Here is a 230686-nt window from a genome sequence, read left to right as displayed (position 1 = left end):
ATGCAGCCGCTTCCATCGAAAAAGGAATATTGGCTCCCGATGCAGAAGAACAGAAGGCTTATCTGGCCGCTTGGGATGCGTATACAAACACAGGTAAGACTGTTGTGAAGTTCGTGCCCGCTTCCGGTGCAGCGAGTCGTATGTTCAAGAACCTATTCGAGTTCCTGTCCGCCGACTATGACCGGCCGACTACCAAGTTCGAACAGGCATTCTTTGACGGAATCAAGGATTTTGCTTTCTATGACGATCTGAATGTAGCCTGCCAGCGTATCGACGGAAAAGATATTTCCGGACTGATCGAAGAAGGTAACTATAAAGCAGTGGTGTCCGCCCTGCTCGAAACTGCCGGACTGAATTATGGCGCATTGCCGAAAGGTCTGCTCAAATTCCATAAGTACCCCGAAGGTTCACGCACACCGATGGAAGAACATCTCGCCGAAGGAGCCATGTATGCTGCCGGAAAGAGCGGTAAAGTGAATGTGCACTTCACGGTATCTACCGAACATCGCGAACTTTTCAAGAAATTGGTAGCCGAAAAGGTAGACGAATTTTCCAAACGCTATGGAGTGGATTATTACATCACCTTCTCCGAACAGAAGCCGAGTACCGACACGATTGCCGCCGACATGGACAACCAACCTTTCCGCGACAACGGCAAACTGCTGTTCCGTCCCGGTGGCCACGGTGCACTGATTGAGAATCTGAACGACCTCGATGCAGATATTATCTTCATCAAGAACATCGACAACGTAGTGCCCGACAGACTGAAGGCCGACACCGTTACTTATAAGAAACTGATTGCCGGAGTGCTCGTGACTTTGCAAAAACAAGTATTCGAATATCTTACCCTGCTCGACAGCGGTAAATACACCCACGACCAGATGATGGAAATGCTTCAATTCCTGCAAAAGAAACTCTTCTGCAAGAATCCGGAGACGAAAGACCTCGAAGATTCCGTACTCGCCATCTACCTGAAAAACAAGTTCAACCGCCCGATGCGTGTCTGCGGAATGGTGAAGAACGTAGGCGAACCCGGTGGCGGCCCGTTCCTTGCTTACAACAGCGACGGAACCATCTCCCTGCAAATCCTCGAAAGCTCACAGATCGACATGGACGATCCGGAGAAGAAAGAAATGTTCGAGAAAGGCACACACTTCAATCCGGTAGACCTCGTATGTGCTGTGCGCGATTATAAAGGACATAAATTCGACTTGGTGAAGTACGTAGATAAGGCAACAGGCTTCATCTCCTACAAATCGAAGAACGGCAAAGACCTGAAAGCTCTCGAACTTCCCGGCTTGTGGAACGGTGCGATGAGCGACTGGAATACCGTCTTCGTAGAAGTGCCACTTTCCACCTTCAACCCGGTAAAAACAGTGAACGACCTGTTGCGTGAGCAACATCAGTAATTTATTCACCACAGAGGACACAAAGGACACAGAGATTTTATAGAGCTTTTATAGAACTTTTTCACCGGATTAATGCAATTGATTCCATTACTTCCGGTCTTACCTTACCGAAAAAACTCTGTGTCCTTTGTGTCCTCTGTGGTGAAACTTAAAAAAGAGTGTTTAGAATGAATCAGATAGAGAAGATCATCGATATTGCTACTTGGAACAGAAGAGAACATTACGAACATTTCAGTGCTTTTGACGATCCGTTTTTCGGAGTAACCGTTCAGGTAGACTGTACGCGCGCGTATCAGGAAGCCAAAGCCAAAGGCATATCCTTTTCCCTGTTAGTCCTCCACCGGATAACGACAGCCGCTGCTGCGGTAGAAGAATTCCGTTACCGCATCGAAGGCGATAAGGTGGTGTGTTATGACAGCCTTCTGCCCGAAGCTACCGTAGGCCGTGCCGACCATACCTTTTCTTTTGCCGCCTTTGAATACGATCCGGACGAACTCGTCTTTATCCGTCGGGCAAAAGCAGAGATGGAACGTTTGCAAGCCACTACGGGACTCAACAAAGGAGGCACTTTCCATCCCAATGCCATACATTATTCGGCAGTGCCGTGGCTCTCATTCACCGACATGAAGCACCCCACCAATATGCGTTCGGGCGATAGTGTTCCCAAAATCTCCACCGGAAAGTACTTCCGCGACGGAGAAAGACTGATGATGCCCGTTTCCGTAACCTGCCATCATGGATTGATGGACGGCTATCATGTGGCACAGTTTATTGAGAAGCTCCATTTGTAACTTCCGTTCTGAAAAGACAAACCAGACTATTATATGAGAGTAAAGATACCCAGATGGGAAATTGCCGTAATCTGTTCCGCTTTGCTTTTTCCCGGCACTTCGCTTTGTGCGCAGGAGGTAGGGCAGGAAGAGAAAGAGATGAAGGAAATGCGGCAAGAGGTGAAACAGCTCCGGCAGGACGTCCGCCAACTTCGTGAAGAAGTGCGGAGATTGCAGGAAGAAATTCATGGCTTCCGGCACAACAGTTTCCCGCAATGCGGAGCCGACACCGTAGCTCCCTACGTTCCCCACCATTTCATTCACCGGTTGGGGATAGAGGCGCGGCCGCAATACGTGTTCCCCACCAATCCTTTCCTGCAAGGCGAGAACGAACGGTGGAAACCCATCCAGAGTTCATTTGCCGCTCATCTGAAATACTCTTTCAAGTTTCGTCCCAACACCTGTGCCGACCGCATCTATGGCGGAGCCTATCAAGGTTTCGGCTTGGCCTTCACCACCTTTGGAGATAAAAAGCAGCTGGGTGATCCTGTGACGTTCTATGTCTTTCAAGGTGCACGCATTGCCCGTTTCAATCCCCGCCTTTCGCTCAATTACGAGTGGAATTTCGGTATCTCTGCCGGATGGAAACCTTATGACAACGATTACAACTCTTACAACGGAGCCGTAGGCTCACGGGTGAATGCCTATCTCAACGCAGGTATCTACCTTAACTGGTCGCTTTCCCGTTATTTCGACTTTATCATCGGCGGAGACTTCACGCATTTCTCTAACGGCAACACCAAGTTTCCCAATGCAGGTGTCAACACCACCGGAGCGAAAATCGGACTGGTGTACAACTTCAACCGGGAAGAAGCCGACCTCACTAAATCATTGGTTCATCCCTACGTTCCCCGTTTTCCGCGGCACGTCAGTTATGACCTTGTGTTGTTCGGCTCGTGGCGCCGGAAAGGTGTCTATGTGGGCGAGAAACAGATTGCATCACCGGGCAGCTATCCCGTAGCGGGATTCAACTTTGCTCCGATGTACAATCTCAACTATAAGCTGCGCTTCGGAGTCTCGCTGGATGGTGTCTATGACGGTAGTGCCAATGTGTACACCGAAGATGCGCTGGTAGAGTACGATGGCGGCAGCGGTTCCTCCCGTCGTAAATTTCTCGTGCCGGGCATTCAGCATCAGCTTGCGCTGGGACTCTCCGGACGGGCAGAATACGTGATGCCGTTTTTTACTATCGGTGTCGGCTTGGGAACAAATGTGCTGGGGCGTGGCGATTTGCGCGGACTGTATCAGGTCTTTGCGTTGAAGATAGACGTCACCCGGAGTTCATTCCTTCACATCGGCTACAATCTTCAGGATTTCCAGACTCCTAATTATCTGATGCTCGGTCTTGGTTTCCGTTTTAATAATAAATATCCTAAAGTACGTCATTAACCCCCAATACGCCATTCCCCCAAATGGAAAATATCATTCGTAAAATCAGGCAAATCTATCCGGTTTCCGACGAAGCACTTCAAGCGCTTCAGGCGAATATGGAATTAAGGTATTATCCCAAAGATACCTATATTGTTCAGGCAGGAGTGACAGACCGCTTGGTTTATTTCATTGAAGAGGGCATTGCCCGTTCTATATTCCATCACAACGGAGAGGACACCACTACGTGGTTCAGTCAGGAGGGTGACGTTACGTTCGGCATGGATTCGCTCTACTATCAGCAACCATCGATAGAAAGCGTTGAAACGCTTTCCGCTTGCAAAATCTACGTTATCCACATCGACAAGCTGAATGCCCTCTACGAAACGTATATCGACATAGCCAACTGGGGAAGAATCCTGCATCAGAATGTAAACAAGGAGCTTAGCCACATGTTTGTGGAACGCCTCCAACTTTCGCCCAAAGAACGCTACGAACAGTTCAACCGCCGCTATCCCGGACTGATAAACCGGGTGAAGCTGAAATATGTGGCTGCTTTTTTGGGCATTTCCATCTATACCCTTAGCCGGGTGCGCGCTAAAAAATAGCGATTAGCAGGGCTTTTTTGCTTTAGAGCAAAGAAACTTCGTAGCGCAAACCGTATCTTTGTCCTCTGAAAATACTAACTTACTAATAGAAAAACAAATGTCGAACATTTCTGCTTCAGCCTTTTCAGACACCAAGGCGCATTATGATCTTCTTGACGGACTTCGCGGTGTGGCGGCTCTTATGGTGATCTGGTATCATGTATTCGAGGGCTTCGCTTTTGCCAGTAATAGTGCTATTGAAACTTTGAATCACGGATATTTGGCCGTGGATTTCTTTTTTATCCTTTCGGGTTTTGTGATCGGTTACGCTTACGACGACCGTTGGGGTAAGAGTCTCACTATGAAAGATTTCTTTAAACGCCGGTTGATACGTCTTCATCCCATGGTTGTTCTGGGGGGCTGTTCTGGGAGCTATCACGTTCTGCATTCAGGGCTCTGTGCAATGGGATGGAACACACGTTGCCATATCCATGGTGATGTTGTCTCTTCTTTGCACGATATTTTTCATTCCTGCCATGCCGGGGGCGGGCTATGAGGTTCGCGGCAATGGCGAGATGTTTCCGCTGAACGGGCCGTGCTGGTCGTTATTTTTCGAGTATATAGGCAATATCCTTTATGCGTTGTTCATTCGCCGTTTGTCTAATAAGGCGTTGACTGTGATGGTGGTATTGTTGGGAGTGGCGTTGACGTCATTCGCCATCTTCGATGTCTCCGGTTATGGAAACATGGGGGGTAGGATGGACGCTGGATGGTGTAAACTTCTTGGGCGGATCATTGAGAATGCTTTTCCCTTTCTCTTTGGGTATGCTTTTATCCCGCAACTTCAAACCAGTGAAAGTGAAAGGCGCTTTCTGGATATGTACCCTTGTATTGATTGCCCTGTTTTCCGTTCCTTATTTGGAGGGCGCAGAGCCGGTTTGTACGAACGGTGTGTATGAAGCGTTTTGCATTGTCGTAGCTTTCCCTATCCTTGTGTGGCTGGGTGCGTCGGGAAGTACGACGGATAAGCGGTCAACGCAGATATGTAAGTTCTTGGGAGATATATCTTATCCGATCTACGTGATACACTATCCGTTGATGTATCTGTTCTATGCATGGCTGATTAAGAATCAACTCTATACGCTGGGCGAGACTTGGCAGGTAGCTTTATGTGTTTACGCATTATGCATTGTACTGGCTTATCTAAGCTTGAAATTCTATGATGAACCTTTGCGTAAATATTTGGCAAAGCGTTTCTTGAGCAAGAAACGATAGGTAGTAGTTTTTTTATAGAGAAAGTCCCGTTTTGTTGCAAGACAAAACGGGACTTTTATTTTTCTGATATGTATTCCTGTTTTCCTCCGAGGAGGTACTAATCGCAGTAAGTCGATTTTATAGCTTTTCTATTTCTTCTTTTGAAAGTCCGGTGCCTTTGGCAATCATTTCAGTAGTAAATCCCATTTCTTTGAACCTGCGGGCGGTTTCGATAAGAACTTCTTGCCGTCCTTCCCGTCGTCCTTTCTGTTCAGCAAAGTCCAACGTATTAAAATAATCGTTGTAAATTTTCCATTCTTCCTCGTACTGCGCTCTTTCTTCCTGGGTCATATTCGCTTTGGAAGCCAACTTCTCCAGTCGTTCAAAAACTGCTTTGCGAGCCTTGAAAGGCATTCTGTCAAGTGTGTCCATATGCTTTAATATATAAATCCAGCGTTCAAAATCGTTTTCACATTCATCCTCTTCTTTGTTGAAGTTTGGCAGTTCGATAAAGATTTGCCGGAACTTGTTGTTGAAGAGCTTCCCAGTATCCCTGTCAGAAAGTATAATATCCGTTCTGATTTTAGCGGGCATATCCTTGTCCATCACGAAATTCATGAAGAACACTCCATACACTGCATCCAACTGGAAGTCCCAAACACCTTTTTTTGCTTGCTGCGTGATGGCTCGTGAGAGATAGAAGAGGGCACGGTCTTTAAAATAAGGCTGTTCCCGATTCTGCATTTCTACGATAATGCGTTCGCCCGTGTCGGTTACGCAATATATGTCGTAGATAATACCTCGCTCTGTTTTTACTTCCGGCTGCTGTTCGTTGTTGAGGAACTGGATGTCGGTGATTATGTGCTCTCCTACGAGCAAATCATTCAAGAAGTCAATTAATAACTCCTTTTCTACCTCTCTGCCGAATAAAAACTTAAAGCCAAAATCGGTAAAGGGATTGATAAATCTTCCCATTGTATGTTGTGTCTCAATTACAAAACAAAGATAGCGCTTTTTTGTTGAATATGGTCAAGGAGAAGGATAAAATAATCCAAAAGGTGACTATTGTCCGGCTTCTACTTTTCCATCATCCGGCATGTTGACAGTTACAGTATATACATACTCTGTGTCCTTTTTCGTTTCAAATTAAATTTCCGTTACCTACGAAGTAACGTCTTATTTGTCAGGAGATTGCTTTCCCTCTTGACCGCTTCACAAAATCAATAATCTTTCCGCAGATAAGTAGACACCGTGTTCCAACTGCATCCATGTTCCCGTAGACTGTTCTCAAAACGCTTCAACCATTTGGGCGTCAGTTGCCGAAACGGCATCTTGTCCGAACCCAGAAAAGTGCGGATTGCATTCAAACTGCTTCGGTACACATGTCGACCGCACAGGGCAGCCCAAAGACACCCGTACCGAATGGCAGAAGCACTCACTGCGCGTATTGGTTCTCACGTTGTTGCGGGATTACCCGGATTGCAGGGTGTGCGGCCATCGTGATCTTAGTCCCGACCTGAACGGAAATGGTGAAATAGAGCCGGAAGAATGGGTGAAATCGTGTCCCTGTTTTGAGGTAAAAGCCGGATTCGGGTCGCCGGAGAAAGACATAATTATATAAATAGGTATGTAGAAATTTTTTTGGACGATGAATCCGGAGTCATTCAAAAGTGTAGTCCCGTTTCAGAGTGTGCGTATGCACTTTCTGGAACGGGATTCGCATAATAACGAAGATAAACTGATATTTTTCGGAAAGTGAGTGAAAATCATTTCTTTTTTTGATGTTTTTACTCAAAATACCAAAAATAAATCATAGATTTGCGAAGTTTATCAATATCACAAATAAAACAACAAGAAAATATGGAAGCACTAAAGTTCCGTAAAGCCATTTTGCTGGTAAGTCTATGCCTTTGGACTCTCACCGTTTTTCCTCAAGTGAAAGAAGATACCATTTTCCAGAGTGATTATCTGCTAATACTTAATACCTATACATCGGATGCTCCTTGGAGTAATGCCATCATTTCCCCTGTTTTGCAATGGCTGAACATGGAAAGAAAAACAGAGGTATATGTGGAAAACATGAATATGCTGATGATTGATGACAGCTTGAAACTGGCGGACCTCAAAACGAATATCTTTGCCAAATATGGAAAGAAGAAACCTAAAGCCGTATTGCTGTTGGGCAACTCGATGATGCTCTTCCGCAATGAGATGCGTGAAGCATGGGGAGATGTTCCCCTCATTTTGTGCGGGGAAGAGAGCTACATGGGTCCCGATGACTGCTACATCAAAAAATATCCGGTAGTACCGTCCGAACAGGTTCCGCTTACCAACTTCACCGAAGAGTATAATCTCACACTGCTCCAGACCCGTGTGTTTATTGAGGAAAATGTGAAGCTGCTGCAACATATGATTCCCGGTATGAAGAAGATTATCCTGATCGGAGACGGACGTTATGTGAATCAGCAACTCAATACTGACATGAAACAGTTATTGCAGAAGGCATATCCGGAGCTGGAATATGATTTCTATTCGGCTGCAAACATGACTACGGACAGTTTGCTGTTGAAACTGAACAAAGTGGACAGTGCTACCACGGGAGTACTTCTTTCATCCTGGTTCACCCGTCAGGTGGTAGCCGGAAATGTGCAGTTGCAAGCTAATTCATTCCAGGTAATCTCCAATAGTGTGACTCCGATATTTGCACTTAAAAACTCTCTGGTCGTAAATAGCGGAATGATAGGAGGGTTTATGTATTCACAAACGGATTTCAACGAGCAGTTGCTCAAAACACTCTCCGCTGTACTGTCGGGAGTTGCTCCGCGCACTATCCCGTTTTACATTCCGAAGGGAGAAAATATATTCAATTATCCCGCTTTGTTGCAACGGAATTTCTCGCCGGACAGTTGTCCGTCCGGTTCTGTCTTTTTCAACCGTCCGCAAACTGTATGGCAGCAGTATGGCTATTTATTCATAGCCATTATCGCTTTCTTTGTTATTCTCTTTGTGGTGCTTTATCAATATATAAGAATAAAAGCGTTAGGCAGGGTGCGTGAAGCCCAACAGACGCAATTGGAAACGGCACAAGAGTTGTCGGATTTGTTTGATAATATGCCTATCATCTATGCCCGTGAACGTCTGATACGTGATGATGAGGGCGAAATCGTTGATATGGAAATCTGTTCCATAAACAAGCATTTCCTGAAACAGTATGAATCTAAAGTGGATGTAATCGGCAAACGGGCCAGTGAATTGTTTGGAACAAACTTCCTTGCCTCTATAAACTATGTGAAGATTCTGGATAAGGGAAAACGTCCGATCACGTATTCATTTTATACCCCACAGACCAATAAGCATCAGGAAATCGTGCTGGCTCTTAGCTCGAAGAAAGATTACATAGATGTGTTTGGTGTGGACAGCACGGATTTGTATCACACCCAGCAAAAACTGAACGCCACAAACCAGAAGTTGATTATGGCTCTCGAAGTGGCCGACATCATTCCTTGGAAGTGGGATCTGGAACGGAGGATGATTCTTTGCGACATAAACCGTCCTATCGAATTGAGCACCGAAGAACAGGATGTTACCGAAGAGCAACTTTCTGTGCCGGATGCACAGTACTTTGCAAAAATATTCAGGGAAGACCGGCCACGCATCGAGAAGGCTTATCAGGATTTGATAACCGGAACTATTAAGAAGGTGAAAGAAGAATACCGGGTGGTTACCCGCACGGCTACGGGACTGCAAACGGACTGGGTGGAAGCACAGGCAACTGTTGCCACCCGTGACGAAAACGGTCGCCCGCTGACGTTGGTAGGTTCTTCATTGGTGATTACCGCCCGCAAGGCTTTGGAAGAGGAATTGGTAAGTGCCAAGGACCGTGCCGAGGAATCGAATCGCCTGAAGAGTGCCTTCCTTGCCAATATGAGCCACGAGATACGCACGCCGCTGAATGCGATTGTCGGTTTTTCCGGACTATTACCTACCGTAGAGGAACCGGAAGAAAAAGAAGAGTATATTACGATCATCGAAAACAACAACAAGCTGCTGTTGCAACTGGTGGGCGACATCCTCGACTTGTCCAAAATAGAATCGGGCACACTTGAGTTTGCTTACCTGCCCAAGCATTTGAGCGAGATTTTGCGGGGTATAAAATGCTCACTGCAAGCCCGAACGGAAGAAAAAGGGCTGGCTTTCAGCCTGATGGAGCCTATGCCGGATTGTTGTATTGAAACAGATGGCAACCGGTTGAACCAAGTGATTACGAATCTTATCACCAATGCAATCAAATTCACCGATAAAGGCGGCAGCATCACTTTCGGATATACACTGGAGAAAGAAGAGAATATGTTGCGCTTTTATGTGACCGACACGGGCTGTGGCATACAGGAGGACAAACTGGGAACGGTGTTCAACCGCTTTGTGAAGCTCAACAGTTTTGCGCAAGGCACAGGACTCGGACTTTCAATCTGCCAGATGATTGTGGAGCACATGGGAGGGAAAATAGGTGTGGAATCGGAGTACGGAAAGGGTTCTACTTTCTGGTTTACGCTGCCTTATCATCCTGTAAAAAAGATGCAGTCGCAGGAACCGAAGTTCGACATGATGCACGTGCATCGCGATGATATCAGTATTTTGATTGCCGAAGATAACGAGAGTAATTATAAATTGTTCGAGAATATCTTGCACAAGGATTTCAATATTATCCATGCCTGGAATGGTCAGGAGGCTGTCGATTTGTTCAAGGAGAAGCATCCGCATATTGTATTGATGGACATCAATATGCCTATAATGAACGGATACGAAGCAACGAAAGAGATACGCAAACTATCTGCCGAAATTCCTATCATCGCTATCACGGCTTATGCTTATGCTTCGGATGAGCAGCGTATTCTTAGCGAAGGGTTCGACGGCTATGCTTCCAAACCGATCAATGCTAATGTGCTAAAAAACAAACTTTTTGAAATTATAAACAAGCGGATGGTGTTCTTCTAAAGAATAAGATGGTGATGAATCGATAGATATTCTCTGAAAAAGTGAGGCGTGTGTCAATAAGTGGTAATCACTAACTTTCGACACACGCCTCGTTTTTTATCTTCTCTATGATTCCTCTAGTTTTCTATGGTTCTTTGGATTTTAATAAACCTCTACTTTCCCGGCAATTCTCTTTGCCTTATCACGCAGGGCATCCAAATCGGCATTCAGCGGAGCATAGCAAAGCACCACTCCCATACGGCGGTTGACGCGGGTAAACGGTTTGCCGAATATGCGGAGGTAGGTGTCTTCTTCTTTCGTCACTTCTTCCAGTCCGCGATATTGAGGGCGTTCCTGACTGGCAATCGGGGAAAGGATCACAGCGCTTGCACCTATCCGTTCTTGTTTGATGCCGGGAATGGGCAGGCCGAGCACGGCACGTAAGTGGAGTTCGAACTCATTCAGGTTTTGTGTGCCCGCCAGTGTCACCATACCTGTGTCATGCGGACGCGGAGAAAGCTCGGAGAAATAGACTCCGTTTTCGTGGCTTAGGAAGAACTCAACTCCCCAAAGTCCTGCGCCTGTCAGTGCACGGGTTACTTTCTCGGCCATCTCTTCCGCTTCTTTTAAATGGGCGGGATCGATGTGTGCAGGTTGGAAACTTTCACGATAGTCGCCACCTTTCTGCACGTGTCCGATGGGAGGGCAGAAGAGGGTAGGACCGTTCTTTTGAGTAACGGTGAGCAGGGTGATTTCGCTGTCGAACTTGATAAATTCTTCAATGATAAGTTCGCGAATATCGCCACGGCTGCCGCTGCATCCGTATTCCCAAGCGTGTTCGAGTTCGTCGGCACTCTTCACGAGCGATTGTCCTTTGCCGGAAGAAGACATCAACGGCTTAACGACACAAGGGAAACCGATTTTATCGGCAGCTTCTTTCAGTTCTTCCAAGGTTTTGGCATAGAAATATTTGGCCGTTTTCAATCCGAGTTCTTTAGCGGCAAGGTCGCGGATGGCTTTGCGGTTCATGGTGAAGTTCACGGCACGGGCACTGGGAACTACCTGAATACCTTCTTTTTCGAAGTCGTATAAACGTTCTGTACGGATTGCTTCAATCTCCGGAACGATAATGTCCGGGCGGTGTTTCTTCACCACGCGTTCCAGTTCTTCACCGTTCAACATGTCGAATATTTCAAATTCATCGGCCACTTGCATAGCCGGTGCTCCCGCATAGGAGTCACATGCAATGATGTGCTGGCCTTTACGTTGAGCTGAAATTACAAATTCTTTTCCTAGTTCGCCGGAACCGAGTAATAGTATTTTCTTCATCATTTTGAGTGTTTTATATTAAGTGGTGCAAAATTACAGCAAAAAAATGAGATAATAATTGTATAGAGCGTTATTATATTGCTCTTTTATATAAATCGGGAAGTTTATAAAGATGGATGTGGGTCTTAACGCAGGAATACGGAATATGAAAGAATGAATAGTAGGAAAACAGGGAGTCTAACTTTAAACTTTCTTAAGGAAAGCATGGAAAAACCGTCTTTTCTGTGTTCGAACACAAAACTAGTTGCCTTTGCTACTATTTTCTGTTCTGGCTAATTCATTGATTTTAAACAGGGAGATAGGAAACTGGAGGAGATAATTTAGTTTATTGATAGTTTATTAGTGCTAAACTTGTTTTGCTTTTAATTTATAGCAGAAAACCACCGGAATTGGTTAATCTGTAGTCTTTGTAGGTCTAATAAGTGTTATCGAACGACAAATAATGAAAAAGGAAGCACAACGACACGGAATTGTTTCTACATTTGCGCAGTTGTTTCTTTAACTATTTCTAAGGACAGAAGTTTATCGAATATAGAAAATAGTTGAACAAAAACTGAACTCAACTGTTTACTATAATAATGAAAATAGGTAAAACGCGAAAAATGTTCATTCCTTGTCATATTATAAAGTCAAAGGGAGAGAAAAGAATAATATAAATAAATTGAGATTGCTTATGTCACAGATTATCGGACATATCTCGCAGGTGATCGGCCCTGTGGTCGATGTGTACTTTGAGGGTACGGATGCAGAATTGGTGCTGCCAAGCATCCACGACGCGCTGGAGATAAAGAGGCCAAACGGCAAAATACTGGTTGTAGAAGTTCAGCAACATATCGGCGAAAATACGGTGCGTACCGTAGCGATGGATAGTACTGACGGACTTCAGAGAGGCATGAAAGTGTATCCCACCGGAGGCCCGATCACGATGCCGATTGGCGAACAGATTAAAGGAAGACTGATGAACGTAGTCGGTGATTCAATCGACGGTATGAAAGGACTCGACCGTAAAGGTGCATATTCTATTCACCGAGAACCCCCTAAGTTTGAGGATTTGACAACTGTGCAAGAGGTGCTCTTCACAGGTATCAAGGTGATCGACCTGCTCGAACCGTATGCCAAAGGTGGTAAGATCGGTTTGTTCGGCGGCGCCGGTGTAGGAAAGACTGTATTGATTCAGGAACTTATCAATAATATCGCCAAGAAACATAACGGATTCTCTGTATTTGCCGGAGTAGGTGAACGTACCCGCGAAGGTAACGACTTGCTGCGCGAAATGATTGAATCCGGTGTAATCCGTTACGGCGAGGCATTCAAGGAAGGAATGGAGAAAGGTCATTGGGATCTTTCGAAAGTGGATTATAACGAACTGGAGAAATCGCAGGTGTCTCTGATTTTCGGTCAGATGAACGAGCCTCCGGGCGCACGTGCTTCTGTGGCATTGTCCGGACTGACGGTAGCGGAATCTTTCCGCGACGCAGGAAAAGAAGGTGAGAAACGCGATATCTTGTTCTTTATCGATAATATCTTCCGTTTCACACAAGCAGGTTCGGAAGTGTCCGCCCTTTTAGGACGTATGCCATCCGCCGTTGGTTACCAGCCTACGCTGGCTACGGAAATGGGTGCGATGCAGGAACGTATCACGTCTACCCGCAAAGGTTCTATCACTTCCGTACAGGCGGTGTATGTGCCTGCCGATGACTTGACCGACCCGGCTCCTGCAACGACTTTCAGCCACTTGGACGCCACTACCGTACTCGATCGTAAGATTACGGAGCTGGGTATTTATCCGGCTGTAGACCCGTTGGCTTCTACGTCACGTATCCTCGATCCGCACATTGTTGGTCAGGAGCACTACGACGTAGCGCAGCAAGTGAAACAAATTCTGCAACGTAACAAGGAATTGCAGGACATTATTTCCATCCTCGGTATGGAAGAGCTTTCGGAAGAAGACAAGATGGTAGTGAACCGCGCCCGCCGTGTGCAGCGTTTCCTTTCGCAACCGTTTGCCGTAGCCGAACAGTTTACAGGCGTTCCGGGCGTGATGGTGGGCATCGAAGACACTATCAAGGGATTCAAGATGATTCTGGAAGGAGAAGTGGATTATCTTCCCGAACAGGCTTTCTTGAATGTCGGAACCATTGAGGAGGCAATAGAGAAAGGTAAGAAATTGCTGGAACAGGCAAAAAAATAAAAAGATAGCATGATGAAAGAACTGCATTTGAGTATAGTATCGCCCGAAAAGAGCATATTCGACGGAAATGTGAAGATTGTCACATTGCCGGGAATGATCGGTTCGTTTTCTATTCTCCCCGGGCATGCGCCCATTGTTTCGTCGTTGAAAGAGGGAACGTTGAGTTACACGACGATGGACGGAGAAGAGCACACGATGGATATTCAGGGCGGTTTTGTCGAAATGAGTGACGGTACGGTTTCCGCGTGTGTTTCCTGACGGAAGTTCCCCACCGGCACAAAGACTAAATATCAAAAGTGTGAAAAAAACGAGATTATAACTTTACAGAAAAACACAGTAACATGGTGAATATAAGTAAAACTAAACGGAATTTTATTTTTTTGCATACCTTATTTGCAGTAATAAGTGCGGCACTCGGAGCTGTCATTCTACACTTCGCTTTGCCAGGACATTATTTCGGAGGGTATCCGTTTATTCCGGTCTATTTTTACTTCTTTGGTCTGTTTAGCATCTATATGTTCGACGCTTGCCGCCGACATGCTCCACAGAGATTGTTACTGTTGTATCTGGCAATAAAGATGATAAAAATGATTCTATCGCTGATTCTGGTATTGATTTATTGTCTTGCCGTTCGCGAAGAAGCCAGAGCCTTTCTGCTGACGTTTATCTCGTTCTATTTGATATATCTGATATTCGAAACCTGGTTCTTCTTCTCTTTTGAGTTGAATCAGAAACGGAAAAAGAAAAATAAGAAGAAAAATGAAACAGTTGCATAACATAGTAGCTCCGTTAATTCTGTTCTGCCTCATGGCAGTGGTCAGCTTGCCGGTTCCTGCACAGGAGCAGGAGGGGGAAGTGGTGTCACAACAGACGCAGGACGAGATTACTCCGAAAGAGGAACAGGAGAACACGGTGGATGTGAAAGAAATTGTGTTCGGTCATATCGGAGACTCCTACGAATGGCATATCACAACGTGGGGTAACACGCACATTACTATACCATTACCTATCATAGTTTATAGTAGTACTACAGGTTGGCACACGTTCCTTTCTTCCCGTCTCGAAGAGAATGGAGGTACTTATGAAGGACTTTCCATCGCTCCCGAAGGAAGCAAGTACGAGGGCAAACTGGTAGAGTATAATGCGGCAGGCGAACAGGTTCGCCCGTGGGATATTTCCATCACAAAAGTGACGTTTGCTTTGCTGTTCAACAGCGTGTTGTTGCTCGTTATCGTATTGAGCGTGTCACACTGGTACAGAAAACGCCCGCAAGGAGCGAAAGCGCCGGGAGGATTTATCGGATTCATGGAGATGTTTATCATGATGGTGAACGACGATATTATCAAGAGTTGTGTAGGACCCAACTACCGGAAGTTTGCACCGTATTTGCTGACAGCGTTCTTTTTCATCTTTATCAATAACATGATGGGATTGATTCCGTTCTTTCCCGGAGGGGCGAACGTGACGGGAAATATCGCTATCACTATGGTGCTTGCAGTCTGCACGTTTCTGGCAGTGAATATCTTCGGTACGAAACATTATTGGAAGGATATTTTCTGGCCCGATGTGCCCTGGTGGTTGAAAGTGCCTATACCGATGATGCCGTTCATCGAGTTCTTCGGAATCTTTACGAAACCGTTTGCTTTGATGATCCGTCTTTTTGCCAATATGCTGGCAGGACACATGGCGATGCTGGTGCTCACCTGCCTGATCTTTATCTCGGCAAGCATGGGGCCTGCACTGAACGGCACGCTGACGGTGGCATCCGTATTGTTCAACATCTTTATGAATGCGCTTGAGTTGTTGGTTGCTTTCATCCAAGCTTACGTATTTACGATGTTGTCGGCAGTGTTTATCGGACTGGCACAGGAAGGTGCCAAAGTGAAAACAGAAGAAGATTGAAATGAAACGCGGTGAAAACGTCGATAAAAAAGATACGGAATAGGCGCGCGGAATGAATGATTAAATAATAAACAAGAGAAAATATAAACCATTTTAAAACTGAAAATTATGTTACTATCAGTATTGTTACAAGCCACTGCAGCAGCAGTAGGAGTTAGTAAATTAGGTGCAGCTATCGGTGCAGGTCTTGCAGTAATCGGAGCTGGTTTGGGTATTGGTAAGATCGGTGGTTCGGCAATGGAAGCAATCGCACGCCAGCCGGAAGCATCAGGGGACATCCGTATGAATATGATTATCGCTGCCGCCTTGATTGAAGGTGTGGCTTTGTTGGCGGTAGTAGTTTGTCTGTTGGTGTTCTTCCTCTAATCAGGCATATAACAAGCGAATTTCGCAGGCGTGAGCCATGTTTCAAATCATGATCAGCCGCGAAATCGTAAATTGTAAATCGTAAAATCGTAAATAAAGATTATGTCATTACTATTACCTGATAGTGGCCTGCTGTTCTGGATGTTTCTCTCATTCGGGATTGTGTTCGTGATATTGGCGAAATACGGCTTCCCCGTCATCATCAAGATGGTGGAGGGTCGCAAGACTTATATCGACCAGTCTTTGGAGGTGGCGAGAGAAGCTAATGCCCAGTTGTCTAAACTGAAAGAAGAAGGCGACGCATTGGTGGCAGCTGCCAACAAAGAACAAGGACGCATCTTGAGGGAAGCAATGGAAGAACGTGACAAGATTGTTCACGAGGCCCGTAAACAAGCCGAAATTGCCGCACAAAAAGAACTGGATGCGGTGAAACAACAAATCCAGATAGAGAAAGACGAAGCCATCCGCGACATCCGTCGCCAGGTAGCCGTGCTTTCTGTGGACATCGCCGAGAAAGTGCTCCGCAAGAGTCTTGAGGACAAGGAAGCACAGATGGGTATGATCGACCGTATGCTGGATGAAGTACTAACCCCGAATAAGAACTAAGGAAGATGGAAGTCGGAATACTCTCAATGCGTTATGCGAAAGCCATCATTGAATACGCACAGGAAAAAGGTATGGAGGATAGGTTGTATCAGGAGTTTTTGACTCTGTCACACAGCTTTTGTGAACTGCCCGGTCTGCGTGAAGCGCTTGATAATCCTGTCATCTCATTCAAGGAGAAGTTGGCGTTAGTCTGCACAGCTGCCGATGGTGACGGAAAATCGACCAGAGAGTTTGTCCGTTTTATCACTTTGGTATTGCGCAACAGGCGTGAAGGCTATCTGCAATTTATCAGCCTGATGTATCTGGATCTTTACCGGAAACTGAAGCACATCGGAATAGGCAAGTTGATTACAGCCGTTCCTGTCAATAAGGAAACGGAAAGCCGGATCCGTTCTGCGGCAGAGCATATCTTGCATGCCCAGATGGAACTGGAAACGGTGGTAGATCCCTCTATTGAAGGCGGATTTATCTTCGATGTCAACGACTACCGGCTGGATGCAAGTGTTGCCACGCAGTTGAAGCGAGTGAAACAACAATTTATTGATAAGAATAGGAGAATTGTATAATGTCTGAAAATATAAAAGTAAGCGAAGTATCTGATATATTGCGCAAGCAGCTCGAAGGAATCAACGCTAATGTGCAACTTGACGAAATTGGTACGGTGCTCCAGGTGAGCGACGGCGTAGTGCGTATCTATGGACTGCGGAATGCCGAAGCCAATGAATTGCTGGAGTTTGACAATGGTATCAAAGCAATTGTGATGAACCTCGAAGAGGACAACGTGGGAGCTGTACTGTTGGGGCCGACGGACAAGATCAAGGAGGGATTTGTTGTAAAGCGTACCAAACGTATCGCCTCCATCCGTGTAGGAGAGAGTATGCTGGGACGTGTGATCGACCCGTTGGGCGAACCGCTCGATGGCAAAGGATTGATCGGCGGCGAACTGTATGATATGCCATTGGAACGGAAAGCTCCGGGGGTAATCTACCGTCAGCCTGTGAACCAACCGTTGCAGACGGGATTGAAGGCGGTAGACGCCATGATTCCTATCGGTCGCGGACAGCGTGAGTTGATTATCGGCGACCGTCAGACGGGAAAGACTGCCATCGCTATTGATACGATTATCAACCAGCGCAGTAACTTCCTGGCAGGTGATCCTGTATATTGTATTTATGTGGCTATCGGTCAGAAGGGTTCTACCGTTGCTTCTATCGTTAATACGCTTCGTGAGTACGGAGCACTGGACTACACGATTGTGGTGGCTGCTACGGCTGGTGATCCGGCTGCATTGCAGTATTATGCTCCTTTTGCGGGTGCTGCCATTGGCGAGTATTTCCGTGATACCGGTCGTCATGCATTGGTGGTTTATGATGACCTTTCCAAGCAGGCGGTAGCTTATCGTGAGGTTTCTCTGATTCTCCGCCGTCCGTCTGGTCGTGAGGCTTATCCGGGTGATATCTTCTATCTGCACTCCCGTCTGTTGGAACGTGCTGCCAAGATTATCAGCCAGGAGGAAGTGGCTCGCGAAATGAACGACCTTCCGGAAAGTCTGAAGGGTATTGTCAAAGGTGGTGGTTCGCTTACGGCATTGCCTATTATCGAAACGCAAGCTGGTGACGTATCGGCTTATATCCCGACGAACGTGATTTCTATCACTGACGGACAGATATTCCTCGAAACTGACTTGTTCAACCAGGGTACGCGTCCGGCTATCAACGTCGGTATCTCTGTATCCCGTGTAGGTGGTAACGCGCAGATTAAGGCCATGAAGAAAGTGGCGGGAACATTGAAGATCGACCAGGCACAGTATCGTGAACTGGAAGCGTTCTCCAAGTTCAGCAGCGACATGGACCCGATTACCGCATTGACCATTGATAAGGGACGTAAGAACGGCCAGCTGTTGATTCAGCCTCAATACAGTCCGATGCCCGTAGAGCAGCAGATTGCTATCCTCTACTGTGGTACACACGGACTGCTCCACGATGTTCCCTTGGATAAGGTGCAGGACTTTGAACGTAGCTTCATCGAATCTCTGCAACTGAATCATCAGGAGGATGTACTGGATGTATTGAAAACGGGTGTGATTGACGATAAGGTGACCAAGGCTATCGAAGAGACTGCCGCCATGGTTGCTAAACAATTTATCTGATCGCCTTTAATTTTTAATTATTAATTTTTAATTATCACTATGGCTTCACTGAAAGAAGTAAAAACCAGAATAAATTCGGTCAAGAGTACCCGAAAAATCACTTCAGCAATGAAGATGGTGGCTTCTGCCAAATTACACAAGGCACAAGGAGCCATTGAGAATATGCTGCCTTATCAGAAGAAGTTGAACAAGATTCTGACTAACTTCCTAAGCGCGGACCTGCCTATCGAATCTCCTTATGTGCAGGAGCGTGAAGTGAAGCGTGTAGCAATCGTTGTTTTTTCTTCGAACACTTCTCTTTGTGGTGCTTTCAACGCCAACGTCATCAAAATGATGATGCAGACTATCGGGGAATTCCGTACTTTAGGACAGGATAATATCTTGATATTTCCGGTAGGCAAGAAAGTGGATGAAGCTGCCAAACGGATGGGTTTCAAACCGCAGGAGGTTTCTCCGACGCTCTCCGATAAACCGACGTATCAGGAGGCTGCCGAACTGGCTCACCGACTGATGGATATGTATGTGGCAGGCGAGGTAGACCGTGTGGAAATAATCTATCATCACTTCAAATCAATGGGGATACAGATTCTTCTCCGTGAGACGTATCTTCCTATTAATCTGACGAATGTGGTTGGCGAAGAGGACGGGAACAAGGAGGGAAACAGAGGTAAGGAAGATATACAGGAGAACGAAATTGCTAATGATTATATCATCGAGCCAAACGCGGAAGAATTAATCGCCAGTTTAATCCCAACTGTATTGAGCCAGAAGATTTTTACCGCTGCTGTCGACTCCAATGCATCGGAACACGCTGCACGTACGCTAGCTATGCAAGTGGCTACGGACAATGCAAATGAGCTGATTCAGGATTTGACGAAGCAGTATAATAAGAGTCGGCAGCAGGCGATTACAAACGAATTGCTGGATATTGTGGGGGGCTCCATGAAGTAATCTTCTTTCTTTTGTCTTGAAACAAAAGAAAGAAGCAAAGAAAAATTCAAGGCTGACTTTTTTCTCCTACTCGCTTCCTTCGCTTCGCTAAAGGGCAGAAACTCGCTACGCTCAAACAGTCTGCCCTTCTTAACGCTCCGTTACGGGCGCTCGCCTGACGGAGAAAAAAGTAGGCCGGGGAACCTGGCGGGGTGGGGTGCAGGATAGGTATTGCAGGATGTAGGGTAGGTTTGTGGGGAAGCTGTTTTGGAGGAGTTTGCGGGGAAGACGCGCGATATGTTTGGTATTGTTTTGGTGAGTCGCTGTTATATCGTTTGTAATTTTATTATATATTGTTCTGCTTTGCTATATTAAGTCGTATAACGTCTGCGGCTTTTATATAGCAAAGCTTTTTTATAAGGGGGGGAACCTTTTATAAGTCTCTTTATATTACTAGGCTACATTGGTTATCATTCTATTAGCTTTTTATTCTATTAAGCTTTTCATTTGGGACTTTAGCTACATTCACTTTCATTTTGTTAAGTCTTTATTCTATAAATCCTTTTTGCTATATTAGTTTTATTCTATATTCCTCTCTTATATAGTGAGTTTTTAGTAAATAAAGTTTTCCACATTGTAAGGCTTTCACGCCGCAGGTCTTCCGGCCTCGTTTTTCCGGCGTCAAGCGCAGGTGATTTCTCCGGCGTTAAAAAGGGCAGACTGTTTGAGCGTAGCGAGTTTCTGCCCTTTAGCCGGAGGAAGCACCGGAGTAGCCGGAAAAACGCAGCCTTGATTCTTTCTTTTTTGGTTCTTTTTTTTTCGTATCAAGACGAAAGAAAAAGAATATTCAGTAACTTTACCGAAAATTGTAAAAAGCATGGAAAATAATCCGGAACTGCAGCTTGCTTGGCAGTTCATTGAAAATACAGGCACACATTTATTTCTTACCGGAAAAGCAGGAACCGGGAAAACGACATTTCTTAGACGATTGAAAGAACATACTCCCAAACGCATGGTCGTATTGGCTCCGACAGGGATTGCAGCCATCAATGCGGGAGGCGTAACGATTCATTCTTTCTTTCAGTTGTCTTTTGCTCCTTTTGTGCCCGAAACCACCTTTAATTCTTCCCAGACGCATTATCGTTACAGTAAAGAAAAGCGGAATATTATCCGTAGTATGGATTTGCTGGTTATTGATGAGATCAGTATGGTACGTGCCGATTTGTTGGATGCGGTGGATGCAACTCTGCGGAGGTATCGCGATAGAGAGAAACCTTTTGGCGGGGTGCAACTGTTGATGATTGGCGATTTGCAACAGTTGGCGCCTGTCGTGAAAGATAATGAGTGGGAGTTGTTGAGAAAGCATTATGAGACTCCTTATTTCTTTGCAAGTCATGCCTTGAAAGAAACGGCATATATGACGATTGAACTCAAGAAAGTATATCGTCAGAGTGACACGTTCTTCCTTTCCTTATTAAATAAAATCCGGGAGAATAAGGCGGATGATGAAGTGTTGAATGAATTGAACCGTCGTTATCAGCCCGGCTTTCAGCCGCAAAAAGAAGAGGGATATATTCGTCTGACGACGCATAATAATCAGGCACAGAGGGTTAATGATCGCGAACTGGCATCGTTGCCCGGCAAGGCGTATCATTTTAGTGCCGAGATAGAGGGGGATTTTCCTGAATATTCGTATCCTGCGGATAAACTTCTGACAATTAAGGAAGGAGCACAGATTATGTTCCTGAAGAATGATCCATCGTCCGAGAAACGGTATTATAACGGTATGATTGGTGAGGTGGTAGCGGTTAATGAAACGGGTATTGTGGTGCGTGGTAAGGGAGACAGATCCGAATTTCAGTTGTTGCCGGAAGAGTGGGGGAATTATAAGTATGTGTTGAATGAGGAGACGAAGGAAATCACTGAAGTGATAGAAGGGACGTTCCGCCAGTATCCTATTCGTTTGGCGTGGGCTATTACAATACATAAGAGTCAGGGTTTGACGTTTGAACGTGCCATTATTGATGCACGGAATTCCTTTGCGCATGGGCAAACTTATGTGGCTTTGAGTCGTTGCAAGACGCTGGAGGGTATGGTGTTGGAGTCTCCTTTGCGCAGGGAAGCCATAATAAGTGATGCTACGGTGGATAATTTCACCAAAGCGGTGGAGCAGAATAAGCCAGGCAGCCAGCAGTTGAATGATATGCAAAAGGCGTATTTCTTTGATTTGTTGAGTGATTTGTTTAATTTCTATTCGATCGATCAGGCTTATAAACGGTTACTTCGTCTTATGGATGAGGATTTGTATAAGCTCTTTCCGAAGCAGTTGGCTGAATATAAGGCGTTGGCTCCCCATGTTAAGGAGAAGATTGTGGAGGTGTCCCAACGTTTCCGCAATCAGTATACCCGGTTGATACATGAGAGTGAGGATTATGCGACGAATGAGGAGTTGCAGGAACGGATTCGTTCCGGTGCCGGATATTTTCATAAGGAGTTGGAACCGGTTCGGGCTTTGTACAATAAGACTAATATGCCTCTTGATAATAAAGAGTTGAGAAAGCTGTTGGCAGAACGTATGCAGGCGCTGGATGATGCGTTGTGGATTAAAGAGTCTTTGTTGGAAGCTGTGTCTGCGAGAGGGAAGTTTGCTATCACGGATTATTTGAAGTTGAAGGCTAAAGTAATGTTGAGTCTTGAAGATGATTCTATGTCCTCCGGTTCTTCGAAGGCTTTGAAGGAGAAGAAAGAACGCAAGGAACGGAAAGAGCGTACGCGCAGTGCTGAAAAGGTAAAGGTGGAAGTTCCTACGGATATTCTGCATCCGGAGCTTTATCGCGCCCTGTCTGAATGGAGAACAGCCAAAACAAGGGAGATGAATGTCCCTGCTTATGTGATTATGCAACAGAAAGCATTGATGGGAATTGTGAATCTGCTACCGGATAGTCCAAGAGCTTTGGAGGCGATACCTTATTTTGGAGCCAAAGGAGTAGAGAAATACGGGCTTGAAATTCTGGGTATTATCCGCAAGTATATGGCGGAGAATCAATTGGAGAGGCCGGAGATCACAGATATGTTAATCTCCTCCGGTAATAGCGAAGATATGGCAAGGCAACGAAAGACGAAGCAGCAGAAAGAGGCAGAGAAACAGGAGAAAGAGGCGGAGAAGGAGAAAAAGAAGGAGGCGAAGAAAGATACGAAGTTGGTTAGCTATGAAATGTTCCGTCAGGGAATGAATATAGATGAAATAGCCAAGGCTCGTGATTTGGTATCCGGAACCATTGCCGGACATCTGGAGCATTATGTCCGTTCGGGAAAGATCAAAGTGGAGCAGGTGGTGAAAGCTGAAAATATAGCGAAGATTCGCAAGTATTTAGATGAACATGAATACATGGGAATATTCGCTATAAAGGTAGCATTAGGAGACGATGTCTCCTATGCTGATATCAAGTTTGTATTGGCTGTTTCCGGGCATTAATAAATAAAGTTATTATCCCGGACAGGGTTAAAGATTACAGAAGAAAGAAACGAAAACGGGAACGCTGATGTCAATCAGAATACCGTGCAGGATGGCGATGGGAATCATTTCTTTTCCTGAATATCTGGTGATGGAAGGCAGCAGTACATCCATCGAATTGACTCCTGCTGCTGAAATAGGAGCAAGTTTCCCGAAATACTTCTTGATGATCGGAGTACCAAGAAGTGCCATCATCTCACGGAAAATATTAGTCAGCAGGGCAATGGTTCCCAGTTCCGTAGCCAGTTGCAGTCCGATGGAGGGTTCTTTGAACTGCGTGATAAGGATGGAAGAAAGTGAATAGTAGGCAAATCCACTTCCCACTGCCATACAGTCGAACACGCTCCATTGACGCAATAGCAAACTTGCCAGGGCGGAGAATAACAGCGTACCGATAATCGTTCCCAATGGAATCAGCAACATTTTAGGGTGCAAATGTGAAACAATGGCTTTCAGGTTCTTATTGGAACCGATGCTGATTCCCACTTGTAGCATTAATGCATAAAGTATATACATGGAAACTGTGTGCGTATCGAACTCGAACTTATTGAAAGCTCCCATGATACAGCCTACAAAAAAGAATACTATAACGATCAGACTTCCTTTCATTGTTCACCTCCTTTCCTGAAAAATAATTGTAGTACCAAACGGGCAGCAATCAGACTTCCCAATACACCGGACACAGCAAGAACGATGGCTTGCCATCCGAACTTACCGAGATTGTTCACAATCAGACTATTAGAACCGATAGATACACCGAGAATAAAGAGCAACAGGAATATTGTAAGAGAAATTGTCTTTTCTGTCTTCTGCAGAATACTCCAGTTACGCAATACATAGCCGATGCCGATTCCTAAAAACATGGTAGATATAATAGAGAACATAATTGTATATATTTTGGGTTAGGTTAAACTGATGATTGACAACACACAAAGGAATTTTCAAAGAAGATGTTACATCTACTTGAAAATCAGAAAGGAATACTGCTGTGACTAACAAAACAAGTCAGCAGGTAGTTCCTGTAAAGAAATAGTTGGGAAATTTAGATGAATCCACTGAACCAATGCACATGCACGCAACAGGACTTACAGAAAATTGGTATTCCTGCAAGAAAAAGAGTAGCGTTATGTAATTGTAATGTTTGATTCATCATTGGTCTTTTTTGAATTTGGTGCAAAGATAGTTCTTTATTGCATATTTTCAAAATAAATATGCAATAAATGAAGAGAAAGAGAGAAAGGAATATCCTGAACGAGATAGATGGTTGTAAAAAGTTGGTTATGTGCTCTTTCCCTTATAGATTATCCCAGTTCGTAAGAATCTCTTTTAACTTTTTGGGCCTGTATCCAAGCATTGTCCGGGCTTTATCAATACTCATGCCACTGAAGCGGGGACGGGGAGTGCTTTCATTCATTTCTTCTGTGGTGGCAGGATGGATAAGAGAACGGTCGAGTTTCATATAATCTGCTATCTGATAGGCAATCTCTGCAATGGTCATACATTCATCTCCACAGATGTGGAAGATGCCATTCGTCGTATGTTCTATTAAACGTAGCACTCCATCCGAAACGTCTCCAACATAGGTTGGTGTCCGCCATTGATCGGACACGACACGTATTTCTTGTCCGGCTTTCAAACGGTTCATTACCAGCTGCACAATATTACCGTGTTGTCCCGGCAGTACCTTGCCATAAACAATTTCTACACGGACAATGGCATAGCTGTTGCAAGTTTCTGCCACTCTCTCTTCTCCTTTCCATTTGGTATATCCGTAATAGTTGACCGGAGCAGGGAGATCTTCTTCTGTGTATAACAGTCCGGCAGCTTTGTTTATCTTTCCATCAAAAACAAAGTCAGTAGATAAATGAATGAACCGGCTTTTGTATTCTTCGCATAAATCAGCCAGTTGGCCTACTGCAGTAACATTGGTAAGATAGGCTTCTTCGTGATGCGTTTCGCAATAGTCCGGCACGGACAGGGCGGAGCAATTAATGATTACATCGGGTTGAACCTCTTTGAAGAGACGCTTAACGTCCGCTTCATTCCGTATATCTGTTTCGACGAAACGATAATCCTCCGCGTTATTGGGAAGAATATCCGGATGCAGGGAGCAGCCCGTTACCTTATATTGTTTACAAGCAGACAAATCGTTTAAAATCTGGCGTCCGGTGAATCCGTTGGCACCGATAATTAATATCTTCTTCATTAGGTTCTATATATAGATGTTATAGATTATTTCTACAAAAATAAATAATAATATCAACTGCGCAAATAGATTTCGTACTTCCCTTCTTACTTTGCTCCCGATAACGAAATTTATATGAATTGATAAAAGAAAAGATGTATGGAAAAAGTAATTATGGGAACACGTTTACCCGCTAAGCTTTGGTTGGATGAAGTAGAGGACTCTTGTATGTCGCAGATCATGGATTTGACTTCACTGCCTTTTGCATTTAAACATATTGCCATCATGCCTGATGCCCATGCGGGAAAAGGAATGCCTATTGGTGGTGTGTTGGCTACCAAAGGCGTGATTGTTCCCAATGCTGTGGGAGTGGATATCGGTTGTGGTATGTGTGCGATTAAAACGAATCTAAAAGCGGAAGATTTTAGTTATACGGATTTGACTTCCATTATGTCGAAGATTCGTGCAGTTATTCCTTTGGGATTCGATCATCAGAATAAAAAGCAGGATCAGGAATTGCTTCCGCAAGGATTCGACATTGAAGAGATGCCTGTTTTGAAGAATCAGTACGAGGCTTGTTTGAAGCAGATAGGAACCTTGGGAGGAGGAAATCACTTTATTGAGATTCAGAAAGATACAGAGACATCTGACGTCTGGGTGATGATTCATTCCGGAAGCCGTAACATTGGTTTGAAGGTTGCCAATCACTATAATAAGGTTGCACAGTATTGGAATGAGAAATGGTATTCTGCAATGGTACCGGGACTGGCTTACCTGCCAATGGAGACACAGATGGCAAAGGATTATTTCCGTGAAATGAATTATTGTGTGGCTTTTGCCTTTGCCAACCGTCAGTTGATGATGAACCGTATCTGCGAATCTATCCAGGCGGTGAAACCTGAAACAGACTTTGAACCTATGATTAATATTGCCCATAACTATGCCGCTTGGGAGAATCACTTCGATCAGGATGTGATTGTACACCGAAAAGGTGCTACGCGTGCCTATGAGGGTGAGATTGGTATTATCCCCGGATCTATGGGTACTAAATCCTATATTGTTGAGGGACTGGGTAATCCGGAGAGTTTTAAAAGCTGTTCGCATGGTGCAGGTCGATTAATGGGAAGAAAGGATGCCTGTCGCCGTTTGTCACTGGATGAAGAGAAGGAAAGAATGGATCAGCAAGGTATCATTCACGGACTTCGTTCGCAGAACGAACTGGATGAAGCACCGGGAGCTTATAAAGATATTGCGCAAGTGATAGCGAATGAGCGGGACTTGGTGAAACCGTTGGTAGAGCTGGCTCCAATGGCAGTGATTAAGGGATAATGTCATGCCATGTTTAAAGGAGTATCTAGCGTATGGACATAAAAAAAGGAGCAACGCCTTGCTCCAACCTTTGTTAACCTTAAATCTAATACTATGAAAAACACATTGCAAAGGTACATACTTTTGGCAACTTAGCAAATAATCCAAGAAAAAAAGTATGTTTCATAACATAGATTAAGAATTTGATATTCCAATTCAATTTTTATTAAGACTTTTTGATTGCTTTATCTTCCTCTAATCCCTTTGACATATACTTTCAATTAGGCATCCTGAAATCATTCGGAGAACAACCTGTGATTTTCTTAAATAACCGGCTGAAATACTGTGGATTCTGAAAACCCAGCTCTTGCGTTATCTGATTGATCGTTTTATCAGTATTTACCAACCAATCTTTGGCAATCTCGAAGCGTTTGAATTCGATATACTCTTTAAATGATTTTCCCGTTTCATACTCCAGTAAGTCGTTGAAATATTCAGGAGACAAATGAAGCAGGTTCGCGCAATACTTATGTGAAAGTATATCAACAGGCGATACCTGTTTCGTTTCGAAATGGTTATTTATGATTTTATCGAATTGTTTGATAATCGTTTTATTCGCTTCATTACGTGTAATGAATTGACGTTCGTAGAAACGGACGCAGTAATCCAGCAATAGTTCTATATACTTGGAAACTATCTTCTTGCTATGGCGGTCAATGCAACGCTCGAGTTCCTGGTTTATTTTATCCATAAACTCCAGGATGATTTGCTTCTCGCGCAAAGATATATGTAATGCTTCTTCAGGCAGATAAGAGAAGAAAGTATAGTTATGTATATGAAGTCCGAGCGGAGTGCCACAAATCAGATCGGGATGAAAAGCCAATATCCATCCTTTAGAGGGAAAATTCTTACTGTTTTCCTTCATATTGATAGACTCTCCGGGACTAAGGCAGAGCAAAGTACCATCCGAAAAATCATAATACTGGTGACCATACATATACGCTTCACATTTACACTCACTCAATAGAATCGTATAAAAGTCGAACTTGATGCCCGTATGAGCTGACAAGTCAGCCTTTGAGAGATCAATGACACTTACCAGCGGGTGTAGTGTCTTACTCCCCCAGGCAACAATTGCATTGATGCACGGTTCCTATTTTGAGTACTTTATCTCCCATGATGTTGAGACTCCTGTATCTAAAATACTTCTAGTTTTTTTGTTTATATTCGTTCGGGGTGCAGCCGACATGCTTTTTAAATAACCGGCTGAAGTGCTGTGGATATTGAAATCCCAGTTCATAAGCTACCTGGCTGACAGTTTGAACACCTTCCAGTATTCTTTCTTTGGCCAGTTCGATAATCCGGCACTGGATATATTCCTGTGCAGTTTTTCCGGTTTCTTTCTTTATCAGGTCCCCGAAATAATTAGGAGAGAGGCATGCCTTGTCTGCAAAGTATTTCACGGATGGCAGTCCCTCGGTCATTGCCACCTGATTTTGGAAATATTCGTCCAGTAATTGCTCGAATTTAACGACTATATCTTTATTCGCCTGATTGCGTGTAATGAACTGCCGTTCGTAGAAACGCATACAGTAATCCAGTAGCAGTTCGATATTCCGTACGATAAGTTGCTTACTGTGCTTATCGATAGTATGCTCCAGTTCGAGCCGGATTTTATGTATACAATCGGTTACGATTTCTCTTTCCTGATCTGAAAGATGCAATGCTTCATTGACCTCGTAAGAGAAAAAAGTATAGTTTTTGATATTCTGTCCTAATGAAGTTCCACGGATTAAATCGGGGTGGAATAAAACTCCAATCGACTTGGTACGGGGAGCCGTACGGTTGCGGTTGTCTATTCCGCTCACTTGTCCCGGTGCCATGCAGACAACCGTTCCTTCCTGATAATCGTAATTCTTACGTCCGTATGTGAGATCCCCGCATTTGGCATCTTTCAAGAACAGACAGTAGAATCCGATGTTCATACGGATATACTCAACCGACTTGGTAGCTTTTGAGAAGTCGATTACATTAACTAAAGGGTGCAATGTTTCCAGTCCAAACAACTGGTCATACTGATCGACGGTTTCAATTTTTGTTATTTCATCCATATGCTTTGTTATTAATCTGATACAAAGATAAAACATTTGGAGGTATCTTTTTTATTTCATTCTTCAAATCAGTAATAAGGGTACAAGAATCAGTAATCTGTATACTACATAAACTTGCGGACGGAAAAATAAATGGCAATGATTGCTGGAAGTAAGTCATGGAATTGATATATTTGCTACGGAGAATATAAAAAACAGGTTTTATGAAAGCATTATTCATTGGAGGAACGGGTACTATCAGTACAGATGTAGTTGCATTGGCGCAACAGAGAGGGTGGGAGATTACTCTCCTTAACCGCGGCTCAAAAAAAATGCCGGAAGGAATTCACAGTATCATTGCGGATATTAATGATGAAGAAGCTGTGGCAAAAGCCATCGCACTTGAACATTACGATGTGGTTGCACAATTCATCGGTTATACGGCAGAAGACGTAAAGCGTGATATCCGTCTGTTTCAGAATAAAACGCGGCAATACATCTTTATCAGCAGTGCCTCTGCCTATCAAAAGCCATTGACTGATTATCGCATTACCGAAAGCACCCCTCTGGTCAATCCCTACTGGCAGTATTCCAGAAACAAGATAGAAGCGGAAGAAGTATTGATGTCAGCCTACCGGACAAGTGGCTTTCCGGTGACCATCGTTCGTCCCAGCCATACCTATAACGGAACCAAACCTCCCGTAGCCGTACATGGAGATAAGGGAAACTGGCAGATTCTCAAACGGATTCTTGACGGAAAACCTGTCATTATTCCCGGTGATGGCTCCTCTTTGTGGACACTGACTCACTCCAAAGATTTTGCCAAAGGCTATGTCGGACTGATGGCGAATCCACATGCCATTGGGAACGCTTTTCATATCACTACCGATGAAAGTATGACTTGGAATCAGATTTACCAGACAATCGCCGATGCGTTAGGCAAACCTCTGAACGCATTGCACGTAGCATCCGATTTCCTTGCCAAACATAGCGATCATTATGATTTCAGGGGGGAACTCTTAGGAGATAAAGCAGCTACGGTTGTTTTCGATAATTCGAAGATAAAGCGGCTCGTCCCGGATTTTATATGCCATATCTCCATGGCGGACGGATTGCGGCAAGCTGTACATTATATGCTTTCTCATCCGGAAACTCAAACACCTGACCCGGAATTTGATTCGTGGTGTGACCGTATAGCCAATGCAATCAGTGCGGCAGACAAAGCCTTCTGATTTACCAGATTTTAATAACTACCTGCCACTAATTAATTGCTATTTTTTTAGGCACGGATTACACGGATTAACGCGGTTGTTTTTCAGCAATGGTAACCCTAAAGACCGTGAAATCCGTGTAATCCGTGCCTAATTATTATTTAATAAGGAGCATTTCTTCCTTGCTGCACCTCAATTCGTATTCCGAAATTACCATTAGCAGATTTCAGTTCGAACGCTCCCCGGAAATTATTCCTTTCCCAAGGCATAGCGCTGCGGTTAGGCACCCGCCAGCCATCCTTGTTGTAATCTCCGTAAGTATTGATTCTCATTCCGTTTTTCAGTTTGAAAGATCCCATCTGCATAAACTGTGGAGAAGAAGACAATCCCCAACCATATCCGTATCCCCAACCGGAAAACCCGGAGTAAGAAGGCGAAGAAAAGGAGTCAGTGAATCCTTGAGAATAGGTAATATCCGTGTTTAAACGAAAGAGCTGATTATAATCTTTCGTCATATTAGGCATATCTAAATTAAACTTGGGAAGTTCGGGAGTTGCTACGTTCATTAACCCCATATCCAGCAGAAAACCACCAAACTCTTTGATATTGGTAGATGGAGCACGACGAATACTATCGGAAAGAATTTCCGACTGTGCGGATGCAAAACCGACTGATAATATCAGCGAAAGAAATAGAATCAGTTTTTTCATCTTCGTAAAGGTTGATTTACCACAAAGATAGATAATTTCCACCTGACTATCCGCTTCCGTTATGTTTTCTTAGAAAAAAACTTATCTTTTCAATTTAATCACCGGATAAATGACAGGAGTCGTCTCCCATTTCCTTTTCATCGGGTTGTATGAACGTTCCATGCCTCCATGGAGTTCGATATAATCGTTGAACTTGATTTCAATAATCATGCCATAACCGCTTTGCGGATAGATAGGAGTGAGATACCCCTGCGAAGCATTTCGTTCGCCATTCACAGAATATTCACCGAAAGCCCGTATACGCAGAAAATTATTAATCCGGTAAGCAGCCGAACCGCTAAAACCAAAATCATTTCTGGCGCCATGTTGGAAAGAAGGCATTGTATACTTGGCACTGAACAGCCCACCTGAAAACTCCCATCGTTCATTAGGGGCATACGTATAAATGGCACCTACCTGAATATGCGTCCCCATGGTAGGATACGTATTATGCAAACTATACGTACTTAAATAGCTGTTAGCATTGATCCCGAAAATATCCGACCGATTATAGTCGCGGCTGAAAGGATCGAAAGAAGTACCCAGTCTGGGAGTAGGCCAGGGAGTATCCATAAATTCGGGAGGAGATATATGAAGCGTCATGCTATCCGTTTGAATGGTTGGCTTCCTGTCATTCGGCGTTATATTCATATCGGGTAAGATGAAGCCCTCCTTATCCATATTTAATGGCTGCTTTTGCTCCGGTGGCAGAAGAACCGCACGGCCGATGCTATCCTTTTTCACTTCCACCTGTTGCGCAAATGCGGTACAGGTACAAAGTAAAAACATAAATCCTGTGAACTGTCTTTTATTCATGGCACTTTGCGGTGTTAAAGAGTTTAGTTGACAATCAGTTTATAACCGATTCCCCGTACATTGACAATACGTATCTGTTCATCTTGCGAGAGTTTATGCCGCAATTTGGTAATGAACACATGCAAGCTTCGGGAATTGAAAAAACTGTCATCTCCCCAAAGTTCGAGCAAGACATCCTGCGTGTTGACCACCTGATTCCGGTTTTCGCAAAGCCGTTTCAGGATTTCCGATTCACGATGAGAGAGTTCCTGTCTCGTTCCTGCGTGTAATAAAGTTTGTGCAACAGGATCAAACAGATAACTTCCTATCTCAAAATGATTGGCAACCTTATTCTCTGTGAAGAGAAAAGCCTTTCCCATCAGTGCTTTGATTCGGATAATCAGCTCTTGTATACCGAAAGGTTTTTTCAGGTAATCATTCGCTCCGAGTTCAAAGCCCTCCACCACATCATTGATGGTCGAACGGGCAGTCAGGAATAAGATAGGAGTCTGTTTATCCGTCTGGCGGATGCGACGTACCATTTCAAAGCCATCCATTTTCGGCATCATCACATCAGCTACAAGTATATCCGGATGAAGTTCGAAGAAAAGGCTTAGACCTTCCTCGCCGTCATTCGCCGTATGAATGATAAAATCATTTTCTTCAAGTGTATCTTTGATGATCATGGCGAGCGTCTGTTCGTCTTCTACCAGTAATACGGTAATTTTGTTTTTACTCATGATTTTATGGGTTTATAAAGTAATGGTAAAAGTGCTTCCTTTGTCCGGTTCACTCTTTACGGTGATAGTCCCTCCATGTTTTTCGACCATGCTCTTGACATAGAACAGTCCTAGTCCGTAACCTTTTATATTATGAAGATTGCCCGTCGGGACCCGGTAGAATTTATCAAATATATGCTTTTGTTTATCAAGTGGAATCCCGATTCCCCGGTCGGTAACGCTGATGGTTACTGTTCCCCCTGTCTGTCGGCAGGAAATAGACAATTCGGCTTCCTCTTTCGAGTACTTCACAGCATTATCTATCAAGTTACTGATGATGTTGCTGAAATGCGTACGGTCGGCAACAATAACAAGCGTTTCCGGTTTAATGTCCAATTCGATATGTACAGGCTTGTCCGCTTTTAGCTGGTGCTGCTCCATGAGCGGAGTAATCAGCTCCTTCAGGTTGATTTCCTCCGGATGCAAACGGAACGTTTTGCGACGCTCCATTCCCATGGATAAAATCTGTTCCACCAGCCCGCTAAGCCTTTGCAACTGCTCCTGACTGATGCGTAGATACTGGTCGCGCTTGCTTTTCTCTTCCGCTTGGTTAAAGTTCAGTAATGCGTCATTAGCCGCATAGGCTACGGCAATGGGAGTCTTTAATTCGTGCGTGATATTATTGGTAAAATCACTTTTCATTTCATCCAGTGTTTTCTGTTTCAGGAGCGTCCGGATAAGGAACCAGAAAGAGAATCCGAGAATCAGAAGAATTACAAATGAAGTGACCAGAATACCTGTCATCTGCTTTAATACCAATGAATTGATCGGCTCGAACACCAGTTGGTAGCGTTGGCTATGATGCATATTAAATTCATAGTCATAGCGAATTGCCTTGGGACTGGGAATATAACTGCTATCTCCCGCAATACCTAATGTATCCGTATATACAATGGAAGAATCGGCACTGGTTCCTGTATAAATCAAAAGAGTGTGATGAGGAATAGAAAGATTATGCTCTTTCATCACATGGGTGAGCAAACTGTCATATCGCTGCAGGTTGACATCTATATAAGTGTCCACACCTGAATGAATGCCCTGCTGAATACTCATTAACAACTCCTTTAGCGAATCTTGCTTTTTCAATAATACATCCAGTCCGCTTTCGCTACTTGCAACAGCTTTGGAATCTTCAGAAGCATTGCCAACGGTTTTTACCGTGTCTGTGGTAGTTTCTGTCCGGGAATGTATCGTATCCTGACGGCTACTATCCGTATAAGAAATCGTTTGTTGGGTCACTAATGAATTGCCGTCCGCATCATATCCGGCCGATACCGTTAGCGAACCGTGTTCCACATTATCTTTTTGCAAATCATTAACCCGGAGCACGACCTCGTTGAAGTCACTCGTCCGCATTGCATCTCTGATATTGCTCTCCATTTCCATTTTCATCGACCGGTAAAGCCCTGTCAACCAATAAGCTTGATAAACAAAAATTCCGATTAGCGAGCAGATAACCAGTATGACGATATGTTTTAGCGGTAATTTCATACTGACAAAGATAATAGGAAACTATTCTTATTCTTCTCTTTGATAAGACTAAATAACACTAGATAAGCCAGTGATAACGCAAATATCCATTTTTTCTACCGTATTTTGTCGTATTCTAAAAATAAAGACGAAATGAAACGGATTAATTTACTATTTATGTCTTTTCTTTGCGTGTGGATATCTGCTACAGCACAAATCGGACAACAGTCACAGGAACCTGTCGACAGTATCAGGAATATAGGTTATATGGATAGCTTGTTTCAGGAATTGCCCGAAGTAATGATTACGGGTGAACGCCCGATAGTGAAAGCCGAACAAGGCAAACTTGTGTATGACGTACCGAGGCTGGTAGGTAACCTGCCTGTGGATAATGCCTATGATGTTGTGAAAAATCTTCCGGGTATAGTAAATATGAATAATAGTCTGATGTTGGGAGGCCAGGAAGTTACCGTTGTCATCAACGGAAAAGTTACCACACTGTCCGCCGAGCAATTAGACGCTTTATTAAAATCGATCCCTGTCAGCCGGATCGAGAAGGCGGAAGTGATGTATTCCGCTCCGGCACGCTATCAGGTACGCGGACCGATGATTAACCTGATATTAGCACCCGGCACAGGACAGGCATCTTCCCTTCAAGGAGAACTTTATACAGCTTTGAATCAACATCACTACGAATCTTTGGCAGAACGTGGAAGTCTTCTGTACTCCGGACGTAAATTCTCTGCAGATCTTCTTTACTCTTACTCTTATGATCGCGACCGAAGGATTACGGAGAAAGAAGCACTTCACACGTTGGCCGATGGTTCGGTGCATCAGATGGATATGGATGAAATCATGACTTCCCGTACCAACACTCATCAGATGCGCCTCGGAATCGACTACTCTTTCGCTGAAAATCATCTGTTAAGCTTGGTCTATACAACAGCCTTTACCGATTCCAAGCATTATTCCATAGCTACCGGTGCACAGAATTCCGTTACCGATTCACAGGGAGACAGCCAGCTCCATAATGCAAAATTAGATTATCAAACCCCTTTCGGACTGAAAGCAGGCGTAGCATTTACATCCTATCATTCTCCCGGTAGCGAACTATTACATAGCACGATGGGAGCAGAGACGATGAACTTCCTAAGCCGGGATAAGCAGCAAATCAATCAATGGCGTTTCTATGCCGGACAAGAACATACTTTGGGCAAAGGCTGGGGATTGAATTATGGCATAACCTATACGACCGCTTTAGACCATAGTTATCAAAGGTATTATGACCCGGAAACAGACAACCTGTTACCGGATAATAACATGACCTCCCGCCGTCGCGAGCAAACCCTGAATGTGTATGCCGGACTGAGTAAAAGCTTCGGTGAAAAACTCTCGGCCGATGTTTCTCTGGCAGCGGAGCAGTATCATACAAATATCTGGAATGAATGGAGCCTGTACCCGGTAGCTAATCTAACTTATATACCCGCTGCCGGACATGTCCTCCAGCTCTCATTGAGTAGTGACAAGGAATATCCTGAATACTGGAGCGTACAGAATGCAATCTCTTACATGGGAGCATATTCTGAAATTCAAGGAAATCCTTATCTCAAACCTGCCACGAATTATGAAACCAGCCTTAATTATATATTAAAAGGCAAGTATGTTTTTACCGCCTTTTATAGCTATACAAAAGACAATCAAATGCAAACCCTCTACCAATCACCGGAACGCTTGGTAGAGATTTACAAATTCTTCAATTTTGATTTTTCATCACAGGCCGGATTGGTAATGATAGTTCCCTTTAAGGTGAAAAAATGGCTGGACTCCCGTTTCACCGCTATCGGTTTTCGTTATCGCCAGAAAGATAGTGATTTCTGGGATATCCCGTTTGACCGCAAACTATATACATTCGTCTTGACGATGAACAACACATTCACCCTTTCCACCAAGCCCGACTTAAAGTTTACCTTGACCGGATTTTATCAAAATAAAGCCATACAGGGAATTTTCGATCTTCCCCGTTCGGGAAATCTGGATGCAGCGCTTCGTTACACCTTTGCAAAAGGAAAAGCACAATTGACGTTGAAGTGTGACGACCTGTTCAATACCTCCACCATTTCGACACAAGTCCGTTACGGATTGCAGAATGTGAAAAACCACTATATGCGGACCACCCGTACATTCGGCATTTCGTTTAACTATAAATTCGGAGGGTACAAAGAGAAGAAGCGGGAAGAGGTCGATACTTCCCGCTTTAAATAAGTGGTGATTTTATGCCTTCCATGCTTTGGCATATTCTTCCAAGACGCACTTGATACTTTGTCCGATTTTCACATAATCGGCTTCATTCAAGTTGGCTAGTGACACACGCACACTCCATTTCGGTCCGGCAAATCCACCACCATTCAACAGAACGAGTGAAGTTTCGTTTGCCAGGCGGAAAACCACGTCCAATGGATTGTAGGTCTTTTGCAGATAAGCAACGAAGTCATCCCCATAGAATTTCTTCGCCCATACCAGCATATCGATCTCCGAATAATATCCGGCACGTAACGGATCTTCCACCAGTGTGAAACCTGTGTTATCCCACAACGCATGCAGACGACGATGAATAATTTCCTGCATCTTTTTCTTATAACTGTCTTCTTTATCCAGAAGCGAGAAAATGGCAAACAAACTCATCTGCATTTGTTGAGGTAGAGAAAGTCCTGCAGTATGATTCAATGCAATCTGCCGGCTGTCGGCCACCATACGGTCGATAAACTTCATCTTTTCCGGTTGTAGGCTAAGACTGGAATAACGTTTGTTCAATATTGATTTCTGCTCCTCCGACAGGCGGGCAATCATTTTGTCGTAGATGTTGTCCTCGTGTAGAGCGATCACTGCGGTTCTCCATCCCGTAGCTCCAAAATATTTGGAGAACGAATAAACGCAAAGCGTATTATGCGGCAATTCTGCCATTAATGAACGGAAATGAGGAATAAATGTCCCGTACACATCATCCGTGATAATCATCAGGTTCGGATTATCATTCTTCACAATGTTGATGATACGTTCGGTAGTCTCTTTACTAAGCGCATAACTGGGCGGATTACTCGGATTGGTGATAAATAATGCTTTGATCCGCGGATCTTTCAGCTTGTCTATATCTTCATCCTTATACTGCCAGGTATGTAAACCGTCAGGAGTCATCTGGTCAGCAGAAATTTCGGTTACGTCGAACTGATAGCGTCGCAGTTCCGGGATTTCTATATAAGGAGTGAACACTGGAATCATTAAAGCAATGGCATCCCCCTGGTTCAACAGGAAATTCTCCTGCAATGAATCGAACAGATAACACATGGCTGCCGTACCTCCTTCGGTTGCGAAAAGGTCAAAAGTTCCTTTTGGCGGACGGCGGTCACACATCTCTTGTGCCAGGTAATCCTGTACGATTAACTCCGTAAAATGTAAAATACGGTCGGGCACAGGATACTGGTCGCCAATCACCGATTCCGCCCATTCATGAATAAGTGTATCCGGATCGGCGGCATGTTCCATCAGCATATAATTGTAGCCCTCTTTCAACAGGTTAGCACCGGGAGCTTTCTCGTTTTCTTTCAGGAAAGCCTCGAAACGGGCGGCAATTCCCGCCTTTTGCGGAATGCCTGCTATTCCTTCTTCCAGTGAAAACGCATGGCGACATTCGCAAAGGCCGAATTGCCCCAGCAGAAAAAAGGCTTCGCGTGGTTCGGTAGCAATCCAGTTCGGGTTGCCTCTTCCGGCATTCAACATGGTATGTGCTATCTTCTTGATACTTTCATCTGCCATATCGATCAGTTTGTTTTTCAGCTCGAACGGGCTAATTGTTTCCATTTTCTTGGCATAACTTTTGGTAATGGCAGGGTTATTTGTTTTCTTTTCCATAATGATATTTAGTTAGTTAGTTTTACATAAGTAGCACGATGACAACTCCCCAGATAATCAGGAGTGTATTGCCGACTGCATACGTCACCGTATATCCCAATGCCGGTGTGTCGCTTTCCACTGCATCCTGAATAGCTCCCAACGCAGCTGTTGTAGTACGTGCTCCTGCCGTACATCCCAATGACAGGGCAGGGTGGAACTTGAACAGGTATCTCGCCATCAGCAATCCGGCGAGGAGAGGGATAGCCGTTGCCAATGCACCGACGATAAACAGGCTGACGCCTACTTCCTTGAATCCGGCAATGAAACTGGGACCTGCAGCGATACCGACCACTGCGATAAACATATTCAGTCCTACATTATTCAATACCCATAAAGAAGGTTCGGGAATACCTCCGAAAGTAGGATGCTTGCTGCGTAGCCAACCGAACAGAAGTCCGGCTATCAATGCGCCTCCACTGGTAGAAAGACTGATAGGAACACCTCCCAGATGAATAGCCAGTGCACCGAAAAGGCCACCGAGCAAAATACCCAATCCAACGAAAATCATATCTGTCTGATTGGTAGGCCGGTCAATATAGCCCATTTGTTTGGCAGCACTTTCCACTTCATGTTTAAGACCGGTAAGTTCGAGAATGTCTCCCGAATCTACGATTGTCTTAGGTAATACCGGAACGTTGATTCCGGCACGCTTTATATTCCGGATGCTGACCCCGTGCATAAACTTCTGCGATCTGATTTTGGAAACTGTTTCTCCGGCAAAAGTCCGGTGGGTCACCATTACAGGAAGAGTTTCTGCCGGGAAGTCAAGTAATTGTGCATCGATCACTTCCGGACCTATCCAGTCCTCTTCTCCAATCACAAATTCACGGCGTCCGCTAAGTACCACTTCGTCGTTCTTGTGAAGAATCAGGTTCGGATCTACTTCCTTCACCATTCTTTTTTGACGAATCCGTTCTACAAACAGACGTTTGTCATTCTTGCATAAATAAGCTTCGAGTTCACTGACTTTCTTTCCTTTGCCAAACCATTCGTTGGTGATTTTATAAGCACGGAATACGACCGGACGAAGAGCCGGGGAAAATCCGGGTTCATCAGCTTCCGATGTTCCCATTTGAGCCTCCAGTTCCTTGCAGTCGGCTTTCACCTTATCCAGTCCCCCCAGCATCTTAGGGCCGAGAGAAGCCAGAATCCATGCCGAACCGGCCGTTCCGAAAATATAAGTTACGGCATAAGCTACCGGAATTGCATTGATGAACGTGGCTTTCTGTGCATCGCTGATTCCCAGCTGGTTGATCGTATCGCTTGCCACGCCGATAACGGCGGATATTGTTTGTGAGCCTGCCAACAGTCCGGCAGCTTCTCCTACATGATATCCCATGATTTTGGCCAATATCCACGGGGCTACCAGACTGACAATACACATCAATACGGCAAATCCTACTTGTGGCAGACCGTCTTTCTTCAATCCGCGGAAAAACTGCGGACCCACCTTATAGCCAACGGCAAATAAGAAAAGCAGAAAGAACACGGCTTTCATCGGACCATCTACAGTGATATTCAGTTGTCCGACCAATACTCCGACCAGAAGAACGCTGGTGACTGTCCCCAAGGAGAATTTTCCTATTTTGAGTCTGCCGAGCCAGAATCCGGCAAAAAGCGTAAGGAAAATAGCAAGTTCAGGATGTACCCTTAGTTGATTAATAATCCATTCCATAATTAAGTTGTTGTTTAGGTTATGCTATCTACAACAGTTGTTGTGTGGAAAGAGTTTATAGTGTTTATGATAAATAGAGATATAAATATCCGATAGACTTTAAATTTCTCTATTTCGCTTTTTTGTTATACTTTTGTTCATTCAAAAATAAAACTAATCATATTCTGTATGAAATCAGACATAGAAATTGCTCGCAGCATTGAGCTGAAGAAGATTAAGCAAGTTGCCGAAGGTATCGGAATCCCTCGCGAGGAAGTGGAGAATTATGGCCGCTACATTGCAAAGATCCCCGAACAACTGATTGATGAAGAGAAAGTGAAGAAAAGCAATCTTATTCTGGTAACTGCTATCACAGCAACCAAAGCGGGCATCGGCAAAACTACAGTATCTATCGGTCTCGCTTTGGGACTGAATAAAATTGGAAAAAATGCGATTGTCGCTCTTCGCGAGCCGTCTCTCGGTCCGTGTTTCGGGATGAAGGGGGAGCAGCCGGTGGAGGATATGCACAAGTGCTTCCGATGGACAAGATTAACCTCCATTTTACCGGAGATTTTCATGCCATCACTTCTGCTCATAACATGATTGCCGCCTTGCTCGATAATTATCTCTATCAGAACCAGGCAAAAGGTTTCGGACTGAAAGAAATCCTTTGGCGGAGAGTGCTCGATGTGAACGACCGTTCATTGCGTAGCATCGTTGTCGGCCTCGGACCTAAATCCAACGGGATTACCCAGGAGTCCGGTTTCGATATCACTCCTGCTTCGGAAATCATGGCAATTCTTTGCCTTTCTAAAGATGTGAGTGATCTGCGTCGCCGTATTGAAAATATCCTGTTGGGCTTCACGTATGACGACCAACCTTTCACAGTGAAAGATTTGGGAGTAGCAGGAGCCATTACCGTGTTATTGAAAGATGCGATTCATCCTAATTTAGTGCAGACTACCGAAGGAACCGCTGCTTTTGTACATGGTGGTCCGTTTGCCAATATTGCCCATGGCTGTAACTCTATCCTTGCCACCAAATTGGCCATGTCTTTCGGTGATTATGTAATCACGGAAGCCGGGTTTGGTGCTGATCTCGGTGCGGAGAAGTTCTACAATATCAAATGTCGTAAGAGCGGGCTTCAACCTCGTCTCACGGTGATTGTCGCTACGGCACAAGGATTGAAGATGCATGGAGGCGTCAGTCTCGACCGTATCAAAGAGCCGAATATGGAAGGACTGAAAGAGGGATTGCGTAATCTCGACAAACACGTTCGTAACCTTCGCTCATTCGGTCAGACAATCATTGTAGCTTTCAATAAGTTTGCATCCGATACGGACGAAGAAATGGAATTGCTGCGCGAACATTGCGAACAGTTGGGAGTGGGCTTTGCCATCAACAATGCGTTCAGTGAAGGAGGAGAGGGAGCAGTAGATATGGCTCGCCTGGTGGTAGATACCATAGAGAACAATCCGTCAGAATCCTTACGCTACACTTATAAAGAAGAAGATAGCATACAGCAGAAGATCGAAAAGGTAGCTACTAATATTTACGGAGCCAGCGTTATTACCTATAGCAGTATCGCCCGCAGTCGTATCAAACTGATTGAGAAAATGGGAATCACTCATTATCCGGTTTGTATTGCTAAAACACAATATTCATTCTCTGCCGATCCGAAGATTTATGGTGCGGTAAACAACTTCGAGTTCCATATTAAAGATATTGTTATCAATAATGGAGCTGAAATGATTGTAGCCATTGCCGGAGAAATTCTTCGTATGCCGGGATTACCCAAGGAACCGCAAGCATTGTACATCGATATTGTGGATGGAGAAATAGAAGGATTGAGTTAATATATCCTCAAGAAAAAAATATTCCGGTATGATGTGCCGATAAAATAAATCCCCGTCTTTCCCTATAAAATAAAATGTGGAAAGACGGGGATGACTGTATATAGAGTCCAGTGCGCTTCTATTTTCTCTTCTTGCACACTGTACGGTTGAATTCGTCCTTGTTGTAAGTGATATATAACATCATATATTTCTTTTATAGTAAGAAAAACGAAATTCCGGACAGATGGTTCGGATAGGATTGTTAATAAATAAAAAAGTCTGCTCCTTTTACGAGGAGCAGACCTTAAATGGAAAATAAAGCTGCCAATTTGTAGCTATTAGCTTTGAAATTGTTTTTTAATAAGCAAAAAGAGGATATTTCTTCATTGTCTCATTGACACGTGCACGTACTTTTGCAATAACTTCCTCATTTTCTACGTTAGACAATACAGTCTCGATCATTTCGGCAATTTCGAGCATCAAGTCTTCTTTTGCACCACGGGTAGTGATAGCAGGAGTACCCAAACGGATACCGGAAGTCTGGAAAGCCGAACGGCTGTCGAACGGAACCATGTTCTTGTTAACGGTAATATCAGCAGAAACCAATGCTTTTTCTGCCACTTTACCTGTCAGTTCAGGATATTTGCTACGCAGGTCGACCAACATAGAGTGGTTGTCTGTACCACCGGAAACGATAGTAAAGCCACGGTCAATCAAAGCCTGTGCAAGTACAGCAGCGTTCTTTTGTACTTGTTTAGCATATTCCTTAAATTCAGGTTGCAGGATTTCACCGAAAGCAACTGCTTTAGCAGCAATTACATGTTCCAACGGTCCACCTTGAACTCCTGGGAATACGGCAGAATCCAGTAATTGAGACATCATTTTGATCTCACCTTTCGGAGTGGTCTTACCCCACGGATTGGGGAAATCCTTACCCATCATGATGACACCACCACGAGGTCCGCGAAGTGTTTTATGTGTAGTAGAAGTGACGATATGTGCATATTTAACCGGATTTTCGAGCACTCCGGCAGCGATCAGACCGGCAGGGTGAGCCATGTCGATCATCAGGATAGCGCCTACTTTGTCAGCGATTTCACGCATACGTTTGTAATCCCATTCACGGGAGTATGCAGAACCACCACCGATAATCATTTTCGGTTTCTCACGCAGAGCGACTTCTTCCATCTGGTCGTAGTCAACGCGTCCGGTTTCCTGATTCAGGTTATATTCGCAAGGAGTATAGATGATACCGGAGGTGTTTACCAGTGAGCCATGAGAAAGGTGTCCGCCGTGTGCAAGATTTAATCCCATGAATTTGTCGCCCGGATTCAGAACTGCGAGGAAAACAGCGGCATTAGCTTGTGCTCCCGAGTGTGGCTGTACGTTTGCCCATTCAGCGCCAAAAATTTCTTTCAGGCGGTCGATAGCGATTTGTTCGCTTTGGTCTACTACTTCGCAACCTCCGTAGTAACGTTTGCCGGGATAACCTTCTGCGTACTTGTTAGTCAGACAAGAACCCATTGCCTGCATAACCTGGTCACTCACAAAATTTTCTGATGCAATAAGTTCGATTCCTTTCAACTGACGTTGATGCTCTTTTTCGATAATGTCGAAAATGATGTCGTCTCTTTTCATTCTTTTATAAGTAAGATTAAATTTCTAATTCGAGATACCTATTTTAAGCGCACAAAGTTAATGAAAACAAAGGATAATTGACAATTGCCCCCTGACAATTGACAATCTTTAAACATTCAACCCTTTGAACCGCCACTCTTTATTTTTCAATTCTCAATTTTCAACTCTCAATTTCTTAAAGAATGAATCCCAGCGAAAAACTTAATGCGCTGTCGCGGCGACGGAAAATAATATTGCTCACCCCCGTGCTTCCGTCAGAATTGATGTTGTCGTAAATGATGGACTTGGAGATGTTTCCAAGGCCTTGCTCGTAACGGAAATCGAAGAAGATACGGGAGATGTTGACGCCTACGCCGATCACTGCACTGACATTGAACGGATACAGCCTTTCATGAATCCCCTTCTGGTCGAAATTCTTAAAAGTGATTTCATTGTGCTTTCCCCATAAATAGCGAAGTTTGGGACCTGCGAAGATAGACATTCCATAAGGTCCTTTTTTCACCACATTATAACCATATAATATGGGAAAATCGATACTGTGCAGCACCGATTGCACCGAAGCATAATCAGGTTCGATGGCAGGATGCTGCGAACCGAGCTTATCGAAAGTGATCTCACATTTGCTTACATTATAGGACACTTCCGGCTGAATGAAATGCTTCTTCATATTGATGCGCATAAAGAGGGCGCCGAAATAACCTATCTTATAGTTGTTCTGCACCTCATCGATAGTCACATCCTTAATTTTCAGTTCAGACACCATGAACATGGAAGAGTTGAATCCCGCCTTGATACCGATATTTATTTTTCTTGTATTGGGGCGGTCCACTCTATCTGCATTATAATTCTGACCGACAGCCGTGCAGGCTATGGCTAACAAACCGGGAAGAATGAATTTACGCAGCATATTCATGGCAATATCGCACTTTTTATGATTTCTTCTTTTCCACACTCCAACCGAACTTACCGATTTTCTCTCCCAGATTATAATATCCTCCGTGCACATATACCAGCGGATTGGCTTCTGCCAGTTCCAGCTTTCCGGTTTCAGGATTCAGGTTCCGGTCGTCCGCACGGACATTTACCACGTCAGCGATAAACATATCGTGTGAGCCGAGAGAGATGATTTCTTTCACACGGCATTCAATGCAAAGAGGAGATTCTTCAATCAACGGGGCACTGACCACCGTACACTGTCCGGGTGTCAGCTTCATCTCATCAAATTTATGATAATCACGTCCCGAACGAACTCCGCACCAGTCGGTGGCAAAAGCCATATCTTTCGTTGTCAGGTTGATGACAAACTCCATGTTTTTTTTGATAATGTCATAAGAATGGCGCTCCGGACGTACGGATATATAACACATGGGCGGGTTTGTACAAATCGTACCCGTCCATGCTACTGTGATAATATTATATTCGCTTTCTTCTTTTCCGCAGCTCACCAGTACAGCCGGCAGCGGATAAATCATCGTTCCTGGTTTCCAGTCCTGTTTCATACTACTTATATCTTTTTTCACCACAGAGGACACAGAGGACACAGAGTATATTGAGGTACAGAGAGTAAAAAAACTTTTTTTTCAAAGAAATAAAACTCTGTGTCCTCTGTGTCCTCTGTGGTGAATAGGAGTTAGAGGATTGTAATCTCTTCACGTTTCTGTTCTTTCTCGCAATAATGACATTTAACGATGCAATTATCCTTATCTATCACATGAAAGATAGTGGCCATCGGTTCGTTGTTGGTGATACATTTCGGATTGGCACATTTCACGATGCCACGAAGTTCATCCGGCATTTTCACCTCTTTCTTTTCCACTACTTCGTAATCGCGGATGATATTCAGCTTGACGTGTGGGGCAACTACTGAAATACGGTTAATCTCTTCGTCGCAGAAGAATTTATCTGCAATCTTGATGATCCCCTTTTTACCCAGCTTCTTGCTGTCGAGGTTGAATCCGATAGTGATATTGCTGGTCATCTGTTCCACACCGAGCAGTTGCACTACGGTAAAGAGCTTTTCGGATGGGATATGGTCAATCACTGTCCCGTTTTTCAGGGCAGCTACTTGCAATTCTTGTTTATTTTCGCTCATAATAAAATATCGTTTTTAACGTCATCTAATGTGATACCTAATACATCGCAAAGGATTGCTTCGCGGGCATACAGACCGTTTTGTGCCTGTTGGAAATAATATGCTTTCGGGTTGTCATCCACATCGTAGGCAATTTCGTTGACGCGGGGAAGCGGGTGCAGGATACGCAGGTTCGGACGTGTGTTCTCCAGCATTTTGTTACGGAGAATATATACATTCTTCACCCGTTCATATTCCATCAAATCGGTGAAACGTTCGCGTTGCACACGGGTCATATACAGAATATCAGCATCAGCGATAATCTCTTCGTTAAATTCCGTATGTTCAACGTATTTTATTTGGTGAGTTTTACAGTAAAGTTTGTATTCTTCCGGCATTTTCAGCTCTTCGGGAGCGATGAAATGGAAAGTCGGATTAAAGTGTCGCATCGCCATCAGCAATGAATGTACGGTGCGACCGTATTTCAAGTCACCCACCAGGAAAATGTTCAGATTTTCCAGCGTACCTTGTGTCTTGTAGATAGAGTAGAGGTCGAGCATCGTTTGCGACGGGTGCTGGTTGGCTCCGTCACCTGCGTTGACAATAGGCACCGGGGCTACTTCGCTGGCATACCGTGCAGCTCCTTCGAGATGATGTCGCATGACGATAATATCTGCATAGTTGCTCACCATCATGATCGTGTCTTTAAGTGTTTCCCCTTTGGCAGAGCTGGTAGCTTTGGGGTCAGAGAATCCGATTACTCGTGCACCGAGACGGTTGGCAGCTGTTTCAAAACTCAAGCGGGTACGGGTGGAAGGTTCAAAGAACAGGGTTGCTACAACCTTTCCTTGTAATAACCGGCGATTGGGGTTCATTTCAAACTGCTTCGCCATTTCGAGCATGTAGAGGATTTTTTCTTTAGAATGTTCGGCAATGGTTACTAAACTTCTGTTTTCCATTTTGTTATCTTTTATGTGGATAGAACTTGTTTTACCGGAGCGTAAAGGTACGAAGAATTTGTGAAAAGCACAGATTTTTCGTACCTTTTTTATCAGCTTTTAATCAGTCGGTTTATTTCCGTCCGCCGGCTAACGCTGCAATGATATATTTCCCCGGTGCTCCGATTTTGCTCCAGGTCGTATTGGAGAGCAGTTTCCACACCTGGGTGCCTTTCCTGCCATAGTCCGATAACCGCAGAATCGTCTGTTTCTCTTTCTGGTCAGTCACTTTATGGTTGTCCAGGCTCTCCATCAATCCTGCGATGTTGTGTGTAGCCAGATTGTAGGCATACCCCGGAATCTCAATCGAAACAACGTTGGTTTCTTCTTCATGATTTAGTTTAGTTTCCTTTAGTTTAGTTTGTCGGAAAATGTCTGCATTTTCTTGACTCACCTCCTCTTGAGTTTCAAAAATGTCTGCATTTTCCGCGTTCAACTCTTCTTTTTGCATCCCTTTTTTTCTTCTTGGTCTCTAATAGATAAGGTAGTTGGGAGAAATCTATTTTCCTCCGTGTAGTGGCTTCGAACCACACCCTTTGAATCTGTTCCGAAGTGAGTATGCCGTATTTTTCGTAGGTTTCTTTATGGAAAAATCCTTTCTCCAATAACAGGTCGACAATCTTTTCCATCATGTCCTCTTTGATCCCGCCGCCCACTTTACGGACGAAAATCAGGTTTTGTTCCTTTCCCCAAGAGATATAATATCCCTCTTTATATATTTTACAAAGCAATCGCATGACAATGTAAGAAGCTAATACTCCAAACTTAGCTTCTAATAGTTCCATCACTTCTTCGTCAAAGAAGTTTGCCGGTGTCGGAAAGTAAGGTATCCCTTTATTAATCATATTCATTGTTCAATATATTTTAATCTAACTTATACAATAGCTCTCCACTCCATCAGGTTCCCGATCATAAATCTTCTCCATCCTTTTTGTTCTTCACTCCAATAGAGAATAGACTCTTGTTTTGCTGTGATATTGAATTCTCTATGGAAGAATTTTTCATATCCTACCAGTGTTCCTCTTTCCAGACAAAACGTGCCATCCTGCTTGTAAAAAGCTATCACTACATTTCCATACAACATGCGATCTATTAGTTTAATGCACTCTTGTACAATTCTCTCCGCACATTTATCCGAAATCCCCTTTTCAGCAGTAATACGTTTTTTCCATACTAATTTGCAAGCTTCTAACTTGCCTTTCCTGATTTTTTGTCTCATTTTCTTCTGTTTTTAATTTTGAAAAATAAATTTCTGTTTGAGCGTAAATCTTCCCTTATAGATAGTGACGGTATGTTGTTGTCATAGCGTCACTATCCTTTCATTATAGTGACGCTATAACGATAGCATACCGTCACTATTTTTTTAAGAGAAAATCTGTTAGTTTTCGACCGGTTGAAAACGGCGGCGAAGGTAAGCCTTATATTCCAACTGTCCCATTATTTTTTCTTAGTACTTGCTTTTGACCTTTTCAGCCTGTTCTCTTTTTTCCTTTTTTTCTTTCATGTACTCTTCCTCAACAGGTTTTTTCAATGCACCCAATTCAGCATGTATACTGCTAAGTTCCATTAACTTATAGCCGCCATGTTTGTGGATGTATAATACTTTTTGGTCATAGATATATTGGGCTAGATTTATCAGCTTTTTCTTCTTAGGATGGCGGAAATGTCCATCAATAAAGATTTTTAAATACATGGTGAAATAAAGGCGGATATCTCCGTCGATTGCTATTCTGTTATCCAGCTCTTCTTCACTGATGATTTCTTCCTTTGAATGCTTCCCTGGAGCTTTTTTCATTGTTTGGACATTTCTTTTTACCTTGTCGTTTTTACTACCTTTTTTGGCATTTTTACTTTTCATAATCTACTAATTTTAACGTTGGTTAAACATGTGTTAATTCTAAAAATAATATCTGGAAAGTGAAATTGAACCTGCAAAAAGATTTGTTCTTTTGTCGCTTGCCAAATAGTATATATATAAAATAACTAGTGATGCAAATGATGAATAAAAATGGATTCAGTCGATGTGGGGAGAACTACATCAATCGTTTACGAAAGGAGGGGCGCTATTCTACAGCGCATGTCTATAAGAATGCCCTTTATTCTTTCAGTAAGTTTTGTGGTACGTTGAATATGTCGTTCAGACAGGTCACCAAAGAACGTTTGCGACGTTATGGTCAGTATCTTTATGAGTGTGGTTTGAAGCCTAATACGATTTCTACGTATATGCGTATGCTTCGTAGTATTTACAATCGGGGGAGTGGAAGCAGGGAGTGCACCTTATGTTCCCCGATTATTTCATGATGTCTATACAGGTGTGGATGTCCGACAAAAGAAAGCTTTGCCTGCCGGTGAGTTGCACAGACTTTTGTATGAGGATCCCAAATCGGAGCGTTTACGTCGTACACAAACTATTGCTGCTCTGATGTTCCAGTTTTGTGGAATGTCATTCGCTGATTTAGCGCATCTGGAAAAATCGGCTTTAGATCAGAGTGTATTACGCTATAATCGAATCAAGACGAAAACTCCCATGAGCGTGGAAGTGCTTGATACTGCCAGGGGAATGATTAATCAACTCCGAAGTAATCAGGAACCCATTCCTGATTGTCCGGACTATCTGTTCGACATACTTTGCGGTAATAAAAAACGGAAGGATGAAAGAGCATACCGTGAATATCAGTCTGCTCTTCGGAGATTCAATAATCGTTTGAAGGATTTGGCGAGAGCTCTGCGTTTGCATTCTCCCGTTTCTTCTTACACACTCCGTCATTCCTGGGCAACGACAGCCAAGTATCGTGGAGTGCCAATTGAAATGATCAGTGAATCATTGGGACACAAATCAATAAAAACCACACAAATCTATTTGAAAGGTTTTGAGCTAAGAGAACGTACAGAGGTAAATAAAGGGAATTTATCTTACATTAGGAACTATCGTTTAGGTAGATAATTAACGGTAAAGTGTTAGAAATCAAGGGCGAAATGTTTCTGTTACTTCTTAGGTAACGGATAATTATTCGGTGCAAAGATATGCAAAAATACAAATAGTAAACAAGTAAAATCTTCTTTTTTTTCTGATTTGTTGAAATATGCAACAAAAATATATCAGGACATGATGGTTTTGTTTTATCATGCCCGATATTCTTATATTCTGTTTTCAAAGATGTTTTTCCCTTCGCGTAGGTTAGAAAAACATTCCTGTAGGCGGTTCTTGTCCATGTTTTTCTGTTTTCATCTGTTTTCCTGTGAATGAATACCTTATCCGTTACCTAAGAAGTAACGGAAACTTAAGGGGTAAAAAAGTATGATTCTAACGAAAGAAACTTTAAGTGCTGGGCCTAAAATTGGGACAGGGGAAGGCGTAGCACACTCTAAACGCTGGTATGTCGCTCTGGTCCGTATGCATCATGAGAAGAAGGTAGCCGAACGTTTAGACAAAATGGGGATTGAAAATTTTGTACCGGTCCAGCAAGAAGTACATCAATGGAGCGACCGCCGTAAAGTGGTTGAATCCGTGCTGCTTCCCATGATGGTCTTTGTACATGCTGATCCTAAAGAACGTAAAGAGGTTCTTTCCTTTTCTACAGTTAGTCGGTATATGGTAATGCGCGGTGAGAGCAGTCCGACTATCATTCCTGATGAACAAATGGCCCGTTTCCGTTTTATGCTCGACTATTCCGAAGAGGCAATCTGTATGAATAGCGCTCCTTTGGCACGTGGTGAAAAAGTGCGTGTCATTAAAGGTCCTTTGACTGGTCTTGTAGGAGAACTTGTTACGATAGATGGTAGAAGCAAAATTGCTGTTCGGTTGAATATGCTGGGGTGTGCTTGTGCAGATATGCCGGTGGGATTTGTGGAGTCTGTAAGAACTTAAAATATGCATTTTTTTGAGAAGAACTCAAATTTGGACTCAAATTTAGAAATAGGAAGAGATTGTATGTTTAGCAATAATGTTATTGTACGTACTAGTGATTCTTATGCTATATATGATTTACATATAAACCAAAGAATAAACAAAACTAAAAGTGTTTCTATTGGAAATTATGTTTGAATAGCGCCGCAATCAATTATAATGAAAGGTGTGGCAATAGGCGATGGTTCTATCATAGGTTTTCGCTCGTTTGTGAATAAAAACATTCCAGAGTGTTGTTAGCACTTGGTTCACCTGCAAAAAGTGTAAAAACGAGTATCTCTTGGTCGCGAGAAGATATATTTTCGATAAATAAATGTCAATAGAAAATTTAAAAGACAAGACAATAGAAGGAGCTGGATGGAGTGCTGCTGATGCTTTTTTTGGGACAAGGTGTTTCTTTTATCTTGGGATTGGTGTTGGCACGATTGCTGTCGCCTGAAGATTATGGTCTCATTGGAATAGTAATGATTTTTGTGATAGTTCTTAATGGTGTTGTAGATAGTGGCTTTTCAACAGCTATCATACGCAAGCAAGATGCTGTAGATGATGATTATAACACTATGTTCTATACCAACTTGTTTTGCAGTGTCATATTGTATCTTGGATTGACGTTTTCCTCTTCATTAATAGCTGATTTCTTTGCCAGAGAGGAGTTGAGACGACTTTTACCGACAATGGGTTTTATACTCATTATCAATGCCATGTCATTGACGCAATACACCATTCTGACTAAGCGAATCGATTTTAAGACAAAAACTAAAGTTTCATTCATTTCGTCTGTCACTAGTGGGATTGTCGGTATCTTTTGTGCCTATATCGGGCTTGGTGTTTGGGCTTTAGTCGTTCAGAAAATCTTGCAACAAACTTTATATACCATATTCCTATGGATATTCAACAAATGGTGGCCATCACTACGATTCAGTATGGTTAGTTTTCGTTATATGTGGGGGTTTGGTTGGAAACTGCTATTATCTGGACTTCTGAATAATATTTGGAATCAATTATATCAAGTAGTTGTTGGAAAATATTATAATCCTGCAACATTGGGACAATACACAAGGGCTAAAGACTATGCGCGAATATTCTCCGAGAACTTTACAATGATAGTACAGCGAGTAAGTTATCCTGTACTCTCTGGAATACAGAACGATGAAGAACGAATGGTGGCTGCTTATCGTAAGGTTATAAAGGTTGTCATGTTTATTACATCAATTTGTATGTTTTTTATCGGAGCCATTTCAGAACCTCTGATTCTTTGCCTTATTGGAAAAAAATGGTTGGAGGCATCCACCTATCTTCCACTTATTTGCATTTCAATGTCTTTATTTCCTCTTCATGCCATTAATCTGAACATGCTACAGGTTCAAGGTCGAAGTGACATAATCTTATATCTTGAAATTATAAAAAAAATAATATCAATAGGACCAATTTGTTTGGGGATTTTTGTCGGTATCAAAGCAATGTTGATAGGTTTAATTATAACTGGTGTGATAGCTTACTTTATGAATTCCTATTATACAGGTAAGAAGCTACATTATAGTACATGGATGCAAATAAAGGACATCTACTTTTCATTCATGCTTGCTACTATAATTGCTGTAAGTGTTTATTTCATTAAATACTTGCCGATTTCTTGTTGTGCAGTTCTTGCTATTCAATTTTTAGTAGGTGTAGCTCTATTCTTTATTCTTTGTGAAACGACAAGGCCAATTGAGTACTTAGAATTTAAAATGATAGCTATCAGGATCTTAGATAAAATGAAACGAAAATAGAAATCAAATCATACATATATGGATAATAAATTGATTACAGTAACTTCACCGTTACTGCCAGATCTTGATGACTTTACTGCCGAACTCAAGAAAATCTGGGATAGTAAATGGATTACCAATAATGGATCTTATCATAAGAAGTTAGAGTCAGCCTTGGCTGAATATCTTGGTGTCCCTTACATAAGTCTGTTTACCAATGGTACCTTGCCATTAATTACAGCCTTGCAAGCACTGCGTATTACCGGTGAGGTAATTACAACACCATATAGTTTCGTCGCAACGACCCATGCACTTTGGTGGAATGGAATTAAACCTGTATTTGTCGATATAGACCCAGCAACGGGTAATATAGATCCAAATAAGATTGAAGCAGCTATTACTCCCAAAACTACAGCCATTATGCCAGTACATGTATATGGAAAGCCTTGTGATACGAGAAGTATACAAGAAATAGCAGATCGATATGGCTTGAAAGTAATTTATGATGCAGCACATGCATTTGGTGTTAAAGTGGATGGCAAAAGCATATTGAATGCCGGTGATTTGTCAACCTTGTCATTTCATGCTACCAAAGTCTTCAATACGATAGAAGGTGGTGCCATGGTAATGCACGATGCTAAAACTAAACAGCGTATTGATTATTTGAAAAACTTTGGTTTTGCAAATGAAATAACAGTTGTAGGACCAGGCATTAATAGTAAAATGGACGAGGTGCGTTCTGCTTATGGATTACTTAATCTAAAGCAAGTGGACGCTGCGATTGAAGCCCGTTGTCAGGTAGCTAATAAATACCGAGATGCTTTATGTTCTGTAGAAGGCATCACATTTTTTGATGATATGCCAAACGTACAACATAATTATAGCTATTTCCCAATTTTCATTGATGCGGCAAAATATGGCATGACGCGTGATGATTTATATGCAAAAATGAAGACTGAAAATGTACTTGGTAGGAGATATTTCTATCCATTAATTAGTGAATTTTCTACTTATAAAGGACTGGAAAGTGCCACACCTGAGAATCTGCCTAATGCGCATAAAATGGCGGATAGTGTTATATGCTTGCCTATGCATCATGCATTGAGTGATGAAGATATTAAACGTATTATAAATATAATAAAAAAATGAAGGTAATTTATACGTGGAATTCAACAAAGGAGATACTTGAGATTCCATCTGATTTTAATAAGAAAAGGCAAAATATAAGATATGGTAAGTTGGAAGAATTGAATTACCATGAAGATAAGTACAGTGCCCAAGTGCTTTTGCCCCCTGACTATGATAACCATCGATTGTATCCTACCTTATATTTGCTAAATGGTGCAGGGTGCAATGAAGAATGGATGAAGAATCATGTAGACATAATAATTGGTAATTTGAAAGAATTCGTCAATGATGTTATTGTTGTAATGCCTAGAGTTTTGACTGACGAAAGAGCTGATTATAGTAAGAAGATTTCTGATTATTATGCTATGAAATATTATTTTCAAGAATTGGTATCTTCTATTGAATGTAAATATAATGTTTATAAGGATAGGGAGTATCGTGCAATTGCTGGTAATTCAATGGGGGGAATGTGTGCTCTTTTTCTTGGTTGCATTTTTCAAGATATGATAGCAACGATAGCAGCTATATCACCAAGTGTATTACTGTTTGACATGCTTAACGGAAAAGGAGAAGAGGAGAAATTTAATCTTAAACCCTCTAATTCGTTTAATTTTTATTTTGCCACAGGGGATAATGATGCTTTGATAGCTAATGCTGGAGGAGCAATAAAATACCGTAGAATATTATTGAACGATAATAAAATAGAGTCTGCATTTATTGACATACCAGGGGAAGGACATAATTGGAATGCTTTTGGCCCATTGTTTTATGCGTTTATGTTTAAATTCTATAAGAAATAGTTGTTAAATGGATATTAATGCATTATTCTTAAGAAAAAAATTTTGGTTTTATGATTTCATTTTCGGTTCACCTATAGGTAAACCTTATAAAGAAATTGAATATATATCAGAACATTCTTGTATAGAGGGGCAAGTGATAAGGGAGCAGAAGCTAAAAGACATACTGAATTTTGCTATAAAAAATTGTCCGTTTTATTATACTGTAAAATCGGATAATTTATCAGATTTCCCCATTATGAATAAATCGAAGTACATTGATAGCTACAATCAGATTCGAGTCCCAGAAGATAAAATTAATCACCAAAATGGAACGGTTCATATTCAGAGAACTTCTGGTTCTACAGGAACTCCTTTCGCTGTTCCGCAAGATACAATGAAACGACAAAGGCGCATTGCTGAATTGAAATATTTTGGGCGTATCGTTGGATTTAACACGCATGAAAAGCTAATACACCTTAGGGCATGGAACAAATGGCAGGAAAAAACTACTAAGCAAATAAAATCAGAAAATATTATACCGTTTGATATTTCTGAGCTTAGTGATGACAAACTCGAAGAATTGCGCAAGCTGATTATAGAAAGTAATGCAATTTGTTTACGTGGTTATGCCTCTTCATTTGATATAATTGCAAAATATGTCATAGAACATCCTATAGAACATTCGTCTTTAAAAATATGTATAGCAGGGAGTGAGGCTTTACATGATGATGTTCGGGCATTGGTTAAGAAATACTTAAATTGTGAGATTATATCACAGTATGCGAATGAAGAATGTGGAATTCTTGCCCAAGAACGCATCCCTACTAAAGAAAGTGATAATGTGATGTACTTTAATAATGCAGGCTATTACTTTGAGTTTTTAAAAATGGACAGTGATGAACCTGCAGAATTTGGAGAATTATGTAGAATCGTGATAACAGATTTTCATAATCATGCTTTTCCGATTATTAGGTATGATAATGGAGATGTTGGTATCATATCAAAACCTGATGAGTTCAGCAACGGATATCCTGTTTTGCAAAAATTGTATGGAAGGAGGCTTGATGTTTGTTATACGACTGATAATATACCTTTATCTCCCATGGTGATTGGTCGTATATTGAAACACTATGAAGATATATCCCAATGGCAGTTCATTCAAAAGTCTCAAAATGAGTATATCTTAAAAGTAATAATGAGGAATGAAAAATCTGCAGTTGATTATCTTCAATCGCCTATTGGCATATTAAAAAAACATCTTGGTCAATCTGCTATTATCAGTATAGAACAAGTTAATGATATTCCTGTGCTGAATTCAGGGAAACGTAAGTCTGTCATAAATGAATGGAAAAAATAATATATGCTTTGGGGATTGGACATAACACTCCCGTTTTTATAGATCTTGCTGAATCCTGTGGTTATGTTGTAGGCGGTCTTTACCACTATAATGGTGATAAAACAGGTCAAATAGATCACGGATTTAAAATTATAGGTTCTTTTAATGACTTGCTTTCAAAAGGGAGCTTGGATGGTATGAACTTTTTACTTACAATGGGGGATAATGAACGAAGAACAAATCTTTCCGAAAGAATAATTAATATGGGAGGAAAAGTTCCGACTTTAATACATCCTATGGCTGTTATATCAAGATTTTCTAAAATATCTTCTGTGGGAGTATATATTTCTCCATTTACGTATGTACAAGCTGATTCTTCCGTAGATAGCTTTACTGTATTATTGTCCCATGTCAATATATCACATTCTACTCATATAGGAAAAAGCTGTTTTATTGCAGGAATGGCCGTAGTTGGAGCATATACAGATGTAGAGGATTATGTTTTTATAGGGCAAGGAGCTTTATCAATTTCCGGCAAAGTTAGTTCTATTGGTAAATTTGCATATATCGGAGCAAGAAGTTTAATCACCCGTGATATACCGGCATACTCTGTCGTGGCAGGAAGTCCGGCTAGAATTATAGAGAAGCATGAATATAAATAAAAATAATCAAACTCCTATAATGGTATCTATACGTTGTGCTGTATATAATCAAGAGAAATATATCAGGCAATGTTTGGATGGTTTTGTAATGCAGAAAACAAAATTTCGCTTTGAAGTAATAGTCCATGACGATGCTTCAACTGATGATACGGTCAGTATAATCAAAAAATATTCAGAGAGTTATCCTGAAATTATAAAACCTATATTTGAGAAAGAAAATCAATATTCTAAACATGATGGTTCTATACGTAAAATCATGAATACAGCATGTTCTGGTAAATATATTGCTTTCTGTGAGGGTGATGATTATTGGACGGATCCTTTAAAGTTACAGAAACAAGTAGATATTTTAGAATCTAACCCTGATGTTTCTTTTGTTTATACAGGCTTTCAAACCGTTGATTCAGAAAGCGTAGATATGTATAGAGAGAAATATGAAGAATTTCTAACGAAATCACATAGTGGCGATATCTTGAAAGAGTTGATTGTAAAAGGAAATTTCATAATGACCCTTACAACTTGCTTTCGTCGGGAAGTGTTTGATAGTGACATAATGAAAGAATCCTCGAAAGGCATGGATTATCTGTATTTTTTAGTTGCAGCTAGCATGGGTAATGCTGTATTTCTACCAGAAAAAACCGGATGTTATAGATATTCAGAAAACAGTGAAATGAATTCTAATCTTTCATTTGTTCAGAATCGTTATATGGATATAAAAAGATATATTATAAATGCGATTTTGGAAAAAAAATAGGGAAGAGGAGTTCTATAAAGAGGGTTTCACTTTATACAGGTATTGTGTCGAATGCACTGTCTATATATAAAAATGGTGTAGATAAGATGTATCTAAAATCAATACTAAAGAAAAAACGAAGTTTATATTTATTGCTTCCTATTGCATTATTTTCATTGATATTAAATAAATTAGATAGATGACAGCATTTGTATACGTATGCCTATATGTTATAATGCTTTTTTTATTATTTATTTCTGGAAGGAATATAAGCAAAAGAAAGAATAATGTTGTAAAAGCGTCATTGCTGGGAATAATTGCATTTTCATTGAATGAAGGACTTCGGTTTGGTAGAGGATTAGATTATAATTATTATGCTCGTGAATATGAATATGTAGTAAATACTCATAAATCTACTTGGGATATCTGCTTTGCTGAGATAGCAAAATTCTTAGGGAGTATGGATATTCCATGGCAAGGATATGTTTTTCTTATGAGTCTTGCTCTTATTGTATCTGGAGTTCTTTTTGTAAATAACTTCAAGGATGTTTCTAAATGGGCATTACCTCTATTTGCAGTCTTTACTATGCCTGCTGAGAATCTAATGCGATGGTTTTTGGGATGGTCTATCATATTAATAGGCTTGTCTTTTATATTGGATAAAAGAGATAGAAAATCAGTTTTTATATTTATTGCTCTATCTGTTATTGCTTGTCTTATACATTTGGGCTTATTTCCTATAATAATAGTATATTTCGCACTATTCTTTATAAATAAGCCTCTTTTAAAACCCTATTGGTCGATTGCTATATTTTTGACAATAGCATTAGTCTTTAATACTTCATTTATGGAGAGATTTATAGATATAATGAATCTTATCTCTATAAATGAGCGTACGGATTATTATGTGCGTAATGCGGAGTATTGGCTTATGGGCGGATATGCAGGTAATACTAAATCGGCATTTCCTAAATATTATGAATTTCTGCTGTTCTTAGTGAATATATGGTTTGGATATAAATTAACTAAATATCTAAATAGTAAATTCATCTATTTATATAACTTGTTTTTGCTAGGTTTTATTACTTATCCAATATGTAGACAAATAGAGTTACTTTTTCGTTATAATAATTTGTTTACGTTGTTCCAATTTGTAATACTGGCTTATATAGTACAAGAGATTGTAAGAAAACGTATACTTATTTTTCAAAATAAGTATATGCTGGTGTTATCTTTTTTGATAATATTGAATTATTTCAGGGTTTTATTATTTACCCCTTTTTATGATACACCAGATCACTTCTTATATATATGGGACAGTAATGGACGTGATTATTTGGATCCATATATTTATTGGATAAAAGATATGAAATAAATCATAGAATCATGTTTGATATAAAAAATATTTGCAAACAGATATTACAGCAGAACAATTGTCTGATGTGGAATCTGTTGACATACAAAAAAATGATGCGACAATTACTGTCTCGAAATGTTCTAAAAATTAACAATCGGGGAGGCTGCTATAAGATAAAAAAAATGGTGCGTGGAGCTAATAATTGTTTGATAATTGGAGCTGGAAGTTTTTTGAATAATGTTTCTATACATATTATAGGAAAGGATAATGTGATAGAATTTGGTGAGAGGGTTCGCATTGGAAAAAATTGTAGCTTTTGGATTGAAGGTAATCATTGCAAAATTATAGTGGGTGATAACACGACTTTCACCCAAAAGGTTCACTTCAATGCACAAGAAGATAATTCTGAAATTGTATGTGGTAAAGATTGTATGTTTTCCAATATGATTATTGTCAGAACAAGTGATTCTCATGCCATTTGGGATATGAAAACGCAAAAGAGAATAAATCCGGCCAAAAATGTGAATATTGGAGACCATGTTTGGATTGCTCCTAATTCTACGATAATGAAGGGAGTTACTATCGGTTTCAATACAATCATTGGTTCTCATACATTGGTGACGAAGTCAATTCCCGATTCAGTGTTAGCAGTGGGGATGCCAGCTAAAGTTATAAAAGAAAATATCACATGGTCAAGAGAAGATATCATATTTAATAAATAAATATTTATGGAGAAAAGAATCATCGCAATTCATCTTCCCCAATTCTATCCATTTCCAGAAAATGACGAATGGTGGGGGAAAGGATTTACTGAATGGCGGAATGTGGCTAAGGCTAAACCGAGATTTTGGCGACATTATCAGCCTCATATACCTGCTGATTTGGGCTTTTATGATTTGCGGTTGAAAGAGTGTCGTATGGCTCAACAAGAGATGGCAAAGCAGTATGGAGTCTATGGATTTTGTTATTATCATTATTGGTTCAACGGAAAATTGATAATGGAACGTCCTGTTGAAGAAATGCTCAAGAATAAAGAAGAAGATTTCCCTTTTATGTTTTGTTGGGCTAATGAAAATTGGTCAAGGAATTGGTCTGGTGGTTTTAATAAAACGCTTATCGAGCAACATTATAGCGAAGAGGACGATATCAACCACTTCAACTATTTGTTGCCGTTCTTTAAAGACCATAGATATATTAAGGTGGATGGGAAACCTGTGATTTGCGTCTACAAAGCACATCTAATTCCAAGCTTTGAAAAAACAGCACAAACATGGCAGAGCGAAGCGAAAAAGGTGGGTATGAAACTTTACATTTGTCATTTTGAAGCGGGTGAATCGCGTGATAAGAAATATTTGACTCCAACAGTAGATGCTGCTGTAGAATTTCAACCATTATATTTGGGTAAGTTCGGACGCTATTCGAATCTATTGTATAATTTAAGTAGAAAGTTTCTGCACAAAGAGATATTCAATAAGATTGTTAACTATACCAAATATGTTAATTATCTATGTACGCAATCTATTGCCGTGGATTATAAAAGGTATCCAAGTGTATGTCCTTCGTGGGATAATTCACCACGTCGTGTTAATGGACATTTTTTTGCTTTTACGCATAGTACTCCTGCGGCTTTCAAAAAGTGGCTTTCTCATGTTTATACCCATTTCAAACCATTCTCAAAAGAGGAAAATTTCATTTTCATTAATGCATGGAATGAATGGGCTGAAGGGAATCATTTGGAGCCGGATTTGAAAAACGGAACGGGCTATTTGGAGGCTATTAAGGAAGTGATTGATACAAATGAAAATCATGAAGCATATGGAGGTTAGTGTTGTAATCGTTTGTATGAACAATTTGAAAAATCTTTATCCATGTCTGCAAAGTATCATTCACAACACACAAGTGGACTATGAGATATTTGTAGTGGCTTTTCTGTTTTCAGAGGAAAACTTGAAACGACTACACTCCGATTTTCCCTCAGTAAAAGTAATTGTAAGCAACGAACTTCGAGGCTTCTCGGAAAACAATAATTTAGCACTGGAGCAAGTAAGTGGCAAGTACTGTTTTGTTGTAAATGATGATACCTACTTTTCGGGACCTGTGATAGACCGTCTTGTGGATGATTTTAAAAAAGTGGATAAAAATGTGGCAATTATCAGCCCTAAAACATTAAATGCGGACGGAACAGTACAGAGATGTGGTAAACCTAAATACAATTTAGTGACTTATTTTCTATATTGGATAAAATTGATAGGTGTGTATGAAAAACGTTCGAAGTATACCAATGGAAGGGGATTGTTCCGAACGTATAATATTTCGGGGGCATGTTTTCTAATAAAAACTTCTGTTTTCAAGGAAATGGGTTGGTTTGATGAAGAGTATTACTTTTGTCCTGAGGACATCGCACTTTCTACCAAACTGAATGAATGGGGATATAAATGCTTCGTGGATGCGGATTTGGAACTTACACATACAGGAGGTGGTAGTTGGTCGAAAACAATGTATGCTACAAAACCTGCTCAAATAAGAGGGGAAATTTTATTTTATGGAAGAACTTCTTTTATTAATAGGTTAATAATAAGCTGTTTGTTATTGCTGTTTCTTCCTATTTATTATATGGGATGGAAAATGTTTTTTTTCATAAGGCATGATACTAAATCCGCCCTCTTTTCGAAGTCTTATTTGAATGCAATCCAAATAATATTCTCTAAAAAAAGTCCTAAAGAAATATTCATTCGATTTTATAATAAAGCTAAACTATGAAAAAGATAGGCTTGGTTTCTGTGCATAATCCAAATTATGGAAGTCTGTTACAAACGTATGCATTGCATACCTACTTGAATGTGATAGGTGTGGATAATGAAATAATTCTCTATACAAAAAAAAAGGATGGCAAGCAACTGGTAAGATTGTTGAATGTTCCTCTTGTAATAATGAAAGGTCAAGTTTTGTTTAGAGACATATATTGCAAGTTATTTCATAAAGAAATAGCTGAAGGGTTATCTCTTCGCAATAAGAAATTTCAAGAATTCAAAAAAAAACATTTTAAATTTTCTCGAAATTATTTAGGATGGAAAGATTTGAAAAAGACCAATAATGAATATGATATATTTATTATTGGTAGTGACCAAGTTTGGAATCCCATAAACATAGGTACGGATTTCTTTAATTTGTTATTTACAGATGAAAGCAAATTCCGAATTTCTTATGCATCAAGTTTTGGCGTTTCAAGTATTCCGGATTCTCAAATAGAGAAAACGAAAAAGTATTTGAATAGAATTCAATGTTTGTCAACAAGAGAAACGACAGGAGTGCAAATAATCAAGTGTTTGACAGGACGTGATTCCGAATTGGTTTGTGATCCCACTTTATTAATTGACAAAAAATATTGGGATAAGTTAGCTGGAGAAAAGTCTTTTGTCGGTAGAAAATATATATTTTGCTATTTTTTGGGTAATAATCCACAACATAGAGATTTTGCTAATAGATTTAAGGTCGAGACCGGTTATGAGATTGTGGTATTGCAACATCTGGATGAACTAATTATTTCTGATATAAAGTTTGGTGATTATAAGCCATTCAATGTTGGACCTGCCGAATTTGTTAATCTTATAGCGAATGCTGAATATGTGTTGACGGATTCATTTCACGGAACTATATTTTCTTTGTTATATAAAAAGCGTTTTTTTACATTTTCACGCTTTGAGTCATCGAAAAAGTCATCAACGAATTCAAGAATAGTTTCACTGCTTAATCTTGTTGGGGCAACAGATCGATATATAAATGCTTCAGCAAATATCAAAGAATGCATAAACGGAGAGATTGATTTTGATTTAGTATATCAAAACATAGAAAAAATAAAAGACCACAGTAGAGATTATTTAATTCAGTCACTGAAGAAAGCTTGTTTTTATGATTCAAATCATAAATAAAAAAGATTGTTGCGGATGCACAGCTTGTTTGTCTGTGTGCCCTAAGAAATGTATCAATATGGAAGCTGATGAAGAAGGATATTTATATCCTAAAGTTGATACGAGTATATGCATAGAATGTCATTTATGCGAAAAAGTATGCCCTATTTTGAATCCTGTGAAATTAGGAAGCTTTGAACCCAAGGCATACGCAGTTCAGCACAAAGTTTTATCTATTAGAGAAAACAGTGCTTCTGGCGGAGCTTTTTCAGCATTGGCTGGATACATTTTAGAACATGGTGGTGTTGTCTATGGTGGTGCATTTAACTCTGATTTTCACGTATTGCATATTCGTGTAGAAAGTCTTACAGGACTGGAGGAATTACGTGGCTCAAAATATGTGCAAAGTGATATGGGTGAGATTTTTTCTTTAGTAAAAAAAGATCTGAAAAATGGAAGGATGGTCATGTTTAGTGGTACGCCCTGCCAAATAGAAGGTTTGGTTAATTCACTGGGTGGATTATATCCTAGCAACAATTTATTCCTAGTGGACTTGGTATGCCACGGCATACCAAGTCCACTTTTCTGGAATAAGTTTATTGCTCATTTGAGTAAAAAGTATGGTACATTGAAGTTTGTATCGTTCAGAAATAAATATTTCGGTTATGCAGGATCAACAATGGCTATGAAATTTGAAGGTGGAAAGATGAAATATTTGGATAGAGACATCCAATTCTATAAGAAATTATTTTTTGATGACATAAACACAAGACCTTCCTGTTTTCATTGTAAATTCAAAACGGTTAAACGTATTTCCGATTTTACGATTTTTGATTGTTGGCATGTCAATGAGGTCAGTAAGAAAATGGATGATGATTTGGGGACAACATGGGTAATAGTGCAGAGTACGAAAGGTTTTCACTTCTTTGAAACGATTAAGCCTAGTGTGAATTGGACAGAGGCGTCTATTGAAACAGCTATCAATTTGGATGGTCAACTTGCTGTTAATTGCACAATGCCAAATCCACGCAGAGAGCAGTTTTTTAAAGATATGCATAAGTATGAATTTGACAAACTATTAGAGATGTATTATCCGATGACAATGAAAAAGAGGCTTACAAATATTGTAAAGCCTGTTTTTGCTAAGTTTGGACTAATTAAACTATTAAAAAGGCTTCACTAATTATCCTAAGAAAATATATGAACCGTAAAATAAGACTTTGTTATTTAGTGTCTTCCCTTTGTAATGAGGGACCTGTGAATGTTATTTATAACATTCTTCAATATATTGATTATAATAAATTTGAAGTGTCTGTTGTGACATTCATTCCAGAAAAAGAGAATAGTCGCATGGACGAATTTGAAAAGCTACCAATCAAGATTTATCAGCTATCGTCAATTAAAAAAAATGGATTATTTACAATTTATGGACTATTAAAAAGAAAACTGAAAGAAATAAACCCCGATGAAATTCATGCTCATTGTCCACGTTCATTGTATTTAATGCCATTCTTATCAAAGAAGTATAAGAAAATATATACTATTCATATATATCCGGGAGAGCAACAAATACAATTGTATGGTTTGATTATGGGAAAAATAGTGATTAGCTTTAATCATCTATTTACTCGAATGTGTGATTTACCGATTGGTTGTGCAGAAAGTGTTGGTGAACAATATAAGAATCTTAAAGGATGGGAAATAAACTGTATACCTAATGGCGTTTCTTTGCCTGTATGGCATTATGATAGCAAGGAGAAGGAAGAGTTGCGGCAAGAGCTGGGATTAAAAGAAAAAGTAAAATATTTTATATTTATAGGGAGATTTTCAAAGGAGAAAAATCCAGATGTGTTATTTGAAGCTTTCAATAATATTAATAGAAATGATATAGGTTTCGTTATGTTGGGAATAGGTCCCATGTGGAAATCAATGAAGCAGAAATGTCCGGAAAATATCATTATGCCAGGGTTTACAACTCGTGTGTATGATTATTTAAAGGCTGTAGATTATTACATTTCAGCGTCAGACGTTGAAGGATTGGCAAATACCATACTCGAAAGCATGTCTGTAGGGTTACCAATGTTGTTAAGTGACATACCTTCTCATCAAGAAATAATGGCGAATTTTAATGAATGTTCTAAAGTTGGTTATATAATTAACAATCGGAATACGGAGGATATTCGTGCAAAAATAGGGGAGATACTGAAACTTGATGGTGAAAATACGAGGAGATTGCTGAATGATTTGTATCAAAGGAAATATTCAGCTAAAGTAATGTCTGAAAGTTATCAAAAAGCATATATTGATTTAATAGAGGACAAAAATGAAAATAGTTAACTTATAGAAAGTGCGGCTTTTATAGGGCATATTTCTCTGTTTATAAGAATATAAAATAAAAAATATGGATATGAAAGTAATTAAAACAAGTATTGACGGTGTTGTAATTATCGAGCCTCGTGTGTTTATGGATGCTCGTGGTTATTTCTTTGAAAGTTTCTCTCAGAGGGAATTTGAAGAGAAAGTATGTCCTATCAAATTTGTTCAAGATAATGAAAGTCAGAGTAGCTATGGAGTTATACGTGGATTGCATTTCCAATCTCCTCCTTATGCTCAGAGTAAGTTAGTTCGTTGTGTCAAAGGGGCTGTGTTGGATGTTGCTATGGATATTCGTAAAGGTTCTCTTACTTATGGACACTATGTAGCTGTAGAGCTAACAGAGGAAAATCATCGGCAGTTCTTTATTCCTTGTGGTTTTGCACATGGTTTTGCTGTGTTAAGTGAAACTGCTGTATTTCAGTATAAATGTGATGAATTCTATCATGCAGAATCGGAAGGTGGAATTTCGATACTTGATGATAGTTTAAGTATTGATTGGAGGATTCCTAGAGAACATATTATATTGAGCGAGAAAGATACTAAGCATCCTCTGCTGAAAGACTTTGATTCGCCTTTTGCTATTAATGTAGATTTATATAAGCAAATTTCAACGCAATGAATATTCTGGTTACAGGTGCTAATGGTCAGCTTGGAAACGAGATGCGATTGGTGAGTAAATCTTCAAAGGAAGACTGTTACATATTCTCTGATGTTGTGGCTTCTGATGGAACTGAAACAACTATTTTGGATATTACTAAGATAGATAATATTCGTTCTTTAGTGAAAGAAAGAGATATCAAGTGCATCGTAAACTGTGCTGCTTATACCGACGTGGATAAGGCAGAATCAAATGTAGAGTTGTGTGAGAGGTTGAATGCGGATGCACCAAATAATTTGGCAATTGCCATGAAGGAAGTAGATGGATTACTCATCCATGTATCTACAGACTATGTGTTTGGTGGCGCCCCTTATAATACACCTTGTAAAGAGGAGCAAAAGGGAACTCCAACAGGAGTCTATGGTAAAACCAAACTTCATGGAGAGGAAAATATTATAGCATCGGGAGTGAATCATATCATTCTACGAACAGCATGGCTATATTCTGAGTTTGGTAAAAACTTTGTGAAAACAATGTTGAACCTGACTGCAACCAAGCCGGTGCTCAAAGTGGTATTTGACCAATGTGGCACACCAACTTATGCAGGTGATTTAGCAGAACTCATCTATGATGTTGTTGAGAGGCGCAAGTATGAAGGCAAGACTGGTATTTATCATTTCAGTAATGAAGGCGTTTGCTCATGGTTTGATTTTACCAAGATGATTGCACAGTTTGCCGGTAATGACAATTGTGATATTCAGCCTTGTCACAGCGATGAGTTCTCAAGTTCTGTTACTCGTCCGGCTTATTCTGTATTAGATAAAACCAAAGTAAAGGAAACATTCCATGTCCGTATTCCATATTGGACTGATTCATTGAAAATGTGCATGGCGAATATGGAAGCCGTAAAAAAGTTAACTAAATAACCGTTGATATGAAAGGAATTGTATTAGCAGGTGGTAGTGGTACCCGGTTGTATCCCATCACAAAAGGGGTAAGTAAGCAACTTATTCCTATTTTTGACAAACCGATGATTTATTATCCGATATCAGTGTTGATGTTGGCAGGTATTCGTGAGATTCTGATTATCTCTACCCCCGTGGATTTACCGGGTTTCAAGCGCTTGTTGGGAGATGGGTCTGACTATGGAGTAAAATTCGAGTATGCAGAGCAGCCTTCACCGGATGGATTAGCACAAGCTTTTATCATCGGTCGTGATTTTATTGGCAATGATACTACTTGTTTGGTGTTGGGAGATAATATATTCCATGGTAATGGTTTCTCGGCGCTCTTGAAGGAGGCAGTGCGTACAGCCGAAGAAGATAAGAAGGCAACCGTATTCGGCTATTGGGTGAATGATCCGGAGCGTTATGGTGTTGCAGACTTTGATGCTGATGGCAACTGCCTGAGCATAGAAGAAAAACCTAAGCAACCAAAGAGCAACTATGCTGTGGTGGGACTATATTTCTATCCAAACAAGGTGGTGGATGTTGCTGCAAATATTAAGCCTTCTGTTCGTGGTGAACTGGAAATAACTACCGTTAATCAAGAGTTTCTGAGTAGTGGAGAACTAAAAGTACAGACATTGGGGCGTGGCTTTGCTTGGTTGGATACAGGCACGCATGATTCTCTGTCGGAAGCTAGTACGTTCATCGAAGTAATTGAGAAACGTCAAGGTTTGAAGGTAGCTTGTTTGGAGGGCATTGCTTTCCGTCAAGGATGGATTGATACTGACAAAATGCGTGAATTGGCTCAACCAATGTTGAAGAATCAATATGGTCAGTATTTACTCAAAGTGGTTGATGAAGTATTAGCTACTGGTAAGAGTAATTTGGATTAATGAATTCAATTGTAATAGACTAAATTTGTATATCTAAAAATGGCTTCTTTTAAAAGAAATATATTGATAACCGGTGGAGCAGGCTTTATCGGTTCGCACGTGGTAAGATTGTTTGTAAACAAGTACCCAGATTATCATATTATCAATTTGGATAAACTGACCTATGCAGGTAATTTGGCTAATTTGAAAGATATTAGAGATAAACCAAACTATACCTTTGTGAAAGCTGATATTTGTGACTTTGAAACTATCATGAAGTTGTTTGATCAGTATAAAATTGACGGTGTAATTCATTTGGCTGCTGAAAGTCATGTGGACCGTAGTATCAAAGATCCGTTTACTTTTGCTCAAACGAATGTAATGGGAACACTTTCTTTGCTTCAGGCTGCCAAGTCTCATTGGGAGGAGAATGATTGGAAGGTGAAGAACGAAGCAAGTGAAATGGTGGATTGCCGATTCTATCATATCTCTACAGACGAAGTGTATGGAGCACTGGAACTAACGACTCCGGAAGGTATAGAATCACCGTTCACCACCAAGGGGTCTTCAACAGATCACCATCATGCCTATGGTAGTGAGTTCTTTTTGGAAACAACGAAGTACACCCCTCATTCGCCCTATTCTGCATCGAAAGCTGGTTCTGACCACTTTGTGCGTGCTTTCCACGATACGTATGGTATGCCAACTATCGTGACAAATTGCTCTAATAACTATGGTCCTTATCAGTTCCCTGAGAAACTGATACCATTATTTATCAACAACATCCGTCTTCGCAAGTCATTGCCGGTGTATGGTAAGGGAGAGAATGTACGTGACTGGCTGTATGTAGTGGATCATGCACGTGCGATCGACACGATATTTCATAATGGCAAGATAGCGGAGACCTATAATATAGGCGGTTTCAATGAATGGAAGAATATTGATATTATCAAGGTGGTGATTAATACCGTAGATAGATTGCTTGGTCGTGCTGAAGGCGAGGATATGAATCTGATCACATACGTGATCGACCGCAAGGGGCATGATATGCGCTATGCTATTGACTCACGTAAACTGCAAGAAGAGCTCGGTTGGGAACCAAGTTTGCAGTTTGAGGAGGGAATAGAAAAGACCGTACAGTGGTATCTGGAGAACCAAGAGTGGATAGATTCTATCACCTCTGGTGACTACCAATCTAATTCCCTTAATAAGTGATTGATTACCAAGTGAATCATGTCATTTCTTTCACTCATGGACTGCGAGCGCAACTATCTCATCGGGCAATCAGTATCTATGATTACTTTCGCAAATCCTTGACAGGGAGAAGGGGGAGTACTTGCACTTATTTCTTTGCTCATGACCTCTACCATATAGTCCTGTTAATAGTCCTCATTTTGTGTTTGTTAAGTGGGAAGGAAGGGTGCAACTAGTATACAGCCTGTTTGTTATCACATCAATATAACGGCACAATCTCGTGATTTTAGAGACTCTATCACGTATGCCCATATCTGTTTCCATATTAATAGCGAATCCGTAAGAAAAAAAACGGGGGACTCTTCCGAGTTAGAAATAGCTGTTCAGATGAATGAACAGCAGGACACTACTTTAGTTCAAGTATTTAAGTATCCTTATGCCAACTCTTCTTTTATTGTTGATAGTCTTTACAGCGGAAAGATGATAATGGATGAAGCGAGGGATAGTATGTTTAGTGTCTGATACCATAACAACATAGAGTAGTGACTTCAAAAGGCGATTCGATTTGTGCAGCTGATAATCTTTACTTACTGACGAATGGCTTGATAGCCGAACCAGGCAATCCTTATTACTATTTGGATTTGGACTTTAGGATTTTTCATTATAAAATCCATCAAGTGCAATTTCATGTTTCATGATTCTTTTAGGCGACTTTTATCGATTTGGTAACAACGTACGCAGTTATGAATCCAACTGGAAGATTGAATATATCAATCCTCAACCAAGCTATGTGTCTTCCGGTTGTATAGCTTATATGGGAGATAGTTTTAAGGATCTCATAATCAATCAGGGTAAAATAACTTTTCAAGCTGTTGGCGTAGCTCCTAAAAACAAGGATGATCGTACTGAATTCATTACTTCTGTTTTGTTCGGTTTTTAGGTAGGTTTTATGTTTAGTATACTTATTGAGATATTCAGTAGATGGAAACGATTGAATGATAGACAAATAAATAGATAAAAATAACTAAAAGAATTTCTGATGACAAAAATATTAATTACCGGAGGTAGTGGGTTTATTGGCACTAATCTTATTGAACATTTCCTTTTAAATCAGAACATTGAACTTCTTAGTATTGATATTGAAAAGCCCAAAATCTGTGCACATAATCGCATTTGGAAACAAATAAATATATGTGATAAGGAGAGTGTCGTATCTGTATTTAGAGCGTTTCAGCCTGAATTTGTGATACATCTGGCTGCCCGTACAGATTTGAGAGGTGCTACGCTTCAAGATTACGATGCAAACATGAGTGGAGTGAGCAATGTATTAGCGGCTATAAATGGAGCCGGAAGTGTACAGCGTGCAGTTTTTGCATCTTCTATGTATGTTTGCGAACCGGGGTATATGCCAAAGGACTTTGAAGATTATGCACCTCATACTCTATATGGAGAAAGTAAAGTGGAGACCGAAAGAAGAATTAAAAAGGCCAATCCTATAACTTACACTTGGAGTATCATTCGACCTACAAGCATTTGGGGACCTTGGTTTGGCGAGCCTTATGATAAATTTTTTCATATTGTACTAAAACACATGTATTTTCATATGGGTGAAAAGGCTTGCAAAAAAACTTATGGTTATATTGATAATGCAATATATCAAATAGAATCAATTCTTCGGGCTTCTCCAGAAAAAGTAAATCGGAATATTTATTACTTAGGTGATTATGAGGCTTATTCTATCACGGATTGGGCTAATGAAATAGCAAATATCGAAGGTATTAAAATTCCTCATGTCCCTTATTTTTGCTTCCGATGGATGGGATATGTGGGGGGATTGTTTAAAAAAAATAGGGATCGCTTTCCCTATGACTAGCTTCCGACTGCATAATATGACAACGGACAATGTTCATAATTTGGAGCCTATAAAATCAATAGCTCCTCATTTGCCGATATCTAGGGTAGAGGGTACTAAGGTCACTTTGGATTGGATTCATAAATATGAGTAAAAGAGGCAGTATATGTTTTATTAATGGATAAAGCTGTTTTTTATGAAAGTTTCAATTATAACTTCGTGCTACAATCGTGCAGCAACGATTCGGAGTGCTATCGAGAGTGTCTTAACACAGGATTATAAAGACATAGAATTTATTGTGGTGGACGGATCTAGTACGGATGGTTCGTTGGATATTATCCGAGAATATGCAGATCGTATTTCGATCATTATATCGGAACCTGACCATGGTATGTATGAGGCTATCAATAAGGGTATTCGTGTAGCTACGGGAGAGATAATTGGATTGCTGCATTCGGATGATTTTTTCTATGATAATGGGGTAATTGGGCGCATTGTAGAACGGATGAAACAGACACATGCCGATTTCTTGTATGGTGATGGTCTCTTTGTGAATCCTGATGATACGAATAAAGTGGTACGCAACTGGATTGGGGGGAGGGTATCGTCTTTGGAAAGTGCGTCATGGATGGCTTCCTCTTCATCCCACTTGCTATATCCGACGTGATGTGATGATGAGACTGGGACTTTATAACGAGAGCTATAAAATAGCAGCTGATAGTGACTTGCTGGTGCGCTATCTGTTGACTGGTGGACTTACGGTGACATATCTCAATGAATACGTCGTGCGGATGCGTATGGGTGGACTTTCTACCGATAGTGCTAAACGTAAGAAGATGTGGGAAGAGGACATTAGAGTTTATGTCTCGCATGGATTATGGCCTACTCTGACCAAGTTGGAAAAGATGGCTTGGAAAGTACCGCAGTTTGTACTGGCATTGCTGAAAAAGTAGGTAATTATTTCAGATAATAATTGTAAAATAAAGTGTATGCAGGAAGTTCAACGTTTTAACAAAGTCCTAAAGTCTTTGGTCCTATTTGGTGACCTTATTTTGCTGAACCTGCTTTTATGGGGATTTAATTTGTTCCTGGGTACCCGTTTTTGGTGTACTCATTGCGGTTCTATCTTTCAGGGGATGACTCTTATCACTCTGTGCTATTTGCTTTGTAACATGCATTCAGGTGTTATTCTTCATCGTCCTGTGGTACGTCCTGAACAGATCATGATTCGTGTTTTACGTAACATGGTTCCTTTTGTCTTTTTTTCGGTTTGTATGTTGCTTGTTTTTCATTTTCATTTCTCTCATTCTCGTTATTTCGGATTGTTTTATGTGGCTTTAATAATTGTTATTGTCAGCTACCGCTTAATTTTTCGTCATTTCCTTGAGCTTTATCGAAAAAAGGGAGGAAATGTTCGCAAGGTCGTATTGGTCGGGAGTCATGAGAATATGCAGGAACTTTATCATGCGATGACGGATGATCCGACGTCCGGTTACCGTATACTGGGTTATTTTGAGGATTTTCCTTCGGACCGTTATCCACAGGAAATACCATATTTGGGACAACCTAATGAAGTGACTGTTTTTCTGGAAAAACACACGGGAGAGATTGACCAGCTTTATTGTAGTCTTCCTTCTGTGCGGAGTGCGGAGATTGTTCCTATCATTAATTACTGTGAAAACCATCTGGTCCGTTTCTTTAGTGTTCCTAATGTTCGGAATTATTTGAAGCGTAGGATGCATTTTGAGTTAATGGGCAATGTTCCTGTACTTTCCATTCGTTGCGAACCATTGGAGTCATTGGAGAACCGTATTATCAAGCGCGCTTTTGATGTTATTTGCTCGGGGCTATTTCTTACTACAGTCTTTCCATTCATCTATATATTCTTCGGAATCGCGATTAAACTAAGTTCTCCCGGTCCTATCTTTTTCAAGCAGAAACGCAGTGGTGAGGATGGTCGTGAATTCTGGTGTTACAAGTTTCGCTCAATGAGGGTTAATACGCAGTGTGATACTCTTCAGGCTACGGAGAATGATCCTCGTAAAACACGTATCGGAGAGATAATGAGAAAGACTAGTGTGGACGAATTGCCACAATTCATCAATGTGTTGAAGGGTGATATGTCCATTGTAGGTCCTCGCCCACATATGTTGAAGCATACAGAGGAATATTCTAATCTGATAAACAAATTTATGGTTCGTCATTTTGTAAAACCTGGAATAACGGGTTGGGCGCAGGTGACGGGATATCGTGGTGAGACGAAAGAACTTTGGCAGATGGAGGGGCGTGTGCAACGTGATATCTGGTATATAGAACACTGGACATTCTTGTTGGACTTATATATTATGTATAAGACGGTGTATAATGCCATACACGGAGAAAAAGAGGCGTATTGATAAAATTAACAATTAACAAGAAAACAAGAATAAAAAATTAGGAATTAAAGGGCGTTTAATTATGAATTTACGAATTATGATGAGAAGACTTAACAAAAAAAAATTATGGCTACTATTGTTGCCATTCCTATTGACTGCTTGTCAGTCTTATAAAAAAGGTTCCATATTTTCAGAATGTGGAGGTTGTGAACGGGGTAGAACAACAGGAAAAATTGTATGATGCCAAGATCATGCCTAAGGATTTGTTGACCATTGTGGTATCGTGTACTAACCCTGAATTAGCAACCCCTTTTAACTTGACAGTGGCCAGCAATGCCGGAATAGCTGTGAGTACTTCGTCTTATGTGACTACTCAGCCTGTATTACAACCTTATTTGGTAGATAATGATGGAAACATAAATTTTCCGGTATTAGGAGAATTGAAGTTAGGAGGTTTAACGAAACGGGAAGCGGAACAGCTGATTATAGATAAACTGAAGCCTTACATGAAGGAGACTCCCATTGTAACGGTACGTATGGTAAATTATAAAATATCTGTTATCGGTGAAGTTACCCGTCCTGGTACTTTTACTATCTCTAATGAGAAGGTTAATTTATTAGAGGCTTTGGCCATGGCGGGTGATATGACGGTTTACGGTCTTCGTGATAATGTGAAGTTGATTCGTGAGGACGCAAACGGCAAACAGCAAATTGTCACTCTTAATTTGAATAATGCTGAAACCATTCTTTCACCTTACTATTGGTTGCAACAGAATGATATTGTTTATGTAACTCCCAATAAAGCAAAGGCTCGAAATTCGGATGTAGGCAACAGTACTAGTCTTTGGTTCTCTGCCACTTCTATTCTGGTATCTATTGTCAGCCTATTAGTAAATATCTTAAAATAATGATTTGCAATGAAAGAAACAGATTTCAACGAAGCAAAAGAGTCTAATGATGAAAATATAGACGTTAAGGAATTGCTGTTTAAGTATTTGATCCACTGGCCTTGGTTTGTGGGTGCGGTTGTGGCGTGTTTGATCGCGGCATGGGTCTATCTTTATATATCCACTCCCGTATATAATATTTCCGCTACGGTTTTAATAAAGGATGATAAAAAAGGGGGGAGTGCCGGAATGCTTTCCGGATTGGAGAGTCTGGGATTGGATGGTATGGTCTCTTCTTCTCAGAATATTGATAACGAGATTGAAGTTCTCCGTTCCAAGACTATCGTCAAAGAGGTGGTTGAAGATTTGGGCCTCTATATCTCTTATACAGATAAGGATGAATTTCCTTCCAGAAACATATATAAGACTTCGCCTGTGCAAGTGAGCTTGACTCCACAGGAAGCTGATTTGCTGGAGAAACCAATGATTGTGGAGATGACATTACAACCACAAGGAAGTCTGGATGTGAATGTGAAGATTGAAGATGATGAATATCAGAAACATTTTGAGAAGTTGCCGGCTGTTTTTCCCACTGAACGGGGAACATTGGCCTTCTTTCTGACACCGGATTCTGTATTGTCTTCTAAAAGAACATTGGAAGAAACTACAGATTCGGAAAAGACTACACGTAATATTACGGCAACAATTAATAAGCCTTTGGCTGTAGCGAAAGGGTATTGCAAGAATATGACTATTGAACCTACTTCTAAAACCACTTCTGTGGCCGTCATATCATTGAAAAATTCAAATGTACAACGCGGCAAGGATTTTATCAATAAGCTATTGGAAATGTATAATATCAATACGAATAATGATAAGAATGAAGTGGCGCAGAAAACAGCTGAATTTATCAATGAACGTATTGGTATAATCTCCAAAGAGTTGGGTAGTACGGAAAAGGATCTGGAAAGTTTCAAACGTGGGGCAGGTATTACAGATTTGACCAGTGATGCACAGATCGCATTGACGGGTAGTGCTGAATATGAAAAGAAGCGTGTGGAAAATCAAACCCAGATTAATCTGCTGCAGGATTTGCAGAAATATATGCAGAATGAAGGTTATGAGGTTCTGCCTAGTAATATCGGATTGCAGGATGTGAATCTTGCGGCTGCCATCAACCGTTATAATGATGTGCTTATTGAGAGAAAACGTTTGCTGCGTACATCAACGGAGAATAATCCTACCATTGTAAATCTGGATATGAGTATTCATGCAATGAAAGAGAATGTCCAAGTATCTTTAGACAGGGTTTTGCGTGGATTGTTTATCACAAAGGCGGATTTGGATCGTGAAGCGAATCGTTATTCCCGTCGTATCAGTGAGGCACCTGGGCAAGAACGCGAGTTTGTGAGTATTGCGCGTCAACAGGAGATAAAGGCTGGGCTTTATCTGATGTTGCTTCAGAAGCGTGAAGAGAATGCTATAACTCTGGCTGCTACAGCCAATAATGCAAAGATTATAGATGACGCTATAGCGGATGATGCTCCCGTATCTCCTAAAGGTAAGATGATTTATCTGATCGCTTTAGTGTTAGGAGTTGGAATCCCTGTGGGTACTATTTATCTGCTCGAATTAACCAAATTCAAAATTGAAGGTCGTTCTGATGTGGAGAAACTTACCAGTTTACCTATTGTTGGTGATATCCCATTAACTGATGAAAAACAGGGCGCTATTGCTGTGTTTGAGAATCAAAACAACCTGATGAGTGAAACCTTCCGCAATGTCCGAACGAATCTTCAGTTTATGCTTGGAAATGACAAGAAGGTGATTTTGGTTACTTCCACAGTCAGTGGTGAAGGTAAATCCTTTATCTCTGGTAATCTCGCTATTAGTCTTTCTTTATTGGGGAAGAAAGTAGTAATCGTTGGCCTTGATATCCGCAAGCCAGGTTTGAATAAAGTATTCAATATATCAAAAAGAGAACAAGGTATAACTCAATATTTGGCCAATCCGGAAAAGAATTTGATGGATTTGGTACAGCTTTCCGATGTCAGTAAGAATCTGTATATTCTTCCTGGTGGAACAGTTCCTCCTAATCCGACTGAATTACTGGCCCGTGATGGCTTGGATAAAGCGATTGAAACGCTCAAGAAGAATTTTGAATATGTAATTCTGGATACTGCTCCTGTCGGTATGGTAACTGATACATTACTGATAGGACGTGTAGCTGATTTATCTGTTTATGTCTGTCGTGCAGACTATACCCACAAGAATGAGTATACTTTGATTAACGAACTTGCTGAAAATAATAAATTGCCTAAACTGTGTACTGTAATAAATGGTCTGGATTTAAAGAGAAGAAAGTACGGTTATTATTACGGTTATGGTAAATATGGTAAGTATTATGGTTATGGTAAACGATACGGCTATGGTTATGGATATGGAGAACAATCTGGTAAGGAAGAATAAATCTATTGATAACCAAAATATTTTTAAATTAATAATGTTATAGAGTGGTTTATAATACTTTACACAAAAGTGAGATGAAACATGTAGGTCCCTAACTTCATGCTACACACATGAAGATCCCTACATTTTGTGGTCAGGAAATACACAGCGGTGTATTCCTGATCAACGCCCTCATGTCGGTGTAAATCCGATGTGATTTCTATGATATCAACGGTCTGTGAAGATAGTTGATATTTTTTTTGTAAAGCAATGACTGATGGATAATTTTTAGTAGCTTTGTGAAAAATATGATTGATATGGAAGATTTGCAAAGATTATATCCTATCGGGATTCAGACATTCTCGAAGATACGGGAGGGGAATTACCTCTATATTGATAAAACAGCATATGTTTATCGGATGACTCATTCGGCTTCCAGTTATATGTTCTTGAGCCGTCCACGACGTTTTGGGAAATCATTACTTACTTCTACGCTGCATAGCTATTTTTCCGGACGCAAGGACCTGTTTCACGGATTGGCTATGGAGAAACTGGAGAAGGAGTGGACGGAATATCCGGTACTTCACTTCGATATGAGTATGGCGAAACATGTGGATAAAGGAGGATTGGAACGTCTTCTTGATTTTATGCTTGCTGAATATGAACGTACGTTTGCTATTAACACAGTAGAGGGGGATGCCAATCTACGCTTAGTCAATCTTATTAAGCGTGCTTATGAGCAAACAGGTAAGAAGGTGGTAGTGCTTGTTGACGAATATGACGCTCCTCTGCTTGATGTAGTACATGAACGGGAAAATCTGGATGTATTGCGTAACATCATGCGTAACTTCTACAGTCCGTTAAAAGCTTGTGATCCTTATTTGCGTTATGTATTTCTGACTGGTATTACTAAATTCTCACAACTAAGTATTTTTAGTGAGTTGAATAATATAAAGAATATTAGTATGGATGAGCCATACGCTGTTATCTGTGGAATTAGTGAAGATGAGATACGTTTGCAAATGAAGGATGATTTGGAAGGATTGGCAAAGAAATTGGGGATAACACCTGAAGAGGCTTTGATGAAATTGAAAGAAAATTATGATGGTTATCATTTCACTTCTCCTTCGCCCGATATATATAATCCTTTCAGTTTGCTAAATGCTTTTGCAGATGGAAAATTTGGATCTTATTGGTTTGGTAGCGGTACGCCTACGTATCTGATAAATATGTTGAAGAAGTTTGGCGTGGAACCTTCCGAAATTGGAAATAATAGGGTTTCGGTCGAGGATTTTGATGCACCAACAGAAAGGATGACAAGTATTATCCCGCTGCTATATCAAAGTGGCTATATCACTATTAAGAATTATGATGAGGAATTAGACTTGTATACATTGAATATTCCTAATAAGGAAGTGAGAATAGGCCTGATGAAAAGTCTTCTTCCACATTATGTCGGTAGTAAAGCTCCGGAAACCACGACAATGGTGGCGTATCTTTCCCGTGATATCCGTAATGGGGATATGGATACTGCATTACGCCGTTTGCAAACGTTCCTGTCCACTATACCGCAATGCGATAATACGAAATATGAAGGACACTATCAGCAGGTCTTTTATATCATATTTAGTTTATTAGGGTATTATGTGGATGTGGAAGTTCGTACTCCTCGTGGACGGGTAGATATAGTGCTTCGTACGAAGACTACATTGTATGTGATGGAACTGAAACTGGATAAAAGTGCGGGTGAAGCGATGGAGCAAATTGATTTGAAGAATTATCCGGAACGCTTTGCTTTATGTGGATTGCCTGTCGTAAAGGTGGCTGTCAGTTTTGATAGCGAACGGTGTACGATTGGGGGCTGGGAGATTATAAATGCTTAAGTATGTGAAAAATATGGTTGATATGGAAGATTTGCAAAGACTATATCCTATCGGGATACAGACATTCTCGAAGATACGGGAGGGGAATTACCTCTATATTGATAAAACGGAATATGTTTACCGGATGACTCATTCGGCTTCCAGCTATATGTTTTTGAGCCGTCCACGACGTTTTGGGAAGTCATTACTTACTTCCACGCTGCATAGCTATTTTTCCGGACGTAAGGAGCTGTTTCATGGATTGGCTATGGAGAAACTGGAGAAGGAGTGGACGGAATATCCGGTACTTCACTTCGATATGAGTACTGCCAAACATGCGGATAGTGAACAGTTGCTCCAAGAATTGAATCTGAAACTATATGGTTATGAACAGATTTATGGACGGCTGGAGGAGGAGGTTAATCCCAATCAGCGTTTGATGGGACTGATAAAACGTGCTTATGAGCAAACCGGCAAGAAAGTGGTCGTGCTTATTGATGAATATGATGCTCCTCTACTGGATGTAGTGCACGAATGGGAAAACCTGGATGTATTGCGTAATATCATGCGTAACTTCTACAGTCCGTTAAAAGCTTGTGATCCTTATTTGCGATATGTATTTCTGACTGGTATTACCAAATTCTCCCAACTAAGTATTTTTAGTGAGTTGAATAATATAAAGAATATTAGTATGGATGAGCCATACGCTGCTATCTGTGGAATTAGTGAAGATGAGATACGTTTGCAAATGAAGGATGATTTGGGAGAATTGGCAAAGAAATTGGAGATAACACCTGAAGAGGCTTTGATGAAATTGAAAGAAAATTATGATGGTTATCATTTCACATCTCCTTCGCCCGATATATATAATCCTTTCAGTTTGCTAAATGCTTTTGCTGATGGAAAATTTGGATCTTATTGGTTTGGTAGCGGTACTCCTACATATCTGATTAAGATGTTGAATAAATTCGGAGTGAAACCTTCCGAAATTGGATGTAAACAACTAAAGTCCTCAGCTTTCGATGCTCCTACTGAAACGATGACTGATGCAGTGCCTTTATTGTACCAAAGTGGGTATATCACTATTAAGGATTATAATAAGATGCTAGATCTTTATACGCTGGATATTCCCAATAAAGAAGTAAGACTAGGACTTATGGAGAGCCTTCTTCCTTATTATGTAGATAACAAGACACCTGAAGCAACTACCATGGTGGCATATCTTTTTTATGATATTCAGAATGGTGATATGGATGCTGCTTTACACCGTTTGCAGGAATTTCTGTCTACGATTCCCTACTGCGACAATACAAGGTTCGAAGGACACTATCAGCAGGTCTTTTATATCATATTCAGTTTGTTGGGGTATTATGTGGATGTGGAAGTTCGTACTCCTCGTGGACGGGTAGATATAGTACTTCGTACGAAGACTACATTGTATGTGATGGAACTGAAATTGGATAAAAGTGCGGGTGAAGCGATGGAGCAAATTGATTTGAAGAATTATCCGGAACGCTTTGCTTTATGTGGATTGCCTGTTGTAAAGGTGGCTGTCAGTTTTGATAGCGAACGGTGTACGATTGGGGACTGGAAGATTATAGGATGCTGATTATATTGTTGATTTATAGTTTATTATATACTTAGGTAAATGAAAATAGCTCCGTAAGGGGCTTTTTTCTTTTCTATCCGGAATAAAAGCTTCACCTTTGCATTGTTGATCAACAAAACGTGAATAAATAAACTTGAATTTAAATCTTTAAAAAAACGTAGTATGAGTGTAATTTACAAAGTCATTACGCGGCCAACAGATCCGCGTGTTCCCAATTCTCCTAAGAGATATTATCCGCATCTGATCACTTTAGGTCAGTCCGTCAATCTGAAATATATTGCACAGAAAATGCAGGATCGTTCTTCGCTGTCTGTCGGTGATATTAAGAGCGTAATCCAGAATTTTGTGGAAAAAATGAAGGAACAATTGCTGGAAGGTAAATCAATAAATATCGAAGGTTTGGGTGTGTTTATGTTGACTGCCCGTTCCAAGGGTGCGGAGTTGGCGAAGGATGTTAATGCTAAGAGTGTGGATAGTGTTCGCATCTTTTTCCAAGCCAATAAAGAGTTGCGTGTCACCAAAACTGCTACCCGTGCAGATGAGAAGTTAGACCTGATCAGTCTGGATGAATATCTGAAGAAAATTAGTGTTACTGTATCTCCCACAAATCCTGAAAAACCGGGTGAAGGCGAAGATGGTGGAGATGATGGTGATGATGGTGGAGAGGCACCGGATCCCGCAGCTTAATGCCTTGACAATTAATAGTTGACGGTTAGAGTGTCCATTTAGTGTTTAATTTAAAAAAAGAAATGTCTATGAAAAAAACGTGGAGTATTATTTTGAAAGTGATTATTGCTGTTGCCGGTGCGATTGCCGGAGTGGTTGGTGTGCAGGCAGCAACGTTGTAATTGATTATCTTATAAATAGGTATATTTATGAATGAATAACAGGCGGGAGAAATCCCGCCTGTTTGTGTTTAGATATAATAAGAGAGCTACACTTCTTCGCATACTCTCATTTCCATTCCTTTATATACTACAACAATCTTATGCAACTGTGTGGTGCCAATAGCATTTTTTACTGTATCTGTATCAGCATAACGGTTGGTTTGAGCGATACCTTCTAATCGTAATTCATCCACACGATTTTCGGGGTCTTTGTATTTAGCATATTTCAACTCGATTATGTAGCTGTGTTTCATATCCGGATAAATATCTAATAATGGAGATAAGAAGATGTCAGCATATCCTTCTTGTGTATCTGCTTCCGAAATAGGGCGGTAGAACCGGTTTTGTGCAGTCATGGCTAGCGTGAAACCATGCACGAAAAATTCTCCCTTTTGCTTGTCGCGTTGGGAGGCGTAGCGTTTCAGGCAATCAGCTATGTAGTCAAAATAAGCTTTCCAGGTACCTCGATAAGCGAGCGAACTGGATAATTCATTTTTCTCATAATTACTGAAGCTTAAGTTGGCTTCATTGTAAGTGTTCAACAAATAGGTGTAAAGTTGTTCGCGAACTACCTGATTGGGAATGGTGAGTTTGCACTTTCCTTCATGTGTGCCACTAATAGTAAGCATGCCAAAATAATAGAGTAGGCTTATGAAATTGTCCGGATCAATAATACTGGCGGCTGGGAATCCTTTTTTCACTTCTCCAGTGATGTATCCTTGGCTTACTAAAGTCTGTATGATGGAAGCATCGTGCGCAAACTCCTTGTCTTTGCGGATGAGCATACGCAATTTTTCGTAGTCAATACGGATGTTGTCTTCTACCATATCTTTCGGTATTTCACCGTTATATTCTATATAATTTTTGACGAAATAAAGCACCATATTGGAATTGTACATCGTATCTTTACCATAGCATTCCTGTGCAAAACAGTAATTGTCATACCATGGTTTCATGATTTCTATCAACTCATTGATGGTATGATTGAAATGCCCTGTATTAGAATAATAAGTTAACATTTCGCGAACCTCACTTTCTGTGAATCCCATCAGTTCGTTGAATCTTGGTGACAATGAGTAGTTAGTGCCGATATTGAAACCGCTGGTCAAGTCATCCATTGTCACGGGACTGACACCAGTGATAAAACAGCGTTTAATGCTGGAGTCTGTGCCGGATTTTATTTTATTGAAGAAAGCACGTAAATAACCTTCTTTGTGTGTCTCATCAGTGTAACGGTTTAAGCTGTCGACATCAGAGAGTATTGTATTGGTGAAATGGTCGTATTCATCAATGAAGAGATAAATCTTTTGATTGACACGGGCGCACTCCGTAAACAGATATTCGAATTGGCTGACGGCTCCGTCTTTTTCGTCCATTTTTTCTTTGATTCCTTCAGGTAAGTAGTCAGCATAAACGTCGCAGAAATAGTCAAATACGATTCTGCAATGTTCGTCCAGACCTTTGCGGTAGCTGTGTAAATCTCCACTTATTCCCGAGAAATTTAATTTTATTACCAGATAGCTATTGCGATCCTTTGTGGGATGCTTTCCAATATAAAGATCGCCAAACAAAGCGTCAAACTTTTCTTTGGCACGTACATCATAATAATGTTGAAGCATATTCAAAGTCAGACTTTTTCCGAATCGGCGCGGGCGGATAAAAAAGAAAAAACGATCTGATTGCTCTATCAAGGGGATGTAAGAGGTTTTATCCACGTAATAATAATTATCCAAACGGATGTCCTCGAAGTTCATCATACCATAAGGTAACAACTTCCTGTCTGATGATACATATTTCATAATTAATGTCTTTTATATGAATGCACTTTGAATAAGTGTATACAAAGATACTTTCTTTCCGCTATTTTCCCAAACAAACGTTCTTTCTTTTTGTTTCGTGCTATTTGTTAGGAGTATCGCTCTATATTTTAACAAAATAGAAAATCTAATCAAACTCGTTGGCTGAATAGCGGATTTTATCTACCTTTGCACCTTAATTAAATGCGTTATTTTAAGCGAGAAAAAACATGATTCGAAAAATAATAAAAGCTCTTTGGATATTTTTGGCAGTCGTTGTGTTGGCTATTGTTGTCATCTTTGTCTCTATCTCAAAGGGTTGGATTGGCTATATGCCTCCTGTAGAGGAACTTGAGAATCCGAGCTATAAATTTGCAACGGAGATTTTTTCTGAAGATGAGAAAGTGCTTGGTACATGGTCTTACAGCAAGGAGAACCGGGTGTACACGGCTTACAAGGATTTGTCACCCAGCATTATCAATGCTCTTATTGCAACGGAAGATGTTCGTTTTGTCGAGCATTCCGGGATTGATGCCAAAGCGTTGTTCCGTGCATTTGTGAAACGTGGTTTGATGTTTCAGAAAAATGCAGGTGGAGGTAGTACCTTGTCGCAACAGCTAGCTAAACAGTTGTTTACGGAAAATGTGGCGAGAAATACACTTCAGCGTCTTTTCCAAAAACCAATTGAATGGGTGATTGCAGTGAAACTTGAACGTTACTACACCAAAGAGGAAATATTGAGTATGTATCTCAATAAATTTGATTTTCTGAATAATGCTGTTGGTATCAAAACTGCTGCATATACCTATTTTGGCTGTGAACCGAAGGACTTGAAGGTTGAAGAAGCAGCTACGTTGGTGGGTATGTGTAAGAATCCGTCACTCTACAATCCGGTTCGTTTCAACGAACGTTCCCGTGGCCGTCGTAATGTGGTGCTCGAGCAGATGCGTAAAGCCGGATATATCACAGATGCAGAATGTGATTCTTTGCAGGCTCTTCCGTTGAAACTGACATATAATCGTGTTGACCACAAAGAGGGACTGGCTACTTATTTCCGCGAATATCTCCGTGGCGTCATGACAGCACCGAAACCGGTAAGAAGTGATTATCGTGGTTGGCAAATGCAGAAATTCTATGAGGATTCTATCGCTTGGGAAACTAACCCGTTATATGGCTGGTGTGCGAAAAACAAGAAGAAAGACGGTACAAATTATAACATCTATACAGATGGATTGAAGATTTATACAACTATCAATTCACGTATGCAGCAGTATGCCGAAGATGCTGTAAAAGAGCATTTGGGTGATTATCTGCAACCTGTATTCTTCAAGGAAAAAGAGGGAAGTAAGAATGCCCCGTATGCAAGATCACTGCCGGAAAAACGAGTGGAAGAGTTGTTGACGAAAGCAATGAAACAAACGGAACGTTATCGCCTCATGAAAGAGGCGGGAGCTTCGGAACAACAGATTCGTAAGGCGTTCGATACACCGGAAGAAATGACTGTCTTTTCCTGGAAGGGTGATAAAGATACGATTATGACACCGATGGATTCAATCCGCTACTATAAATCTTTCTTGCGGACAGGATTTATGTCAATGGATCCGGCAAACGGACACGTGAAGGCTTATGTGGGTGGACCGAATTATGTATACTTCCAGTATGATATGGCGATGGTGGGACGTCGTCAGGTAGGTTCTACTATTAAACCGTATTTATATACATTGGCAATGGAGAACGGATTTTCTCCTTGCGACCAGGCACGCCACGTAGAGCAAACTTTGATTGATGAGAATGGGACTCCCTGGACACCACGTAATGCAAATGATAAGCGTTATGGAGAAATGGTGACTCTGAAATGGGGATTGGCAAACTCCGATAACTGGATTTCTGCATACCTGATGGGTAAGCTGAATCCGTATGATTTGGTACGCTTGATCCATAGTTTCGGTGTACGCAATAAAGCAATTGATCCGGTGGTTTCACTTTGTCTGGGACCTTGTGAAATTTCTGTCGGTGAAATGGTCAGCGCATACACGGCTTTTGCCAATAAGGGAATCCGGGTGGCTCCATTGTTCGTTACTCGCATTGAGGATAGTGATGGCAATGTCATTTCTACTTTTGCACCGCAAATGGAAGAAGTGATAAGCGCGTCGAGCACTTACAAGATGCTGGTTATGCTGCGTGCCGTTATCAATGAGGGAACGGGTGGACGTGTTCGTCGATATGGAATTACCGCCGATATGGGTGGAAAAACAGGAACGACCAATGATAACTCCGATGCCTGGTTTATGGGATTTACTCCTTCACTGGTATCCGGTTGTTGGGTAGGAGGGGACGAACGTGATATTCACTTCGGTAGAATGACCTATGGACAGGGGGCTGCTGCAGCTTTGCCTATCTGGGCGATGTATATGAAGAAAGTATATGATGACCCGACTTTAGGATATGACCAGCAGGAGAGATTCAAACTTCCTGAAGGATTTGACCCGTGTGCCGGTTCGGAAACTCCTGATGGCGAAGTGGAAGAAAGAGGACTGGACGATCTGTTCAATTAAAGAAGTGCACAAGTATATTGTTTGCATAGGGAGTAATTACAATAGGAAAGAGAACCTGACTTTTGCCAGACAGAAGTTGACTGAATCGTTCTCTTCTATTTGTTTTGCTCCCGAACTGGAAACTAAACCTTTGTTTTTTAAGAATCCGGCTCTGTTTTCCAACCAAGTGGCTCTGTTCTATTCCGATAAGGATGAAGAGACGGTGAGGAAAATGCTGAAAGATATAGAACAGAGGTCCGGGCGTCGTCCGGAGGATAAGAAAGAGGAAAAAGTATGTCTGGATATTGACATGCTTTTATATGATAACAAAATATTAAAACCGGAAGATTGGCAAAGGGGATATATACAACAGTCATTATCAGCTTTCCATTCTTCATTATTTATTAAGTAGATGAAATTTCTTGGAATTATACCTGCCCGCTATGCATCCACTCGTTTTCCTGCGAAACCGTTGGCTATGTTAGGCGGAAAAACAGTCATACAACGTGTATACGAACAGGTGGCAGGCGTTTTAGATGACGCCTATGTAGCTACGGATGATGAACGCATTGAAGCTGCCGTTAAGGCGTTCGGGGGAAAGGTTGTGATGACTTCCGTTCACCATAAAAGTGGTACGGATCGTTGTTATGAAGCTTGTACCAAGATTGGAGGTGATTTTGACGTCGTAGTGAATATACAAGGAGATGAGCCTTTTATTCAGCCTTCACAACTGGATGCGGTAAAGGCTTGCTTCGAGGATGTAACCACGCAGATTGCTACATTGGTGAAGCCTTTTACTGCCGATGAACCGTTTGCCGTACTGGAAAATGTGAATTCACCGAAAGTGGTAGTCAACAAGAACTGGAATGCACTTTATTTCAGCCGTTCTATCATTCCTTATCAGCGTAATGCCGAGAAACAGGACTGGTTGAAGGGACATACCTACTACAAGCACATCGGATTGTATGCTTATCGTACAGAGGTGCTGAAAGAGATTACCATGCTTCCACAGTCTTCTTTGGAGTTGGCCGAATCTTTGGAGCAGCTTCGCTGGCTGGAGAACGGATACAAAATAAAGGTAGGTATCAGTGAAGTGGAAACTATTGGAATTGATACGCCGCAAGACTTGGAACGGGCAGAAGATTTTTTGAAGAATAGAAGTTAATCTTATGGATCGTACGATACAACCTGAAATACAAACCCTGAAAAATTTTCGTATACTTCCTCCTGTTCGAATGACGTTGCCAAACGGCATTCCGTTGACTGTTATTAATGCGGGTGAACAGGAAGTGGTACGCATAGATGTGCTTTTTGCCGGGGGACGCTGGCAGCAGTCGCAGAAACTGCAAGCTCTGTTTACGAACCGGATGCTGCGCGAAGGCACGAAAAAATATACGGCTGCTACCATTGCCGAAAAACTGGATTATTACGGCTCATGGCTCGAATTGTCCAGTTCGTCGGAATATGCATATATCACTGTTTATTCGTTGAATAAGTATTTGGCGAAAACATTGGAGGTGGTGGAATCCATGATTAAAGAACCGCTTTTCCCGGAGAAGGAATTGCATACTATTCTCGATACCAATATCCAACAATATCTGGTTAATACTTCCAAAGTTGATTTTCTGGCACACCGCAGCCTGTTGCAGTCACTTTACGGTGAACAGCATCCATGTGGTAAAATTGTGGTGGAGGAAGATTATCATGCCATCACTCCGGAAGTGCTCCGTGAATTTTATGAACGGTATTATCATTCGGGTAATTGCTCTATATTCTTGTCCGGCAAGGTGACGGAGGATATTATCAGTCGGGTGACAGATACATTCGGCACTTCTTTCGGTCAACATCAGCAGCAGGTGTCGAGATTAAGTTTTCCTTTTACTGCTGTTCCCGAAAAGAGGATTTTTACAGAGCGTGAAGATGCTATGCAGAGTGCTGTGAAGATGGGATATACGACCATTACCCGTAATCATCCTGATTATTTGAAACTTCGGGTACTGATGACTTTATTTGGAGGTTATTTCGGCAGTCGGCTGATGTCTAATATCCGTGAAGAGAAGGGATATACTTATGGTATTTCGGCAGGAATCATGTTTTATCCGGATAGCGGACTGTTGGCTATCTCGACAGAAACGGATAATGAATATGTGGAACCGTTGATACAGGAAGTGTACCATGAAATAGACCGCCTGCATCAGGAACCTGTGTCAGCCGAAGAACTGACTATTGTGCGCAACTATATGTTGGGAGAAATGTGCCGTAGTTATGAGTCGCCTTTCTCACTTTCGGATGCGTGGATCTTCATTGCTACTTCCGGGCTGGATGATGACTACTTTTCACGTTCTCTGCTGGCTGTGAATGAGGTTACTCCGATGGAAATACAAGATTTGGCACAGCGCTATTTGTGCAAAGAGACATTAAAAGAGGTCATTGCAGGTAAAAAGTTGTCATAATTTGCTTTCCGAAAGTGGGCTGTTTGGGATAGAAATTGTATCTTTGTCCAAATTGTAATTCTAAAATGAGTAACGACTAAAACCAATGAGGAAATATCTATATACTACACTTTTGCTGGCTCTTCTTGCACAAGAGGGAGTGATGGCACAAGAAAATGAAGGAAAAAAAGGCGGATTTTTCGGAAAAATTAAAGATACATTCTCCACTGAAATAAAGATTGGCAACTATACTTTTAAGGATGGCAGTGTCTATACGGGAGAAATGAAAGGACGAAAACCGAATGGAAAAGGAAAAACTGTCTTTAAAAACGGTGATGTCTTTGAAGGAGAATATGTGAAGGGAAAACGTGAGGGATATGGAATTTATATGTTTCCCGACGGAGAAAAGTACGAAGGACAGTGGTTTCAGGACCAGCAGCATGGAAAGGGTATTTATTATTTTATGAATAATAACCGTTACGACGGTATGTGGTATCAGGACTATCAGCATGGTGAAGGAACAATGTATTATCATAACGGTGATTTGTATGTAGGTAAATGGGTGAATGATAAGCGTGAAGGCGAAGGTACATACACTTGGGCGAATGGTGCCCAATATACCGGTCACTGGAAAAATGATAAGAAGAATGGCAAAGGTATCATGAACTGGGACGACGGCTGTAAGTATGAAGGAGACTGGAAAGATGATGTCCGTCACGGAAAAGGGGTGTTTGAATATACCAATGGAGATAAATACGACGGTGACTGGGCAGATGATATCCAACATGGGAAAGGTACTTACTACTTTCATACGGGCGATCGTTATGAAGGTTCTTATCTCTTAGGTGAACGTACCGGTGAGGGAGTTTATTATCACGCTAACGGTGACAAATATGTTGGTAATTTCAAAAATGGCATGCAAGACGGAAAAGGTACTTTTACCTGGGCGAATGGTGCTGTATATGAAGGAAGCTGGAAAAATAACAAACGTGATGGTAAGGGAGTCTATAAATGGAGCAATGGCGATGTTTATGATGGTGAGTGGAAAGATAACCGTCCCAATGGACAGGGTACTCTGAAAACCGTTGCTGGTATGCAATATAAAGGTGGCTTTGTTGATGGATTGGAAGACGGACAAGGCGTACAAATCGACAAAGATGGTAATCGCTTCGAAGGCTTTTTCAAACAAGGAAAGAAGAATGGTCCCTTTGTAGAAACAGATAAGGATGGGAAAGTGATTAAAAAAGGAACCTATAAATTTGGAAGACTTCAATAGATGATAGGTGATAAATGATAGTGGGAGTGGGCTGCGCATTGCGTGGCCTCTTTTTTATGGTACAAAGAAAAATGGATAATAACCCAAAGCGGTCATTATCCATTTTATAATTTCCTGTTGAAAGTAACTTCAACTATCAACTATCATTTATCACCTATCATCTATTAAATGATGTATTGTGAACTGATAGATTCGTTATTCATCACTCGTTTGATTGTTTCTGCAAACATATCGGCAATGCTTAACTGTTTCACTTTCGGGCATTTCTTTGCGTAAGGGATGCTGTCGGTAAATACCATTTCAGTCAGGGCAGACTCTTGTACACGGAAAGAAGCCGGATCAGACATTACACAGTGGCTGGCGATAGCACGTACAGATTTGGCACCGGCTTCCAGCATGATGTTGGCTGCTTTGGTGATTGTTCCTGCCGTGTCTACAATATCGTCGATCAATACAACGTTTTTACCTTCTACATCACCGATGATTTGCATAGATGCTACTTCATTGGCTTTTTCACGTGATTTGTTGCAAAGTACCAATGGTACACCGAGGTATTTGGAGAAAGTGCTGGCACGTTTTGAACCTCCTACGTCCGGTGTAGCAATAACCAGGTTTTCCAGTTGCAATGACTGGATGTAGGGAAGGAATACTGCTGATGCATACAGGTGATCTACCGGAATATTGAAGAATCCCTGAATCTGGTCTGCATGCAAGTCCATCGTAATCAGGCGGTCGATACCTGCAACAGATAGCAGGTCGGCTACCAACTTAGCGCCGATAGATACACGCGGTTTGTCTTTTCTATCCTGACGTGCCCATCCGAAATAGGGGATTACAGCCACAACGCTCTTTGCAGATGCACGTTTAGCAGCATCGATCATCAGGAGAAGTTCCATTAAGTTGTCTGAGTTAGGGAAAGTGGATTGAACCAGGAATACGTGTGCGCCACGAATTGACTCTTCATATGAAACAGCAAATTCGCCATCGGCAAAATGGGTAATGTTCATATTTCCCAGAGGACAATCCAGGCTTGCGCAGATTTTTTCTGCAAGATATCTCGAGTTTGTTCCCGAGAATACCATAAAGGGTGCTTTTTCGCTCATTTTGTAATAGATGTTACCTATTTGTTAATTTGCCTGCAAAGGTAGGAATTTCTCTTATTATTTAGAAGGACTTATTGTATAAAAAATATTTTTCTCTCCAACTTATCGGAAATATTTGTAGATTTGCTTTCTGAAAACAGTTAATAGTCAAAAATGAGTTCACGCTTTCCTTTATATATAATAGGTATAGTGTTGTTTGCCTCTTTTTTTTCGTGCACTGATATGGTGCCGACCAAAGAGGTGCGCCTGATTGATTCATTAAACGGGAAAGCGTATGCTTATCGTTATCGAAGCCTGGATTCTTCTTATAAATACGCCAATGAAGCCTATCGGCAGGTGAATTTCTACAAGTCGGGGAAAGCGGAAGCATCCAACAACCTGGGATTCTGTGCTTTTATGGCTATGGACTTTGACCGGGCGGAAGCGTTGCATAAGGAAGTATATAAACTGACTAAAAATGAACTCGAACTGTTGATTGCCGACATCGGACTGATGAAAATCTGTCAGCGGACGGCTATGAACAAAGAATTTTATGATTATCGTAACAGTGCGCTCAAGCGCATGAAACGTATTCGTGAAGAGAGTGACCTGTTTGCTGATCGTCACGAAGCACTCCGGCTGGATTATGCGTTCACCGAATTTTTCATCGTTTCTTCTATTTATTACTACTATCTGCAGCAACGGCAGGAGGCCATCACATCTCTCAACCGGATTCCCGAAGATGAAGCTTTGACAGATACTAATCAGTTGCTTTATTATCATTATATAAAAGGTTCGGCCTCATTGGTAGAAGCAACTAAGCCGGAAGACCGGAAAATGCGTGAGTTCGACCAACTTTATATTACGTGGCGGACAGCTGTTCAGACCAATCATCCTTATTTCGAAGGAAATGGTCTGCAAGGATTGGCTAATCTGATGGTTTCACCCAATAATTTCGAACTTTTCCGGACGAGAAGGGGATATGCGCTGGATCAGTTTGGTTTTCCGGTAGATTCGCTTTTGCCTTTGCGGATGGCACAGCGTGCGCTTGAAAAGTTCCGTGAGTATAATGATTTGTATCAGATTGCCGGTGCGTATGTGTCTATCGGTAAATATATGAATGAGCACGGACGTTATTCGGAGGCATTGGATACGCTTGCAAAAGCGTTGGATTGTGTGAATCAACATCACATGCTCTATTATCATCATGCGGCGGATACATTGGATAAACTATATGTTTTTGTAGAAGGAGATACGACTTATACCGGGGTTCCATGGATTATGCAGGAAGATGTGAGAACGGTACCTGAATGGATTTCAAGGATTCGGGAGCAATTGAGTGTGTCGTATGCGGGGCTCGGGATGAAGTATGCTTCTGACTACAACCGGAATATATATCTGGATATTTTGAATTATACCCGTCAGGATAAGGAGTTGGAGAGCCGTTATCTTTCATTGGAAGCCGATTCACGACAAATGACGCTTGTACTTTCTTTGGTTATTGTCGGACTTGTATTGGTGGTTATTCTTTGGTGGTTTTTCAATAAACGGTCTAAAATAAGGAATCAGGTAGACGTGGAGCGTCTGCAACGGATTCTGACTCTTTGCCGGGACATAACTTCGTCCATTCCGATGAATGTCCCATTAATTCAGCAAGGTATCGATCAATTGTTCGGGAAAGGACGTCTTCAACTGGAAATTTCGGAGGAGGGAAAAGCGGCACTGGTTCCTCTGCATCGGTTGAACCGTGATGAAAAAGCGTTAGTGCATGTGCTTGAACCGTATATTGTTTGGGCTGCGGATAATGAGCAGATGGTGGAAGCGTTGAGTGACGAGCGGATGCAGTTGGAAAAGCAGCGGTATGTTTACGAACAACATATTGCGGGAAATAAACGCCAGAATCTTATAAAGAAGGCTTGTCTGGCCATTGTCAATGGTATTAATCCTTATATTGACCGTATCTTGAATGAGGTGCATAAGTTGACGGAGAGGGGATATATTGATCATGCGAAGATTAAGAAAGAGAAGTATCAATACATTGATGAGCTGGTAACTACGATTAATGAGTACAACGATATTCTGGCTCTTTGGATTAAGATGAAGCAGGGAACGCTTAGCTTGAATATTGAAACTTTCAGTCTCAATGAACTGTTTGAGTTGCTAGGCAAGGGAAGACGTGCTTTTGAAATGAAAAATCAGAAGTTGGAAATTGAACCGACTACGGTTATGGTGAAGGCCGACCGGGCACTGACTTTGTTTATGATTAATACGCTGGCTGAAAATGCCCGTAAATATACTCCGGAAGGAGGAACCATTAAAGTGTATGCCCGCACTACGGAGGATGCCTATGTCGAGATCTCTGTGGAGGATAACGGAAGAGGTATTTCCGAAGAGGATGTGGTGTATATCATTGGTGAGAAGGTGTATGATTCCCGTGTGATCGGAATGAAGAATGCAGCCGATCCGGAAGTGTTGAAAGAGAACAAAGGTAGTGGTTTCGGATTGATGAATTGTAAGGGAATCATTGAGAAGTATAAGAAAACGAATGATTTATTCCGGGGATGCGTCTTTGATGTGGAGAGCGAACTGGGGAAAGGAAGTCGTTTTTATTTTCGTTTGCCTTCGGGAGTGCGTAAAGCGATGGGGGGATTGCTGCTTTGCTTGTTATTTCCGTTAGGGATGGTTTCTTGTCTGCATGATCCGATTCCTCCCATGTTGCAGGATGGCGATTCGATTGTAGTAGTTACGGATTCTGCGTATGAGGATTTGCTGGATGTAGCATCGGATTATGCGAATGCCGCCTATTTTGCTAATGTGGATGAAAATTATGAGTTAGCTTTGCAATATATAGATTCTGCCATGCTTTTTCTGAATGAGCATTATGAAAAATATGCGCGTCCGGATCGTCCACATCGGTATATGAAGCTGGTAGGTGAGGGAACGCCTGCTGAAATCAGTTGGTGGAACGAACTGTTTGATTCGGATTATCATGTAATTTTGGATATCAGGAATGAGGCGTCAGTAGCTTTTCTGGCTTTGAAACAGTTGGATGCATATAGTTATAATAATTCGGCATTTACGGATTTGTATAAGTTGCAGGGAGAGGATCAAACTCTCGAAGCATATTGCCGGCAGTTGGAGCGTTCGAATACTAATAAGACGGTAGGAATTATTTTATGCTTTGTTTTATTGATTGTTTCGTTGGTCGGATATTATTTTCTGTACATGAGAAAACGTTTGCAGAATCGTTTGAATCTCGAACAGGTACTTGAGATTAACCAAAAGGTGTTTGCCGCATCTTTGGTGAGACCGCAGGAACAGGAAAACGCAGAGGCGCTTCAACGGGAAGAGAGTACGCTTAAAGAAATTCCACAGCGGATTGTGGATGAAGCATTCAGTTCGGTAAATGAATTACTGACGATTGATCGGATGGGGATTGCTGTTTATAATGAAACGACGCACCGGCTGGAATATGCTTCTCGTCCCGGACAGGAAATGCCGGAGATGGTAGAGCTGTGTTTTAGTTCCGGAAAATATCTTTCCGAACAGCATCTTCAGGCAATTCCGCTGATGGTGGAAGCAGGAGGCGAGCATCAATGTGTCGGTGTGCTTTATCTGGAGCGCAGGGAGGGAACGGAACAGGAGACGGATCGACTGCTTTTTGAACTGGTAGCTCGTTATGTGGCTATTGTCGTGTTTAACGCAGTGGTGAAGCTGGCTACAAAATACCGGGATATCGAGTCGGCACACGAAGAAACACGCCGGGCTTCTTGGGAGGACAGCATGTTGCATGTACAGAATATGGTGCTTGACAACTGTTTGTCGACTATTAAACATGAGACGATTTATTATCCGAATAAGATCAAACAGATTGTAGGACGGTTGAATGCGCAGAATCTTTCGGAAACGGAAGAGCGTGAAGCGGTGGAGACTATGACGGAATTGATTGAATACTATAAGGGAATCTTTACGATTTTGAGTTCGTGTGCTTCCCGTCAATTGGAGGAGGTCACTTTCCGGCGTACGGTGATTCCGGTACAGGAGCTTTTGGATGCTGCCGGAAAATATTTCAAGAAGTTGATGAAGAATCGGCCGGAGAGGATAGAATTGGAAATAGAGTCTATGGAGGCGAAGGTGATAGGAGACGTGAATCAGTTGCGTTTTCTATTGGAGAATTTGATTGATGAAGCATTGACTGTGCGTGAAGATGGAGTGATACGTCTGCAAGCACGCAAGGATAATGAATATATTCGTTTCCTCTTTACGGATACGAGACGCGAGAAGAGTGTGGAAGAGTTGAATCAACTATTTTATCCGAATCTGGCACGTATGACTTCCGGTGAAAAAGGGGAGTTGAGGGGAACGGAATATCTGGTATGCAAGCAGATTATCCGCGACCACGACGAATTTGCGGGACGTAGGGGATGCCGTATCAATGCCGAGCCGGCTGAAGGCAGCGGGTTTACGGTTTATTTCACTATTCCGCGCCGATAAAAGGAAAACACATAAAAGTTATTAGATAAGGAACATGGAAGAACAGAAGTTTAAAGTTATTATTGTAGAGGATGTAAAACTGGAGTTGAAAGGGACAGAAGAAATATTCCGTCATGAAATACCGAATGCGGAAGTGATCGGCACGGCAATGACGGAAAGTGAGTTTTGGCCGTTGATGGAGGCCCAGCTTCCCGATCTGGTATTGTTGGACTTAGGACTGGGAGGTTCTACGACCATTGGTGTTGATATTTGCAAGAATATATTCAAACGTTACAAAGGAGTTCGGGTATTGATCTTCACGGGTGAGATTCTGAACGAAAAATTGTGGGTGGACGTATTGAATGCCGGTGCCGATGGAATCATCCTCAAAACGGGTGAGTTACTGACGAAAACAGACGTTCAGGCTGTGATGGACGGAAAGAAATTGGTATTCAACTATCCGATTCTGGAAAAGATTGTAGATCGTTTCAAGAAATCTGTAGCCAACGATGCCAAGCGTCAGGAGGCTGTCATCAGTTATGATATTGATGAATATGACGAACGTTTTCTCCGTCATCTGGCATTAGGTTATACGAAAGAGATGATTGCCAATCTGAAAGGAATGCCTTTTGGTGTGAAATCATTGGAGAAACGGCAGAATGATCTTATCGGACGTCTTTTCCCGAATGGTGAACGGGTGGGAGTGAATGCTACCCGGTTGGCAGTACGTGCATTGGAATTGCGTATTATTGATCTGGATAATCTGGAGCCTGACGAAGAGTAAATTAAGTATTAGGTATAAAGTATTATATGAAGAATAAATGGCGCATGCCCCATCCCGCTACGATGTTCCTTCTGCTGACAATGGCAGTGGTCTTTCTTTCATGGATATGCGATATCTATGGATTGAAAGTGACATTGCCGCAGACAGGTGAGGATATCCGTGTACAAAGCCTGTTGAGTCCGGAAGGAATCCGTTGGTGGTTGCGGAACGCTATTAAGAACTTTACGGGCTTTGCTCCGTTGGGCATGGTGATTATTGCTATGTTCGGATTGGGAGTGGCACAACATTCCGGTTTTATTGATGCATGTATCCGCATGGGGGTGGGAAACCGGCAGGAAAAGAGGAAAATCATTTTGTGGGTGATTGTGCTTGGTTTGTTGTCGAATGCCATTGGTGATGGTGGATATATCATTTTATTGCCTATTGCTGCTATGCTGTTTCAATGGGTGGGGCTTCATCCGGTTGCAGGGATTGTTACGGCTTATGTTTCCGTAGCGTGCGGGTATAGTGCTAATATTGTATTGAGTACGATGGACCCGTTGTTGGCGCATACCACGCAAGAGGCTGCATTGGCACAAACGGGTTATCAGGGAAATACGGAACCTCTTTGCAATTACTTTTTTATGAGTGCTTCAACAGTAGCCATTACGGCTATTGTGTATTGGATTACTCAAAAATGGCTTCTTCCTACGTTAGGTAAATATGAAGGCAGTATGAAAGTGGTGGCTTACCATCCTCTGTCTCGTAAAGAGCGGCGTGCTATTATGATTTCCATTGTTGTGGCAGCTATCTATGTGGCTCTTATCTTGTGGCTTACTTTTTCTTCTTATGGAATTTTGCGGGGTGTGAACGGTGGTTTGATGCATTCGCCTTTTATTGCCGGTATTTTGTTTTTGCTTTCTTTGGGAGCAGGTATTACGGGAATGGCTTATGGATTCAGTTCCGGGCGGTATCGCACTGATAATGATGTGATTGAAGGACTTACGCAGCCGATGAAGCTTCTTGGAGTGTATTTCGTTATCGCTTTCTTCGCTGCGCAGATGTTTGCCTGTTTTGAATATTCTCATCTGGATAAATGTCTGGCTATCATGGGTGCTGATCTGCTTTCTTCGTTTGAACCGGCTCCTTTGTCTGCTCTTGTCCTGTTTATTCTGTTTACGGCATTGATAAACCTGATTATGGTATCTGCTACTTCCAAATGGGCTTTTATGTCTTTTATCTTTATCCCGATGTTTGCACAGATGGGAATTGCTCCGGATATAGCACAATGTGCTTTCCGTATCGGAGATAGCTCGACGAATGCCATTACTCCTTTCTTATTCTATATGCCTCTGGTGCTTACCTATATGCGGCAGTATGATAAGCAGATTACGTATGGTTCATTGCTGAAATATACCTGGAGATATTCATTAGGCATTTTGGTTGTCTGGACATTGTTGTTTATCGTTTGGTATTTGTTGAAAATACCGATGGGATTGTAGGGCTAAGGAATGATTGCCGGGCTCCGGTTTATCAGATTGGAATTTTGTTTTTCTGAATTAATCGCTATATTTGCACCGTTCCTTAAAGAAAGACAACGAATGAATCTACCAGAAATCTCTGAAAATCTAATTGAACAGTTAAATCACGGTAATACAAAAGCATTTGATAAAATCTATCATACCTACTATCTTTATTTGTGTGCGATAGCCGTTTATTATGTGCATGATAAAAGGGTGGCAGGGGAGATTGTGAATGATGTCTTTGTTGCTTTTTGGCAGAATCGACATCATATTACTCATCCTGCTCTTCCGTATTTGCGGCGTGCCATTCAAAATGCGAGCATCAGTTATCTGCGCTCTTCTTACTTCAACGAAAAACAGATGACGGAACAGATGGAAGAAATCTGGGCTTTTCTCGAAAATCATATTCTTTCTTCCGATAATCCTTTGCAGGCATTGGAGCATAGCGAAATGAATACCATCATCATGAAGAAGGTGGAGGAATTGCCTGCCAAATGCCGTGCCATATTTAAAGCAAGTTTGTATGAGGGGAAGACATATAGTGAAATTGCCGAGGAGCAGAATATTAATGTGACCACTGTAAGGGTACAGATGAAAATAGCATTGACTAAGCTGCGCGAATCGCTAGGTACTCCTTATATGATAGCTATTTTGATGTTTCTCTAAAAAAAATCGCTTTTCTTTTAAACGTTTCTTTTTTTATTGCGTATCTAGTTATATACACCCATAGAAAAAGTACGTTTATGAATGACTCTTATCATATAGAAGAATTGGAAATCCGGATAAGCAACTATCTGTCCGGTAACTGCACCGAAGAAGAGAAAGAAGCTCTGTTCGCTTATCTGGCTTCCAATGAAGATGCTGCTAAAATTTTCCGGGAGATGTCCGCAGTATGGGCTGTTTCTTCTGTGCCTGCATTTGCCAAAGTAGAGGATGCTAATTTATCACAGATAAAAGAAAAAATAGCCGCTGCTGAGATGAAACCTGTCCGTTCGCGGAAGATAGTTCCTGTGTGGCTGAAAGTAGCTGCTGCAATTATTTTGTTGTTGGGCTGTAATTACTTCTGGTACACTTATACTGAAAATCTTACGGAAGTATATACGAATGCGGATTCTCCTTATGAAATTAAAGTGCCGGCCGGTTCGCGGACGAATATTGTGCTTCCGGATGGAACAGAGGTTTCATTGAATGCGGGTTCTGTGTTACGCTATTGTCGCGGGTTCGGTATTCGTGAACGTGATGTTACGCTTGATGGCGAAGGATATTTCAAGGTGGCGAAAAATGAGAAGATTCCTTTCTTTGTAACTACGAATGGTGTGCAGGTAAAGGTGGTGGGGACTGTTTTTAATGTCCGTGCTTATGATGACGATAATTATGTAATGGTATCTCTGTTGGAAGGTCGTGTCAATTTAGCCACTTTGTCCGGTTCGGTGATGAAGCTATTCCCTAGCGAACAGGCTTTTTACGATAAGAATACGGGCCGCATGGAGAAAATGAAATCTAATGCAAGTTCTGCCTGTGACTGGTTGGATGGTGGCCTGACATTTGAAGATGCTCCATTTGCCGACATTGCACACCGTCTGGAGCGCAAATTCCAGGTGAAGATCAGTTTAGGGAGTGAACGTCTGAAAGCGGAACGCTTTTCCGGATGTTTCAATAGTAATCAAAGTATCAATGATATATTGGGAGAAATCAACGTTGAGAAGCAATATACATGGAAAGTTAGTGGAGACACTATCTTTATAACTGACAAGAAAAAGGAGGTAAAATAAGAAAAAGTAAAGTATGATTGAGAACTTAGTCGATAGATATATCGGCGGTTCAGCGTTGTATAGAAAGATATTATGTTAACCTTTAATAGTGAAAAATATGAGATTAATAGTAAAAAGAATATTATTAATGCTTCTGCTTTTGTCTGTAGGAAATGCTTTGACTGGTGGTTTCCAGCTATCGGCACAGGTACAAAGTAAAAGTTTCAGTGTGAAAGTAGATAATATTACTTTAAAAGAAGCCATTGAAGTAATAAAGAAGCAAGGCAATTACTCTTTCCTGATTCGTAATAATGACATTGATTTGAATAGGAAAGTTTCTGTGAATATAAATAACGGTACTATTAATGATGTGATGGGACAATTGCTGGTCGGAACGGACGTCAGGTATGAAGTGAACGGAAACCGGGTGATTATGTTCCATGCAGTGACACCGCAGAAAGAACAGGAAAAAGCGTTTGTCTTAAAAGGACGGATCACTGATCCTACAGGTGAAGGGGTGATTGGGGCAAATGTGAAAGTGGTCGATTCTACGGAAGGTACCATTACGGATATGGATGGCAATTTCTCCTTGATGGTTACTCCAAATGCCCGTTTATCCATATCGTATATCGGCTATGCCACACAGGAAGTGGTGGTGAAAGATCAACGTCCTCTCAATGTAACTTTGAAAGAAGATACCCGGTTAATAGACGAAGTAGTAGTTGTTGGTTACGGCGTACAAAAGAAAGCGAACCTGACAGGTGCGGTGAGCAGTGTGAAGATGGATGATGTTTTAGGTGACCGTCCGGTGGTGTCTGTGAGTGACGCTTTGAAAGGGGCAATGCCCGGTTTGCAGATTACAGGTAATTCTGGAAGACCCGGTGAAGAAATGAGTTTCAATATTCGTGGTGTCAACAGTCTGGATAAGAATGGAAAACCGCTGGTACTGGTGGATAACGTGGAGATGGATATTAATATGCTCGATCCGAACGATATCGAATCGGTGACTGTTTTGAAGGATGCGGCATCTTCTGCTATTTATGGAGCACGGGCAGCTTTCGGGGTGATTTTGATTACTACAAAGAAAGGTTCGGATGCAACTAAACTCTCTATTAATTATTCAAATAATTTCTCCTTCAGCAGGCCTGCCAATATGCCTCATAAGGCTACTCCGCTCCAAACGGTACAGGCTTATAAGGACATGGGGACAATCAATTATCAAAGTGGTCAGAACGTAGATACTTGGTTGGGACTTTTGAAGGAATATAATGCTAATCCGTCTGCATATCCGGATGGTTATGCAATGGTGGACGGGCTGCGTTATAGCTTGGCAGAAACTGATCTTTTCGATGATATGATGGAGACTGGTTTCCAGCAAACTCATAATATCTCGGTAGGTGGCGGTACGAAAGATATTTCTTATCGTTTCTCCTTTGGTATGGTGAATGAAAATGGGGTACTGGCTTCGGATAAAGATACGTACAAGCGTTACAATGTGTCTTCTTATCTCCGTTCAGATGTGTTTTCATGGATTACTCCGGAATTGGATATTAAATATACGAATTCCAACTCTTCATTGCCGGAAACTTCCGGAGGATATGGTATATGGGGAGCAGCAGTCGCATTCCCTTCTTATTTCCCTACCGGAACAATGAATATCGACGGTGAAGAATTACCGATCAATACTCCTCGTAATTTGATTGACCTGGCATATCCGACCACTATTCAAAAGAATAATCTTCGTATTTTCGGAAAGGTAACGATCAGTCCTTTGAAGAATGTGAAGTTGATTGGTGAGTACACATTCAATCATCTAAGTAACGAGAAAACGAAATTTGAGAAGAAGTTCTATTATGCACATGGAGGCAATTTTGTGAAAGAGGTTTCCACTGCCAATTCCAAGTATGAATACTCCAATGGTATTACGGATTATAATGCATTGAACTTCTATGCTAACTATAACAACTCATGGGGCAAACATGATGTAACGGTGATGGGAGGTTTCAATCAGGAAAGTAGCGACTACCGCTATGCGGAGATGTCGCGTATGAATATGATTAATGAAGATCTGCCGTCTATCTCGCAGTCGACAGGTGACTATTTTGCTAAAGACAAATTTGAACGTTATACGGTAAGAGGGTTGTTCTATCGCATCAACTATTCGTTTGCCGGCAAGTATTTGCTTGAAACGAACGGACGTTATGACGGTTCTTCCAAATTCCCGAAGAATAGCCGTTTCGGTTTCTTTCCTTCTGTTTCCGCCGGATGGCGTATCAGCGAGGAAGCATTTATGAAACCTTTGAATTCAGTTCTTTCTAACTTGAAATTGCGTGGTTCTTGGGGTAATATCGGAAATCAGAGTATCACTCCTTATGCATATATTCCCGGTATGGATGCTGAACAGGCTTATTGGACTGTTTCCGGTATTAAAGTTACTACTTTGAAACCTGCTGCATTGGTCAGCAATAGCTTTACTTGGGAGAAAGTTACGACAATTGATGTCGGATTCGATCTTGGGCTATTGGATAACAGACTAAATATGGTGTTCGACTGGTATCGAAGAGATACTAAGGGTATGCTTGCTCCGGGTTCTGAACTTCCGGGTGTATTAGGTGCAAGTGCTCCTTTACAAAATACGGCTGACCTTCGTTCTAAAGGATGGGAAGTTTCGGTTGACTGGAATGACCAAATCGGAAAAGTGAAATATAGCTTAGGTTTCAATCTTTACGATTCGAAAACAAAGATTACTAAATACAATAACGAAACAGGATTATTTGGTAAGGACAAGAATGATAATGAAACATATCGTGTAGGAATGGAGCTGGGTGAGATCTGGGGATATGTAACCGATCGTTTGTATACAGTAGATGATTTCGATGCGGAAGGTAAATTGAAACCGGGTATTGCCAAAGTGGAAGGGTATAATCCGAATCCGGGAGATATATTATACAAAGATTTGGATGGTAATAATATTATCAACAGTGGTACCAGTACAACGAAAGATCCGGGAGACCGTAAAATCATCGGTAATAATACCCGGCGTTATCAGTATGGTATTCATGGTAGTGCAAGTTGGAACGGTTTTTCTCTGTCATTCTTGCTGCAAGGAGTTGGTAAACGGGATTTATGGGTGATGAACGATCTGTTTTATCCACATTATGATGCTTGGACTACCGTTTACGATTCACAGTTGAATTACTGGACTCCGGAAAATACGAATAGTTATTTTCCCCGTATTTATGAGAAAGCGGCCGGAAATACAGATGCCAATACACGTGTACAGACTCGTTATTTACAGGATGGATCGTATTTAAGTATTCGTAATATAACACTTTCTTATAATTTCCCGTCCAAGTGGATGAGTAAGATTGGAGTTAATAATCTGGCTGTGTTCTTCAGTGGTGAGAATCTTTATACGTTCGACCACTTGCCGAAGGGACTTGATCCGGAACGTTCTGTCACGGATGATTTAGGACAACGTGGTTTTACCTATCCGTATATGAGACAGTATTCGTTCGGTATAAACCTTTCATTCTGATTGTTTCACAACTTAAAGAGTAATTATTATGAATAAATATATACTATGTGTAAGCGTTAGTTTTTGTTTGTTGATGTCGTCTTGTCTGAATGACGAATTTCTGGAGGTTTATCCTAAAGGACAGCAAACAGAAGCATCGGTCTTTACTACTTATGACAACTTTAAAACGTATACATGGGGATTGTATAACGTGTTCTTCGGATATACGTATGATACAGGGCAAACGGATGAAATTTTCCGTGGTGATTTTGAATCGGATAACATGATAAAAGGATTGGATGGATATGAAGGTCAGTGGGCATATCGCAAAGCAAAGGCTACGGATGAATCTAAAGATTGGGATTACGATTATATCCGCCGTGTTAATCTGATGCTTGATAATATCGATCATTCGGAAATGAATGAAACCGAGAGGGAGCATTGGAGAAGTGTGGGATATTTCTTCCGTTCTTATAAATACTTTCAGATGCTTTCTAAATTTGGTGATATTCCCTGGGTAGAGCATGCTTTGACAGAGGAAAGTCCCGAGCTTTATGGAAAACGTGATAGTCGTGACCTGGTGGCTTCCAATATTCTGTCTAATTTGAAATATGCGGAAACACATATTGGCAGTAATATCGAAGCGGATGGGAAAAATACAATTAATATGTATGTGGTGAAAGCTCTTATTTCCCGTTTTGCTTTATTTGAAGGAACTTGGAGAAAATATCATGGTTTGTCGGGGGCAGATACTTATCTGGAAGAATGTGCCCGTGCTTCTGAAGAGGTGATTAAGCAATATCCGAATGTGCATCCTAAATATGATGAGTTGTTTAATTCGGAAACACTGGATGGAGTGACAGGTATTATTTTGTATAAGGCTTATGAAACCGGACAGTTGATGCATGGTTTGACCCGTATGGTGCGTACAGGTGAATCTTATATTGAGGCAACGAAAGACGCGGTAGACAGTTATCTCTGTACGGATGGACGACCGGTTAGCACGACGACTAGCCATTATGGGGGTGATAAGAATATGTATGGACAATTCCGTGATCGTGATTACCGGTTGTATTTGACGATCTGTCCTCCATATATGGTGAAGAAAGAAAACGGACCCAGTACGGCTGATTGGAAATATACGGATAATGCACAGGACAGAGAATTTATAGATTTAATGGCTACGATTTCCGGTGAAACTTATCATCGTTTGCCGTCTTCCAACTTTAAAGGATTCACTGTGCAAGGACAACCTCATTTTAAGAATATGAACTGGGGACAGGGCTGGAATGCTTCCCAAATGGGCTTCTGGGTATGGAAATATTATAATACACATACTGTAGCTACCAACGCGAATGGGGTGAATACAACAGATGCCCCGCTGTTCCGTATAGGTGAGGTGATGGTAAATTATGCCGAAGCGATGTGCGAATTGAACAAGTTAGACCAGGATGCTGCGGATAAGTCTATTAACAAACTTCGGGCAAGAGCTAATGTGGCGAAAATGGTGGTAAATGATATTAATGATGCTTTTGATCCGAAGCGTGATCCTTCCGTTCCTGCTCTCTTGTGGGAAGTGCGTAGGGAGAGACGAGTTGAGTTGATGGGTGAAGGTTTCCGTCTGGATGATTTGCGCAGGTGGAAGAAAGGAGACTATGTTAACAAACAACCGCTGGGTGCTTATGTGACAGGGGCTTCGGCCAAGAATTTGAAAGTAACGGGTGGTACAGGTGCTGATGAAGGATATGTTTATTTCTTTGATACCCCGCTTGGATGGCAGGAACATTATTATCTGTATCCGTTGCCTTTGAAGCAATTGGCTTTAAATACGAATCTGGAACAAAATCCGGTATGGACAAAGTAATTTTAAATTAAAATGATGCACAAGACCTGTAATATTTTAGTATATTGCAGGTCTTGAAAATTTAAGGTAGAAAATGAAAAATAGAATATCGATAAAATATGCGTTTTTTTGTGGAACAGCTTGCTGCATCTCATCTATATTACGGGCGCAACAGGATGTATCTCGAATGAATGTGCTTTTTATAATGGCTGATGATATGCGTCCCGAACTGGGGTGCTACGGGGTGGATGTAGTGAAAACTCCTAATATGGACCATTTGGCGGCAACTGGAGTCTTGTTTCAGAATGCGTATTGTAATATTCCTGTGAGTGGGGCATCCCGGGCTAGTTTATTGACGGGGGTATATCCTCATTATCCCGATCGCTTTATTAGTTTTTCCGCCTATGCCAGCAAAGATTGTCCCGAAGCAATACCTATTTCGGGATGGTTCACCCGGAATGGTTATCATACTATTTCGGACGGCAAGGTGTTTCATCATATCAGCGATCATGCGGATTCGTGGAGCGAGGCTCCTTACCGGAATCATCCGGATGGATATGATGTATATTGGGCGGAATATAATAAATGGGAACTTTGGATGAATTCGGAATCGGGAAAAACGATTAATCCGAAAACGATGAGGGGACCTTTCTGTGAATCTGCTGATGTTCCTGATACTGCCTATGATGATGGGAAACTTGCAAACCGGGCTATTCGTGACTTGAAAAGGATGAAAGAGACTGGCAAACCTTTCTTCTTGGCTTGTGGTTTCTGGAAACCTCATTTGCCGTTCAATGCTCCAAAGAAATATTGGGATTTATATAAACGGGAGGAAATACCTTTGGCTACCAATCGTTTCCGGCCTGAAGGATTACCGGAGCAGGTTCGTAATTCGGGCGAGATATATGCGTATGCACGGGTTACGGATACGAGTGATATTGACTTCCAACGGGAGGTAAAACATGGATATTATGCTTGTTTGAGTTATGTGGATGCACAGATCGGCAAGGTATTGGATGCATTGGATGAACTGGGATTATCGGATAATACAATTGTGGTTTTGTTGGGGGATCATGGCTGGAATCTGGGAGAACATGATTTTATAGGTAAACATAATCTGATGGATACTTCTACTCATGTACCGTTGATTGTCCGTGTGCCGGGAATGAAAAAGGGAAAAACAAAATCGATGGTGGAATTTGTTGATTTGTACCCGACTTTATGTGAACTTTGCAAACTTCCTGTTCCCGCTGAACAGTTAAGCGGACAAAGCTTTGCCGGGGTTTTCAAAAATCTGAAAGCTAAGACGAAAGATGAAGTTTATATTCAGTGGGAAGGAGGAGATAATGCTGTTGACCGGCGTTATAGTTATGCGGAATGGATGAAAGGCGACGTGAAGAAAGCCAGTATGCTGTTTGATCATCAGATTGACAGGAAGGAAAACAAGAACCGGGTAGATGAGAAAAAATATAAGAATAAGGTCGAATCATTATCTTCTTTTATCAGAATAAAGAAGTCATCATTAAAGAAATAATATGAGAACAGTTTTTTTACAGTCCAACCGTTTGGTATCGGTTGTTTTATTCATGCTTTATGGTATGTCGATGTTTGCCCAGCGACAGGATATCTTGTTAAATAACGATTGGAATTTCCGGTTCTCGCATCAGGTACAGAAGGGAACAGAAGTAAGAGTTGATTTGCCTCATACTTGGAATGCACAGGATGCTTTGTCCGGTAAGATAGACTATAAACGGGGAATTGGCAATTATGAGAAGAATTTATTTATTCGTTCCGAATGGAAAGGAAAACGTCTTTTTATTCGTTTCGAAGGAGTGAATAACATTGCGGATGTGTTTGTCAATCGTCGTCATATAGGTGAGCATCGTGGGGGATATGGGGCTTTTATCTTTGAGATCACTGGAAAGGTGGAATATGGAAAAGAAAATTCTATATTGGTACGGGTGAATAATGGTGAACAGTTGGATATTATGCCTTTGGTCGGTGACTTTAATTTTTATGGAGGTATTTATCGGGATGTACATTTGCTGATTACTGATGAGACGTGTATTTCTCCTTTGAATTATGCTTCTCCCGGAGTACGTCTGATACAGGATAGTGTAAGCCATAAATATGCTAAGGTGCGTGCTGTTGTTGATTTATCAAACGGAGATAGTGGTAATCGGGAAGTAGAGCTTAATGTACGCCTGTTAGATGGTCAAAGGGTGGTGAAAGAAGGAACAAAGAAAGTGAATCTTTCTGGAAACGCAGCAATGCAGCAGGAATTTACATTTGAAATCGATCAACCTCATTTATGGAATGGCCGTCAGGATCCTTTCCTTTATCAGGCGGAAGTGACTCTTTCCCGGAATGGTCAGATGGTAGATCGCGTCACACAACCGTTGGGACTTCGTTTTTACCGGATCGACCCTGATAAAGGTTTTTTCCTGAATGGAAAACATTTACCTCTTCAAGGCGTTTGCCGTCATCAGGATAGGAGTGAGGTGGGCAATGCATTGCGCCCGCAACACCATGAGGAAGATGCGGCATTGATGTTGGAGATGGGAGTGAATGCTGTTCGTCTGGCGCATTATCCGCAGGCTACTTATTTTTATGATCTGATGGATAAGAATGGTATTATTGTATGGGCTGAAATACCTTTTGTGGGCCCTGGTGGATATAATGATAAGGGGTTTGTGGATTTACCTGCTTTCCGTGCCAACGGAAAGGAACAGCTCAAAGAGCTGATTCGCCAACATTATAATCATCCTTCTATTTGTGTATGGGGGCTATTTAATGAGTTGACGGAGTTGGGAGATAATCCGGTTGAGTACATCAAAGAATTAAATGTGCTGGCACATCAGGAAGATCCTACTCGACTTACGACCTCTGCAAGTAATCAAATGGGAGATTTGAATTTCATAACGGATGCTATTGCCTGGAACCGTTATGATGGATGGTATGGTGGCACTCCCGCTGATTTGGGGAAATGGTTGGATCGAATGCATAAGGATCATCCGGAAATATGTATCGCTATCAGTGAATATGGTGCCGGCGCAAGTATTTACCATCAACAAGATTCGTTGGTTAAAACTGTACCAACCAGCTGGTGGCATCCAGAAAACTGGCAGACGTATTATCACATTGAAAACTGGAAAACAATCTCTTCCCGCCCTTATGTATGGGGAAGCTTTGTATGGAATATGTTTGATTTTGGCGCTGCACATCGCACTGAAGGAGACCGTCCCGGAATTAATGATAAAGGTTTGGTTACCTTCGACCGGAAAGTTCGTAAAGATGCTTTCTACTTCTATAAAGCTAACTGGAATGGGGAAGAACCAATGCTTTATTTGACAGGCAAACGTAACACGGCGCGTACACAACGTTTGCAAACAATTATTGCTTTCACGAATCAGTCAGGAGCCGAATTGTTTGTAAACGGTAAGAGTTATGGTAAAGCAACACCGGATTCGTATGCTATTCTGGAATGGAAAAATGTGGAACTACAACCTGGTGAAAATGAAATAAAGGTCGTCTCCACTAATAAGAAGTTACCTTTGAGCGATAGCTTTCATTGTAGATTGTGATAGGTACAATTGCAGCTAAGAGAAAATCAGGCACGTTCTCTCGTACAAATATACGTAATAATTGGGATTTGAGTGCATTGCGTGCTTCATCTGTTGTCCAGGCATTACAGAATATTTATGGTATAAATCCCAAACGCCTGACAGCTGCCGGTCGAGGTGAATTTAATCCGGTAGCCGGTAATGATACGGCAGAAGGAAAAGCTTGTAACCGCCGGAACGAGATTATTATAACTCCTAAACTGGATCAGTTCATGGATTTGATTGATCAGGCTCCTGATAGTTCTTCATCCGATACAATTGCTAATGAGGATGTGAAAGAGTAGAAAAGACCTTCACTTAGAGATAAAATAAAAGCGATGAATTCAAATTCATCGCTTTTATTTTAAGTGGTTAACATAAGATTTTGTAGGATTTGGACTAAATTATAAAACTCATTTTCTTTACAATAAAGTTTAAAAATTAAGTAGCACTACTGTATCTGATTGATAGATGAGGAGGGTCAGAGTTGCGGTCCGAAAACGACAAGTGCTTTGGCAGCGTCATTATCGCAATACTGCTTAAAGTTTTCCCTATACATACCAGCCAATTTCTTTGCTTTTTCTTTCCATTCATTGACATCGGTGTAAGTATTACGAGGGTCGAGAATGCCTTCCGATACATTTTTCAATGCTTTGGGTACATTCAGGTTCATGATAGGAATATGAATCGTATCCACTTCATCAATAGAACCATCGATGATGGAGTCGATGATAGCACGGGTGTCTTTGAGAGAAATTCGTTTACCCGTACCGTTCCAACCAGTATTTACAAGATAGGCCTTCGCACCGTGTTCTTTCATCCGGGCAACGAGTGTTTTTGCATACATGGTGGGATGTAATGTCAGGAAAGCTTCACCAAATGCTGGCGAGAATGATGGTATAGGTTCGGTGATGCCCCGTTCAGTACCTGCCAGTTTGGATGTAAAGCCACTCAGCAAATGATATTGAGCTTGGTTCTCGTCAAGGATAGAAACCGGGGGTAATACGCCAAATGCATCGGCAGACAGGTAAACGATTTTTTTTGCATGACCAGCTTTGGAAGGAAGTACAATCTTATTGATATGATAAATCGGATAAGATACACGTGTATTCTCTGTTCTTGATTTATCAGTGAAGTCTACACTTCCATCAGGACGTACCGTCACATTTTCCAACAGTGCATCCCGACGGATGGCACGCCAGATATCTGGTTCACTCTCTTCGCTCAGGTTAATAACTTTGGCATAGCAACCACCTTCATAATTGAATACACCATTTTCATCCCAGCCATGTTCATCATCTCCAATCAGATAACGTTTCGGGTCGGCAGATAAAGTAGTTTTTCCCGTTCCCGACAAACCGAAGAAAATCACCACATCACCTGCCTCGCCCACATTGGCGGAACAGTGCATTGAGGGAATACCTTGCAGCGGCAGGTAATAGTTTTGCATACAGAACATTCCTTTTTTCATTTCGCCACCATACCATGTGCCGCCAATCACCTGCATACGTTCAGTCAGATTAAAGCAGACGAAAACTTCCGAATTCAAGCCTTGTTCTTTCCAATTCGGGTTAACAGTCTTGGAAGAATTTAATACCACAAAATCCGGTTCGCCATAGTTTTTCAAATCATAAAAAGAGGGGCGCATGAACATATTGGTGACAAAATGTGCTTGCCAGGCCACTTCCATAATGAAACGTACTTTCAGGCGGGTATTCTCATTAGCACCGCAGAAAGTATCTACCACATATAACTTTCTCGAAGAAGAAAGTTGTTTTTGAGATAATGCTTTCAAGTCATTCCATATTTCGGTAGAAACAGGCTTGTTTATTACCCCGTCCCACCAAACAGTATTTTCGGTAATAGCATCTTTCACAATATATTTGTCTTTGGGTGACCGTCCTGTGAACTTACCAGTATTCACGGCTACTGCTCCCGTATCAGTCAGATAACCTTTCTCGAAACCTTCATTAGCTGGATTCATTTCGTCCTGAAACAATTGTTCATACGATGGGTTGTGTACAATCTCAAAATTACCGACAATGCCATACTTGCTTAAATCTACATTTTCCATACTTTCAAATATTAATGATTGATATATAAAATTTATTTCTTCATTCCTGATTTATTTATCGACGGCAAAGTTACAGCCTTTCCAAACGATGTCTTATATTTGCATAATTAATACTTTTAATGATATATATCGGAAATAATAATGGAACTGACGCAGCTTAGATATTTTATCCGACTGGCGGAAGTACTCAATTTTACGGAGGCTTCCAAACAATTATTTATCACCCAAAGTACCCTTTCACAAAGTATCCGTCAAACGGAAAGTGAACTGGGAACACCACTTTTTGAACGTATAGGGAAGAAAGTATATTTGACGGATGCCGGGCAGGCATTCTTACCTTATGCTCGGCAGTCGATTATCGAAACGGAAACGGGTATTCAGAAGCTTCGGGATATGCAGCAAATTTATAAAGGTGAGCTCCGTATTGGTGTGATTTACAGTCTGTGTCCCATGCTGGCGGAAAGCATTGTCCGTTTCTCAAAAGAATATCCCGGTATAAAACTGATACTCACACAGTCCACTTCCATTAATGATATGACTACGATGTTGCATAACAATGAGGTAGACTTTGCCTTGGCATATAAGCTGGATGCATTATCGTCATTGACGGAGAAGATAGATTTATGCCCGGACCCTTTGTGTGTGATTGTTCATCGTCGTTCTCCATTAGCTTCACAGCAGAAAATATCAATACAGGCTTTGACACATTATCCGCTCGCTCTGTTAAAGTCTGGGTCATATACCCGCAATGTGATAGAAAATGTAGCATCTCGAAGCGGGATTAGCCTCCAGCCAATGGCGGAAATAAATGATACTAATCTTTTGCTGCAAATGGTGCGCACTGGAGATTGGATTAGTGTTCTTTCACAGCATAGCGTTGATAATCAGCCTGATTTAAAAGCTGTGCCTTTGAAAGAAAAGGGAGGAGAAATGCACGTATACTTGTTTCAATTGAAAGGTAGGTATAAGAAATTGGTTACACGGAAATTTATTGAGATTATTAAAAAAGTAATGTCCCAAAATAACCTTATTCAGGCTTAGTTGGGAATTGGGGGGATTGGGTTCAAGATTACAGGATTTCTAAAAGAAGATTCATAGCCATGCCGTCATGAGCTAATTATTGTTTTGTCCAAAATGATTCATATCGGTACGGAAATGAATGAAACAGTGCGAAAATGAGTGAAACTGTACGGATTCGGTCATACATAGTGGAAAAATATCTATCATACTATCATTCATTTTAATAATATTCTAATTATCAAAATAATAGGTATGATAGATAGCTCTAAAAAAATGTATCTATCATACTTTTATCAGCAAAAAGGGACATCTATCATTCCTGTACTGTATCTATTTTAGTGTAGCATTAGGTGAGATAATCCATTTAAAGACATACGAATGCACACTTTATAGGATGATAACCAGTATTTGACAGCTTAATTATTTATGAGGAGCGGCAGTATTTCTATAGTTCACAAGTGTGTGCCGTACAGCCCACGCATGTAAACCATACAGCCTACATATGCAGGCTATACAGCCCACACTTGTGGGCTATAAACTTATCGCCGTTTAAGTGGGATTTTTGAGCTGCGATATTCGGATTTATATGGTTTCATCGTGATAAAAACAAGCCGTCTTATGCTTATTATAGAATATTTATACGGCTATTTTGTAGATGATAGATAACCCGTTTTTACTGGTAAAAGTATGATAGATACATTTTTTTAGAGCTATCTATCATATTTATTCTTTTGATAATTAGAATATTACTAAAATAAATGATAGCATGATAGATAGTTTTTTTATTGTGTAATGTTTAGTTTAAACCCCTATACAATGAATTAGTTCAAATCTGGTACGGAAATGAATGAAACACATTCCCCAACTTTTCAAACGGCCCCCGTTTTCGGGGTGACCCTCCAATTGTTTGCATGAAATTCGAGACTCTTTAGATAAAAAGAAAAGGATTGATAATTCTTGAATTATCAATCCTTTAAGTGATTCCGAAGCGATTCGAACGCTTGACCCACGCCTTAGAAGTTTTCACTTTAGGTTAATGCGTTTTATTGTCGAAATTGCTTAGTAATCAGATGATTATAAACAGCTTATATCTATTCCCTTTTCTTCCTTTGATACTGTTATTTCTACTGTTACAGTGTCTTGGTTAATAATTATGTTATTTCATTCTTTGTTATTTTATCTTTGAATTGTCATACCACTATCTACTACAATAATATAGCTGGTTGTATGACAATTCAATGGTTATTGTTATATATTCATTTTAAACTCTGTAATATGTTCAAAAGAATAAAACCTATTTCCAAAACTTCCCTTGAGGGAATAGTTTATCAGATAAGATATTTGATAAACGAGAAAAATGCATCAGACAGAACACTGATATATCGTTTATCAAATATTCTGTCTGATCATGGTATTCCTACTGAATTCATACCAGCACCGCCACCAGACTATATAAAAGATTAATCTTTCAGAATGTTTTCACATTCTTAATTGTCAGGAGTATCTACAGGGGGAGGGGCAGGAGCATAATCACTAGTAAAATCATACGATTCCGGTGATGATGGCATACTAGTATCAGCAGGCATTTGGGGTGCATAATCTGAAGTAAAATCTCTAGTTTCAGTTACCGGATTAAAATCCGAATTTGTAAAGGACGTACTGTAATCATCATTCATAATTTAAAAATTTAAGTTTATGATTTCATTAATTTTATTGATTGTTTTAGCAATAGTTATAGGAATACCACTAGCTATTTTTTTAGTTTTAATTTTCGCAGCATTTGTGAGATTCGCTTGGCAACTCGGGTGGTCCATTTATTACAATATGGGTTTGTGGTGACAACTAAAGAACCATACTTCCTTGATAATCTCACTTCCATTTCATATTGGCCTTTTAGATTCGGCTTTCTAAGTTTCTTTATATTAAGCGAATCTTTAAGTTCTTCAATAGGGTAAACAGTCTCTCTAATTTCAAAGAAACGTTTTTTTATTATTTCTGCATCAAGATTATTATCTTTAATATCGAGATATAATCTTTCTACTTGGTGCATGTAAGCTAAATATTTCACTCTTAGTTCCCGTAATTTACGAGCTGTATCATCATCCATCACAACATTTTTCTGGCATATAGATACTAATTGAACAATAGCCATGATTCCAAAGGTAACAGTTGGAACCCATTTCTCACCTTCAGGCACTAATTTCCATGCTGAAAATGAAGAAGCGCCGATGGTCGACAATACCAATAAGACGGTAGCATATACTTTACGATAATCATATTTGTAACTAACATATTGCGATAAATACTGTTCCCAATATGCAGAGTGTACTAATTCGTGCCATACGATACGTTCTATTCTTGTAATTTCGGGCATATCATTTCTTTTTTCTTTCCTCTCTTGGAGGATTTATATCATGATCACTTGTAAAGTCATAACATCTGTCGGGATACTTTTTTCTTTTTGGACTATTTGCTCCAGGGAATGTTGGTGATTTAACAGCCCGCCCATAAGATTCATTACCTATTCTTTCTCTCTTTATTGTCGGTGTTTTCTTACTATTTCTCATATTACCTATTCATATAATCAAACTTGCATAAAATAATTAGAATATATATTCATGAGATGTTTTAAGTTGCCATCTATAGCTTCAAATTGTACCGTTTTACAAGGCATGTGAATTTTTATAATAGCACTTCTCATAGATTTATATTCAATATTTGCGTACAATATTTTTAATGGATAAACTTCAAAATTTAAGATTCCATTACCCATAACATCTTTATAATTCAAGCATTTTATCATGGTATTTTTTGTAAATACCCATAATGACGTATCAGAAATATAATCATTCCCAGCTTTCCAATTAGAAATGAAAATATTAGTAACCTCCAATTTGTCACCAAAAAACTCTTTCAAATAGGATATAGCCGTATTTATCTGCCCTCGTATACTCCGACCATTTCCTATTATTAATGCATATTCGTCAATGTCAAGCATCATGTTTACTTTTTCATTAAATCCATTGTTTTCCATATCATTGATTTATTTAATGCTTTATAAAATTGGATAATATTCACTTTATCTTTTTTAATTCCGTCGTTCCACTTTTCTCAATGAAAAGTAGTTTATTGCCCTTAATTATTGCTTTATCACAATTATCGGGTTTGCCAATCAAGATTGTATCACTTACAAAAGAATATTCGCAGGATACTTCTCCTACAACTTCACCATTAGCTTTTATGGTAAACTCAACTATTGAGTCTTTGAATGTCATAGTAACATTATGTCCTTCTTCTTCAACGGTCCACGATGTATCTTTAACACCTGTGTTGGAAGAACATGCCAGTAGGCACATAAAAGGAATGATGTAAATTAATCTTTTCATTATTTTTCTTTTCTTATTTATTCTACAAGTACAATACGTCACATCTTAATAAACTCATTATTTTTATAGATGATAATGAATCCATCATCTATCCCGGCATAAGCTTCTCCTTTTCCCTCGGCTCCTTCCAGATTGAACATGATTTTGCCTTTCAAGGAAAAAGTGTCTTTTGCTTTTTTTATCTGATCCGGATTCAATTCTTTGGAAGTACATATTGTCATGCCATTATTATATTTCTTTGCAATTCGGCACTGGATTCCGTCTATTTGCCCTAGCAGATGGGAATCTTCAGTAGGTACTTTTTTTACTTTGCTATCTGGTATCTTAATAGCCATTCCTTTCACTGTAATGACAGACACAAACACCTTAGACATAAGGTCGTCAGACATCTCAACAGAAGGGATTATATTTAAATTAATGATCCCATTTGCTCCCATACGCTCCAGTTCTTTTATTATGTTTTTGAGTGCATCCTCAGTTGTAGGACGTTTCGGTCTTCCATTTACCCATCCGCCTTTCTCAGTTGCGACAATACTACCAACAGCAGTATAATCGAAATTCACGGAATTGGATTCCGTTACAAAAATACCAGCTTTAATCAAAGGAGTATAATCTATAACTCCTATTCTTGATTCCGGTTCCGGTAAGGAGCCACAAGCACCTAATAATAATATTAATAGAAGACCGCAAATTGTTTTATTCATGTGTGTATTTTATAAGAGTTCAATAATTTAATTAATTCGGCGCAAAATGCCATACATGATATTACAACTTATTTTTATTCAGTATTTTCACCACGGCATAACCTTTTTTTATACTTTCAAGTGTCAATATCTCATCATAAGTACACCCGTCTCCAATCGAATAGGATATTGGCGGATTTGAGAATCTATCGGAATGACGAATCATACAATTTTGTTTTCGACAAACAATAATTAATGGGCTAGATGCAATCTCATTGCTAACTTCTATTCCTATTTTAAAAGGAATAGTAGCTGTTTTTGAGAAGTCATTGCTATTATCATTGTAATTACCTAGGTATGTAGCGTAGTCTTCCCATCTTGCAAACCTTAAAATAAAACTACCTACGCACTCCAATTTATCCCCGGCCACACGATAAGCATAAAATACAGGCAGCTTTGGATTTTTGTCTTTCGATGTTATAGTAATACGAGCAGATATATATTTATTTCCTCGGTCAGCCGTGAACAAAAACCAGCTGTCATCATAGGCGTCAAAAGTAAAAGTAGATGCAGTAGAGAATGCTCCTATAGATATTTTATTGTAGAAAACTTCAACGGTTGATTCTTCTTTCAAGGCTTTAAAACCTAATGCTTTTACACGAGCTTGTTCAGCAGCTATTTTTTCTTTTTTGTCAGATATTATTTCTTCTTGTTTCGCACACTGTTTAGCTTCTTCTGATAAAGGAAAGAGCTCTCTAAGTAATTTTATCTCTTTAGTAGCTTCTACTAATTTATTTTGTTCTACTAGTGTTTTAATGTTCTTGAATCTATCAGAAGCAGGATATTGAAGAAGTTTTATCGTATCTTTCAAACTTTGATTTTCTGCGATTAGATTCTCTACCTTTTTATTTAAGTCTATTATGGTAACACTATCATGGTTGTTTGTCGTGCAACTCAATAAACATGATGTAAGAATTGCTATTGCTAGTATGTTTTTCATAACGTTTGTTTATATGCTTGATAATAAGTTCAATAATTACATTTCCATTATACTAACTACCCCAACGACTAAACTCATTGAGAGAATGTCCTCTTTGGGTACTGAAAAATCCGAATAATCCGGATTGTATGATACGCAACGAATCTTATCACCGTCTTCATATACTCTCTTTATAACAAATCCCTGTGTAGTATCCAATACATGTACCTTTCCCCATTGGATAAAGCGAGATTGATCAATATGCCGGCAAGCTATTTCATCTCCTGATTCGAAGCGGGGAGACATACTGTCGCCTTTAATAAACATAGTGAAATCATAAGATGGTATTTGATGTATTAGTGGCATCTGTTCGCATTGTTGCAAGGTAACTCCGATGGAATCACCAGATAAAGAACCCGCTGCTGCTGTAAGCGGAACACGGGGGCGGGTTACGCCAGTAAAAGAATTAGATAGATCCGCTGATGTAATTGAATCACCATCTTGTAATTTATCTGCGTGATTTTTCTTTCTTTTCATTAACTCGTGTTTGGGTGTTCTAACCTTAAGGCTTGTTTTCAATAATTCAGTTAACGCCTCATCATCTAGGTGTCTATAAATCGATGCTTCTAATCCTGCTCTAATAAACCGCTCAGCCAATTCTTTAGCACTTTGGGGGATTTCAATAGAAGTGAAACTACTTGGGTCCAGATTTTCATGTTCTGGATTTATCGATATATATTTTTTTTTCATTTCACCCTTATTAAGTAGTAGCCAGTTTATATTCAACTGAGGAAATTTATCAGAGATAATCTCTAATTTGTCAGGTTGAATCGACTTAGATATGTTATTGACATATCCACTACTAACTCCAATCTGCCTTTCGAACTCAGCAGTTGTTAGATTAATCTCTTTAATAAACTTCAAAAGCCGTTCTTTTACCGTGCTCATAATCAGTGATAAAACTTTATTTAACTATTTAAGATTAGAGAAATTCTCATATTTGTTTTGAATATATGAGAATTTCTCTAATCTTTGTACTCGTTATTCAATAACAAACCAATAAACGGATATAAAAATGGCTGTCACGAAGCGCGCCGTAATTCTATATTAATGCTTATTAGTCATTTGCAAATATAGATACTTCCACTTTAATATCCAATGTTTTACAACAAAAAGAACGAATTAAAATTATGGAGGAACAAATTTACACATCAGAAGATCTTATCCGGCTGCCTGTCGGAAGTAAAACGACTTTAAAATGTCGTGATGGAAGACATTGCGTGAGCGTAGCGACTTTATGTTACCGGATACCTAATCTTAATCCGGAATATAGAGACCGTAAATACAAATGCTCTATCAACTACATCAAATCAGAAATCACTATTGAGGTGAAAAAACTAGAGAAAACAAGAAAAAAATAAAATCCCCAAAGGCAGACTTTGCTGGGATGCCGATAGGGATTTGATTTATCAATTTTAAAAATTAACGAGACAAAGTTATGAAAGATTTATCAATTATCAAAGAAACGATGAGTTCAATTGAAATCGCTGAACTCACAGGAAAACCACACAACGATGTACTAAAGGCTATTCGTGCAATGGAGCCTGCATGGGAAAAAGTAGCTGAGGGGAAATTTTCCCTCAGTGAATACAAGGATTCAACCGGACGCAAACTACCAATGTACGAGTTGAATAAAATCGAATGTCTATACATCGCCACCAAGTTCAATGATGAAGCCCGGGCAAAGTTAGTTCTCCGCTGGGAACAACTGGAAAAGGAAAAACTGCAGGAGCAACAGCGTCCGATGTCTTCTGCTGAAATAATTCTGCAAATGGCGCAACTCGGAGTGGAACATGAAAAGCGTATTGCAAAGGTAGAACTCGACTTTAATAAAATTATAGAAGAAAGGGAGCAAGCCGAATTTGATTTGGACTATGTACCTGTGTCCGAAGAAATATTGCCGGGAATGAGTTTACGTAAAAAAATACTCGCTATTGTGAACGCCTACCAAAAAGCAACTCAAATGGCTCACCGGACACTGTGGGATAACATCTACAAAAAACTGTACTACAACTACGGTGTTGCCTTGACGCGTTGCAAGAAGATAAGGAAGTCCGAGACCTGGTTGGAAGTAGCCGAGCGGAAAGGACATCTGGAGAAAATATACACGATTGTTTCAGAATACGCCAAATCAAAATAAAGCTATGGATAGATTACAAGAAATTATGATGGCTGCTGAAGGTGTAACATTCAGTAAAAATCAAGCCTCGACCTTAGTTGGTGGGAGAAGAAGGCTGGAAAGATTAGCTGCCGAAAAGAAAATTGCTTTCGTAAAGACCACTGATAAAAAGAACGGCCGGTGGGAATGTAAAGGCTCTGATGTGTTGCGTTATGCTATGCCCCAAAACTACACTCGAGTATGAATAGGATCAGCAAGCACTTGCTAACAGTAGTTGTAGCAGTAGTGACAATAACAGGTTGTATCTATGCCGGAAGAACGGAGTACAATGATGATGTATTATCCGGTATGAGTGCAGAGAAGTATCAGTACATACACGACAGTCTAGGTTGTCGTGCCTCTCAAGAAGATGTAGTAAAAGAGTACATCGCTAATCAAAAATATTATGATTCAAGAATTTATTAAAACGATAAACGATTATGGACGACAAAAAAAAAACAGGAAGAGCTTAACAGCCTTATCGGTAAGAAGGAGATTGCTAAAGTTGGCAATTGGTATCCTAATCTTTATTCTCAAATGTCATACTCAATAGCTGACCTTCAAAAAGAAGAACAAGCTGTATATGACGAGATCAAAGAACTTTATGCGAATCAAGGTGATCTCATCGTAAACGAGATTTTAAAAAGTATTCATCATTCTTTCATTTTTGAGTTTATGGATGGAGATGGCAATCTTGGAAATGGAAGCGAAGAAGTAACCATTACTCGTAAAAATCTATATGACTTCTCGGGAGATCTTTATGCTAAAGTGGATGCTGTAATTCACTTGAAATCAGCCTTAGACCACTTCAATCGTATCAGAGAGCTTAAATATCGCATAGAGTTAACAAACAAAGGAATACTACTTTAAAAAATAAAAATGATTATGGATTTTAATGTAAATGTAAACGTGAAATTCGATGCCACGCCAGCTCTAGTAGGCGCAGTATCAACGCTGGTAGGTGCACTAAGACCTATCGAAGTATTACAACAACCTGTTATTGCCGCTCCGGCGATTGTAGCAAACACTGCTCGAGTACAAGAAGAGCAAGAGACAGTTCAGGCATCCCAAGAACAACAAACATCTTCCGGTGCTCCAGTCGCACAAAAACAACCGGAACCTGTAGAAAAGCAAGATGAGATTACAGACGAAATGCTTCGTAAGATTGTCGGACCTGTGTCTAAAGCTAAAGGCAAAGAAGCAGTGTTCGCTATACTTGAAGAATTCGGAGCGAAACGTGTACCGGATCTCAAACAAGAACAACGCCAGGCTTTCATCGATAAAGTAAATGCCCTATGAGTCACGCTGTCTTATCACCGTCTTCTGCCAGCCGATGGTTGGCTTGTACGCCATCGGCACGCCTAGAGACACAGTTCCCGGACAAAGCTGGTGACTTTGCGAAAGAGGGTTCATTAGCACATGAATTCGGAGAACTACGTTTGAAACGTTACTCGGGTCTGATTGATGAACTAGAATGGACTAAGAAAACCTCGGAATTAGTTAAAGATAGACTATACAGCGAGAGTTTGGAAGAGTATGCTGCCGGATATGCAAATTTCGTTTGGGAGAAATTTCTTCTTGCTCAAAGGACTACGTCGGACGCAGTACTACGTATCGAGGAACGTATAAACCTTACTGCTTATGTCCCGGAAGGCTTTGGCACGGGTGATGCTGTTATTCTCGCTGATGGAACTCTGGAGATTATAGACCTTAAATACGGAAAGGGCGTGCAGGTGTCAGCCATTGACAACAAACAGATGATGCTCTATGCTCTTGGTGCTTTGGACATGTTTGGTTTCATGTATGCCATTCATACAGTACGCATGACTATTTACCAACCACGACTGGATAATATATCAGAGTGGGAAATGTCGGTGGAGGAACTCACTACTTGGGGAATGAATGAACTGGCACCACGTGCCAAGATGGCTTATACCGGTGACGGTAGTTTCGTTCCGGGTAAGCACTGTCAGTTTTGCCGTGCGAAAGCCCAGTGCCGTACATTGGCCGAGAAGAACCTAGAAGCTGCTAAACATGAATTCGAAGACGCCTCTTTGCTATCAGATGCAGAAATTTCCGAGATACTGTTGCAAGTAGACCTGATTAAAAATTGGGTAACATCTGTCGAGGAATACGCCTTAGAAGCTGCTCTTGATGGCAAGAAGTTCTCTGGATTCAAGTTGGTAGAGGGACGGAGTATTAGAAAGTATGTAGATGAGAAGCAGGTAGCCGATAGACTCGTAGAAAATGGGTACAAAGAATCTGCCATCTATGAACCCGCCAAATTGAAGACTATCACCGCGATGGAGAAACTAGTTACCAAGAAAGCCTTTACCGCCTTGCTCGGAGATCTTGTCATCAAACCACAGGGGAAACCAACGTTGGCACCGGAATCAGACAAACGTCAGGAGTGGAATTCAGCAGAGAACGATTTTAAAAATGTGTAGAAGTGAAACTTATCGAAGTATTAACCTCCCTGAAATTGAATCATGTAACAAATGTTCAGGGTACAAGAATCGCAGCCCGTAGGCCAAGAGCCTACAGTAGCACAAATGATCCGGGATGCAAGGAATGTGTCTTTCAGAAAGAAAGAGGTGCGATAGACTGTGCCTTACGAGACAGTTGTATGGCGCATAAACGCCCGGACAAGAAATCAGTAATTTTTAAAATAGTAAACAACGTAAAAAAGTAAAACGATTATGAACGAAAATTTGAATACTAAAGTAGTAACAGGTAAAGTTAGAATGAGTTATGTACACGTGTGGGAACCTGCCGCCATCTCGGAAGGTGGTGATAAGAAATACTCTGTATCTCTCATTATTCCTAAAAGTGATACCAAGACTTTAGGAGCGATAAAAGCTGCTATCGACAATGCACTAAAAGCAGGTGTAGGCAAGTTCGGCGGTAAAGTTCCGGCGGTGTATAAGAATCCTTTGCGTGATGGCGACGCTGAACGTCCGGATGATGAAGCCTATGCTGGCGCATTCTTCCTGAATGCCAACTGCAAGACTAAGCCCGGCGTAGTGAATGCTATGCGTAAGCCCATAGAGAATGAGGATGAGTTTTACAGCGGTTGCTATGGTTACGCTTCTATTACATTCTATGCCTTTAACACGAACGGTAATAAAGGGATCGCTTGCGGACTTAACAACCTGATGAAAATTGCAGACGGTGAACCGCTGGGAGGACGTTCAACCGCTGAAAGTGATTTTGCAGATATAGAAGTTCCATTTGAAGCCCCGACAGGGGATGATGGCGATGGATTATTCTAGTCTCATACCACAAGAACAACTTGCCAAAGTAGCGTCCGGAGTAATCCGGCGCTATCGGCAAGATGCCTCGGATCAAGACTGCGAAGAGCTAACAGCCGCTTTCCTCATTCTTGCTAAGTATCTGAATAACTTCTTTACAGGCGAGTTCTACGCAAAAATAGAATGTTCAGAAGCAGAGTTTCAACAGTTGAACACCGTTGCAACGAGCTATCCAAATACTTTCGAGACCTGGAGCGAACTGATCGGCTTATCTCCTGCTGTTATCCGGTATAACGTCAGGCTAACAAATGGCTTTTCTATCATCTGTAATGAGATTGCAGTGAAGCTAAACGGCAAGGCTGCGGAGTACGACCGAGACCCTATCAAGGTGCTAGGAATAGACATAGAGACCTACAGTTCTGTAGATATAGGTAAATGTGGATTGTATAAATACGCAGAATCCGAAGATTTCACTATTCTGCTGTTTGCCTATGCTTGTGATGATAAACCGGTACAGGTTGTCGATTTTGCATCTGGGGAAACTTTACCGGAACGTATCTTCCAGGCGTTGACTGATCCAAACATATTAAAGACGGCTTTCAATGCCAGTTTTGAACGTATTTGTATTGGGAGATATTACGGTATTGACTTGCCGATTGAACAATGGGAATGTACGATGGTCCGGTCTGCTATGTTGGGGCTTCCTTTGTCACTCGCACAAGTTGGTAAAGTGTTGAATCTCGAAGACCAGAAGATGGCCGAGGGCAAAGCACTTATCAAGTATTTCTCATGCCCCTGTAAACCTACAAAGGTCAATGGCGGTAGAACCCGTAATCTACCGGAACATGCACCGGACAAATGGAATGTGTTTAAACGTTATTGTATCCGGGATGTGGAGGTAGAACAAGCAATACGTAATAAAACAAAGAACTTTGCTATTCCTGATTCTGAGAAGGAACTGTACGTCATTGACCAACGTATCAATGACCGCGGTGTGTTGGTTGATATGGACCTTGTAAAGTATGCTATCCGGATGGATACACTATATAAAGGTAGACTCAATGCAGAGGCTGCAGAATTATCCGGACTGGATAACCCAAACAGTGTGGCCCAACTAAAGGATTGGTTAGAGAAAGAAACAGGAAGTGAAGTAACCACTCTGAATAAAAAAGATATTCCCGACCTATTGAAGACGGTTGGCAGCGATGTGGTAGGGCGTATGCTTCGTATCCGGCAGGAGATGGCTAAGACCTCGACAAAGAAATACGAAGCTATGGAGAAGGCGGCTTGCGCCGATGACCGTGTACGAGGTTTACTCCAGTTCTATGGCGCTAATAGAACCGGACGATGGGCCGGACGATTGGTGCAGGTGCAGAATCTTCCACAAAACCACATCGATGATCTCGATTTAGCGCGTACGTTAGTTAAAGACGGTGATTTGGATATGGTTGAAATGATGTATGGTAATGTGCCGGATACACTGTCACAGCTCATTCGTACGGCCTTTATAGCAAAGCCTGGATATACTTTTATCGTCTGTGATTTCTCGGCTATCGAAGCCCGTGTAATTGCATGGTTGGCTGGTGAACAATGGCGTCTTGACGTGTTCCGTACACATGGCAAAATATATGAAGCTTCTGCCTCTATGATGTTTCATGTCCCAGTAGAAGAAATCACCAAAACAGATCCACGTAGACAAAAAGGAAAAATCGCTGAGTTGGCACTCGGTTATCAAGGTGGAGTCGGGGCGATGAAGACTATGGGAGGGGAGAAGATGGGATTGTCAGAAGCAGAAATGCAGGAAATTGTTACTCACTGGCGTAAAGCTAACCCCGCAATTGTAAGCCTGTGGGATAAAGTACAGGAAGCTGCCATGGTTTGTATCGATACCAGGACAACTACCACCATCGGACATGGAATTTATTTCTGTATGAAGTTCGGAGCCTTACTTATCCAGTTACCTTCCGATAGATGCCTATCATATCCGCGGCCATATATTGGGGAGAATCGATTTGGGACAAAGTCTATTTGTTATGAGGGATTGAGTCAAACGACAAAACAATGGGGAAAGCAAGAAACGTATGGAGGAAAGCTGGTGGAAAACATAGTACAAGCTATTGCCCGTGACTGTTTAGCATTGACTATTCTTCGGCTGGAAAAAAACGGATATCCAATTGTATTCCATGTGCATGATGAAGTCATCATAGAGGCTCGCACGGATAGTAGCCAAACACTTGAAGCAGTGAAAGAGGTTTTCAAACAGCCAATACCTTGGGCAAAAGATTTACCACTGAAGGGCGACGGGTATCTGACAGATTATTATTTGAAAGATTAATTCAAAACAATGAAGAAAGGAATAAAATGGATGATAAATTATATCCGGTTTGTGAACTAACAGCCGAGCAAAAAAAGGCTTTTAATAAGCTAAAGAAAGCATATAGGGAGTGCGAAAAGGCAGGTATTTACTTTGCTAACAACTATGGTCATTTAATGGCTTTTGATAGAAACTTAGTTTCTGGATATGGAGATGATTCGATGCCGCCAGATGGGGTATATACAGTAAGGCTTATTTATGGCAGTCCGGCTGAATCAATAAAGGTAGCTAATGAATGGGCTGATGATACTCATGTGCTGGGATTAACTAAAAAGGGAATGAAATTGTATTTGCAGGAGGAAGAGGAATGAGACTAATTACAAAACAAGCTGCCAAGCTGAAAGAACTTGAAGCCAGACGGGAAAGGATAGTTAATCGTGTTGCTAAACTCGACCTAAAAATCGAAGAGTAAAAAGAAGGAAATAAATTATGAAAACAGAATTAGAACAACTAGGTTACAACTTAGAAAATAAAGACGGGAGATTGTTTTATAACGGCTCTCTCGACCTCGAAGGCACATCCATTACCTGCCTGCCAGACAACCTGACCGTAGGTGGTTCTCTCGACCTTGAAGGCACATCCATTACCTGCCTGCCGGACAACCTGACCGTAGGTGGCTCTCTCTTCCTCGAAGACACATCCATTACCTGTCTGCCGGACAACCTGACCGTAGGTGGCTCTCTCGACCTCAGAGGCACATCCATTACCTGCCTGCCGGACAACCTGACCGTAGGTGGCTTTCTCGACCTCAGAGGCACATCCATTACCTGCCTGCCGGACAACCTGACCGTAGGTGGCTCTCTCTTCCTCGAAGGCACATCCATTACCTGTCTGCCGGACAACCTGACTGTAGGTGGCTCTCTCGACCTCGAAGGCACATCCATTACCTGCCTGCCGGACAACCTGACCGTAGGTGGCTCTCTCTTCCTCGAAGGCACATCCATTACAGATGCAAGCAATGTAAACCGAAACGCTCCAAGCTTTTACGAGTGGCGTAATCGGCAATATATCAAAGTAGATGATATTTTTTCCAAGGTTGTATCTAACAAAGGAAATGTGTATAAGATTAGGCAGATAGGAAAAACCAAAGAACGATACCTTGTTACAGATGGCTACGGTAAGTGGTCGCACGGTGACACGCTAAGAGAGGCTAAGGACGATTTAATATACAAGATTTCCAACCGTGACAAGTCGCAATATGAAAGCCTTACATTTGATAGTGAATAGACTTTTGCGGAAGCTATCGAATGTTATCGGGTGATAACTGGTGCTTGCTCAACTGGAACAAAGATGTTTGTCGAGGATGGGTTGAAAGAAAGAAAAGAAAAATATGCTATTGCCGAAATCATCAAATTGACTAAGGGGCAGTACGGGGGTGAAACATTTGAAGAGTTTTTCAAAATTAAATTAGCGTAAAACAGAATAAATATGAATAATATAGTAAAACTTACCGCATGCAAGGAAGTCTCACATGATATATATGCGTATTTTACCAATGATGTAAAGAAAGCAAAACAAGCTCTAAAGCTGGGTATTAATTGCACTGGAGTGCTGGGTGATAGAGGATACAATATCTATTATAACGACAATGCGGAGCTTTGCTGTGAGTATATAGAGGATTGCATTATAAAAGAATTGATAAAAGTTTCTTCAATTCAAGAAGCTGCTAAATGGATGGATAAAGTAATGTATGATTAACTAATATCTATATAGAAATGAATAAGAATATAGTCATAAAGAAAGAAAAGCCCATCGGTGAATTAGAGGGGCTTCCGGGAGTAAAGAAACGTAAGATTGATGCGTATCGTATCAATCTTACAAGTGATATAGAACCGACCTTAGAATTGGGATATGCGTGTACTTCTGCCGGAGATAATGGAGCTATAAATATTTGGAAGGATGATGCAGGAATAATTCGCGGGGAATTAATGCGGTACTGTGTAACTGTTGAAAAAAGAACGTTCGCTAGCTACGCAGAAGCGGAAAAATGTGTTAGTGATTGGCTTAAAAGGATTAACTAATAACAAATTAGAAATGAGTGAAAAAATAATTCATCCAATAATGGCCGCTAATAATATGAAACTTAAATGTAGCTTCTTCTTTTTCGGTCAGTGTCAACTATTGGGGGGGATGCCTTCCCGATAACTGTGAAAACTTTCAAAAGATAAAAGCTCATGGCAAAGGTAGCAATAACACGAATTACCGTCGTTGATAGTGCTGGACAAAAGATGTCACACAATGGACGGGTTATTATAGACAGTTCAGAATTGGAAAGTTATCGGAATAACATTAAGCTAAACGGTACCGATATCGATCATGTCTTATTCATTTACGAGGAGGTAGAGAATGATTAATGGTATTCCTTCTGAATTCGATAGAATCTATGATGTGATATTGATTAAAAGAAAAAAGGCTAAATTATGGCGGAAGAAAAAGAAATAAAAGTACAGAACGATGGTCCCTTATTTATCGCTGTCGGCAACGGACGTAAGGAACTGAGTTGGAAAAACCGGGAATGGTCATGGGGGCAATTCCTCAACAAGGTAAGAACGACTCAGCGTACAGCCGAATCAATGTCCGAATTTCGCAAGGTATCCAGAACGCGGCAGGACGAAATAAAGGATGTGGGAGGTTTTGTCGGTGGTTACGTTAATGGTGGGCGTCGTAATAAAGGCAGTGTAGCGGAACGCACGATGGCGACACTTGACATTGACTTCGCAGTCGGTGATGTCTGGGAGGATTTTTGCCTGATGTTCGGTTGCGCTGCTGCTATATATTCAACGCACAAACATACACCGGATGCACCAAGGCTTCGTCTTGTTACCCCATTCAGCCGCTCGGTTGGTCCTGATGAGTATCAGGCCGTGTGTCGGTACATTGCGGGTACCATCGGCATTGATATGTTCGACGATACGACTTATGAACCTGAACGGTTGATGTATTGGCCATCTACGTCGAAAGATGGACAATATGTTTTCCAGTATCAGGATGGGGTTTGGTTGGATGTAGACGCTATCTTGGCTACGTACAAGAATTGGAAAGACGCTTCCGAATGGCCTGTATCCAGTCGTGTAGATATCAGTGTAAGGCGAGAAATAAAAAAGCAGGGTGATCCACTGGAGAAACCCGGTATTGTCGGTGCTTTTTGTCGCACTTACGATATCCATCAAGCGATAGAAACTTTTTTGCCGGATGACTATATGCCTTGTGGGATAGAAGACCGATATACGTATGCTCATGGCTCCACGGGTGCCGGTTTAGTAGTGTATGAAGATAAGTTCGCTTATTCGCACCATGGTACGGACCCATCGAGCGGGAAACTCTGTAATTCGTTCGACTTGGTGCGTCTGCACCTGTTCGGTGACAAGGACGAGGATATAGATACGAATACCAACCGGAATATCACCAAGTATCCGTCATACCTTGCGATGGTAGAATTTGCCTCTAAAGATAAGGCTATTATGGCCACCATTGCCAGGGAGAAGTTAACGGAGGCAGGAGAGGACTTTGCCAATATCTTAGATGAAGAAGAAAGTTCTGATTGGCTCGCTGAAATGGATGTAGATAGAAAAGGTAATTATCTTGCCACACCTAAAAATGTGGATCTCATTTTAAAGAATGATCCGAACTTGAAAAGATGTTTTGCTTACGATACGTTCAATGATCGCAAGGCTCTGCTTCGCCTTCCACTGTGGAGAGTGAGAGGAGATATAGAAATGTTTATTCGTGATGACGACGAGGCTAATCTTAGGCTGTATTTATCGAAAGAACCTTGGGGGCTGGAGGGTAAACAAAAAATAGCTGATGCTTTGGATGTAGTATGTCGTGAAAATGCTTTCCATCCGGTAAGAGAATACTTTAATGGACTCGCCTGGGACGGTGTCCGTCGACTGGACACCCTGTTTATAGACTATTTAGGGGCGGAAGATACGGAACTGAATCGGTTGATAACAAGAATAGCTTTCACGGCTGCTGTTTACAGAACTTATGAACCTGGAACCAAATATGACCAAATAGTTGTATTAGTAGGTACGCAAGGATGCGGAAAATCTACAATCATTGAAAAAATGGCCATCAATCAAAAATGGTTCAGTAACTCCATGCCGTCACCGGACAAACCGGAAGATGCGGCACGACATTTACGTGGAAAATTCATAATAGAAGTCGGTGAATTAGTAGGATTCAAGAAAGCCGAAGTAGAAGCGATAAAAAACTTCTTATCAAAAACGGCAGATGATTTTCATGCCCATTACGGAAAGAATGACGTGCATCGTCCCAGGCAATGTATCTTCTTCGCTTCAACGAACGAGGAGCAGTTTTTGCGTGATAGTTCGGGGGAACGTCGTTACTGGCCTATTAAAAACTGTGTGATTCAGCCCAAATATAATGTTTGGGAAGATCTGACGCCTGATATTGTCGGTCAGCTATGGGCAGAAGCTATTCAGCGCTATAGAGAAAGAATGCCATTGCTTTTGCCGGTTGAATTATCCGATGCGCTTCATACCGTCCAAGAAGAATACAAGAAAGTAGATGAATGGCAAGGTATTATAGAAGAATTCTTAAATACCAGACTACCGTCTGACTGGCCTAAGAGAAACAATCAGCAGAAACGTGATTACTTCTTTCAGCAGGATGCGTTATCAGCCGAAGGAGTAATTCTAAGAGATAAGGTGTGTATAGCTGAGATATTGAACGAATGTACTACATTAGGCATAAAAGGTACTCCTGGACAGATTGAGAAGAACCGCATAAGTGCTATAATGAAGGAGGTCAAAGGGTGGAACAAGTCAAAGAATAAGATTAATGCGGGTAGCTATGGCAGGCAATACGGATGGGTAAAGGTCGAAAAGAATTTGTTTGAAGATGCGGAAGGCATTTTTGATAAGGTAAAATAGTGACTAGGATGACCGAGTTTAGTAAATACGTACTCGGTCAATATATCTGACTGAAATACAATAATTTATACTCTGTTGACCGAGTGACTATTATTTCTATTAAAAGATTTATGATTTTATTAAAATATATGGTAATAAATATTGATTAATTTAATAAATCTAATTGATTGGTATATCTCTATAGAAAAACACATAGACAGTCGGTCAACCAGGTCATTAAAAAAAACAGAAATTATGAACGAAAAATTAATAGAACGAAAATTACGGGAGTCGGTTAAAAAGCTGGGCGGCCTGGCACTTAAATTCTCATCTCCTTATCATCGTGGAATGCCGGATCGCATTGTACTCATGCCTGGTAATCGGATAGCCTTTGCGGAATTGAAGACTATTGGTAAGAAACCAACAGAGTTACAAAAGAAAGCTATCGCAGAACTGCGGGCGATGGGGTTCAAAGCGGAGGTGATTGATTCACAGGAAGGATTAAACAAGTTTCTGGAGGAAATATCATGCTAAATGAATCGAATTTGCACGAGTACCAACGTACAGCCGTACAGCATATAATTGAGCATCCATACGGAGCCTTACTGATGGAAATGGGACTCGGGAAAAGTATTAGTACTCTGACAGCTATAAAAAAACTGATGGACGAATATTTGGAAGTTAACAAGGTTCTTGTTATTGCACCTAAGCGAGTAGCCGAGTCCACCTGGAGTGATGAGATTGCAAAATGGGAACACTTGAAAGGTTTAACCGTTAGTAAGATTCTGGGTACAGAGAAACAACGGAAAGCAGCGCTAAAAGCCCCAGCCGACATATTTGTTATTAATCGGGAGAATGTAGTATGGCTTGTATCACATTTACAAGGATACTGGCCCTTTGACATGATAGTCATTGATGAACTGTCATCTTTCAAGTCGTCTAAATCTGCAAGGTTCCGGGCTCTCCGGCTGGTACGACCAAAGACTAATCGTGTTGTAGGTCTGACTGGGACGCCAGTCCCCAATGGTTTAATTGATCTCTGGTCACAATTATATTTATTGGATTTGGGTGAAAGACTTGGAAAAACAATCACGTCTTATCGTAGCAAGTATTTTCGTCCAGGGCGTAGTAACGGACAAATAGTTTTTGATTATAAGTTAAATAGTGGCAGTGAAGAAGCCATATACAAACAGATTGGTGATATTTGTATAAGTATGAAAGCTGAAGACTATTTGCAATTACCAGAACGGATTGACCGGACTGTGGAGGTACATTTGCCAGAAAAAATGATGAACCAGTATTTAGAGTTTGAAAAAGATCAAGTTCTGGCGTTGGAGAATGAAGATGGAGACATCTCTGCTGTTAATGCAGCCGCACTTTCTAATAAATTGCTGCAGTTTTCCAATGGTGCTGTATATGATTCAGAACGTAATGTGCACGATGTTCACGCCGAAAAATTAGATGCATTAGAGGAGATAGTAGAAGCAGCCAATGGACAATCGGTCTTGGTCTTCTTCTCTTTCCGGCATGACGTATCCCGTATACTTAGGAAGTTAAAAAGCTATCATCCAAAAGAGATTGGTGGTCCGGAAGACATCAAGGCGTGGAATGAAGGAGATATACCGGTGTTATTAGCACACCCTGCTGGAGCTGGTCACGGATTAAATCTACAGGCCGGAGGTCACATAGTCGTCTGGTTTGGGCTTCCCTGGAGTTCCGAACTTTATCAGCAAGCTAACGCAAGGCTTTATAGGCAGGGACAGAATAAACCGGTTATTATTCACCATTTAATAGCTAAAGGCACAATGGATGAGGATGTGATGAAAGCATTGGCAGGAAAGATAGACAAACAGGAGGCTTTAATGCAAGCCGTTAAAGCAAGAATACAAAAATGGAGGAAATGAGACATGGAATATAAAAAAAGAATTTCCGTACGACTGGATGAACGTACCGCAATGCTTTTAAACGAGCTGTCCAATATTACACAAACCGGTACATCAGTCATCATTCGGGGGATGGTTAGTCGCAGCATTGAAGAATTAATAGACGAAACAGGTAACTGGAAAATGCATAATGAGAAAAACAAGAGCAGGAAAAGCAAACTTTAAAGTTATGACCGTAATAGCTAAGAACTATGACCACTTGAAACAGTTATGTAGCTATCGCGGTCATGGTTTATTCTGTTCTAAAAGCCATGAAGACCTTTTCCATGATGCCATATTATTTATTTCACAAGATGACAAAGCATCTAGTCTATCAACCGATAAGGAGTTGATAGATTATTTCTGTTATCGCTTCCGAATGATAGAATATCAGGCCATCAACGATAATAAACTTTTAAAAGAAATACCTTATGCCGACTATTTACAAGCCTCAAAAACGACAGAAGAAGAGTGATAACTATTACGACATTGAACGTCGGAAAATATATAACTCCGATCGCTGGCGTCGGTTACGTGCCTGGAAATTTGCGTGTAATCCACTCTGTGAAACTTGTTTGAAAGAAAACAAAACAACTCTAGCCGAAGACATCCATCATATAACTTCATTTATGAGTACGGATGATCCGGTGCAACGTGTTTTTTTAGCTTATGACTATGACAATCTTATGAGTCTGTGCAAAAAATGTCATCAAGCAGTGCACAATAAAAAAGGGAGTAGAACATAGCTACTCCCCCAAATGCCTTTGCACGGTCCACAAGCAAAGGCGGTGTCAGATAACAGTTGTATTAACCAACTGAAAGTGAACCGATTTTATTTCCAATATCTTTTAAGGCACGATTAAATATTTCAAGTTCTTTCTCATTAAGTGTATACACATGCCCTCTAACCTTATATCCGTTAATGCGTTGATACAGCCAAGCACGACTCTTGCCAAAGTAGTTCTTGGCGATGTATGACACAGGGATTAAATCTATAATTTCATTCATCTGTTCCCGTATAGTGAGACGATTACTAATACTCTCAACGTTGTTAGCTATTGTGGCAAGAGTTTTATCCAGATATTTTCTAATAGCTTCTTTCTCTTCTGGCTTGGTATACAAAGCCTTCATCTCATACAAGTGTGCATCAAGTTCATCTCCATGCAAACTATCCATTTTCAACAAATCTTCTTCCAATGTTCTCATATCGTTGTTAGAGTTATGCCCCTCCGAAGAGGGGCGATTACTACTTCTTTAATTTCTCTTTCCTTTCAAGGAGTTCTGATATCCTTTCGAGTATTGCATCAGTACGGGCTTCATCATCTTCTTTTTCTATTTCCAATATAAGCACCTTACGTTTCCACTCTCTTAGATTCTGTTTCTCCTTTTCAATTTCGAACTCAATTCGCTCAAGTTCATTCAGTTCTTTCATGACTTTGTTTTAAAGGGTTAATACTTTGTTTATCTGACACTACAAAGATACATAATCATTTGTATATGTGCAAATATTTAGGGCAATATCTGTGCATGAATTGAATAAATAGGGATTTCCCTATGAATTCAATGTGATATTCCTAAAATTAAGTTAAAATTAACATTAAATGTGCTATGGAGGGGTATGGGGTCAAATTTTGAGAAAATGGAGCTCGGAAACCTCGCCCTACCCTGATTCACACACACGGCACTTTTTGAAAAATGCCAAACTGTTTCGTTTTGTTAAATATCTCGTTTCTGTCTGACAATCGTATGGTTTTATAATAAAACGAGTCAAAATCATGGAAAAAAAAGAAGAAAATCAGCTTTAAATTACCCGAAACAATCAAGCATAAAGAAGCCCGAAAGATTATATCTGACCTTGTGAAGCAATTGAATGATAGAGGTCAGCTGGAAATAGCCGATATTCCCCAGCTGCATCGGATGGCCACAGCTTATGATGCTTATCTGGAATGCGTTGAAGTCTTGGCGCAGGATGGAATGACGATGAAGAATCTAAAAGGCGAATGGGTGAAACGTCCGGAGGCGAATCTACTCAAAGAGAATTGGAGTCAATATCTGGAACTGGCAAAAGAATATGGGTTGACTGCTAAAAGTAAAGGGCAAATCAAGGCCATGAACGCGGGAGATAATGTAGAATCTCCACTTGAGGCGTATTTGAAGGGTAAGAAAGAAACTCGCTGATGCAGACAAAGGCTTACTATAAATACGCTCAAGACGTTATAGACGAGAAAGTCGTATCCGGTAAGTTTATTCAGCTTGCTGCTGAACGTTTTTTCTCCATGATGGAGGATGATCGATACAAATTCAAAGAGGAAAAAGCAGATGAAGTTATAGAATTCTTTTCCATTCTTCTACATTTCACCGGACGCCATGCCGGAAAGCCGTTCATCTTACAACCATGGCAACAATTTGTAATAGCGGCTATCTATGGGTTCTATATCAAAGAGACAGATGAACGACTTGTGAAGTATGTCTACATAGAGATTGCACGAAAGAATGGGAAAACAGCTTTTGCAGCCGGATTATCATTGTATCATCTAATCGCTGACGGAGAAATGGACGCAGAAGTGGATCTGGCAGCTAACTCTAAAGAACAGGCTAAAATCGCATTCAAGTTCTGCTCTCAATTCGCAAAAGGGATTGATCCGAAAGGAAAAGATCTTGTTTCCTATCGTGATAAGGTCAAATTTGAAAAGATGTTATCTCTTTTACAGGTCTTTGCCGCAGATGATTCAAAGTTAGACGGTTTTAATGCTTCGATGTATTTGATTGATGAGTATCACGCTGCAAAGAATACAGGTCTAAAAGACGTACTCCAGTCCTCACAGGGTATGCGTGATAATCCGATGGCGGTTATTATCACTACGGCCGGATTCAATAAGCTAGGACCGTGTTACCAGTACCGGGAAATGTGCACGGAGGTGCTGTCTGGACTAAAAGAAAACGACGCACTGTTTGCCGGAATCTTTTCTCCTGATGAGGGGGACGATTGGAAAGATCCGCAAACGTGGCAGAAGAGTAACCCTAATCTGGGAGTTACAGTCAAACCGCAATATCTACAGACACAAGTCCAATCAGCAGTTAATGCTCCATCGGAAGAAGTCGGCATTAAAACAAAGAATTTCAATATTTGGTGTGACTCGGAAACCGTATGGATACCGGACCATTATATTTTGCAGGCTTCCGCTAATCTTGACTTTGAACAGTTCCGGGATATGGATTGCTATGCCGGTATTGACTTGTCAAGTACCAGCGACCTTACCTGTGTTAATTTTATGTTTCCCACATCGGATAAGTACTATTTCAAAACACTCTATTACCTGCCGGAAGCTGCGTTGCAAGAAAAGAGATTCAAAGATCTATACGGAGAATGGCGAAGACAGGGACTTATCACTATTACGCCGGGTAATGTGACCGATTACGATTATATCCTGAATGACATAATGAGTATCCGGGAAATAGTATTCATTCAAAAAATCGCTTACGATTCCTGGAACTCCACTCAATTTGTCATTAACGCAGAGGAAAAAGGGCTACCGATGGAGCCATACGGTCAGAATCTCGGAAATTTCAACCGCCCGACAAAGGAGATGGAACGTTTGATTCTCTCCGGTAAAGCCGTTATTGACAATAATGTAATTAACCGGCATTGTTTCCGCAATGTCGTTATGGCAAGGGACAGGAACGGCAATACAAAACCGTCAAAACAGTTTGAAGAGAAAAAAATAGATGGTGTGATCGCCAAACTGGAAGCACTTGGAATATATCTCGTTTCTCCTCGTTATGGAGAATTTTATTAATTGTCTGACACTTTTTTGGTTAGTAGAAAAAGCATATATGAAATTTTTAGGATTTGAAATACGAAAAGCGAGTAAACAGGAAACGTCACAGGTTACAGCCTGGAGTTTTAACGGTTCCCGTCCTATGTTTACCAGCAGAAGTAAACCTATGTTGTTGTCTACTGTATACCGCTGTGTGGATCTCATTTCGGACAGTGTGGCCGTGCTTCCGCTGAAAACCTATCATTTAGATGCAGATGGATTTAAGGCCGAGGCTAAATCGCATCCGGCATATTACATGTTCAATATGGAGCCTAACGAAGATATGACTCGGTATGTTTTCTTTAAAACTCTTATGGCTTCTGTACTGCTAACCGGTAATGGCTACGCATATATCGAACGCGATAGTAAAATGAATGCAGCACAACTCATTTATTTGCCATCCAGCCAGGTGACGATAACTTGGATCACTGATCGTTTAGGGATTATGCGTAAAAGATATCAGGTAGTCGGTTTTCGGGAATTAGTAGATCCGAGAGACATGATACATGTGCTTAATTTCTCTTATGACGGTATTATTGGTGTGTCTACGCTGGAACATGCCCGCCAATCCCTAGGGATTGCAACTAGTACAGAGGAACATGCGGAGGGATTTTTTAAAAGTGGAGCTAGTGTTGCAGGTATACTGACAGTTGAAGGGACCCGATTGGATGAGAAGAAAAAGGATCAGATATATCAAACGTGGGAAGAACGTACGAATCCTATAACCGGGCACCCGAATGGTATTGCCGTGCTGGAAGGGAATATGAAGTACCAACCCATTTCTATAAGCCCAAAAGATAGTCAGTTCATCGAAAGCAGACAATTTAATGTTGTGGATCTCTGCCGATTCTTCTCTGTATCTCCAGTCAAAGCTTTCGATCTGTCTAAATCCAGTTATTCTACAGTAGAAGCTACTCAACTTCAATATTTAACAGACACAGCTCTCGCAGTCATTACGAAAATAGAATTAGAAATTAACCGCAAAGTCTTTCTGCCATCTGAACGAGGAAGATTTATAGCAGAATTCGACACTTCCGCTATTCTAAGAACTGATAAGAGCGCACAGGCGGCATTCTGGAAAGATTTGGCCACCGTAGGAGCAGCCACACCTAACGAGGTTCGAAGAGAAAATAATATGCCTAGAATTGAGAATGGAGACAAAGCTTTTGTACAGGTGAATGTGCAGACGCTGGACAATGCGGTTAAAGAAAAAGTCGCTGAACCGCAAAATAATCCAGATTTGTCAGACAACTTTTTGGTTAGTAAGTAAAAGCACTGTTATGGACGAAAAAAGAGAAATAAGAAATACTGCATTCCAGGTGCAACTAACTGGAGATACGGAAGAAAAGAGAACTGTAGAGGGTTATGCTTTATTATTCAATACACCATCCGACGGACTTCCATTCGAAGAAGTTATAGAGCGTGGAGCTCTGGACGGAGTTATTGAAAAAAGCGATGTATTTGCGTTGTTGAATCACGATCAGGCTCGTGGTATTCTTGCAAGATGTAAAGAAGGAACAGGATCATTATTGCTATCCGTGGATGATAAAGGATTAAAATACCGATTCGAGGCACCGAAAACGGCACTCGGAGAAGAGTTGCTGGAAAACCTCCGCCGCGGAGAGATAGATCAGAGCTCTTTCTGTTTCGATGTTGAAAAAGATACTTGGGAAAAGAAGAGTGACGGAACCTGGAAACGCACAGTACACAAAATAGGCAATTTATATGACGCCTCTCCCGTGTATAATGCGGCATACAGCAAAACGTCCGTGTGTTTGCGAGGAAAAGAACAAGCTGAAGAAGAACTTCGTAAGCACGAACAGGCAATACCAGAAGAGTATTACCAAAGCATAGAGAAATCATTAAATTTATAAATTTATGGCAAAAGAAAAAAGTATTACAGAGTTAAAGGACGAAAGAAATCAGCTGATTGCTCGTTCTAAAGAGATTATTAATGGCGCAAAGACTGAAAAACGTCAGTTCAAACCGGAAGAAGCCGAGGAACTTGGTACAAATCAACAGCGCAGAGCGGAAATTGATATTGAGATCGAAGAACACGAAGCCGCGAATCGTCAGCAAGGCAAAAGACATCAGCCGGTAGCAAATGAAAGTTTTTCGCTCCGTCGTGCTATCCTGGCGCAGATGAATAAAACAGAGCAACGTGCCAGTGAAGCATCGGTTATTGAGGATGCAACCAAATTACACCGTTCTGTAGCCGCCACTGCTGAAAATTGCGGTGAGTTGATTGTCCCTCTGACATATCAGAAACGTGCGGCTTACACTGCAGGGATAGAAGCCACTACAGGTGTCGTGATTGACGAAGAACAACAGGAATTGTTGCTGCCTTTAGAGGCTAATCTCGTATTGTCCCAAGCTGGCGTACGTATGATGACCGGATTAGTCGGAAATATCTACTGGCCAAAGCACAGTGCTGCACAAGTTTTCTGGGAAGGAGAAAATGACGAAGCAAAAGACGGTAAGGGAGAATTTTCCAAAGGTAAACTTTACAGCCCGAATCGTTTGACGGCTTACGTAGACATCTCCAAGCAATTACTGATCCAAGAGAATCGTTCTGTGGAAGGTCTGATCCGCCAATTGTTAGCTGTCGCTATCGCACAGAAGGTGGAGAAAACAGCATTGAGCAATGCTGTACATGAGGATAACGTACCTGACGGAATGTTCCAAACTCTCGGAAGTGTTAATGGTGCCATGGATTGGGCTAAAATTGTAGAATTGGAAACCAATGCCGACCTTAACAACGCACTGTTCGGAAATTTAGGGTATATCATGCACCCTTCATTAGTGGGAAAAGCTAAAACCAAAGTAAAAGATGCTTCCGGTGCGGGTGGGTTCATCTTTGGTAATGATGGTATTGGTATGCTGAATGGATACCGTGCTCTACGCACAAACAATATTCCGAAGGAATTACAGGAAGCAAAAGATGAATTCGGTATTGTATTTGGTAATTGGGCAGATTACTTCCTTGGACAGTGGGGGGCTATTGACTTGACTGTTGATCCGTACACACAAGCAACTAAGGGTATGGTTCGTTTGGTGGTTAATTCTTACTGGAATATGGGTATGATTCGTCCTGAATCGTTCACTATTGCATCAATGAAGTAATATGGCATATGTGACCTTAGATATGGCAAAAAGGCACTTGAATATAGAGCCCTCATATACGGATGAAGATCCGTATATAGAGACTCTTATCACTGTAGCTGAAGAAAAAACAGCGAAAGAGCTTTGTGTGTCAGTGGAAGAACTTGCTACCATTGACGGCGGTAAGAATATCCCGGCACCGCTGGTTCAGGCGATGTTGCTGTGTCTTGGTGCTTATTATGCAAATCGGGAAAATACGGCGTATGCCACTCTAAAGGAAATTCCTCAAGGGGCAAAATACTTAGTTGATCTTTATAGAGACTATTCAAAATGAGAGCAGGATTATTACGCGAATTGCTTGTATTCAAATCTCCGGTTGAAACGCAGAGTCCTACAGGGGCAGTGAAGAAAGAGTATAAAGAAGTGTTCCAATGTCGGGCAGTGCGCAAGAAGATGTCTCTTATTGCAGACAGGGACGGGGTTAGTGCAATGGAGCAATTTATCGGGCATACACTCGTTTTTCAGGTACGTAATTATCCGGCAATCAAAGAGAATCTCCATGTTACTTACAATGGTAATGAGTATAATCTCAAAATGGTTAATCCTCAAATAAACGATAATAGTCTGCTATTAACTCTTGAAAAAATTGACACATGATTAAGATTAAACAAATAGATCGGGAAAACATTCAGTACCTCGTAGACAATTTAGAGGACTTCGAAAAGGACAAGGCTATAAAGAGTGGTCTTCGATCTGCAGTTAATGTTTTCAGAGTTAAAGGTAGGGCTAATCTCCGGTCTCGTCTTCTTTACCACGGTAAACAGACCAACCACTTGATGAACTCGTTTACAAACCGAGTTAAACGGAATAAACTAGGAGCACTCGCGGGCTTTGATCGTCTAGGTGGTAATCATTCTCACTTGGTAGACTCCGGAACAAAAGTTAGAAGAACAAAGAGTGGTGCGAATCGAGGTATTATGCCAGCTAATCGTTTTTGGTCAGATACAAAAGTGAGTGAAGAGGGTAGGGCTATGAGTGCACTCTATCAAGGTGTCCAAAGAGCCGTTCAACGAATAAATAACAGAAGCTAATGAATAAATTGGCAATTACAACCGAGATTAGAAGCATTTTACTTGATTCAGAAGAGATCACCTCTCTGATAGGAAAGAAAATATTTCCTGTCGTTGCTCCATTGAAAACAGAAGGTGATTTCATCATTTATCAGCGTGATGGTTACAAACAAGAATATACTAAAATGGGCGTTGCACGGCAAATTCCTACTGTATTTGTAAATGCTGTTAGTGATGATTATGATCGCAGCCTACAGTTGGCTTCTCTAATATATGAGGCTTTAGAAGGTCAATTTTCTAACCCGGATATGACTATACACTTGGAAGACTCTACGGAGGATTATTCAGAAGGAAAATACTTTCAGGTGCTTCAATTTTCAGTAGAGTAAAAAATGAAACGTAAAACTAAAATTTTAAATAGTATGGCAGCAGTTAAACATGATTCAAGTAAAGACCTCGTAAGAGGTCAGTTATTCCTTTTCCTTGGTGAAAATCCGGTAGCGTTCGCATCCAGTTGTTCCCTGGAAGTGTCAGTCGAGGAGATTGATATTTCCAATAAAATGTGCGGCGATTGGGCTGCATCGTTACCGGGAAAAAAAGTTTCACCATCAGTAGCGAATCATTGCTTACCCGATTAGAAGGGGCAACCAGTTACGACGAACTACTGAAGCATGTAGATACGGGTGAAACATTCCAGTTTGTGGTCGGTGAGTCAACTATCACTGATAAAACCAACGTTGGTGGCAGCTTCGCAATTGATACTACCAAACCTAGTTACAAGGGCGAAATAATGCTTACCTCTTTATCTCTAAAGAGCGATAATGGGCAAATAGCAACGTGTTCCGCATCTTTTAAAGGTGTTGGTGCTTTGCAAAAGGTTGAAGCCGTTCCAGGAGCATAATAAGCAATAAGTAAACAAGCACGAAGGCGGTCAGATGATGGCCGCCTTTTTTATTCAAAAAATCAAAGTAATTATGGGCATATTCATAATATTAGTTATTGTCGTATTTGTGCTGTTTGTTGTAGCAGCAGTTATAAATAGTAGATGCCATTGTCCGGGACCTCCCACAATGATAAATGCCCCTGCTCCTAAAAAGAGATTCAGGCTAGACATGAGGATAAAGATAAACATGAAATCGGTTATACGATGGGAACAACTTCGGAAAAAGTCTTTTTCCCAGATGGACTACACTGACAAAGATGATGTAGATGCACTATTGTACACTACAACCATCTGTAACAATGATGATGTAATGTATACATTTGAGGTATTTCGGCATACACTTGCCAATGAGAAGATAACCCATGAAATGATTTCAGTATTAGAACGGGAAACAGCAGTTTTAAGCCAATTCCAGACAAAACAGGAAACATCTGATCTAGGTAGTACCGAGGTTAGCCCCAGCATGATCGGCGAACTAGTTTCAATACTCATCATATCCGGTTTGGATGCTCACTACGCATTGGAAGAAATGGAATTATGTGACCTTCCCATGTACATTGAAGCCTATGAATCTAAAAAGAAAGAACAGATGGAAAGTGATCGCCTCTGGACTTATCTGAATATCCTCCCTCATGTTGATGGCAAGAAGTTGCCGAGTGCCCGGGATCTATATTCATTCCCCTGGGAGGAGATGGAGGATATGAAAGAAGCTGAAAGAGCATTGGCGGAAGATGCAGAAACCTTTGAAATATTTATGAATAACGGAATAAATAATTGTAAGTAAAGATATTATGGCAGGACGTTTAAGCTTTAGTATAGCGATCAATCTCTTGACGGAAAACTTCAAGAGAGGTTCAAATCAAGTGAAAGCTGCATTCAAATCAATGCAGATGCAGTTTCTTACTTTTGCTGCAGCTCTGGGGGCCGGTGGCTTAGGTTTGAGTAATTTCGTTTCTCGGCTCATTGAAGTAGCCCGTGAAACTAATAGAGTGACTACCGCACTAAAGAATGTGTCCGGTAGTATGTCACAATATGCCGACAATCAGCGGTATTTACTGGACTTGGCAAAGAAGTATGGACTAGAGATTAACGCTTTGACGGCTAACTATGCCAAGTTTACGGCTGCCGCGTCCATCTCCGGTATGTCAATGATGGATCAGCGGAAAGTATTCGAATCTGTTTCCCGCGCTTGTACAGCCTTTGGGATGAGCGCAGACGATAGTAATGGGGTTATGCTTGCACTTTCTCAAATGATGAGTAAAGGCAAGATTAGTTCCGAGGAATTACGTCTACAGATGGGAGAACGTCTTCCGGTTGCATTACAGGCGATGGCAAAAGCTGCGGGTGTCTCTGTTGCCGGACTTGACAAGCTGATGAAGCGGGGTAAGCTAATGAGTAAAGACGTGCTTCCTAAGTTCGCAGAAGCACTCAACGAGATGATTCCCAACGTTGATACTGACAACTTGGAAACATCCGTAAATCGCCTGAAAAACGCATTTACAGAATTTGTAAACGGGACGGATGCACAGAGTAAATATAAAGCCCTGATTGATTGGTTGACCGGGGCCGTTCAAGGACTTGGGGATAATCTCAAGAATATAATGTTGCTAGCTTTTGCCGCGATTGTATTTGTTGCCATAAATGCCGCTACCAAAATGTGGAGAGGGTGGTCTGTTGCTTATGACAACGTAGCAATGAGCGGTGAAAGAGCATCCGCTAGAGCTATAGCAGCTACAGAGAAAAGGGTCTTGACAGAACAGACACTAGCCGTAAAAAGAAAAGCGGAAGCACTTGCAGAAGCCAATTATCAGACGGCGCTAGCTAATGGTGTAGCATCTGATGTAATAACAGCGGAGGTTGCAAAAGACAAGGCCATCCGGACTCGAATATCTGCTGAAAGTGCATTGGAAAAAGCTAGAGCGATAGAGCAAAAAGCACTTGATAAAGAAAAATCGATATCCGCAACTACTTCCGCTATGGCAGGAGCTAATGGCTTTAAAAAAGCCAGCATTATCATAGGAGGGCAAGCAAAAAGATTGATGCTATCTCTGAAAGGGCTTTGGAGTTCGTTTGCGCCAGCGATTATATTCTCTGCGTTGGTAGCTATTGGTGGAAAGTTATTTGAAATGTATCAGGAAGCCAAACGAATAAAGAATATATTCTCTGATTATCAGAAGAGTCTTTGGAGTGCAAGCAATACTCCAGAAATAACACGTATGCAAACTTTGATTAATATCATGAACGACAGAAAGAAAAGTCAAAATGAAATTAACATAGCACAAGGCGAGTTGCAGAAGATGTTAGGTAAAGAGAACTTATCACAAGAAGAACTTAACAAATTAGTAAAAACAAGAATAGCATTGCTTAGGGAAGCAGCCATGGCAGAACATGCTTTTAATACTGTCGGAGAGTATTCGGAAAAGAATGCGCATCTGTCAGGAAGCGTAGGACTAAGCACTGAACAGATGGATCGATTAGTCAAATTAAAGCCTATCGATGGCACGTCTAATCGAAACAGATTTACTTATAATAATGCTATCAGAGATGAACTAAAGAAAAATGGTAATTTAAACAAAGGAATTTCTTTGTCTGATGTGGATAAGGCAGTAAAAGAATATATCGAAAATAACCGTGTAATAGCAGATGCCACTAACAGAGCAGGTAAATACCAGGCCAATGCTAGCAAATTAACGACATCAACAGCAGATCCCGATGATAGCAAAAAGAAAAAAACTCCTCTACAAAGTGCAGAGGAAGAATATCATAACTCGCTACAAACGTATAAGAATCAACTCGCTGCAGGGGCTATCACCCAGCAAAAATATAATGAAGAAGTAGACAACCTAAATAAAAATACCGTTTCAAAGATTGGGGGCATTCTTGGTAAATCAGCAGATGCCAATGAAACTTATGCGGAGGCCTTGAAAGGTGCACTGAATCCATTGGTAACGAAGTCAGCGCAGGCACAAGGGGAGTTGACAAAGGTAGAGAATGAATATAACAAAGCACTTGAACTGGCTCAAACGAAGTTAGATAAAAAGCTAATTTCGGAGGATGATTATAGAGATGCCATTGTTGATGCAGCAACGGCCGCAGCGAACTCTGCTATTGCCATAGAGAATATAGGTGATGCAGCTAATGAGTTTATAGATAAGGTTAAGTCTGCTGCCATCTCTAAAATAAAAGCTCCGGTATTGGGTAAGCGAGATAATACTTTTGACTATAAAGCGACGGAAACCGATAAAATATCTGGTGAGCTGGATGTGTGGAAGAAGTACAAGGAGGAATTAGAAGCATTAAAGGACAAACATAAGGTACTCAGTAAAGATTTGCAGGACCAGCTGAATAATGCCATGAACAACGTTACAAATCTGGAGGATGCTTTGAAATTAGCACAGGTAAAAGAGGATATCAAGAATCTCAATAAAGAGCTTAATGAATCATTGTATTCTGGTGTCAAAGACATTGCAAGCAGTTCAGACCGTATTGTAAGTGCGTTCAGTAACCTTCGTGATGTTATGAATGACGTAGACGCAACTGGGTGGGAGAGAATTATGGCTATCTGGAATGCTATGACAAATGTGGTAGATGCTTTCTTATCTATCATTAAGATGATTGAGAGCCTGACAGAAATCACCAATAAACTCACGCGGGCTAAAGAACAGGAGGCCATAATGACTGATGTGGCTACCACATCGAAGTTGACGGAAGCTGCAGTTGATACTACCGTCACGGGGGTGAAAGTTGCAAATTCGGAAATTAAAAAAACTGCAGATACTTCAGAGGCCGCTACAGCAGTGACTACAGCAACAACGGAAGTGGCTGCCAATACAGCAAAGGGAGTAAGTGCGGCAGGATCTAGTGCTGCAAGTTTACCATTCCCGGCAAACATTATTGCTATTGGTGCTGCAATAGCTGCTGCGGTTGCGTTGTTTGCTTCAATTCCGAAATTTGCTACTGGAGGCGTTATAACCGGTGGCCCCACTTCTGGAGATAAAATACTAGCCCGTGTCAATGCTGGAGAGATGATTTTGAACCAAGGACAACAGTCACGACTATTTGAAGCTATCAATTCAGGTAGATTGGGAGAAAGTTGAAATATGTCTTCCACAATAACTACTAGAGTTCGGGCTAAAGACCTTATTCTTACAATTAATAATGAACTGAAGTCACAAGGAAAGAAACCAATATCATGAGTTACGGATTAATATATACAGTACCATTTGCCACACTGGACAATGCCTCATGTGTGGTAGAAATCGAAAAAAGAAAACTATACAGGTAAGTCAAAAGAATTAATCCCTGCTGGTGATTCTCCTTTTACAGTTGACATAGAAGATGAAGAATTTCTTTATACTCCTACTCGATTTAGTACAGCAACGATCCGGGTGGTTGGTAGCGACTACCTGCAAAGTTTGTTTTCTACGGCTTATCAAATGTATCGGGTGACATTGAAAGTAAATGGCTTAGCTACTTGGTGTGGATTCATAAAACCAGAACTTTACACACAAGACTACACTTTGAAGACATTTAATCTTGAACTGGAGTGCATGAGTGCTATGTCCACCCTTGAATTTATTGATTATAAACAAATGGGGGAGAGCCGCACATTTGTGTCTTTCTGGGACCTAATAAAAAAATGTATTACTTCGACTTCGGCTCAATACAATGCTGTATATTTCCCCCATGTATATGCGAAAGACGTAGAAAGTTATGCAACAGAAAGCAATGTGTTAGAAGGTATAACGGTAAGTGAACAGAATTTCTTCGATGAAGATGATAAGGCTATGAATTTGAAAGAAGTATTAGAAGAGGTTTGCAAATTCCTTAATTGGACTTGCGTTGATTGGAGAGGGGATTTATACTTCATAGATATAGATCATATCGGGGAATTCTATAAATATGGTCCTGTAACATTCGAGAAAATAGGAACAGAGGGATTGAACTTGCTTAATGTACAAAGTATAGGTTTCGCAGGATCCGATCATGCATTAGATATTTTGCCGGGCTATAATAAAGTTACAGTAAAAGACAGCAATTACCCAGTTGATTCACTTATTCCTGATTTATTTGGAGATTCTTTATTAAGTCCTTTGATTAAAAATAGTCCATATTATCGGAAAATAGATGGAGATCGTTTTTCATTCTTCGTAAAATTCTATATAAACCCTCGGTTCAACAATGTATTTAGTGACAAAGATTCTTTGCAAGGGATTGAAATTGATTTGAAATCATTAGGAAATAATGCTGATAATGCTGTTATTAACAATATAGGATCATTAATCAGCAAGCAGGCGAAATACAAATGGGAAGACGGTACTCCATCATCGTTAAGCTTTGAGGATGTGCTAATTATTGGAATGGGCTTAGGCAACAAGAATTATAGTTCTTTGACTGACTTGACACTATTCCTAAATAAAGATATCCCAGTATTACAGATTAATTCTGACTATTTGGTAGAAACTATAATCTCTCCATCTGATGGATCAAGTTATCTATTGCTTTCTGGACAATACTTTCAATCAGACTCACTATACACCAGCCCAGCGCAGGGAGGTGATGGCACTTGGAATAATACAGCTGGAGATAATTGTTGTAAATTCAAATTGAAGATAGGAGACAAATACTGGACAGGTGGAAAATGGACCAAGGAAGAATCTCGTTTTATTATTAAATGCGGTGGATATGGAAAAAGTAAAGTATGGTATGAGTGGAATGATTTTGAAAACAATGTAACTTATGACATGAATATAGATTCTAAAGGATATGCAATACCAATTAAAGCATCAGATAAACTTTTTGGAAAAATTGAACTTACAGTATTACGTCCTTTTCCCAATAATTACGGAGAAGGCGGCCGGATTAAACGCTATCCATATTATACTTTCATGCGTGATTTAAAACTACAATTATTTTCCGGGATACCAGAACAAGACGAAGAAAAAAATAATGATACAGATCGTATTTATGAAAATGTAGCAAATGAAAATTATATCAATGAATTGGAGGAAATAGAATTTAAGATTACTTCTCATAATAATGATGGAGCTTGTTATAGTAAAGTTATTATAGGGGATAACTATCTGACTGATAACTTATACTCCGTGATTGAAGGAACAACCATCCGCCCAGAGGAGCATCTAATAAGAAGAATAATTAAGCGGTATAGTGCCCCCCAGATAAAGTTAACACAAGTAATAAAAGAGACACCTGATTTAACGCCTATAACTCGTTTGTCTGACAATTATATGGTTAATAAGAGATTCATCAATGTTGGAGGCACAATTGATTATAAGATGAATCAATTTCAGTGTATAATGATAGAAGTATGAGTGATATCTTAATAAAGTCAAGAGTAATTCCATCTAACCCCCGGTCGAAAAATTATCCGGCTGGGGCCACTGTTGTACACTCTGGTAGCGGGGGTGGCAGTACGTTAATCACTGGTGGTGGAGGGACTAATATTGATATCATAAAGGTTGATGACATGCGATCATTAACCGATAAAAATGTTCTTTCATCTCTCCGAGTTCTTAGTGAAATTCTATCACGGATTATTAAAAATGATGATGAGACAGAACTTTCAGAGGAAAACACGCTATCATCACTCCGGATCACTAAAGAAATAGCAGAATCAGCCAAAATAATTTTAGATAAAATAGAGAAAACATATCTTTCTAAAACAGATGATGACAAAGCTGCTGGGCTTATAACTTTTTTGAAAGGTATAATATCTAAAGAGCTAATTGAAGCTGAAAGTGGCATTGAAATCGGCTCCTTTTTTTTCTGGTATTTTGGGTGCGGGTGGATGCTTCAAGGTAAATCCTCAAAACGGCAAAACATATATTGAGGCGGATGAAATTTATATCCGCTTAAAAGCCGTTTTTGATACTCTCGAAATTCGTCATAGCACTCATGTTGGTGGACAGCAGATATTGTCTCCTGCCGGAATGACGTGTATTCGTGTCGAAGAGTACGATACTTGTTATCGTTGCTTTATGAAAGCTGATGACGGAAGTAAAGCTATACAAAATCTTTTTGCAGAAAATGATCAGGCCCAATGCCGTGATATAAATGTTAAGGAAGGCATCTATGAGAATGTCAGTAATCAATATTATTGGCGTTTAGTAGTTGGCGTTGGAGATGATTATATAGACTTGAGTAAGGATGATTGCGATACAGGGAGTACTGTTCCGGCTGCCGGTGACAATATCTGCCAACTTGGAAACCGTCTATATAAAGAGAGGCAAAATGCTATTGTTATCTCTTCCTATGGTTCTGATTCTCCGTCATTTAAACAATATGCCGGAATTGATTCCTATTCCCTTGAAGGTAGGGAAGTAACAGTGTTGTCCCCATCCGGAAATGAGCTTTCCGGTAAATTACATATTCAGCCCGGTTCTACCGGTTGGCAGAGTCTTGACGGGTTACCGGAAGGAATTAAAGAGGCGGCAGATAGTGCGATTAGCGGCATTGAATTTGGAAAGAATAATCTGTTACGTAATTCCGGCTTTACAGGTGACTACCAGACGGCTAACTTGAATTCGGACACTTCTCTTGACGAAACATCGGAGTTGTATTCTCCATCCCTGAAATATTGGGATGTGGTTAATGCGGTTGCGCAGGAATCCGAAATTTCCATGTCTGGGAAAGAGGTTGTCATAAAGTCCGGCAGTATGACGCAAGTCTTATTCTATAGAATTATTTCAGGGGAATCATATATCTTTTCTTTTTATGGTAAAGGAACAAGTGTAACATTCTCGTGTGGCGGTTATGCGGAAACAATCCCCCTGACAGATGAATATAAACGTTATATCTGCCGTTTTAGGACACTTTCTGCGGGAAGTATTCTATCTATACACTCTGCAACAGGTAGTTTCTGCGAGCTACAACTGGAAAGGGGGACTGTTCCATCATCTTGGGGGGCATCCATGATGGATAACACTTCTGAACTGGCCCATTATCAGGAGCTGGAATATCTTGCGTCAGCAATAAAAGACGGTTCAGTAGATATTCTTGGCGGTCTGGTACTTGCTAATATACTGCAGTTAGGTAATTATAAGGATGGTCGGATGCATAAAGTGACGGCTGGTATCAGTGGTATATATAATAACGATGATGATGTATTTGCATTTGGAGGTGGTACGCTTGAACAAGCGATTTCTACAGTTGCTAAGTATAAGGACAATCCATCTTATCAACCTACCGATGAGGAGTTGAATAGTATTGCAAAGATTGTTTTTACCCATGGCGGGCGCACAATTCTGAACGATGTTGTTTTACGCGGATACATTTATGCCTTGGGCGGTGTCTTTTCAGGAAAGGTTTCTATTGCAGATGGGAAGATTCTTTTGAATGAAGACGGAACAGGGCATTTAGCTGACGGTAAATTATCATGGGATTTGGACGGGTTGTCTGTTACAGGAGCAATCCAAACACCTTACAGAGAATGGGTGATTGACCAATCATCTAAATACACATTAGATATAGATAAGCATCGATATGTATTCGTATATTACAGAAAACCTATTTATAATAAAGATTATATTAGTAGAATTAACTTACCGGATGTGGTAGAAGGGCGAAATGGTTCAGAAATTAGAATTTTTACATCCCACGAACGCTTTACGCAGGATACCGAACCGGTATATATTCAATATGGCCTTCCAATTTGGTTTCCCGGTTACAATTATTATAAAGATCCGCCGTTACGTACTCTATTATTAAAAGGGAAAGAAGCGGTTTTTAGATGTATGAGTTTTGGTGGCGCTGTTGGATGGTGGCTCCAAAATTATAACGACTTTACTGCTGAAGAACTTAATCCTGTAGAATTTGAACCATGGAACTGAATGAAATAAAAAAGACGGCTAGTTGGGGGAAAGTTGCTACCTCTATCAATGAAAATTTTCAGAAGACTTCAATGGAGATTGAATCCTTAAAATCTTCTTTGAAGTATTTCAAAGGATATTTCACCTCTGAAAGTAGCCTGAAAGCAAAAATTCCCCTTCCACGTGTCGGGGATTATGCTTATGCTGGCAATCCCTATCCGGGAATAGTGTATGCGTGTGATGTATCCGGAATATGGTACAGTACGGGGAAATCCCCGGCTGATACTCCCGGTGTCGACTTGAATGATTATGCGAAAAAGGAAGAAACGGATACTATTAAAGCTCAAACCCTGAATAATGCTTCTGATATAGGTCGTTTGAGAAATAGTGTCAATACGGTTAATGAACCCGGCTATCATTTTCCCGACTCCAGCGGAAGTGATATAATGAATTACACGGAAGCAGGCTTTGACGTAGCAAAGGTTTCAGCACACCTTTTGTCACTCATTCTTTCAACCGGAGTTATATCGAAAGAAATGCTTTCGGATGAAGTAAAAGAGTTAATTAATACATTAAATATCGGTGAAACTTCGGATACAGCCTATGCAGGAGATAAAGGAAAGGCTAATGCTGATGCGGTAAAATTGCTGAATGCCTCAATAAAAGCCATAAACGATTCGCTAGAATCCGTTTCTTCTATTATGAAAGTAATGGAATCCGGTTATCACTTTCCTGATTCTACAGGAAAGGACGTAATAAATTATACGTCAGAGGGATTTGATGTAGCAAAAATATCAGCTCATTTCCTTTCTCTGATTCTTGCAACTGGCGTGGTAACATCAGATATGCTTTCAGATGAGGTGAAAAAATTAATAGCATCGTCTTCTGGAAGTGTCGATTATCTGTCCTCTATAATCCTGAAAGTGTTGGAATCCGGTTATCACTTCCCTGACTCTACGGGGAAGGATGTGATGAATTATACAGAGAATGGATTTGATGTTGCAAAGGTATCTTCGCACTTTATCGAAGTTCTTAATAGTTCGGGAATTTCGGGGAGTCTAACCTACGAAATAATGAATGATAAAATATATAACTTTTAAAAATACTATTATGGCAGGACTTGCATTTTTTATAGATAGTACTTTCGATACACACTTGGATGTATCTCCCACACCTTCGGGTGATATTAAAGTAACAGGTATAAGTATAATTGGTGAGGCTTCCATTGATGGTGTCTCCGGCACATATTCGGTATCATATTCCCCTGCATCCACAACACAGAAAGGCGTAAACTGGTCTATCGTTTCAGGAGCGGACTATGTTTCAATCAATTCTTCCGGTGTCTTGACTGTAAAAGAGGGTGCTTCCGGTAGCTTAGTGAAGATAAAAGCATCATCATCCTACAACCCACTTATTTATGCAGAAAAAGATGTAACAGTAACGTATAATGATTCCGGTGCAAGTACGGTTATTTCTGAATATTGCAGGCATGTACTTGCTGATGGAGGAACTTTATTAAAAGGGTCTGCTGGGGCTACACAAGAGGAGTATGATCGCCATACTACACTTCTGGGAATAGAGCCAAAACTTGATTTTCTCGGATACAAAGAAACGGGAGGTGTTATTTCTAAACTTTATTCGATTGATTCAAAATATGATTGCGATAGTCTGACGGGAATCGTGCTAAATGATGGTATTATAACTACTACGGAAGCGGAAGGTAAGATTCTTTATAATAAGAATTTCAACAATGGTGATATTAGGACAGAGATGACGCATTTGTATTATGAAGGTCCGTTGAATACATATTCGACAACCGAATCTGTATTTGTTGCAAACATATTAAAGAGTTCATATTCCGGACGTTATGATGTACAAAGCGCTAATATATTCTACATGGGCGGTCTTATCAATGTACAGTATGCAGGTGGCATTAAGGCAGGGGACGGTTTCCCAGCAACTTCTCCAACGAAGATAAAAGTGGAAGTTGATGGTAATGCATTCGGTGAGGAATATGTGTCTGGTTATGTCAAGGCAATCTCTATCAATGATGTAGATAAACTTTCTACGCGTGTACAAATGACGGATTTCTGGTCAAATGATACAAAAGACGTTTCTTATATCAAGACATATCAGGGTTTTCAACTATGTATAGCAGGGTGATATGGAAAAGAAGATAGTACAATTATCCGATAAATCTAATAATCTGCAACCTTTGCCTGTAACGGTGTCTGATGCAGTTTATTTAGCAGGAATCAATCCAATACGGGGAACACTAGGGCGTTTTTCGGATGGAGAGGATGTAAATGGTCTCACTTTAACGGAGTTTATAAATAAAGCGTTCTGCTTTCAGGAACCATTCTCTTTCTTACATATATCAGACACTCATAAATCAATCTACGGCTTAAATAAGTGTAAGGAATTGATGGACACAGACGAGAGTATATATACGCTTGTTACAGGTGATTTGCAGCTTACTGCAGAGATGAAGGCAATTGTGGCATCAAGTGACAGGTTTCTTGTAATGTTGGGAAATCATGATGTGGCTGATGATTTCGCTCATAATCAAGCGGATGCGAAGGCTAATTATATCACTCCGTATATGACAACCAGAGCCGTAATGGGTGATCCTGAAGGCGCAGGAAGTTATTGGCATAAAGACTTTGTTGTAGACAAGAATACTATCCGTATAATTTCCTTTGATGAATATGAATACACAGAGGTTGGAACACCATCAGGTTCACAACATGGTGTTGTGTATTCACAGAAGCAAATGAACTGGTTTATTAATTTATTGAAGAATACTCCTTCTGATTATTATTTGATTCTTGCACATCATCAACCTGTTTCGGCTTATCGAAATGGGAATACGGGCGAGTTTGTTTCAGAAAAAGCACCGAATAATTATGAATACGAATCAATAAATAATGCTTCGGACAAAAGTAAATCATGTGATCCTCTTATTATTCCTAAAATAATGGATGCTTACTTGAAGAAAGCAGTGATAGAAGGCACTTTCTTTTGTGGTGATGTAAATGGTACTCAATTAACTATAAATGAAGATTTTTCCGCAAGTACTCCTTGTCAGTTCTTATTTCATATAGGCGGTCATACGCATTGGGATGTATGCGAATATCTGCCGCTATATCCGGAGCAGTTACAGCTGGTCATAGATCAGGATAGGCCACAGCAATATAAATATTCAGACTTGATAAGAAGTACCACCGATGAATCCGCATATTGCATAAATCGTGTAACAATCGATTTTGATGAAAAGAAAGTGAAGTTAGAGCGTATTGGCGCTCATTTAACTGATTCTAATAAGAATAGACAGAATCTTGAGTTTAAACTAAAAATATAAAGGTGTAATGGAACTAAACGACTGGCTAACAATACTCGGAGCTTTAGGAGGCTTGGAGGCAATCAAATGGATTGTAAATTTCTACGTCAATCGTAAGACTGATGCAAGGAAAGAGGATGCAGCAGCAGATGCAGCAGAGAATGAAAACGAGCGGAAACAAGTTGCCTGGCTTGAAGAGCGTATTGCTCAACGAGATGCGAAGATTGATGCCATCTATGTTGAACTCCGTCAGGAACAAGCGGAGAAGCTCCAACTCATCCACGATAAACATGAGCTGGAATTGAAACTGAAAGAAGCCGAGATAAAGAAGTGTGATGTTCGCGGATGTTCTAGTCGACAGCCGCCAAGTGATTATTAATTAAAATGGGAGGAAGAGAAATGAAAACTATTGATGCTATTATCATTCATTGTTCTGCCACGCGTGCCGGACAGGATTTGAGAGCTAAAGACATTGATCGGATGCACCGGGCAAGGGGATTCAACCAAATAGGTTATAATTATGTGATCGACCTGGATGGAATGGTAGAAAATGGGCGACCATTAAACATTGATGGAGCGCATTGTAACACGAAGGGCTTTTCGGAATCTTCGTATAATAAGCACAGCATTGGTATCTGTTATATCGGAGGTTTGGATGTGTACGGGAAGCCTGCAGACACACGTACTCCGGCTCAAAGAGCAACCTTGCGTGAATTGGTCGCGAAGCTCTGCAAGGAATATCCTATAATTGAAGTGCTCGGGCATCGTGATACTTCGCCCGATCTGGACGGAAGTGGAGAAGTAGAACCGGCAGAATATATCAAGGCGTGCCCCTGTTTTGATGTACGCTCCGAGTTTACCAACTTCTTGCGTAATACGGTAGTTCGACCATGAAGCGATTAATCTATATTATCATATTGCTGATGTCAGCATTATGTTTGTTTTCCTGCAAGTCTTCTCGCAATATTGAGACGCATAAGCAGGTGGATTACTCCGGAGACTTTCAATATCTACGGAAGGTAATGGAAGAGTTACGTATAGGCTTAAATAAGCAAACGAAGATTGTGAATGACCGGTTAAGTGATCTGAAGATTGAGAATACGACTGTTTATCTTTCAGCACCGGATTCAACCGGTAAGCAGCACGTAGTCAAAGAAAGTACAACTAAGGCTTCTAAACTAGAACAGGAAAGGAGTGAAATTGATGAAACACTATCTATTACCATGCGGCAGTTCTCTAGTCAATTGGATACTCTTAGTAATAAGGTCAATGCTTTACTAAATCAAAGAGAGAATGTAGTTGAGATGTCTTGGTGGGACATACATAAAGATAAAGTCTATATAGGTAGCATTATCTTAATCGTCGTCTGTTGTTTTGTGTGCAAAATAAGAAGGAAATAACTACTTTTAAACTTTGGGGTGTCTCGGCTTGGGAAAGTCGATGCTAATTAATATCAATAGGTAATTATTAGCGACTTTAATTCAGAATACGCAAAAAATCGATGAAATTATGCGCAAAAAATGAGTAAAATTATGCACATATAATATATATTTCTTATATTTGTGTACAGACGTGGATGTCTGTTGTATCATCTCTCTACGGAAAAGTTGCTAGTTTTCGAGAACGGGAGACAATACGTTATATACTCCAAAAAGAATGAGCCTCGACTAAGTGTAGTCGGGGCTTTTAATTTTTCTATCAAAAGACTTCTTTTAATATTTGGATATTCCGGCTTTATTTTTAATATTCGCTTATGAATACTCATATTGAATATTCATAATTATAAAACTAATAAGTAATGAAAGAGAAAGCCTTAAAAGCAAGTCCTAAAGGTCGCAATGATTTTAGAGATAGTAATCAACTCAATTATTGTGTAGTTAAAGTAACTGATGATAATATAGTTAAGATGAATAGAGTAAGTTTGTTCTTTAGTGGAAGAAGAATAAAGACTAATCTAAGTCTTCTTATAGGTAGTGAGATATATCTTATATTAGGTGGTGGAGTTAGAGTTATTAGAAATAGAGAAAATGTGAATACTAATTGGTTTGAAACTGATTGGAATATATTACTTAATGACATAGAAACACTATCTTATGAGAAAAACTAGGAAGGTTACTTTCTTTCCAGTGTTTAGCCAGTTTAAAAGAAAGAGGTAGAGGCAGTTCAATAAGCTACTATTTGTTTATGTTACAACTTTGATAAGTCATCACTTATTCGTAAGTTTGCCGGACTTTATAATCATATCCATAATGGTAGAACAAAAATACGATCACGACTCCGTTCAAGAGTTACTAACATGGGCGAAAGAAACGCTCAAAAATAAATCTTATCCGTCTGGCCGCTATCAAGTTAATAAGAGTACTACAATTTTAGATTGTGGAAAGTATCTTGAATCAATGATTGCTGTAATTTCCCGAAACTGGGAAAATTCGACTTTTCATCCGACTATTGAGCAATTACGAGAATTTAGAAAAAAATAGAAGAGGTAGCCGGATAAGCTACCTCTTAACTCATTATTTATATCATATCATCATTTGCATTTGTGCTCGCATCTCTATATATGGTTTGAACACTTCTGGATTATTAATATAATCAATAACTCTTTGAATTGCTGCGTCTGCCTGATGCTGTTTTACCCGAACATAAGAATTAATAGTAATGCTGGTCTTTATGGAGTGCCCCAAGCAGTATTCAATAATAGGATAGGGGATCCCAATCTCGGAAGCGAACTGGGCAAAAGTTTTACGGGCTGAATAAAAGGTTAATCCCTCCTTTATATTTAACTCTGTTGCTAGGAGTTTTAAGCATTTATTGATATAGCGTTGTAAATTACCAGCTGTGTATTTGTAGTCAAACTTTAGCTTTCCATTTTTCCCAATATATTTATTTATTATGTTTTTTGCTTCCGGGCAGACAGCTATACTCGTAGTTCGGTTTTTCGTTTTATGCTCACTACTTTTTAATCGTATATAACTAATTACATCTTCTGATAAATCTACTTGAATGAGATCTGCATAATTGATACCTCCTAAGTAGAATGATAGCAAAAACATATCCTTAGCTAAAGACAGCTGTTTGCTCTTTGAGACATCTGCGCTAATAATCTTTCTTATCGCGTCTACAGATATATCAAGACTCCTTGGCTCTGGGATGGGAATCTTTGTGTAGGCAAATGGGTGTTTGTCACATCGTATTATCCCTAACTTAATAGCTTCATTAATCCGTGCTTTTATGTGACTTAACCGAATCTGTCGGCCCCCGTCAGTATGGCCATGGAGTTTCATCCATCTATCAAAATGTTCAACGGTAATGTGATTCATAATAATCATTGGTACCTCACCTTCTGCGCTCTCAAAGATCTTTAAGGTGTCTTCTAGCATTTTAGCATGGCTAGTCTTTCCTTCTTCTTTCTTTTCCTTGATCCTCTGTCGCATGAAATCATTGAATGTACGCATGTCTGGAGCAATCTTATCTTGCTGTGTTAGTATAATTTTTAGTTGTTTGGCAGTATAACAATCGTAGTTGTCAATATACTGCAAACGTTCTTTGTATTTTTTCAACTCATATATAAGTTGTTTGTTCATCATTGTAGCATCATTGCGGGCTACTACTTTTCCGTTATACCATTGGCAAGCATCGTCCAATTGATATTCCGTTTTAATGTACTCCTTATCATTCTTGACTGATACGCGGATAAGAATAGGAAATTTGCCAGCCTTGGTGGGCTTAGCGGATAGAATAGTTAATGATAGTGTTGCCATAAGCTATAAGTTTTTAAAGACACTGTTTTTCCACTGTTGGTGACTTTCCGGTGAGAAATGGTATCTTTTTTTTATAGCCTTTCGACTTTTTATAGAAAAGAAAAAGGACTGATTATCAATGAATTATAATCAGTCCTTTAAGTGATTCCGAAGCGATTCGAACGCTTGACCCACGCCTTAGAAGGGCGTTGCTCTATCCAGCTGAGCTACGGAACCAGCCTTATTTGCGGATGCAAAGGTAGTGCTTTTTATGAAAATTCAAAAACTTTCCGGCATTTTTTTATTCATATATTTCTTTGTGACTATGAATCAGTAGTTTATAATAGAGATGAATTTTGTTTATTTATATGGTTTGGGAGTATTAAATAGAAAAACGCCATTTTTACGAAGAATAACGAACGTTATATAGGTTTCAAAAAGCTCAAAAAAATAAAATAGGGTTGTGTTTTTCTATTATAACTTCTACTTTTGAACGATAAACAACTAAAAAACACATAAAGTTATGAAGAAATTGATTTTTTTATTTGCATTTTGTATTGTAGTGACTAATGTTTTTGCACAAACCGACCCAGAGCAATTGAAAAAAGAAGGAAATGATGCATTTAATGCTAAAAATTATCCTGTAGCGTATGCGAAATTCAGTGAATATTTGAAACAAACGAATAATCAAGATTCTGCAACCGCTTATTATTGTGGTATAGCTGCCGATGCTGTGAAGAAGTATCCGGAAGCTGTGAGTCTTTTTGATATAGCAATTCAAAAGAAGTTCAATATCGGAAATGCTTATGCTCGCAAAGCTTTGGCTTTAGATGCACAAAAGAAGACTGCTGAATATGTAGCTACATTGGAAGAAGGATTGAAAGTAGATCCTAAGAATACAACAATGGTAAAGAATTATAGCCTTCACTATTTGAAAGCAGGACTTGCTGCACAGAAAGCCGGAAAAGCAGAAGAAGCAGAAGACTGTTTTAAGAAAGTAATTCCTTTGGATCACAAGCAGTATAAAACAAATGCATTGTACAGTTTAGGAGTTCTGTGCTATAATGATGGCGCTAATATCCTGAAGAAAGCTGCTCCTTTGGCAAATTCTGATGCAGATAAATATGCTGCAGAAAAAGAAAAAGCTGATGGTAGATTTAAAGAAGCATTAGACTATCTGGAAGAAGCTGCTAAGATCTCTCCGGAAAATGAAAATGTGAAGAAGATGCTTCCTCAAGTAAAAGCTGTTATGAAGTAATTTGACCAATCTTGTAAATGATAAAGGGTTGCCGATATGACACGTCGGACAACCCTTTTTTATTGCTATCTTTTTCTAATCTATACTTTTTGTGTACATTTGCTTTTTCTAAACGTAGAAGTATTTTATGCACTTATATAATAAGGAACAGGCTATCAAACGAATGAATCAGTTGGGACAACTTCATCGTCCTTTCATTTTCATTATAAATTATCTACAAGATGTGTCTTATATAGAGGAGGTTGCTGCTGTTGATTCTACTGAAGTTTTGTATAATCTGAATGGATTTACCAATCAGACCATATCAGATGAAGATGACATGGCTACTTACTCTGCAAAAGCAATGCCTTCACTACATTGGCAGCCTTTTGCAGAATCTTTCTTTTCCTATCAACGTTCGTTTAATATCGTGCGACAGAACATCCTGGCAGGAAATAGCTTCCTTACAAATTTGACGTGTCGCACTCCGGTAGAAACCAATCTCACTCTGAAAGATATTTATTTTCGCTCAAAAGCGATTTATAAGTTATGGGTTAAAGACCGTTTTACGGTTTTCTCTCCTGAAATATTTATTAGAATTCATCAGGGAAAAATTAGCTCATATCCGATGAAGGGAACCATTGATGCTTCAATTCCCTCCGCTGCTCAATTATTAATGAATGATCCGAAAGAGACTGCCGAACATGCTACCATTGTAGATCTGATTCGTAATGATTTAAGTATGGTTGCTAGCCGAGTGTCAGTTTCCCGGTATCGGTATATGGATAGGTTACAGACTAATCGGGGAGCCATTTTTCAGACGAGTTCTGAAATTCAGGGTATATTGCCCGAAAATTATCAGGAGCATTTGGGAGATATTATTTTCAGATTACTGCCAGCCGGTTCTATTACCGGTGCTCCAAAGAAAAAGACGATGCAGATTATCCAGGAAGCTGAAACCTACGATAGAGGATTTTATACAGGAGTTATGGGATATTCTGATGGCATTGATTTAGATAGTGCTGTTATGATACGTTTTGTAGAACAGGAAGGGGAAAAGATGTATTTTAAAAGTGGAGGTGGGATTACCTGCCAGAGTGATGTGGAAAGTGAGTATAATGAAATGAAACAGAAAGTATATGTACCCATTTATTGAGACTATCCGGATAGAGGATGGACAGATTTATAATCTTGATTATCACACAGAGCGCTTTAATAAAACCCGTGCAGCTTTTTGGAAAGACTGCACTCCGCTGGATTTACGGGAATTTATATCTCCGCCCACTTTAAATGGAATTCATAAATGCCGGATTGTATATGGAAAAGATGTGGAAGAAGTTACGTATGCGCCTTATCAGATGCGACAGGTTTCTTCTTTGCATTTGGTTGTGTCTGATACCATTGATTATACTTATAAAAGTGCGCATCGGGAAGAACTGAATGCTTTGTACGCTCAAAGAGGAATGGCGGATGATGTTTTAATTGTGAGAAATGGCTATCTGACAGATACCTCTATAGCTAATGTTGCTCTCTATGACGGAGATACTTGGTTCACACCGGCTCATCCGTTACTCTGTGGGACGAAACGAAGCGAATTTCTGGACAGGCAGCTCATTGTTGAGAAAGACATTCCGCAAATATGTTTGAAAGACTATTCCCATATCATGTTATTCAACGCAATGATTGACTGGAAACGCATTATATTGCCTATAAATGAGAAACATTTAATTCTATAAACTATAATTAACTGAAATATACAGAGAACTGCTGAACAAATGTCTCTTTTGTACTGTTATATTTATGTGTTTTTCATAGTATTAGATATAAGATTAATTAAAGAGATTGTACTTCACTTGTGAAAGCTAAAGTACGTCAGAGACAGAAGAGTCTGTTTTTTTGATAAATGTGTTAGAGCATCGGTTTTACCAGGCCGATGCTTTTTTTATCTCCTTTTACCCCCTTTTGTAGTTTATATGAAATAAAATTTGTACGTTTGTAGAGTAATAATAGAAAATGATAAAGATGAACATACCCGTTATCTTTCAGTTTTTAAAAGATCTTTCCGCGAATAATAATCGTGAGTGGTTTAATGAGCATAAGGCAGAATATGAAACAGCCCGTGCCGAGTTCGACAACTTTTTGGCAACAGTGATCGCCCGTATTTCCTTGTTTGATGAAACTATCCGGGGGATTCAGCCCAAAGACTGTACTTATCGTATTTACCGGGATACCCGCTTCTCTGCGGATAAAACACCTTATAAAATACATTTCGGAGGTTATATCAATGCCAAAGGAAAGAAGTCCGATCATTGCGGATATTATGTACACTTGCAGCCGGATGGTTCTATGCTTGCCGGAGGAAGCCTGTGTCTGCCTACCAATATCCTGAAAGCAGTGCGACAATCTATCTATGATAATATCGAAGAGTTTGTTGCGATCGTAGAAGATCCGGAGTTTAAGAAATACTTTCCGGTGATAGGAGAGGATTTTCTGAAAACAGCTCCGAAAGGTTTTCCGAAAGATTTCAAGTACATTGATTATTTGAAATGTAAAGAATATGTTTGCTCTTATAATGTTCCCGATAACTTCTTCACCCGACCGGATATGTTGGAACAGATAGACAAAGTGTTCCGGCAATTCAAACGGTTTGCCGATTTTATAAATTATACAATTGATGATTTTGAATAAATAATGCCTAGAATATAAACTTTAAAATTTAACTTATATGGTAGTAGATACTTTAGAAAATCTGGAGAAATATGCGTCTTTAAACCCTCTGTTTGCACAAGCTATTGAATTCTTGAAGTCTCATGACCTCCAAGCCATGGAAGTTGGTAAGACAGAACTGAAAGGAAAAGATCTGTTGGTGAATATTGCACAAACCAAACCTAAAACAAAAGAGGAAGCCAAACTGGAAACTCATAACGAATTTATTGATATTCAAATCCCATTGTCGGGAACAGAAATAATGGGGTATACTGCTGCTAAAGACTGTGTTCCGGCAGATGCACCTTATAACGCAGAAAAAGATATTACTTTCTTCGAAGGATTAGCAGAAACATACGTTGCCGTGAAACCGGGAATGTTTGCTATCTTTTTCCCGCAAGACGGTCATGCTCCCGGTATCACTCCGGATGGTGTGAAGAAAGTAATTGTAAAAGTAAAAGCATAATCCTAATTCAATTCTGATATGGAAAAGACACTTAATCTCATAAAAAACGATCCCTGGCTGGAACCTTTTGCCGGTGCTATTACCGGGCGTCATCAGTATGTATTAGACAAAGAAGCTGAATTGACGAATAAGGGGAAACAAACCCTTTCAGATTTTGCATCGGGGTATCTTTATTTTGGATTGCATCGCACCGATAAGGGGTGGACTTTCCGTGAATGGGCCCCCAATGCTACTCATATTTATATGGTGGGTACATTTAATAACTGGGAGGAGAAAGCTGCTTATAAGCTGGAAAAACAAAAGAATGGCAATTGGGAAATCAATCTGCCGGCGGATGCCATTCATCATGGCGATCTCTACAAACTGAATGTATATTGGGAAGGCGGACAAGGCGAGCGTATTCCTGCATGGGCTACACGTGTGGTACAGGATGAACAGACCAAAATATTCAGTGCACAAGTCTGGGCTCCGGAGAACCCCTATAAATTCAAGAAGAAAACATTTAAGCCCGACACGAATCCGCTGTTGATTTATGAATGTCATATCGGAATGGCACAGCAGGAGGAAAAAGTGGGCACATATAACGAATTCCGCGAGAAAATACTTCCTCGTATTGCTGAAGAAGGATATAATTGTATCCAGATTATGGCTATTCAGGAACATCCATATTATGGAAGCTTCGGCTATCATGTATCCAGTTTCTTTGCTGCTTCTTCGCGTTTTGGTACCCCCGATGAATTAAAAGCACTGATTGATGCTGCTCATGAGATGGGGATTGCTGTGATTATGGACATCGTTCATTCACATGCAGTGAAGAATGAAGTAGAAGGATTAGGAAACTTTGCCGGTGATCCGAATCAGTATTTTTATCCGGGCGCTCGTCGCGAACATCCGGCTTGGGACTCTCTCTGCTTCGATTATGGCAAGAATGAAGTAATCCACTTCCTGTTGTCAAACTGCAAGTACTGGCTGGAAGAATATAAGTTTGACGGATTCCGTTTTGATGGAGTGACTTCTATGTTATATTACAGCCACGGATTGGGTGAAGCCTTCTGTAACTATGGAGATTATTTCAACGGTCATCAGGATGATAATGCGATTTGTTACCTGACACTGGCTAATGAAGTGATTCATCAGGTAAATCCGAAGGCGATAACCATTGCGGAAGAAGTTTCCGGTATGCCGGGACTGGCTGCCAAAGTGGAAGATGGCGGTTACGGCTTCGATTATCGTATGGCTATGAATATTCCGGACTACTGGATCAAGACAATCAAAGAAAAGATCGATGAAGACTGGAAACCTTCCAGCATGTTCTGGGAAGTAACCAACCGTCGCCAGGATGAAAAGACCATTTCGTATGCAGAAAGTCATGACCAGGCATTGGTAGGAGATAAGACGATTATCTTCCGCCTGATTGATGCCGATATGTACTGGCACATGCAGAAGGGAGACGAAAATTATGTTGTCAACCGTGGTATTGCTTTGCATAAAATGATTCGTTTGCTGACCTCTTCGACTATCAACGGAGGTTATCTGAACTTTATGGGAAATGAATTCGGGCATCCCGAATGGATTGATTTCCCGCGTGAAGGTAACGGATGGTCGTGCAAATATGCCCGCCGCCAATGGGATTTGGTGGACAACAAAAATCTGACCTATCACTATATGGGTGATTTTGATAAAGAAATGCTGAAAGTTATCAAGAGTGTGAAAGATTTCCAGGCAACACCAGTTCAGGAAATATGGCATAATGATGGCGATCAGGTATTGGCATACGAACGTAAGGACCTTATATTTGTCTTTAACTTTAATCCGAAGCAGTCGTTCACTGATTATGGATTCCTGGTAACTCCGGGAGCTTATGAAGTGATACTGAACACGGACGATGTTGCATTTGGAGGAAACGGTTTGGCAGACGACTCTGTCGTGCATTTCACTATTACCGATCCGTTGTACAAGAAGGAAAAGAAAGAGTGGTTGAAACTCTATATTCCTGCCCGTACCGCCGTAGTACTTAGAAAGAAAAAATAATTTTATCTTTAAATCAAGAAGCCCCCGCAGATATTCAATAATATTTGTGGGGGCTTTCTCATTTATTACCCTGTTCTATGATTCAGTTCCTAGTTTTCCAGAAAGGTACTTGGCCCGAGAATGTCATACATATCACTAACGTTGCGCGTTTTGAGCAATACCCCTTGTGGAGTATAGAATAACTGATATTTGATGTCAACATTATCTTGCCCTACCTTAATTACTATAATGGCCTGCCATTTGGGAAACTCCACCATTGTCACATTATCTACCACCCAATTTGCGTATGGCCCGGATACAAAGGCATTATAGACTGTTGGAGTGAGCCGGTCGAGACTGACAAGATCTGTCTGCGTCATCACCCATTGTCCCCGGACGTCAAACCACACATTTTTAGTAAATCCATTCATTGGAAAGTTGGCACAATAATATCCATCGTCTTGTGACCAGGCGACGCCATTTGCTTTGGGATACATTTTCTTGAAAGTTGACTGTACATTGCCGGGAGGGGTATCTCCAAAGGCAGATGTAGATAATAGTAGAAACAATGCGATAGCACAAATCATAAATTTCTTCATAAGCTTTGAGTTTAGAGGATTATTTATCTAACTAAACAGCCTTTGAGAATATTTGTTTGAGTGATGTGCATAAAATAATCCCCCGGTCATTCATAAGTGACCGAGGGATGAAGGGTATACAGGTCTTAGTCTTTTTACTTAAAAAGTAATCTTCAAAATCTTTCCGTTATAGCCTCCTACTGAAACATCCGTGGGTTTATAAGGTAATAGGCTGATTTCTTCTTTAGCACCCGTCATCAAATCAGTGGCCTGATATGATTCCATTTGAGGAATCTGTAAAAAGTCGAAAGCATGTGAAGGCACATTGATAGCAACATCTACCAGTTGACTGTCGAAATTAATAATGAAAAACAGAATCTCATTTTTATATTTTCGCATAAAAGTATATTGCTTATGCTCATTGAAACGCCATCCGTTTATATTGGCATACATTAAGTCAAAGAATACTCCCTTGCTGATTGCCTGCTCTTTGTTACAAATAGTCAGTACTTTTTGGTAGATAGAGTAGAGGTGCTTATGCTCTTCAGTAAGCATCTTCCCGTCAAATTTGCCTCCGTTGCGCCAGCGTCGTATGGTGTCTACGCTCCAATAATCGAATATGGTAGTCCGTCCGTCCCTTCCGCTGAATCCTTCACTATCCATGCCCAGTTCTCCAAACTCCTGACCGAAGTAGATCATCATAGGATTAGTGTTCATACAGGCGGAAACAATCAGTGCGGGAATTCCTTTACGCGGGTTGCCGGCAAAGAAATCAGAAGCGATGCGCTGTTCGTCGTGGTTCTCAAGAAAGTTGAGCATCTTTTTCTCTATTCCATTCAGGCTTTGCCAACAATGAGTGATAGCAGATGCAGATTCATATCCACAAGCTACATTACGTAATGTATCATACAGCCCTACCTTATCATACAGGTAATCAAACTTGCCGCGGAACAGATAGTTGCGGTATTCACCGGGATTGTAAACCTCTGCGATGAAAAGTATTTCAGGATAAGCCTCTTTTACTTGAGGAATAGCCCATTCCCAGAATTCAACAGGAACCATTTCGGCCATGTCGCAGCGGAAACCGTCAATGTCTTTTGATGCCCAGAAAAGAAGAATGTCCAGCATCTTTATCCAAGTATCCGGAGTCGGGGAGAAGTGGCAGGTACCGCCATTCTGATAATCCACTCCATAGTTTAATTTCACTGTTTCATACCAGTCGGTGATATTGGGAGTAGCATCAAAACGGTTGTTACCGGTGGCTTTCGCCGGGAATTCCCGGTAAGGCTCTGCTGCACCGTCTTTCATATCGAACTGGGCATGAAGTTCCGCTTGCGGAATATAATAGAAATTATTATATGGGCTGAAAGATTGGCTGGAGTCATCATTAGCTCCCAATTCGGTCGTACCGTCCGGTTGTGCATCCGAATGATATTGGCGTGCTACGTGATTAGGTACAAAATCAATAATCACTTTCAAACCTGTGCGATGTGTGCGATGTACCAGATTCTCAAATTCCTTCATACGTCCTTGCACATCGTTAGCCAAGTCAGGATCTACATCATAATAATCCTTGATAGCATAGGGAGAACCCGCTTTTCCTTTTACAACGGCAGGATGATCCGGTCTGATGTTATAACGGCGATAATCCGTTTGAGTGGCATGCTCAATGATGCCTGTGTACCATATATGCGTAGTACCCAGTTTCTTGATTTCACCAAGTGCTTTGAGTGTGAAATCAGCCATTTTCCCACAGCCATTGGTAGCAATGTCTCCGTTGTAGACACAGTGGTTATTATTATTTCCAAACAGGCGGGTGAATACTTGGTAGATAATTATTTTATTTTCGTCATTCATATAGAGTAGATTATTAATATTCGTCTTCATTCTTATTTCTGATGGATAGGAGGTTATTTCCATATTTTCCCCTTTTCTTCCAACAGTTGATTAAGTATTTCGTTAGCCATATTATATCCTTGCTCGAAGATTTCTTCAGCTTTCTCCAGTTCTGTGTTACTGTATCCGTATAGGTTGTATGGTTCGATTAATAAATCGCATTTTTCTCTTTCGGGAAAGGTGTTGGCGCGGAACATGAAATGGAATGAGCGCATAGCAATGCTTACAATGTTCATTTTGTAATCCTGTGCCATGATGGGACTTACGTTGACAGCTACCACCTTATCGCAAATCCTGCGCAGGGTAGAGACCGGAAGATTCATCATCAATCCTCCATCCACATAGTTAGTGCCTTCTATGTTGACCGGAGAAAACATGACAGGCATACAGCAGGAAGCTGCGACCCGTTCCGCTATGTTTCCCCGATGAAAGTGAACCATGCGACCGTGATCGAGGTCAGTTGCTGTGATAATCAGGGGAAGTTGTAGCTCTTCCAGTTTTTTTGCTTTTAAGTTAGTCCGGAGAAAATCAATAAATTCACAGAGGTCAAATAATCCCTTCTTGGGGATCACCAATTTGGTTAAATCCTGGAATTTATGTCCGGAGAAATAATCAAGTACTTTGTGTGGCTCGTTGCCGTCGGCATAAAAGACACCTGCAAGTGCTCCTGCACTTACTCCAGAGATGATTTCCGGTTTAATATCATGTTCCAGAAGAGCTTGCATGACTCCCAAATGGGCAAATCCTTTAATAAATCCTCCGCTTAGTGCATAGCCAATCTGATATTTCCGGCTATTCCAGTTATTTGTGAATACCTCCATGAATTGCTTTCTTTAGTTCGCCACGAATTTAGTGAATTTATTGAGAGTAGGAGGAATATAATGGATAGTTTTTTTTAAAATCCATACCATCTGTCTTATTCACATTTGAAATAAACCGGCATAGAACATAAAATACGGATGGAAACTCTGCTCCGGCACCATGCCGGTCAGAATCCGAAATCGTCTATCTCAACTTTGTGCTCTTCGCTTTCTTTAAATGGCTTTGCTTCTTTTTGTACAGGATTTCCTTCGATATAGATGGCGCGGAATGGACGGGCGGGGCAAACATATTCACATCCTCCACAACCTACACATATTTCTTGATTTACATGAGGAATTGTCAATCCGTCCTTATACGGCACCATCGCCACTGCTTGCGTGGGACAGTGTTCGGAGCAGGCTCCGCAACTGGTTCCATCAGTATAAACAATGCAATTTTCCTTGATGAAAACAACATATCCCATTTGTGTAAGATGTTTTTGCTCTACACTTATGGGAAGAATTGCTCCATTGGGACAGACATCTCCACAGACAGTACAGTCAAAGTTACAAAATCCTTTCTCAAAGCTAACAGTAGGTTGCATCATGCCTGCCAAGCCATATTCCATGAAAGCCGGTTTCAAGATATGAGAAGGGCATTTGCTGACACAAAGATGACAGGATGTACATTGCTGTTGGAAGTGTCCCCGACTGATAGACCCCGGAGGAGTGATCGGATTCTCCTTTTTGTATGCCTTCTTACCTTCCAGACTTGCTACAGATTCCTTGGCCTGGGAGATGAGTTTGGGGGTTGCTCCGGCAGTAACAAGACCGGCGACCAAAAAACGGCGTTTGGATGAATCCAAATCCGGTGATGATGGTGCAGGAGTTTCTACATCAGACTGTTTTTTGAAAGAAGGGGCGTAGACTAATGCTTTTTGTTTGCATGCTCCCAGACAGTTGAAACAATCTACACAACGGCTATAATCAATAGCGTGTTCTTTGCTATTGATGCAAGCTGCTTTGCATTTGGTGGCACAAAGCCCGCATCCATTACATTTGGCAGTATCAATACGGACTTTGAATAATGAAAATCGACTCAATAATCCCAATATTGTTCCTACGGGACAAATCGTATTGCACCATGTCCGTCCATGTTTCCATGCCATTACAAAGATGACTGCAAGAGTAATAATAGCGATGAGAAGGGAAGAAATGCTCAAGATGGAGGTGTCTACCTGATAAAATGTATAATTGTCAAATCTGGCAAAGAGTGATTCCAGCAGATTATTCCCCAGCATATAGATAGGTTTGAATATGTGCACTACTACACGTCCATACGCACTGTATGGATCGAGCAAACCAACAATAAATGTAAATCCGCATAGAAACCCGATCACTGTCAGTCCGAGCACACCCCAGCGCAATTTGTTTTTTGCAGGACTGTAACTATATCTTTTTTTCTTTTTTCCCGTTGCTTTGGAAATTCGTGCAATCACATCCTGCAAGATACCCATAGGGCAGATTGTAGAACAATATACACGCCCGAATAAAAGCGTTAACACAATGAGAAATAATAAGATACCTATACTTAGTGAAAGCAAAGCTGGAACAAATTGCAAATGTGCCAGCCGATGGAAACTGTTCGGTAATATTTCTGCGAAATCGAGAAAAAAGAAAGAAATCAGCACAAATAAAAGTGCTGATATTCCAATACGTAGCCTTCTTAACATGGTTGTTTTACATCTTAATTCGCTTGACATTCAATTTGTCAATGTTCATGGTTCCTATTTTCAATGCTTCCCCATTGGCGAGATGTCCTACTGTATCCAGTGGCATCTCACGTACTTGATTGAAGAACTTGGCAGCAGCCGTATCCACGGCTACAATATCCGGTGAGATAAACAATCCTTTTGCCAGTACAACATCGGATGCAGAACGTCCCCGGGGACCGTTTGTTTTCATGATCCGGTAGGCGTCTACTACGTTGAGTACAGCTTTCTTCTGTAATGTACAGATATCTGCGATGCATTGTTGCAAATCGTTCTGGTGGAAGAATCCGCGATCCCACACAATCCCCATGTGATTTTTCATGGAGATAGTCAGATTCGCACCTCCGTGATTCTTCAGAATAGGAACATTGATCCATACATCACAATCCAGAATCGCTTCGTGCACTTTGGCTTTCTTCATCTTTTTGCCTTTCGGCAGATCGATTGGTTTGTAATACGATTCCAGATGTGCAGGCATTACTTTGGCTCCGGCTTTTTTGGCAGCAGCTTCAATACCACTGTTTTTGTAGCATTTCTGCCAATCGTCACAAGTATGGTCGAACACGACCACTTCTTTAGCTCCGGCGGAAAAACATTGTCTGACGATTTCTTCAATCAGTTTCGGATTCGTATTTCCCGCCAGTTCCGGCACTTTGTCCCAACCGATATTAGGTTTTACAACCACTTTCTGTCCCGGTTTGACGAATTGCTTCATACCCCCCAGTTCGCTTATGGCACGGCGGAACATCTCTTCGGGTTCTCCACCCATAACGGCCACCAGATCAGGATTGCTTCCGTTTGCTTTATTGATTGTTTGAGTTAACACCTCCATAGCCTCTGAACGTTGTATAGTCAGGGCGGCTCCGGTGATAGCTACTGTTTTTAAAAAGTCCCTTCTGTCCATCTTTCTATATTAGTTTAGAGTTTTGCAATTGCTTTCAGGAGGGCGTATCCGCCGAACCATTGCAGTAACATTCCCGGAATACCGATACGGAAGTCCTGTACTGCTTCGTAGAAACTTCCGACGATGGCCCATTCAAATGCAGTGCCTATGACCTGATAAGTGAGTACGACACCAAGAATGGCCAGTAATGAAACCGATTTTATAGTACGTGCTGCAAGAGCTGAAGCTCCGGCGAGTAAGGACGATTTGATTAATAGGATGGGAAGTACCGCCTCCGAGGGCATGGCAAACAATAAATGATTGATGACTGGTGAAAGGATAGCAGTCAATAATCCTACAAGAAAACCATATTTATAAGCCGCAATCAGCGTGAAAAAGTAAATAGGTAACAGGGTAGGACCACCATAAGGTATAAGATGGCATAATTGTGGAAGTGCAATGTTACCCACTACGAACAGTAAGGCGAACAGGTAGGTTTTCACATTGCTGTGTTTCAGCGAATAGAGTTTGGCGGATGTTTCCATTTTCGTTGATACTTTAATGTTGAATAGAACGATAATATATTAATAATAAGACTTTTCTCCTGATAAAAGGTTTAATCTGATTGGTATATTATTTTAATCCCGTAGGAAAAGAATTCATTCCCCCGTAGATAACCATAGTTTCCCCGTATGCAAACTGTTGCCTTATGGGAAACTTCCAAAGACAAGCAGGACTACCCATTCATCCTTTCCTTAATCTTTCCCCATGCATGCGTATCAAATAGACAGCTTTTCCGCATTGTCTCATACATCTCTTTAAATCTGGACATAGGTATGGTATAGCTTAGTTTGTCAGCTTCGAAATGAGGGCGAACCGATGGGTCGAAGAAACCGAGGAAAGTACGTTTGCCTCCTTTACGATTCTCTATCGTGGCTTGTGTCACTACGGCACTACAGCCGGAACCAAAGGTAGAAACGACGCAATCTTCTGCGTTATTATCGTAAAAAGCCCAAGTGGTTAATCCCGAAAGCATATCCGGATTTGCCAGAAATACAACTCCTTCCATCTCTTCAAGACTTTCTACCTTATCTATACGTGCAAAATGAAGAAACTTTTTTTCTGTTCGGGGAACTCTGATTTGCTGTATAAAGTCAATGACCATTTCGGGAGTCTGTTTGTATTTCTCTTTGAGTGAAACGAAAGTCGGCACATGTTCCGGCATTTCGGTGAAACCAGTATAGAATTTACCGCCGCCACAGCCGATGTTTTCGGCATTCAGGCTGATAATACCACCATCTCTTGCCGTCTTCATACCTTTAAAGAAGCAACCGTTTATCTTTTCTGTCTCTCCTTTTTGCTCATCTGAGTACCAGAAAACAAGAGGCAATTCAGCTTTTTCTCCGAATGCCTCTTTGAAATTTTGAATAAAAGTTTGGATATCCATAAGCTTATCAATTTTAGTTCTGTTGCACGTCTTTCTACAAAGTTAGAATAAAAAAGGATAAGCGCAAGTGATTTATCTTCGTTTTCAATAATAATTACTTATATTTGTCCGGAATGAAATAAGAAGAACCGATATGAAATATTTGTTAATGTGTGCAGGCTTACTTTTCACAGTCTTTCAGTCATGGGGGCAGGAGAGGCTTGCAGATAGAATCGCTCCTCCGTCAGGATATGTCAGAGAGACCTGCCCTGCTAATTCGTTTACAACTTATTTGCGCAATTTGCCAATGCTGCCTAAAGGCAGTAAAGTGTTACTCTACAATGGAAAAGAGAAAGCCAATCAGGCAGCTGCATTTGCAGTCGTAGATATGGAGATAGGCAACCGCGATTTGCAGCAGTGTGCCGATGCCTCCTGGCACAAAGCTATATGCCCGCCCAACAGATTCATATTCTGGTCAATCCAACCAGCCGCGACCTTTCTCCCTGGTATGAGCTGACGGAAACGGATGCAGGGAAACTATACACTCCGGAATGGATTTTTGAGAAGAAAGACCTGAAGCGTTTTAAATAGGAGAATAGACGTAAATGCAACATAACAAAGAAATAATTAAATCTTTTCTTACTTAATTTTCTATCTTTTCATTATCTTTGGCATTCAACAAACCGTTTTAATCATACAACAACGAAAAACAACCGATTATGAATTATGATTTATCAATGAATGCTAACCAGTTGGTGGCATTCCTTCAAAAACCAACTTCAGAGTTTACAAAAGCTGACATTATCTCATTTATCCAGCAAAAAAGATATCCGCATGGTTAATTTTATGTATCCGGCGGGAGACGGGCGTTTGAAAACTCTGAACTTTGTCATCAACAATCAAGCTTATTTGGAAGCTATTCTCACATGTGGAGAACGGGTAGACGGTTCCAGCCTTTTCTCATTTATAGAAGCGGGCAGTAGTGACCTTTATGTGATTCCCCGTTTTTGCACTGCATTCGTTGATCCGTTTGCCGAGATTCCGACGCTGTCCATGCTTTGCTCTTTCTTCAATAAAGACGGCGAACCACTTGAAAGTGCACCAGAACATACTCTTTACAAAGCAAGCAAGACTTTTACAGAAGTTACCGGAATGGAATTTCAGGCAATGGGCGAATTGGAATATTATGTAATAGCCCCGGACACCGGTATGTTTCAGGCAACCGACCAACGTGGTTATCATGAATCGGGTCCTTATGCTAAATTCAATGAATTCCGTACTCAATGTATGTCTTACATCGCACAGACAGGCGGACAAATAAAGTATGGACACTCTGAAGTAGGTAATTTCACGCTGGATGGTTATATCTATGAGCAGAATGAAATAGAATTCCTGCCGGTCCCTGTATCGCAGGCAGCAGATCAATTAATGATTGCCAAATGGGTGATTCGTAACCTGGGATTTAGATATGGATACAATGTAACCTTTGCTCCAAAAATTACGGCAGGTAAAGCCGGTTCGGGCTTGCATGTCCACATGCGTATCATGAAAGATGGAAAGAACCAGATGCTGAAAGACGGTGTTTTGTCGGATACAGCACGCAAGGCAATTGCCGGAATGATGGTACTTGCTCCGTCAATTACTGCTTTCGGAAATACCAATCCTACTTCTTACTTCCGTCTCGTTCCTCATCAGGAAGCACCTACCAATGTTTGTTGGGGAGACCGCAACCGCTCTGTATTAGTGCGCGTACCTCTGGGATGGGCTGCAAAAACAGATATGTGTACATTGGCAAACCCATTGGAAGCTGAAAGTCATTTTGACACCAGTCAGAAGCAGACGGTAGAAATGCGCTCTCCGGATGGTTCGGCAGATTTATATCAATTATTGGCTGGTTTGGCTGTTGCCTGCCGTCATGGTTTTGAGATTGAAAATGCGCTGGATATTGCTGAAAAAACTTATGTAAATGTGAATATCCATCAGAAAGAGAATGAAGATAAACTGAAATCACTGGCGCAACTGCCGGATAGCTGTGAAGCTTCTGCCGATTGCTTGCAACAACAACGGGCAATCTTTGAGCAATATAACGTGTTTAGTCCGGCAATGATTGACGGTATCATCCGCAGACTTCGCAGTTACGAAGATAAAACGTTGCGTGCGGATCTGGAAGGAAAGCCGATGGAAATGCTGGATTTAGTAAATAAGTATTTCCATTGTGGATGATTGAAAGACGATGGTGTGTCGGCGAAATGTGCAGGGTGTTCAGAATATAATTTTGATTGCCAGTGGTAAATCGGCATATTTTCCCCAATTATTGCCGTCACTTTCTACACAATTCCACACTAGTTCTACAATATAATAAATGAGTGTATCTTGTATTTGATTGATTACTAATGATATATGCTCATTCTGGAACTTTGGTACCTCTTTTGCTACCTATTAAGTGTAAGAAACAAGTTAATAATGATTTAGTAGTTCACACTTAAAAAATTACGATTATGAAAAAGGTATTAGTAGCAGTAGCATTGGTGATGGGATTGGGTAGCTCTGTAGCATTTGCACAGGAAGTTAGTAACGCTACAACTGTAGAAACTAACGTACAGGCTCCACAGGATGAGTTTACAAAGATTGATGTTAAAGAACTGCCGGAGGCAGTAGTACAGGCGATCGCTAAAAATTATGAAGGTGCTGCCATTACGGAAGCTTATGTCGCTGAAAAAGAAAGCGGTAAGATTTATAAGGTAGTCCTTACTACGGAAGATGTTCAGGTACTGACAGTGCTGATGAACGAAAAAGGTGAAGAAGTAAAAGAATAAAATAAAACTTCGAATGTAGTAATACTCATAAAGAAATCCTGGTTCGTGATGAATCAGGATTTCTGTTTTTATCTGCCAACTTCCCATCCAGTCCGATAAAGTCGTTAAAGGATGATTGGGTTGCGTTCATGATTGATTGTCTTTTATCAATAGTTTTGTATACAGAATGCAGGGTTTCGTCTACAATTTCCCGGCGGTGATTAGTTTAGCTCTATTTTTGTTGCATTCAAACCTAAAAGTAGACAAAAGATGAAGTGTATTTTATTAAGTGCGGTTGTTTTGATTTTATTGTTGCCGGAAGATGCGTATGCGCAAGTGACGGTCAGAACGGGATATATCTCTTCTTCACGATATAAGAATGAAGAGAATCAGGAAACAGACGGTAAAGGCGATATGCGGTTTGTTGAAGGAAACGTCAACATTCCGGTTTCACAGAAAATGAATGAAAGGAGCCAGCCTACTTCTTGGATGCTTTCAGCGGGAGGAAGTTATACAGCTATGAACAATAAGAACCTTCAATCTTATATAGATATAGATCAGATTATAAATTTGCAATTGAGCGTCATTCATATTCGTCCCATCAGCAAGAAATGGTTATTGTTAATGACAGTTGGCGCAGGAGTCTATACGGCTTCTGATGTAAGACTGAAGAATGTTCTGGGACAGGGGGGAGTTATTTTTATCCGGCAGTTCAAGCCTAATTTATCTCTTGGAGCCGGATTGGCTGTAAATAACACATTCGGTTATCCGATGGTATTTCCGGCTATTTATTTTGATTGGACTACTGAAGGACGCTATCAAATAAAAGTATCTATGTTGAATGCCATGGAAGTGTCGGTCGGAATGAGAATGAATAAATTTCTGAATCTAAGATTGTTGGCGGAAATGAACGGTTCACTGGCCTTGTTGGAGAAGGAGGGGAAAGATACTATGTTTTCCCAGCAATTCATTATTGCAGGTTTACAGCCGGAGTTAAGCATCGGGAACTCTTTTTCTGTTACTGCTACTGCCGGTGTATCGTGCAGCAGAATAGCTTATTACACTACCCGCACTTTAAAAGCCTTTTTCGCAGATATGTCCAGAGAGACTGACCCTTATTTTAAACCGGCAATGTATGTTTCGGTGGGAATGAAGTATAAGTTCTAAAAAAATGGTAACTTTATCGCCTGATGTCAGTTAAGATGCTATTATATACGTTACTGAAGCAAATAGGGATATTTCTTGTAGTCTCCTTTTTAGTGTTCAGAGGCACTTTTGTCGAAAGCGATAGTTTAGGGCTAAATCTTTCTACGGGAGTTAGTCTTTTACTTTCTGTCATCTTATGGGGAATCATAAATCTGCATACTTACTGGTTAATTCCCGGTTATCTGTTTCAGCGTAGATATAAAAAGTATATCATATATTTGAGTTGCCTTGTTGGATTTATGCTGACCGCCATGGTTGGTGCTATTTGTTTTCTAGGGCAATATTATGTTATACCCGAACAGATGCAAAGACTAAACAGTGATCTCCCTTTCTTTCTGTTGATAAATGCATTGGCGCTGATACTCTATTTTCTGGCTTTTTCTTTTACTATTTTTCTGCATCGCTGGGTGGCCTATCAACAACGATTAAACGAATTGGAGAATATTAGCATACAGACTGATCTAAATCATTTGAAAGATCAACTTCAACCGGAGTTTTTTTCGAGAATATTGAATAAGGTGCGAACCTTGTTGGAGGAAGATGGAGAAAAGGCATCATTGCTTATCTTTAAATTAAGCCGGTTGCTTCGATACCAACTTTATGAAAGTGAACGGCAACAGGTATTGTTGGGAGATGATATCGATTTTATGACTGATTATATGAAGTTGGAGAAATTATGCAATCCGGAGTTTAATTTTGAAGTCAACATCCTGAATGAAGTGCGATATATACAAGTTCCTCCTTTATTGTTTATGCCTGTGATAGAATATGTGATTCGGACAACGGTATGTGGAGAGAATGGAAAGGGAGAAAATATAAGGATCGATTTTCAAATGGAAGAGAATCAGCTTCGATTCATTTGTACATACTGTCTGCGAAAAAAGGAAAGTCTGCAAATAGTACCTGCTTTTGACAAGTTACGGCAACGATTGGACTTGCTATATCCGGGAGGTTATCAATTAAAAAGTGGCTATAATGATGGAATGTTGTGTACCATTAGTTTAATGTTGGAATTATGAAAGATACCTGGAATGTATACGATTGGGGGAAGAATCTGGTAAATGACCGTTTCAGGCTTATCAGTAATTTACTATTGCTATTTATTATACTCTTTTTGGGCTTTCAGAATGTATATGGAGATTTTACTGGAGAAGGTTTCCGATATGCATATCCGGTTAGTATATTGGTTTTTGCGTTTCCTATCTATCTGAATATATATTGGTTAGTGCCCCGTTTCCTGTATAAGGCCAAGCGCAAGTTATGGTGTTATTGGATTTCGTTTCTCGGAGTCAATTTAGTGAGTGTATTATTAGGATTTATATTTCTGTCTCCATTATATCAACGATACGGTATTCGTGAGTTTTGTATACAGGATAACCATGCTGTTTCTTTTGATAGTATTGCTTATGGAGTATTAGTACTACTATTAAGTGCAGGTGGCTGTACGAGCTTTGAACTATTCCGCCGCTGGGTTGTCTCCGATAAAAAGATTCTTGAATTGGAGAAGGCAACTAAGCAGGCAGAATTGCAACAATTAAAGAAACAGATCAATCCGCATTTTCTTTTTAATATGCTGAATAATGCCAATATTTTGGTAAAGGATGCTCCGGATGAGGCTTCACAGATATTGGAGAAACTGGACAATCTACTTCGTTACCAGTTGAATGACAGTACAAGAAGAGAAGTCTTTCTTACTGCAGATATACAGTTTCTCACCAGTTTTCTTGAATTGGAGAAGGTGAGAAGGGATCATTTTGAATATACTATTTTTCAAGAGGGAAATATGGAAAATATCTGTATTCCTCCGTTGTTGTTTATCCCTTTTGTAGAGAATGCAGTGAAACACAATTTGGATAGCGACAATTTATCTTATATTCACCTGTATTTTTCTGTGCATAATAAACAGTTGACGTTTCGTTGCGAGAATTCTAAGCCCCGTGTTCCTGTTAAGCGGGAAGGGGGAATAGGGTTGGCCAATGTGAAACGCAGACTGGATTTACTTTATGAATCACGGTACACGTTACAGATAGAAGATAAAGAAACAACTTATAATGTCAACTTACATCTAAACTTATGAATTGTATTATTGTTGATGACGAGCCGGTAGCTCGCAAAGGTATGAAGTCATTGGTGGAACAGATTCCACAACTGACATTGGTGGGTAGCTTTAATAACGCTATCGCAGCGTCCGCTTATATAAATGAATATACGGTTGATCTGATTTTCCTTGATATTCAGATGCCGGGAATTACCGGAATAGAGTTTGCGCAAAGTATTCCCGTGAATACATTGATTGTCTTTACAACGGCGTATGCGGAATATGCACTCGATAGTTACGAAGTAAGTGCCATTGATTATCTGGTGAAGCCTATTGAAATGAACCGTTTTCTGAAAGCAGTCAATAAGGCAATAGCATATCATAAACTGTTATTGTCGGAAACAGCCGAAAGAGTGGAGGAGATACAGGAAGAATATATTTTCATCAAATCGGAACGACGCTATATCAAGATAAACTTCAGTGATATTCTTTTTATTGAAGGACTAAAGGATTATTCCATTCTCCAATTGGAAGATCAGCGGGTGATAACTAAGATGAATCTGAAAAATATTCATGAGCAACTGCCCGCTAAACAGTTTCTCCGGATAAACAAGTCCTATATTGTCAATACCTCACGGATTGACTCTTTTGATACCAATGATATTTTTATTAAGTCTTATGAGATAGGAATAGGAGGTGGAAACTATAAGAAAACGTTTTTTGAGGAATTTGTAGCGAAGAATCTACAGAAAGACTAATCCGGTAGTTTATATGGAATGGCTTGATATAAAAGAATAAGAACGTTAAGTATTGGCCTATTTTCATAAAAAAGATGTTTTACAAGAAGAAAAAGGAGAGAATATAGTGCAATATCCCCAAATAATGCTTTTCTTTGTACCAACAACAATAAAGAGGTTTATTACGATTTGATTTTTTTACGTGAATCTTCTCATTTATTTGAGCATATCCATCTCTAATTAAGATCTTCCTAAAACTTTCTTATTGAATTATTAATTTTTTATATTTGTATTTTATGAATTTGTACATTGGAAATCTTAGCTATAATGTTAAGGAATCAGATTTGAGACATGTAATGGAAGAGTATGGAACAGTTGCTTCAGTAAAGTTAATCACAGATCGTGAAACTAGAAGATCAAAAGGTTTTGCGTTTATCGAAATGCCGGATGATGCAGAAGCTGCTAAAGCTATCGAACAATTGAACGGTGCAGAATATGTAGGTCGTTCAATGGTAGTAAAAGAAGCATTGCCAAAGAATTAATACTGAATACATATACAGTAATAGAGAAAGGCGCACTAGGAAACTAGCGCGCCTTTCTTCTGTTAATCCTCATTGTTATCTTCTTCATCATCCACCATATTATTGAGTTCCAATTCCAGGTCTACCAGCTCTTGTTCCCATAATTTCAGGATATCCTTCGGTGTATCTTTTGCAGCTTTCTTTATTCTTTCTTGAGCAACAGATACTTCATGCTCTAACTGTCTACGTCTGCTCATATTTCTATTGTTTTGATGGATCAGTTGTAATTCTTGGGGGATTTGGTTAAAATGCTTATTTTTGCATTATGAAAACGAACTCTAAAACTCCACTTCTTCCGGCTGATATTTTAAGCCTATTTCTGCCTTCCGGTATCCTTGAGTACTTCACCGTTGTTGATAGCCTTTCTCAAGAGACCTGCTTTATTCTCTTTTTAGAAGAAACCCCGGTTATTTCTTCTGAACTGTCCCATTTATCCCTTCATTCGAAAGGCTTTTTTCCTGAGATAGAAGTTCAGGATTTTCCTATTCGCGGCAAAGCCGTTTACTTGCGTATCAAACGTCGTCGTTGGGAAGATCCTTCAACCGGTCAGACTTATAGTCGTGACTGGAATTTAGTAGCCACCGGTACTCGCATCACAGCTGAGTTCGGTGCTTTTTTAAAAGAATTACTTAGATAATCATGCCGTTAGCTGTCAAAGTCTGGCCGAGCATTACTGCATGGACGGCAAACAGCTTCAAAATCAATATAAGGACCATTTGAGTGATTATCAGAGTTGGAATCAAAAAGAGCATGCCCAAGACCATATTCTTTACCCTAAAAATATAGGTTATAATCTATGTATCGATGAGACGGCGCTAAGTAAAGGTGAACTTTATACCATCTTACTCAACAGGGATAAACGAGGCCGTAAAGGTTCAATCATTGCCGTAGTCCAAGGAACAAAGGCCGAAGATATTATAGCTATCTTAATGAAGATTCCTAAAGAACAACGTAATCAGGTCAAAGAAATCACATTGGATATGGCAGGAAGTATGCAGAAGATTGCTAAAACTTGTTTTCCACGCGCCATGCAGGTTATCGATAGATTTCATGTCCAGAAACTCGTATACGAAGCCGTACAGGAGTTGCGTATTACTTATCGGTGGCAGGTAATGAAAGATGAGAACAAGGCAATAAAAGCTGCAAAGGAACAAGGAGTAGCTTATGAACCGGAGACTTTTAAAAATGGAGACACGCTTAGGCAGTTACTAGCAAGAAGTAGATATTTACTATTTAAAGCACCTGATAAATGGACTAAAAGCCAGAAGATTAGAGCTGAAATATTATTCAAACAATTTGATGATATCAAGCAGGTGTATTATTATTCTTTACACTTGGGAAAGATATTTTCCACAAACTATGATAAAGATGTAGCAAGAGCTAAATTAGCTTTATGGTATAGTAAAATAGAAGAGTATGGCTATGAAACGTTTGCAACCGTAGCAAACTCTATTGAGAATCATTATGAAAGGATATTAAACTTCTTTGTCAACAGAAGTACCAATGCGGCAGCTGAAGCTTTTAATGCGAAAATAAAAGCTTTCAGAGCCTCCTTCAGAGGAGTCGCAGATATGAGATTCTTCCTCTTTAGATTAGCTAAAGTATATGCATAGCAGAAATTAAGAATGGGTAATCCCCCAAGATTTCCAACTGAGCCATAACAACTCGTGTGTAGAATAGTTCGATAGGATAAAATTAAAAGTAATGGGGTGAACTATTCACAAATAAAGGATGTTTTGTAATCTGAAACTTTAAAAAACATACAGTCATGCTCAATTTAATAGCCGTTTTCTTAGTATGTTCAGGTATCGGAATTGCAGTACATATTGCCATAGACCTGACACATCGTCCGCAATCAATGAAGATAATGAATGCAGTCTGGATATTATCTGCATTATGGGGAAGTTATTTAGCTTTATGGGCGTATAATAAGTTTGGACGGAGTGGTCCGATGAAAGTTGAGGATGATGGGATGAAAATGGATATGTCTGATATGAAGGGAATGGATATGTCCGGTATGAAAGATAATATGGCGATGGATATGGCCATGCCGGGAGAAATGTCGATGCAAGGAATGCAACGTCCTTATTGGCAATCGGTAGCTTTGTCAGCGCTTCATTGTGGTGCAGGATGTACATTGGCAGATATCATAGGAGAGTGGTTTACAAACTATGTTCCTGTAACTGTGGCAGGAAGTCAGCTCTTTGGTAATTGGGTACTTGACTTTATCCTGGCTTTGATGATTGGTGTTTATTTCCAATTCTATGCTATTAGGGAGATGGAAAAAATTTCGGTAGGTAATGCCTTGGCTCGTGCTTTCAAAGCGGATTTCTTTTCTCTTTTGTCCTGGCAGGTAGGAATGTATGGCTGGATGGCGATTGTCTATTTTGTATTGTTTATCAATGAACCGTTACCCAAAGACACATGGATATTCTGGTTTATGATGCAGTTGGCTATGCTTTTCGGCTTCTTCTGTGCATATCCTATGAATGCTCTTCTTATAAAATTAGGTATAAAGAAAGGTATGTAAAATAAATGCAGATTTACTCTAAGCGATAAGTATGTAATTACTTATTTGAGGGAGTGAATCTGCATCTATTATGATATGACTATTTTTGTTTTTTCTTTCTCTTTGGGAGTTTATCTTTTCAATAGTTTCGGTATATCCGAAGGTTCTTGTGCCACCCGAATACCGGCAGCCTCTAAGGATTCAATCTTCTCTTTTGCCGAACCGGAACTTCCCGAAATGATAGCTCCTGCATGTCCCATCTGCTTTCCCGGAGGAGCTGATTGCCCCGCAATAAATGCCACTACAGGTTTGGTTACATTATTGCGGATATATTCAGCCGCTTGTTCTTCTGCGTTTCCTCCAATCTCTCCAATCAGGACGATCGCTTCTGTTTCCGGATCATTTTGAAACATCTCCAGCAGTTGACGGAAATGAAGACCTACAACAGGATCACCTCCGATGCCGATAGCAGTGGATTGTCCCATGCCATTCGCCGTTAAGTGATACACAATTTCGTAAGTAAGTGTTCCGCTACGGCTGATAACTCCGACATTTCCTTCTAAAAAGACCTGTTCCGGTAAAATGCCCACCATACTTTTTCCCGGAGAGATCAGTCCCGGACAGTTGGGGCCGATCAGCATAGCACCTTTTTGTTCGACAAACTGGTGCGCCTTAATTACATCCAGCGTGGGGATTCCTTCCGCAATGCAGACGATTAACCGGATGCCCGCATCTGCTGCCTCCATAATGGCATCTGCCGCAAAACGTGCCGGAACAAAAATGATAGAAGTATTGGCTTTCGTTTGTTCAACCGCGTCATACATAGTGTTGAATACGGGGATGCCGTCTACATCTGTTCCTCCTTTGCCCGGAGAAGTTCCTCCAACAACATGGGTTCCGTATTCTTTCATCTTCTTGGCATGGAAAAGTCCGTCTCTCCCAGTAATTCCCTGTACAATCAGGCGGGTAGATTTATCTATTAATATGCTCATAATTGCTTTATTTATTAATGATTTGGGTACTTATTATGCTTTCAGAGCCATAAGGGCAGCTTCTTTCATCGTTGTGGCTATTTGGAAACGGCTGTAATTCCGTAACAGTTCCCGTCCGATATGCTCATTAGTGCCTGTAAGCCGTACGATAACAGGTACATTACTGTTTATCTGCTCGAATGCTTGAAGAAGCCCCATTGCTACATCATCACAGCGGGTGATTCCTCCGAAAATATTAATCAGGACCACTTTCACTTTTTCATCCTGCAATAAAAGTTTCATGGCTTCAACTACTTTGACAGGATTGGAACTACCACCAATGTCGAGAAAATTGGCGGGCTGACCTCCATAAAGCTTAATCATGTCCATAGTAGCCATAGCGAGTCCGGCACCATTTACCATACAGCCGATGTTACCATCCATGTGGATATAGCTGAATCCTTTATCTTTAGCGTCTGCTTCTATTTTTTCTTCCTCCGTCGGATCAAATAAAGCATGTACCTCCGGATGGCGATAGAGCGCATTGTCATCAAAAACAATCTTTGCGTCAATAGCCATCAACGTACCTTTCTTGGTTAGTGCCAGCGGATTTACTTCCACTAATGATGCATCATTTTCCATGAAGATCTTATAAAGTTCCTGAAGGATGGCCGCCATTTTACCCGCCTGCTCCATTTGAGGAAAGAGGGAGAAAGCAAAACGCCTTGCCAGATAGTCGGGAAGACCAATAAATGGATGGATTGAATATCGGATGATTTTTTCCGGTGTTTGACGGGCTACCTCTTCGATATCCATACCACCGGATGCACTCATCATCAGAACAACAGAACGTGTATTCCGGTCGATGGTGTAACTGACATAATATTCGGCAGCAATATCTATCGCCTCACTAACTAGTACTTGATTGACCGGAAGTCCTTTAATACTCATTCCAAGAATATTCTTAGCTTCCTGATAAGCGTCTTCCGTATTATTTACCAGTTTCACTCCTCCGGCTTTTCCCCGTCCTCCGGTTAATACCTGTGCTTTTATAACCACTCTGTCTGTTCCCATCCTCCGGTAAGCGGCTATGACACCTGCGGCTGTACGGCATAAAGTGTGCCTCTCGACAGGTATTCCGTACTTGGAGAAAATCTCTTTCGCTTGATATTCATGTATTTTCATGGCTCATAAATTTGAGTAAATGATTCCTGTAATAAAAACAATAGCAAGATACGGAAAGTTTGCCGGAAAAGAAAAGTAACGGGGTGTTATACAACATGTTAGTCCGTATGCTATGAATAGGCTTAATATAAAAAAGCGTGTTGGCAATAGTTACCAACACGCTTCATATATTTAAAGATAAACTCTTTCTTACGGATGCTTATGCAATACCGTGAGCGTTGACAGTACCGTCAATTTTCTTAATCAGTCCTTGAAGTACTGCACCCGGGCCACATTCTGTAAAATCAGTAGCACCGTCGGCAACCATATTCTTAACAGACTGTGTCCAGCGTACGGAAGCAGTCAGCTGGGCAACCAGGTTCTTTTTGATTTCTGCAGGATCAGTGTGAGGAAGTGCGTCTACATTCTGATATACCGGACATTTAGGAGTATGAATTTCCGTAGCCTTGATAGCGGCTTCCAACTCAACTTTAGCAGGGTCCATCAATGGAGAATGGAAAGCACCACCTACTTTCAGCGGAAGGGCACGTTTAGCTCCGGCAGCTTTCATCAGTTCGCAAGCTTTTTCGATACCTGGTACAGAACCGGAGATAACGATTTGTCCCGGGCAGTTGTAGTTAGCCGGTACGCAAACTTCACCTTCTGCATTTACTGCTGCGCAGATTTCTTCTACTTTCTCATCAGGCAATGCAATAATGGCAGCCATTGTGGAAGGAGTAACTTCACAAGCTTTCTGCATAGCCATTGCACGAGCATAAACAAGTTTCAGTCCATCTTCAAAACTCAATGCACCGGCAGCTACCAATGCAGAGAACTCACCGAGTGAGTGGCCGGCTGTCATTTCCGGTTTGAAATCATCGCCCATGCAAAGAGCGGAGATAACAGAATGAAGGAATACGGCAGGTTGGGTAACCTTTGTCTGACGGAGGTCTTCATCTGTGCCATCGAACATGATATCTGTAATGCGATATCCGAGGATATCATTTGCTTTTTCAAACAATTCTTTTGCTAAAGCTGAGTTTTCATACAGGTCTTTACCCATTCCTACAAATTGAGCGCCTTGACCGGGAAATACAAATGCTTTCATATTTTTATTATTTAATTGATTTTTAATTGCGGGTGCAAAGTTACGTATTTTTATGATACAACCGCACAAAATGTACACATTTGTGCAACGGAGTCCGGAAAATGCCATAAAGGGCCGTTGCCGTGTCCGACATTCAATTCTTTTCCTGCGATAATAGCTTGCGTGATATACGTTTTAGCGTGCTGGATGGATTCTCTCATGGGGTATCCTTTGGCCAGGTAAGTAGCAATGGCAGAGGAGAGGGTACACCCCGTTCCATGCAGGTTATGGCTTTCTATCTTTTTCTCCTCATATATATGGTAGATAGATTCGGACGTGTGCAAAAGGTCGCACATATTGTCTCCCTCCAGATGTCCGCCTTTTAACAAGATGCTAGTATGATAATCGTCCGTCAGCATTTTGGCAGCCGCCTGCATGTCCTGAATGTTGTGAATACTTTTGCCTGTAAGCACCTTCGCTTCGTCGATGTTGGGAGTGATTAATGTCACAAGCGGCAAAAGTTCTTTTTTTATTTCTTCTATAGCTTCATCTGTCATGAGTTTCTTTCCGCTGGTAGACACCATTACCGGATCGTAGACGACGTATGCAGGTGAATATTTTTGTAAACAGTCGGAAATCACACGAACAATCTGAATATCATTTACCATTCCTATTTTGATGGCAACCGGTTGCAGGTCGTCCATCACTGCTTCTATTTGTCCACGAACAATATCAGGGGCGATAGACTGTACGGCACGTACTCCCAGTGTATTTTGTATGGTGATGGCAGTAATAGCCGATGCCGCATAGCCACCTAAAGCGGAGATTGTTTTTATGTCTGCCTGAATACCTGCGCCTCCCGAACAATCGGAGCCGGCAATGGATAAAATGACTGGATGACGTTCCATTTTAGTTTTTTTAATATTTACCCGACAAAGATAGAATAAAAAACGATAAGGTACAAAATGACATATCGTTTAAAATACAATAAGTACCTTTGCCGGTATCTGATGAAAATGATATGAAAAGTACTGATAATAAAGCGTCCATCTAGTTTTTGTACTTTGTACAATTACTCACTCGCGGAAATACTAAAATACATATTGTAATTCGTAAGATAACACTAACTATTCATATTGTAGAATGTATGATATGTATTTATATGAAAAACAATGTTTTATAGCATGGTTCTTATTTTTGTTTTGATGAGTTTTAGCCTCTATATTTGCACTGTATTAAAGAAATGGATATGCAAAATTTACAGAAAAATACACCTTTAGCAAACAATCATATATCAGTGGACTGTGTAGTGATTGGTTTTGACGGAGAACAACTGAAAGTGTTACTTGTAAAACGTGCAGGTGAAGATAATGGAGAAGTATATCACGATATGAAACTTCCCGGAAGTCTTATATATATGGATGAAGACCTGGATGAAGCAGCGCAACGAGTTTTGTATGAACTGACAGGACTTAAAAATGTGAATCTGATGCAGTTTAAAGCATTCGGTTCTAAAAACAGGACAAGTAATCCGAAAGATGTACGTTGGCTGGAAAGAGCTATGCAGTCAAGAGTGGAACGCATCGTAACCATTGCGTATCTGTCGATGGTGAAGATTGACCGCACACTGGATAAGAATCTGGACGATCATCAGGCTTGCTGGATTGCTTTGAAAGATGTGAAAACATTGGCTTTCGACCATAATCTGATTATTAAGGAAGCTATGACTTATATTCGTCAGTTTGTAGAATTTAATCCTTCCATGTTGTTCGAACTGCTTCCGCGCAAATTTACAGCTGCACAATTAAGAACCCTTTTTGAATTAGTATACGACAAAGCTGTGGATGTACGCAACTTCCATAAGAAAATAGCCATGATGGAATATGTAGTTCCTCTGGAAGAAAAACAACAAGGAGTGGCTCACCGTGCTGCCCGTTATTATAAATTTGATAAGAAGATATATAATAAGGTGAGAAGGTAGACCTTATTCAAGTATTAAGTATTAGGTATTAAGTATTAGGCGTTGAATGTTATAGCATTAATTGTCGGACATTGAGCGTTAAATCGTAAATAGTAAATCGTTTAATCGTAAATAAAATTATGTTTCTATTAGGTTATGACATAGGTAGCTCGTCTGTAAAAGCGAGTTTGGTGAATGCTGAAACAGGCAAATGTGTATCATCGGCATTTTTTCCGAAAACAGAAGCGAATATTATTGCTGTGAATCCCGGATGGGCGGAACAAGATCCGGAAAGTTGGTGGGAAAACTTAAAGTTGGCTACACAGGCTATTATGACCGAATCCGGAGTGAGTGCTGCTGAAATAAAAGCCATCGGTATCTCTTATCAGATGCACGGATTGGTATGTGTCGATAAGAGTCAGCGTGTATTGCGTCCTGCTATTATCTGGTGTGACTCCCGTGCTGTGCCATACGGTCAGAAAGCATTTGAAACAATCGGAGAGGAGAGATGTCTTTCTCATTTGTTGAACTCGCCGGGAAACTTTACAGCTTCCAAGTTGGCATGGATTAAAGAAAACGAACCTGCCATCTATGAGCAGATTTACAAGATAATGCTTCCGGGTGATTATATTGCCATGAAGTTGAGTGGAGAGATTTGCACAACCGTTTCCGGACTTTCGGAAGGTATGTTCTGGGATTTTAAGAACAACCGGGTGGCTGACTTCCTGATGGATTATTACGGATTCGACTCTTCTTTGATTGCAGATATTAAACCGACTTTCGCAGAACAAGGACGCGTCAGTGCAATGACTGCCAAAGAACTTGGATTGAAAGAAGGAACACCTATTACTTATCGTGCAGGTGACCAGCCTAACAATGCTCTCTCTCTGAACGTGTTCAACCCGGGCGAAATTGCTTCTACGGCGGGAACATCAGGAGTGGTTTATGGTGTGAACGGTGAAGTGAACTATGATCCGCAGTCACGTGTCAATACCTTTGCCCATGTCAATCATACAATAGACCAGACACGTCTGGGAGTATTGCTTTGCATCAACGGAACAGGTATTCTTAATTCATGGGTAAAACGCAACATTGCTCCCGAAGGAATATCTTATAATGAAATGAATGTGTTGGCTTCCAAAGCTCCTATCGGTAGTGCGGGAATCAGTATTCTGCCCTTTGGTAACGGTGCTGAACGTATGTTGAACAATAAAGAAATCGGTTGCAGCATCCGTGGACTGGACTTCAATGCACATGGCAAACACCACATAATTCGTGCCGCTCAAGAAGGTATCGTATTCTCTTTTAAATATGGCATTGATATCATGGAGCAGATGGGAATTCCCGTAAAGATGATCCATGCCGGACACGCTAATATGTTCTTGAGTTCTATCTTCCGCGATACGTTGGCGGGAGTTACAGGAGCCACTATCGAGCTTTATGATACAGACGGTTCAGTAGGAGCCGCGAAAGGTGCAGGTATCGGTGCAGGCATCTATAAAGATAACAATGAAGCATTTGCTACGCTTGACAAACTGGATGTGATCGAGCCTAATGTGGCGAAACGTCAGGAATATGCTGATGCCTATGCAAAATGGAAATACCGCCTTGAAAAGTCGATGACTGGTAACATACCGGCTCCGGCTCTTTCTTCAGATAAATAATTAACAATCTAAATAATAACCATTTAAAAATAAAAGAATTATGGCAACAAAAGAATTTTTCCCGGGAATTGAAAAGATTAAGTTCGAAGGTAAAGATAGTAAGAATCCGATGGCATTCCGTTACTACGATGCTGAAAAGGTAATCAACGGTAAGAAGATGAAAGATTGGTTGAGATTTTCTATGGCATGGTGGCATACTTTGTGTGCTGAAGGCGGTGACCAATTCGGTGGCGGAACAAAACAATTCCCTTGGAATAGTAATGCTGACGCTATACAAGCTGCAAAAGATAAAATGGATGCAGGTTTCGAATTCATGCAGAAAATGGGTATCGAGTACTACTGTTTCCACGATGTAGACTTGGTTTCTGAAGGTGCAAGCATCGAAGAATACGAAGCTAATCTGAAAGAAATCGTAGCTTATGCAAAACAGAAACAAGCTGAAACAGGCATCAAACTGTTGTGGGGTACTGCCAACGTATTTGGTCATGCACGTTATATGAACGGTGCTGCTACTAATCCTGATTTTGACGTAGTAGCTCGTGCTGCTGTTCAGATCAAGAATGCAATCGACGCAACGATCGAACTGGGTGGCCAGAACTATGTATTCTGGGGTGGCCGTGAAGGCTATATGTCTCTTCTGAATACAGATCAGAAACGTGAAAAAGAACACTTGGCAAAAATGCTGACTATGGCTCGTGATTATGCTCGTGCTCGTGGCTTCAAAGGTACTTTCCTGATCGAACCGAAACCGATGGAACCAACTAAACACCAGTATGATGTAGATACAGAAACTGTAATCGGCTTCCTGAAAGCTCATGGCTTGGATAAAGATTTCAAAGTGAATATTGAAGTAAACCATGCAACCTTGGCTGGCCATACTTTCGAACACGAATTGGCAGTAGCAGTAGACAACGGTATGTTGGGCTCTATCGATGCTAACCGTGGTGATTATCAGAATGGTTGGGATACAGACCAGTTCCCGATTGATAACTACGAACTGACACAAGCTATGATGCAAATTATCCGTAATGGTGGCTTGGGTAACGGTGGAACAAACTTCGACGCTAAAACTCGTCGTAACTCTACTGACCTGGAAGATATCTTCATCGCTCATATCGCAGGTATGGATGCTATGGCTCGTGCATTGGAAAGTGCAGCTGCTCTGTTGAACGAATCTCCATATAAGAAAATGTTGTCTGACCGTTACGCTTCATTCGATGCTGGTAAAGGTAAGGAATTTGAAGATGGCAAGTTGACTTTGGAAGACGTAGTTACTTATGCTAAAGCAAACGGTGAACCGAAGCAGACTAGCGGTAAACAAGAACTTTATGAAGCAATTCTGAATATGTATTGCTAATAATTAATTCACCACAGAGTAGCACAGGGTCTCGCAGAGTTCATTTTCATTTAATATTGTATTTCTCTGTGAAACTCTGTGTCACTCTGTGGTGAGATTTCCAACTACTACAACACTACTTTATCTACTTATAACCATGATTAATACAACGAACGAGGGTAGTAAACTCTACCTATATTCGATCACCTCTGTCGCCATTTTGGGAGGACTGCTTTTCGGATACGATACAGCCGTTATTTCGGGCGCAGAGAAAGGTTTGGAGGCATTTTTCCTTTCGGCCTCTGATTTTCAATATAATAAAGTAATGCATGGAATCACTTCTTCCAGTGCATTAATTGGCTGTGTACTGGGTGGTGCGATCTCCGGTATATTTGCTTCCCGTTTGGGACGTCGTAATTCCTTAAGGCTTGCTGCCGTACTCTTTTTCCTTTCAGCATTAGGTTCCTATTATCCGGAATTCTTATTTTTCGAATATGGAAAGCCGAACATGGATTTGCTGATTGCTTTTAATCTGTATCGTGTTTTGGGTGGTATCGGAGTAGGACTGGCTTCTGCCGTCTGTCCGATGTATATTGCTGAAATAGCCCCTTCCAATATTCGTGGAACGCTTGTATCATGTAACCAGTTTGCTATCATCTTTGGTATGTTGGTAGTGTACTTCGTGAATTTCCTGATTATGGGCGGTCATCAGAATCCTGTTATTTTGAAAGATGCGGCCGGTGTACTGTCTGTTAGTTCTGAATCTGATATGTGGACTGTGTATGAAGGATGGCGTTACATGTTTGGTTCGGAAGCTTTCCCTGCCGCTTTCTTTGGCCTGTTGTTGTTCTTTGTTCCGAAGACCCCACGTTATCTTGTATTGATACAGCAGGACGAAAAGGCTTACTCAATTCTGGAAAAGATCAATGGTAAGACAAAAGCACAGGAAATCCTTAATGATATTAAAGCTACTGCTCATGAGAAGACGGAGAAAATCTTTACTTATGGAGTGGCAGTAATTGTGATCGGTATTTTGCTTTCTGTATTCCAGCAAGCTATCGGTATTAATGCGGTACTATATTATGCTCCTCGTATTTTTGAAAATGCAGGTGCAGAAGGAGGTGGCATGATGCAAACTGTGATTATGGGTATTGTAAACATTATCTTTACACTGGTTGCTATCTTCACTGTAGACCGTTTCGGACGTAAACCACTATTGATAATCGGTTCTATTGGTATGGCTGTTGGTGCATTTGCAGTAGCAATGTGTGACAGCATGGCAATAAAGGGTATCCTTCCGGTACTTTCAGTGATTGTGTATGCTGCATTTTTCATGATGTCCTGGGGACCGATTTGCTGGGTGTTGATCTCGGAAATCTTCCCAAATACCATCCGTGGTAAAGCAGTGGCAATCGCCGTAGCTTTCCAATGGATATTCAACTATATCGTATCTTCTACTTTCCCGGCATTGTACGATTTCAGCCCGATGTTTGCGTATAGTTTATATGGCATTATCTGCGTAGCTGCTGCCATCTTCGTTTGGCGTTGGGTACCTGAAACGAAGGGCAAGACACTGGAAGATATGAGCAAACTTTGGAAGAAAGACAAATAAATTAGGTTAGTGTAATTTCATCATGTCATTATGACTTCGGCCTCCTGACATGATTCTGTTGAGATTATGACATCGTACCAATGGTATGGTGTCATAATTGTTTATATACATATCATACAGTAAATCAATCTTTTATTTTGCATTAATTGTTTTATCGTTGGTGTTACAATTAATGTTTTTGCATTTTTGAGTAAATATGTTCTCCAATGATACGCTTATCTTTGCGTTATAAAAATTGAAGTATGATAACAGAGCAATATAAAGATACCGTTTATTTCTCGAACCTTTTTGTACGTCACTACCCTAAAGTTTATGAAGAATTATCTAATATTCTTTCTCGCCATCATATAGCACATAGGACTTTGATGCACACTAAAGATTATTGGTGCCGAGATTATATGCCAATACAGTGGGGAGCTAATACTTATATTCAATTCCGCTATGAACCTGATTATTTGACGGATAAACCACAGTATAAAACTAATATTGTTCCCGTACTTAAAACCATGAGTAGCAAGATGGATATTATTCAATCGCCACTTATAGTTGATGGAGGGAATGTTGTTGTGTGTGAGGGAAATTCTAAGTGGATGGGATCATGTATAAGAAAGCGGAAACCAATTATTATCATGACAGAAAAAGTGTTCCAAGAAAATTCGCAGATCGATCAGGGAGAAGTACTGGCAATATTAAAGGCAAACTTTCATGGAGCAGATATTATATTTCTACCATGGGATAGATACGATATCTGTGGTCATACAGATGGGATTGTTCACAATATTGGCGATGGTAAGATTTTGGTCAACTTGAAAGTATATCCTCAAAAGATAGAACGGGAGATGAGACGTAGATTGAATGACATTTTTGTAGTTGTGGATTTAAAACTTAGTAAGTATTATGAGAATAGTTGGGCATACATAAATATGCTTCAGACACGTGATATAATCATTGTCCCCGGACTTGGATTACCTACAGATGGAGAGGCTTTAGAACAGATAAAAAAGTTATATCCTTTCTATGAGGGACGAATTTACCAAGTTAATATAGCTCCGATTGTAGAGAGATGGGGAGGTGCGTTGAATTGTTTGTCTTGGACTATGAGTAATTATGTATCTAGTTTATTTTCAAATATAATTTAAAAAGTAGAAAAATATGGAATTAATTATTGGGTTTGTAATATTATTTTGGATTGGTGTAAAGCTTAACCGATGGATAAATGGTAGCAGTAAAATTACGAGTAATCAAAAAAAGATCATTGAAGAATTAAGAAAGCAAAATCAAGTAAAGAAATGAGTATGATTAATCCTTATCCTAGCTTTGTGATATATATAGAGGGATCTCTTTTAGTGAAGGCTTTGGAAACAAGAGAAAATAGAATTCGAGATTTATTAAATTCTAGCTGCTTCGATTTTAGAGATTTATCATCAGGCTATTGGGAATGGAATGGACGCTTATTGCAGAAAGAAAATAATGAATGCATTGGAATATATGAGGTTAATCTAATTGTTTTTGGTACAAAACGATTTCCGAATTGGTTGTCTATTAGGCGCTATTTATTTAGTTTGCGAGGTGAATGGTATTCTAATTACCAATATACTAAAGAACCTGCTTTTTTTATCTGTTCAAAAGAATGGCTATTATTGCAAAAAAATCATTTAATCCAAAATTTTAAATATTATGATATCAACATTATCGACTTCCAAACCTATCCTTTATATTGATATGGATAATGTTCTAGTTGATTTTCAATCAGGTATTAACAAGTTGAGTGAATACGAAAAGAGAGAATATGAAGGACGATATGATGAGGTACCTGATATTTTTGCAAGAATGGGTCCGTATGAAGGAGCAATTAATGCCTACCATCATTTAGCACGTTTTTATGATGTATATATTCTTTCCACGGCACCTTGGAATAATCCTTCTGCCTGGTCAGATAAACTAATATGGGTGAGAAAATGGTTAGGTACTGATGGTTATAAACGATTAATTCTTAGTCATCATAAAAATTTGAACAAAGGAGACTTTTTGATAGATGATCGCCTCAAAAATGGTGCTGAAAATTTTAGTGGTGAATTAATCTTATTTGGCTCGGAACAGTATCCGAATTGGGACTCTGTTGTTGACTATTTGATATCATCTAAGTGAGAAGTAAAAAAGTTGATATATTCGGTACAACTCTTTACTAAAAAGATTATCTTTACTCAAAGAAATATTAATATGATAATAATTATGGATACTTTGAAAAAGGAAATTGCAGTTTTAATGCAATGCAGTGATTTTAACGAGATAGAGAAACAGCTTCAAGTAATTAATAAGTTAATAGTCACAAACTATATGTTTGAACTAAGTAATGGGCTACGGATTTACCCTATTGAAGTAGAAGCTTATTTTAAAGATGCAAAATTTAATGATGAGTTTGTGCATGGAAATGAACTGCAAAAAAATAATTATGGAAGATTTTATGTTCATCGCACAGGTATAACAAAGAATTCAAAATTTAAAGGTGGAACAAGAGGAGGCATTGATATTTGTTTATCTGATAATGCTAATGCATATTATGGTATTCTAATTAGAAGCGCTAAGTTTGATGATGGCACAATTAAATTTGGACCGAATAACGTTTTAAAATTTATTGTTGAGGATAAGAATGTAGATTATGATACTTTGGAAAAAGAATCTGTTTTAAAAGAAGCTGTTGAAGATTGCCGTGATAGAGAAAATAGATCAACCATCTTGCATTCTACACGTGTTGGTCTAAGTGACAAGCAAAGTGACGATTTTAAAAACTTGCAATTACGAACGATCGTAGGGCCGCTGCTTTCATCTTATGCATATAAAGAAAAGGAAAATGTATTTAGGAACTATATCGTTAATGATAACATCTCAAAAGAAGAAGCCGAGAAAATTTCTATTGACATCCTCGGATATTGTCCTAAGTCTTTGATAGAAAGTGTATATCAGGTATGATAGCTACTAATTTTGTATAAGGGTGAAATATCGCCCTTATACAAAATTATTTAACGATTGGAATCCAAACTTCAGTAAGAAGCTCTTTCACATCTGTGTCGGTGGGAGAGTTCAAGTAATGTTCCAGGATTGGAGTTTCTCCTAAGCTATAAAATTGCGGTAATTGTTTCAATATTGTCTCATAAAAGGCATCTAACAATGCATAATCTCCTTGATGGACATAAACTGCGTATGTACCTTGAGGTAAATCCATGTGTTTTATTGGACTAGTAAGAGGGGGATTGGATCCTATTCCTTTTTGAATAGCTATACAAGCGTAAAAACGGCATTTTTCTAATGAGGTAATGTCCGTGTCATCATAAGCTATCCCCCAATAATCTTCCTTATCAGGTAATAAAGAGTTTTCTTGTGCATATTCATATAGGCAATCCCAAGTGTATGTCTCAAAAGCAACTGTGCTACAAGTGTCATAATTGCCAATATAAGATAAAAATAAAACAGGTATTGTTTCTGATTTCACTATGCGGTAAGGAGAAATATATGAAGGATAAGTATGACTTGTTTCCAATAATTTTTTTTGTAGTTCTCGAGGAGTGAGATTGTATTTTTTTTGAAGTGTATTATTTAAAGCTGACTGGTTAGCAAATCCAATATATTCATATATTTCAGCTATACTTTTTTTATTATCTTTGAGTAATTGCTGGGCATATTCCATGCGTGTACGAATGATATATTGATGTAATGTTTCGCTAGTGTAAGCTTTAAACATCAGCTGAAGATTACGAACAGACATGCATGCCATTTTAGCTAATTCAGGTATAGATATCAAGCGATTGAACTCATCGGCAGTTTTGCCTGTCCAATTCTTTTGTATCATGGAATTTAGATAATGAAGAATTGTCTCGATTTGTCCTTGATAGGAGAGTTTGTTGGAATTCATATCTTTTCTTTACCTTTTGGGGTACTCTTTTATTTATGATTGATATTCGCAAAGATAGTATTTATATACGCATCCTATATGAAAATGATTCAAAAGTTGATTCCATGACTTCTCATATCCGTTTCTAGCTTGAAAAAAATCCTTTGGAAAATCTAATTGTTTTGTCTTTAGAATTTTCCAGACTAGAGAGAAGAGGATAGAAGAAGCAGAATCAAATAAAAGCAGCTCTTTTCCGCAGCTAAAGCATTGCTTTAGCCTACTTAAAGCGCCGCTTTCCTTCTCTTAAAACACTGCTTTTTTCTCTTTCTGTTTAAGCAGCATTCTCTATATATAAGAAACATTTTTTTATCTACCCCTTCATCTTTCTTCTGAATTACCTGTGAATAAGAATTTTGTGGGTGAAGGAGTGCTTCTTCACCTTTGGAATTTGCAGAAAAAGAGTGCATAAAATAGATAGTATTGTTAATTATTTCTTGGTTTGAAAACACAATTAAAGGAATAGCTATACCTTTGCATTATCTTTTATAAAACACATATTGTTATGGAACAACATCCGATAAAAATTAATAAAGTGCAGATACGCAATCTGCAAATAGAAGATTATGTACAGTTATCCCAGTCGTTTACCCGCGTCTATTCTGATGGTAGCGATGTGTTTTGGACTCGTGAGCAGATCCAGAAGTTAATTAAAATTTTTCCGGAAGGTCAGATCGTTACAGTAGTCGATGATAAAATAGTTGGTTGTGCTCTTTCCATCATTGTTGATTATGATAAAGTAAAGAACGATCATACGTATGCACAAGTGACAGGGAAGGAAACATTCAATACACATAATCCTGAAGGAAATATCTTGTATGGCATTGAAGTGTTCATTCATCCGGGTTATCGCGGTTTGCGCCTGGCACGTCGTATGTATGAATATCGTAAGGAGCTTTGCGAAACATTGAACCTGAAAGCTATCATGTTTGGCGGACGTATCCCGAATTATCATAAATATGCTGACAAAATGCGTCCGAAAGAATATATCGAACGAGTGCGTCAACGCGAGATTTATGATCCGGTACTAACTTTCCAACTATCGAATGATTTTCACGTGCGAAAGGTGATGACCAATTATCTGCCGAATGACGAAGAATCGAAACATTACGCCTGTTTGCTTCAATGGGATAATATCTATTATCAGCCACCTACGCAAGAATATATCAGTCCTAAAACTACGGTTCGTGTAGGATTGGTGCAATGGCAGATGCGTAGCTATAAAACGTTGGACGACCTGTTTGAACAAGTAGAATTCTTCGTGGACGCAGTATCCGATTATAAAAGTGATTTTGTTCTTTTCCCGGAATATTTCAATGCTCCTTTGATGTCGAAGTATAATGATAAAGGAGAATCACAGGCTATTCGCGGATTGGCAAAGTATACCGATGAGATTCGGGAACGGTTTATGAATCTGGCTATTAGCTATAATATCAACATTATAACCGGAAGTATGCCATACGTAAAAGAGGACGGACTGCTTTATAATGTAGGTTTCCTTTGCCGACGGGATGGAACCTATGAAATGTACGAGAAATTGCACGTCACCCCCGATGAAATAAAAAGCTGGGGACTGAACGGTGGTAAACTTCTGAACACTTTTGATACGGATTGTGCAAAGATCGGAGTTTTAATCTGCTATGATGTGGAATTCCCCGAACTTTCCCGCCTGATGGCAGATCAGGGAATGCAGATATTATTTGTTCCTTTCCTGACAGATACCCAGAATGCCTACTCCCGTGTTCGTGTTTGTGCGCAGGCGCGTGCTATTGAGAATGAATGTTTTGTAGTCATTGCCGGAAGTGTTGGAAACCTTCCTCGTGTGCACAATATGGATATTCAATATGCTCAATCGGGTGTGTTTACCCCATGCGATTTTGCTTTTCCAACGGACGGAAAGAGGGCGGAGGCAACTCCTAACACAGAAATGATTTTGGTATCGGATGTTGATCTGGATTTGCTGAACGAATTGCATACATATGGTAGTGTACGTAACTTGAAAGACCGCAGGAATGACTTGTATGAGGTTAGATTCAAAAAATAAAAGAGTGACGCTATACTGTCAAGATAGCGTCACTATGTGCCCTGGATAGCGTCACTATCCGGGGCATATAGTGACGCCCTTTTTATAGAATATTTTTTATTTGGAAGACGTGCCGCTCTCCAATATACTAACGATAGAAAACAGCGTAAAGCATATCGCTCCAAGCCCTGATAAAACACGTGCCGGAATGAAGTAATCTGCATTTACAGTGGCAAGCTCGAATACAAAAGCCGCCAAAAACAGACAAGCCAATGCTGTGAATACCGGAATTAAAGGAATACGGTTGGCGAGTTTGAACTCATGCCGCCAAATTTTAGCCAAAAGAATGACTTTACTGGAAATACTGTAACAGACTAAACCTAGTCCAAGCATGATATATCCGGTAGTACCGTTGGCACTGCCTGAATCGGCTAAGATTATAAAAAATCCCCAGATAAAAGAAATGGATCCCATCAATAAAACGAGTTTGGGCCATTGTGAACGTTCTTTTTCCGAATATACATTGCGTATCTGACGGGCTATGGTAGCTACCAATGCAATCAGACTGGTACAAATGCAGGCAAGCCCTGCCATTACATGACCAGCTACAAAATATGCCGGATGCACATGACTGTTAGCCAATAAAACAAACGCCCATATCCATGCGATAAGAGAAATGAGAATGACAATGATTTCCAATGCCCGTTCCTGACCTAAAGAAAATGCGCCTTCAGGAACTTCATTACCCGTGCCTCTGGAGTTTCCCGGAATCAAAGAAAAACGGGTAGAGGAGGTGGCAGCAGTGGCTACACAACCTGTAATAAAACCTACGCCGGTTATTACATGGCCTGCCACAAAAGCTGAAGTACCGTCTGCATTACTGAAAACACAGATACCTCCGATTATAGTCACTATAGCTGCCAGATAGCCGAGTATTGGTAAACCGTACTTCGCTGCTTGATTATATGTATGTATGATTTGCCGGATAATAGTAGCAGCCGTGCAGAACAGCGCAATGCATATCATACCTAATGAGAATATCACAGGGCCCGCTACAACACGACCGCCGGCATCTCCATAATCATAAATGAACGCTCCGTATCCGAAGCAAAAAACAGCCATCAACAAAGGGATTGCCCTGAATAAAATACTAATTCCATAATTCATAAGTTAAGTGTTTTTAGGTTTCCCACTAAAACAAGGAGATACCTGTTTTGTTTAGGCTGTAGGTGGTTTATAATCGTTAACTTCACACGAATCCGATTAAAAGTCTTAGCTTTTTGCTCAACTAAACAAATGTTTTTGTAAATTTGCACCCTTAAAAATGGGGATACCCCTCAAATTGTAAATTGTAAATAGTAAAATCGTAGACAGCTATGGGTAAGAGATTTACTGAATATTCGCAGTTTGACCTTTCGCAGGTGAACAAAGATGTGCTGAAGAAATGGGACGAGAACCAGGTTTTCGCCAAGAGTATGACAGAACGTGATGGCTGTCCTTCGTTCGTGTTTTTCGAAGGACCTCCCTCGGCTAATGGTATGCCGGGCATTCACCATGTAATGGCTCGTACCATTAAGGACATTTTCTGCCGCTACAAAACGATGAAGGGTTATCAGGTGAAGCGTAAAGCCGGATGGGATACGCACGGACTGCCTGTGGAACTAAGTGTAGAAAAAGCATTAGGTATCACAAAAGAAGATATTGGTAAGAAAATCTCTGTTGCCGACTACAATGCGGCTTGCCGGAAGGACGTGATGAAATATACCAAGGAGTGGGAAGACCTGACTCATCAGATGGGATATTGGGTGGACATGAAGCATCCTTATATCACGTATGACAATCGTTATATTGAAACACTGTGGTGGCTATTGAAGCAACTGCATAAAAAGGGATTATTATATAAAGGATATACGATCCAACCGTATTCACCGGCTGCAGGAACAGGATTGAGCTCACACGAGTTGAATCAGCCGGGCTGTTACCGAGATGTAAAAGATACAACGGCCGTTGCCCAATTTAAAATGAAGAATCCTAAACCGGAAATGACGGAATGGGGAACCCCTTATTTTATTGCCTGGACAACTACTCCGTGGACATTGCCCTCAAATACGGCACTCTGCGTAGGACCGAAGATCGATTATGTGGCTGTACAGTCTTACAACGCCTATACCGGAGAACCTATTACTGTTGTTCTGGCTAAAGCTTTATTGAATGTACACTTCAATGCAAAAGCGGCGGATTTGAAGTTGGAGGATTATAAAGCTGGAGATAAACTTGTGCCGTTTAAAGTGATTGCCGAATATAAAGGCACTGATCTTATCGGTATGGAATATGAGCAGTTGATTCCTTGGGTAAAACCTGTCGAAGTATCTGAAGACGGTACTTGGAAAGCTAGTGATAAAGCTTTCCGTGTAATACCGGGTGATTATGTAACTACAGAAGATGGTACGGGTATCGTTCACATTGCACCGACATTTGGTGCGGACGATGCGAATGTGGCACGTGCTGCAGGAATTCCGTCACTATTCATGATCAATAAGAAAGGTGAAACTCGTCCGATGGTGGACCTGACCGGTAAATTCTATCTGTTGGATGAGCTGGATGCTACTTTCGTAAAAGAATGTGTGGATGTAGACAAATACAAGGACTATCAGGGCGCATGGGTGAAAAATGCCTATGATCCTCAATTCATGGTAGATGGAAAATATGATGAGAAAGCTGCGCAGGCTGCCGAATCTTTGGATATTGTCATTGCCATGATGATGAAAGCAGACAACAAGGCTTTCAAAATAGAGAAACATGTCCACAACTACCCGCATTGTTGGCGTACAGACAAACCGGTACTTTATTATCCGTTGGATAGCTGGTTTATCCGTTCTACCGCTTGTAAGGAACGTATGATGGAACTGAACAAGACTATCAACTGGAAACCGGAATCTACCGGAACCGGCCGTTTCGGTAAGTGGCTGGAAAATCTGAATGACTGGAACCTTAGCCGTTCCCGTTATTGGGGTACTCCGTTGCCTATCTGGCGTACGGAAGATAATACGGATGAGATATGTATCGAATCTGTAGAAGAGCTTTATAATGAAATCGAGAAATCGGTAGCTGCCGGATTTATGAAATCCAATCCATACAAGGATAAAGGTTTCGTTCCGGGCGAATACACCGAAGGAAATTATGATAAGATTGATCTTCACCGTCCTTATGTAGACGACATCATATTGGTATCAAAAGATGGTCAGCCGATGAAGCGTGAATCAGACTTGATTGATGTATGGTTCGATTCGGGTGCTATGCCTTATGCGCAGATACATTATCCGTTCGAAAATAAGGAACTGTTGGATAGCCGTCAGGTATATCCGGCCGACTTTATCGCAGAAGGGGTAGACCAGACACGTGGTTGGTTCTTTACCTTACATGCTATCGCTACGATGGTATTTGACAGTGTGTCATACAAAGCTGTTATTTCTAACGGTCTGGTGCTCGATAAGAACGGTAACAAGATGTCTAAACGTCTGAATAATGCTGTCGATCCGTTTACTACGATTGAAAAGTATGGTTCCGACCCGTTGCGTTGGTACATGATAACCAATTCTTCTCCGTGGGATAACCTGAAATTTGACGTTGAAGGAGTGGAAGAAGTTCGTCGTAAATTCTTCGGCACTTTATATAATACGTATTCATTCTTTGCACTTTATGCAAATGTAGACGGATTTGAATATAAAGAAGCGGATGTGCCGATGGCAGAACGTCCGGAGATTGACCGTTGGATCTTATCTGTATTGAATACATTGATAAAAGAGGTAGATACTTGCTATAATGAATATGAACCGACAAAGGCAGGACGTCTGATTTCTGATTTTGTGAATGATAATTTGTCCAACTGGTATGTTCGCCTGAATCGTAAACGTTTCTGGGGTGGTGAATTTACACAGGATAAATTGTCTGCTTATCAGACATTGTATACTTGTCTCGAAACAGTTGCTAAATTGATGGCTCCTATATCTCCGTTCTATGCAGACCGGTTATATACGGACTTGATTACAGCAACAGGTCGTGACAGTGTCGTTTCTGTCCACCTTGCCGAATTCCCGAAATATCAGGAAGAAATGATAGACAAGGAATTGGAAGCCCGTATGCAAATGGCACAGGATGTTGCATCCATGGTGTTGGCATTGCGTCGTAAGGTGAATATCAAGGTGCGCCAACCGCTGCAGTGTATCATGGTTCCGGTGGTGGATGAGGAGCAGAAAGCTCATATCGAAGCTGTGAAGAACCTGATTATGAACGAAGTGAACGTGAAAGAAGTCAGATTCGTTGATGGCGCGGCCGGTGTATTGGTGAAGAAAGTGAAATGTGACTTTAAGAAACTGGGTCCGAAGTTCGGCAAGCAGATGAAAGCGGTGGCCGCTGCGGTTGCAGAAATGTCACAGGAAGCAATCGGTGAATTGGAGAAGAACGGAAAGTATACGTTAAATCTGGATGGTGCAGAAGCTGTTATCGAAGCATCAGACGTTGAGATCTTTAGTGAGGATATTCCGGGATGGTTGGTTGCCAATGAAGGTAAACTGACTGTAGCACTTGAAGTTACTATTACCGAAGAGTTGCGTCGTGAGGGTATTGCCCGTGAATTGGTGAACCGTATTCAGAATATACGTAAGTCAAGCGGCTTTGAGATTACAGACAAAATAAAAATAACAATCTCGAAAAATACGCAAACAGATGATGCGGTAAATGAATATAATACTTATATTTGTAACCAAGTTTTAGGCACATCTCTGGAACTTGTAGATGAAGTGAAAGACGGAACAATGCTGGAGTTTGATGACTTCTCGCTGTTTGTGAATGTGATAAAAGACTAATACTATATTGATTAACCTTTTTAAATTGTAAAATTATGGCAGAAAAGACTAGATATTCGGATGCGGAACTCGAGGAATTCCGTGCCATTATTATGGAGAAACTGGAATTGGCACAACGTGACTATGAACAGTTGAAAAAAAGTTTGATGGGACTGGACGGTAATGATACCGATGATACATCTCCTACATATAAAGTATTGGAAGAAGGAGCTAACACGCTCTCCAAGGAAGAAACAACCCGCCTGGCACAACGTCAGCTGAAGTTTATCCAAGGATTACAAGCTGCTTTGGTACGTATTGAGAATAAAACGTATGGTATCTGCCGTGAAACCGGAAAGCTGATTCCGGCAGAGCGTTTGCGTGCTGTTCCTCACGCTACGTTAAGCATTGAAGCAAAGAACAGTGGTAAAAAATAACAGATAGCAATAGGCTACAGGTAACGGGCTACAAGTAGCTGCGCAAAATTTACGCACGGCACTTGTAGCTCGTTATGTTTAATTTATAATAAACACATGAAGAAACTATTCACAAAGGGAAGAATTGCCCTGTTCGTTATCTTTTCCGTATTGATTATTGACCAGATTATCAAAATCTGGATTAAAACTCATATGTACTGGCATGAAAGCATACGTGTGACAGATTGGTTTTATATCTATTTCACCGAAAATAACGGAATGGCTTTCGGTATGGAAATTTTCGGCAAGCTGTTCCTGACAACATTCCGTATTGTTGCGGTGGCATTGATAGGATGGTATCTTTATAAAATAATAAAGAAAGGGTTCAAAACAGGCTACATTGTTTGTGTGGCTCTTATTCTGACCGGTGCTTTAGGAAATATCATAGACAGTGTGTTCTATGGAGTTTTCTTCAATGAAAGCACTCATTCGCAGATTGCCAGCTTTATGCCCGAAGGCGGTGGATATTCTACCTGGTTTTATGGAAAAGTAGTGGATATGTTTTACTTTCCGATTATAGATACAAACTGGCCTACATGGATGCCGTTTGTGGGCGGAGAGCATTTTATATTCTTTAGTCCGATCTTTAATTTTGCAGATGCTGCTATCAGTTGTGGTATCATTGCCCTGTTACTTTTTTATAGTAAATATTTGAATGAGTCATATCATTCGTTGGATAAAGATAAAAAGGAAGCTACAGATCATGAAAAGTAAATTTCGGTTTCATCTGTGTCTCATCTGCATGTTCGCTTTTGCAGTAGCCGGGTGTAAAGTGAAAAGACCCAGTGATGTAATCTCGGAATCGAAGATGGAGAATTTGCTGTATGATTATCATGTGGCAAAGTCTATGGGAGATAATTTGCCTTATAGTGAGAACTATAAGAAAGCATTGTATATCGACGCCGTTTTTAAGAAATACGGGACTACGCAGGCTGCATTTGACTCGTCTATGGTTTGGTATACACGTAACACAGAGATTTTATCGAAAATTTATGATAAGGTGAAGAAGCGTTTGAAAGATGAACAGGAACTTGTGGGTGACTTGATAGCCAAACGTGATAAGAAACCGAAAATGACTAAGCAGGGTGACAGTATTGATGTCTGGCCGTGGCAGCGTATGATTCGTTTGACCGGTGAGATGATGAATAATCAATATGTATTTACTTTACCGACCGACTCTAACTACAAAGACCGTGATACGCTGGTATGGGAAGTACGCTATCGATTCCTCGAACCGATGCTTGCCGACTCTTTAAGAGGCGTTACGATGGCCATGCAGGTGATTTATGAGAAAGATACGATCAATCATTGGAAAACGGTGACTGAACCGGGTGTGCAACAGATTCGTTTGTTTGCAGATACATTAGGTCCAATGAAAGAAATAAAAGGCTTCATTTATTATCCGGGAGATAGTCTGGAAAAGGGAGGAGCATTATTGGCTGACCGTTTCATGATGACTCGTTATCATTGTACGGACACAGTTTCGTTTGCTGTCCGCGATTCTTTGAACAAGATAAAAGCTTTGAAAGCGGATTCTTTGAAGAAGATATCTGCTAAAGAAAATGCCGACTCTTTGCATAAGATCATAGACAAGGAGAAAGATGACATGCAGCGTCTGACACCGGAAGAAATGAACCGTCGTCGTACGGGAACTCATCGCGAGAAGAAACCGGAACAGATTGAAGTGGAACAACATATCCAGAAGGAAAGAATGGAGCAAAGAAAGGAGCGTCAGATGAATCAACGCAGGCAGCAACAACAAAGACGTCAAAATCGCTGATTGTAATGAAACGTTTTGCTTCTCATTATTTGCTGATACCTGCTGTAGGATTTATGAAGCAGCAGGTGGTGGAGATCACCGGTGAGGGAATTGTTCGAGATGTATTTCCACTGACTGAAGAGATTGAGTCGGTCGAATGGATGCCGGGAGTGATTGCCCTGCTTTCTGAAAACCAAATGGAAGAAATAAAAAACACTGGGATGATTTTTAAAAACATCCCAGTGTTTTCATCCAATCTTCCCAATGTTCCGAATCAATCTTCCCAATGTTTGATGGAGTATCTGCATGAAGCGGAAAAGAAGGGGGAAGCCCTATTTCCTTACTTATTTTATCCTTTTGATTTTACTTCCATGCAGCCTGTCGACGGAACTCGGCACAGATTACTGCGGTAGCGATGGCTACATTAAGAGACTCGGATGTCTCCTGACCTTCCGGATAATTGGGAATATATAATTTTCTGTTAATCAATGCAGCGACTTCTTTTCCTATACCATTCCCTTCATTTCCCATTACTATCAGGCCATTGGCAGATAATGGTTGCTCATACATATTTTTTCCGTCCAGAAAAGTTCCGAATATAGGAGTGTCTCCGAGTGAACGGATAAAATCGGGGAGGGAAGTATAGTGCACTTTCACGCGGGTAATTCCTCCCATTGTGGCTTGTATGGTTTTAGGGTTATATACGTCTACCGTATTCTGTGAGCAGATAATATGTTCGATGCCAAACCAATCGGCCAAACGGATAATAGTACCGAGGTTTCCGGGATCTTGCACATCATCCAATGCAAGGCAAAGTGATTGGCGCACGACTTCCGGATTCAACGTATAGGATGGTTGTTCGAAAATGGCAAGTACCTGTTGGGGAGTTTTCAATAAACTGGCCCGTGAAAGATCTTCCTGTGAAACTTCTACCAGTTCACTTGCATCTATATCGGGATGTTTTTGAAGCCACGAGGAAGTGGCTGCTAAAAAACGACAAGGAAAATGTCCGAGTAAATCACCTACCAATTTAGGACCTTCAGCCAGAAATACTCCCTCTTCTTTGCGTATTTTCTTCAGTTCCAGCGAGTGGATATACTTTATTTTGTTTTTACTTAGTGATGCCATAAATTTGATATTCTTTTGCAAAGCTATAAAGATATTTCCAATCTATCCTTACTTTCCTCTCTTTTTCTTAATTTATTTTTCCCGTCAGAAAATATAATTTATCTTTGTAAGCGCATTTTTTATGCTATCGATGTAAAACCGTATGAGGAGAAATTTTCTTTATTTACTTGCTTCTGCTGCTGTCTTGTCACTTGCTTCGTGTACTACCACTAAGTTTGTGCCGGATGGTTCTTATTTGCTGGATGAAGTTAAAATTCGTACGGACCAGAAAAACATACGGCCTTCTTCCTTACGTATGTATGTTCGGCAAAATCCTAATGCCAAGTGGTTCAGCCTGATAAAGACTCAACTTTATGTCTACAATCTGTCGGGACGTGATTCAACCAAATGGGGAAACAAATTTTTAAGAAGGATAGGGGATGCTCCTGTAATATATAGCGAGGACGAAGCGAAACGCTCTGAAGAAGAGATCACTAAGGCGGTGCATAATATGGGATATATGGCGGCAACCGTGAAGCGTTCGACCAAAATAAAAAAGAAAAAGATTAAGCTGTATTATGATGTAACGGCAGGCAAACCCTACGTTGTTCAATCTATCAAATATGATATTTATGATCCTAAAATAGCCTCTCTTCTCAAACAGGATTCTGCCAGAAGCTTGCTGAAGGAAGGAATGTATTTGGATGTGAATGTATTGGATGCGGACAGGCAACGCATCACGAATAAGTTGCTTCGGAATGGCTACTATAAATTTAATAAGGATTATATCGGATATACGGCCGATACGGTTCGTAATACTTATAATGTAGATTTGACTCAACATTTGCAGATGTATAAAGTGCATGCGAGTGATTCGGCAAGGGCACATCAGCAATATTGGATCAATAAGATTAATTTTATTACGGATTATGACGTTTTGCAGTCTTCTGCTTTGAGTAGTGTGGATATTAATGATTCGGTTCATTATAAGGGATATCCGATTTACTATAAGGATAAGCTCTATTTACGTCCTAAAGTGCTTACGGATAACCTCCGGTTTGCTTCCGGCGATTTGTTTAATGAGCGTGATGTGCAACAAACCTATTCCAGTTTCGGACGTTTGTCTGCATTGAAATATACGAATATCCGTTTTATCGAGACTCAAGTTGGAGATTCAACAATGCTCGATTGTTATGTGATGTTGACTAAGAGCAAACATAAATCGGTATCTTTCGAGGTAGAGGGAACCAATTCTGCCGGTGACTTGGGAGCAGCGGCTTCCGTTTCTTTCCAGAATAGGAATCTCTTTCGCGGATCGGAAACGTTTATGATAAAATTCCGTGGAGCGTATGAGGTTATTTCCGGGCTTCAAGCTGGTTATTCAAATAATAACTATACGGAGTATGGGGTGGAAACGAGTATCAACTTTCCTAATTTCCTGTTCCCATTCATTTCCTCTGACTTTAAACGGAAAATCAGGGCTACAACAGAGTTTGGTTTACAGTATAATTATCAGTTGCGACCGGAGTTCTTGCGCACGATGGCTTCTGCTAACTGGAGTTACAAGTGGACGCAGCGTCAGAAGATACAACACCGTATTGATTTGATAAATATTGCTTTCCTTTATTTGCCCCGTATCTCTGAAAGGTTTAAGGAAGACTATATAAATAAGGGACAGAACCATATATTCCAGTATAATTATCAGGATCGGCTGATTATAAATATGGGATATAGCTATAATTATAATAGTGTAGGAGGATCGATTATCAATAATACGATTGCTTCTAATTCATATTCCATCCGTTTTAATTTCGAATCGGCGGGAAATGTAATGTATGCTCTGTCAAAGGCTGCAAACATCCGGAAGAACAGTGATGGTGAATATGCTATTCTAGGGATTCCATATGCTCAATATCTGAAGGGAGAGTTTGATTTTGCTAAGAATATCAGAATTGATTATCGTAACTCTTTTGCGTTTCATGCCGGTGTGGGAATAGCTGTACCTTATGGAAATGCGAAGACTATTCCGTTTGAGAAACAATATTTCTCCGGTGGAGCCAATAGTGTCCGCGGATGGAGTGTTCGCGATTTGGGACCGGGCTCTTTTGCAGGAAATGGGAATTTGCTCGATCAATCCGGAGATATTAAACTGGATGCCAGTATTGAATACCGAAGCAAGTTATTCTGGAAGTTTCAGGGGGCGGTATTTATTGATGCCGGTAATATCTGGACCATCCGGAGTTATGCCAATCAACCTGGAGGGGTTTTCAAGTTTGATAAGTTTTATAAGCAAATAGCAGTGGCCTACGGATTGGGTCTTCGCTTGGATTTAGATTTCTTTATTCTGCGCTTTGACGGAGGTATGAAAGCTGTCAACCCCGCCTATGAAACGAGGAAAGAGCATTTCCCCATCATCCATCCTAAATTCAGTCGTGACTTTGCTTTCCATTTTGCTGTGGGATATCCTTTCTAATCAGCCATTTATTATTTACTCTTACTAACTCGAGCGTATCTTGCAGGGAACTTACGTATTCCATTTTTCCTCCGATAGGATGAATGACGAATGCATTTTTGATTTGGCAGACAACTGACGCTTCTTCTAAATTAGCATCTACCTCACTTGAAATAACAGAAACTTTTGCAGCGCCTCGTGTCTTGAGTTGCTCCAGATGGGTTTGACCGACATTGGATGCCAAGAAACTAAGATAAGATTGGGAAGAAGGCGTGCTCCATTCTTTGGCGACCGGATAATTGAAATTATAAAAGGCTTCGCAGAAATCAATGGCTGTCTGTTCTATTTGAGTTTGAGGAGTTTGTTGCTGACAAGATAGGCAGGTGAAGATTAGAACAGAATAGATAAGTGTATGTAGTTTATTCATAGTACAAAAGATTCTTGATAGAAGAAGATAAGATTGAAAAAGGAGATGAAACTCCCGTATGATGTTTCATCTCCTTCGTATTTGTTTTTATTTTTAGCGGGCGGCAAACATAAGATTGCTCATTGTAGCCTGGCGTGCTGCCAGCATGCCTTGAGCATCCAACGTTACATTCATCTTTTCGCCATTTGGCAAGAACAAATCAGCAGTGCCATCATTGTTCATTTTTACTAATTCAGCGCTTTCACCGTTTGCAACGACATTCCATGTATTGGCTTCTTTGTTGTAGATCAGGTCCATTGAAGCAGTTTCGCCCTCTTTAGTAATGGAATATCCATTCTCAAGAGTTTTCACCATGTAGTTGCCGTTTTCTCCTTTTACTTTCTTTACATCACCTACATTAGCCATCGGATTGGAGCCACTCCAGAATTCGATTGAGTTGATAACTAAAGCATCAGCCAGGTAAGCTACACCATAAACCGGAATAATGTTGAAAGCAAGGAATACGAGTTCGTTTACAAACTTGTTTCCAACTGATTGATTCCAGGAAGACAGGCGGTTGAATAAACCGAATGATCCTACACAAGAACTGAATAATAAGCTACCGCTAAGTACTACTGCGACTAAAGTCAGTTTCCCTTTTTTCATGTTAAAATGTTTTTGATTAATAAAAAATATTGATAATTTCTCTCTTATGTGTATGCAAATATAATATTTTTTAATTAATCGGGGCTATTATTTCTAATTTTTGTATGCTCTTGACTTCCGCCGTGACAATTCGTTTCCTATGATATGGTCTATTGAAAATTTACCGGGACCGGCAATATACATCAATATAAATACGACCAAATAGATGAAAGCTAGCTCTTTAACTGCAAAAACGTCATTTGCATGAACTACAAAGAAGGCTACTATCATTGTGAAAATCATCGGGATCATTGCCAAGCGATACAGGAATCCGATGATAAATGCCATCGAACATACGAGTTCGCCAAAAATTGCTAATCCGAGAGATAGGGGACTTCCTATTCCAAGCGGATCAGGAAACACTGCTGACATCTCCTGGAAGTTACTCCATTTCTGGATACCATGGTTCATTAATAATATACCGAAGATGATCCGGACAGCCAATAGCAACAAAGATACCTTCGTTGTATTCGATTTTGTGGGAAATAAAAAACTATAAATCATAAGTTGTTCTATTTTTAAGTTTATATCTATTTATATAAACATAAAAAATCTTGAATTTGTTCTTTATTGATAGCAAAATTTGTTTGGACCTTATTCCTTATTTAAAACATAATGGTCTGCAAGTTCTCCGGTTATTTCTTGTTTATCCATTGTTAGCTTGCGTAAATGATTTTCTCCCACTTTATAATAAGAAAGTTCTCCGCCTTCTTCTTTAAGAGTCAACAGATTGTCTTTTAAAATATATGTACCTTTCTCGTCAAATGAGCTGTCTCTATCGATATATACGGAATGGAGGCTGAATGTTTTGTCCGGATTTAATGTCAGGGTTATTTCAATGCCCGGACAATCGGCAGCAGGGAAAACTCCTTTATAAGTCCCTTCGTAATCAAGTGAATTTTCCGCATTATGGATATCGGTTGCTTCGATTGAGGTGCTGTCTGCACCGGCACTCTTGTTTGTTTTCGCGCTATTGTTGCAGGCTGCCAAAAGGGCACATGAACATACTAAAATGAAAAATTTCTTCATAATTATTGCTTCTATTAGTTAGTCTAATTGAGTATATTGGACGTAAAGGTATAAATTTAAAATGGAATCTTTATAGTAAAAAGAAACGAACAACTTTATTTATGAATAAATAAACTTTGTATCTTTGCGGAAAATTCTAAAGAGATGGCACAACATACTTATGACAATGAAGCTGTTCAGGAATTATTGAACTGGGCAAAAAAGATGATTGAGACAAAGAATTATCCAACAGAAAGATATCAGGTCAATAAATGTACTACCATTATTGATGGTAAATCGTATTTGGAATCTTTGATTGCAATGATTTCGAGAAACTGGGAGAATCCGACTTTTCATCCTACTATTGAGCAATTATGGGAGTTTAGGGAAAAGTGGGAAAATAATAAAGAAGCATAGTAAATCGCGATTCAATGTTGAATGATAAATCATTTATGAATATGAAAATGCACTCTTATCTGACATGATTAGAGTGCATTTTTATTTATTAGTTTGATATTTATCAGCTTCCTAGAAAGGCAGCCACCTTTTCTTCTTTTTTAGGGATGTTTTTTCTTCTTCTCCGCTTTGGCTATAGACATCTGCAAACGTCTTTTTCTCTTTGATCATTTCGTAAATGACTCCCCAGTCCGGCAAACCACCCAGGTTTCGGTCGTCAATGAACATATCGGCTTTCAACTTTCGAGAGAATCCCTGATGGTCTTTCTGCTCTTCAGGATAGTCCTTATTAACGGCATAAAATTCTAAACCTCTGGCTTTACACCATTCGACAGCTTCGTCCAAAAGTGCTCCTTCACGCACACTCCATAGTATTAAACGATGCTTTTCTTGTTGCAATAACTTCAATGTGTCAATAGCGAATGGAATCTCTTCACCAATGCGTGGATAACGATGTTCTACAATCGTTCCGTCAAAATCAACAGCTATAATCATAGTTTTTAATTACCTAATTTGGAACAAAGATACGGACAGTAAGCCAAAAAAACGTATCTTTGTCTCAAATTAACATTTTAATAAAAATATAAATACATGAACAATTCCCCTCAGCGTGCTGCTAAAGGCTTTACGAGAGCATTTTGGGTCAGCAACACAGTCGAACTGTTTGAGCGTATGGCATATTATGCCGTTTTTATCGTTCTCACTATTTATCTATCTTCCATTTTAGGTTTTAATGATTTCGAAGCAAGTATGATTTCCGGGCTTTTTTCCGGTGGATTGTATCTGCTTCCTATTTTTTCCGGTGCTTATGCTGACAAGATCGGTTTCCGGAAATCAATGATTATAGCATTTTCCTTATTATCCATCGGATATTTAGGGTTGGGTGTACTGCCCACTTTGCTGGAAGCTGCCGGTTTGGTTAGCTATGGTGCCACTACTCAATTTAATGGTTTGCCTGATAGCTATACCCGGTGGATTATCGTGCCGGTTTTGTTTGTACTTATGGTGGGAGGTTCTTTCATTAAGTCCATTATCTCTGCTTCTGTGGCTAAAGAAACAACGGAAGCAACTCGTGCCCGTGGTTATTCCATATTTTATATGATGGTAAATGTGGGGGCTTTCACCGGTAAAACGATTATCGATCCTTTGCGTAATGTCATTGGTGAGCAAGCGTATATCTATATTAATTATTTCTCCGGTGCGATGACAATAGTTGCTTTACTTGCTGTTATTCTTCTTTATAAATCGACGCATACGGCAGGTGAAGGAAAAAGCCTCCATGAGATTGGACAGGGATTTATGCGAATCATTACAAACTGGCGTTTATTGATTCTTATTTTGATTGTTACTGGTTTCTGGATGGTGCAGCAGCAGCTTTATGCCACTATGCCTAAATATGTGATTCGTATGGCTGGCGAGACGGCAAAACCGGGTTGGATTGCCAATGTGAATCCGTTTGTGGTGGTTTGTTGCGTTAGTTTTATCACCCGTTTGATGGCCAAACGCAGTGCGATTACTTCGATGAATGTGGGAATGTTTTTGATTCCTATTTCGGCATTACTGATGGCATGTGGAAATCTGCTGGGTAATGATCTTATTACAGGCATGAGTAATATTACTCTGATGATGATTGCGGGTATAGTTGTGCAGGCGCTTGCCGAATGTTTCATTTCACCGCGTTATCTGGAATATTTCTCTTTACAGGCTCCTAAAGGAGAAGAAGGAATGTATTTAGGATTCAGTCATTTGCATTCATTCCTTTCCTCCATTTTCGGTTTTGGTCTGGCGGGAATTCTGCTCACTAAATATTGTCCGGATCCGGCTTTGTTCGAGACGAGGGAAGCATGGGAGGTAGCTAGTGGAAATGCCCATTATATATGGTATTACTTTGCTGCTATAGGTCTGATTGCCGCTGTAGCGCTACTATTATTTGCAAAAATCACCGAATCCATCGACAAAAAGAAGGAAGCTTCTCGGTAATTCTCTGCTTTTTTATGTATATTTGCCGTCACTTTGCTGTAAAAGTTGACGGCATTTTGCATTTTAATAAAGAGGATAAAACATGAAAGTAAAATTTATAAGCCTGGCGAGTGGCAGTAGTGGGAACTGTTATTATCTGGGCACTGAAACCTATGGGATACTGATAGATGCCGGAATCGGCATACGTACTATCAAAAAATCACTGAAAGATTATAATATCTTGATGGATAGTATTCGTGCGGTATTTATAACGCACGATCATGCCGACCATATTAAAGCAGTGGGTAATCTGGGAGAAAAAATGAATATTCCTGTTTATACAACTGCACGTATTCATGCTGGAATCAATCGTAGCTATTGTATGACGGAGAAACTTAGCTCGTCAGTTCGGTATCTGGAAAAGCAAGAGCCTATGACGCTGGAAGATTTTCACATCGAATCTTTTGAAGTGCCACACGATGGAACGGACAATGTGGGATATTGCATTGAAATTGACGGCAAAGTCTTTTCTTTCTTAACCGACCTTGGAGAAATTACTCCTACAGCTGCTTATTATATCAGTAAAGCCCATTATCTGATACTTGAAGCTAACTATGATGAGGAAATGCTCAAAATGGGCCCTTATCCTCAATATCTGAAGGAACGGATTGCAAGTAAAACCGGACACATGAGTAACTCTGATACTGCAGAGTTTCTGGCGGAAAATATCACTGAACATTTGCGATATATCTGGTTATGCCATTTAAGTAAAGACAATAATCACCCGGAGTTGGCTTATAAAACGGTGGAGTGGAAATTAAAGAACAAAGGTGTTATTGTAGGCAAAGATGTGCAACTGCTTGCTTTAAAGCGAAATACGCCTTCCGAGCTTTATGTGTTCGAATAAAGACGAAAAAAAGATAGTAAAAAAGCTGCATGATTGTTTGGTCAAATAAAATAAAAGACCTACTTTTGCAACCGCAAACGAGGAATTAAGCACTCTTAGCTCAGTTGGTAGAGCAACTGACTCTTAATCAGTGGGTCCAGGGTTCGAATCCCTGAGGGTGTACAAATTCGATGTTGCAATAAAAATAAAATGTTGCACTCTTAGCTCAGTTGGTAGAGCAACTGACTCTTAATCAGTGGGTCCAGGGTTCGAATCCCTGAGGGTGTACAAAGATTATTAAAAGGAGAACCTAAAAAGTTCTCCTTTTTTGTTTTGTTGAGAGTCTTTTGTTGTTACAGTTCAGTTGTGGGAATAAAAAATGGGTCAGTCCGAAAAAATACCGCTACTCAAAGCTATATTCGGCTTTGGGCAGCGGTATTTTTATAGTGTAACTACTGTCTGTTAGAACTTGAAGAAGTTCTTGGCATTGTTGTAGCTGATATCTTCAATCATTTGGTTTACACGATCCATTTCAGATGCCGGAATTTCTCCGTTTTCTACGTCGCGTCCTACCAGGTTACACAATGTACGGCGGAAATATTCATGACGCGGGTAGGATAGGAAGGAACGAGAGTCTGTCAACATACCTACGAAGCGGCTCAAAAGACCGAGTACTGACAAAGCATTCATTTGTTTTTCCATACCATCTTTCTGGTCAAGGAACCACCATCCGGAACCAAATTGGATTTTTCCCGGGATAGAACCATCCTGGAAGTTACCCAGCATTGTTGCAATCACTTCGTTAGCGCATGGGTTCAAGTTGTAGAGGATTGTTTTAGTCAATTTTCCATTAGTGTTCAGGCGATCAAGGAATTTAGCCATTGCTTTGGCAGTTGTGAATTCACCGATAGAATCGAAACCTGTATCAGCACCCAGTAATTTAAACATCTTCGTGTTATTGTTACGAATAGCGCCGTAATGGAATTGTTGAGTCCATCCTTTTTCCCAGTCCATTTCACCGAAGATCACAAGCATTGCCGATTTGAATTTCAGAATTTCTTCCTTGGTCAATTCTGCACCACCATATACCTTATTAAAGATGGCTTTGATTTCAGCATCTGTGTAATCTTCTGCGTAGAATTCTTCAATACCATGGTCAGACAGACGGCAGCCTTGTTCTGCGAAGAAGTCATGACGTTTGCGCAAAGCAGCGATCATATCATCAAAGTTGGAGATGGTAACACCGCTTACCTCTGCCAGTTTTTCTACATAACTGCGGAAATCTGCAGGGACTTCTACAGCCATAGCCTTATCAGGACGCCATGTTGGTAACATCTTGATTTCAAATCCGCTTTCGCGTGTTTTGATATGATATTCCAATGAATCGATAGGATCATCCGTTGTGCAAACAGTTTCTACATGATAACGACGCATCATTCCACGAGCTGAATATTCGGGTTGAGCCAGTTTCTCGTTACATTCATCGTAAATTTCACGTGCGGTTTGTGGATTCAATATTTTATTGATACCAAATGCAGTTTTCAGTTCGAGATGAGTCCAGTGGTACAATGGATTGCGGAAAGTGTAAGGTACTGTTTCCGCCCATTTTTCAAATTTTTCCCAGTCTGTGGTATCTTTTCCCGTACAGAAACGTTCGTCTACACCATTTGTACGCATTGCACGCCATTTGTAGTGGTCACCGCCCAGCCAGATTTCAGTCAGTGATTTAAACTTGTAGTCGTCAGCTACCATTTGAGGGATAAGGTGACAGTGATAGTCGATAATCGGCATTTTAGCCGCATGCTCGTGATACAACTTTTGCGCAGTTTCTGTTTGCAGCAAGAAGTTTTCGTCCATGAAGTTCTTCATTATTACTGTGTTTTAAGTATATAAAATTATTACTTTCTGTATTTATACCTATATAGTATTGATTTTAAAGCTAATAGGCGTAAATCTCGTTTTAGTTTTATTAACCGTTATCGAACACAAAAATAGAAAATTTACTTGGAGTAACAAAATAATTCGTATATTTGCAGCGATTATTTATAATATTTAAGTTTTAGCACTATGGAGGACCAGAACTATACCATTAAAGACATTGCCCGTATGGCCGGTGTTTCCGCCGGAACGGTTGACAGGGTGTTGCACAATCGCGGTGACGTGTCTCCCAAAAGCAAAGCCAAAGTACAAAAGGTGTTGGATGAGATTCATTATCAGCCCAATGTGTTTGCTATCGGTTTGGCTGCTAAAAAGAAATATTCTTTCCTCTGTTTGATACCTTATTATATAGAGCATGATTATTGGCATTCGGTAGTAGGGGGGATTGAGCGTGCCCGGCAAGAGTTGCGTCCTTTTAATGTGAGTATAGATTATCTGTGCTATCACCATGGGGATGAGAAGAGTTATCAGGAAGCCTGCCTTTCCATAAAAGAAAAGAATGTGGATGCGGTATTGATTTCTCCGAATTTTCGGGAAGAGACACTGGCGCTGACAGCCTATTTACAGGAAAATAAGATCGCTTATGCTTTTGTCGATTTCAATATGGAAGAAGCGAAAGCATTGACATATATCGGGCAGGATTCATATAAGAGCGGATATATCGCAGCGAAAATATTGATGCGCAATTATTCGGCAGGAGAAGGCCAGGAGTTGGTTTTGTTTTTAAGTAACAATAAAGATAATCCGGCTGAAATACAGATGCAACGCCGTTTGGATGGTTTTATGAGTTACATTGCCGAAGAATATAATAACTTGGTAATCCATGAGGTAGTACTTAATAAATCCGATCAGGAAAGTAACCAACAGACATTGGATGAGTTTTTTCAGGCACATCCGAAGGCTTTACTGGGAGTTGTATTTAATTCCAGAGTGTATCAGTTGGGAGAGTATCTTCGTCATGCGGGACGTAGCATGAAAGGACTGATAGGATATGACCTTCTGAAAGCAAACGTAGATTTATTAAAATCCGGTGATGTGCATTATTTAATCGGGCAACGTCCGGGTTTGCAAGGATATTGTGGGGTGAAGGCTTTGTGCGATCATGTCGTGTTTAAGAAGTCTGTTGAACCTGTAAAATACATGCCTATTGATATCCTGATAAAGGAAAACATTGATTTTTATTTTGAATTTGTATAATATCAACTTTATAAATTACAACTAACATGAAAGCATTAAACAAAGAAACTGCTCCTAAAACACAACGTCCGGAGCGTATTATCCAATTTGGCGAAGGTAACTTTTTACGTGCATTTGTAGATTGGATTATTTATAACATGAACCAGAAAGCTGATTTCAACAGCAGTGTAGTAGTGGTTCAACCGATTGATAAAGGGATGGTCGATATGCTGAATGCACAAGATGATCTTTATCATGTAAACCTTCAAGGATTGGATAAAGGAGAGGCTGTTAACAGCTTGACAATGATTGATGTAATCAGCCGCGCTTTAAACCCATATACTCAAAATGACGAGTTTATGAAGTTGGCAGAGCAACCTGAAATGCGTTTTGTTATTTCAAACACTACAGAGGCTGGTATTGCTTTTGATCCGGCTTGTAAACTTGAAGATGCTCCTGCTTCATCTTATCCGGGTAAGCTGACTCAATTACTCTATCATCGTTTTAAAACATTCAATGGTGATAAGACAAAAGGTTTGATTATTTTCCCTTGCGAGCTTATTTTCCTGAATGGTCATAAGTTGAAAGAAACAATTTATCAATATATTGAATTGTGGAACCTGGGAAACGAGTTTAAAACTTGGTTTGAAGAAGCTTGTGGTGTATATGCAACATTGGTAGACCGTATTGTTCCGGGATTCCCGCGCAAGGATATTGCTGCTATCAAAGAAAAACTGCAATATGATGATAATCTGGTTGTTCAGGCTGAAATTTTCCATTTGTGGGTGATTGAAGCTCCGCAGGAAGTTGCAAAAGAGTTCCCGGCTGACAAGGCAGGCTTGAATGTATTGTTTGTACCGTCAGAAGCTCCTTATCACGAACGTAAGGTTACTTTGCTGAATGGCCCGCATACAGTTCTTTCTCCGGTTGCTTATCTCTCGGGAGTGAATATTGTGCGTGATGCTTGCCAGCACGAAGTGATTGGTAAATATATCCACAAGGTAATGTTTGACGAACTGATGGAAACTTTGAACTTGCCGAAGGATGAGTTGGAGAAATTTGCAAATGATGTATTGGAACGCTTCAACAATCCGTTCGTGGATCATGCAGTAACCAGTATCATGCTGAATTCTTTCCCTAAATACGAAACTCGTGATTTGCCGGGATTGAAGACTTATCTGGAACGTAAAGGTGAACTTCCTAAAGGACTGGTGCTTGGATTAGCTGCTATCATTACTTATTATAAAGGTGGTGTACGTGCTGATGGTGCTGAAATTGTTCCGAATGATGCTCCTGAAATCATGAACCTGCTGAAAGAACTTTGGGCAACAGGTTGCACAAAGAAAGTTGCTGAAGGTGTTCTGGCTGCAGATTTTATCTGGGGAGAAGATTTGAATAAGATTCCGGGATTGACAGAAGCCGTAAAAGCTGATTTGGATTCTATTCAGGAAAAAGGAATGCTTGAGACCGTTAAAGGTATTCTGTAAGATATAAGATATAACCTAAGGTTGATAAAAGTAGAGGGCATTTTGGTAGAGTATACAACTATCAAAATGCCCTTAACTGTTAGATAATTAAGAGGCGGTAAGTTATTAATTGTTAAAAATCAAATTTGCATTCTTCGTATTTTTTATTTCCATAACCTTCTTTTTCTTCGTTTTCACGGTTTGAAAAGGCTCAAATCCTTAATGACCGATTTTGTCTCTTTTTATATGAATTATTATTCTACTTTTTTGTTTTATAAATGCTTGGTTTATAAGGGGAAAACGAATTTGATATGATGAATATTGCATAAAAAAGTCATCTGTAAAATACAATGAATCAAGACCTTTTTTACCATGGTAATCTTGCTTGTAAATCTCGTAATGTGTTCATACCTTTGTTGCGAAGTCAATAGTGTGGCTTCCTAATATTGTTTAACTTTTTAATCTTAGGCGTATATGGCTATCAGATATAAAAAGAAAAAAATCACCTTATGTTTCGATAAGGAAAATAAGGTAGAAAAGTATGTTGCAGCAAACGTTCTAGTTGGGAGCATCAACTATAACAAGTTATGTGATGAAGTAAATCAGCGGACAGGCGTTCATCGGGCTATGGTGGATGTGGTACTGAAAGGAGTGCAAGATACTATGGTGTCATTTTTAGAAGAAGGATTCTCTGTAAAGTTGGGAGAGTTCGGTTCATTTCGTCCAGCTATTAATGCCGAGAGCCAAGATAAAGCTGAAGACGTGAGTGTTAATACCATTATTAGGAGGAAGATAGTCTTTACTCCGGGAGGTGCATTCAAGGAAATGCTTGGATCAGCTAGTATAGAACTGTTTGGAGATAACGTAACCAATCCTAACGGGGATAACGGTGGAGAACCTAGCGAAGGAGGTGGCTCTTCTGGAGGAGATTCGGGAGAAGCTCCGGATCCGGCAGCTTAATTCTTACTAAAAAATAACTTTAGATAGGGAAGGTTCTTTCAGGAGCTTTCCCTATTTTTTTGATATTTCGGGTAGAAATGCTCTAATTCGCCGTTGGGCAATGGTGAATTTGTGGTTGCCTGACGACATTTTTTCCGTTGCCCAACGGTGAATTTACTGTTAGGTGCAAAATTTTAGTAAGATTTGTATGCGGAAAGTAGGATTTCTACTGGATTTATAATTTGTTTTTCTATCTCTTTTTATCACCTATTTTATCAAAAAGTAAGAAGTATCTTGATTTTTCTTCTGTTAGCTTCTTCTAGAAAAATTATTTGTGAAAATATTTTTAATCTTTGCCGCGTTATAGCAGTAGATTGTTCAAACGCGTATTATCCTCAAGATACAATGAAGATAATTAATCTTCAATATTGCTTTTCATCTCATTTTATCCCAAATTTGCAGTCTCAATACCCCAAGAGTGTTGTTTATGCGAAATATTTTCTATCTTTGTAGCGTTGCAGCAATAGTGTTTGCATGTGCAACATTACATATTAATAGATGAAAGTGTTTAGCTTTTATCCTTGTTAGGAAATCTGGTAAATTTCAATTGACATAAGGATAGCAATAACACTCATCACTTGTATAGTCGTGTGTAATTTTATATTGCATATATATACGAGTGTGGGGTATTGTTTATTTATGTCAAGGTTTTACCAGAACCTCCTAACAGATAAACTAACGACTCCACACTTTTTTTATAGACTTACCACTGCTAAGGAGTTGAGGTGGCGACAAAAACTCTAATAATTATGATGAAAAAGACAGTATTCTTTTTCTTAATGATTGCAGCTTTAAGTACTTCATTCTATAGCTGCAAAACAAACACTGATGATTTATGGGATAGTATTCATCAATTGGATGGCAGGGTAACTTCACTTGAAGAACTCTGTAAACAGATGAATGGAAACATTGGGGCGTTGCAAACGTTACTACAAGCTTTGCAAAGTAATGTAAGCATCACAAAAGTAAATCCTGTTACAGAAGGTGGTAAGACGGTTGGTTACACTATTTCTTTTTCAAAGGGAGATCCCATTACTATTTATCATGGAGAAAAGGGGGATAAAGGTGATACGGATATTGCCGGTAAGGATGGAGTAACGCCGGTGGTTGGCGTGAGACGAGATACGGATAATGTTTATTATTGGACGTTAAACGGGGAATGGTTAATTGATGATGCTGGGAATAAAGTAAAGGCAGTAGGTGAAGATGGAAAAGATGGAGAAAATGGTATAGATGGTAAACCTGGTATGGATGGCATTACTCCACAATTGAAAATAGAAAATGGTCGTTGGTGGCTGTCGGTGAATAATGGCAGTACGTGGTCGAATATAGGGCAGGCTACAGGTGATACTGGTAAAGATGGAGTGGATGGTGACGATATGTTTAGTGATATAGATTACACTTCCAGTCAGGACTTTGTTACTTTTACCTTGTCGAATGGAACTGTTATAAAACTGCCGACTTGGTATGCTTTTGGCAAATTGCAAAGCTTGTGTGAACAGATGAATACTGATATTTCGTCTATACAATCAATCATTGAAGCACTACAACAAAAAGATGGTATAACTAATGTGGTACCTTTGAATGATAATGGGAAGGTGATTGGTTATAAACTTTATTTTGAAAAACGTGAACCGATAACCATATATCATGGTAAAGATGGGGCAGATGGTAATGATGGTCAAGACGGTTCGGATGGCAAGGATGGGGTGACACCTGTTGTCGGAGTGAAGCAAGATACCGACGGTATCTATTATTGGACGTTGAATGGAGATTGGATGAAAGATGATAATAGTAATAAGATAAAGGCACAAGGTGTTGACGGCTCGAATGGAAATGATGGACAAGATGGTACAGACGGTAATAACGGTGTTACTCCGCAATTGAAGATAGAAGAAGACGGCTATTGGTATATATCTTATGACAATGGTTCAAACTGGACAAAACTTGGAAAAGCGACCGGTGCGGATGGAACAAGTGGAGACGCTTTCTTCAAGAATGTGACGGAGGATGATGATTATGTTTATTTGGAGATGCAAGCCGGAAACATTATCTCCGTACCCAAACACAAAAAGCTGTCTATCACTTTCAATGAAACGGAGGATATACGGGTATTGGCCAATCAGACTTATCCCATTCAATATACTATTACGGGGGCTACAGATAAGACAGTAGTGAAAGCTTTGGCGCAAGATGGTTTCCGTGCTGTGGTAAAATCCTCGGGTAATGCTTCTGGAGTAATTGAGGTAAGTACACCGGGAACGATACTTAGTAGTGAGGTATTGGTTTTCGTCTCCGATGGTGAGGAACGGACTATCATGCGTTCTATCAATTTTGTGGAAGGAGTGATTAATATCACCGATCGTTCTTATACAGTTCCTTATACTGGTGGTACAGTGAGTGTGCAGCTTTCCACTAATATCGATTATACCATAGAAATTCCAGAAGCGGATAAAACATGGATTTCTATCGCTCCGACATCACGTGTCGTAATGCGGGATGAAACGATTACATTCAATGTACAACAAAATAATAGTACTCAATTGCGCTATTCGATTATTAAATTGGTTGATAAATTGGGAGTTACTTCTGAAACAATACAGATTACTCAACGTGGAGGAAGTTCGCAGGATATCTACGTGGCAACAGCAGGAACTTTGGAACAACAAATTGATAGTGAAGACGCTAAAATTATAGAAGAGTTGAAAATCACAGGATATCTGAATACCTTTGATTACGAGTTTTTAAAGACTATGCCTAACTTAAAAACGGTAGATCTTTCAGAATTGGGTGATGTAAGTATACCTGCTAGTGCCTTTAATAGTTCTAAAGTTTCTACGGTGTTGTTACCTTTGAACTTGAAAACAATTTCAGATAGAGCGTTTTATAATAGTTCTATTACTTCCATTTATATACCTCAGACAGTAGAAAGTATTGGTCAATATGCTTTTGCGAACACTCTTAAATTAACAGGGAATATTGTGATTCCTTCAAAAACTGCAACTATTGGAGAACGCGCTTTTGAATATTCTGCTTTTAACGGGACTTTGATATTAGAAGAGGGAGTGCAGAGTATTGGAACAGCAGCATTTGCTGGTTGTAGCAAAGTAACAGGAGACTTAGTGATACCGAATAGTGTAACAAGTATGAAAGGGTCTGCATTTCAATCTTCTACTTTTACAGGTTCATTGAGTATAGGAAATGGGTTAACGGATATTCCGGCTTATGCTTTTCATGGTTGTAGCTCTTTTAAAGGAAAAATTACTATTGGAGAAAATGTTAAGAGTATTGACGATCATGCTTTTGAAGGATGTGCAGGATTTACTGGTAACTTGGTAATTCCTAATAAGGTTGAGACTATTGGTATTTATGCTTTTTATGCTTGTATTGGATTTGATGGATATTTAAGTATCGGAAATTCAATGAAATCTATTGGAAAGTGTGCATTTGTCGGAGAAGAAAAAAATTGGGAAAGGAACTGTGCCTAGCACTGTAGGACCGGATAAAGAGTATGCTCGATGTTCTTGGACTCCCATATTTAATAAGGTATATTGTAAAGCTATAGAATCACCTACATTAGGAATAGAAAATTTATTTGATGGTTATAAGAATGTTTCAGTCTATATCGTCTTTGGAACTAGTCATACTGTGAAATATGGGGGGAGGTCCCATGTATATTCCCGAGCCGACCATGTGTAATGAAAATTATCCTCAATATCTATTTATTCCAATAAATGCTTCAGGATATGATAAGAATGGATGGGGAGGATTTGAAATTAAATCAGAAGTCGAATTTTAAACTATATAATTATGAATAACTCAGGTTCAAATCCTTGCAACCAAATTTGTAAAAAACAAGTCGCATACGACAAGGCCGTTGAAGCCTATCAGTTCCATGTACAGCGTTATCATACATGGGTTAACTATTACGCCATTTTTGTTGGCGCTTTGTTTGTGGCATTTTATACCATTATACCGCAATCAGAAAATGTTCAATGCAGTCCTTGCAGTGGAACTATTTTTTCATTTTTAGATAGTATATGGCTACCACTTTTGATTATTACTTTAGGATGGTTTGCTTCTATGTGTTGGCTGGCTAGTATTATTGGGCATTATGAATGGATGAAGAGTTGGATACGAATCGTGAAAAAGAGAGAGGTCGATTTCTTTGAAACAACTTCAAGTCAACCATCCAATATCTCACCGGTTTCATCTGAAATATTTGTATATGGAAAAGTAATGAGAGAACCGGATAGAAGTGTACCTAATAATATGCTGCCCAAGTTTATCTCAACTCAAAAAGTAACTCAATGGTTTGTATGGAGTGTTATTTTAATGTGGATAGCAAGCTCTGTTTTTCTTTGGAGATTTGTAGACTATTATTGGTGGATTCCCTCTTTCGGTTATTCACTTCTTACGGCTATAATTGGATATTGCCTTTATGGGAAAGCTCATAAATTGTATTCTTCGGAACATCTGGATATAGCTTGAACATAAAACAATGAAAAAAGGATAGGAATATTACCAATATATAGATTCCTATCCTTTTTTATTTCTGTTCATATTGGTAATGCCATTTAATATGAACTAGAATTGTACTTCCTACGAATCGAATGATTCAAAAACAATAAAAAGAAGATTAAACTTTATCTGTTTCCAGATATATTCATTAACTTTGTAATTAGCTCAAATTAGCTTTATACAGGATTTAATATGGAAAATCTGATTGAATTATCACATACTGAAGTGACATTAGCATTTGTAGCGTCCTGCATTGAAAGTACGGCACGCCGATTAGGTAAATCATATCAAGAAGTTTTTACCCGCATGAAGCGTGTAGGTATGATTGAGAATTACATCTTGCCTTGCTATGATGTATTACATACCGAGAGTCGCGAGCATGTGACTGATAATATGATAGAATGTCTGACAACTTGGGAGGCAAAACGATGAAAATAACAGTATATCATGGAGGAACGGAACGAGTTGATGTTCCTATTTGTCGTTTAGGAAGGGAGAATCTTGATTTTGGTCGTGGATTCTATGTTACAGACATCAAAGAGCAGGCTTGTCGTTGGGCTATTGCAACGGCTAAGCGACGCAACACCCAAGCCATTATTAATATTTACCAACTTGATAGAGAACTTGTTTTGGAAAAGGCTCGTTGTAAGGTGTTCAAAGCTTACGATTCGGAATGGTTGGAATTTATTGTAGCCAGTCGTCGTGGACTGAATCCAGCGGCAAATTATGATTATATAGAGGGAGGTGTCGCGAATGACCGGGTAATTGATACGGTAAATTTATATATGTCTGGTTTGATGAGTGCTGATGTGGCATTACAGCGTCTTGCTCAACACCAACCAAATAATCAGATTTGTTTGTTAAACCAAAGTATTACGGATAAATACCTTATTTATGATGGAACAGAACTGGCAGAATGATCCTGTAAAGTCTCCTGAAATTCAAGAGATAATATTAAGTAATCGTATCGGTATCATTGCTGCCGAACTTTCAAAACGCTTGGAAATTACTCCAGTCAGAGCATTGCAATTGTTTTATGAAAGCAAGACTTGCGCTGACTTGCATGACAAGGAAACAGGGCTTTATCTTTATGGTAATCTCTATATCGCTGATGAATTCATGCGAGAGTATCAAAATAAGTTATAAGTTCATTCAGCCGTATGCAAAATAAATGTGGTAGCTCCAATTGTCACAATAGCGCCATCTTCAATACGTACACGGTCTTTATCTCCCAGAATTTCATTCATAAGGAAAGTACCTGTGAGACTAGGAGCATCTCGTAATGTGTAGACTAGCTTTCCTTGCTTATTACGCTTTATATTAATGATGCAATGGCGTCGATCCATGCTCATATCACCACTTTCAATGGGAGTATTAATGTTTGTTCCTACGCAACGGCGGCCTATGACATTGTCACCTTCTTGCAAGGGAAGTAACTGTTTAAAACCAAATACATTTTCGATTACAGTGATATATCCGAACTCTTCTTTATGAGATTCAGCTTCTTCTTCCAGGTTTTCTTCCTTTCTAAGAGCCTTAACTTTACTTTTTCCTAGCCGGATACTGAATTGCTTGCCACAATGTTCGCATTCAAATACCAGTGATTGGCCTTCACTATACTTGGTTTCATCAAAATAAAGATAATTCTCACATTTAGGACAAAGAACTCGTTTCATGCTTTTTAAAAGGGATTTTTATTTAGCCAGTAACCAGGCATTCTTATAAGTTTCGTTTTTTCTTAGCTCAAGTAATTGCTTGGTCGCTTCATCACGGTTGTTGAATGAACTGATACTGACACGTACTTTGCCATCAGTGCTCAGAGCTTTTGCATCTGCAAATCCTTTTGATTTTAATTGGTTCGCAATAACTTCTGCATCTTTCAGGCTGATTCCTCCTGCCACTATGATATGAAAAGGATGATTTGCACTTTCTTGAGATTTCACTGCAGGAGCAGGAGCCGCTGTTTCCTGTTTTACCACTTTCACTTCTCTTACTGCGATCGGTTTGGAAGTCTTGGCTTTATCCGTTGTATGCTTTTTAGCAGAAGAAGTTTTGGTTGAAGCGGAAGAAGCGGAAGAAGCAGAAAGCTTCTTTGCTTGTTGCGCAGCATCGTTCTTAACATAAACAGGAGTTACTGCAACCGATTGCTTTTCTATTTGCTCAAAAAGCTCGCTGGGCAATAACTGTGCATAATTGTTCTTTTGAACGTCGGTATTCTCTACCGGAGTTGAAAAGGCAAAGAACAGTACGATGGCAGCAATCATTGCTGCAGCATTGCGGAGATACGCGCGGTTGATACTAATTTCAAAAGTCTTCTTTTCCTTTTCCTGATAAGTCGGTACCAATACTTTTTCTTTCTGCTGCAGAGCCGAAAGTTCATGTATTTCAAAAGAGTCGAGACCATATAATGAAGGAGTTGTTATCTTATAATCATAAGGAACGAACTCGTAGTTACCATAAATATTATAATGAATCTCGCCTATATTATCCAGATGGGCTTTCCCTTCTTCATGAAGGAGACCGATAAATTCGTTTACTTCTTTTTCTACTATACGGCTGGCGTCAGCAAAACTTGTGTCGTATACTGACATATAAGATTGCACCAGTACGCCGTCATTCAGTTTTAATTGAGGATTAAAACCAATTATACGGGTAGGAGGTAAAAATATATTTTCTTCCTTTGCGCGGGTTGCGGGCGAATAATGCGCTACAAAACCACCAAATCCCGGAACAATGACGCAGTCGTTTTCCAGTAGTAAAGTCTCTATATGTTGTGCCAATTCAATCATGTCTGCAAAATTAAGAGATAAATTGAATATATCCCAGAAAACTTCGAAAAATTCACTACTTTTGCATCGTTTTATTTATCACTATCAATAATGAACTATATACAGACAGAAATAGATGGAGTATGGCTGATCGAGCCTAGAGTTTTCTCCGATGAACGGGGCTATTTTATGGAAGCCTATAAGAAAGAAGAGTTTGAAGCCAATATTGGTCCCGTAAACTTTATACAGGACAACGAGTCGAAATCATCTTTTGGTGTATTGCGTGGATTGCACTATCAAAAAGGAGAACATAGTCAGGCGAAACTGGTTCGTGTTCTTAAAGGAGAAGTGCTCGACGTTGCCGTTGATTTGCGTAAATCATCGCCTACGTTTGGAAAGCATGTTTGTGTATTGCTTAGTGAAGAAAACAAGAGACAATTTTTTATTCCCCGTGGTTTTGCTCATGGCTTTGCTGTCTTGAGTGAAGAAGCTGTTTTTACATATAAGGTAGATAATAAGTATGCTCCGCAGGCAGAAGCCTCTATTTTATATAATGACGAAGCATTGGGGATCGACTGGCCGTTGGCAGAGTCGCAAATGTTATTATCTGCGAAAGACAGAGAGGGAACTGCTTTCAAAGACGCCGTTTATTTTGAATGAATTTCTAAACAAACAATAGATTAAGTATGAAAATTGCAATCGTGGGAACAGGGTATGTGGGTCTGGTGTCAGGCACATGTTTTGCCGAAATTGGCGTGAATGTAACGTGCGTAGACACGAACAAAGAGAAAATCGAATCTTTGCAAAAGGGGAACATTCCAATTTATGAAAATGGATTGGAAGAGATGGTACTCCGTAATATGAAAGCAAAGCGATTGAAGTTTACTACCTCATTGGAAAGTTGTCTGGATGAAGTGGAAGTTATATTCAGTGCAGTTGGAACTCCTCCGGATGAAGATGGCAGCGCTGATTTGAAATACGTATTGGAGGTGGCCCGTACCATTGGTCGCAACATGAAACAGTATAAATTGGTAGTTACCAAAAGTACCGTTCCGGTAGGCACTGCCAGTAAGGTTCGTGCGGTTATTCAGGAAGAACTGGATAAGAGAGGCGTGAAGGTTGATTTTGATGTGGCTTCTAATCCGGAATTCCTTAAAGAAGGAAATGCTATCAGTGACTTTATGAGCCCGGACCGCGTGGTAGTGGGAGTGGAGTCGGCACGTGCGGAGAAATTGATGTCCAAACTATATAAACCATTCTTATTGAATAATTTCCGTGTGATTTTCATGGATATTCCGTCTGCGGAAATGACTAAATATGCGGCAAATTCGATGCTGGCAACCCGTATAAGCTTTATGAATGATATTGCAAACTTGTGCGAGATTGTTGGTGCGGATGTGAATATGGTGCGTAGCGGAATAGGTTCGGATACCCGTATCGGACGTAAGTTTCTGTATCCGGGCATCGGATATGGTGGTTCTTGTTTCCCAAAAGATGTGAAGGCATTGATTAAAACGGCAGAACAGAATGGTTATACCATGCGGGTACTTACAGCTGTGGAAGAAGTGAATGAGAACCAAAAAAGCGTCTTGTTCGAAAAGCTAGTGAAGCAGTTTAATGGTGATTTGCAAGGTAAGACAGTTGCTTTGTGGGGATTGGCATTTAAACCGGAAACGGATGATATGCGTGAGGCTCCGGCATTAGTCCTGATTGATAGATTGCTCAAAGCTGGTTGTAAAGTACGTGCATACGATCCGGCTGCCACGCAAGAATGTAAGCGTAGGATTGGCGACACCATCTATTATGCTTGCGATATGTACGATGCCGTACTGGATGCTGATGTGTTGATGCTGGTTACCGAATGGAAAGAATTCCGTCTGCCTTCATGGGCCGTTATCAAGAAAACGATGTCCCGGCAGATTGTGTTGGACGGGCGTAATATATATGATAAAAAAGAGATGGAAGAACTCGGATTTATTTATCACTGTATTGGTAAATAAAAAAATAAGAGTATCTTTATACAAAACTAAAATAGATGATGAAAAATGTGGCTGTATCGTTAATGGCAATCTTTTTCGCGGCATGTAGCGGCAATAAGAATCCCCATTCTCTTCAACAAGAGAAGGAGGATCTTAGTGCAAAAGGGCTACTGCAGGGAATTTGGCTGGACGATGAAACGGAGAGCCCGTTGATGCGTGTAGAAGGAGATACGATCTACTATGCAGATGTGCAAAGTACTCCCATTGCATTTAAAATAATACGGGATACTCTTTATACTTATGGAAATGATACTACTTATTACAAGATTGATAAGCAGGCAGAACATATATTCTGGTTTCATTCCATAACGGATGATGTGATTAAGCTACATAAATCCGAAGATGCCAATGATTCAATCTATTTTGTCCGTCAGGAATTAGTAATTCCGGCATATACGGAAGTAACCAAACGTGATAGTGTGGTGACTTATAATGGCACTCGCTATCGTGCATACGTATATATTAATCCTTCTAAAATGAGAGTCATCAAGACGACTTATTCCGAAGACGGGATTAGCATGGATAATGTATACTATGATAATGTGATGCACATTTGTGTGTATGAAGGTAAAAAGAGCCTGTTTGCCAGCGATGTTACCAAACAGATGTTTGACAAAGTACTTCCTGTCGATTTTCTGGAGCAATCCATCCTGTCAGATACAAAGTTTGTGAAAGTAGACCGGAACGGTTTTCATTATCAGGCTGTCTTGGCCATTCCGGAAACTTCCATATATAGCATTGTAAATATGGAAGTAAGTTTTAAAGGAGATTTGACTATCATTTCATCCAAAAAAAAAAGCACCATACATTCAGATCGTATAGTGCCGGATTAAAAAGCCTTGCTTTAATTTTGTCTGGGGGGAGACGGACGGTTATTTCTCTTTCCTCCGTTATTATTATTCCTTTTTCCCCGGAAATCTTTTCTTTTGTAGTTGCCACCCTTGCCCTTGCTAAAAGAACGTGGCTTGTATTCCGGAGCTTCTCCCAATTCTTCAGGAATAGGAATTTTATAAATCTCTTTTTCCAGGAAGTTCTCAATACTTTTGAAGTTGCTTTGCTCTTTCTCGCTGATAAACGTAAGTGCTACGCCATCGTTGTTGGCACGTGCCGTACGTCCGATGCGGTGTACATAATCCTCGCTATCGTGAGGCACGTCGAAGTTGATAACCAGTCGAATATCATCAATGTCGATACCACGTGCAACGATATCCGTAGCTACCAATATATTGATTCGTCCGGCTTTAAACTCGTGCATAACAGTTTCCCGTTGAGCCTGTTCCAGATCCGAATGCATTTCCCCTACATTCAGTTTCATGGACTTCAAGGCCTTAGCCACTTCTTTGACTTTGATTTTGGAAGAAGCAAAGACGATCACACGCTCCGGAACTTCATCCATAAAAAGACTGCGTATAATTCCCAACTTTTGATTCTCGTAACAAACATATGCCGCCTGAATAATCTTTTCTGCAGGTTTAGAAACTGCAAGCTTTATCTCTGACGGATTATTTAAGATTGTGTTTGCCAATTGCTGAATCTTTGCAGGCATTGTTGCAGAAAACATGATTGTCTGTCGTTCCTTCGGCAGATATTTCGCAATTTGCATGATATCTTCATAAAATCCCATGTCGAGCATCCGGTCTGCTTCATCCAGAATAAAATAAGAAACCTTGGAAAGATCTACATATCCAAGGCTTAAATGGGCGATCAGACGTCCGGGAGTAGCAATAACAACATCAGCTCCTAAAGTGAGTCCTTTTTTCTGTTGTTCGAACAATACTCCATCATTTCCACCGTATACGGCAACACTCGATACCGGCATGAAATAAGAAAACCCTTCCATTTGCTGGTCAATCTGTTGGGCCAATTCCCGGGTAGGAGACATGATGACACAATTAATCGCATCTTCCGGATGTTTACCTTCAGATAATTTATTCAATATAGGCAGTAGAAATGCGGCCGTTTTACCTGTTCCTGTCTGTGCTACTGCGATCAAATCTTTACCCTCAAGTATGATTGGAATTGCCTGCTCCTGTATAGGCGTACATTCGTCAAATCGCATGGCATCAAGCGCCTCAAGCACATTTGCATTTAATTGTAGTTCGGAAAACTTCATTCTTTTATTTAATTTGTCAGCAAAGATAATCTATTTTTTTGTCTAATTACATATTCAAGTAAGAATCTTTGAATCCGAGGAAATAGAGCACCCCATCCAGTCCGATGGTGTTGATCGATTGCTTGGCATTTGCCACCACTTTAGGCTTTGCGTGGAAGGCAATTCCCAGTCCGGCAACCCCTAGCATAGGGAGGTCGTTAGCTCCGTCTCCTACAGCGATGGTCTGTGCAATATCCACCTTTTCCACTTGTGCAATGAGGCGGAGCAATTCAGCTTTCCGTTTTCCGTCTACTACATCTCCCAGGTAACGTCCGGTCAGTTTGCCATCAATAATTTCCAGTTCGTTGGCATAGACGTAATCTATACCGTATTTTTTTTGCAGGTATTGACCGAAATAAGTGAATCCTCCCGAAAGGATGGCGATTTTGTAACCGTACTTCTTCAATACATACATCAGCCGCTCTACACCCTCTGTGATAGGCAAGCTCTCGGCTATTTCCTGCATTACCGATTCGTCCAGCCCTTTCAATAGTGCTACACGGCGGGTAAAGCTTTCTGTAAAGTCTATTTCTCCACGCATGGCGCTTTCTGTGATGGCCTTTACTTCGTCGCCTACACCGGCACGGATAGCCAGTTCGTCAATCACCTCTGTTTCGATTAATGTAGAGTCCATATCAAAACAGATTAGACGGCGCATACGACGGTACATATTATCCTGTTGGAAAGAAAAGTCCATTTCCAGTTCGCTGGCCAACTTCATCAGCTTCTCCTGCATCGCAATGCGATCTTTCGGAGTACCTCTCACTGAAAACTCAATGCAAGCCCTGGTACGTGTATCTGCCTGACATTCATCCAACGGGATACGACCTGTCAGACGTTTAATAGCATCGATATTCATGCCCTGCTCGGCTAAGATGCTTGTAGCGGCAGAAATCTGTCGGGCGGAAAGCTTGCGTCCCAGAACCGTCAGGATATAACGGTTTTTCCCTTGCATACCTACCCAGTTTTCATATTGCTCGGTGGTGATAGGTTCAAACCGGATGGTCACTCCCAGAGAAGAAGCCTTGAACAACAGTTCCTTCATAATGAATCCGGAATGTCTTTCTTCACTCTTGAACAGGATACCCAGCGATAATGTATTATGAATATCTGCCTGGCCGATATCGAGAATCGTGGCATCATATTTGGCAAGGATTTCGGTCACGGAAGCAGTCAGTCCCGGGCGATCTTCGCCGGTAACTCGAATCAGAATCAATTCAGTATTTGATGGTTGCATAAAAAATAGACTTTAACTCTGCAAAAGTAGAGAAAAAAGTTCGTTTTTATGCTAAATAACATAAAAAGTTATACCCCAAAAGTGAGATTTTTGCTTATTTGCTTGGAAGTTAATTTAATATTTACTTACCTTTGCACCCGGTTTCAAAAATAAAGGCTCTGATAATCAGCGGATTCCTCTTCGCCTGATGCCTGAAAAGACAACGTTTCGGGAAGAAACCACTGTTTAAGGACAGGCCCGGATAGTATTAACTAAAACCTAATTACATGAAGCATGTAAAATGGATTTTTGTTGTATTACTGATTTGTTCCTTGACCGCTTTCGTTGAGAAAGACAAACCTACCGGAGGTTTGAGTGAGGGTGACGTAGCCCCTGATTTTAAAATCGAATCTACGTCAGACGGGCAACCCGCCTTTAAATTGGGAAATTTGAAAGGTAAATATGTGTTGCTAAGTTTTTGGGCAAGTTATGACGCGCAGTCCCGGATGCAAAATGTAAGTTTGAGCAATGCGCTTCGTTCTTCTCATAATGTGGAAATGGTTTCTATTTCATTTGACGAATATCAGTCAATATTTAAGGAAACCGTTCGTAAGGATCAAATAGTTACGCCCACTTGTTTCGTGGAAACAGAAGGCGAGGATTCCGGCTTATTTAAGAAGTACCGTTTAAACCGGGGATTCACTAACTATTTATTGGATGGAAATGGTGTAATTATAGCCAAAAACATCTCTGCTGCAGATCTTTCTGCTTATGTAAAAGAAGTCGGTTAACGATTTTAAGAATGTAAGGAGAAAGAGGGATTTTCCAAATCACCGTCAGGTGAAAACAATGGAGAATAGACAAAAGAGGAAATGGATACAACAAAAAAGTTCCGCCTGCACTTGCATTAGCAAGAATAGGCGGAACTTCTCTTTATACTTTTCGTTTATCCGGTGCATCCAAAACACTAAGATCTTGTATCTTAAAATACTATTTCTTAAATGAAAAAGCCGTGGGTAAGGAATCAGAAAACTTACAGAAATTATCTGCCAAACAAAATATTTCAATAACTTTGCATTCTGTAAATATAGTGATAAAGGTTTGGTATGTGTTTATAATTAGACACTATAAATATGCTACTTTTATTGTTATTCTCCAAATAATCAAATAATTATAATTCGTCGAACTGACGTTATATACGAAAAGGTATGAAATCTAATGACTCCACCCTCTCTGCATGGGAAAAGATGCAACTTGACATGATTTACGATGACTTCGATGAAGATTTGTTTAAACGCCGTGTAGAGGCAAAAAACATCTTCAAGAAGTTCAATCAAACAACCGATGAACAACCCGAAGAGCGTAAGCAGCTGTTGAAAGAGCTATTTGGTAGTATTGGAGAAAATGTGTATATTGAGCCAAACTTTATTTGTGAGTTTGGTAAGAACATTTACATCGGCAATGACGTTTACATCAACTTCGGTGCTGTGTTACTTGATTGCTCACGTATCACCATCGGCAACCATGTTCTCATAGGTCCTAATGTAGGTATGTACAGTGCCAACCACAGTCTTGATCCCGAGGAGCGTGCTCTGGGAGCACTCATAGGCGGTCGCATCACCATTGGTGACAAGGTGTGGATAGCCGGCAATGTAAAAATCATGGCAGGTGTAACTATAGGCGAAGGAGCCGTCATCGGTTGTGGAAGCATCGTCACGCATGATATTCCTCCCCGTACCCTTGCTGCAGGCAATCCTTGTCGTATCATCAAGCAAATAACCGAAGCGGACAAGGTTGGATTCGTGAAATAACGTTCATAAGAAGAAACTGAATGCACCAGATGATAAAGTAAAGGCACGAATCCGTGAAGACTGTGGAAGGCTTGCCTACCTTTTATTTAGGCGCCTTCTGGTACAAGAAGAATGCGATACCCGCATAAAGGATATTAGGAATCCAGACTGCAATGGCAGGCGGCACATTTCCGTTCACGGCAAAGGTAGAAGTAATCGTCTGGAACAGAATATAAGAGAAACTTAATCCTAATCCGATACCCAGATGAAGTCCCATACCACCTTTCGTTTTTCGGGACGAAAGCGATACACCGATGATGGTAAGGATGAAAGAGGCGAACGACATAGCGATTCGTTTGTGATATTCAATCTCAAACTCCTTGATGTTGGCAAATCCTCTTCGTTTCTGTTTGGCGATATAATCGCTCAATTCGGGACTGGTCAGCATTTCCTGCTGATTTTTCATGATAAGAAAGTCAGAAGGTTCCATGTTGATGATAGAGTCTATTCGGTCTCCCTTAGTGATATTTTCCTTTAAACCATCCAGTTCGCGTACCATATAATCGTGGATCGTCCATTTATGAACGGTGGTGGTGTCGTAGGTAATCCGTCGTGCAGTTAAATGCGAAACTAATTTTTTATCCACAAATTTATCCAATGAAAAGCGGTTACCGGTTTTCATTGCGTTGTTATAGTTGTCGATATATGCAATCACTCCGCTATCCACTTCCAGCTGCACATTGCTTACCGAGTTTTGTTTCTTTGGTTTGATATACCGATCTTCAAAATTCAGACGCGTAACACTTCCTTTCGGAATCACATACGAACTTAGTGTGAAGGTGACCAATGCGATGATAGCGGCAGAAATCATATAAGGGCGCATCATCCTTTTAAAGCTCATACCGGTGGAGAACATCGCGATAATTTCGGAGTTTTCTGCCAGTTTGGAGGTAAAGAAAATAACAGCAATGAATACGAACAATGGACTGAACAGATTGGAGAAATAGGGGATAAAGTTCATGTAGTATTCAAAGATGATTTTATCCCATGGAGCTTCATGCTCCATTAGTTTGTCCATCTTTTCGTTGAAGTCGAATACCACTGCAATAGAAATGATTAGTGCAATAGCAAATACGTATGTCCCCAAGAACTTCTTGATGATATACCAGTCCAGCCGTTTTATAAATCGATTGCTTTTCATTTCTTATAATCTAGTTGATACTCTTTTAACCATCATCGGCTTCCAGGTCGAGAAATCTCCGGCAATAATGTGCTTTCTTGCTTCCCCTGCCAGCCACAGATAGAATGCCAGATTGTGTATGGAAGCGATTTGCATAG

At 40.4% G+C, this 230686-nt stretch carries 208 protein-coding genes, 3 tRNA genes and 11 pseudogenes (2 of these 222 running past the window's edge); 158 read left to right on the top strand and 64 right to left on the bottom strand.

Annotated features, from left to right (window positions below):
* From NXV01_RS18445 to NXV01_RS18425, 5 genes and pseudogenes are all read left to right on the top strand, one after another.
* A protein-coding gene (locus NXV01_RS18445) for a DUF4301 family protein (RefSeq protein ID WP_148366932.1) crosses the window boundary here: on the top strand, positions 1-1409 show its 3' portion. Its footprint begins 109 nt before the window's first position; only the last 1409 of its 1518 coding nucleotides appear in the window; its start codon lies off the left edge, out of view; its stop codon occupies positions 1407-1409.
* A gap of 167 nt (positions 1410-1576) precedes the next feature.
* Complete coding sequence (locus tag NXV01_RS18440; protein WP_217723226.1) at positions 1577-2200, top strand: chloramphenicol acetyltransferase; 624 nt, start codon at positions 1577-1579, stop codon at positions 2198-2200.
* A 33-nt stretch (positions 2201-2233) separates the two neighbouring features.
* Positions 2234-3628: an acyloxyacyl hydrolase gene (locus NXV01_RS18435; RefSeq protein ID WP_195650532.1), complete on the top strand. Its 1395-nt coding sequence runs from the start codon at positions 2234-2236 to the stop codon at positions 3626-3628.
* A gap of 23 nt (positions 3629-3651) precedes the next feature.
* Positions 3652-4215: a Crp/Fnr family transcriptional regulator gene (locus tag NXV01_RS18430; RefSeq protein WP_148366929.1), complete on the top strand. Its 564-nt coding sequence runs from the start codon at positions 3652-3654 to the stop codon at positions 4213-4215.
* A gap of 97 nt (positions 4216-4312) precedes the next feature.
* Positions 4313-5469, top strand: a pseudogene (locus tag NXV01_RS18425) (acyltransferase family protein).
* 117 nt (positions 5470-5586) lie between these two features.
* Here NXV01_RS18425 and NXV01_RS18420 read toward each other — a convergent pair.
* Both NXV01_RS18420 and NXV01_RS18415 read right to left on the bottom strand, forming a co-directional pair.
* Positions 5587-6423: an Rpn family recombination-promoting nuclease/putative transposase gene (locus NXV01_RS18420; protein WP_195650531.1), complete on the bottom strand. Its 837-nt coding sequence runs from the start codon at positions 6421-6423 to the stop codon at positions 5587-5589.
* A 257-nt stretch (positions 6424-6680) separates the two neighbouring features.
* Positions 6681-6833 (bottom strand): annotated as a pseudogene (locus NXV01_RS18415) (phage integrase SAM-like domain-containing protein); the annotation flags it as partial.
* Here NXV01_RS18415 and NXV01_RS18410 point away from each other — a divergent pair.
* Positions 6794-7069, top strand: a pseudogene (locus NXV01_RS18410) (N-acetylmuramoyl-L-alanine amidase); the annotation flags it as partial. The pseudogenes NXV01_RS18415 and NXV01_RS18410 sit on opposite strands and share 40 nt — an antisense overlap.
* Positions 7070-7308: 239 nt before the next feature.
* Complete coding sequence (locus NXV01_RS18405) at positions 7309-10443, top strand: ATP-binding protein (RefSeq protein WP_148366927.1); 3135 nt, start codon at positions 7309-7311, stop codon at positions 10441-10443.
* A 141-nt stretch (positions 10444-10584) separates the two neighbouring features.
* On the opposite strand, the gene purT is transcribed toward NXV01_RS18405, so the two are convergent.
* Positions 10585-11751: a formate-dependent phosphoribosylglycinamide formyltransferase gene (gene purT / locus NXV01_RS18400; protein ID WP_217723261.1), complete on the bottom strand. Its 1167-nt coding sequence runs from the start codon at positions 11749-11751 to the stop codon at positions 10585-10587.
* A gap of 673 nt (positions 11752-12424) precedes the next feature.
* Here purT and atpD point away from each other — a divergent pair.
* The 10 genes from atpD (at position 12425) to NXV01_RS18350 (ending at position 23370) form a co-directional block, all read left to right on the top strand.
* Positions 12425-13942 carry a F0F1 ATP synthase subunit beta gene (atpD, locus tag NXV01_RS18395; protein WP_074557001.1) on the top strand — a complete coding sequence of 506 codons (1518 nt, stop codon included), beginning with the start codon at positions 12425-12427 and terminating at the stop codon, positions 13940-13942.
* 12 nt (positions 13943-13954) lie between these two features.
* The gene (gene atpC / locus NXV01_RS18390; protein ID WP_074557056.1) at positions 13955-14200 is read left to right on the top strand and encodes an ATP synthase F1 subunit epsilon; all 246 of its coding nucleotides are present in this window, start codon (positions 13955-13957) and stop codon (positions 14198-14200) included.
* 83 nt (positions 14201-14283) lie between these two features.
* Positions 14284-14718, top strand: a complete 435-nt coding sequence (locus tag NXV01_RS18385; protein ID WP_074557000.1) for a hypothetical protein — start codon at positions 14284-14286, stop codon at positions 14716-14718.
* Entirely contained in the window at positions 14702-15844 is a 1143-nt protein-coding gene (gene atpB / locus NXV01_RS18380; protein WP_259023044.1) for a F0F1 ATP synthase subunit A, read from the top strand. The genes NXV01_RS18385 and atpB overlap by 17 nt, the downstream gene beginning before the upstream one ends.
* Positions 15845-15952: 108 nt before the next feature.
* Entirely contained in the window at positions 15953-16210 is a 258-nt protein-coding gene (atpE, locus tag NXV01_RS18375; protein WP_004295758.1) for an ATP synthase F0 subunit C, read from the top strand.
* Between the two features lie 102 nt (positions 16211-16312).
* Complete coding sequence (gene atpF, locus NXV01_RS18370; protein WP_004295759.1) at positions 16313-16816, top strand: F0F1 ATP synthase subunit B; 504 nt, start codon at positions 16313-16315, stop codon at positions 16814-16816.
* Positions 16817-16821: 5 nt separating this feature from the next.
* Positions 16822-17382 carry a F0F1 ATP synthase subunit delta gene (locus tag NXV01_RS18365; RefSeq protein WP_148366925.1) on the top strand — a complete coding sequence of 187 codons (561 nt, stop codon included), beginning with the start codon at positions 16822-16824 and terminating at the stop codon, positions 17380-17382.
* Positions 17382-18965 (top strand): F0F1 ATP synthase subunit alpha, encoded by a 1584-nt coding sequence (gene atpA, locus NXV01_RS18360; protein ID WP_148366924.1) that lies wholly within the window; start codon positions 17382-17384, stop codon positions 18963-18965. The genes NXV01_RS18365 and atpA overlap by 1 nt, the downstream gene beginning before the upstream one ends.
* A 39-nt stretch (positions 18966-19004) precedes the next feature.
* Positions 19005-19916, top strand: a complete 912-nt coding sequence (locus NXV01_RS18355; protein ID WP_217723235.1) for a F0F1 ATP synthase subunit gamma — start codon at positions 19005-19007, stop codon at positions 19914-19916.
* An 856-nt stretch (positions 19917-20772) separates the two neighbouring features.
* Entirely contained in the window at positions 20773-23370 is a 2598-nt protein-coding gene (locus NXV01_RS18350; protein WP_259023043.1) for a helix-turn-helix domain-containing protein, read from the top strand.
* A 27-nt stretch (positions 23371-23397) separates the two neighbouring features.
* Here the strand turns inward: NXV01_RS18350 and NXV01_RS18345 are convergent, their stop codons facing one another.
* The 3 genes from NXV01_RS18345 to NXV01_RS18335 form a co-directional block, all read right to left on the bottom strand.
* Positions 23398-24018 (bottom strand): lysine exporter LysO family protein, encoded by a 621-nt coding sequence (locus tag NXV01_RS18345; protein WP_148366921.1) that lies wholly within the window; start codon positions 24016-24018, stop codon positions 23398-23400.
* The gene (locus tag NXV01_RS18340) at positions 24015-24293 is read right to left on the bottom strand and encodes a LysO family transporter (protein ID WP_004303461.1); all 279 of its coding nucleotides are present in this window, start codon (positions 24291-24293) and stop codon (positions 24015-24017) included. Before NXV01_RS18340 ends, NXV01_RS18345 begins: the two co-directional genes overlap by 4 nt.
* Positions 24294-24703: 410 nt before the next feature.
* On the bottom strand, positions 24704-25615 hold the full coding sequence (locus tag NXV01_RS18335) for an SDR family oxidoreductase (RefSeq protein WP_259023042.1): 912 nt from the start codon (positions 25613-25615) through the stop codon (positions 24704-24706).
* Between the two features lie 138 nt (positions 25616-25753).
* On the opposite strand from NXV01_RS18335, the gene NXV01_RS18330 reads away from it, so the two are divergent.
* The gene (locus NXV01_RS18330; protein ID WP_259023041.1) at positions 25754-26923 is read left to right on the top strand and encodes an RtcB family protein; all 1170 of its coding nucleotides are present in this window, start codon (positions 25754-25756) and stop codon (positions 26921-26923) included.
* A gap of 256 nt (positions 26924-27179) precedes the next feature.
* On the opposite strand, the gene NXV01_RS18325 is transcribed toward NXV01_RS18330, so the two are convergent.
* Together NXV01_RS18325 and NXV01_RS18320 are read right to left on the bottom strand one after the other, a co-directional pair.
* Positions 27180-27971: a helix-turn-helix domain-containing protein gene (locus tag NXV01_RS18325; RefSeq protein ID WP_409012937.1), complete on the bottom strand. Its 792-nt coding sequence runs from the start codon at positions 27969-27971 to the stop codon at positions 27180-27182.
* A gap of 139 nt (positions 27972-28110) precedes the next feature.
* Positions 28111-29013, bottom strand: coding sequence for an AraC family transcriptional regulator (locus NXV01_RS18320; RefSeq protein ID WP_004295775.1), 903 nt, complete (start codon positions 29011-29013; stop codon positions 28111-28113).
* Between the two features lie 203 nt (positions 29014-29216).
* Between NXV01_RS18320 and NXV01_RS18315 the strand changes: the two genes are divergently transcribed.
* The gene (locus NXV01_RS18315; protein ID WP_004295777.1) at positions 29217-30224 is read left to right on the top strand and encodes an SDR family oxidoreductase; all 1008 of its coding nucleotides are present in this window, start codon (positions 29217-29219) and stop codon (positions 30222-30224) included.
* A 140-nt stretch (positions 30225-30364) separates the two neighbouring features.
* Here the strand turns inward: NXV01_RS18315 and NXV01_RS18310 are convergent, their stop codons facing one another.
* The 4 genes from NXV01_RS18310 to NXV01_RS18295 form a co-directional block, all read right to left on the bottom strand.
* Positions 30365-30913 (bottom strand): occludin, encoded by a 549-nt coding sequence (locus NXV01_RS18310; protein ID WP_259023040.1) that lies wholly within the window; start codon positions 30911-30913, stop codon positions 30365-30367.
* An 81-nt stretch (positions 30914-30994) separates the two neighbouring features.
* Complete coding sequence (locus tag NXV01_RS18305; RefSeq protein ID WP_259023039.1) at positions 30995-31768, bottom strand: hypothetical protein; 774 nt, start codon at positions 31766-31768, stop codon at positions 30995-30997.
* 23 nt (positions 31769-31791) lie between these two features.
* Positions 31792-32487, bottom strand: coding sequence for a response regulator transcription factor (locus tag NXV01_RS18300; RefSeq protein WP_217723252.1), 696 nt, complete (start codon positions 32485-32487; stop codon positions 31792-31794).
* Positions 32488-32499: 12 nt separating this feature from the next.
* Positions 32500-34017: a sensor histidine kinase KdpD gene (locus NXV01_RS18295; protein WP_259023038.1), complete on the bottom strand. Its 1518-nt coding sequence runs from the start codon at positions 34015-34017 to the stop codon at positions 32500-32502.
* Between the two features lie 132 nt (positions 34018-34149).
* Between NXV01_RS18295 and NXV01_RS18290 the strand changes: the two genes are divergently transcribed.
* On the top strand, positions 34150-36258 hold the full coding sequence (locus tag NXV01_RS18290; RefSeq protein ID WP_259023037.1) for an outer membrane beta-barrel family protein: 2109 nt from the start codon (positions 34150-34152) through the stop codon (positions 36256-36258).
* A 9-nt stretch (positions 36259-36267) separates the two neighbouring features.
* Here the strand turns inward: NXV01_RS18290 and aspD are convergent, their stop codons facing one another.
* A complete protein-coding gene (gene aspD, locus NXV01_RS18285; protein WP_122137594.1) occupies positions 36268-37902 on the bottom strand; it encodes an aspartate 4-decarboxylase in 1635 nt (544 codons plus the stop codon).
* Between the two features lie 22 nt (positions 37903-37924).
* Entirely contained in the window at positions 37925-39619 is a 1695-nt protein-coding gene (aspT, locus tag NXV01_RS18280) for an aspartate-alanine antiporter (RefSeq protein WP_149940478.1), read from the bottom strand.
* Positions 39620-39787: 168 nt separating this feature from the next.
* Here aspT and NXV01_RS18275 point away from each other — a divergent pair.
* Positions 39788-41454: pseudogene (locus tag NXV01_RS18275) on the top strand (formate--tetrahydrofolate ligase).
* A gap of 336 nt (positions 41455-41790) precedes the next feature.
* Here the strand turns inward: NXV01_RS18275 and glyA are convergent.
* The 8 genes and pseudogenes from glyA to NXV01_RS18235 form a co-directional block, all read right to left on the bottom strand.
* A complete protein-coding gene (gene glyA, locus NXV01_RS18270; RefSeq protein ID WP_122137591.1) occupies positions 41791-43071 on the bottom strand; it encodes a serine hydroxymethyltransferase in 1281 nt (426 codons plus the stop codon).
* Between the two features lie 175 nt (positions 43072-43246).
* On the bottom strand, positions 43247-43984 hold the full coding sequence (locus NXV01_RS18265) for a porin family protein (protein ID WP_217723259.1): 738 nt from the start codon (positions 43982-43984) through the stop codon (positions 43247-43249).
* A gap of 16 nt (positions 43985-44000) precedes the next feature.
* Entirely contained in the window at positions 44001-44570 is a 570-nt protein-coding gene (locus NXV01_RS18260; RefSeq protein ID WP_117935606.1) for a flavin reductase family protein, read from the bottom strand.
* 131 nt (positions 44571-44701) lie between these two features.
* On the bottom strand, positions 44702-45163 hold the full coding sequence (pyrI, locus tag NXV01_RS18255) for an aspartate carbamoyltransferase regulatory subunit (protein WP_032843517.1): 462 nt from the start codon (positions 45161-45163) through the stop codon (positions 44702-44704).
* Positions 45160-46101 carry an aspartate carbamoyltransferase gene (gene pyrB / locus NXV01_RS18250; RefSeq protein ID WP_122137587.1) on the bottom strand — a complete coding sequence of 314 codons (942 nt, stop codon included), beginning with the start codon at positions 46099-46101 and terminating at the stop codon, positions 45160-45162. Before pyrB ends, pyrI begins: the two co-directional genes overlap by 4 nt.
* Positions 46102-46213: 112 nt before the next feature.
* Positions 46214-46991, bottom strand: a pseudogene (locus NXV01_RS18245) (DUF4373 domain-containing protein).
* A 23-nt stretch (positions 46992-47014) separates the two neighbouring features.
* Entirely contained in the window at positions 47015-47359 is a 345-nt protein-coding gene (locus tag NXV01_RS18240) for an SH3 beta-barrel fold-containing protein (protein ID WP_008648001.1), read from the bottom strand.
* A gap of 228 nt (positions 47360-47587) precedes the next feature.
* Positions 47588-47998, bottom strand: coding sequence for a DUF4119 family protein (locus NXV01_RS18235; RefSeq protein ID WP_004295796.1), 411 nt, complete (start codon positions 47996-47998; stop codon positions 47588-47590).
* Between the two features lie 131 nt (positions 47999-48129).
* Here NXV01_RS18235 and NXV01_RS18230 point away from each other — a divergent pair.
* From NXV01_RS18230 to NXV01_RS18090, 29 genes and pseudogenes are all read left to right on the top strand, one after another.
* Positions 48130-49084 (top strand): annotated as a pseudogene (locus tag NXV01_RS18230) (tyrosine-type DNA invertase cluster 3b).
* Positions 49085-49438: 354 nt separating this feature from the next.
* Positions 49439-50008, top strand: coding sequence for a UpxY family transcription antiterminator (locus NXV01_RS18225; RefSeq protein ID WP_259023036.1), 570 nt, complete (start codon positions 49439-49441; stop codon positions 50006-50008).
* 410 nt (positions 50009-50418) lie between these two features.
* Complete coding sequence (locus NXV01_RS18220) at positions 50419-51819, top strand: lipopolysaccharide biosynthesis protein (protein WP_259023461.1); 1401 nt, start codon at positions 50419-50421, stop codon at positions 51817-51819.
* 18 nt (positions 51820-51837) lie between these two features.
* Positions 51838-52947 (top strand): DegT/DnrJ/EryC1/StrS aminotransferase family protein, encoded by a 1110-nt coding sequence (locus NXV01_RS18215; RefSeq protein ID WP_259023035.1) that lies wholly within the window; start codon positions 51838-51840, stop codon positions 52945-52947.
* Entirely contained in the window at positions 52944-53726 is a 783-nt protein-coding gene (locus tag NXV01_RS18210; RefSeq protein ID WP_259023034.1) for an esterase family protein, read from the top strand. Before NXV01_RS18215 ends, NXV01_RS18210 begins: the two co-directional genes overlap by 4 nt.
* Before the next feature lie 7 nt (positions 53727-53733).
* Positions 53734-55062, top strand: coding sequence for a hypothetical protein (locus NXV01_RS18205; protein WP_259023033.1), 1329 nt, complete (start codon positions 53734-53736; stop codon positions 55060-55062).
* A complete protein-coding gene (locus NXV01_RS18200) occupies positions 55050-55703 on the top strand; it encodes a transferase (RefSeq protein ID WP_259023032.1) in 654 nt (217 codons plus the stop codon). Before NXV01_RS18205 ends, NXV01_RS18200 begins: the two co-directional genes overlap by 13 nt.
* Positions 55690-56457, top strand: a complete 768-nt coding sequence (locus NXV01_RS18195) for a glycosyltransferase (RefSeq protein WP_259023031.1) — start codon at positions 55690-55692, stop codon at positions 56455-56457. Before NXV01_RS18200 ends, NXV01_RS18195 begins: the two co-directional genes overlap by 14 nt.
* A 178-nt stretch (positions 56458-56635) precedes the next feature.
* Positions 56636-57811, top strand: a complete 1176-nt coding sequence (locus NXV01_RS18190) for an EpsG family protein (RefSeq protein ID WP_259023030.1) — start codon at positions 56636-56638, stop codon at positions 57809-57811.
* Positions 57812-57903: 92 nt separating this feature from the next.
* Positions 57904-58515 carry an acyltransferase gene (locus NXV01_RS18185; RefSeq protein ID WP_259023029.1) on the top strand — a complete coding sequence of 204 codons (612 nt, stop codon included), beginning with the start codon at positions 57904-57906 and terminating at the stop codon, positions 58513-58515.
* A gap of 6 nt (positions 58516-58521) precedes the next feature.
* A complete protein-coding gene (locus tag NXV01_RS18180; protein ID WP_259023028.1) occupies positions 58522-59619 on the top strand; it encodes a glycoside hydrolase family 99-like domain-containing protein in 1098 nt (365 codons plus the stop codon).
* Complete coding sequence (locus NXV01_RS18175) at positions 59600-60553, top strand: glycosyltransferase family 2 protein (protein ID WP_259023027.1); 954 nt, start codon at positions 59600-59602, stop codon at positions 60551-60553. Before NXV01_RS18180 ends, NXV01_RS18175 begins: the two co-directional genes overlap by 20 nt.
* The gene (locus tag NXV01_RS18170; protein WP_259023026.1) at positions 60550-61722 is read left to right on the top strand and encodes a polysaccharide pyruvyl transferase family protein; all 1173 of its coding nucleotides are present in this window, start codon (positions 60550-60552) and stop codon (positions 61720-61722) included. Before NXV01_RS18175 ends, NXV01_RS18170 begins: the two co-directional genes overlap by 4 nt.
* The gene (locus tag NXV01_RS18165; RefSeq protein WP_409012935.1) at positions 61703-62884 is read left to right on the top strand and encodes a Coenzyme F420 hydrogenase/dehydrogenase, beta subunit C-terminal domain; all 1182 of its coding nucleotides are present in this window, start codon (positions 61703-61705) and stop codon (positions 62882-62884) included. Before NXV01_RS18170 ends, NXV01_RS18165 begins: the two co-directional genes overlap by 20 nt.
* A 17-nt stretch (positions 62885-62901) precedes the next feature.
* Complete coding sequence (locus NXV01_RS18160; RefSeq protein WP_259023023.1) at positions 62902-64038, top strand: glycosyltransferase; 1137 nt, start codon at positions 62902-62904, stop codon at positions 64036-64038.
* A 70-nt stretch (positions 64039-64108) separates the two neighbouring features.
* Positions 64109-64696 (top strand): dTDP-4-dehydrorhamnose 3,5-epimerase, encoded by a 588-nt coding sequence (gene rfbC / locus NXV01_RS18155; protein ID WP_259023460.1) that lies wholly within the window; start codon positions 64109-64111, stop codon positions 64694-64696.
* The gene (gene rfbD / locus NXV01_RS18150) at positions 64693-65601 is read left to right on the top strand and encodes a dTDP-4-dehydrorhamnose reductase (protein ID WP_259023022.1); all 909 of its coding nucleotides are present in this window, start codon (positions 64693-64695) and stop codon (positions 65599-65601) included. The genes rfbC (NXV01_RS18155) and rfbD overlap by 4 nt, the downstream gene beginning before the upstream one ends.
* An 8-nt stretch (positions 65602-65609) precedes the next feature.
* Positions 65610-66515: a glucose-1-phosphate thymidylyltransferase RfbA gene (gene rfbA, locus NXV01_RS18145; protein WP_259023021.1), complete on the top strand. Its 906-nt coding sequence runs from the start codon at positions 65610-65612 to the stop codon at positions 66513-66515.
* A gap of 39 nt (positions 66516-66554) precedes the next feature.
* The gene (locus tag NXV01_RS18140; RefSeq protein ID WP_259023020.1) at positions 66555-67709 is read left to right on the top strand and encodes a dTDP-glucose 4,6-dehydratase; all 1155 of its coding nucleotides are present in this window, start codon (positions 66555-66557) and stop codon (positions 67707-67709) included.
* A gap of 673 nt (positions 67710-68382) precedes the next feature.
* The gene (locus NXV01_RS18135; protein WP_259023019.1) at positions 68383-68628 is read left to right on the top strand and encodes a hypothetical protein; all 246 of its coding nucleotides are present in this window, start codon (positions 68383-68385) and stop codon (positions 68626-68628) included.
* Between the two features lie 99 nt (positions 68629-68727).
* On the top strand, positions 68728-69561 hold the full coding sequence (locus tag NXV01_RS18130) for an NAD(P)-dependent oxidoreductase (protein ID WP_259023018.1): 834 nt from the start codon (positions 68728-68730) through the stop codon (positions 69559-69561).
* Between the two features lie 175 nt (positions 69562-69736).
* A pseudogene (locus NXV01_RS18125) lies at positions 69737-70493 on the top strand (glycosyltransferase family 2 protein).
* Between the two features lie 36 nt (positions 70494-70529).
* Complete coding sequence (locus tag NXV01_RS18120; protein ID WP_259023016.1) at positions 70530-71936, top strand: undecaprenyl-phosphate glucose phosphotransferase; 1407 nt, start codon at positions 70530-70532, stop codon at positions 71934-71936.
* A 61-nt stretch (positions 71937-71997) separates the two neighbouring features.
* A pseudogene (locus tag NXV01_RS18115) lies at positions 71998-72823 on the top strand (polysaccharide biosynthesis/export family protein).
* A 9-nt stretch (positions 72824-72832) separates the two neighbouring features.
* The gene (locus NXV01_RS18110; RefSeq protein WP_259023015.1) at positions 72833-75271 is read left to right on the top strand and encodes a polysaccharide biosynthesis tyrosine autokinase; all 2439 of its coding nucleotides are present in this window, start codon (positions 72833-72835) and stop codon (positions 75269-75271) included.
* A 296-nt stretch (positions 75272-75567) separates the two neighbouring features.
* Positions 75568-77133: an ATP-binding protein gene (locus NXV01_RS18105; RefSeq protein ID WP_259023014.1), complete on the top strand. Its 1566-nt coding sequence runs from the start codon at positions 75568-75570 to the stop codon at positions 77131-77133.
* A 13-nt stretch (positions 77134-77146) separates the two neighbouring features.
* Entirely contained in the window at positions 77147-78721 is a 1575-nt protein-coding gene (locus tag NXV01_RS18100) for an ATP-binding protein (RefSeq protein WP_259023459.1), read from the top strand.
* A gap of 162 nt (positions 78722-78883) precedes the next feature.
* Positions 78884-79408: an HU family DNA-binding protein gene (locus NXV01_RS18095; protein WP_122138472.1), complete on the top strand. Its 525-nt coding sequence runs from the start codon at positions 78884-78886 to the stop codon at positions 79406-79408.
* A gap of 68 nt (positions 79409-79476) precedes the next feature.
* On the top strand, positions 79477-79569 hold the full coding sequence (locus NXV01_RS18090) for a smalltalk protein (RefSeq protein ID WP_004295819.1): 93 nt from the start codon (positions 79477-79479) through the stop codon (positions 79567-79569).
* A gap of 86 nt (positions 79570-79655) precedes the next feature.
* Here the strand turns inward: NXV01_RS18090 and NXV01_RS18085 are convergent, their stop codons facing one another.
* Entirely contained in the window at positions 79656-81407 is a 1752-nt protein-coding gene (locus tag NXV01_RS18085; protein ID WP_259023013.1) for an ATP-binding protein, read from the bottom strand.
* A 227-nt stretch (positions 81408-81634) separates the two neighbouring features.
* On the opposite strand from NXV01_RS18085, the gene NXV01_RS18080 reads away from it, so the two are divergent.
* From NXV01_RS18080 to NXV01_RS18060, 5 genes are all read left to right on the top strand, one after another.
* Positions 81635-83959: a transglycosylase domain-containing protein gene (locus NXV01_RS18080; RefSeq protein WP_122138474.1), complete on the top strand. Its 2325-nt coding sequence runs from the start codon at positions 81635-81637 to the stop codon at positions 83957-83959.
* 4 nt (positions 83960-83963) lie between these two features.
* Positions 83964-84350 carry a 2-amino-4-hydroxy-6-hydroxymethyldihydropteridine diphosphokinase gene (locus NXV01_RS18075; RefSeq protein ID WP_148367554.1) on the top strand — a complete coding sequence of 129 codons (387 nt, stop codon included), beginning with the start codon at positions 83964-83966 and terminating at the stop codon, positions 84348-84350.
* The gene (gene kdsB, locus NXV01_RS18070; protein ID WP_195650664.1) at positions 84351-85103 is read left to right on the top strand and encodes a 3-deoxy-manno-octulosonate cytidylyltransferase; all 753 of its coding nucleotides are present in this window, start codon (positions 84351-84353) and stop codon (positions 85101-85103) included.
* Positions 85104-85107: 4 nt separating this feature from the next.
* Entirely contained in the window at positions 85108-86391 is a 1284-nt protein-coding gene (locus NXV01_RS18065) for a pitrilysin family protein (RefSeq protein ID WP_259023012.1), read from the top strand.
* A gap of 85 nt (positions 86392-86476) precedes the next feature.
* Positions 86477-87646 carry a phosphatidylinositol-4-phosphate 5-kinase gene (locus tag NXV01_RS18060; protein ID WP_148367393.1) on the top strand — a complete coding sequence of 390 codons (1170 nt, stop codon included), beginning with the start codon at positions 86477-86479 and terminating at the stop codon, positions 87644-87646.
* 164 nt (positions 87647-87810) lie between these two features.
* Here NXV01_RS18060 and NXV01_RS18055 read toward each other — a convergent pair whose 3' ends face one another.
* Entirely contained in the window at positions 87811-88749 is a 939-nt protein-coding gene (locus NXV01_RS18055; RefSeq protein WP_167511898.1) for a ribose-phosphate pyrophosphokinase, read from the bottom strand.
* 153 nt (positions 88750-88902) lie between these two features.
* Between NXV01_RS18055 and NXV01_RS18050 the strand changes: the two genes are divergently transcribed.
* The 10 genes and pseudogenes from NXV01_RS18050 to NXV01_RS18005 form a co-directional block, all read left to right on the top strand.
* Positions 88903-93222, top strand: a complete 4320-nt coding sequence (locus NXV01_RS18050) for a DUF5113 domain-containing protein (RefSeq protein WP_259023011.1) — start codon at positions 88903-88905, stop codon at positions 93220-93222.
* A 34-nt stretch (positions 93223-93256) separates the two neighbouring features.
* Positions 93257-93985, top strand: coding sequence for a DUF5932 domain-containing protein (locus NXV01_RS18045; RefSeq protein WP_004295828.1), 729 nt, complete (start codon positions 93257-93259; stop codon positions 93983-93985).
* Between the two features lie 26 nt (positions 93986-94011).
* The gene (locus NXV01_RS18040; RefSeq protein WP_217723460.1) at positions 94012-95466 is read left to right on the top strand and encodes an AbgT family transporter; all 1455 of its coding nucleotides are present in this window, start codon (positions 94012-94014) and stop codon (positions 95464-95466) included.
* 99 nt (positions 95467-95565) lie between these two features.
* Positions 95566-96153, top strand: a complete 588-nt coding sequence (locus NXV01_RS18035) for an RNA polymerase sigma-70 factor (RefSeq protein ID WP_004308903.1) — start codon at positions 95566-95568, stop codon at positions 96151-96153.
* A gap of 77 nt (positions 96154-96230) precedes the next feature.
* Positions 96231-97259 carry a FecR domain-containing protein gene (locus NXV01_RS18030; RefSeq protein ID WP_259023010.1) on the top strand — a complete coding sequence of 343 codons (1029 nt, stop codon included), beginning with the start codon at positions 96231-96233 and terminating at the stop codon, positions 97257-97259.
* 127 nt (positions 97260-97386) lie between these two features.
* Positions 97387-100776: a TonB-dependent receptor gene (locus NXV01_RS18025; protein WP_259023458.1), complete on the top strand. Its 3390-nt coding sequence runs from the start codon at positions 97387-97389 to the stop codon at positions 100774-100776.
* 28 nt (positions 100777-100804) lie between these two features.
* Positions 100805-102619 carry a RagB/SusD family nutrient uptake outer membrane protein gene (locus NXV01_RS18020; protein WP_148367381.1) on the top strand — a complete coding sequence of 605 codons (1815 nt, stop codon included), beginning with the start codon at positions 100805-100807 and terminating at the stop codon, positions 102617-102619.
* Between the two features lie 73 nt (positions 102620-102692).
* The gene (locus NXV01_RS18015) at positions 102693-104132 is read left to right on the top strand and encodes a sulfatase (protein WP_259023009.1); all 1440 of its coding nucleotides are present in this window, start codon (positions 102693-102695) and stop codon (positions 104130-104132) included.
* A 52-nt stretch (positions 104133-104184) separates the two neighbouring features.
* Positions 104185-106182 (top strand): glycoside hydrolase family 2 TIM barrel-domain containing protein, encoded by a 1998-nt coding sequence (locus NXV01_RS18010; protein WP_409012956.1) that lies wholly within the window; start codon positions 104185-104187, stop codon positions 106180-106182.
* A 38-nt stretch (positions 106183-106220) separates the two neighbouring features.
* Positions 106221-106505, top strand: a pseudogene (locus NXV01_RS18005) (flagellar motor protein MotB); the annotation flags it as partial.
* A gap of 176 nt (positions 106506-106681) precedes the next feature.
* Here the strand turns inward: NXV01_RS18005 and pckA are convergent.
* Positions 106682-108274 carry a phosphoenolpyruvate carboxykinase (ATP) gene (gene pckA / locus NXV01_RS18000; RefSeq protein WP_148367377.1) on the bottom strand — a complete coding sequence of 531 codons (1593 nt, stop codon included), beginning with the start codon at positions 108272-108274 and terminating at the stop codon, positions 106682-106684.
* Between the two features lie 141 nt (positions 108275-108415).
* Here pckA and NXV01_RS17995 point away from each other — a divergent pair, with 141 nt between their 5' ends.
* Complete coding sequence (locus NXV01_RS17995) at positions 108416-109315, top strand: LysR family transcriptional regulator (protein ID WP_259023007.1); 900 nt, start codon at positions 108416-108418, stop codon at positions 109313-109315.
* A gap of 1466 nt (positions 109316-110781) precedes the next feature.
* Here NXV01_RS17995 and NXV01_RS17990 read toward each other — a convergent pair.
* From NXV01_RS17990 to NXV01_RS17955, 8 genes are all read right to left on the bottom strand, one after another.
* Entirely contained in the window at positions 110782-110970 is a 189-nt protein-coding gene (locus NXV01_RS17990; RefSeq protein ID WP_117937767.1) for a hypothetical protein, read from the bottom strand.
* Between the two features lie 74 nt (positions 110971-111044).
* Positions 111045-111668 (bottom strand): hypothetical protein, encoded by a 624-nt coding sequence (locus NXV01_RS17985; protein WP_117937769.1) that lies wholly within the window; start codon positions 111666-111668, stop codon positions 111045-111047.
* Between the two features lies 1 nt (position 111669).
* Entirely contained in the window at positions 111670-111861 is a 192-nt protein-coding gene (locus NXV01_RS17980) for a hypothetical protein (protein WP_259023006.1), read from the bottom strand.
* Positions 111862-111878: 17 nt separating this feature from the next.
* Entirely contained in the window at positions 111879-112328 is a 450-nt protein-coding gene (locus NXV01_RS17975; RefSeq protein WP_259023005.1) for a hypothetical protein, read from the bottom strand.
* Between the two features lie 40 nt (positions 112329-112368).
* The gene (locus NXV01_RS17970; RefSeq protein WP_259023004.1) at positions 112369-112680 is read right to left on the bottom strand and encodes a hypothetical protein; all 312 of its coding nucleotides are present in this window, start codon (positions 112678-112680) and stop codon (positions 112369-112371) included.
* Between the two features lie 38 nt (positions 112681-112718).
* A complete protein-coding gene (locus NXV01_RS17965; RefSeq protein WP_259023003.1) occupies positions 112719-113384 on the bottom strand; it encodes a hypothetical protein in 666 nt (221 codons plus the stop codon).
* Between the two features lie 61 nt (positions 113385-113445).
* A complete protein-coding gene (locus NXV01_RS17960) occupies positions 113446-114363 on the bottom strand; it encodes a hypothetical protein (RefSeq protein ID WP_259023002.1) in 918 nt (305 codons plus the stop codon).
* Positions 114364-114399: 36 nt separating this feature from the next.
* Positions 114400-115290: an XRE family transcriptional regulator gene (locus NXV01_RS17955; RefSeq protein WP_259023001.1), complete on the bottom strand. Its 891-nt coding sequence runs from the start codon at positions 115288-115290 to the stop codon at positions 114400-114402.
* A gap of 242 nt (positions 115291-115532) precedes the next feature.
* Between NXV01_RS17955 and NXV01_RS17950 the strand changes: the two genes are divergently transcribed.
* From NXV01_RS17950 to NXV01_RS17860, 19 genes are all read left to right on the top strand, one after another.
* A complete protein-coding gene (locus NXV01_RS17950) occupies positions 115533-115763 on the top strand; it encodes a hypothetical protein (protein ID WP_259023000.1) in 231 nt (76 codons plus the stop codon).
* Positions 115764-115840: 77 nt separating this feature from the next.
* Entirely contained in the window at positions 115841-116542 is a 702-nt protein-coding gene (locus tag NXV01_RS17945) for a Rha family transcriptional regulator (RefSeq protein ID WP_259022999.1), read from the top strand.
* Between the two features lie 4 nt (positions 116543-116546).
* A complete protein-coding gene (locus tag NXV01_RS17940; protein WP_259022998.1) occupies positions 116547-116765 on the top strand; it encodes a hypothetical protein in 219 nt (72 codons plus the stop codon).
* The gene (locus tag NXV01_RS17935; protein ID WP_259022997.1) at positions 116762-116986 is read left to right on the top strand and encodes a hypothetical protein; all 225 of its coding nucleotides are present in this window, start codon (positions 116762-116764) and stop codon (positions 116984-116986) included. The genes NXV01_RS17940 and NXV01_RS17935 overlap by 4 nt, the downstream gene beginning before the upstream one ends.
* Before the next feature lie 111 nt (positions 116987-117097).
* Positions 117098-117430, top strand: coding sequence for a hypothetical protein (locus tag NXV01_RS17930; RefSeq protein WP_259022996.1), 333 nt, complete (start codon positions 117098-117100; stop codon positions 117428-117430).
* 15 nt (positions 117431-117445) lie between these two features.
* Positions 117446-117859 (top strand): hypothetical protein, encoded by a 414-nt coding sequence (locus tag NXV01_RS17925; RefSeq protein WP_259022995.1) that lies wholly within the window; start codon positions 117446-117448, stop codon positions 117857-117859.
* A complete protein-coding gene (locus NXV01_RS17920; protein WP_259022994.1) occupies positions 117856-119007 on the top strand; it encodes a DUF2800 domain-containing protein in 1152 nt (383 codons plus the stop codon). The genes NXV01_RS17925 and NXV01_RS17920 overlap by 4 nt, the downstream gene beginning before the upstream one ends.
* A gap of 252 nt (positions 119008-119259) precedes the next feature.
* A complete protein-coding gene (locus NXV01_RS17915) occupies positions 119260-119832 on the top strand; it encodes a DUF2815 family protein (RefSeq protein ID WP_259022993.1) in 573 nt (190 codons plus the stop codon).
* Entirely contained in the window at positions 119792-122146 is a 2355-nt protein-coding gene (locus NXV01_RS17910) for a DNA polymerase (protein ID WP_259022992.1), read from the top strand. The genes NXV01_RS17915 and NXV01_RS17910 overlap by 41 nt, the downstream gene beginning before the upstream one ends.
* Before the next feature lie 26 nt (positions 122147-122172).
* Complete coding sequence (locus tag NXV01_RS17905) at positions 122173-122496, top strand: hypothetical protein (RefSeq protein ID WP_259022991.1); 324 nt, start codon at positions 122173-122175, stop codon at positions 122494-122496.
* Positions 122497-122614: 118 nt separating this feature from the next.
* Complete coding sequence (locus tag NXV01_RS17900) at positions 122615-123412, top strand: hypothetical protein (protein WP_259022990.1); 798 nt, start codon at positions 122615-122617, stop codon at positions 123410-123412.
* A gap of 201 nt (positions 123413-123613) precedes the next feature.
* Positions 123614-123883: a hypothetical protein gene (locus tag NXV01_RS17895; protein WP_259022989.1), complete on the top strand. Its 270-nt coding sequence runs from the start codon at positions 123614-123616 to the stop codon at positions 123881-123883.
* 17 nt (positions 123884-123900) lie between these two features.
* Positions 123901-124206, top strand: coding sequence for a hypothetical protein (locus NXV01_RS17890; protein ID WP_259022988.1), 306 nt, complete (start codon positions 123901-123903; stop codon positions 124204-124206).
* A gap of 399 nt (positions 124207-124605) precedes the next feature.
* On the top strand, positions 124606-127080 hold the full coding sequence (locus NXV01_RS17885) for a virulence-associated E family protein (RefSeq protein ID WP_259022987.1): 2475 nt from the start codon (positions 124606-124608) through the stop codon (positions 127078-127080).
* A gap of 234 nt (positions 127081-127314) precedes the next feature.
* Positions 127315-127593 (top strand): VRR-NUC domain-containing protein, encoded by a 279-nt coding sequence (locus tag NXV01_RS17880; protein ID WP_259022986.1) that lies wholly within the window; start codon positions 127315-127317, stop codon positions 127591-127593.
* Positions 127587-128963, top strand: coding sequence for a DEAD/DEAH box helicase (locus NXV01_RS17875; protein ID WP_259022985.1), 1377 nt, complete (start codon positions 127587-127589; stop codon positions 128961-128963). The genes NXV01_RS17880 and NXV01_RS17875 overlap by 7 nt, the downstream gene beginning before the upstream one ends.
* Before the next feature lie 3 nt (positions 128964-128966).
* Positions 128967-129167, top strand: a complete 201-nt coding sequence (locus tag NXV01_RS17870; protein ID WP_259022984.1) for a hypothetical protein — start codon at positions 128967-128969, stop codon at positions 129165-129167.
* A 4-nt stretch (positions 129168-129171) separates the two neighbouring features.
* Positions 129172-129456 carry a hypothetical protein gene (locus tag NXV01_RS17865; RefSeq protein ID WP_259022983.1) on the top strand — a complete coding sequence of 95 codons (285 nt, stop codon included), beginning with the start codon at positions 129172-129174 and terminating at the stop codon, positions 129454-129456.
* The gene (locus NXV01_RS17860) at positions 129413-129727 is read left to right on the top strand and encodes an HNH endonuclease signature motif containing protein (RefSeq protein ID WP_259022982.1); all 315 of its coding nucleotides are present in this window, start codon (positions 129413-129415) and stop codon (positions 129725-129727) included. Before NXV01_RS17865 ends, NXV01_RS17860 begins: the two co-directional genes overlap by 44 nt.
* Before the next feature lie 61 nt (positions 129728-129788).
* Here the strand turns inward: NXV01_RS17860 and NXV01_RS17855 are convergent, their stop codons facing one another.
* A complete protein-coding gene (locus tag NXV01_RS17855; RefSeq protein WP_259022981.1) occupies positions 129789-130187 on the bottom strand; it encodes a DUF5053 domain-containing protein in 399 nt (132 codons plus the stop codon).
* Between the two features lie 40 nt (positions 130188-130227).
* Positions 130228-130413 (bottom strand): acyltransferase, encoded by a 186-nt coding sequence (locus NXV01_RS17850; protein ID WP_122138806.1) that lies wholly within the window; start codon positions 130411-130413, stop codon positions 130228-130230.
* Between the two features lie 362 nt (positions 130414-130775).
* Here NXV01_RS17850 and NXV01_RS17845 point away from each other — a divergent pair, with 362 nt between their 5' ends.
* The 22 genes from NXV01_RS17845 (at position 130776) to NXV01_RS17740 (ending at position 152562) form a co-directional block, all read left to right on the top strand.
* The gene (locus NXV01_RS17845; RefSeq protein ID WP_309569321.1) at positions 130776-131159 is read left to right on the top strand and encodes a phage terminase small subunit P27 family; all 384 of its coding nucleotides are present in this window, start codon (positions 130776-130778) and stop codon (positions 131157-131159) included.
* Positions 131159-132778: a terminase large subunit gene (locus NXV01_RS17840; RefSeq protein WP_259022980.1), complete on the top strand. Its 1620-nt coding sequence runs from the start codon at positions 131159-131161 to the stop codon at positions 132776-132778. Before NXV01_RS17845 ends, NXV01_RS17840 begins: the two co-directional genes overlap by 1 nt.
* Positions 132779-132815: 37 nt before the next feature.
* The gene (locus NXV01_RS17835) at positions 132816-134069 is read left to right on the top strand and encodes a phage portal protein (protein ID WP_258976099.1); all 1254 of its coding nucleotides are present in this window, start codon (positions 132816-132818) and stop codon (positions 134067-134069) included.
* A gap of 10 nt (positions 134070-134079) precedes the next feature.
* The gene (locus tag NXV01_RS17830) at positions 134080-134673 is read left to right on the top strand and encodes an HK97 family phage prohead protease (protein WP_122138803.1); all 594 of its coding nucleotides are present in this window, start codon (positions 134080-134082) and stop codon (positions 134671-134673) included.
* Between the two features lie 4 nt (positions 134674-134677).
* Positions 134678-135922, top strand: coding sequence for a phage major capsid protein (locus NXV01_RS17825; protein ID WP_259022978.1), 1245 nt, complete (start codon positions 134678-134680; stop codon positions 135920-135922).
* Positions 135923-135944: 22 nt separating this feature from the next.
* On the top strand, positions 135945-136235 hold the full coding sequence (locus NXV01_RS17820; RefSeq protein WP_259022977.1) for a head-tail connector protein: 291 nt from the start codon (positions 135945-135947) through the stop codon (positions 136233-136235).
* On the top strand, positions 136232-136558 hold the full coding sequence (locus tag NXV01_RS17815) for a head-tail adaptor protein (protein WP_258976103.1): 327 nt from the start codon (positions 136232-136234) through the stop codon (positions 136556-136558). The genes NXV01_RS17820 and NXV01_RS17815 overlap by 4 nt, the downstream gene beginning before the upstream one ends.
* Before the next feature lie 433 nt (positions 136559-136991).
* Positions 136992-137360: a DUF3168 domain-containing protein gene (locus NXV01_RS17810; protein ID WP_122138799.1), complete on the top strand. Its 369-nt coding sequence runs from the start codon at positions 136992-136994 to the stop codon at positions 137358-137360.
* Positions 137361-137542: 182 nt separating this feature from the next.
* Positions 137543-137872, top strand: a complete 330-nt coding sequence (locus NXV01_RS17805) for a hypothetical protein (protein ID WP_259022976.1) — start codon at positions 137543-137545, stop codon at positions 137870-137872.
* Between the two features lie 73 nt (positions 137873-137945).
* Positions 137946-138698, top strand: a complete 753-nt coding sequence (locus tag NXV01_RS17800; protein WP_259022975.1) for a hypothetical protein — start codon at positions 137946-137948, stop codon at positions 138696-138698.
* A 7-nt stretch (positions 138699-138705) separates the two neighbouring features.
* Complete coding sequence (locus NXV01_RS17795) at positions 138706-142011, top strand: tape measure protein (protein ID WP_259022974.1); 3306 nt, start codon at positions 138706-138708, stop codon at positions 142009-142011.
* 348 nt (positions 142012-142359) lie between these two features.
* A complete protein-coding gene (locus NXV01_RS17790; protein ID WP_259022973.1) occupies positions 142360-144246 on the top strand; it encodes a hypothetical protein in 1887 nt (628 codons plus the stop codon).
* The gene (locus tag NXV01_RS17785) at positions 144243-144764 is read left to right on the top strand and encodes a hypothetical protein (RefSeq protein WP_259022972.1); all 522 of its coding nucleotides are present in this window, start codon (positions 144243-144245) and stop codon (positions 144762-144764) included. Before NXV01_RS17790 ends, NXV01_RS17785 begins: the two co-directional genes overlap by 4 nt.
* A complete protein-coding gene (locus NXV01_RS17780) occupies positions 144673-146763 on the top strand; it encodes a hypothetical protein (RefSeq protein WP_259022971.1) in 2091 nt (696 codons plus the stop codon). The genes NXV01_RS17785 and NXV01_RS17780 overlap by 92 nt, the downstream gene beginning before the upstream one ends.
* The gene (locus tag NXV01_RS17775; protein ID WP_259022970.1) at positions 146754-147842 is read left to right on the top strand and encodes a hypothetical protein; all 1089 of its coding nucleotides are present in this window, start codon (positions 146754-146756) and stop codon (positions 147840-147842) included. Before NXV01_RS17780 ends, NXV01_RS17775 begins: the two co-directional genes overlap by 10 nt.
* A gap of 10 nt (positions 147843-147852) precedes the next feature.
* Entirely contained in the window at positions 147853-148905 is a 1053-nt protein-coding gene (locus tag NXV01_RS17770; RefSeq protein ID WP_259022969.1) for a hypothetical protein, read from the top strand.
* Position 148906: 1 nt separating this feature from the next.
* The gene (locus NXV01_RS17765) at positions 148907-150103 is read left to right on the top strand and encodes a metallophosphoesterase (protein WP_259022968.1); all 1197 of its coding nucleotides are present in this window, start codon (positions 148907-148909) and stop codon (positions 150101-150103) included.
* Between the two features lie 7 nt (positions 150104-150110).
* On the top strand, positions 150111-150461 hold the full coding sequence (locus NXV01_RS17760) for a hypothetical protein (protein WP_259022967.1): 351 nt from the start codon (positions 150111-150113) through the stop codon (positions 150459-150461).
* 20 nt (positions 150462-150481) lie between these two features.
* Positions 150482-150976: an N-acetylmuramoyl-L-alanine amidase gene (locus NXV01_RS17755; RefSeq protein WP_259022966.1), complete on the top strand. Its 495-nt coding sequence runs from the start codon at positions 150482-150484 to the stop codon at positions 150974-150976.
* Positions 150973-151482, top strand: coding sequence for a histidine kinase (locus NXV01_RS17750; RefSeq protein WP_259022965.1), 510 nt, complete (start codon positions 150973-150975; stop codon positions 151480-151482). Before NXV01_RS17755 ends, NXV01_RS17750 begins: the two co-directional genes overlap by 4 nt.
* A gap of 398 nt (positions 151483-151880) precedes the next feature.
* Positions 151881-152189, top strand: coding sequence for a hypothetical protein (locus NXV01_RS17745; protein WP_259022964.1), 309 nt, complete (start codon positions 151881-151883; stop codon positions 152187-152189).
* Between the two features lie 142 nt (positions 152190-152331).
* On the top strand, positions 152332-152562 hold the full coding sequence (locus tag NXV01_RS17740) for a DUF6965 family protein (protein ID WP_259022963.1): 231 nt from the start codon (positions 152332-152334) through the stop codon (positions 152560-152562).
* Between the two features lie 42 nt (positions 152563-152604).
* Here the strand turns inward: NXV01_RS17740 and NXV01_RS17735 are convergent, their stop codons facing one another.
* Together NXV01_RS17735 and NXV01_RS17730 are read right to left on the bottom strand one after the other, a co-directional pair.
* Positions 152605-153843, bottom strand: coding sequence for a site-specific integrase (locus NXV01_RS17735; RefSeq protein WP_259022962.1), 1239 nt, complete (start codon positions 153841-153843; stop codon positions 152605-152607).
* Between the two features lie 142 nt (positions 153844-153985).
* Positions 153986-154059: transfer RNA gene (locus NXV01_RS17730), tRNA-Arg, on the bottom strand.
* Between the two features lie 286 nt (positions 154060-154345).
* Here NXV01_RS17730 and NXV01_RS17725 point away from each other — a divergent pair.
* The 6 genes from NXV01_RS17725 (at position 154346) to NXV01_RS17700 (ending at position 160262) form a co-directional block, all read left to right on the top strand.
* On the top strand, positions 154346-155080 hold the full coding sequence (locus NXV01_RS17725) for a hypothetical protein (RefSeq protein WP_148366614.1): 735 nt from the start codon (positions 154346-154348) through the stop codon (positions 155078-155080).
* A 127-nt stretch (positions 155081-155207) separates the two neighbouring features.
* Positions 155208-156215 carry an aminodeoxychorismate synthase component I gene (locus tag NXV01_RS17720; RefSeq protein ID WP_217722888.1) on the top strand — a complete coding sequence of 336 codons (1008 nt, stop codon included), beginning with the start codon at positions 155208-155210 and terminating at the stop codon, positions 156213-156215.
* Positions 156199-156795 carry an aminotransferase class IV family protein gene (locus tag NXV01_RS17715; protein ID WP_259022961.1) on the top strand — a complete coding sequence of 199 codons (597 nt, stop codon included), beginning with the start codon at positions 156199-156201 and terminating at the stop codon, positions 156793-156795. Before NXV01_RS17720 ends, NXV01_RS17715 begins: the two co-directional genes overlap by 17 nt.
* 277 nt (positions 156796-157072) lie before the next feature.
* Entirely contained in the window at positions 157073-157747 is a 675-nt protein-coding gene (locus NXV01_RS17710) for a DUF2461 domain-containing protein (protein ID WP_004295842.1), read from the top strand.
* A 37-nt stretch (positions 157748-157784) separates the two neighbouring features.
* Complete coding sequence (locus NXV01_RS17705) at positions 157785-158231, top strand: YhcH/YjgK/YiaL family protein (RefSeq protein ID WP_004295843.1); 447 nt, start codon at positions 157785-157787, stop codon at positions 158229-158231.
* A gap of 18 nt (positions 158232-158249) precedes the next feature.
* Positions 158250-160262 (top strand): alpha amylase C-terminal domain-containing protein, encoded by a 2013-nt coding sequence (locus tag NXV01_RS17700; protein ID WP_148366617.1) that lies wholly within the window; start codon positions 158250-158252, stop codon positions 160260-160262.
* A gap of 89 nt (positions 160263-160351) precedes the next feature.
* Here NXV01_RS17700 and NXV01_RS17695 read toward each other — a convergent pair whose 3' ends face one another.
* The 7 genes from NXV01_RS17695 to NXV01_RS17665 form a co-directional block, all read right to left on the bottom strand.
* Complete coding sequence (locus NXV01_RS17695; RefSeq protein ID WP_148366618.1) at positions 160352-160840, bottom strand: PepSY-like domain-containing protein; 489 nt, start codon at positions 160838-160840, stop codon at positions 160352-160354.
* A gap of 138 nt (positions 160841-160978) precedes the next feature.
* Complete coding sequence (locus NXV01_RS17690) at positions 160979-162676, bottom strand: alpha-amylase family protein (RefSeq protein ID WP_148366797.1); 1698 nt, start codon at positions 162674-162676, stop codon at positions 160979-160981.
* A 53-nt stretch (positions 162677-162729) separates the two neighbouring features.
* Positions 162730-163536 (bottom strand): patatin-like phospholipase family protein, encoded by an 807-nt coding sequence (locus NXV01_RS17685; protein ID WP_148366619.1) that lies wholly within the window; start codon positions 163534-163536, stop codon positions 162730-162732.
* A gap of 167 nt (positions 163537-163703) precedes the next feature.
* Entirely contained in the window at positions 163704-165248 is a 1545-nt protein-coding gene (locus NXV01_RS17680) for a 4Fe-4S binding protein (protein ID WP_259022960.1), read from the bottom strand.
* A gap of 7 nt (positions 165249-165255) precedes the next feature.
* A complete protein-coding gene (locus NXV01_RS17675; RefSeq protein WP_148366621.1) occupies positions 165256-166191 on the bottom strand; it encodes a DUF362 domain-containing protein in 936 nt (311 codons plus the stop codon).
* Positions 166192-166205: 14 nt separating this feature from the next.
* Entirely contained in the window at positions 166206-166715 is a 510-nt protein-coding gene (locus NXV01_RS17670; RefSeq protein ID WP_217722885.1) for an ECF transporter S component, read from the bottom strand.
* A gap of 191 nt (positions 166716-166906) precedes the next feature.
* Positions 166907-167617: a DUF169 domain-containing protein gene (locus NXV01_RS17665; RefSeq protein WP_259022959.1), complete on the bottom strand. Its 711-nt coding sequence runs from the start codon at positions 167615-167617 to the stop codon at positions 166907-166909.
* A gap of 133 nt (positions 167618-167750) precedes the next feature.
* Between NXV01_RS17665 and NXV01_RS17660 the strand changes: the two are divergent.
* The 8 genes and pseudogenes from NXV01_RS17660 to NXV01_RS17625 all read left to right on the top strand — a co-directional run bounded on the left by NXV01_RS17660 (position 167751) and on the right by NXV01_RS17625 (position 174914).
* A pseudogene (locus NXV01_RS17660) lies at positions 167751-168187 on the top strand (DUF4846 domain-containing protein).
* Between the two features lie 128 nt (positions 168188-168315).
* Positions 168316-169819: pseudogene (locus NXV01_RS17655) on the top strand (glutamine synthetase family protein).
* Between the two features lie 275 nt (positions 169820-170094).
* Entirely contained in the window at positions 170095-170412 is a 318-nt protein-coding gene (locus NXV01_RS17650) for a hypothetical protein (RefSeq protein ID WP_148366625.1), read from the top strand.
* A gap of 249 nt (positions 170413-170661) precedes the next feature.
* Positions 170662-171558, top strand: a complete 897-nt coding sequence (locus NXV01_RS17645) for a DUF6268 family outer membrane beta-barrel protein (protein WP_148366626.1) — start codon at positions 170662-170664, stop codon at positions 171556-171558.
* 257 nt (positions 171559-171815) lie between these two features.
* Positions 171816-172616, top strand: coding sequence for a sensor histidine kinase (locus NXV01_RS17640; protein WP_258980718.1), 801 nt, complete (start codon positions 171816-171818; stop codon positions 172614-172616).
* Positions 172613-173674, top strand: coding sequence for a sensor histidine kinase (locus NXV01_RS17635; protein ID WP_234133472.1), 1062 nt, complete (start codon positions 172613-172615; stop codon positions 173672-173674). The genes NXV01_RS17640 and NXV01_RS17635 overlap by 4 nt, the downstream gene beginning before the upstream one ends.
* A complete protein-coding gene (locus NXV01_RS17630; RefSeq protein ID WP_008777003.1) occupies positions 173671-174393 on the top strand; it encodes a LytTR family DNA-binding domain-containing protein in 723 nt (240 codons plus the stop codon). The genes NXV01_RS17635 and NXV01_RS17630 overlap by 4 nt, the downstream gene beginning before the upstream one ends.
* 275 nt (positions 174394-174668) lie before the next feature.
* On the top strand, positions 174669-174914 hold the full coding sequence (locus tag NXV01_RS17625) for an RNA-binding protein (protein WP_004295865.1): 246 nt from the start codon (positions 174669-174671) through the stop codon (positions 174912-174914).
* A 62-nt stretch (positions 174915-174976) separates the two neighbouring features.
* Here NXV01_RS17625 and NXV01_RS17620 read toward each other — a convergent pair whose 3' ends face one another.
* Positions 174977-175150, bottom strand: a complete 174-nt coding sequence (locus NXV01_RS17620; RefSeq protein WP_004303314.1) for a hypothetical protein — start codon at positions 175148-175150, stop codon at positions 174977-174979.
* Between the two features lie 68 nt (positions 175151-175218).
* Here NXV01_RS17620 and NXV01_RS17615 point away from each other — a divergent pair, with 68 nt between their 5' ends.
* From NXV01_RS17615 to NXV01_RS17605, 3 genes are all read left to right on the top strand, one after another.
* Positions 175219-175590: a transposase gene (locus NXV01_RS17615; RefSeq protein WP_259022112.1), complete on the top strand. Its 372-nt coding sequence runs from the start codon at positions 175219-175221 to the stop codon at positions 175588-175590.
* Positions 175591-175630: 40 nt separating this feature from the next.
* Positions 175631-176566, top strand: coding sequence for a transposase (locus tag NXV01_RS17610; RefSeq protein ID WP_259021648.1), 936 nt, complete (start codon positions 175631-175633; stop codon positions 176564-176566).
* A gap of 155 nt (positions 176567-176721) precedes the next feature.
* On the top strand, positions 176722-177483 hold the full coding sequence (locus NXV01_RS17605) for a DUF4396 domain-containing protein (RefSeq protein WP_148366628.1): 762 nt from the start codon (positions 176722-176724) through the stop codon (positions 177481-177483).
* 110 nt (positions 177484-177593) lie between these two features.
* On the opposite strand, the gene sucD is transcribed toward NXV01_RS17605, so the two are convergent.
* The 4 genes from sucD to thiD all read right to left on the bottom strand — a co-directional run bounded on the left by sucD (position 177594) and on the right by thiD (position 181592).
* Complete coding sequence (sucD, locus tag NXV01_RS17600) at positions 177594-178454, bottom strand: succinate--CoA ligase subunit alpha (RefSeq protein ID WP_259022958.1); 861 nt, start codon at positions 178452-178454, stop codon at positions 177594-177596.
* A 33-nt stretch (positions 178455-178487) separates the two neighbouring features.
* Positions 178488-179618 carry an ADP-forming succinate--CoA ligase subunit beta gene (sucC, locus tag NXV01_RS17595; RefSeq protein WP_259022957.1) on the bottom strand — a complete coding sequence of 377 codons (1131 nt, stop codon included), beginning with the start codon at positions 179616-179618 and terminating at the stop codon, positions 178488-178490.
* Between the two features lie 199 nt (positions 179619-179817).
* Positions 179818-180705: an ACP S-malonyltransferase gene (gene fabD, locus NXV01_RS17590; RefSeq protein ID WP_148366631.1), complete on the bottom strand. Its 888-nt coding sequence runs from the start codon at positions 180703-180705 to the stop codon at positions 179818-179820.
* Between the two features lie 50 nt (positions 180706-180755).
* Positions 180756-181592 (bottom strand): bifunctional hydroxymethylpyrimidine kinase/phosphomethylpyrimidine kinase, encoded by an 837-nt coding sequence (thiD, locus tag NXV01_RS17585; RefSeq protein ID WP_004295872.1) that lies wholly within the window; start codon positions 181590-181592, stop codon positions 180756-180758.
* A gap of 341 nt (positions 181593-181933) precedes the next feature.
* On the opposite strand from thiD, the gene NXV01_RS17580 reads away from it, so the two are divergent.
* The 9 genes from NXV01_RS17580 to NXV01_RS17540 all read left to right on the top strand — a co-directional run bounded on the left by NXV01_RS17580 (position 181934) and on the right by NXV01_RS17540 (position 190226).
* Positions 181934-182665 (top strand): NrtR DNA-binding winged helix domain-containing protein, encoded by a 732-nt coding sequence (locus NXV01_RS17580; RefSeq protein WP_117513002.1) that lies wholly within the window; start codon positions 181934-181936, stop codon positions 182663-182665.
* A gap of 119 nt (positions 182666-182784) precedes the next feature.
* Positions 182785-184308, top strand: coding sequence for a xylulokinase (locus NXV01_RS17575; protein ID WP_148366632.1), 1524 nt, complete (start codon positions 182785-182787; stop codon positions 184306-184308).
* Between the two features lie 40 nt (positions 184309-184348).
* Positions 184349-185665, top strand: a complete 1317-nt coding sequence (gene xylA, locus NXV01_RS17570; RefSeq protein WP_259022956.1) for a xylose isomerase — start codon at positions 184349-184351, stop codon at positions 185663-185665.
* Between the two features lie 136 nt (positions 185666-185801).
* Complete coding sequence (gene xylE / locus NXV01_RS17565) at positions 185802-187256, top strand: D-xylose transporter XylE (RefSeq protein ID WP_148366634.1); 1455 nt, start codon at positions 185802-185804, stop codon at positions 187254-187256.
* Positions 187257-187498: 242 nt separating this feature from the next.
* Positions 187499-188395 (top strand): agmatine deiminase family protein, encoded by an 897-nt coding sequence (locus NXV01_RS17560; protein WP_195650281.1) that lies wholly within the window; start codon positions 187499-187501, stop codon positions 188393-188395.
* A 13-nt stretch (positions 188396-188408) separates the two neighbouring features.
* Positions 188409-188549, top strand: a complete 141-nt coding sequence (locus NXV01_RS17555) for a hypothetical protein (protein WP_217722877.1) — start codon at positions 188409-188411, stop codon at positions 188547-188549.
* Positions 188546-188977 (top strand): hypothetical protein, encoded by a 432-nt coding sequence (locus NXV01_RS17550; protein WP_217722876.1) that lies wholly within the window; start codon positions 188546-188548, stop codon positions 188975-188977. Before NXV01_RS17555 ends, NXV01_RS17550 begins: the two co-directional genes overlap by 4 nt.
* Positions 188934-189404: a 5' nucleotidase, NT5C type gene (locus NXV01_RS17545; protein ID WP_195359008.1), complete on the top strand. Its 471-nt coding sequence runs from the start codon at positions 188934-188936 to the stop codon at positions 189402-189404. Before NXV01_RS17550 ends, NXV01_RS17545 begins: the two co-directional genes overlap by 44 nt.
* 84 nt (positions 189405-189488) lie before the next feature.
* Positions 189489-190226 (top strand): hypothetical protein, encoded by a 738-nt coding sequence (locus tag NXV01_RS17540; RefSeq protein WP_217722875.1) that lies wholly within the window; start codon positions 189489-189491, stop codon positions 190224-190226.
* 46 nt (positions 190227-190272) lie between these two features.
* Here the strand turns inward: NXV01_RS17540 and NXV01_RS17535 are convergent, their stop codons facing one another.
* Positions 190273-191166, bottom strand: a complete 894-nt coding sequence (locus NXV01_RS17535) for a GyrI-like domain-containing protein (protein ID WP_217722874.1) — start codon at positions 191164-191166, stop codon at positions 190273-190275.
* A 541-nt stretch (positions 191167-191707) separates the two neighbouring features.
* On the opposite strand from NXV01_RS17535, the gene NXV01_RS17530 reads away from it, so the two are divergent.
* A complete protein-coding gene (locus NXV01_RS17530; protein ID WP_074558559.1) occupies positions 191708-193246 on the top strand; it encodes a carbon-nitrogen hydrolase family protein in 1539 nt (512 codons plus the stop codon).
* A 96-nt stretch (positions 193247-193342) separates the two neighbouring features.
* Here NXV01_RS17530 and NXV01_RS17525 read toward each other — a convergent pair whose 3' ends face one another.
* Positions 193343-194392: a DUF2776 domain-containing protein gene (locus NXV01_RS17525; protein ID WP_259022955.1), complete on the bottom strand. Its 1050-nt coding sequence runs from the start codon at positions 194390-194392 to the stop codon at positions 193343-193345.
* A 209-nt stretch (positions 194393-194601) separates the two neighbouring features.
* Between NXV01_RS17525 and ileS the strand changes: the two genes are divergently transcribed.
* The 5 genes from ileS to NXV01_RS17500 all read left to right on the top strand — a co-directional run bounded on the left by ileS (position 194602) and on the right by NXV01_RS17500 (position 200717).
* Positions 194602-198090 (top strand): isoleucine--tRNA ligase, encoded by a 3489-nt coding sequence (gene ileS / locus NXV01_RS17520; protein WP_259022954.1) that lies wholly within the window; start codon positions 194602-194604, stop codon positions 198088-198090.
* A gap of 35 nt (positions 198091-198125) precedes the next feature.
* Entirely contained in the window at positions 198126-198506 is a 381-nt protein-coding gene (locus NXV01_RS17515; protein WP_004295883.1) for a TraR/DksA C4-type zinc finger protein, read from the top strand.
* 96 nt (positions 198507-198602) lie between these two features.
* A complete protein-coding gene (locus NXV01_RS17510; RefSeq protein ID WP_148366639.1) occupies positions 198603-199259 on the top strand; it encodes a lipoprotein signal peptidase in 657 nt (218 codons plus the stop codon).
* Entirely contained in the window at positions 199249-200325 is a 1077-nt protein-coding gene (locus NXV01_RS17505) for a DUF4296 domain-containing protein (RefSeq protein ID WP_148366640.1), read from the top strand. Before NXV01_RS17510 ends, NXV01_RS17505 begins: the two co-directional genes overlap by 11 nt.
* 5 nt (positions 200326-200330) lie before the next feature.
* Positions 200331-200717 carry a hypothetical protein gene (locus tag NXV01_RS17500; protein WP_148366641.1) on the top strand — a complete coding sequence of 129 codons (387 nt, stop codon included), beginning with the start codon at positions 200331-200333 and terminating at the stop codon, positions 200715-200717.
* Here the strand turns inward: NXV01_RS17500 and NXV01_RS17495 are convergent.
* A complete protein-coding gene (locus tag NXV01_RS17495; RefSeq protein WP_148366642.1) occupies positions 200668-201432 on the bottom strand; it encodes an RNA methyltransferase in 765 nt (254 codons plus the stop codon). The two genes, NXV01_RS17500 and NXV01_RS17495, sit on opposite strands and share 50 nt — an antisense overlap.
* Before the next feature lie 142 nt (positions 201433-201574).
* On the opposite strand from NXV01_RS17495, the gene NXV01_RS17490 reads away from it, so the two are divergent.
* Positions 201575-203884, top strand: a complete 2310-nt coding sequence (locus NXV01_RS17490; RefSeq protein ID WP_148366643.1) for a BamA/TamA family outer membrane protein — start codon at positions 201575-201577, stop codon at positions 203882-203884.
* On the opposite strand, the gene NXV01_RS17485 is transcribed toward NXV01_RS17490, so the two are convergent.
* From NXV01_RS17485 to NXV01_RS17470, 4 genes are all read right to left on the bottom strand, one after another.
* A complete protein-coding gene (locus NXV01_RS17485) occupies positions 203838-204290 on the bottom strand; it encodes a hypothetical protein (RefSeq protein WP_217722870.1) in 453 nt (150 codons plus the stop codon). The genes NXV01_RS17490 and NXV01_RS17485 overlap by 47 nt on opposite strands.
* A gap of 93 nt (positions 204291-204383) precedes the next feature.
* On the bottom strand, positions 204384-204935 hold the full coding sequence (locus NXV01_RS17480; RefSeq protein WP_195650289.1) for a DUF3332 domain-containing protein: 552 nt from the start codon (positions 204933-204935) through the stop codon (positions 204384-204386).
* 93 nt (positions 204936-205028) lie between these two features.
* Positions 205029-205478 carry a DoxX family protein gene (locus NXV01_RS17475; RefSeq protein WP_004303298.1) on the bottom strand — a complete coding sequence of 150 codons (450 nt, stop codon included), beginning with the start codon at positions 205476-205478 and terminating at the stop codon, positions 205029-205031.
* 90 nt (positions 205479-205568) lie between these two features.
* Positions 205569-206003, bottom strand: coding sequence for a copper resistance protein NlpE (locus NXV01_RS17470; RefSeq protein ID WP_148366646.1), 435 nt, complete (start codon positions 206001-206003; stop codon positions 205569-205571).
* Positions 206004-206147: 144 nt separating this feature from the next.
* On the opposite strand from NXV01_RS17470, the gene NXV01_RS17465 reads away from it, so the two are divergent.
* The gene (locus NXV01_RS17465) at positions 206148-206399 is read left to right on the top strand and encodes a DUF6965 family protein (RefSeq protein WP_148366647.1); all 252 of its coding nucleotides are present in this window, start codon (positions 206148-206150) and stop codon (positions 206397-206399) included.
* A 111-nt stretch (positions 206400-206510) separates the two neighbouring features.
* Here NXV01_RS17465 and NXV01_RS17460 read toward each other — a convergent pair whose 3' ends face one another.
* Entirely contained in the window at positions 206511-206933 is a 423-nt protein-coding gene (locus NXV01_RS17460; RefSeq protein WP_148366648.1) for a BT0820 family HAD-type phosphatase, read from the bottom strand.
* 96 nt (positions 206934-207029) lie between these two features.
* On the opposite strand from NXV01_RS17460, the gene NXV01_RS17455 reads away from it, so the two are divergent.
* From NXV01_RS17455 to NXV01_RS17440, 4 genes are all read left to right on the top strand, one after another.
* Positions 207030-208418 (top strand): peptide MFS transporter, encoded by a 1389-nt coding sequence (locus tag NXV01_RS17455; protein ID WP_234133443.1) that lies wholly within the window; start codon positions 207030-207032, stop codon positions 208416-208418.
* Between the two features lie 82 nt (positions 208419-208500).
* The gene (locus tag NXV01_RS17450) at positions 208501-209304 is read left to right on the top strand and encodes an MBL fold metallo-hydrolase (protein ID WP_148366649.1); all 804 of its coding nucleotides are present in this window, start codon (positions 208501-208503) and stop codon (positions 209302-209304) included.
* Between the two features lie 89 nt (positions 209305-209393).
* Positions 209394-209466: transfer RNA gene (locus NXV01_RS17445), tRNA-Lys, on the top strand.
* A gap of 32 nt (positions 209467-209498) precedes the next feature.
* Positions 209499-209571 (top strand) — tRNA-Lys (locus NXV01_RS17440).
* A gap of 174 nt (positions 209572-209745) precedes the next feature.
* Here NXV01_RS17440 and uxaC read toward each other — a convergent pair.
* Positions 209746-211152, bottom strand: a complete 1407-nt coding sequence (gene uxaC / locus NXV01_RS17435) for a glucuronate isomerase (RefSeq protein ID WP_148366650.1) — start codon at positions 211150-211152, stop codon at positions 209746-209748.
* A gap of 198 nt (positions 211153-211350) precedes the next feature.
* Here uxaC and NXV01_RS17430 point away from each other — a divergent pair, with 198 nt between their 5' ends.
* The 8 genes from NXV01_RS17430 (at position 211351) to NXV01_RS17395 (ending at position 220529) form a co-directional block, all read left to right on the top strand.
* On the top strand, positions 211351-212418 hold the full coding sequence (locus NXV01_RS17430; RefSeq protein ID WP_004303151.1) for a substrate-binding domain-containing protein: 1068 nt from the start codon (positions 211351-211353) through the stop codon (positions 212416-212418).
* Positions 212419-212444: 26 nt separating this feature from the next.
* Positions 212445-213884 (top strand): tagaturonate reductase, encoded by a 1440-nt coding sequence (locus NXV01_RS17425; protein ID WP_122137190.1) that lies wholly within the window; start codon positions 212445-212447, stop codon positions 213882-213884.
* A 453-nt stretch (positions 213885-214337) separates the two neighbouring features.
* On the top strand, positions 214338-214823 hold the full coding sequence (locus NXV01_RS17420; protein ID WP_004316197.1) for an HU family DNA-binding protein: 486 nt from the start codon (positions 214338-214340) through the stop codon (positions 214821-214823).
* A gap of 788 nt (positions 214824-215611) precedes the next feature.
* Positions 215612-218350 carry a PL29 family lyase N-terminal domain-containing protein gene (locus NXV01_RS17415; RefSeq protein ID WP_259022953.1) on the top strand — a complete coding sequence of 913 codons (2739 nt, stop codon included), beginning with the start codon at positions 215612-215614 and terminating at the stop codon, positions 218348-218350.
* A gap of 322 nt (positions 218351-218672) precedes the next feature.
* Positions 218673-219353, top strand: a complete 681-nt coding sequence (locus NXV01_RS17410) for a hypothetical protein (RefSeq protein ID WP_259022952.1) — start codon at positions 218673-218675, stop codon at positions 219351-219353.
* Between the two features lie 222 nt (positions 219354-219575).
* Positions 219576-219815 (top strand): DUF3791 domain-containing protein, encoded by a 240-nt coding sequence (locus tag NXV01_RS17405; protein ID WP_008017560.1) that lies wholly within the window; start codon positions 219576-219578, stop codon positions 219813-219815.
* Entirely contained in the window at positions 219785-220303 is a 519-nt protein-coding gene (locus NXV01_RS17400) for a DUF3990 domain-containing protein (RefSeq protein ID WP_122137197.1), read from the top strand. The genes NXV01_RS17405 and NXV01_RS17400 overlap by 31 nt, the downstream gene beginning before the upstream one ends.
* Entirely contained in the window at positions 220278-220529 is a 252-nt protein-coding gene (locus NXV01_RS17395; protein WP_122137198.1) for a hypothetical protein, read from the top strand. The genes NXV01_RS17400 and NXV01_RS17395 overlap by 26 nt, the downstream gene beginning before the upstream one ends.
* Positions 220530-220531: 2 nt before the next feature.
* Here NXV01_RS17395 and NXV01_RS17390 read toward each other — a convergent pair whose 3' ends face one another.
* Complete coding sequence (locus NXV01_RS17390) at positions 220532-221059, bottom strand: FHA domain-containing protein (protein WP_117937916.1); 528 nt, start codon at positions 221057-221059, stop codon at positions 220532-220534.
* An 18-nt stretch (positions 221060-221077) separates the two neighbouring features.
* The gene (locus NXV01_RS17385; protein WP_259022951.1) at positions 221078-222172 is read right to left on the bottom strand and encodes an SPOR domain-containing protein; all 1095 of its coding nucleotides are present in this window, start codon (positions 222170-222172) and stop codon (positions 221078-221080) included.
* A 90-nt stretch (positions 222173-222262) separates the two neighbouring features.
* Between NXV01_RS17385 and rfbC (NXV01_RS17380) the strand changes: the two genes are divergently transcribed.
* Genes rfbC (NXV01_RS17380) through NXV01_RS17370 form a run of 3 tightly spaced genes read left to right on the top strand, consistent with a single transcriptional unit; the run spans position 222263 to position 225023 of the window.
* Positions 222263-222811: a dTDP-4-dehydrorhamnose 3,5-epimerase gene (gene rfbC, locus NXV01_RS17380; protein WP_004295903.1), complete on the top strand. Its 549-nt coding sequence runs from the start codon at positions 222263-222265 to the stop codon at positions 222809-222811.
* A 26-nt stretch (positions 222812-222837) separates the two neighbouring features.
* Complete coding sequence (locus tag NXV01_RS17375; RefSeq protein ID WP_148366658.1) at positions 222838-224151, top strand: UDP-glucose/GDP-mannose dehydrogenase family protein; 1314 nt, start codon at positions 222838-222840, stop codon at positions 224149-224151.
* 35 nt (positions 224152-224186) lie between these two features.
* Entirely contained in the window at positions 224187-225023 is an 837-nt protein-coding gene (locus NXV01_RS17370; protein ID WP_259022950.1) for a DUF4738 domain-containing protein, read from the top strand.
* 11 nt (positions 225024-225034) lie between these two features.
* Here the strand turns inward: NXV01_RS17370 and NXV01_RS17365 are convergent, their stop codons facing one another.
* Both NXV01_RS17365 and serB read right to left on the bottom strand, forming a co-directional pair.
* On the bottom strand, positions 225035-226303 hold the full coding sequence (locus NXV01_RS17365; RefSeq protein ID WP_259022949.1) for a DEAD/DEAH box helicase: 1269 nt from the start codon (positions 226301-226303) through the stop codon (positions 225035-225037).
* A 46-nt stretch (positions 226304-226349) separates the two neighbouring features.
* The gene (gene serB / locus NXV01_RS17360; protein ID WP_004311666.1) at positions 226350-227579 is read right to left on the bottom strand and encodes a phosphoserine phosphatase SerB; all 1230 of its coding nucleotides are present in this window, start codon (positions 227577-227579) and stop codon (positions 226350-226352) included.
* A 266-nt stretch (positions 227580-227845) separates the two neighbouring features.
* On the opposite strand from serB, the gene NXV01_RS17355 reads away from it, so the two are divergent.
* Both NXV01_RS17355 and NXV01_RS17350 read left to right on the top strand, forming a co-directional pair.
* Complete coding sequence (locus tag NXV01_RS17355; protein WP_148366661.1) at positions 227846-228349, top strand: thioredoxin-like domain-containing protein; 504 nt, start codon at positions 227846-227848, stop codon at positions 228347-228349.
* A gap of 417 nt (positions 228350-228766) precedes the next feature.
* Positions 228767-229369, top strand: coding sequence for a sugar O-acetyltransferase (locus NXV01_RS17350; protein ID WP_195650299.1), 603 nt, complete (start codon positions 228767-228769; stop codon positions 229367-229369).
* A gap of 82 nt (positions 229370-229451) precedes the next feature.
* Here the strand turns inward: NXV01_RS17350 and NXV01_RS17345 are convergent, their stop codons facing one another.
* A complete protein-coding gene (locus tag NXV01_RS17345) occupies positions 229452-230549 on the bottom strand; it encodes an LptF/LptG family permease (RefSeq protein WP_259022948.1) in 1098 nt (365 codons plus the stop codon).
* Between the two features lie 3 nt (positions 230550-230552).
* Positions 230553-230686, bottom strand: the 3' end of a protein-coding gene (gene tgt / locus NXV01_RS17340; protein ID WP_004295910.1) for a tRNA guanosine(34) transglycosylase Tgt. The gene runs 997 nt beyond the window's last position; the window shows 134 of its 1131 coding nt (coding positions 998-1131); the start codon falls outside the window, past its right edge — the gene reads right to left on this strand; the stop codon is at positions 230553-230555.

It is taken from the genome of Bacteroides sp. BFG-606 (genome assembly GCF_024788145.1).
In the GTDB taxonomy this organism is placed as follows: domain Bacteria; phylum Bacteroidota; class Bacteroidia; order Bacteroidales; family Bacteroidaceae; genus Bacteroides; species Bacteroides vicugnae.
The sequence above is the reverse complement of the archived record's forward strand: the minus strand, read 5'-3'. Positions and strand labels throughout refer to the sequence as shown.

What these genes read in the sequence shown, in the direction of transcription:
- NXV01_RS18440 (WP_217723226.1), top strand. Translation starts at nt 1,577, where the DNA reads ATGAATCAGATAGAGAAGATCATCGATATTGCTACTTGGAACAGAAGA.
- NXV01_RS18435 (WP_195650532.1), top strand. Translation starts at nt 2,234, where the DNA reads ATGAGAGTAAAGATACCCAGATGGGAAATTGCCGTAATCTGTTCCGCT.
- NXV01_RS18430 (WP_148366929.1), top strand. Translation starts at nt 3,652, where the DNA reads ATGGAAAATATCATTCGTAAAATCAGGCAAATCTATCCGGTTTCCGAC.
- NXV01_RS18420 (WP_195650531.1), bottom strand. Translation starts at nt 6,423, where the DNA reads ATGGGAAGATTTATCAATCCCTTTACCGATTTTGGCTTTAAGTTTTTA.
- NXV01_RS18405 (WP_148366927.1), top strand. Translation starts at nt 7,309, where the DNA reads ATGGAAGCACTAAAGTTCCGTAAAGCCATTTTGCTGGTAAGTCTATGC.
- purT (WP_217723261.1), bottom strand. Translation starts at nt 11,751, where the DNA reads ATGAAGAAAATACTATTACTCGGTTCCGGCGAACTAGGAAAAGAATTT.
- atpD (WP_074557001.1), top strand. Translation starts at nt 12,425, where the DNA reads ATGTCACAGATTATCGGACATATCTCGCAGGTGATCGGCCCTGTGGTC.
- atpC (WP_074557056.1), top strand. Translation starts at nt 13,955, where the DNA reads ATGAAAGAACTGCATTTGAGTATAGTATCGCCCGAAAAGAGCATATTC.
- NXV01_RS18385 (WP_074557000.1), top strand. Translation starts at nt 14,284, where the DNA reads ATGGTGAATATAAGTAAAACTAAACGGAATTTTATTTTTTTGCATACC.
- atpB (WP_259023044.1), top strand. Translation starts at nt 14,702, where the DNA reads ATGAAACAGTTGCATAACATAGTAGCTCCGTTAATTCTGTTCTGCCTC.
- atpE (WP_004295758.1), top strand. Translation starts at nt 15,953, where the DNA reads ATGTTACTATCAGTATTGTTACAAGCCACTGCAGCAGCAGTAGGAGTT.
- atpF (WP_004295759.1), top strand. Translation starts at nt 16,313, where the DNA reads ATGTCATTACTATTACCTGATAGTGGCCTGCTGTTCTGGATGTTTCTC.
- NXV01_RS18365 (WP_148366925.1), top strand. Translation starts at nt 16,822, where the DNA reads ATGGAAGTCGGAATACTCTCAATGCGTTATGCGAAAGCCATCATTGAA.
- atpA (WP_148366924.1), top strand. Translation starts at nt 17,382, where the DNA reads ATGTCTGAAAATATAAAAGTAAGCGAAGTATCTGATATATTGCGCAAG.
- NXV01_RS18355 (WP_217723235.1), top strand. Translation starts at nt 19,005, where the DNA reads ATGGCTTCACTGAAAGAAGTAAAAACCAGAATAAATTCGGTCAAGAGT.
- NXV01_RS18350 (WP_259023043.1), top strand. Translation starts at nt 20,773, where the DNA reads ATGGAAAATAATCCGGAACTGCAGCTTGCTTGGCAGTTCATTGAAAAT.
- NXV01_RS18345 (WP_148366921.1), bottom strand. Translation starts at nt 24,018, where the DNA reads ATGAAAGGAAGTCTGATCGTTATAGTATTCTTTTTTGTAGGCTGTATC.
- NXV01_RS18340 (WP_004303461.1), bottom strand. Translation starts at nt 24,293, where the DNA reads ATGTTCTCTATTATATCTACCATGTTTTTAGGAATCGGCATCGGCTAT.
- NXV01_RS18335 (WP_259023042.1), bottom strand. Translation starts at nt 25,615, where the DNA reads ATGAAGAAGATATTAATTATCGGTGCCAACGGATTCACCGGACGCCAG.
- NXV01_RS18330 (WP_259023041.1), top strand. Translation starts at nt 25,754, where the DNA reads ATGGAAAAAGTAATTATGGGAACACGTTTACCCGCTAAGCTTTGGTTG.
- NXV01_RS18320 (WP_004295775.1), bottom strand. Translation starts at nt 29,013, where the DNA reads ATGGATGAAATAACAAAAATTGAAACCGTCGATCAGTATGACCAGTTG.
- NXV01_RS18315 (WP_004295777.1), top strand. Translation starts at nt 29,217, where the DNA reads ATGAAAGCATTATTCATTGGAGGAACGGGTACTATCAGTACAGATGTA.
- NXV01_RS18310 (WP_259023040.1), bottom strand. Translation starts at nt 30,913, where the DNA reads ATGAAAAAACTGATTCTATTTCTTTCGCTGATATTATCAGTCGGTTTT.
- NXV01_RS18305 (WP_259023039.1), bottom strand. Translation starts at nt 31,768, where the DNA reads ATGAATAAAAGACAGTTCACAGGATTTATGTTTTTACTTTGTACCTGT.
- NXV01_RS18300 (WP_217723252.1), bottom strand. Translation starts at nt 32,487, where the DNA reads ATGAGTAAAAACAAAATTACCGTATTACTGGTAGAAGACGAACAGACG.
- NXV01_RS18295 (WP_259023038.1), bottom strand. Translation starts at nt 34,017, where the DNA reads ATGAAATTACCGCTAAAACATATCGTCATACTGGTTATCTGCTCGCTA.
- NXV01_RS18290 (WP_259023037.1), top strand. Translation starts at nt 34,150, where the DNA reads ATGAAACGGATTAATTTACTATTTATGTCTTTTCTTTGCGTGTGGATA.
- aspD (WP_122137594.1), bottom strand. Translation starts at nt 37,902, where the DNA reads ATGGAAAAGAAAACAAATAACCCTGCCATTACCAAAAGTTATGCCAAG.
- aspT (WP_149940478.1), bottom strand. Translation starts at nt 39,619, where the DNA reads ATGGAATGGATTATTAATCAACTAAGGGTACATCCTGAACTTGCTATT.
- glyA (WP_122137591.1), bottom strand. Translation starts at nt 43,071, where the DNA reads ATGAAAAGAGACGACATCATTTTCGACATTATCGAAAAAGAGCATCAA.
- NXV01_RS18265 (WP_217723259.1), bottom strand. Translation starts at nt 43,984, where the DNA reads ATGAATATGCTGCGTAAATTCATTCTTCCCGGTTTGTTAGCCATAGCC.
- NXV01_RS18260 (WP_117935606.1), bottom strand. Translation starts at nt 44,570, where the DNA reads ATGAAACAGGACTGGAAACCAGGAACGATGATTTATCCGCTGCCGGCT.
- pyrI (WP_032843517.1), bottom strand. Translation starts at nt 45,163, where the DNA reads ATGAGCGAAAATAAACAAGAATTGCAAGTAGCTGCCCTGAAAAACGGG.
- pyrB (WP_122137587.1), bottom strand. Translation starts at nt 46,101, where the DNA reads ATGGAAAACAGAAGTTTAGTAACCATTGCCGAACATTCTAAAGAAAAA.
- NXV01_RS18240 (WP_008648001.1), bottom strand. Translation starts at nt 47,359, where the DNA reads ATGAGACAAAAAATCAGGAAAGGCAAGTTAGAAGCTTGCAAATTAGTA.
- NXV01_RS18235 (WP_004295796.1), bottom strand. Translation starts at nt 47,998, where the DNA reads ATGAAAAGTAAAAATGCCAAAAAAGGTAGTAAAAACGACAAGGTAAAA.
- NXV01_RS18225 (WP_259023036.1), top strand. Translation starts at nt 49,439, where the DNA reads ATGATTCTAACGAAAGAAACTTTAAGTGCTGGGCCTAAAATTGGGACA.
- NXV01_RS18220 (WP_259023461.1), top strand. Translation starts at nt 50,419, where the DNA reads ATGCTTTTTTTGGGACAAGGTGTTTCTTTTATCTTGGGATTGGTGTTG.
- NXV01_RS18215 (WP_259023035.1), top strand. Translation starts at nt 51,838, where the DNA reads ATGGATAATAAATTGATTACAGTAACTTCACCGTTACTGCCAGATCTT.
- NXV01_RS18210 (WP_259023034.1), top strand. Translation starts at nt 52,944, where the DNA reads ATGAAGGTAATTTATACGTGGAATTCAACAAAGGAGATACTTGAGATT.
- NXV01_RS18205 (WP_259023033.1), top strand. Translation starts at nt 53,734, where the DNA reads ATGGATATTAATGCATTATTCTTAAGAAAAAAATTTTGGTTTTATGAT.
- NXV01_RS18200 (WP_259023032.1), top strand. Translation starts at nt 55,050, where the DNA reads ATGGAAAAAATAATATATGCTTTGGGGATTGGACATAACACTCCCGTT.
- NXV01_RS18195 (WP_259023031.1), top strand. Translation starts at nt 55,690, where the DNA reads ATGAATATAAATAAAAATAATCAAACTCCTATAATGGTATCTATACGT.
- NXV01_RS18190 (WP_259023030.1), top strand. Translation starts at nt 56,636, where the DNA reads ATGACAGCATTTGTATACGTATGCCTATATGTTATAATGCTTTTTTTA.
- NXV01_RS18185 (WP_259023029.1), top strand. Translation starts at nt 57,904, where the DNA reads ATGATGCGACAATTACTGTCTCGAAATGTTCTAAAAATTAACAATCGG.
- NXV01_RS18180 (WP_259023028.1), top strand. Translation starts at nt 58,522, where the DNA reads ATGGAGAAAAGAATCATCGCAATTCATCTTCCCCAATTCTATCCATTT.
- NXV01_RS18175 (WP_259023027.1), top strand. Translation starts at nt 59,600, where the DNA reads ATGAAGCATATGGAGGTTAGTGTTGTAATCGTTTGTATGAACAATTTG.
- NXV01_RS18170 (WP_259023026.1), top strand. Translation starts at nt 60,550, where the DNA reads ATGAAAAAGATAGGCTTGGTTTCTGTGCATAATCCAAATTATGGAAGT.
- NXV01_RS18165 (WP_409012935.1), top strand. Translation starts at nt 61,703, where the DNA reads ATGATTCAAATCATAAATAAAAAAGATTGTTGCGGATGCACAGCTTGT.
- NXV01_RS18160 (WP_259023023.1), top strand. Translation starts at nt 62,902, where the DNA reads ATGAACCGTAAAATAAGACTTTGTTATTTAGTGTCTTCCCTTTGTAAT.
- rfbC (WP_259023460.1), top strand. Translation starts at nt 64,109, where the DNA reads ATGAAAGTAATTAAAACAAGTATTGACGGTGTTGTAATTATCGAGCCT.
- rfbD (WP_259023022.1), top strand. Translation starts at nt 64,693, where the DNA reads ATGAATATTCTGGTTACAGGTGCTAATGGTCAGCTTGGAAACGAGATG.
- rfbA (WP_259023021.1), top strand. Translation starts at nt 65,610, where the DNA reads ATGAAAGGAATTGTATTAGCAGGTGGTAGTGGTACCCGGTTGTATCCC.
- NXV01_RS18140 (WP_259023020.1), top strand. Translation starts at nt 66,555, where the DNA reads ATGGCTTCTTTTAAAAGAAATATATTGATAACCGGTGGAGCAGGCTTT.
- NXV01_RS18135 (WP_259023019.1), top strand. Translation starts at nt 68,383, where the DNA reads ATGATTCTTTTAGGCGACTTTTATCGATTTGGTAACAACGTACGCAGT.
- NXV01_RS18130 (WP_259023018.1), top strand. Translation starts at nt 68,728, where the DNA reads ATGACAAAAATATTAATTACCGGAGGTAGTGGGTTTATTGGCACTAAT.
- NXV01_RS18120 (WP_259023016.1), top strand. Translation starts at nt 70,530, where the DNA reads ATGCAGGAAGTTCAACGTTTTAACAAAGTCCTAAAGTCTTTGGTCCTA.
- NXV01_RS18110 (WP_259023015.1), top strand. Translation starts at nt 72,833, where the DNA reads ATGAAAGAAACAGATTTCAACGAAGCAAAAGAGTCTAATGATGAAAAT.
- NXV01_RS18105 (WP_259023014.1), top strand. Translation starts at nt 75,568, where the DNA reads ATGGAAGATTTGCAAAGATTATATCCTATCGGGATTCAGACATTCTCG.
- NXV01_RS18100 (WP_259023459.1), top strand. Translation starts at nt 77,147, where the DNA reads ATGGTTGATATGGAAGATTTGCAAAGACTATATCCTATCGGGATACAG.
- NXV01_RS18095 (WP_122138472.1), top strand. Translation starts at nt 78,884, where the DNA reads ATGAGTGTAATTTACAAAGTCATTACGCGGCCAACAGATCCGCGTGTT.
- NXV01_RS18090 (WP_004295819.1), top strand. Translation starts at nt 79,477, where the DNA reads ATGAAAAAAACGTGGAGTATTATTTTGAAAGTGATTATTGCTGTTGCC.
- NXV01_RS18085 (WP_259023013.1), bottom strand. Translation starts at nt 81,407, where the DNA reads ATGAAATATGTATCATCAGACAGGAAGTTGTTACCTTATGGTATGATG.
- NXV01_RS18080 (WP_122138474.1), top strand. Translation starts at nt 81,635, where the DNA reads ATGATTCGAAAAATAATAAAAGCTCTTTGGATATTTTTGGCAGTCGTT.
- kdsB (WP_195650664.1), top strand. Translation starts at nt 84,351, where the DNA reads ATGAAATTTCTTGGAATTATACCTGCCCGCTATGCATCCACTCGTTTT.
- NXV01_RS18065 (WP_259023012.1), top strand. Translation starts at nt 85,108, where the DNA reads ATGGATCGTACGATACAACCTGAAATACAAACCCTGAAAAATTTTCGT.
- NXV01_RS18060 (WP_148367393.1), top strand. Translation starts at nt 86,477, where the DNA reads ATGAGGAAATATCTATATACTACACTTTTGCTGGCTCTTCTTGCACAA.
- NXV01_RS18055 (WP_167511898.1), bottom strand. Translation starts at nt 88,749, where the DNA reads ATGAGCGAAAAAGCACCCTTTATGGTATTCTCGGGAACAAACTCGAGA.
- NXV01_RS18050 (WP_259023011.1), top strand. Translation starts at nt 88,903, where the DNA reads ATGAGTTCACGCTTTCCTTTATATATAATAGGTATAGTGTTGTTTGCC.
- NXV01_RS18045 (WP_004295828.1), top strand. Translation starts at nt 93,257, where the DNA reads ATGGAAGAACAGAAGTTTAAAGTTATTATTGTAGAGGATGTAAAACTG.
- NXV01_RS18040 (WP_217723460.1), top strand. Translation starts at nt 94,012, where the DNA reads ATGAAGAATAAATGGCGCATGCCCCATCCCGCTACGATGTTCCTTCTG.
- NXV01_RS18035 (WP_004308903.1), top strand. Translation starts at nt 95,566, where the DNA reads ATGAATCTACCAGAAATCTCTGAAAATCTAATTGAACAGTTAAATCAC.
- NXV01_RS18030 (WP_259023010.1), top strand. Translation starts at nt 96,231, where the DNA reads ATGAATGACTCTTATCATATAGAAGAATTGGAAATCCGGATAAGCAAC.
- NXV01_RS18025 (WP_259023458.1), top strand. Translation starts at nt 97,387, where the DNA reads ATGCTTCTGCTTTTGTCTGTAGGAAATGCTTTGACTGGTGGTTTCCAG.
- NXV01_RS18020 (WP_148367381.1), top strand. Translation starts at nt 100,805, where the DNA reads ATGAATAAATATATACTATGTGTAAGCGTTAGTTTTTGTTTGTTGATG.
- NXV01_RS18015 (WP_259023009.1), top strand. Translation starts at nt 102,693, where the DNA reads ATGAAAAATAGAATATCGATAAAATATGCGTTTTTTTGTGGAACAGCT.
- NXV01_RS18010 (WP_409012956.1), top strand. Translation starts at nt 104,185, where the DNA reads ATGCTTTATGGTATGTCGATGTTTGCCCAGCGACAGGATATCTTGTTA.
- pckA (WP_148367377.1), bottom strand. Translation starts at nt 108,274, where the DNA reads ATGGAAAATGTAGATTTAAGCAAGTATGGCATTGTCGGTAATTTTGAG.
- NXV01_RS17995 (WP_259023007.1), top strand. Translation starts at nt 108,416, where the DNA reads ATGGAACTGACGCAGCTTAGATATTTTATCCGACTGGCGGAAGTACTC.
- NXV01_RS17990 (WP_117937767.1), bottom strand. Translation starts at nt 110,970, where the DNA reads ATGAATGATGATTACAGTACGTCCTTTACAAATTCGGATTTTAATCCG.
- NXV01_RS17985 (WP_117937769.1), bottom strand. Translation starts at nt 111,668, where the DNA reads ATGCCCGAAATTACAAGAATAGAACGTATCGTATGGCACGAATTAGTA.
- NXV01_RS17980 (WP_259023006.1), bottom strand. Translation starts at nt 111,861, where the DNA reads ATGAGAAATAGTAAGAAAACACCGACAATAAAGAGAGAAAGAATAGGT.
- NXV01_RS17975 (WP_259023005.1), bottom strand. Translation starts at nt 112,328, where the DNA reads ATGGAAAACAATGGATTTAATGAAAAAGTAAACATGATGCTTGACATT.
- NXV01_RS17970 (WP_259023004.1), bottom strand. Translation starts at nt 112,680, where the DNA reads ATGAAAAGATTAATTTACATCATTCCTTTTATGTGCCTACTGGCATGT.
- NXV01_RS17965 (WP_259023003.1), bottom strand. Translation starts at nt 113,384, where the DNA reads ATGAATAAAACAATTTGCGGTCTTCTATTAATATTATTATTAGGTGCT.
- NXV01_RS17960 (WP_259023002.1), bottom strand. Translation starts at nt 114,363, where the DNA reads ATGAAAAACATACTAGCAATAGCAATTCTTACATCATGTTTATTGAGT.
- NXV01_RS17955 (WP_259023001.1), bottom strand. Translation starts at nt 115,290, where the DNA reads ATGAGCACGGTAAAAGAACGGCTTTTGAAGTTTATTAAAGAGATTAAT.
- NXV01_RS17950 (WP_259023000.1), top strand. Translation starts at nt 115,533, where the DNA reads ATGGAGGAACAAATTTACACATCAGAAGATCTTATCCGGCTGCCTGTC.
- NXV01_RS17945 (WP_259022999.1), top strand. Translation starts at nt 115,841, where the DNA reads ATGAAAGATTTATCAATTATCAAAGAAACGATGAGTTCAATTGAAATC.
- NXV01_RS17940 (WP_259022998.1), top strand. Translation starts at nt 116,547, where the DNA reads ATGGATAGATTACAAGAAATTATGATGGCTGCTGAAGGTGTAACATTC.
- NXV01_RS17935 (WP_259022997.1), top strand. Translation starts at nt 116,762, where the DNA reads ATGAATAGGATCAGCAAGCACTTGCTAACAGTAGTTGTAGCAGTAGTG.
- NXV01_RS17930 (WP_259022996.1), top strand. Translation starts at nt 117,098, where the DNA reads ATGTCATACTCAATAGCTGACCTTCAAAAAGAAGAACAAGCTGTATAT.
- NXV01_RS17925 (WP_259022995.1), top strand. Translation starts at nt 117,446, where the DNA reads ATGGATTTTAATGTAAATGTAAACGTGAAATTCGATGCCACGCCAGCT.
- NXV01_RS17920 (WP_259022994.1), top strand. Translation starts at nt 117,856, where the DNA reads ATGAGTCACGCTGTCTTATCACCGTCTTCTGCCAGCCGATGGTTGGCT.
- NXV01_RS17915 (WP_259022993.1), top strand. Translation starts at nt 119,260, where the DNA reads ATGAACGAAAATTTGAATACTAAAGTAGTAACAGGTAAAGTTAGAATG.
- NXV01_RS17905 (WP_259022991.1), top strand. Translation starts at nt 122,173, where the DNA reads ATGGATGATAAATTATATCCGGTTTGTGAACTAACAGCCGAGCAAAAA.
- NXV01_RS17900 (WP_259022990.1), top strand. Translation starts at nt 122,615, where the DNA reads ATGAAAACAGAATTAGAACAACTAGGTTACAACTTAGAAAATAAAGAC.
- NXV01_RS17895 (WP_259022989.1), top strand. Translation starts at nt 123,614, where the DNA reads ATGAATAATATAGTAAAACTTACCGCATGCAAGGAAGTCTCACATGAT.
- NXV01_RS17890 (WP_259022988.1), top strand. Translation starts at nt 123,901, where the DNA reads ATGAATAAGAATATAGTCATAAAGAAAGAAAAGCCCATCGGTGAATTA.
- NXV01_RS17885 (WP_259022987.1), top strand. Translation starts at nt 124,606, where the DNA reads ATGGCGGAAGAAAAAGAAATAAAAGTACAGAACGATGGTCCCTTATTT.
- NXV01_RS17880 (WP_259022986.1), top strand. Translation starts at nt 127,315, where the DNA reads ATGAACGAAAAATTAATAGAACGAAAATTACGGGAGTCGGTTAAAAAG.
- NXV01_RS17875 (WP_259022985.1), top strand. Translation starts at nt 127,587, where the DNA reads ATGCTAAATGAATCGAATTTGCACGAGTACCAACGTACAGCCGTACAG.
- NXV01_RS17870 (WP_259022984.1), top strand. Translation starts at nt 128,967, where the DNA reads ATGGAATATAAAAAAAGAATTTCCGTACGACTGGATGAACGTACCGCA.
- NXV01_RS17865 (WP_259022983.1), top strand. Translation starts at nt 129,172, where the DNA reads ATGACCGTAATAGCTAAGAACTATGACCACTTGAAACAGTTATGTAGC.
- NXV01_RS17860 (WP_259022982.1), top strand. Translation starts at nt 129,413, where the DNA reads ATGCCGACTATTTACAAGCCTCAAAAACGACAGAAGAAGAGTGATAAC.
- NXV01_RS17855 (WP_259022981.1), bottom strand. Translation starts at nt 130,187, where the DNA reads ATGAGAACATTGGAAGAAGATTTGTTGAAAATGGATAGTTTGCATGGA.
- NXV01_RS17850 (WP_122138806.1), bottom strand. Translation starts at nt 130,413, where the DNA reads ATGAAAGAACTGAATGAACTTGAGCGAATTGAGTTCGAAATTGAAAAG.
- NXV01_RS17840 (WP_259022980.1), top strand. Translation starts at nt 131,159, where the DNA reads ATGCAGACAAAGGCTTACTATAAATACGCTCAAGACGTTATAGACGAG.
- NXV01_RS17835 (WP_258976099.1), top strand. Translation starts at nt 132,816, where the DNA reads ATGAAATTTTTAGGATTTGAAATACGAAAAGCGAGTAAACAGGAAACG.
- NXV01_RS17830 (WP_122138803.1), top strand. Translation starts at nt 134,080, where the DNA reads ATGGACGAAAAAAGAGAAATAAGAAATACTGCATTCCAGGTGCAACTA.
- NXV01_RS17825 (WP_259022978.1), top strand. Translation starts at nt 134,678, where the DNA reads ATGGCAAAAGAAAAAAGTATTACAGAGTTAAAGGACGAAAGAAATCAG.
- NXV01_RS17820 (WP_259022977.1), top strand. Translation starts at nt 135,945, where the DNA reads ATGGCAAAAAGGCACTTGAATATAGAGCCCTCATATACGGATGAAGAT.
- NXV01_RS17815 (WP_258976103.1), top strand. Translation starts at nt 136,232, where the DNA reads ATGAGAGCAGGATTATTACGCGAATTGCTTGTATTCAAATCTCCGGTT.
- NXV01_RS17810 (WP_122138799.1), top strand. Translation starts at nt 136,992, where the DNA reads ATGAATAAATTGGCAATTACAACCGAGATTAGAAGCATTTTACTTGAT.
- NXV01_RS17800 (WP_259022975.1), top strand. Translation starts at nt 137,946, where the DNA reads ATGGGCATATTCATAATATTAGTTATTGTCGTATTTGTGCTGTTTGTT.
- NXV01_RS17795 (WP_259022974.1), top strand. Translation starts at nt 138,706, where the DNA reads ATGGCAGGACGTTTAAGCTTTAGTATAGCGATCAATCTCTTGACGGAA.
- NXV01_RS17785 (WP_259022972.1), top strand. Translation starts at nt 144,243, where the DNA reads ATGAGTGATATCTTAATAAAGTCAAGAGTAATTCCATCTAACCCCCGG.
- NXV01_RS17775 (WP_259022970.1), top strand. Translation starts at nt 146,754, where the DNA reads ATGGAACTGAATGAAATAAAAAAGACGGCTAGTTGGGGGAAAGTTGCT.
- NXV01_RS17770 (WP_259022969.1), top strand. Translation starts at nt 147,853, where the DNA reads ATGGCAGGACTTGCATTTTTTATAGATAGTACTTTCGATACACACTTG.
- NXV01_RS17765 (WP_259022968.1), top strand. Translation starts at nt 148,907, where the DNA reads ATGGAAAAGAAGATAGTACAATTATCCGATAAATCTAATAATCTGCAA.
- NXV01_RS17760 (WP_259022967.1), top strand. Translation starts at nt 150,111, where the DNA reads ATGGAACTAAACGACTGGCTAACAATACTCGGAGCTTTAGGAGGCTTG.
- NXV01_RS17755 (WP_259022966.1), top strand. Translation starts at nt 150,482, where the DNA reads ATGAAAACTATTGATGCTATTATCATTCATTGTTCTGCCACGCGTGCC.
- NXV01_RS17750 (WP_259022965.1), top strand. Translation starts at nt 150,973, where the DNA reads ATGAAGCGATTAATCTATATTATCATATTGCTGATGTCAGCATTATGT.
- NXV01_RS17745 (WP_259022964.1), top strand. Translation starts at nt 151,881, where the DNA reads ATGAAAGAGAAAGCCTTAAAAGCAAGTCCTAAAGGTCGCAATGATTTT.
- NXV01_RS17740 (WP_259022963.1), top strand. Translation starts at nt 152,332, where the DNA reads ATGGTAGAACAAAAATACGATCACGACTCCGTTCAAGAGTTACTAACA.
- NXV01_RS17735 (WP_259022962.1), bottom strand. Translation starts at nt 153,843, where the DNA reads ATGGCAACACTATCATTAACTATTCTATCCGCTAAGCCCACCAAGGCT.
- NXV01_RS17725 (WP_148366614.1), top strand. Translation starts at nt 154,346, where the DNA reads ATGAAGAAATTGATTTTTTTATTTGCATTTTGTATTGTAGTGACTAAT.
- NXV01_RS17720 (WP_217722888.1), top strand. Translation starts at nt 155,208, where the DNA reads ATGCACTTATATAATAAGGAACAGGCTATCAAACGAATGAATCAGTTG.
- NXV01_RS17715 (WP_259022961.1), top strand. Translation starts at nt 156,199, where the DNA reads ATGTACCCATTTATTGAGACTATCCGGATAGAGGATGGACAGATTTAT.
- NXV01_RS17710 (WP_004295842.1), top strand. Translation starts at nt 157,073, where the DNA reads ATGATAAAGATGAACATACCCGTTATCTTTCAGTTTTTAAAAGATCTT.
- NXV01_RS17705 (WP_004295843.1), top strand. Translation starts at nt 157,785, where the DNA reads ATGGTAGTAGATACTTTAGAAAATCTGGAGAAATATGCGTCTTTAAAC.
- NXV01_RS17700 (WP_148366617.1), top strand. Translation starts at nt 158,250, where the DNA reads ATGGAAAAGACACTTAATCTCATAAAAAACGATCCCTGGCTGGAACCT.
- NXV01_RS17695 (WP_148366618.1), bottom strand. Translation starts at nt 160,840, where the DNA reads ATGAAGAAATTTATGATTTGTGCTATCGCATTGTTTCTACTATTATCT.
- NXV01_RS17690 (WP_148366797.1), bottom strand. Translation starts at nt 162,676, where the DNA reads ATGAATGACGAAAATAAAATAATTATCTACCAAGTATTCACCCGCCTG.
- NXV01_RS17685 (WP_148366619.1), bottom strand. Translation starts at nt 163,536, where the DNA reads ATGGAGGTATTCACAAATAACTGGAATAGCCGGAAATATCAGATTGGC.
- NXV01_RS17680 (WP_259022960.1), bottom strand. Translation starts at nt 165,248, where the DNA reads ATGTTAAGAAGGCTACGTATTGGAATATCAGCACTTTTATTTGTGCTG.
- NXV01_RS17675 (WP_148366621.1), bottom strand. Translation starts at nt 166,191, where the DNA reads ATGGACAGAAGGGACTTTTTAAAAACAGTAGCTATCACCGGAGCCGCC.
- NXV01_RS17670 (WP_217722885.1), bottom strand. Translation starts at nt 166,715, where the DNA reads ATGGAAACATCCGCCAAACTCTATTCGCTGAAACACAGCAATGTGAAA.
- NXV01_RS17665 (WP_259022959.1), bottom strand. Translation starts at nt 167,617, where the DNA reads ATGGATATCCAAACTTTTATTCAAAATTTCAAAGAGGCATTCGGAGAA.
- NXV01_RS17650 (WP_148366625.1), top strand. Translation starts at nt 170,095, where the DNA reads ATGAAAAAGGTATTAGTAGCAGTAGCATTGGTGATGGGATTGGGTAGC.
- NXV01_RS17645 (WP_148366626.1), top strand. Translation starts at nt 170,662, where the DNA reads ATGAAGTGTATTTTATTAAGTGCGGTTGTTTTGATTTTATTGTTGCCG.
- NXV01_RS17635 (WP_234133472.1), top strand. Translation starts at nt 172,613, where the DNA reads ATGAAAGATACCTGGAATGTATACGATTGGGGGAAGAATCTGGTAAAT.
- NXV01_RS17630 (WP_008777003.1), top strand. Translation starts at nt 173,671, where the DNA reads ATGAATTGTATTATTGTTGATGACGAGCCGGTAGCTCGCAAAGGTATG.
- NXV01_RS17625 (WP_004295865.1), top strand. Translation starts at nt 174,669, where the DNA reads ATGAATTTGTACATTGGAAATCTTAGCTATAATGTTAAGGAATCAGAT.
- NXV01_RS17620 (WP_004303314.1), bottom strand. Translation starts at nt 175,150, where the DNA reads ATGAGCAGACGTAGACAGTTAGAGCATGAAGTATCTGTTGCTCAAGAA.
- NXV01_RS17615 (WP_259022112.1), top strand. Translation starts at nt 175,219, where the DNA reads ATGAAAACGAACTCTAAAACTCCACTTCTTCCGGCTGATATTTTAAGC.
- NXV01_RS17610 (WP_259021648.1), top strand. Translation starts at nt 175,631, where the DNA reads ATGGACGGCAAACAGCTTCAAAATCAATATAAGGACCATTTGAGTGAT.
- NXV01_RS17605 (WP_148366628.1), top strand. Translation starts at nt 176,722, where the DNA reads ATGCTCAATTTAATAGCCGTTTTCTTAGTATGTTCAGGTATCGGAATT.
- sucD (WP_259022958.1), bottom strand. Translation starts at nt 178,454, where the DNA reads ATGAGCATATTAATAGATAAATCTACCCGCCTGATTGTACAGGGAATT.
- sucC (WP_259022957.1), bottom strand. Translation starts at nt 179,618, where the DNA reads ATGAAAATACATGAATATCAAGCGAAAGAGATTTTCTCCAAGTACGGA.
- fabD (WP_148366631.1), bottom strand. Translation starts at nt 180,705, where the DNA reads ATGAAAGCATTTGTATTTCCCGGTCAAGGCGCTCAATTTGTAGGAATG.
- thiD (WP_004295872.1), bottom strand. Translation starts at nt 181,592, where the DNA reads ATGGAACGTCATCCAGTCATTTTATCCATTGCCGGCTCCGATTGTTCG.
- NXV01_RS17580 (WP_117513002.1), top strand. Translation starts at nt 181,934, where the DNA reads ATGCAAAATTTACAGAAAAATACACCTTTAGCAAACAATCATATATCA.
- NXV01_RS17575 (WP_148366632.1), top strand. Translation starts at nt 182,785, where the DNA reads ATGTTTCTATTAGGTTATGACATAGGTAGCTCGTCTGTAAAAGCGAGT.
- xylA (WP_259022956.1), top strand. Translation starts at nt 184,349, where the DNA reads ATGGCAACAAAAGAATTTTTCCCGGGAATTGAAAAGATTAAGTTCGAA.
- xylE (WP_148366634.1), top strand. Translation starts at nt 185,802, where the DNA reads ATGATTAATACAACGAACGAGGGTAGTAAACTCTACCTATATTCGATC.
- NXV01_RS17560 (WP_195650281.1), top strand. Translation starts at nt 187,499, where the DNA reads ATGATAACAGAGCAATATAAAGATACCGTTTATTTCTCGAACCTTTTT.
- NXV01_RS17555 (WP_217722877.1), top strand. Translation starts at nt 188,409, where the DNA reads ATGGAATTAATTATTGGGTTTGTAATATTATTTTGGATTGGTGTAAAG.
- NXV01_RS17550 (WP_217722876.1), top strand. Translation starts at nt 188,546, where the DNA reads ATGAGTATGATTAATCCTTATCCTAGCTTTGTGATATATATAGAGGGA.
- NXV01_RS17545 (WP_195359008.1), top strand. Translation starts at nt 188,934, where the DNA reads ATGATATCAACATTATCGACTTCCAAACCTATCCTTTATATTGATATG.
- NXV01_RS17540 (WP_217722875.1), top strand. Translation starts at nt 189,489, where the DNA reads ATGGATACTTTGAAAAAGGAAATTGCAGTTTTAATGCAATGCAGTGAT.
- NXV01_RS17535 (WP_217722874.1), bottom strand. Translation starts at nt 191,166, where the DNA reads ATGAATTCCAACAAACTCTCCTATCAAGGACAAATCGAGACAATTCTT.
- NXV01_RS17530 (WP_074558559.1), top strand. Translation starts at nt 191,708, where the DNA reads ATGGAACAACATCCGATAAAAATTAATAAAGTGCAGATACGCAATCTG.
- NXV01_RS17525 (WP_259022955.1), bottom strand. Translation starts at nt 194,392, where the DNA reads ATGAATTATGGAATTAGTATTTTATTCAGGGCAATCCCTTTGTTGATG.
- ileS (WP_259022954.1), top strand. Translation starts at nt 194,602, where the DNA reads ATGGGTAAGAGATTTACTGAATATTCGCAGTTTGACCTTTCGCAGGTG.
- NXV01_RS17515 (WP_004295883.1), top strand. Translation starts at nt 198,126, where the DNA reads ATGGCAGAAAAGACTAGATATTCGGATGCGGAACTCGAGGAATTCCGT.
- NXV01_RS17510 (WP_148366639.1), top strand. Translation starts at nt 198,603, where the DNA reads ATGAAGAAACTATTCACAAAGGGAAGAATTGCCCTGTTCGTTATCTTT.
- NXV01_RS17505 (WP_148366640.1), top strand. Translation starts at nt 199,249, where the DNA reads ATGAAAAGTAAATTTCGGTTTCATCTGTGTCTCATCTGCATGTTCGCT.
- NXV01_RS17500 (WP_148366641.1), top strand. Translation starts at nt 200,331, where the DNA reads ATGAAACGTTTTGCTTCTCATTATTTGCTGATACCTGCTGTAGGATTT.
- NXV01_RS17495 (WP_148366642.1), bottom strand. Translation starts at nt 201,432, where the DNA reads ATGGCATCACTAAGTAAAAACAAAATAAAGTATATCCACTCGCTGGAA.
- NXV01_RS17490 (WP_148366643.1), top strand. Translation starts at nt 201,575, where the DNA reads ATGAGGAGAAATTTTCTTTATTTACTTGCTTCTGCTGCTGTCTTGTCA.
- NXV01_RS17485 (WP_217722870.1), bottom strand. Translation starts at nt 204,290, where the DNA reads ATGAATAAACTACATACACTTATCTATTCTGTTCTAATCTTCACCTGC.
- NXV01_RS17480 (WP_195650289.1), bottom strand. Translation starts at nt 204,935, where the DNA reads ATGAAAAAAGGGAAACTGACTTTAGTCGCAGTAGTACTTAGCGGTAGC.
- NXV01_RS17475 (WP_004303298.1), bottom strand. Translation starts at nt 205,478, where the DNA reads ATGATTTATAGTTTTTTATTTCCCACAAAATCGAATACAACGAAGGTA.
- NXV01_RS17470 (WP_148366646.1), bottom strand. Translation starts at nt 206,003, where the DNA reads ATGAAGAAATTTTTCATTTTAGTATGTTCATGTGCCCTTTTGGCAGCC.
- NXV01_RS17465 (WP_148366647.1), top strand. Translation starts at nt 206,148, where the DNA reads ATGGCACAACATACTTATGACAATGAAGCTGTTCAGGAATTATTGAAC.
- NXV01_RS17460 (WP_148366648.1), bottom strand. Translation starts at nt 206,933, where the DNA reads ATGATTATAGCTGTTGATTTTGACGGAACGATTGTAGAACATCGTTAT.
- NXV01_RS17455 (WP_234133443.1), top strand. Translation starts at nt 207,030, where the DNA reads ATGAACAATTCCCCTCAGCGTGCTGCTAAAGGCTTTACGAGAGCATTT.
- NXV01_RS17450 (WP_148366649.1), top strand. Translation starts at nt 208,501, where the DNA reads ATGAAAGTAAAATTTATAAGCCTGGCGAGTGGCAGTAGTGGGAACTGT.
- uxaC (WP_148366650.1), bottom strand. Translation starts at nt 211,152, where the DNA reads ATGAAGAACTTCATGGACGAAAACTTCTTGCTGCAAACAGAAACTGCG.
- NXV01_RS17430 (WP_004303151.1), top strand. Translation starts at nt 211,351, where the DNA reads ATGGAGGACCAGAACTATACCATTAAAGACATTGCCCGTATGGCCGGT.
- NXV01_RS17425 (WP_122137190.1), top strand. Translation starts at nt 212,445, where the DNA reads ATGAAAGCATTAAACAAAGAAACTGCTCCTAAAACACAACGTCCGGAG.
- NXV01_RS17420 (WP_004316197.1), top strand. Translation starts at nt 214,338, where the DNA reads ATGGCTATCAGATATAAAAAGAAAAAAATCACCTTATGTTTCGATAAG.
- NXV01_RS17415 (WP_259022953.1), top strand. Translation starts at nt 215,612, where the DNA reads ATGATGAAAAAGACAGTATTCTTTTTCTTAATGATTGCAGCTTTAAGT.
- NXV01_RS17410 (WP_259022952.1), top strand. Translation starts at nt 218,673, where the DNA reads ATGAATAACTCAGGTTCAAATCCTTGCAACCAAATTTGTAAAAAACAA.
- NXV01_RS17405 (WP_008017560.1), top strand. Translation starts at nt 219,576, where the DNA reads ATGGAAAATCTGATTGAATTATCACATACTGAAGTGACATTAGCATTT.
- NXV01_RS17400 (WP_122137197.1), top strand. Translation starts at nt 219,785, where the DNA reads ATGTCTGACAACTTGGGAGGCAAAACGATGAAAATAACAGTATATCAT.
- NXV01_RS17395 (WP_122137198.1), top strand. Translation starts at nt 220,278, where the DNA reads ATGATGGAACAGAACTGGCAGAATGATCCTGTAAAGTCTCCTGAAATT.
- NXV01_RS17390 (WP_117937916.1), bottom strand. Translation starts at nt 221,059, where the DNA reads ATGAAACGAGTTCTTTGTCCTAAATGTGAGAATTATCTTTATTTTGAT.
- NXV01_RS17385 (WP_259022951.1), bottom strand. Translation starts at nt 222,172, where the DNA reads ATGATTGAATTGGCACAACATATAGAGACTTTACTACTGGAAAACGAC.
- rfbC (WP_004295903.1), top strand. Translation starts at nt 222,263, where the DNA reads ATGAACTATATACAGACAGAAATAGATGGAGTATGGCTGATCGAGCCT.
- NXV01_RS17375 (WP_148366658.1), top strand. Translation starts at nt 222,838, where the DNA reads ATGAAAATTGCAATCGTGGGAACAGGGTATGTGGGTCTGGTGTCAGGC.
- NXV01_RS17370 (WP_259022950.1), top strand. Translation starts at nt 224,187, where the DNA reads ATGATGAAAAATGTGGCTGTATCGTTAATGGCAATCTTTTTCGCGGCA.
- NXV01_RS17365 (WP_259022949.1), bottom strand. Translation starts at nt 226,303, where the DNA reads ATGAAGTTTTCCGAACTACAATTAAATGCAAATGTGCTTGAGGCGCTT.
- serB (WP_004311666.1), bottom strand. Translation starts at nt 227,579, where the DNA reads ATGCAACCATCAAATACTGAATTGATTCTGATTCGAGTTACCGGCGAA.
- NXV01_RS17355 (WP_148366661.1), top strand. Translation starts at nt 227,846, where the DNA reads ATGAAGCATGTAAAATGGATTTTTGTTGTATTACTGATTTGTTCCTTG.
- NXV01_RS17350 (WP_195650299.1), top strand. Translation starts at nt 228,767, where the DNA reads ATGAAATCTAATGACTCCACCCTCTCTGCATGGGAAAAGATGCAACTT.
- NXV01_RS17345 (WP_259022948.1), bottom strand. Translation starts at nt 230,549, where the DNA reads ATGAAAAGCAATCGATTTATAAAACGGCTGGACTGGTATATCATCAAG.